Source organism: Micromonospora narathiwatensis, assembly GCF_900089605.1.
Lineage (GTDB): Bacteria > Actinomycetota > Actinomycetes > Mycobacteriales > Micromonosporaceae > Micromonospora > Micromonospora narathiwatensis.
Window position 1 is genome coordinate 4,953,611 of sequence record NZ_LT594324.1, and the last position, 226,397, is coordinate 5,180,007.

Below are 226,397 nucleotides of genomic sequence, written 5' to 3' on the forward strand. Positions count from 1 at the left end.
CACGGTCAGCCGGTCCCCCGCCTGGATCACCATCCTCGGGTCGGCGGACCAGTCGGTCCGCTGCCCGGCGCGGCTGTGCGCGAGCAGGCGTACCTCCCCCGGACGGGCCACCGCGGCGAGCGGGCGACCGTCCAGCGGGGAACCGGCCCCCACCGGCACCTCGGTGACCAGCAGCGCGTGCCGGCCGACCGGGATGGTGGCGATCACGGCGCGGTCCAGCAGCGCCGCCGCGAACGCGGGCGCGGCCAGGTACGACACGCTGCGCGAGATGCCGATGCCGAACGCCCGCTGGATCCGCTCGGCGAAGTCGCCGTCGAAGAGGCGGAGCACCACCCGCAGGTCGGCGTCGAACGAGCGGGCATTCAACGCGGCGCGCAGGTTGGCCCCGTCGTCGGTGGAGACCACCACCAACGCCTGACAGGTGTCGACGGAGGCGGCCCGCAGCGTCTCCTCCAGCCCGGCGTCCCCGACGATCAGCGGTACGCCCAGCCGGTGCGCGAGCGGGGCGCCGCGCGCGTCGGGGTTCCGGTCGATGGCGACCACCTCGACCCCGAAGTCGTACAGCTGGGCCATCACCCGGGTGCCGATGTTGCCCAGCCCGACCACCACCACGTGGCCGGAGCGGTCGGGTTGGATCCGGCCGTTGTGCAGGGCGAGGCGGGCGTTGACGATGCCGTCGACCACGGCCGCCGTGATCAGCGGGATCAGCGCCAGCCCGGCCAGGGTGAGCACCACCTGCATGATCTGGGCGGTGGCGGGCTTGTCGAGGTCGGGGTCCTGCCCGCTCAACGAGGTGACCAGGGTGAGATAGAGGGCGTCGGACCAGCCCACGTGCGCGGCGCCGGAGTTCAGCCAGCCGAGGACGGCGATCATCGCGAGCAGCGCCAGCACCGCGATACCGATCTTGCGGGTGGCGAAGCTGCGGACCGCGCGGAGCAGCACCATCGCGGGCTGCCGGCGCCGCCGGGCCCGGGCCAGCCGGCGGGCGGCCAGCTCGGCGCCGGCCGGCCGGCCGGTCGCCTCGGCCAGCACCACGTCGGCCGCCGCCTCGTCGGCGGGCAGCACCCGGACCAGTTCCGGGTCGGTGGTGACGGCCAGCCCGCAGAGCACGTCCGACGGGCGTACGTCGGCACGGCGGGCCGCGTAGAGGGTGCGGCCGGCGTGCCGGAAGTGGGTGGGGGCCAGCTCGCCGAGCGCGGCGGCGACGAACGCCGGGGCGGCCATCGCGGCGTCGGAGAGCACCGCCGAGTCGGGGAAGAGCTGCCGCAGGCCGTCGGCGAGGCTGGTGTTGAACATGCGTACCACCAGGCGCAGCCGGGGCTCGACCTCCTGGGCACAGAGCGCGGCATGCATGTTGCCCACGTCGTCCTGGTGCAGCAGGGCCAGCCCGTCGGCGCCGGCGAGCCCGGCGCGGCGGAAGGCGGCCTCGTCGAGCCGGTCGGCCAGGACCACCTGGACGCCCTCGATGTCCCGGCCGTCCGGGCCCTCGGTGCGGCGGCGCCCGGGCACGACCAGGGTGACCCGGATCCGCCCGGTGGACGACTCGGTGGCGAGCAACGACCGGACCACCCAGTACGCCAGCGGGTCGGAGCCGCAGACCACGTAGTGCGGGTGGGCGTCGCCGTTCATCCGGAGCCGCCCGGCGGCGCGGCGCGCGCGCTCGCGCAGGGGCTCGGTCATGCCCGGATGGTAGTCAGCCACTCGCGATGCGCGCAGCCCTTGGATCACGAACGCATGGCGTTTCGGGGTACGGGTAGAGCAGACGGTATGCAGACGTTCCTCCCGTACCCGAACTTCCTGGCCAGCGCACGGGTGCTGGACCAGAAGCGGCTGGGCAAGCAGCGGGTGGAGGCCATCCAGGTCCTACGCGGGCTGACCTGGCCGACGTACGGCTGGCGCAACCACCCGGCGGTCAGGATGTGGGCCGGGTACGAGGAGGCGCTGACCCGGTACGGGCTGGACATGTGCGCCGTGTGGTGCGAGCCGGGCCGGGCGGACACCTGCGCGGCCACGCTGACCACCGACCTCGCGACCACCTGCGGCATCGACACCGTGCGTACCCAGGCGGAGCTGGCCGAGGCCGGGGAGCTGCCGCCCTGGCTGGGCCGGGAGGACCTGCACCGCAGCCACCGGTCGTCGCTGCTGCGCAAGGATCCGGCGCACTACGGCCCGCGGTTCGGTGACGTCCCGCCCGATCTGGAGTACGTCTGGCCCGGCTCCGACCGGGAACGGCGCTGTCCGCCGCCGTCCGAGGGCTGAACCGGCCTGCCGGGTGGCCCACGGAGGGATCGAAATGCGTTGCCCGCCGCACCCGTGCCGCCCTACCGTGATCGCGCAAGGTCAACCACCGCTCCGGGAGCCGTCGATGTCGCTACGACACGCCACCACTGTGCCGTCGTGGCTGCTCAGCGACGGTTGCCGAGCCGAAGGTCCCCGCGCCGGGTGGCCGGACTGACGCGTACCCGCGTGTTCGTCACAGCCGCCCGTCCCGTGGACCAGGGCGGCTTTTTGCTGCCGTTCCGCCGATCGTGAAGGGAGAGCCCGGTGGACGCCGTCCTCGTCATCAACGCCGACCTCGGCCCGCTGCACCGGGTCACCGTCCAGCACGCGATCCGGATGCTCTGCCGGCGGGTCGCCGAGATCCACGAGGCCGAGCCGGACCGGGTCATCGGGGTCTTCCCGATGCCGCGCGTGGTCCGCCTCGTCCGCTACGTCGTCACCCGCTGGCGGTTCAGCGCCGGCCCGGCCTGGTCGCGGGGCGGGGTGCTGCGCCGCGACGGGTGGCGGTGCGCGTACTGCGACGCCCCGGGCAGCACCATCGACCACATCCTGCCCCGCTCGCGCGGCGGCCGGAACACCTGGAAGAACACCACCGCCGCCTGCTACGAGTGCAACCAGCGCAAGGGCGACCGGACGCCGGCCGAGGCGGGCATGCCGCTGCGGCGCGAGCCGGTGACGCCGACCTGGGCGGCGCTCGCGGGGCGGTGACGGGCCGGCCGGCGGGCACAGGGGGCCGCGTCGGGGGTACGCCCCGGCGCGGCGCCCGCCGGTCCCTTCCCGCCCGGGCGACCCGTCAGCCGGCGGCGGGCGGGGTCCAGGTGAAGCGCGGCGGCCGGCGCCCGTTGACCGCCGCCACTCCCTCGCGGGCCTCGCCGCTGGCCCGGACCTGCCCGTGCCACCAGGCGATCCGCGCGTCGTCGGCGCGCCCGTCGATGATCTCCTTCGCGGCCGTCACGGTGAGCTGGGAGCGCTCGGCGACGGCCGTGGTGACCGCGTCGACCCGGGCGGCCAGGGCGTCGGCCGGCAGCACCTCGTCGACCAGGCCGATCCGCAGCGCCCGGTCGGCGTCGACAAGTTCGCTGGTGAACAGCAGGTGCTTGGCGGCGGACGGGCCGACCAGGCCGGCCAGCCGCCGGGTGGTCGGCGCGGGATAGACCAGCCCCAGCCGCGCCGGGGGTACGCCGAACCGGGCGTCCGCCGTGGCGAGCCGCAGGTCGCAGGCGACGGCGAGCTGGCACCCGCCGCCGACGCAGGCACCCTCGATCGCGGCCACGGTGGGCTTGGCGAAGGCCGCCAGCCGTTCCTCGGCGGCCACCGCGATGCTGCCGTCACCGGCCTCCAGCAGCTCGTCCAGGTCACCCAGGTCGGCACCGGCGCAGAACGTGCCGTCCGCGCCGGTGAGCACCAGCGCCCGCACCGCCCGGTCCGCCTCCAGGCCGTCGAGCAGCACCGGAAGCTGCCGCCACATCCCCGGGGTCATCGCGTTGCGACGGGCCGAGTTCCGGATCACCACGGTGGCCACCGGGCCGGTCACCGTGACGGTCAACTCCGCGTCCGACATGTCTCCTCCTCCGCCGGTCGGGCCGACCATAACGGCGCGGGCCCGACGACCACCCGCGTGGGGTGGCCGCCGGGCCCGCCGACGGTACGGCCAGGTCAGGAGACGTTGACCGCGGTGTCGTCAATGACGAAGGACGTCTGGTAGAGGACGTCTTCGGTGGCGGTGAACTTCAGGGTGACGTTCTGGCCGGCGTAGGCGGCCAGGGAGAACGTCTTCTGGCTGTAGCCGGTGGCCTTGTTCAGGTTGGAATAGGTGGCCAGGGTCGTCAGGACGGTGCCGGAGGAGTTGAGGACCTGCACCGTGAGCTTGTCGTAGGCGGTGGTGGTGGTCGTCTCCGAGCTGTCGATGTGCAGCCAGAAACTGAAGTTGTAGGTGGTGCAGCCGGTCGGCAGGCTCACCGACTGGGACAGGGTGTCGGTGTGGGTGCTGCCGTAGCCGTCCATCCAGGCGTTCCAGGTGCCGCCGTGGGTGGGCTGGCCGCTGGAGCCGTACTGGCCGATGACGCCGGTCGTGGCGGTCCAGACGGTGTTGCCGGACTCGAAGCCGGGGTTGCCCAGTTTCTGGCCGGCGCCGGTGCAGCCGCCGCCGGTGCCGTTCACGGTCAGCGTGTACGTCGTGGTCTTGGCGCCGGAGGTCGCGGTGCCGGTGATCGTCACCGGGTAGGTGCCGGACGGGGTGCTGGCCGAGGTGCTGATCGTCAGGGTCGACGAGGCGCCCGAGGTCACCGACGCCGGGCTGAACGACGCGCTCGCGCCGGTCGGCAGGCCGGACGCGGAGAACGTCACGGTCTGCGCGGTCCCGCTGGTGGTCGCCGTCGACACGGTGGTGGAGACCGCGGAACCCGCCGTCACCGAACCGGACGTCGGCGAGAGCGAGACGGAGAAGTCGTTGCCGGTCGACCCGCAGGGCGCGTCGTTGCCGGTCACGCTCACCGCGGTCCACGCCGCCTGGACGGCCTTGTACTCGGTGGAGCAGTTGCCGTACAGGTCGGTGGCGGCCTTGAGGGTGTACGCCCGGGCGGTGTTGGCCGGGTTGCTGGTGTTGACGTACGTGGTGTTCGAGGTGAAGTACACGTCGAGCGCCCGGTACCAGATCTTCTCCGCCTTGGCGCGGCCGATGCCGGTCACCGCGGGGGCGGAGCCGCAGACCGGCGAGGTGCCGTACGCGGTGGCGCCGGTGCCCTCGGCGAGGTTGAAGAAGAAGTGGTTGCCCGGGCCGGACGAGTAGTGCACGTCGACGTTCTTGGTGGTGGTGGACCAGCAGGAGTGCGACGAGCCGTCCAGCGACGGGTTGTACATGTAGCGGAGCGGCTTGCCGTTGCCGTTGATGTTGATCTTCTCGCCGATGTCGTAGTCGCCCGGGTCGCTCGGCGCGTTGGCGTAGAACTCCACCATCGTGCCGAAGATGTCGCTGGTGGCCTCGTTGAGGCCGCCGGACTCACCGGAGTAGACCAGGCCGGCGACCGCCTCGGTGACGCCGTGGCTCATCTCGTGGCCGGCCACGTCGAGCGAGACCAGCGGACGGGAGTTGCTCGACCCGTCACCGTAGGTCATCTGGGAGCCGTCCCAGAACGCGTTGACGTAGTTGTTGCCGTAGTGCACCCGGCTCGGCACGCCGGCGCCGTTGCCGAAGATGCCGTTGCGGCCGTGCACGTTCTTGAAGTAGTCGAACGTCACCGCGGCGCCGAAGTGCGCGTCGACGGCCGCCGACTGCCGGTTGGAGGTGGCGCCGTTGCCCCAGGTGTTGGTCGAGTTGGTGAACGTCGCGCAGGTCCCGGTGGTGGTGTTGTTCATGTCACAGGTGCGGCCGTTGCCGTGCGACGGGTCCACCATCGAGTAGGTGCTGCCGGAGAGCGTCGTGTCGATGCTGACGGTGCCCGAGTAGACGCTGTTGCCGGTGCCGGCGACCGACTCGATCTCGTCGTACGAGCCGATCACCTTGCCCGTGCTGGCGTCGGTGATGACGTGCAGCTTGGACGGGGTCTGCCGGTCGGCCTTCCAGCCGGAGGCGACGGTCTCCCAGGCCAGGCGGCCCTGACCCGAGCTGGCGTCGACGAAGAGTTCGGACGCGCCAACCGAGGTGAGCGTGCCGGAGAACGTCTTGCGCGCGCTGGCCTGGGCGGCGGCCGAGCCGACCTTGGCGGTGGTGCTCAGGGTGAGGGGCGCGGTCAGGCCGACCGAGGTGCCGGCCACGGCGCCGTTCGGGGCGGCGTGGACGACGAAGTCGCCGCCGTAGACGCGCAGGCCATGATAGGTCCGGGTGTACCGGGTGTGGGTGGCGCCGGAGGCATCCACCTTGGTGCGGACGGCCTGGTACGCCTCACCGCTGGCGCCCTGCACGGCACCGGGGTTGGTGCGGAGGATGCTGTCCGCACGAGCTACCGCGGACTCCGCGGCCGGAGCGCTGGGTGTTGCCGCGTACGCCGTGGTGGTGACGCAGGTCAGCACGCCGCTGGTGAGCAGCGCTGCGCTGACGGCGGCAAGGGGTCTTTTCACGGGCCCTCCTGAAGGGGGAAAGTTGTGACGGGGGTAGTCACGGATGTAGATATAGCGATACATCGAGGAAAGCGGAAGAGGGTCGGGCGATTCCTGCCGGGGACATTGGCCGTTCGGACGAGGCGGCGCAGGTGGGTGGAACCGGATGGCCCCGCCGTGCGTCCGATCGGCATGAGATCAACTCCCGTCGCCGCGGCCGTCCTCGCCGTGCTCCTCACCCCCCTCGCCGGGTGCGCCCAGGCCGGCGGGACGAGCGCCACCCCGACCAGCGCCACCCCGACCAGCGCCACCCCGACCAGCGCCACCCCGACCAGCGGCACGCCGACGGAGGGCCCGACCAGCGCACCGACCACCGAGTCGCCCACCGCCGCCGGCACCGGGCCGGCCGGCAGGCCGGGCGTGGACGTGGTGCTGACCAAGTCCGGCGGCTTCGCCGGGCTGGACGACACGGTGACCGTGACGCCCGACGGCCGCTGGACCAAGGTCGACCGGGCGGGCGCCACCCGCACCGGCCAGCTCGACGCCGGTGACCTGGACCGGCTCCGGCAGCTCACCGCCGACCGGCGCCTGCTCGCCGAGGCCACCGCCACCGCCCCGGTCAGCACGTGCGCGGACGCCTTCACCTACCAGCTCACCGTGGGTGCGGTCACCACCAGCTACGTGGACTGCTCGTCGGACCGCACGCCGCCCGCCGCCACCGCGGCCGTGGTCGAGCTGCTCACCCAGGCCACCGACTGACGCCCGCCGACGGGTACGCACGGCGGAACCAGCGCGGGCGGGGGATCCGTCCCGGGGCGACTCGCCCGCACAAACGTCGGGAGGCGCGAGCCTGGCCCGCGCCTCCCGACAAACCGCTGCCCCGCCGTCAGCGGACCGCCCGGAGCAGGGTCGCCGAGACCCAAGCCCAGCCGGCCGCCACCGCCACCGCGAACGCCACCAGCGCGGCCGCCCGCCCACCGCTGGCCACCAGCGCCAGCCAGGCCGCCGCGAAGAAGACTCCGGTGATCGCGCTGTACGCCGCCCAGCCGCGCTCGCCGCGCCGGGCGAAACGGCGGGCGGTGATCAGGCAGGCCGCGATGAGCGCCGAGAAGGCGACCGCCCCGGCGCCGAAGTGCGCGAACCCGTGCCAGCTCACCTCGCCCGGGCCGCGCGGCGTGCCGGCCGGGAAGCCGTCGAACGGATCGGCCACGAAGATCCCCGCCAGCACCAGGCCGAGACCGTACTGGCCGAGCAACCAGGGGCCGCTGACCGGGCCGAGACCGGGATGCGGGGTCCGCCGCAGCGCCAGGGCCGCCCCGACGCAGAGCAGCCCGGCGACGATGAAATTGCCTATCTGCAGCCAGCCCAGGTCCCCGTTGCCGAGCACGCTGACCGGGTGCCGGCGGAAGTCGAAACCGTCGCGGGCCAGCCCCTGGACCAGCGCGACCGCCACCCAGAGCGGGCCGGCCACGACGCCGCCGGCGAGCAGCACCCGGCCGACGCTCGCCCGCGCCACCGGCCGCACCGTGATCGCCTCGGTCACCGATCCACCCGTCTCAGGCCTGGGTGAACATCTGGCCGATGCGGATCTTGTTGCCGAACGGGTCGCGGATGCCGAAGTCGATCCCGTACGGCCGCTCGGTCGGCTCGTCGTAGGCCTCCACGCCCTTCGCCATCAGCTCCGCGTACGTCTTGTGGGCGTCGTCGGTGGTCATGAAGAGGTGGCCGCCCAGCGCGCCCTTGGTGAGCAGCTCGCGGACCTGCTCGGCGGTGGCCGGGTCGAGGGCCGGCGGCCCGGGCTTCTCCAGCAGGATCTCGCGCTCCGGGTCACCCGGCAGGTTGACCGTGAGCCAACGCATGAAGCCGAGGTCCGCGTCCGTGTTGACCTCCATGCCGAGCTTGCCGACGTAGAAGTCGAGGGCCTCGTCCTGGTCGAGAACATAGATCTGAGAGCGGGAAATCGCGTTCATCGTCATGCCGGAAACGCTAGAGCAGATCGCTGACCTGCCGCTTATCCAAAACTGATCGGTTCCCGGGCGCCTGGGTCGGCGTCGGCCGTCGGTTGCCCCTGCGTCGGCCGGCCGGCGTCGCTCGGTCGCATCCACGCCTTGATGAAGCAGCTCGGCACGCCCGCGGCGAGCTCCTTCCGCCGCCGGTACGCCGACGGCGACTCGCCGACGATGTCGCGGAACGTCCGGCTGAACGTGCCCAGGCTGGCGAAGCCCACCGCGTAGCAGATCTCGGTGACCGGCTGGCCGGTCTGCACCAGCAGGTACATGGCCCGTTCGACCCGACGGCGTTGCAGGTAGCGGTGCGGGGTCTCGCCGAAGGTGGCACGGAAGGTACGGATGAAGTGCGCCTCGGAGACGTGCGCGATGCGGGCCAGCGCCGGCACGTCCAGCGGTTGGGCGTACGCCCGGTCCATGGCGTCCCGGGCGCGCAGCATCGCCCGGTTGGACTCCTCGACCGCCCGGCTCACCGAACCGCTCCCCCGTCCAGGACCAGGTCGAGTTCGCGGAGCTGGTCGGGATCGGCCACCACCTCGATGCCGATGATCCGGTCGGTGACGGTGAAGCTGAGCGCGAGGCTGGTCCGGCCACCCACGACGACGACCGCGCCCGGCATGCCGTCGACGAACGCGGGCACCGCGGCCTGGGCCCGCCCGTTGAAGAAGCCGGCCACGCCGGCCGAGCCGCGCAGCTCGGCGCTGCCGCCCATCCGGACGGCGGCGGCGTCGGCGCGCAGGACCACGTACGGGTCGAGCAGGCTGACCAGGTCGTCGAAGCGGCCCTCCCGGGAGGCGGCGAGGAACGCCTCGACCACCCGACGCTGCCGGGCGGGATCGGTCTGCGGGTCGGCGGACCGGCTCTGCACCCGGCGCCGGGCGCGGCTGGCGATCTGCCGTACGGCGGCGGCGCTGCGGTCGACCACCGGCGCGATCTCCTCGAAGGAGACGGCGAACATGTCGTGCAGCACGAACACCAGCCGCTCGGTGGGGCCGAGGGTGGTGAGCACCACTTCGAGCGCCCGGCCGACCGACTCGGCGAGCAGTGCCTCCTGCTCCGGGTCACGCCCGTCGACCAGCTCTGCGGTGGACGCGTCCGCGGCCACTTCCGCCGGCTCCTCGTGCCGGGCGCTGGCGGACCGCAGCCGGTCCAGGCAGACCCGCCCGACCGTGGTGGTCAGCCAGCCCGGCAGGTTGTCGATGGTGTCGGTGTCGGTGTGGGTGAGCCGCAACCAGGTGTCCTGCACGGCGTCGTCGGCCTCGGCCCGGGAGCCGAGCATCCGCTGCGCCACCGCGCGCAGCCGGGGGCGTTGTTCCTCGAACCGCCGGACCAACACGTCGGTGTCGCTCACGACCTCGCCATCCCCCACACCCCTGAGTGACTGCCGTCACATCTGTCACGACGGCCGTCCATGCCTCGACATCCAGGTGACGGACGACGACGGACGGCGCGACGAACGCCGGCCAGCCTAACAGGACAGGATGGATCAAAATGGCTCTCGATGCACGCATCCAGAACCCGGCGGCCCTGCTCCCCGACGCGGTGCAGGCGGTCAACCTGCTCTACAAGGCCGCGCACTCGGCGGGCGTACCCGGCAACACGCTGGAACTGGTCCACCTGCGTGCCAGCCAGATCAACGGGTGCAGCGCCTGCGTCGACTCCGGGGCGCGGAGCGCCCGGAAGGCGGGCGAGACGGAGGAGCGCCTGTTCGCACTGGCCGCCTGGCGGGAGACGCCGTACTTCACCGACGCGGAGCGGGCCGCGCTCGCGCTGGCCGAGGCGGCGACCCGGCTCGCCGACCGGAGCGACGCGGTGCCGGACGAGGTGTGGGACGAGGCGGCTCGCCACTTCGGGGAGAAAGAACTGGCCGCGTTGGTGCTGTGGATCGCCACCACCAACTTCTTCAACCGGATCAACGCGACGACCCGCCAGCCGGCCCCGCAGCACTGGGGCTGACGGCCGGCAGGGCCATACCACCACGACGGCCGCCCTCGCCAGCGGTGCCCCGGCACCCGGCAGGGCGGTCGTCGTCAGTGCGGGGCGGCCTTCGACGCCTGCTGGGCGGCCTCGATGACCTCGGTCAGCGCGGCGTGCAGCTTCCGCAGGTCGTCCAGGGGCATGCCGAGCCGCTCGACGATGGCGGGCGGGATCCGCTCGGCCTCGCCGCGCAGGGCCAGCCCCCTGGCGGTCAGGGTCACCGCGAGGCTGCGCTCGTCGGCCGGATTCCGCTCGCGCTGGAGATAGCCGATCGCCTCCAGGCGCTTGAGCAGCGGCGACAGGGTGCCCGGGTCGAGCTGCAACAGGCGGCTCAACTCGCGTACGGACAGCGGCGCGTGTTGCCAGAGGGCGAGCATCACCAGGTACTGCGGGTGGGTCAGGCCCATCGGTTCGAGCAGCGGACGGTACACGGCCACGACGCCGCGGGCCGCCACGGACAGGGCGAAGCAGACCTGCTGCTCCAGCGCCAGCGGGTTGTCGAGCTGGCTCGGGTCGCCCGTCCCTTCACCGAATTTCGCCACGGTGCTACCGTACCAATAGTTTGTGCACCAATCATTTGACCACCAAGCAGCGGGTCGTGCGGGACGGAGACTGGATGATGGCTGCCGACGAGGAGAAGAAGGCCGGTGAGGGCGGACGCCTCCTGGGGTGGGTGTTCCGGAACCTCGCCGGCCCGCCGACCGTGGAGAACGCCGTCCAGGGCGGCTCCCAGCAGGCGCGCGACCTGTGGAAGCAGGACCTTGAGCGGCGAAAGCAGTGGAGCCGGGAGCAGCGCGAGCGCAAACGCGCCGAACGCGAGGCCCGGCGCGGGGAGTGAGCCACCGAGTCGCCTCCGGCGCGGTGGACCGACAAAAGTGGCACTCCCGGAACGGAAGTGCCTGACAACGTCGGAGCCCCCGGCCGGGATCGAACCGGCGACATCTCGCTTACAAGGCGAGTGCTCTGGCCAGCTGAGCTACAGGGGCGTGTGGTGCCGTGGTCAGCATAGCGACTGACGTCGGGAAATCCCGCTCGGCAGGGCTCCCGAGCATGGAAAACGTCAATTTCCTGACCGCGGCACCGACGGATCGTCGCCATGGCCGCCGAAGGCCGGGAGGATTGCTGCCTCGGCGTGCCTGTGTGACCGTTATGCGGTATGCGATCCGTCCCACCGGATGTTCACCGTCTTGGCACGGTCGCAAATCCCGTTTACCGTGCAGTGACACGGACGACACTCCGGTCGGCCTCGGCTGTCCGGGCGACGCCCGTTGACCGGCACCGTGGGTGCCGGTCGCTCCTTCACTCGGATCGTCCGGCACGTTCCTGCCGGTGAAAGGAAGCGCTCCACCATGGCTACGGTCACCTACGCGAAGGCGTCCCGGATCTACCCGGGCACCGAGCGCCCCGCGGTAAACCAGCTCGACCTCGAGATCGGCGACGGCGAGTTCCTCGTCCTGGTCGGCCCGTCGGGTTGCGGCAAGTCCACCAGCCTCCGGATGCTCGCCGGCCTGGAGGACGTCGACGACGGCGCCATCTACATCGATGAGCGGGACGTCACCCACCTGCCGCCGAAGGCCCGCGACATCGCGATGGTCTTCCAGAACTACGCCCTATACCCGCACATGACCGTCTACGAGAACATGGCCTTCGCGCTGAAGCTGCGCAAGACCTCGAAGTCGGAGATCGACCGGCGGGTCAAGGAGGCGGCCGGGCTGCTCCAGCTGGAGGAGTTCCTCAACCGCAAGCCGAAGGCGCTCTCCGGCGGCCAGCGCCAGCGGGTCGCCATGGGTCGCGCGATCGTCCGCGAGCCGCAGGTCTTCCTGATGGACGAGCCGCTGTCGAACCTCGACGCCAAGCTCCGGGTGCAGACCCGTACGCAGATCGCGTCGCTGCAGGCCAAGCTCGGCGTCACCACGGTCTACGTCACCCACGACCAGGTCGAGGCCATGACCATGGGCCACCGGGTCGCGGTCATGCTCGACGGCGTCCTCCAGCAGGTGGACACCCCCCGGGCGCTCTACGACACCCCGGCCAACGTCTTCGTCGCCGGCTTCATGGGCTCCCCCGCGATGAACATCAAGACCGTTCCGCTGACCGAGCGGGGCGCCGCGTTCGCCGAGCTGAACGTCCCGCTGACCCGCGAGCAGGTCGAGGCGGCCAAGGCCGAGGGCGGCAACGGCAAGGTCACCGTGGGCTTCCGTCCGGAGGACTGCGACCTGGTCAGCCCGACCGAGGGCGGCATGCCGGTCGTGGTCGAGCTGGTCGAGGACCTCGGCTCCGACGCCAACGTCTACGGCCACGCCGCGCTCGAGGGCCACAACGAGCGCTTCGTGGTCCGGACCGACCGGCGCACCATGCCGAACATGGGCGACACCGTGTTCGTGAAGCCGCGCCAGGGCCGCAGCCACGTCTTCCACGCCACCACCGGCAAGCGCATCTGACGTACGCGAAGCAAAGGGGCGGTCCGCCACGGCGGACCGCCCCTTTCGTGTCTGCGGAGGAGGGTTACGCCTCGACGGCGCGCCGGCGGGCGACCTCGGCCAGGGTGACCGCGGCGGCGACGCTGGCGTTGAGCGACTCGACGTCGGAGACCATCGGGATGCTCACGGTCAGGTCACAGGTCTCGCCGACCAGCCGGGACAGCCCCCGCCCCTCCGAGCCGACCACCACCACCAGCGGGCCGACCGCCGCCTCCAGGTCGTACAGGTCGGTCTCGCCGTCGGCGTCCAGGCCGATCACGACGAAGCCGGCGTCCTTGCATGCCTTGAGCGACCGGGTCAGATTGGTGACCTGGGCGACCGGGACCCGCGCGGCCGCGCCGGCGCTGGTCCGCCAGGCGGTCGCGGTGATCCCGGCGGCCCGCCGCTCCGGTACGAAGACACCCTGCGCGCCGAACGCGGCGGCGGAGCGGATCACCGCGCCGAGGTTGCGCGGGTCGGTGACCCCGTCCAGCGCGACCAGCAACGGAGCGGCCTGCTCCAGCGAGGCCGCCATCAGGTCCTCGAACGGCTCGTACGCGAACGGCGGCACCTGGAGGCCGACGCCCTGGTGCAGCACGCCCCCGGTCATCCGGTCCAGCTCGGCCCGGCTGACCTCCAGGATCGCGATGCCCCGGTCGGCGGCGGTCCGGACGATCTCGTTGATCCGGTCGTCGATGTCGATGCCCTGGGCGGTGTAGAGGGCGGTCGCCGGCACCTGGGCGCGCAGCGACTCCAGCACCGGGTTCCGCCCGACCAGCAGCTCCGGGCTGTCCTTGGCCGGGTTGGACCGGCGGCCCGGGGCGACCCGGGGACCGCTCCGGGCGGGAGCCCTGCCCTTGCCGCCCTTGAGCGGGACGCCGGCCCGGCCGCCCTTGCCCCAGGTGGTGTCCTTGGTGCCCGGCTGGCCGATCTTGGGGGCACGCCCCTCCTCGGCCGCCGCGCGGCGCTCCTTGTCCTGCTTCCAGGCGGTGCGCTGCGGAAGCTTCTCGGTGCCCGAGTATCCCTTGTGCCAGGGCCGCTCGTCGGCGGGCAGGGTACGGCCCCGGCCCGCGAGGGAGTCCTTGTTCTTGCCGCCGGAGCCCTTCGGGGCACCCGCCTTCGGCGTCAGTCGCCGGCCACGGCGCTGCGAGTTGCCGGCCATCAGTCCTGCTCTCCAATAGTCCAACGGGGGCCCTGGGGGGTGTCCTCGACCACCACGCCGGCCTGCTTGAGCTGGTCGCGTACGGCGTCTGCGGCGGCCCAGTCCTTGCGGCTGCGGGCCTGGGCACGCTGCTCCAGGGCGAGCGCGATCAGGGAGTCCACCACACCACGCAGGTCGCTCGCGCGGCCACCACCGGTCCACGCCGGGTCCAGGGGGTCGACGCCGAGGATATCCAGCATCGCCCGGGTGGCGGCCAGCGCCGTGCGCACGGTCACATCGTCGCCGGCGGTCAACGCGGTGTTGCCGTCGCGGACCACCTCGTGCAGCACGGCCAGAGCGGCCGAGGTGTTGAGGTCGTCGTCCATGGCCGCGACGAAGCCGGCCGGCAGCTCGCCGAACTGCCCGGCGCCGACCCGCTCCGCGGCCCGCTGCACGAAGCCCTCGACCCGCCGGTACGCGACCGCGGCCTCGCGCAGCGCGTCCTCGGAATAGTCAATGCGGGACCGGTAGTGCGCGGCTGCGTAGTAGTAGCGCAGCTCGACCGGGCGGACCCCGAGCGACGCCACGTAGTCGAGGTCGAGGGTGTTGCCCAGCGACTTGCCCATCTTGGTGCCACCGATGCCGAGCAGGCCGTGGTGCACCCAGTAGCGGGCGAACGGCAGGTCGGCCGCCTGGGACTGGGCGATCTCGTTCTCGTGGTGCGGGAAGGTCAGATCGAGCCCGCCGCCGTGGATGTCGAACTCGGGGCCGAGGTAGCGCCAGCACATCGCGGAGCACTCGATGTGCCAGCCGGGCCGGCCCCGGCCCCACGGCGAGGGCCAGTACGCGTCGGCCGGCTCGTCCGGCTTGGCCCCCTTCCAGAGGGCGAAGTCCCGCGGGTCGCGTTTGCCCCGCTCGGGCGCGTCCCCGGCGGACTGCATGTCCTCCGGCGACTGGCCGGAGAGCGACCCGTACGCCGGCCAGGAGGCCACGTCGAAGTAGACGTCGCCGGAGCCGTCGGTGGCCGGGTAGGCGTGACCGGTCTCGATCAGCCGGGCGATCAGCTCGTGCATCTCGGGGATGTGCCCGGTGGCCCGCGGCTCATAGGTGGGCGGCAGCACGTTCAACGCCCGGTACGACTCGGCCAGGATCTGCTCGTTGGCGTACGCGATCGACCAGAACGGGCGGCCCTGCTCCATCGCCTTGACCAGGATCTTGTCGTCGATGTCGGTCACGTTGCGGATGAAGGTGACCTCGAAACCGGACGCGATCAGCCAGCGGCGCAGCACGTCGTAGTTGACGCCGGAGCGAAGGTGGCCGATGTGCGGCGGAGCCTGGAGGGTGAGACCACACAGGTAGACCCCCACCTTGCCGGCTTCCCGCGGAACAAAGTCCCGCACCGATCGGGTGGCGGTGTCATACAGGCGTAGCGTCACCGTACAAGGGTAGCCGTCCGCACATTTCGGGGTCGCCCGGAGCCGGTCGTACGCTGCGTGCTGTGGAGACGGCGGCACGTACGGGAGAGACGGCGCAGACCCTGGACCGGGGACTGCGGCTGCTGCACCTGGTCGCGGACGCGCCCGGCGGGTTGACCGTCACCGAGGCGGCGCACCGGCTGGGCGTCGGCCGGGCGGCGGTCTACCGGCTGGTCGGCGCGCTGACCGAGCACGGCATGCTACGCCGGGACGGCGAGGGCCGGCTGCGGCTCGGCGTCGGCGTGCTGCACCTGGCCCGGCGCGCCCAGCCGCTGCTCGCCGAGGGGGCGTTGCCCGCGCTGCGCCGGCTGGCCGAGCAGGCCGGCGCGACGGCGCACCTGACCGTGGTCGAGGGCGGCGAGGGGGTCGCCCTCGCGGTCGTGGAGCCGAGCTGGACGTCGTTCCACGTGGCGTACCGGACCGGGTCCCGCCACCCGCTGGAGCGGGGCGCGGCGGGACGGGCCATCCTGGCCGGGCGGTCGGGCGCCGCCGGCCCGATCAGCACCAGCGGGGAACTCCAGTCCGGGGCGTACGGGGTGGCCGCGCCGGTGCTCGGGGTGCCCGGGCTGGAGGCGAGCGTAGGCGTGGTATCGCTGACTCCGCTCGACGTCGAGGTGGTCGGCGCCCAGGTGACCGGCGCCGCGACCGCGATCACCACCGCCCTCACCTGAGCCTGCCCGGCTGACCGGGCTGGCGGGCTGGCCGGCTGGCCGGCTGGCGGGCTGGCTGACCGGGTTGGCCGGCTGCCGCATCGTCGGCGGAGTGGCGGTGTCGGCTCGCCCCAGACAACGCCAGATCGGCGGAGTGGCGGTGTCAGCTCGCACCGGACACCGCCAGATCGGCGAAAAGGCGGGGGCGCGAGCGCCGTCCGACAGCGGACGGGCGGCCGTGCACGGGCCGGGCCTTACCACAGGTGGTGGGGGACGTGGCGGTTGTCCACAGGGCAGGGCGTGACAACGGGTCACGTTTGTCCACAGGGGTGTCGCTGGCTCGTCGCTCGCCGCCAGGCTGGTCGACATGTCTCCTCATCCGCACCGACCGGCCGAGCTGGCCTGGCAGGTCTTCCGGGGCTCGGACGTCATCCGGCGCGGGCTGCTGACCCGGCATCAGCTCCGGGGCGCGTCCTGGCTCCGCCTGCGGCACGACGTCTACGCCGACGCCCGGCTCGACCGTGATCACGCACTGGCGTGCCGCGCCGCTCTGCTCCGGCTGCCGCCGGGCACGCTGCTCGCCGGGCCCTCGGCCGCATACCTGCACGGCGTGGAGCACGCCGCGGGTTTCGCCGACGACGTGCACGTCCTGCTGCCGCCAAGGACCCGAGCGGACGCCCAGCCCGGAATCCGGGTCCACCGCATCCGTCCGGACGTGTCCCCCGCCTCCGCAGACCTCCTCGTCGCCGGCAGCGCCACCGCCGGACCGGTGAGCACCATCAGCATCGCCGCCGGTGGAACCGGCCGCGCGGCCGAGCACGAGGCCACCTCCCGGCCTGTTCCGGCGTCGATTCCCGCCACCGCCTCCCGGCCTGTTCCGACGTCGATTCCCGCCACCGCCTTGCAGCCCGTTCGGACGTCGATTCCCGCCACCGCCCCCCAGCCCGTTCCGGCGTCGATTCCCGCCACCGTCGGCCGGCCGGTGGCGCGGGCGACCCGGCCCGCCATCCTCCGATCCGGTGGGGTCGGAGGAGATCCCTCGCCCACTGGCCCTTCGTCCTGGCTGCCGCGCAGCGCCCCGGCGGCGTGTGCCTGGGAGACCGCGGTGTGGGTCGACCCCGTCCGGGCGGTCGGCGTCATCGACACGCTGCTGGGCAGTCGTCTGGTCAGCGCGGGCGCGCTCGCCGACCTGGCGGAACGCAATGTTGGACGACCTGGTGGCCGACGCGCCGGCTGGGTGTTCGGCCTGGCGGATCCGGCAGCGCAGTCTCCACCGGAGTCGCACCTACGGGTCCGCCTCGTGCTGGCCGGGCTGCCGCGACCGGTCGCACAACATCCGGTCCGGCTCGCCTCCGGGCTGGTCCTGCATCCCGACCTGGCCTGGCCGCAGTTCCGGGTCGCGGTCGAGTACGACGGCACGTGGCACGCCGACGCCGACCAGCTGCACCGTGACCGACAGCGCCTCAACCTGCTCGTCGGCGCCGGCTGGATGGTTCTGCACGTGACAAGCCGCCGCCTGCACCGCGACTTCCCCGCCGTGGTGCGCGAGGTCCGGGCAGCGCTCGTCGCTCGGGGATGGCGAGCGTGAGGCACGCCGGAACGCCGATGTGGCGGTATCCAGGGGCACTGGATACCGCCACATCGCCGACTAGCTGGGCTCACGCCCTCCCGTTAGGGCTTGAGGGGGGACTTCACCGCCGCGTAGGCGTCGACGACGCCGTACCCGTAGAAGCCGTTGAAGTTCGACGAGCCGGCGCAGTACGCGTCGAACTCGGCCGACCGGCCCTCGTTGGTGTAGGTCTGCAGCCGCGGCTCGGGGCAGGCGTGCTTCGCCGCGGTCCGGTACAGGTGCTGCTCGACCAGGTCCGGCGACATGCCGATGCCGTTCCGGCCCTCCTTCTTGCCGTACCGGCTGACGATCAGGGCCGCCACCCCGGCGACGTGCGGGGAGGCCATCGAGGTGCCCTGCAGGTAGGTGTAGTACCCGCACTCGCCCCTCGCCGTGCACTGCTTGAACACGAACGACTCGGCACCGGGCACAATGTCGCCGTTCTCGTCGACCGTGCCCTCCTCCTGGAGCACCTTCTTCGGGTACGTGGAGAGGATCATGTTGGCGTCGGTGCGGTACGAGTCGGTGCCGTAACCGTCCCGGAACCAGCCACCCGGCGCGGCGACCGAGATCTGCTCGGTGCCGTAGTTGGAGTAGTCGGCCTTCTTGCCCGACGGGCCGAGCGACGACACGCCGATCACGTGCGGGCCCTCGACCGGCAGGTCCCAGCAGCTCGCGTTGTCGATCGGCCGCGGATACGGGTCGGTCCCGTAGTCCGGGCTGCTCAGGTCCGTACGCGGGTTGCCGAGGTCCTCGTGGTTGTTGCCGAGCGAGCCGACCAGGGTGACGCCCTTGCGGTGGGCGAAGGTCAGCGCCCGCCTCATGGCCTCGATGGTGGTGCGCTGCTCGGCCTGCGCCTGCGGCGAGTCGGCCGGGTTGGCGGTGCAGTTGTAGAGCCACGGGTCGACGTAGAAGGACATGTTCACCACGTCGATGCCCGCGTTGCCCGCGTAGACCAGCGCGTTGACCACGGGGTTGAGGAAGAAGTATCCGCTGTCCTGGCCGCCCTTCAGCTCGACCAGGGAGACGTTCGGGGCCACCCCGGAGAGCCCGAAGCCGTTCGCGGCGGCGCCGATGGTGCCGGCGACGTGGGTGCCGTGGCCGCCGTCGTCGGTGCCGACCGGGTCGAGGCAGCTCGGCACCTCGCACGGACCGTCGACGTCGGGCAGGTCGGGAGCGAAGTTGCGCGACAGCGCCCAGTTGAAGTTCGGCGCCAGGTCGGGGTTGCTGGCGTCGACGCCGGTGTCCAGGATGCCGACGGTGACGCGCTTGTCACCGGGCTCGGTCTTGCGCGCCTGGTCGGCCCGGATCATCTCCAGGCCCCAGAGCTTGTCGTCGAGCGGATCCATCTTCTTGGCGTGGCCCTTGGCCTGCCCCTTGGCGGCGCCCTTGGTCGCCGCGGCGGCCAGCAGATGCTCCTGCTCGACGCGGTCCAGCTTGGGCTTGCGCCCGATTGCCTTCTGCTCGGCGGCTCCGACCAACGCCCCGGCGGCGGTGGCCCGGCTCACGAAGTCCGCCCGGTCGCTGGTGACCTCGAAGAGGCCGACATCCTCGGTGCGGGATACGACCGCGCCGCCCGCCGCGGTGATCGCGGCGATCGCGGCCTCGGTGGAGACGCCGCTCCGCGCCAGTACGGTGAAGGTCCGGGTGCTGGTCGGAGCGGCGTTCGCCGGGACGCCCAGTCCGGTCACCGTGAGTGCCAGCGAGGCCGCTGCCGCGACCATGCCGGCGGTGAAGCGCTTGCTCACCACATCAGATCCTCTCGTTGAGGGACGTGGCAGTCATCCCACAACACATAGAGGAGTTTGACCAGACGTCCATTCGGACCAGACCGGTTCAGGCTTTCACCGGCGCGATCCGGACGGCCCGTTCATCGCTCGCCGGTCAGGACCGGCTCGGCCGGGGCGGGCGGAACAGCCTCCGGCGTGCCGCGCAGCTCGTCCAGCCGGACCAGGGCGACCCCGACCACGATCAGCGCCCCGCCGAGCAGTTGGACGGGGCTCGGCAGCTCGCCCAGCACCAGCCAGGCGATGAGCACCGCGAACATCACCTCGGTCAGCCCGACGAACGAGGAGAGCCGCGCGCCGAGCAGCCGGGCCCCGGCGACGCCGGTCAGGTACGCGACCACGGCCGCGATCAGCGACAGGCCGGCGATCGGCACCAGCCAGCTCACCTGGTGCCCGGCGAAGTTCACGTCACCGCCGCTCGCCCGCAGCGGCAGCACGCCGAGCAAGCCGAGCAGGCCAAGCCCCAGCGCGCCGACGGCCATGCCCCCGCTGGCCATCACCACGGACGGCAGCGCGGCGTCGACCCGGCCGGCGATGACGAAGTACCCGGCCAGCCCGACCCCGGCACCCAGCCCCCAGAGCACCCCGACCGGATCGAGCCGCCCGGCGCCGGTCAGGTCCAGCACGAACACCAGCCCGCCCAGCGCGGTCAGCGAGCCGGCCACGGTGAGCAGCCGGGGCCGCTGGCCGTGGACCAGCCACATCCAGCCGACCACCAGCACGATGCCGAGGTATTCCAGCAGGAGTGCGACGCCGACCGGCAGATAGCGGACCGCGTTGAAGAAACACGCCTGGGCGACCGCCACGCCGAGCAGGCCGAACACGACGATCGTGCCGGCGTTGCGGCGCAGCACCCGCCGCCGACCGCGCAGCGCCAGCACGGCCGGTACGGCCAGGACCAGCGCCGCGATGCCGACCCGGGCCACCACGACGGCCTCGGCGGACCAGCCGCCGTTGATCAGCGAACGGGCGAACGTGCCCGAGGTGGCGAAGGTGACCGCGGAGATCAGGGCCAGGCCGAGGCCGACGCCGGACCGTTCACGCATCGACAGCTCCTTGATCCGCACGATCGGTCACGAGTGAAACCGGGCTATGCTGATGACGCTAGGCCGGCATCCTGACAGGAGTCAAGTTGCTCTTCGCCCATGACACCGAGTGCGGCCTGGTCGCCGCCGCCGGTCTTGTCAACACCGTCGGCCCGGACCGGGAGGAACTGCCTGACGTGGCTGCCCTCGACGCGTTCGTCGGCGTACACGGCTGGACCGGCCGGCACGAACACACCGACGCGGAGCTGCGCCAGGTCCGCGCGCTGCGCCCCCGGCTCCGCCGGATCTGGTACGCCGACACCGACGAGGTGGTGGCGATCGTCAACGGGCTGCTGCGCGAGTCGCATGCGCTGCCGCAGCTCGTCCGGCACGACGACGAGCCGTACCACGTGCACGCCGTGCCCCGCGACGCGCCGCTGGCGACCCGGATGGCGGTCGAGGCGGCCATGGCGCTGGCCGACCTGGTCCGGATGGGCGAGCTGACCCGGCTGCGCATCTGCGACCACCCGGACTGCGACAACGTGCTGGTCGACCTGTCGAAGAACCGGTCCCGCCGGTTCTGCGACGCCGGCTGCGGCAACCGCGCCGCGGTGAGCGCCTACCGCGCCCGCAAGGCGGCGTCCCACTCCTGTTGATCCACTCCTTGTCGGCGAGATGGCGGTGTCCGTTGCAGGGTGATACCGCTGGATCCGCGATCCCTAGTCGGAATCCGGGTCAGGGGTGGGTCATCCGGAGCAGGTCGAGGGCCTCGTCGAGCTGGGTCTCGCTGAGCTTGCCCGAGGCGACGTGCCCCCGGGAGATCACCACCTCGCGGATGGAGACCTGCTTCGCCAGCGCCTCCTTGGCGATCGAGGCGGCCTCGTCGTACCCGAGGTGGCGGTTGAGCGGGGTGACGATCGACGGCGAGCCCTCGGCGTACGCCAGGCAGACCTCGGCGTCCGCGACCAGGCCGACCACCAGGCGGTCGGCGAAGAGCCGGCTCGACGCGGCCAGCAGCTTGATCGATTCCAGCAGGTTGCGGCCCATCACCGGGAGCATCACGTTCAGCTCGAAGTCGCCCTGCGAGCCGGCGAACGCCACCGTGGCGTCGTTGCCGATCACCTGGGCGCAGACCTGCCGCATCGCCTCGGCGACCACCGGGTTCACCTTGCCGGGCATGATCGACGAGCCCGGCTGGAGGTCGGGGATGCGCAGCTCACGCAGGCCGGCACGAGGGCCGGAACCCATCCACCGGATGTCGTTGGCCACCTTGTACAGCCCGACCGCGATCGTGCGGAGCTGGCCGGAGGTCTCCACGAGCGCGTCCCGGGCGCCCTGCGCCTCGAAGTGGTTACGCGCCTCGGTCAGCGGCAGGCCGGTCGAGGCGCGCAGCTTCTCGATCACCTTGCCGGCGAAGCCCAGCGGGGTGTTGATGCCGGTGCCCACGGCCGTGCCGCCCAGCGGCAGCTCGGCCAGCCGGGGCAGCGCACCCTCCAGCCGCTCCACGCCGTAGCGGACCTGGGCCGCGTACCCGCCGAACTCCTGGCCGAGGGTGACCGGCGTGGCGTCCATCAGGTGGGTGCGCCCCGCCTTGACCACCGTCTCGAACTCGGCCGCCTTCTCCTCCAGCGCGCCGGCCAGGTGCTTCAGCGAGGGGATCAGATCCTCCACCACGAACTGGGTGGCGGCCAGGTGGATCGAGGTCGGGAAGACGTCGTTGCTGGACTGCGAGGCGTTGACGTCGTCGTTGGGGTGCACGTCGCGGCCCAGCTCGCGGCCGGCCAGGGTGGCGATCACCTCATTGGCGTTCATGTTGGACGACGTGCCGGAGCCGGTCTGGAAGACGTCCACCGGGAACTGGTCGTCGTACCCGCCGTCGGCGACGTGCGCGGCGGCGGTGGCGATCGCCTCCGCCACGTCCGCCCCGATCACCCCCAGCTCGCCGTTGACCTGGGCGGCGGCTCCCTTGATCTGAGCCAGGGCCTTGATCTGGGCCGGTTCGATGCCGCGCCCGGAGATCGGGAAGTTCTGCACCGCGCGTTGGGTCTGCGCCCGCCACAGGGCCTCGGCGGGCACCTCCACCTCGCCCATCGAGTCGCGTTCGATCCGGTAGCCGGCCGCCTCTGGAGTCGTCACGCGTACCATCCTGCCGCGCCCCTCGCCGATGCGCAGATGATCGCTCAGGCAAGCTCGGCCAGCAGCTCCTCGACCTCGCCCTGATCGGGTGACTCGACCTGCCGGAACAGCGCCAGCGCCCGGGTCCAGTGCGAGCGGGCCGCAGCCTGGTCGGTGGCTCGCAGGCAGCGGGCGATGCCATCCAGCGCCCGGGCCTGCTCGTAGCGGGCCGCGAGTCGGGTGGCATCGGCGAGCACCCGGCGGTGCAGGTCCAGCGCGCTGGCTACGTCACCCTGATCGAGGACGGCCCGGCCCAGCAGGTTCCGCGAGGCGAGCTGACCGATCCAGTCGCCGGACTCGCGCATCGCCACCAGCGCCTCACGGTGCAGAAGCACCGCCTCCCCGGGATGGCCGGCCTGGCGCTCGAGCACGCCGATCTCGTTGAGCACCTCGCCCTCGCCGAAGCGGTTCTGGCCCCTGCGCTTGAGGAGCAACGCCAGCCGCAACAGCCGCCGGGCCGGCCCCGGATCGCCCATCCGGTGCCGGATCATCCCCAGGTGACCAAGGGCGTTCGCCGACCCGCGAAGGTCACGGGCGACCCGGGCCAGCAGGAGGTGCTGCCGGGCCACGCGCAGCGCCTCCTCGTACCGGCCGAGTTGCAGCAGCGGGACCGCCAGGTTGTTGCACATGTTTCCCAGCACCGTGGCCTCGTCGGGATACCGAGTCAGCCGAACCGCTTCACGGATGTGCGCCACAGCGCGGCAATACTCGTCGGCGCCGACGTAGGCGCCGCCCAGGTTGCCCACGCTGTTCCGTATGCCGCGACGCAGTCCGAGTCGGCGGTAGCGGTCGACCACGGCCTCCATCAGACGGGTCACCTCGGAGAACCGGGCCAGCCGGTAGTGGGCCGACGCGAGGTAGTTCGTGGTCATCGCCACCGCCTCGTCGTCGCGCAGCGTCTCAGCGGCGCGTAGAGCGATGGTGTGCGTCTCGATCAACTCGTCGAGATGTCCACCGTCGAAGTGCGACCGCCAGCACGCCCGGGTCAGCTGCCAGCAGTGCCGGAGGAAGCCCTCGGCCTCGGCAAGCCGGACCAGGGCGGTCAGCGCCGAGCGGTTCTCGTCGAACCAGCCCTGGTCCACGGTGGCCTCGATCAGGTCCGGACGGGCCGGCGGAGGGAAGCGGTGGAGATCGTAGCCCGCCTCGATCGTTCGGGCGATCGCGGCCGCCACCTGCAGGTGATGATCGAGCAGCCGCTCCACGCCGGCCCGGCGCTCGTCGGCCCGCTCGGGTGCGGCCAGCAGCCCTCGCGCGTACTCCCGCAGCAGGTCGTGCAACCGGTACCGGCCGGGCTCCACCTCATCCGCCAGGTGTGCGTCGATCAGTTCGTCGAGCGGGTCGCGCACGTCCGGTAGGGGCAAATCGATGAGAGCCGCGGCCACCCGATTCTCGAACCGGACGCCAGGATGCAGCCCGAGCAGCCGGAACAGCCGCTGTGCCGGGGGCGAGACCTGGGCGTACGACAGGGCGAAGGCCTGCCCCACCGAGCGCTCGCCGGCCGCGAGTTCGGCCAACGGGTCCGGCCCGGCGGCCAGCCGCTCGGCCAGGTCGGCGATCCGCCAGCGGGGCCGGTGCGCCAGGCGGGCGCCAGCCAGGCGGATCGCGAGCGGCAGGTATCCGCACCGGCGGGCCACCTCGGCGGCGGCCGACGGCTCGGCGGCCACCCGCTCCCGGCCGGCGACCCGCGCGAGCAGCTCCACCGCCTCGTCCGGATCAAGCACCGGCAACGACGATGGCCGCCCGTCGTCGAGCCCGACCAACCGGCGGCGACTGGTGATCAGCACCAGGTTGTCCGGCCCGTTAGGCAGCAGCGGTGCCACCTGCGCGGTGCTGGCCGCGTTGTCCAGCACCACCAGGGCGCGCCGGCTGGCCAGCTCGGTACGCCACATCGCCAGCCGGTCGTCCAGGTCGAGCGGTACCCGCTCGGCTGGCACGCCGACCTGCCGGAGCAACGTGGCCACCGCAGCGGCCGGGGCCAGCGGAGTGCGCTCGCTGTGCCCGTGCAGGTCGACGAAGAGATGCGCGTCGGGATAACGGTCACCGAGGGCGGTCGCCACGTGCACGGCCAGGGTGGTCTTGCCGCTGCCGGGCATCCCGTCGATCAGCTGGATCCGGGCCCCGTCCTCCTCGATCTCCTGCACCAGCCGAGCCACCGTCTGTTGCCGGCCGGTGAAGTCGCCGATCGCCCGGGGCAGCGAGCGGACCGGCACCGTGGCATCGCTCTCCAGGCCGCCCGACGCCACGTCCCCGGCGAGCACCCGCTGATGCAGTTCCTGCAACGCCGTACCGGGCTCGATACCGAGTTCCTCGGCGTAGACGCGGCGGCCCTCGCGGTAGACGGCGAGCGCGTCCGCCTGTCGGCCGGCGGCGGCGAGAGCGAGCATGAGCTGGCCGCGCAGCCGCTCCCGCAGCGGATGCCGGTCCACGGTCTCGCTCAGCTCGTCGATCAGGTCGGCCGCCCGACGCAGCCGCAGTTCGACGTCGACGCACTCCTCCAGCGTGGCGAGGCGCTGCTCGTCGAGGGCCAGCGCCCGCCGCCGTACGCTTCGGCTCGTGGTCCCGCTCAGCGCCGGGCCGCGCCAGAGGGCCAACGCGGCCCGGTAGTGCCGGCGCGCCTCGCCCGGCTGGCCGGCGGCCACCGCGGCCCGACCGGCCTCCACGGACCGGGCGAAGACCTCGGCGTCCAGGTCGTCAGGGGTGATCCGGATGCCGTAGCCGACCGGGTCGGTGACGATGGTCTCCACCGGAAGCCCGAGCAGGGCGAGCCGCTGCCGCAGCCGCGACACGCAGATCTGGAGCTGGGTCCGGGCGGTGGCCGGCGGGCGCTCCTCCCAGACCGCGTCGATCAACTCCTCGACGGGAACCACCCGGCCGGCCCGCAGCAACAGCATGGCGAGGATGGTCCGGTCCCGCCCCGCGGTGACGGTGGATTCGCCATCGCCCAGCCGCAGGGGCCCCAGGATCCCGAACCGCATATGCTCCCCGCGCGCCTTCCTGTGCAACTTTCCAGCAGGGTAGCCCGGCCGTCACAGATCGCCGCGCTCGGACGATAGCGATCTGATAGCCGATCGACAGCGCCAGACCCGAGACTCGTCCCGGGTTGTCGGTGACGACATCCGACGGGGGCGGTGCGCCCGCTGGGAGCCCCCTCTCCGGCGGGCGCACCGACGTCGATGGCTTCTGCCCGGCCAAAGACGGCGGCCTCCCGGATGGCACCCTGCAGAACGTTTCAGGCAACATGCACGTCCCGGGCCTACTTCACCTTCGACCACGGCGGTCGCGTCGCCCGCCTCGCGGGCACAACCCGAAACCCGACGTCCTCGGTGGCTCGACGAATTTAAGATCACAGAATCTTTCCGTATGTCACCCGGAGGATTCATGTCGATTCGACAGGGAGGCCCGGCACGCCGGGCGGCCACGACATCCGTCGCAGTTCTGCTGGCTGCGGGCAGCTTGGTGGCCGCGACCGGGCAACCAGCGGTGGCCATACTCGACTACGTCACCCCGACCAGCGTCGCGTGGACCGACGCTCGGCAGCCGACCAGGTCCTTCTCGCCATCCGACGGCAGCGTGCCGGTGGGCACCTGGGAGGCCAACGGAGCCAAGCACACCGCCCGGGCGTACTTCACCTTCGACCTGACGCCCTATCGGGGGCAGCGAGTGGTCTCGGCCCGCGCCATCACCGGGGAAACGAAGGTCAACGACTGCGACAAGCCGCGCGAGATCGAACTGTGGCGGACCGACCCGCCCGCAAGCGCCCCGACCTGGAACACCGCCCCGACGGCACGGGAGAAGGTGGCGGACGTCGCCTATCCCAACCTGCCCTGCGGTAGCAGCTTCATCGGGGTGATGATCACCGATGCCTTGCGTCAGGCGGTAGCGGATGGGCAGGACCACCTCACGCTGATGGCCCGGATCGCCAGCGGTCACGAGTCGAGCAAGCACTACGGCCGCCAGATCAAGAACATCGGCATCTCTCTGGACCACAATACGCCGCCGAACGTTCCCGACCAGCTCACCGTCGAGGGAAAGGCATGCGACAGCCCGCTGACGATCCGTACCACCATGCCCACCCTCCGGGCCAGCGTCTCCGACCCCGATGCTGCTGACGCCGGAGAACGCGACCAGGTGGCGGCGACCTTCGCCTGGTGGCCGGTCGACCGGCCGGCCGAACGGACGGAGGCAACCCTCTCCGGTCAGCACAACCCGTCCACGTACGTGTACATACTCCCGCGGGACGCGCTCACCCACGGAAACGCCTACGCCTTCTCGGTGCGGGCATCCGACACGTACGACAGCTCGGACTGGTCGCCGGAGTGCCGGTTCACCGTCGACACGGTGCCGCCGGCCGCCCCGACCGTCGCCTCCACCGACTACCCGGCCGGCTGGGACGGTCCAGGTGCCGGTGGGCCCGGCATCCCGGGCACCTTCACCTTCACCGCCGACGCCGACGACCTGGCGGGCTTCAGCTACGGCGAATACGGTATGACCTCGCACTTCGTCCCGGTGGACGCGTCGGGCCGGTCGGCGACGGTGAGCTACGCGCCGATGCTGTTCGGACCGAGGCGGCTCGTCGTGCAGAGTGTCGACCGTGCCGGGAACTTCTCCGAGGACACGATTCACGAGTTCTGGGTCCGTTCCACCGCCCCAGCGATCACTGACGAGGACCCGGAGGCACCAGCCGGCATGCCACGCCGGCTCACCTTGGCTCCGAGCATGGAGAACGTGGTCGAGTACAGCTACCGGCTCAACGACGGTGAGGCGATCACCATCCGCGCCAATGCGGACGGCACGGCGCGGGTGACGATCACACCGGAGGTTGCCGGCCCGTACGTCCTGTACGTCCGCAGCAGGACTGCGGACGGGTTGCTCTCGGGCGAGGCGTGGACTGTCCTTTGGGTGCCGGAAGCGGAGTGAGACAGGGAAGGGCGCCGGGTGGGATTCCACCCGGCGCCCTTTTCGCGTACGCCAGGGTCAGCGGCGGCCGACGGTGAGAACCGGCTTGGTGACCTCGGCGAAGAAGTCGTTGCCCTTGTCGTCCACGACGATGAAGGCGGGGAAGTCCTCCACCTCGATCTTCCAGACCGCCTCCATGCCCAGCTCGGGGTATTCGAGCACCTCGACGTGCTTGATGCAGTCCTGGGCGAGCCGGGCGGCCGGGCCGCCGATCGAGCCGAGGTAGAAGCCGCCGTGCTGCTCGCATGAGCGGGTGACCTGGGCGGAGCGGTTGCCCTTGGCCAGCATCACCATCGAGCCGCCGGCCGCCTGGAACTTCTCCACGTACGCGTCCATCCGGCCGGCCGTGGTGGGGCCGAACGAGCCGGAGGCGTAGCCCTCGGGGGTCTTCGCCGGGCCGGCGTAGTAGACGGCGTGGTCGCGGAGGTACTGCGGCATCGGCTCGCCCGCGTCCAGCCGCTCGGCGATCTTGGCGTGCGCGATGTCCCGGGCCACGACGAGGGGGCCGGTCAGCGAGAGCCGGGTCTTCACCGGGTACTTCGACAGCTCGGCGCGGATCTCGTCCATCGGCCGGTTGAGGTCGACCCGGACCACTTCGGAGCTGTCCAGGTGGGCGTCGGTGACGTCGGGAAGGTAGCGCGCCGGGTCGGTCTCCAGGCGCTCCAGCCACACGCCCGACGGGGTGATCTTGGCGACCGCCTGTCGGTCGGCGGAACAGGAGACGGCGATCGCCACCGGGCAGGAGGCGCCGTGCCGGGGCAGCCGGACCACCCGTACGTCGTGGCAGAAGTACCGGCCGCCGAACTGCGCGCCGATGCCGAAGTTGCGGGTCAACTCCAGCACCTCGGCCTCCAGCTCCAGGTCACGGAAGCCGTGCGCGCTCATCGAGCCGGAGGTGGGCAGGGTGTCGAGGTATTTGGCGGAGGCGTACTTGGCGGTCTTGAGGGCGTACTCGGCGGAGGTGCCGCCGATGACGATGGCCAGGTGGTAGGGCGGGCAGGCGGCGGTGCCGATCAGCCGCAGCTTCTCCTCCAGGAACTGCATCATCCGCGTCGGGTTCAGCAGCGCCTTGGTCTCCTGGTAGAGGTACGACTTGTTGGCCGAGCCGCCGCCCTTGGCCATGAACAGGAACTTGTACGCGTCCGGGTGCCCGTCCGGGTCCTCGGCGTAGAGCTCCACCTGGGCCGGCAGGTTGCTGCCGGTGTTCCGCTCCTCCCACATGGTCAGCGGGGCGAGCTGGGAGTAGCGCAGATTCAGCCGGGTGTACGCCTGGTAGACGCCGCGCGAGATGGCCTCGGAGTCGGTGCCGTCGGTCAGCACGTGCCGGCCGCGCTTGCCCATCACGATCGCGGTGCCGGTGTCCTGGCACATCGGCAGCACGCCGCCGGCCGCGATGTTGGCGTTGCGCAGCAGGTCGAGCGCGACGAACCGGTCGTTCGGCGAGGCCGCCGGATCGTCGATGATCGACCGGAGCTGGGTCAGGTGCGCCGGGCGCAGGAAGTGGGCGATGTCGTGCATCGCCTCGGCGGTCAGCGCGGTCAGCGCGGAAGGGTCAACGGTGAGGAACCGACGGCCACCCGGGCCGTTGACGACGTCGACGCCCTCGTCGGTGACCAGGCGGTATTCGGTCTGGTCGGGACCGGTCGGCAGCAAGGGGGCGTACGAGAACGCGGCGGCACTGCTCATGACGAAAAGCCTAGGGCAGAGGTGTCGATCGGTGGCACCCGCCGGGGTCGTCCTGGGACGCCGCTCTCATCCGCCGTCGGTGCAGAGTTCCCGCTTCGGTCCGCAGTCCCCCTGGCCGGACGGGGACGGGTAGCCGCCGTCCGGATTCGCCCCGGGCGCTCCCCCCTCCGCGGGCGGTGGCGCGACCGAACCGCCGGCGCCCCAGCGGACGTACCCGATCTCCCGCCCCTCCCCGATGATCATGCCCTGCGGGCCGACCGCCAGGGCGTTCGCCGAGGTACGCAGTGCCACCAGTTCCCGACCGGTGCGTGGCTCGACCGCGATCAGCCGGGACGGCTTCTCCTCGGCGATCACCGCCGCGTACGGGGTGAGCGCCGCGCCGCTCTTCTCGCTGGCCGGCCGGGTCCACCGGTCACGGTCGACCGACAGTTCCCGCCCCACGACGGAACGCTTGTCGGCGCTGCGCACCAGCGCGTACCGGTCGTCGACGGCGAGCAGCTTCTGCCCGTTCGCACCGACCTGGAGCAGCCGGCCGTCGTACCCGTCGATCACCGCCTCGCGGCCGTCCGGGGCGACCCCGATCACCACGTTCCGGGCGCCCTGCGGGTCGTCGCGCTGCACGCAGCCGGCGTAGTCCGCGGTCCGCAGGTTCACCCCGGCCCGCCGCCACACCTCCCGCCCGTTGGCCGGGTCGACGCCGGAGATGGCGTAGTAGCAGCCGCCGTCCTGGGAGGTGGCGGTCATCCGGAGCAGCCGCCCGCCGACCACCGCCAGCCGCTCGTCGCGGCCGGGCTCGACGTTCTGCAGCACCCGTCCGGTGGCGGTGTCCACCACGTGCACCCGCCCGTCGACCGGGAAGCCGAGCAGCGGCGGGACCGCCTCCGGCCCGGCCACCTCGCCGTCGATGCGCGACGCGCCCAGCCGCCGGGTGCCGAGCAGCCCCGGGTTGTCGGCGAGCAGCCCGGTGTGCACGCCCGGCAGGAACGCCGTCCACAGCGGCTTCGTGCCGCGCGGCTCCCAGGCGCTCAGCGTGCAGTCGGTCGCCTGCCCGCAGCGCGCGTCGAGCAGCAGGTTGCGGTACGTCCACACCGCCACCGCCTCGTCGTCGCGGCGGCGCACCGCGCCGGTGGACGGGTCGAGCAGTTCGTACCCCTTGACCAGGAGCTTGCCCACGGCGACGACCGGGTCCCGGTCGCCGCCGGCCACCGCCGCCCAGTCCGCCTTGCGCTCCCAGAGCTGGCTGCCGGTGGTCAGGCTGCGCGCCTCGACCCGGGTACGCTGCTCGACGATCACCGTGTCGCCGGCGATGGTGACGCTCTTCGGCGTGCCGCCGACCCGCTGCTGCCAGACCACGTCCGGCTCGGAGATCGGCTTGCTCCGGTCGATCCAGTCCCACATCCCGGGGAACGGGTTCCACACGCCGGTGGCGGCGAGTACGACCACGGCGATGAGCCCCAGCAGCAACCAGCCGCGTACGCCAAGGCCCTTCATACCCCACACGTTAACGACCCCCACCCCCACCCCCACCCCGCGCGGTCGCGTGTCGCCCCCCTTCCCCGCCGATCTTGCAGTTCTGGACCGCACTTCGCACCATCAGCCCGAAATGCGGGGGCAGCAACCGCAAGATCGCGTGAGGGTGGCGGTCAGCGGGCGGCGGAGCGGACCAGGGGGAGGGTGCGGTAGGGGATTTGTTCGGCGAGGGCGATGATCGTGGAGGCGCGGCGGATGCCCTCGGAGGCGACGATCTGGTCGATCACCCGCTGGAGATCCGTGTTCGACCTCGCCACGATGCGGCAGAGCAGATCGCTGGAGCCGGTGATGGTGTGCGCCTCCAGGACCTCGGGGATGGCGGCCAGGTGCGCGGTGACGGGGTCGTGGCCGTGCCGCTGGCTGATCTCCAGGGTCACGAAGCTGGTCACCCCGAAGCCGATCGCGGCCGGCGAGATGTCCGGACCGAAGCCGCCGATCACCCTCCGGTCGACCAGCTTGTCGAGCCGGGCCTGGACGGTGCCCCGAGCCACCCCGAGCCGGCGGGAGCACTCCAGCACCCCGATCCGCGGCTCCTCGGCGAGCAACGTGAGCAGTCGTGCATCCAGCTCGTCGAGCTGTACATCCTGACCAGCGTTCATGAGGTTTCACCTTACCAAATGCGCAACCTGACCAGGCATTTTGCCAACTGTTGCCCAACCGGCGGCGGCGCAGCGATCCTCGCCACAACAGCATGACGACGGCGGCCCATGAGGCCGGCCGGTACGCAAGGGAGGCCATCATGACCCAGGCGATCGACCGACCCGAGTCGACCGAGGAGGTCGACGTCGACGCCCTCGTCGGCGCCGTCGACCACGACATCACCCGGGACCCGTTCCCGGTCAGGGGACTCGACCACGTGCACTTCCTGGTGGGCAACGCCAAGCAGGCCGCCCACTACTACTCCACCGCGTTCGGCATGACCTGTGTGGCGTACCGGGGTCCGGAGCAGGGCTACCGGGACCACGCCCAGTACGTACTGACCAGCGGTTCGGCCCGGTTCGTGCTGACCGGCGCGGTCCGCCCGGACGCCGAGGGCGCCGAGCACGTGGCGAAGCACAGCGACGGCGTCTCCGACATCGCGCTGGAGGTGCCGGACGTGGACGCCGCGTACGCCCACGCCACGGCCCAGGGCGCGACCGGCCTGGTCGAGCCGCACGACGTCACCGACGAGCACGGCACCGTCCGGCTGGCGGCCATCGCCGCGTACGGCGACACCCGGCACACCCTCATCGACCGGTCCCGCTACACCGGCCCGTTCCTGCCCGGCTTCGTGGCCCGCGGTCCGATCGTGGACCGGCAGCCGATGATCGACGCCGGCATCCAGCCGAAGCGCTTCTTCCAGGCCGTCGATCATGTCGTCGGCAACGTGGAGCTCGGCAGGATGGACGAGTGGGTCGAGTTCTACAAGCGGGTCATGGGCTTCAGCAACATGGCCGAGTTCATCGGTGACGACATCGCCACCGACTACTCCGCCCTGATGAGCAAGGTCGTCGCGAACGGCACCCGCAAGGTCAAGTTCCCGCTGAACGAGCCGGCCCTCGCCCGCAAGAAGTCGCAGATCGACGAGTACCTGGAGTTCTACCAGGGTCCGGGTGCCCAGCACATCGCCGTGGCCACCAACGACATCCTGGCCAGCGTCGACGCGATGCGCGCGGCCGGTGTCGATTTCCTGGACACCCCGGACTCGTACTACGACGACCCGGAGCTGCGCGCCCGGATCGGCCAGGTGCGGGTGCCGATCGACGAGCTGAAGGCCCGCAAGATCCTGGTCGACCGGGACGAGGACGGCTACCTGCTCCAGATCTTCACCAAGCCGGTGCAGGACCGCCCGACCGTCTTCTTCGAGCTGATCGAGCGGCACGGCTCGCTCGGCTTCGGCAAGGGCAACTTCAAGGCCCTGTTCGAGGCGATCGAGCGGGAGCAGGAGAAGCGCGGCAACCTGTAACACTGTCCGCGTGACCCAGCCGCCCCCGCACGCGTTTCCGCCGCCCGCCGGGCCCCCACCCGCGGGCGGCGGCTTCGCGCCGCCCTCCGGACCGTCGTACGTGCCCCCGGCCCCGTACGCCCCGCCGACATACGCCGGGCCGGGCTATCCGCCGCCGGGCCATCCGCCGTACCCGGTTTTCGTGCCGCCGCCGCTGGCCCCGAACGGTCAGCCGCTCGCCAGCTTCACCGACCGGCTGCTCGCCTGGCTGATCGACACCGCGGTGGCCACCCTGCTCGGCGTCGTGCTGCTCTTCCCAGTCTTCATCTGGCTCTGGTTCCGGATGTTCACCGAGATGGTGGCGGCCAACCCGGACGGGACGCTGCCGCAGCCCGACCCGGTGACGATGATGACCGACTTCTTCGTGCCGGTACTGCTCGCCGAGGCCGGGCTGGTGGTGGTGCTGCTCGTCTTCTACTGGTTCTATCACGTCGAGTACGCCCGCCGGACCGGCCAGACGCTCGGCAAGAGGCTTTTGAAGATCCGAATCATCCCGGTCGATCCATCCGCCGTACTGACCCGGGGAATGCTGGGCCGACGTTGGCTGGTCGAGTTCGGCGCCGGCTCGCTGGTGCCCTTCCTCCACTACGTGGACGGGTTGTGGCAGCTCTGGGACAAGCCCTGGCAGCAGTGCCTGCACGACAAGTTCGCCGCCACCGTCGTCGTTAAGGTTGCACCGTGAGCGTGAGGAGTGAGCCGGGTCTGCGAGCCCCGCAGTCGCGAACCGAGGTGGCGTCGTGAGCGTGAGGAGTGAGCCGGGTCCGCGAGCCCCGCAGTCGCGAACCGAGGTCGCGTCGTGAGCGTGCAACCCGGCTGGTACGTCGACCCCGCCGACCCGGACACCCGACGGTACTGGGACGGCGAGGGCTGGATCGGCGCGCCGATCCCCGTCGACGCCACCCCGCCCGAAGGTCCCCCGCCACCCGAGCCGGTTCCCGCCAGAACGCCGGCGGTCGCCGTACCCGGGGCGCAGCCGGGCCAGCCGGCGGCCGAGGCGCAGCCGGAGCAGCCGGGCGGGCCGGGTGCCGGGGTGCAGCCGGAGCAGCCGGGCGGGCCGGGTGCCGGGGTGCACCCCGGCGGGCCGGTCGGCGGGCAGTGGCCGGGGTACCCGCCCGGAGCGGGGCACCCGCAGGGCCCGCCGCCGGGCTGGCCGTACCCGACCTGGCCGGGGCGACCGCCCCTGCCGCGCCCGCACGGGCTGCCGCTCGCCTCGTACGGCGCGCGGCTGGTCGCCCGCGTGATCGACTTCGGCGTGTTGGTGCTGCTGAACGCGGCGGTGAACGGCTGGTTCATCTGGCGCCTCGTCGGCGAGCTGGCCGCCCCCTGGAACGAGTACTGGCGACGGGTCAACGCGGGGGAAATCCGGAACACCGAGCCCCTGCCCGTCAGCGAGCACGTCAGCGGCCTCCTGGTCGCCATCCTGGTGATCGCCACCATGCTCTGGTTCGCCTACGAGGTGCCCTCGATGGCCAACCGGGGGCAGACCTTTGGCAAGCGGTTGGCGGGCATCCGTGTCCTGCCGGTGGAGGCCGACGCGCCGCTCGGCTTCGGCCGGGCCACCCGGCGGTGGAGCACCCTCGGCCTGCCCACCCTGCTCTGGTACTGCTGTGGCCTCGGGCTGCTGCTCCAGTTCGTCGACGCGGTCTCCCCCCTCTTCGACCAGCCGCTGCGCCAGGCGCTGCACGACAAGCGGGCGCAGACCGTGGTGGTCCAGTTGCCTCGCACCAGGCCCGACCCTCGTACCACCACCCCGCGCGACCGCGCCAATCCCCCGGGAGACACCGAATGACCGACACCGGACGTCACCAGCCTCCGCTGCGGCTGACCCGCGCCGACCTGGACGCGCTGCCCAACTACGTACCCGGGCGCAGCCCCGCCGACCTGGCCCGTGAGCTGGGCCTGGCCGAGGCGATCAAGCTGGCCAGCAACGAGGTCCCCTACGGCCCGCTGCCGGGCGTGGTGGAGGCGGTCACCGAGGCGGTCACCGGCTCGCACCGCTACCCCGACATGGGTGTGGTGGCGCTGCGCCAGGCCCTCGCCGAGCGGTACGGCGTGGACGCCGACCGGATCGCCACCGGCTGCGGTTCCGTGGCGCTGGCCGAGCACCTGGTCCGGGCCACCTGCCTCCCCGGAGACGAGCTGCTCTACTCGTGGCGGTCGTTCGAGGCGTACCCGATCATCGCGGCGACCAGCGGCGCGACCAGCGTGCAGGTACCGAACGACGCCGGCCACGGCCACGACCTGGCCTCGATGGCGGCGGCGGTGACCGACCGGACCCGGATGATCCTGGTCTGCAACCCGAACAACCCGACCGGCACCGCCGTCCGCAAGGCGGAGCTGGACCGCTTCCTCGACGCGGTGCCCGACGACGTGCTCGTGGTGATCGACGAGGCGTACCGGGAGTTCGTCACCGACCCCGAGGTGCCGGACGCGCTCGGCTACCTGGACCGGCCGAACGTGGCGGTGCTGCGCACCCTCTCCAAGGCGTGGGGGCTGGCCGGCCTGCGGGTCGGTTGGCTGGCCGCCGGACCGGCCGTGGCCGCCGCCGTACGCAAGGTCGTCACGCCGTTCTCCACCAGCATGGCCGCCCAGGCCGGCGCGCTGGCCGCGCTGGCCCAGGCCGACGAGGTCGAGCGGCGCTGCGCGCTGGTCGTCGCCGAGCGGGACCGGATCACCGAGGCGCTGCGCAAGCTGGTCCCGGACGTGCCCGCCAGCCAGGCCAACTTCGTCTGGCTGCCGCTGGGCGAACGCGCCGTCGAGTTCGGCAAGGCGTGCGAGGCGCGCGGCGTGATCGTCCGGCCGTTCGCCGGCGACGGGGTCCGGGTCACCATCGGCACTCCGGACGAGAACGACGCCTTCCTCGCCGCCGCCGAGTCCGCCCTCGCCTGATCTTCGGGTAGGGGAGGGGCCCGTTGTTGACGCCTGGCGTTGCACGAGGGGCCCCTCCAAGCACGTACGCGCGGTGCGTGAGGGATCAGGTGGCGGCGAGCAGGACCGGCTCGGCCGTCAGGAAGTACGCCTGGTCGTCGTCTTCCGGGACGGCCCGGTCGCGGGCCCGCTCCACCGCCACGTAGCCGCCCGTGGCGTATGCCCGGCCGGGCTGCCAGTCGATCCCGTCGTGGCCGACGGTCAGGGCGAAGCGGGACCGCTCCGCGCCGGTGGTCGGGTCGAGGGTCACCAGGGTTCGCCCCTCGGTCAGCAGGTGCACCCGGCCCGGCTCGGCCGCGATGATCCGCACCGGGCCGAGGTCGGCCCGGTGCCACAACTCCGCACCGGTACGCGCGGACCGGCCGGTCACCACACCCGCTGACGTGCCGACGGCCCGTTCGCCGTCGAGCGCGGTGTCCATCCCGTCGAGACCCGGTGCGGCCACCGGGGCACCGCTGCCCACCAGCCAGCCCCGGCCGCTGCCCTCGTCACCGGAGATGCGCAACCCCTGACAGCCGGAACGGCCCTCCCGGCAGCCGACCGGCGTCAGCACGAACCTGTCAGGGGCGTCCTTCGGACGCCAGCGGGTACGGACCGCGCCGGTGACGGCGTCCCGGAACTCGACCTCCTCCGGCCCGTCACAGGCCGCCAATCCGAGCACCTCACCGGCCGCGGTGGTGCCCGCGGCGCCCAGGCAGCCCCGCTCCCGGTCATCCCGCCACAGCCGGCGGCCGTCGACCAGGTCGTACCCGCCGAGTTCCCCGACGCCGGCCACGACCAGTACGGTCCGGCCGGTCGGGGGCCGGGCGACGGAGAGCCCGGACGGATCCCAGACCGTCGCGGCGTGGGTACGGCGGGGTTCCGGCGCCACGCCCGGTTCCGGCCCGTCGGCCCGCCAGGCGACCCGCCCGGTCCGCGCGTCCAGGGCCACCAGCCTCCCGTCGGACCAGCGGCTGACCACCGTGGTCCCGTCGGCCACCACCCCGCTGAGCCGGGCCGGCCAGCGCCGGTACGACCAGTACGGGGTGACGCGGTGCCCGCGGTCGGCCGGCTGGTCGGCGTACACCTGGCGGTCGGCCGCGTAGACGCGGAGTCGGCCGTCCACGATCAGCGGGGCCACCGGCAGCCGGCCCACCACCCCGACGGCCGGCGTGACCGCCGAGGGGTAACCGGACCGGGCGACCGTCTCGGCCTCGGCCGCGGCGAGCACCCGGTGACCGACGGCCGCGACGGCCCCGACGCCGAGCAGCGCCGCGACCACGGCGGCGACCGCCCGTCGCCTCTTCGGGAACCCCATGCCGCACCTCCGGTCGGCACCCTACCCAGGGCAGGCCCGGGGAACCCTGTGAGGTCGCGCCGGGGCGCTCGGCTCGGTGAGCTGGGCCGGAGGCTGCCGGCGCGGGCTCAGGCTGCCGCCGCGGGAGCCGCGGATCGGGCGGCGCGGGCGAGGTCGGCGAGGTCACGCCGGAACGCGCCGTCGACCGCGCGGGCCGCCAGACCGCCGAAGAGCAGGGCGAGGACCCGACCGGACGGGGCGATGGGCCGCGCCTCCTGCCGCACCGTGACGGCGGTGCGGGCCCGGCAGCGCCGCCGCACCGTACGCAGCGTGAAGGTGATCCGATAGTCCACGCCGATGCCGGGCGAGCTGAGGACCAGCCGTCGGGGCGGGACGGCCTCCACCACGACGAACTCCTCCGCCTGGGCGACCCCGTCCGCCCGGGTACGGATCTCCCGCCAGGCCGTGCCGGGAGCGAGGCGGCCCGGGGTGAGCAGCTCGACCGCGCCGACCGTGGAGAGCCAGTCGGCGCGGGCCGGCAGGTCGACCAGCAGCCGCCAGAGATCGACGGCGGGTGCCTCGATGAACTGGGTGACCGCGACCGTCGACATGACACCTCCCGTATCGTCCACGGTACGGAAGGTGAGGCCGCGACGGGACCCCGGCGGCGGATTTCCCGCCGCCGGTGACCGCTTCGGCGGGATGGCGGGCTCCGGTGACCGGCCCGGCCCGCCGGCCGGTCAGGCCCGGAACCGCCCGCCCCGGATCGCCTCGACGAAGGCGGTCCAGCCGAGTGGGCCCACGGTCAGCACCGGGCCGGACGGGTCCTTGGAGTCGCGTACCGCGACCACGCCGACGGTCCGGGCCAGGTTGTCCGCCACCTCGACGCACAGCCCCTGGTCGTTCGAACGGCTGCTGGTGCGCCAGACGGCGCCCACGAGATCGGTCATGCTCGGTGCCTCCTTGTCCGCTGGGACGTTCCCCACGAAAACCGGCGGCGCCGTGCCGCGCCGCCGGCCGGGGCCGCCGCGCCAGCCGGCGGCGGACCCGGCACGATCAACGCGGATGCGTCGGACCCCGATCGCACAGCGGGTGCGACCGGGCCGGCGGTACGGGTGGCCCGAGGGCCCGGTCAGCGGGCCGGGAGGATGGTCCCGTTGACCTCGCCGAGGGCGATGGTGGTGCCGTCCGGGCCGGGGGCGGTGGCGGTGAGGGTGACGGTGTCGCCGTCCTCCAGGAAGGTCCGGGTGGCCCCGTCGGCGAACTTGACCGGCTCGGCTCCGCCCCAGGTCAGCTCCAGGAACGAGCCGACCTGGCCGCGCTCCGGGCCGGACACCGTGCCGGAGGCGTAGAGGTCACCCGTACGCAGCGACGCGCCGTTGACGGTGAGGTGGGCGAGCTGCTGGGCGGGCGTCCAGTACATGGTGGCGAAGGGCGGCTCGGTGACCCGTTCGCCGTTCCACTCCACGACCAGGGCCAGGTCCAGCCCGAGGTGCGGAGCGTCCCGCAGGTAGTCCTGCACCGGCGGGTCCTGGTCGGGTGCGGATACGAAGGCGCCGGCCAACGCGTCCAGCGGGGTGACCCAGGCCGAGACCGAGGTGGCGAAGGATTTGCCCAGGAACGGGCCGAGCGGCTGGTATTCCCACGCCTGGATGTCCCGGGCGGACCAGTCGTTGACCAGCACCACGCCGAAGACGTGATCGGCGAAGTCCGCCACGGAGACCCGGTCGCCGAGTCGGCTCGGCACGCCGACCACGAAGCCGACCTCGGCCTCGATGTCCAGCCGTACGGAGGCGCCGGTGGTCGGGCCCTGCACGCTGGCCCGTTGCCCGGTGGGGCGGACCACCGGGGTGCCGGAGACCACCACCGTGCCGGCCCGGCCGTGGTAGCCGATCGGCACGTGCTTCCAGTTGGGCAGCAGCGGCGGCTGGCCCGGCCGGAAGATCTGCCCGACGTTGCCCGCGTGGTGCTCCGACGAGTAGAAGTCGACGTAGTCGGCCACCTCGAACGGCAGCAGCAGCTCCACCTCGCGCAGCGGCACCAGCAGCGGCTCCACCGCCGCGCGGTGCCCGGCGTCGGTGAGCAGCTCGGTGAGCCGCTGCCGGACGGCGGTCCACTGCGGACGGCCGAGCGCCATGAAGTCGTTGAGCGTGGGACGGCCGAGCGACCCGCCGGCCAGCACCAGCCCGGCCGCCTCCGCGCCGGCCAGGTCCAGCACGAAGTCACCGATGCGTACGCCGATCCGCGGCGCGCGGTCGCCCTGCCGGAACACCCCGTACGGCAGGTTGGTCACCCCGTACGGCGAACCCTCAGCCCCCGCAACCCAGGTCATTTCTCAAAGCCCCCGTTCACCAGCGCCAGCCGGATCAGATCGGTCAGTGGTTCGGAGATGCTGCACGAGCCGTACCCGACCCAGAGCGGGCGCTCGGCGTCCCGGTGCGCCCGGACCCGCTCCCCGGCGCGTACCGGGTCGGTGGTGGCGAGCAGCTCGGCGACCCCGTCCACCTCGGCGCCCGCGACGGCGGCCAGGGTCGCGGCGAGCACGTTGACGAAGCCGTGGTGGGTGAAGCCGGTCTCCGGGTCGCGGTGGCGGATCGCGTGGTGCAGCCCGGCGGTGAGCTTGAACGGCAGCTTCCGGTCGCGGCAGGCGCAGATCACCGCGGCCAGCTCGACCGGGGTCGGGAAGAGTTCGGCGGCCAGCCCGCCGGTGCGGAACTTGGCGGCGACCGGCCGCCCGTCGGCCCGCGCCTGGGCCAGCGTGTCCAGCGCGCCCATCAGGCCGAAGGTGAGTGGGATCTCCGCGTAGACGTCGAGGTCGTGCCACGGCTCGGCCAGCTTCAGCAGCTCGGCCAGGCCCGGCTGCGGGTCCTCGCCGCGCTTGGCGACCGCCACCTCGACCTGCCGCACCTGGATTCCGTCCTCGGCGAGCAGGGACAGCGCGGCCGGCAACCCCCGGACGCCGGTGTCGCCGATCAGGCCGACCACGAACCCGGGCTCCACCAGGCCGCCCAGTTTCCCGTCCAGGACGGCGGAGGCGGGCACCAGCAGCGGGCCGACCAGGTCGGCGTACCAGTCGGCGCGGTGGCGGTGGTGCGCGGCCACCGCGTCCGGCAGCGACGCGCTGCCGGGCGGGAAGACGGCCGCGTCGTCGACCAGGCCGGCGAGGAGGCGGGGCACCTGCGTTGACACGAGACAAGAATGTACGGGACGCTACGAGGAACGGACAACAGCGTCCGATTATCGGACGTCACCGGCCGGAGAACGGGACATATCGGGAGTCGAGATGCCGTACTACCGCAGCGTCGGCGAGGTGCCGCGCAAGCGCCACACCCAGTTCCGTCAGCCCGACGGCACCCTCTACGCCGAGGAACTGGTCGGCCAGGAGGGCTTCTCGTCCGACTCGTCGCTGCTCTACCACCGGTACGCGCCGACCGCGATCGTGGCCGCCGAGGAGTTCACCCCGCCCGCCTTCACCCGGGTGCCGAACCTCCCGCTCAAGCCGCGCCACCTGCGTACCCACAAGCTCGACGGGACCGGCGCGGATCCGGTGCTCGGCCGGCAGTACCTGCTCGCCAACGACGACGTGCGGATCGCGTACGTGCTGGCCGACCGGCCCTCCCCGCTGTTCCGGGACGCCACCGGCGACCACTGCCTCTACCTGGAGTCCGGCTCGCTGCGGGTCGAGTCGCCGTTCGGCGTGCTGGACGCGGTGGCCGGCGACTACGTCATCATCCCCACCTCGACCATCCACCGCCTCGTGCCGACCGGCGACGAGCCGACCCGGCTGCTCGCCATCGAAGCGGCCGGGCACGTCGGCCCGCCCAAGCGCTACCTGTCGGTGCGCGGGCAGTTCCTGGAGCACTCGCCGTACTGCGAGCGGGACGTCCGGGGGCCGGACGCGCCGCTGCTGGTCGACGGCGAGGACGTGGAGGTGCTGGTCCGGCACCGGTCCCGGGCGGCACGCCCGGACGGCAGCGGCACAGTTTGGACTCGTCATGTCTATGCCCACCACCCGTTCGACGTGGTCGGCTGGGACGGACACCTCTACCCGTGGGCATTCTCCATCCACGACTTCGAGCCGATCACCGGGCGGATCCACCAGCCGCCGCCGGTACACCAGACCTTCCAGGGTCCGAACTTCGTGATCTGCTCGTTCGCGCCCCGCAAGGTCGACTACCACCCGGACGCCATTCCGGTGCCGTACAACCACCACAACGTCGACTCGGACGAGATGCTCTTCTACACCGGCGGCAACTACGAGGCCCGGCGCGGCTCCGGCATCGAGCAGGGTTCCATCTCGCTGCACCCGTCCGGGTTCACCCACGGGCCGCAGCCGGGCGCGGCCGAACGCTCCATCGGGGCGGACTTCTTCGACGAGCTGGCGGTGATGGTGGACACCTTCCGCCCGCTCGATCTCTGCGACGCCGCGTCCGCCAGCGAGGACGACGCGTACGCCTGGACGTGGGCGCGGCGCGGCTGACGCCGCTGGCGGGGCGCCGGGCCTACTCCGCCGGCGCCTCGTACACCAGGGCCACCGCGATGCCGGTCAGCCCCTCGCCGCGCCCGGTGAACCCGAGGCCGTCGGTGGTGGCGGCGGAGACGGTGACCGGGGCGCCCACCGCCGTGGAGAGCACCCGCTGCGCCTCCTCCCGGCGTGGGCCGATCTTGGGCCGGTTGCCGATCACCTGGACCGACACGTTGCCGACCCGGAAGCCGGCCGCTCGCACCCGCCGGGCGCTCTCGGTGAGCAGTGCCACGCCCGAGGCACCCGCCCACTCCGGCTGGTCAACGCCGAAGTTCGCGCCCAGGTCGCCGAGGCCGGCCGCGGAGAGCAGGGCGTTGCAGGCGGCGTGCGCCGCCACGTCGGCGTCCGAGTGCCCGGCCAGGCCGTCCTGACCCGGCCAGTGCAGGCCGGCGACCCAGCACGGCCGCCCGGCCTCGAAGGCGTGCACGTCGGTGCCGATGGCCACCCGAGGGACGATCATGACTCCGAGCGTACGCGTTCTGCTACGCCGGCCGGACCTTGATCGACTCCGGGTACGCGATGTGGCGGTGTCGGCGGACCCGGACACCGCCGTCTACGCGACACGGAGTGGATCATGGGCTCGGTCGGCCGCCAGGTCAGGCCCCGGTCGTCAGCAGGTGCTCGGCGAGAGCCAGATCGAACGGCCGGGTGACCTTGAGCGCGTACTCGGAGCCGGGGACGCAGACCACCGACACGCCCTGCTTCTCCACCAGGCCGGCGTCGTCGGTGAGTGGATCACTGGCCGCCACGTGCGCGGCGGCCAGCACGGACCGGCGGAAGCCCTGCGGCGTCTGCACGGCCCGCAGGGCGGAGCGGTCCACCGTGCCGAGGACCAGCTCGCCCGCGTCGACCTCCTTGATCGTGTCGACCACGGGGAGCACCGGGATCACCGCGTCGTGCCCGGCGCGGACCGCCTCGGCCACCGACTCGACCAGCTCGGGTGGGGTGAGCGCGCGGGCCGCGTCGTGCACCAGGACGATCTCCGGCCCGACCGGGACGGCGGCCAGCGCGGCGGCGACCGACGCCTGGCGCTCCGCGCCGCCGGCCACCACGGTCACCGGGGCGACCGACGCGAGCATCCCCCGGACCGCCTCGACGTCGGCGGCCGGGGCGGCCACCACGATGGTGTGCACCGAGGGTGCCGCCGCGATCCGGCGTACCGCGTGCACCAGCAGGGGCTCACCGGCAAGCGGCCGGAGCGCCTTCGGGGCGCCGGGGCCGAGGCGTACGCCGGCACCGGCCGCAGGAACAAGGACCGCGACGTCACCGCGCGGATTGAGCTGCGCGGTCACGTCGCGGTCCTCGGATTTCTTTGCTACGGGGTGGGTAGGACGGTGCGGTGCGGATCAGGCCTCGGTCAGCACCTTGTCGAGCAGCGTCTCCGCCTCGTCCTTGGTGCTCTTCTCAGCCAGCGCGACCTCGCCCACGAGGATGTCGCGGGCCTTGGCGAGCATGCGCTTCTCGCCCGCGGACAGACCCCGCTCCCGCTCCCGGCGCCACAGGTCGCGGACGACCTCGGCGACCTTCAGCGGGTTGCCGGAGGCCAGCTTCTCCAAATTCGCCTTGTAACGCCGCGACCAGTTGGTCGGCTCCTCGGTGTGCGGTGCACGGAGCACGTCGAAGACCTTGCCCAGGCCCTCTTCGCCGACCACCTCACGCACACCCACGATCTCGGCGTTCTCGGCGGGCACCCGGACCGTCAGGTCACCCTGCGCGACCCTCAGGACGAGGTACTGCTTGGGCTCGCCCTTGATGACCCGAGTCTCGATTGCCTCGATGAGTGCGGCCCCGTGGTGGGGGTAAACAACGGTCTCGCCGACACTGAAAACCATAGGTTCGAAACCCCTTTCGCTGTGTCTAGGGTAACACGCTCAGGCACCGATGTCTCACCGCTGTCCTGACCGTTGGCGCAGCTCAGGGGCCCTGTGAGAGGTATTTCTTCAGCTTGACAGGTGGTCAAACCGATGGTTTTGACACGCTCCGTGACTAACGGATGACAACCCGGTACGGGTGGCAGGAGCGTCGATATCTAGGGCGATGCGCTCCTTCCATGGTAGCCCTGGAATCCGGAATGCGCCCAGGTGTGGCGGTACGCCGGCCGGTGCGGGACGCTTGAGGCGGACGTGACGTCCGCTCACCGAGACGGTTCCTGGGGGTCCGATGGGCATGGCTGACGCTGAGGGCCAAGGGCCACCGGACGGGCTGCCCGACCTGCCACCGGAATGGGGTCGGGTGGTCATTCCCGACGACGCCTCGGAACTCGCCCACGAGGCCCGGCAGATCCGCCGTGAGCTGCGTCGCCTCGACCGGCGGGCGGTGTGGCGCGGCTGGCTCGGCCTCGCCCCCCGGCCGGACGGCCGCCCACCGCTCGGGCTGCCGGTGCTGGTACTGCTGGTGTCGGTCCTGATCACCCTCACCGGCCTGGCCGCGGTCACCTGGCCCCGCTCGTCGCGCTCCGGTGGCAGTCCGACCGTCGTTCCGTACCCGGCGGCCACCCCGGCGGCCGTCGGGCCGCTGCCCGCGCTGGACCTGGTCGACGCCGCGGAGTCCCCGGTGCCGCTGCGCGGCCTGCTGCCGGCGATGATCGTCCTGGTGGACGCCTGCGCCTGCGCCGAGCAGGTGACGCAGGCGGCAGCCGCCGCACCACCCGGCGTCACCGTGGTCACCGTGACCGGGAGCCGCGAGGTCGACGCCACCCCCGTGCCCGGGGTACGCGCCCTCGCCGACCCGGCCGGCGGGCTGCGCGCCTACCTCCGCCTCGCCGCCCATCCCGGTACGGCCCCCGCCCTCCTCGTGGACCGGGCGGGCACCCTGGTCCGGGTCGTGCCCGAACTGGGGCCGATGGACCAGTACCGCGACGACCTCGCCCACCTCGCCGCCTGACGACGCGGCCCGTCAGGGCTGGCGGGCCAGCCGGGCGTCCAGGCCGACCGCACCGTCCTCCACCGTGAACCGCACCAGCATCGGGCCGCCGCTGGCGGTGAGCGGTTGGACGATCGGCGTCGCCGCACACGTCGTCGTCAGTGACGTGTAGTCCTCCTCGGCACCGGACCACTCCACCGTCAGCGTCCCCGGCCCGGTGCAGGACGCGGTGAGCAGATGGCGCTCGCCGAACTCCGGATTGACCTGCCGGACCAGCGGACCGTCGCCCGGGGTCAGGTGGGACCGCGCCTCCCAGAGACTGCCGAGGAGCACCACATTCTGGGGATCGAGCGGTTCCGCGAGCACGGTCTCGTCCGGGTCCTCCTCCGGCCCCTGCCCGGTCCGCGGGTCGAGGGTGAACACGCGCTGGGGGCGGGCAAGCGTCGAAGGGCTGGGCGAGGCGTCGACCGGTCCGAGTACGGGTGCCGAGTGCCGCCACCAGCCTGCGCCGAGCAGCACCGCGAACGATGCCAGCCCGGCCAGCAGCGCACCCCGTACCCGGTCGTCGGCACCCATACGCCGAGCCTAACCACGCGGCGCTCGCCCGGCCGCCCCGCCGGCCGGGCCGGCCTCAGCCGGTGCGCTCGAGCAGCGCCGCGTACAGGGTCAGGCCCGGTCCGAAGGCGAGCATCACGATCCAGGCCGGCGGCGTCCCCGCGCGGCGCAGCCGATCCAGGATCAGCAGCACTGTCGGAGACGAGCAGTTGCCGTGCTCGTCGAGGGTGGCGCGGGACGCCGCGAGCGCCTCCGGCGGCAGGGCCAGCTCCCGGTCCACCACGTTGAGGATCCGCGGGCCGCCCGGGTGCACCGCCCAGCCGTCCACTTCGGCGGACGTCCGGCCGTGCCGGGCCAGCAGATCGTCGACCAGCCCCCGGACGTGGTGCGAGAGCACCTGCGGGACCTTCGGCGACAGCCCCATCCGGAAACCGGTGTCGGTGACGTCCCAGGTCATGTGGTCGGCGGTCGAGGTGTCGGTGACCGAGGCGACCTCGCGCAGCGCGTACCCCCGGCCACCGGGGACGAGCACGGCGGCGACCGCGGCGTCCGAGAAGAGCGCGTGCGACACGATCTGCTGGGTGTCCACCCGGGCATTGGCGGGCTGGATGTGCAGGCTGGTCAGCTCCGCGCAGAGCAGCAGTGCGGGGCGGCCCCGGGCGGCGACGAAGTCGCCCGCCGCGCCCAGCCCCGGCAGGGCCGCGTAGCAGCCCATGTGGCCGACGAACATGCGCTGGGTGTCCGGGGCCATGCCCAGGTCCCGGGCGAGCAGGATGTCCAGCCCTGGAGTGGCGTACCCGGTGCAGGAGCAGACCACGAACAGGCCCACGTCCCGGGCGTCGAGCCCGGCGGCGGTGAGCGCCCGGCCCACCGCCTCCTTGCCGAGCGGCAACGCCTCCACCTGATAGCGCCGCATCCGACGCTCGGTCGGCCACCCCGAGACGTCCTCCAGCAGCGGGTTCACCGCCGCCTGTCGGCGGGACACGCCGGAGTTGGCGAAGATGCGCTCGGCCAGCGCCCGGGTGGCCCCGGAGAAGTGCTTCGCGAAGAAGCCCTCCCAGAGTTCGTGCTGCGCGGCGGCCGGCGGCTGCGCCGTACCCAGACCCGCGATCACCGGTACGGCCATGTCCCCCGCCTCTCGATCCCGATCCCCACGCTTCACCAACGACCACCACCCGCTCGCGACTGCGGGGCTCGCAGAACCGGCTCACTCCTCGCGCTCACCAAGCCGCCGTCCGCTCGCGACTGCGGGGCTCGCAGGCCCGGCTCACTCCTCGCGCTCACCAAGCCGCCTTCCGCTCCCGACTGCGGGGCTCGCAGAACCGGCTCACTCCCCGCGCTCACCAAGCCGCCTTCCGCTCCCGACTGCGGGGCTCGCAGAACCGGCTCACTCCTCGCGCTCACCAAGCCGCCTTCCGCTCCCGACTGCGGGGCTCGCAGAACCGGCTCACTCCTCGCGCTCACCAACGAGGGGTTGAGCCGTCGCGGTCCGGGTCGCCACCGAGCGCGGCGACGCCGAGCCAGTCGGCGCAGACGTCGGAGGTCGCCGGGTGCAACGAGCCGCACCGGGCGTCCCGGTAGAGCCGTTCCAGCGGGTGGCCCCGGCGGGTGGCCGAGGTGCCGGCGGCCTCCAGCATGGACGCCGCCACGTCGGCGGCGGTGGTGCCGGCGAGCAGCTTGGCCCGCCACACCCAGCGGTTGGTCTCCGCGTCGCCGGGGGCCTCGTCGACCCGGCGGGCCGCCTCGGCCACCACCAGCTCGGCCGCCGCGACCGCCGCGTCGGCCCGACCCAACCGGGCCCGGACCGCCGGCAGGCCGGAGAGGTTGCGCGCGTTCAGGTGCTCGGCGGCGGCGTCGATCGCGGCCCGGGCCACACCGACGTAGACGGCGGCGTAGCTGGCCACCAGCCAGTGCGGCATGAGCTGGGCCACCACCAGGGCGAGCCCCTCCACCCCGCCGAGCAGCCGGTCGGCCGGGACGGTGACGTCCAGGTGCAGGTCGTGCGACGAGGTGGCGCGCATGCCGAGCGAGTCCCAGGTGGGCTCGACCGTGATCCCGTCCCCGGCCGGGACCAGGAACTGGGAGACCACCGACTGGTCGGCGGTGCTGCGCGCGGCCACCAGGTAGCCGTCCGGGTGCCCGGCGCCGGAGCAGAAGGTCTTGCTCCCCTTGATGTGCCAGCCGCCCTCGACCGGCTCGTAGGCGGTGCTGAGCTGGGACAGCCGGGCACCGGCGCCGCGCTCGCTCATCGCCACCGCGTACCAGGCGCCCTGGGCCGCCGCGCGGAGCAGCCGGTCCCGGGCGGCCAACGCCTCGTCCGGTACGCCCAGCGCCTCCGCCAGCTCCTCGGTCACCGCGCCCAGTGCCCCGGTGACCGAGGCGTGCATGTTGAACACCAGCGCGGTGGCGCCGTTGCCCCGGGCCAGCTCGGTGGCGACGGCCGCGTACTCGGCGAAGGTCGCCCCCGCCCCGCCCAGCCCCCGGGGCACCATCAGCCCGAAGAGCCCGGCCTCCCGCAGGTCGGCGAAGTCGTCGACCGGAAAGGTGCCGTCCCGGTCGTGCTCCGCCGCGCGGGCGGCCAGTCGCGGCGTCAACCGGCGGGCCGCCTCCAGCGCGTGCACAGTCATGTCCGCCCCCTTCTCGGCGTACCCTCCAACCCCGACGGCGCCGGCTATCCGCTCCGACGTCCGTGGCCCTGGTAAAGCACCGCGGTGGACCGGGTCGGCACGATCCGCGGTTCCGTCCGGCCCGTGGGCCGACCGCGCATCCGGCGCAGCAGCCAGGCCAGCGTCCCGCCCAGCTCGGGGCGGATCCCGCACAGCCGCAGCTCGACACCATGCCTGGCGCACTCGGCGACCAGCGCGCGCGCGTCCACGAACAACCGCGGATCGTGGATGCCGCGCGGCACCGTGGGCAGCCGCTCGCCGATCTCCACCGCGATCAGTCGGGCCAGCAGGGTGTCGTTGAGGGTGTCCAGCACCAGGAGACCGCCCGGGCGCAGCAGCCGGCACGCCTCGCCGACCGCGCGAGGCCAGTCCGGCACGTGTTCCAGCACCTCACCGGCGGACACCACGTCGGCGCAGCCGTCCGCGAGCGGAACGGCGGTGGCGTCGGCGTTGACCACGGTCACCCCGTGCGCGGCGGCCTGGTCGAGGGCCGACCGGGTGAGATCCACCCCGATGTGCCGGTAGCCCTTGCCGGTCAGGTGCGGGGCGAGCAGGCCGGCGCCGCAGCCGAGGTCGACCAGGACGGCGTCCTTCCTGGACGCCGGCGGTACCAGCGCGGCGCGGGCCCGGGCCAGCCAGTGCAGCATCGCGAACGCACCGTCCGGTCGCCACCACTCGCCGGCCAGGTCGTCGTACTGGCGTGGGTCGTTCGGCGGCAGCACCCGGAGCGAAGTGGACACCGAGGCCGCATCTCGCATGAACCGAGCGTGGCACGACTCCCCGGTAACGACCAGACTTCCCTTATGCCGTCTTCGGTGTTAGGGCTGGTCAGGGCGAGCCATCCGGAACCGGCCGCCGCGGTCACCGTGGTGGCCGGGCTGCTGGCGGCCGGCGTGGGGCACCGGCCGGCCGGGGTCGCCGCCGTGGTGCTCACCGTGCTGGCCAGCCAGCTCGCCGTGGGCTGGAGCAACGACGCGCTCGACGCGCACCGGGACGCCATGGTGGGGCGTACCGACAAACCGGCGGCCACCGGCGTGGTCCGGCGACGAACCCTCGGGTACGCCGCGGCCACGGCCGCCGTCGCCACCCCGCTGGTGGCGCTGTCCCTCAACGGCGCGGCGGCGGCGTGCGTCACGCTCGGGCTGGTGTCCGCGCTGCTCTACAACTGGCCGCTGAAGTCGACCCCGCTGTCGGTGCTGCCGTACGCGGTCTCCTTCGGCGCGCTGCCCGGCTTCGTGGTGCTGGCCCTGCCCGGCGCGCCCGCGCCCCCGGTCTGGTTGGTGGCCGCCGCCGCCTGCCTGGGCGCCGGGGCGCACTTCGCCAACGTGCTGCCGGACCTGGCGGACGACGCGCGGACCGGGGTGCGCGGGCTGCCGCACCGGCTGGGGCCGACCGGCAGCCGGCTGGCCGCCGCCGGCCTGCTCCTCGCGGCGACCGTCGTCCTGGTCGTCGGGCCACCGGGGCCGCCGTCGTGGGCGGGCCTGTCGGCCATCGCCGTCGCCGTCGTGGTGCCGGCCCTCGGCTGGTACGCCGGACGGAGCGCGGCCCCGGCCGGCGGCCGGCCGGTGGCCGCCTTCCGGGCGGTGATGGTGGTGGCGCTCCTCGACGTGGTCCTGCTGGTGACGAACGGCCGGGTGATCTGACCGGCCCCCGGGAAGGTGGTATTGCCGGGTCGGCGTGCGGGCCTCGATCAGCCCCAACTACCCTGGAGCGCGGTCTGCGCGGGTATGGCCACCCCACGCCCGGCGTACGGCCGGGTGGGGATCGTGACGAGGAGGACCGACGTGACGCGCTCGATCAGGGGTTCCGGACGGGCGGCCCTGCTGCTGGCCGGCACGGCTGGGGCGGCGAGCCTGCTGCTGTCCGGGTGTGGCGCCGGCCAGGTGGCCGAGACCGCCATCAAGGTCCCGTCGGTGCAGGGCGTCAACGTCCAGACCCCCGACTTCCAGTTCCTGGTGCGCGGCCTGTACGTGCAGTCCCCGGGCACCGAGGGCTACCAGGCGGGTGCCAACGCCCCGCTCGACGTCGTCCTCTACAACGACAGCAAGGCCGCGGTCACGGTGACCGTCACCACCGACAGCGCCCGTGACATCGTGCTCACCGGCGCCGACGCGGGCGGCCCGCAGGCGAGCCCGACCAACTCCCCGACCGAGCCGGCCTCCGCCTCGCCCACCCCGAGCAACCCGAACGCCTCGCCGAGTGAGGCGCTGGGGTCGGGCGCGCCCGCCTCCCCGTCGGCCACCCCGATCGAGACGGCCCCGACCGGCCTGCCGGCCCGGATCGAGATCCCGGCCAAGGGATTCGCCCAGCTCAGCCCCGCCAGCGACCGCTTCCTCCAGCTCGTCGGCCTGAACGACAAGCTGCTCAGCGGCCAGCAGGTCAGCCTGACCTTCGACTTCGGCAACGGCCAGGTCATCCGGACCGGGGCCCCGATCGGCGTACCGTTCACCCCGGCCGCGCCGCCCTCGCCGATCGTCCACCCCCGCGAGGAGGCGGGCCCCGAGAGCGGCGGCCCCCACGGCTGACCCGCCGACTGATCTTCCCGGCACCGCCGGTGTGGCCTCCGCCACGCCGGCGGTGCCGCCGTTTCCGGGTGGGCTTTCGTCGTACCGTCCGGTTAGCGTCCTGGGGTGAGCACGCCCCGATCGACCTCCTCCCGCGCCACCACCACCGGTCGCAGCCGCGGCGCCGCCCGGGAGCCACGCCCGGCGTACGAGTGCGACGCCTGCGGCCACCAGCCCCCAAAGTGGGTGGGGCGCTGTCCGGAGTGCGGCGAGTGGGGCTCGGTGGTCGAGTGCACGGTCACCGGGCCGCTGGTCTCCGGCCGGGTGGTCAGTTCCCGGATGCCCGCCGAGCCGGCCCGCCCGATCGCGACCATCAGCGCCGCGCCGGCCCGGGCCCGGCCCACCGGGGTCAGCGAGCTCGACCGGGTGCTCGGCGGCGGCCTGGTCCCCGGCGCGGTGGTGCTGCTCGCCGGCGAGCCCGGAGTCGGCAAGTCCACCCTGCTGCTCGACGTGGCCCAGCAGTGGGCGGCCAACGCCGGCAGCCCGTCGCTGGTGGTCAGCGGCGAGGAGTCGGTCAGCCAGGTGCGGCTGCGCGCCGAGCGGATGGGCACCCTGCACGAGCAGCTCTACCTGGCCGCCGAGAGCGACCTGTCGGCGGTGCTCGGCCACCTCGACGCGGTCAAGCCGGGGCTGCTGGTGCTCGACTCGGTGCAGACCGTCTCGACCACCGGCGCGGAGGGCGTGCCGGGCGGGGTCACCCAGGTCCGGGCGGTCACCGCGGCCCTGGTCGCGGTCGCCAAGGAGCGTGGCGTCGCCACCGTGCTGGTCGGCCACGTGACCAAGGACGGTCAGGTCGCCGGCCCCCGGGTGCTGGAGCACCTGGTCGACGTGGTGTTGCACTTCGAGGGCGACAAGCACTCGTCGCTGCGCATGGTCCGGGGGGTGAAGAACCGGTTCGGCGCGGCCGACGAGGTGGGCTGCTTCGAGATGCACGAGGGGGGCATCAGCAGCCTGGCCGACCCGTCCGGGCTCTTCCTCACCCGCTACTCGGAGCCGGTGCCGGGCACCTGCGTCACGGTGGCGATGGAGGGGCGGCGGGCCCTGGTGACCGAGGTGCAGGCGCTGATCGGCGCGACGGTCGCCGGCTCGCCACGGCGTACGGTCTCCGGGCTGGACGGGGCGCGGCTGGCGATGGTGCTGGCGGTGCTCCAGCGGCGCACCGAGCGGCTGACCCTGCACGATCGTGAGGTGTTCGCCGCCACGGTCGGCGGCATCCGGGTGGTGGAGCCGGCCGCCGACCTGGCCGTGGCGCTCGCGGTCGCCTCCGGCGGCCTCAACCTGGCCATCGCCCCGCACCTGGTGGCGATCGGCGAGGTCGGGCTCACCGGCGAGGTACGCCGGGTCGGGGCGGTGCCGCGCCGGCTGGCCGAGGCGGCCCGGCTCGGCTTCCGGCTGGCCCTGGTGCCACCCGGCTGCGGGCCGGGCAGCAGCGGGGTGGCCCCGGAGAACATGCGGGTGATCGAGGTCACTGACGTACGCGGGGCGCTCCAGGCTGCCGCCCGCGCTTCGGCCGAGTGACCCACGGTGAGCGTACGGTGGGATCGGCCAGGCGATTCCGGACAGCGGGCGTACCGGCTCGCCGAGGGGAGAAGCCGGACATCGTGACACATCACAGTAACCACGAGAGCACCCACCGCAGGGCAGTCCGTAGACTGTGCCCGTGCCGATCGACCGCGATGCCACCAAGCCCACCGCGACGACGCCGCACGCCCGCACCGGCGCCGTGGGTTCCTCCGCCCGTCCGATCAGCGTGAGCGTGACCGGGAGCGTCGGCGGAACCGGCGGGGACCCGCTGCGGGCCAACCTCGCCCTGATGGCGCCCGGCACCGCCCTGCGGGACGGTCTGGAGCGCATCCTGCGCGGTCGCACCGGCGCGCTGATCGTCCTCGGCTACGACAAGGTGGTCGACTCGATCTGCACCGGCGGCTTCCCGATGGACGTCGAGTTCTCCGCGACCCGGGTCCGTGAGCTGTGCAAGATGGACGGCGCGGTGGTGCTCTCCAGCGACGGCACCCGGATCGTGCAGGCAGGTGTGCACCTGATGCCCGACCCGTCGATCCCCACCGAGGAGTCCGGCACCCGGCACCGCACGGCGGAGCGGGTGGCCCGGCAGACCGGCTACCCGGTCATCTCGGTCAGCCAGTCCATGCGGATCATCAGCCTCTACGTCAACGGCCAGCGGCACGTGCTGGACGACTCGGCGGCGATCCTGTCCCGGGCCAACCAGGCCCTGGCCACCCTGGAGCGCTACAAGCTCCGCCTCGACGAGGTCTCCGGCACCCTGTCCGCCCTGGAGATCGAGGACCTGGTCACCGTACGCGACGCGGTGGCGGTGGTGCAGCGGCTGGAGATGGTCCGCCGGATCGCCGACGAGATCGCCGGGTACGTGGTGGAGCTGGGCACCGACGGTCGGCTGCTCGCCCTCCAGCTCGACGAGCTGATGGCCGGCGTCGACGCCGACCGTACCCTGGTCATCCGGGACTACCTGCCGGTCGGCCGGAAGTCGCGCACCCTCGACGAGGCGCTGGTCGAGCTGGATCTGCTCAGCGCCACCGAGCTGATCGACCTGGTCGCGGTGGCCAAGGCGATCGGCTACCCGTCCGCCTCCGACGCTCTCGACGCGGCGGTGAGCCCGCGCGGCTTCCGCCTGCTGGCGAAGGTGCCTCGACTGCCCGCAGCCGTGGTGGACCGGCTGGTGGTGCACTTCGGCAGCCTCCAGCGGCTGCTCGGTGCCACGGTGGAGGACCTCCAGGCCGTCGAGGGGGTCGGCGACGCCCGGGCCCGGGGCGTCCGCGAGGGGCTGTCCCGGCTCGCCGAGGCGTCCATTCTGGAGCGGTACGTCTGAGCCGCCGCCCCGGGTCGGGCCTGCCCGACCCGGTCGCCGGTCAGTTGGTGATGGTCAGCTGCACCGGTTTGCTGATCTTGGTGTCCAGCCGCGCGAGAAGCTGGTAGGTGCCAGCGGGGACGAATTCGCCGGCGGCGAGGCCGTTCGCGCAGCGGTTGCTGTACCGGCCGTTCCAGCCCAGCTCGTAGGAACGCTCGAAGTTCGGGGTGAACGACTGCACGTCCGATTCCCGGGCGGTGCCGCAGGTGTCGGAGGACCAGACCTTGTCGGCACCGGCCTTGATGTACAGCTCCTGTGGGCCGGAGCCGACGTCCCGGCTGCACGTACGCCCCGAGACGTTCTTAATCTTGAAGCGCAGGGTGACCACGGTGCCCCGCTGGGCGGTGGCCGGCAGCGCCACCGGGGTCACCTGGATCTCTGAGTCGGCGCAGGTCCCGTCGTCGACCACCGGGGCGACCGAGGCGTCCGTCCCGCTGCCGCCACTCGCCGGGCCGCCCTGCCCGCCACCCGTCGGACCGCCCTGCCCGCCGTCCGCGCCGCCGTCCGCGCCGCTGCCGGAGTCCTCCGGCGTCGGGGACGGGCTGCCGGACTTCGGGGTCAGCACCGACTCGGTCGGCCGCGGGGTCGAGGTGGACGCCTTCCCCGACGGGCCGGCGCCGTCCGCGCTGGTGTTCTTGGGCTCCTGACCCGTGCAGGAATAGAGCAGGACAATCAGGAAGAGAAGCCCCGCTCCGAGCACGACGGCGCGACGCCGCCAATACACGGCGGGTGGCAGGGGGCCGACCGTCAGACGCATGATGCGTTCACCGTAGTCGGGCGGCGCACGGCGCGGGGAGCGACGCGCCGGTGCGTCTCGGTCGCACCGGTCCGACCATCCACAGTCGACTTTCCACGATCACCGAACGGCTCCGGACGGGCGCGCAGCGCCACGACGGACCCCGGGCCCTGCTCGGTCAGAGGTAGACCTTGCGCTGGTAGACGGCGTGCGCGCTGGCCACCCGGTCGAGGAAGAGCAGGCCGGCGCAGTGGTCGATCTCGTGCTGGAGCGCCCGCGCCTCGAAGGCGTCGGTGACCAGCCGCACGGGCTCGCCGGTGCCCGGGAGCACCGCCTCAACCACCAGCCGGCCGGCGCGCTTCACGTCACCGGTCAGGTCGGGCACCGACATGCAGCCCTCCCGCCCGGCCTTCCAGCGGGACGCCTCGACCACCTTCGCGTTGCAGAGCACGAACGTGCCGTGCACGGTGGCCGCCTTCGGATGGCCGGTGACGTCCACCGCGAACACCTGGGCGCTCACCCCGACCTGCGGCGCGGCGAGGCCCACGCAACCCGGCGAGATCCGCATGGTGGCGACCAGGTCGGCGGCGAGTCGGACCACCTCGTCCGAGGTCGGGTCGACCTCCGGGCCGGGCCGGCTGAGCACCGGGTCGGGCGCGACCACCACCGGCCGTACCTCACCCGGCACCGCCAGCGCGTCGGGGGTCCAGCCGCCCAGGCCGACGTACTCGGCGGTCACAGCAGGTCCGTGTCCGCCGGGCGGAGGCTGACGCCCACGCCGAGCTCGGCGGCGGTACGGGCGAGCCGGCCGGCCACCTCGTCGGAGCTGCCCGGTGGCAGCTCGACCTCGGCGACCACCACATAGAGGGACCCGGTCAGCCGGGTGCTCAGATCGGTGACGTTGCCGCCCGCGTCGGCCAGCACCCGGGTCATCGTGGCGACGATGCCCATCCGGTCCGCGCCGTGCACCGCCAGCACGTAGGGCTCGCCGGGCGTCGGCGTCTGCCCGTCCGGGGTGACCGCGCGTACGGTGGCCAGGAGCTGGCCGTCGGCGGCGAGCGGGGCCAGCGCGGCCTCGACGTCGGCGGCGGCCGGGCCCACGCAGATCAGGGTCATCGCGAAGTGACCCCGCAGCCGGGTCATCGTGGAGTCGGTGAGGTTCGCGCCGAGCGCCGCGAGCGCCTCGGCGACATCGGCCACGATGCCCGGCCGGTCCCGGCCGATGACGGTGATCGCGAGCTCGTTCATCCGGACATTCTGCCGCGTCGCTCCCAGGGTGGCCGGAGGGGCCCGCCCCGCCCGCCCATCCTGCGGGAAAGCCACCCGTGACATGATCGGCAGCGCCATGTCCGAGCCCACCTTCGCCACCCTGGTCAGCCGCTGGTACGAGCGGAACGCCCGCGACCTGCCGTGGCGCGAGCCGGGCGTCGGCGCCTGGGCGATCCTGGTCAGCGAGGTCATGCTCCAGCAGACGCCGGTGGTCCGGGTGCTGCCCGCCTGGGCGGCGTGGCTGGACCGCTGGCCCACCCCGGCCGCCCTCGCGGAGGACACCCCGGCCGAGGCGATCCGGATGTGGGGCCGGCTCGGCTACCCCCGCCGGGCGGTGCGGCTGCGGGACTGCGCGGTGGCGATCGTGCAGCGGCACGGCGGCGAGGTGCCGGATCGGCTGGAGCAGTTGCTGGCGCTGCCCGGCGTCGGGACGTACACGGCCCGGGCGGTGGCGGCGTTCGCCTTCGGGCAGCGGCACCCCGTGGTCGACACCAACGTACGCCGGGTGGTGTGCCGGGCGATCGCCGGCGAGCCGGACGCCGGCCCGGCCACCCGCCCCGCCGACCTGGTCGCCACCGAGGAGCTGCTGCCCGTTGAGCCCGCCGCGGCGGCCCTGGCCAGCGCCGCCTTCATGGAACTCGGCGCGGTGGTCTGCACCGCCCGCGCGCCACGGTGCGCGGTGTGCCCGGTCGAGTCGGTCTGCGCCTGGCGGGCGTCCGGCCAGGAGGCGCCGGCCGGTCCGACCCGCCGTCCCCAGCGCTACGCCGGCACCGACCGTCAGGTACGCGGTCTGCTGCTCGCGGTGCTCCGCGAGGCGACCGGCCCGGTGCCGCACCAGCGGCTGGACCAGGTCTGGCACGACGACGTGCAACGCGCCCGGGCGCTGGCCGGGCTGGTCACCGACGGCCTGGTCGAGCCGGTCGGCGAGGAGTCCTTCCGCCTGATCGGGGACGGCCCCCCGGTCCCCCTCCCCCGCCCCTGAACCGCCCGGCGGCACCCCGCCGGTCCCCACGCGGCGCACTCGCGCCGCGGCCGACCCCGCCACAACGCCGATCTGGCGGGTTCCAGCCGCCGCCGGCCCCGCCACATCGCCGACCCGAAGTCGATCAAGCACGGGACGGCCGGGCGGGACTGCGAGGACAGGAAAGGCGACGGCCCCGGTGGCTCTCGCCTACCGGGGCCGCCGCCCTTTTGTCAGATCCGCCCGGCGTTACGCCGCGTCGTCCGCTCCCGCGGTGGCCGCGCCACCGAGGTCCGCCGGGACGGCGTCCGGCACGGCCACCGGCCGGTCGGCGCCCCGGAAGACAAGCTTGGACTTGTCGACGTTGCTCGGGTCGCCCTCGCAGTCCACCACCACGATCTGACCCGGAGTCAGCTCGTTGAAGAGGATCCGCTCGGAGAGGTTGTCCTCGATGTCGCGCTGGATCGTGCGACGCAGCGGCCGCGCACCCAGCACCGGGTCGAAGCCCTTCTTCGCCAGGTACTTCTTGGCGTTGTCGGTCAGCTCCAGGCCCATGTCCTTGTTCTTCAGCTGGGTCTCGATCCGCTGGATCATGATGTCCACGATCGAGAGGATCTCGTTCTCGCGCAGCTGGTGGAAGACGATGGTGTCGTCGATCCGGTTCAGGAACTCGGGCCGGAAGTGCTGCTTGAGCTCGTCGTTGACCTTCTGCTTCATCCGGTCGTAGTTCGACTCGGAGTCCTCAGAGGCCTGGAAGCCCAGCGAGACCGCCTTGGCGACGTCGCGCGTACCGAGGTTGGTGGTCAGGATGATGACCGTGTTCTTGAAGTCCACGATCCGGCCCTGGCCATCGGTGAGCCGCCCGTCCTCCAGGATCTGGAGGAGCGTGTTGAACACGTCCGGGTGGGCCTTCTCGATCTCGTCGAACAGGACCACCGAGAACGGCCGACGACGCACCTTCTCGGTCAGCTGCCCGCCCTCGTCGTAGCCGACGTAGCCGGGAGGGGCACCCACCAGCCGGGACACCGTGTACCGGTCGTGGAACTCGGACATGTCCAGCTGGATGAGGGCGTCCTCGCTGCCGAACAGGAACTCGGCGAGCGCCTTGGACAGCTCGGTCTTACCGACACCGGACGGGCCGGCGAAGATGAACGAGCCGGACGGGCGCTTCGGGTCCTTCAGGCCGGCCCGGGTACGCCGGATCGCCTTCGAGACCGCCTTGACCGCGTCCTCCTGGCCGATGACGCGCTTGTGCAGCTCGTCCTCCATGCGCAGCAGGCGCGAGGTCTCCTCCTCGGTCAGCTTGTAGACCGGAATGCCGGTCCAGTTGCCGAGCACCTCGGCGATCTGCTCGTCGTCGACCTCGCTGACGACGTCCAGGTCACCGGCCTTCCACTCCTTCTCCCGCTGGGCCTTCTGGCCGAGGAGCTGCTTCTCCTTGTCGCGAAGCTGGGCGGCCCGCTCGAAGTCCTGCGCGTCGATCGCGGACTCCTTGTCGCGGCGCACCTGGGCGATGCGCTCGTCGAAGTCACGCAGGTCTGGCGGCGCGGTCATCCGACGGATCCGCATCCGGGCACCGGCCTCGTCGATCAGGTCGATCGCCTTGTCCGGCAGGAACCGGTCGGAGATGTACCGGTCGGCCAGGGTCGCGGCGGCGACGAGAGCCGCGTCGGTGATGCTCACCCGGTGGTGCGCCTCGTAGCGGTCCCGCAGGCCCTTGAGGATCTCGATGGTGTGGGCCAGCGAGGGCTCACCCACCTGGATCGGCTGGAAGCGGCGCTCGAGCGCGGCATCCTTCTCCAGGTGCTTGCGGTATTCGTCGAGGGTCGTGGCGCCGATGGTCTGCAGCTCGCCACGGGCCAGCATCGGCTTGAGGATGCTGGCGGCGTCGATCGCGCCCTCGGCGGCACCCGCACCCACCAGGGTGTGGATCTCGTCGATGAACAGGATGATGTCGCCGCGGGTACGGATCTCCTTGAGCACCTTCTTGAGGCGCTCCTCGAAGTCACCGCGGTAGCGGGAACCGGCCACCAGGGCACCGAGGTCGAGCGTGTAGAGCTGCTTGTCCTTCAGCGTCTCGGGCACCTCGCCCTTGATGATCTTCTGAGACAGCCCCTCGACCACGGCGGTCTTGCCGACGCCGGGCTCACCGATCAGGACCGGGTTGTTCTTGGTACGGCGGGAGAGCACCTGCATGACCCGCTCGATTTCCTTCTCGCGCCCGATGACCGGGTCGAGCTTGCCCTCGCGGGCGGCCTGGGTCAGGTTGCGGCCGAACTGGTCCAGCACCAGGCTGGTCGACGGCGCGGCCTCACCCGGCGCGGTGCCCGCGGCGGCCGGCTCCTTGCCCTGGTAGCCGGAGAGCAGCTGGATCACCTGCTGGCGGACCCGGTTGAGGTCGGCGCCGAGCTTGACCAGCACCTGGGCGGCGACGCCCTCGCCCTCACGGATCAGGCCGAGCAGGATGTGCTCCGTGCCGATGTAGTTGTGGCCGAGCTGCAGCGCCTCGCGCAGCGACAGCTCCAGCACCTTCTTGGCCCGCGGCGTGAACGGGATGTGCCCGCTCGGCGCCTGCTGGCCCTGGCCGATGATCTCCTCGACCTGCTGGCGGACGCCCTCCAGGGAGATGCCGAGGCTCTCCAGGGCCTTTGCCGCGACACCCTCACCCTCGTGGATCAGGCCCAGCAGGATGTGCTCCGTACCGATGTAGTTGTGGTTGAGCATCCGGGCCTCTTCCTGGGCCAGGACGACAACCCGTCGCGCTCGGTCGGTGAACCGCTCGAACATGCCCTCGTGCTCCTCACATGCCGTGCGCCTTGATGGTCAAGATCTTGGCGGGGCCGGTGCGCGGACGTCCGGGACGGGCGTCCGTGCCTCCTTACTCTATCGCCGCGGACCGACTCCGCTGAGGTCGTGTGTCCCCGCGAAAGGCCGTTCCCACGTCGTTTCTGACAACCGTCCACGCTCAGCAGGTGTTCCGGTACCCCTGGCTGTACGCGCAGAGCGAAATTCGACCACTGGTGGAAAAGCCCGGTCGGGGGCCTCCGGAAGGTCTTCCGGGCTCGGGGCGGGCGGCGTCGGTGCCACCGCCGTCATCCACAACCTGTGGACAGCATCTCCACCGCCTGTGGACAACCTGCCCCGGGACGGTTTTCTTCCCGCCCCCGACCCGGTTCCACGGCGTACCGTCCGGCGTGCCCGACACGTCCCGCACGGACCGGACAGACGGCTCACCAGGGCGGAAACGGCGACGCCGGCCCGGAGTGGCACTCCGGTCCGGCGTCGGTGTCGCCCGGTACGGGTCGTCGGATCAGTGACCAGCCTTCGCGTGGTACTCCTCGACGATCTCCTGCGGGATGCGGCCCCGGTCGGAGATGTCCTTGCCGGCCTTCTTCGCCCAGGCCCGGATGGCCTTGTTCTGCTCACGGTCGGCTGTCGCGCCGCCCCGGCCGCGCGCGGCCCGGCCGCCGACGACCACCCCACCACGACCGACCTTGGTCCCGTGCGCGATGTACTGAGCGAATACGTCACGCAATTTCTCGGCGTTGGTCGACGACAGGTCGATCTCGTACTGCACCCCGTCGAGCGCGAACTTGACGGTCTCGTCAGCGTCCCCGCCGTCCAGGTCATCGACCAGCTTGTGAATGATCTGCTTGGCCACGTCCCACATTCCTTTCGAGCAGGGTGGTGCTCCTGCGAATCCAGGAGAACAATAACCTGCCCGATGCTTGCCGCGTCAATAGGATGCGGTAACGACCCGGGGACGGGCGGCGGCTACTCCGGCCGAACCAACGGGAACAGGATGGTTTCCCGAATTCCCAGGCCGGTCAGCGCCATCAAGAGCCGGTCGATTCCCATTCCCATACCACCGGCCGGCGGCATTCCGTACTCCATGGCCCGGAGGAAGTCCTCGTCCAGTCGCATCGCCTCGTCGTCGCCACGGGCGGCGAGCTGCGCCTGGGCCACCAGCCGCTCCCGCTGCACCACCGGGTCGACCAGCTCGGAGTACGCCGTGCCCAGCTCGAAACCGAGGACGTAGAGGTCCCACTTCTCGGCCAGTCCCGGCTCGCCGCGGTGGGCCCGGGTCAGCGGGCTGGTCTCCTCCGGGTAGTCGCACACGAAGGTGGGCGCCTGCAGCGACGGCACCACCAGTTCCTCGAACAGCTCCTCGGCCAGCTTGCCCGGACCCCACTTCGGGTCGACCGCGAGCCCGACCTTGTCGGCGTACTCGACGAGCCGGGACCTTTCGGTGCGGACGGTGACCTCCTCACCGAGCGCTTCGGAAAGAACACCGAACAGCGTCACCGACCGCCACTCGCCGCCCAGATCGAACTCCTGGCCGTCGGCGTGGGTGACCACCGTCGATCCGGCGACCGCGATCGCCGCCTGCTGCACGAGATTTCGGGTCAGCTCGGCCATCGTGTTGTAGTCGCCGTACGCCTGGTAGGCCTCGAGCATCGCGAACTCCGGCGAGTGCGACGAGTCGATGCCCTCATTACGGAAGTTGCGGTTGATCTCGAAGACCCGGTCCACGCCGCCCACCACGGCGCGCTTGAGAAACAGTTCCGGCGCGATTCGCAGATACAGATCGGTGTTGAGCGCATTGCTGTGGGTCACGAATGGGCGGGCCGCCGCGCCGCCGTGCAGCAACTGGAGCATCGGGGTCTCCACCTCGATGAAGTCCTGCGCGTGCAGAGTGTCACGGAGGCTACGCACGGCGGTCGCCCGGGTACGCACCATCTGCCGTGCCTGCTCGCGGACCACCAGGTCCACGTAACGCTGGCGGACCCGGGCCTCCTCGCTCAGCGGCTTGTGCGCCACCGGCAGCGGGCGCAGTGCCTTGGCGGTGACCGCCCACTCCTCGACCAGCACCGACAGCTCGCCACGCCGGCTGGTGATCACCTCTCCGGTGACGCCGACGTGGTCGCCGAGGTCGACCAGGCGCTTCCAGTCCTCCAGCCGCTGCGCGCCGACCCGGTCCAGCGAGAGCATCGCCTGGAGTTCGGTGCCGTCGCCGTCCCGAAGGGTGGCGAAGCAGAGCTTCCCGGTGTTGCGTACGAAGATCACCCGGCCGGTGACCGAGACCCGGTCGCCGGTGGCGGTGTCGGTGGGCAGGTCGGCGTACTGGGTGCGGATCCGGGCCAGCGTGCTGGTCCGGGGGTATCCGACGGGGTACGCCTCGACGCCCTCGGCGAGCATCCGGTCCCGCTTCTCCCGGCGGACCTTCATCTGCTCGGGAAGGTCGTCGGCGGGGTCTACTGGCACGGCGTTCTGCTCGGTCACGGCACGCTTCCTCAAGCCTTGGCGGGATATCGGCGGGTCAGCACATGAGCGTACTCAAGCCCCGTGCCGGCCGTTACGGGATAACCTGCCGCCCATGACGGACCCCACTCAGGCGCTCTCCTTCGGCGCCGCCGCCGCCGACTACGACCGGTTCCGGCCCCGCTATCCGGAGGAGGCGCTGCGCTGGGCCCTCGACGGCCTGGCCGCGCCGGCCCGGGTGGTGGATCTGGCCGCGGGCACCGGCATCCTCACCCGGGGACTGCTCGCGCTCGGGCCCTCCGACGGCTCCGGGTCGCGGCGCGGCGGGCCGGAGTTGTCGCAGGTCGTACCCGTGGAGCCGGATCCGGGGATGCGGGCGCAACTGGCGGTCGCGACCCCGGGCGTGACGGCCCTGGCGGGCAGCGCCGAGTCGGTGCCGCTGCCGGACGGGTCGGCGGACGCGGTGCTGGTGGGGCAGGCGTACCACTGGTTCGACCGGGAGCCGGCGCACGCCGAGATCGCCCGGGTGCTGCGGCCCGGCGGCACCTTCGCCCCGATCTGGAACGTCCGGGACGAGCGGGTGGCCTGGGTGGCGGAGCTGACCCGGATCGCCCACCTCGGCGACAACGCGGGCAACGTGGTCGAGAGGTACGGCGACTTCGGTCCGGCGTTCGAGCCGGTCGAACTGGGCGAGTTCGCCCACTCGACCACGCTGACGCCCGACGAGGTGGTCGGCATGCTGCACACCCGGTCGTACTGGCTCACCGCCTCGCCGGACGAGCAGGAGCGGGTCGACCGGGACCTGCGGCAGCTCTTCGCCACCCACCCGGACCTGGCCGGCCGGGAGACCGTCGAGCTGCCCTACCGGACGTACGTCTTCCGCACCCACCGGCGCTGACCGGCCGAGGGTCACACGTTGCGTTCGTAGACCATCCGCAGGCCGATCAGGGTGATCATCGGTTCGTGGTGGGTGATCGTGTGGCACTCGCCCAGCACCAGGGAGGCCAGGCCACCGGTGGCGATCACCGCCTTCACCTCGCCCAGTTCCTCGGTCATCCGCTCGACGATCCGGTCCACCTGACCGGCGAAGCCGAAATAGAGCCCGGCCTGGAGGCACTCCACGGTGTTCTTGCCGATCACCGAGCGGGGCTTGGTGGCCTCCACCTTGCGGAGCTGGGCGGCGCGGGCCGCGAGCGCGTCGAAGGAGATCTCGATGCCCGGCGCGAACGCGCCACCGAGGAACTCGCCCCGACCGCTGATCACGTCGAAGTTGGTGGTGGTGCCGAAGTCCACCACGATCGACGGCCCGCCGTAGAGGGTGTACGCGGCCAGGGTGTTGACCACCCGGTCCGCGCCGACCTCCTTCGGGTTGTCGATGGCGAGCTGCACCCCGGTGCGTACCCCGGGCTCGACGATCACGCTCGGCAGGTCCGCGTAGTAGCGGGACAGCATGGTACGCAGCGAGCGCAGCGCGGCCGGCACGGTCGAGCAGGCGGCCACCCCGGTGATCTCCACGGCGTCACCGGCCAGCAGCCCCCGGAACTTCAGACCCAGCTCGTCCGCGGTGGAACGGGCGTCGGTCTTGATCCGCCAGGAGTGCACCAGCTTGTCGCCGTCGAAGGTCGCCAGCACGGTGTTGGTGTTTCCGATGTCGATGCAGAGCAGCACGACCGCAGCCTAGACGCTCATTCCGCGCGCAGATCCAGGGCGATGTCCAGGATCGGCGAGGAGTGGGTGAGCGCGCCGACCGAGATGAAGTCCACCCCGGTCGCGCCGTACTCGGCCGCCACCGGCAGGGTCAGCCCGCCGGTGGCCTCCAGTTCGGCCCGGTCGCCCACCGCGGCGACCACCTCGCGCAGCCGCGCCGGGGTCATGTTGTCCAGCAGCAGGAAGTCGGCGCCGGCCTCGACCGCCTCCACCGCCTCGGCCAGCGTGTCCACCTCCACCTGCACCGGCACGTCCGGGAACGCCTCCCGGACCCGCCGGTAGGCGGCGGCGATCCCGCCCGCGGCGACCTTGTGGTTGTCCTTGATCATGGCGACGTCGTGCAGGCCCATCCGCTTGTTGGTGCCGCCGCCGGCGCGGACCGCGTACTTCTCCAGGGCGCGCAGGCCGGGGGTGGTCTTGCGGGTGTCGAGCACCGTCGCCTTGGTGCCGGTCAGGGCGTCGGCCCAGGCCCGGGTGTGGGTGGCCACCCCGGACATCCGGCAGAGCAGGTTGAGCGCGGTCCGCTCGGCGGTGAGCAGCAGCCGGGTCGGGCCGGTCACCGTGGCCAGCACGTCGCCGCGCGCCACCCGCTGCCCGTCGTGGGCCACCAACGACACCTCGACCGTACGGTCCGCCCCGGTCACCTCGCCGACCAGCTCGAACACCGCCGCCGCCACGGGCAGCCCGGCCACCACGCCGTCGGCGCGGGCGACCAGGTCAGCGGTGTCGTTCTGCTCGTCCGGGATGGTGGCGACACTGGTGACGTCGAGGAAGTCCGGGCCCAGGTCCTCGGTGAGCGCGTCGACGATCACCCGACGTACCTCCGCCGGGTCCAGGCCACCGGCCCGCAACGCCCGCTCCGTCGACTCCCTCATTTTTGTCCCTCCCACCGCTCGGTCAACGAGCCCTGCGTCCCGATCCCGCCGACGAAGTGGCCCAGCCACCGGTCGTCGGCGGTCGGGAAGTCCTCCCGCCAGTGGCAGCCCCGGGTCTCCCGGCGACGGTACGCGGCGGCGACCAGCGTCGACGCCACGGTGATCAGGTTCGTCGCCTCCCAGTCGGCGGTACGCGGGACCCCCCGGCCCTGGCCCAGCTCGGTCAGGGTGACGGCGGTCGCGGCGAGGGTGTCCGCCGAGCGGAGCACCCCGGCGCCCCGGGTCATCGCCCGTTGCAGGGCCGGGGTGCCGGCGGCCGGCAGCACCCAGCCCTGGCCGCCCACCCACGCGCCGGTCTCCGCCGGCTTCGCCTGCTCGGGCAGGCCGGCGGCGATGTCCTCGGCGATCCGGCGGGAGAAGACCAGCCCCTCCAGCAGCGAGTTGCTGGCCAGCCGGTTGGCGCCGTGCACGCCGGTGCAGGCGACCTCGCCGCAGGCGTACAGGCCGGGGATGGAGGTGCGGCCGCGCAGGTCGGTACGGACCCCGCCGGAGGCGTAGTGGGCGGCCGGGGCGACCGGGATCAGGTCGGTGGCCGGGTCCACCCCGATGGCCAGGCAGGACGCGACGATGGTCGGGAAGCGCCGGGCCAGGAAGTCCCCGCCCAGGTGGCGGGCGTCCAGCCAGACGTGGTCCGCGCCGGTGGCCAGCAGCACCCGGTGGATGCCCTTGGCGACCACGTCCCGGGGGGCCAGTTCGGCCAGCTCGTGCTGGCCGACCATGAACCGCTTGCCGTCCCCGTCGACCAGGTGGGCGCCCTCGCCGCGCAGCGCCTCGGACACCAGCGGCTGCTGGGCCCGCGTCGCGCCCGGCGCGCCCGCCGGCACGATCAGCGCGGTCGGGTGGAACTGGACGAACTCCACGTCGGTGACCGCCGCGCCGGCCCGCATGGCCAGCGCCACCCCGTCGCCGGTGGAGACCGCGGGGTTGGTGGTGGCCGCGAAGACCTGCCCCATGCCGCCGGTGGCCAGCACCACCGCCCGGGCCAGGATCGCGCCGACGCCGTCCTCGCTGCCCTCGCCGAGCACGTGCAGGGTGATCCCGCAGGCCGGGCCGAGCCCGTCCGGGCCGTCGCCGGGGGCCCGCAGCAGGTCCAGTACCAGGGCGTGCTCGACCAGCCGGATCCACGGGTCGCGGTGAACGGCGGCGTGCAACGCCCGTTGCACCTCGGCCCCGGTGGCGTCGCCGCCGGCGTGCACGATCCGGTCCGCCCGGTGGCCACCCTCCCGGGTGAGCATCAGCGAGCCGTCCGGGTTCCGGTCGAACTCCGCCCCGATCCGCATCAGCTCGCGCAGCCGGGTCGGACCCTCCTCCACCAGCACCCGCACCGCCGCCGGGTCGCACAGGCCGACGCCGGCGACCTCGGTGTCGTACGCGTGGGCGGTCGGGGTGTCGGCCGGGTCGAGCACGGCGGCGATGCCACCCTGCGCCCAGCGGGTCGACCCCTCGTCCATGTTGACCTTGGTGACCACGGTGACGTGCAGACCCGCCTCGCGCAGGTGCAGCGCGGCGGTCAGTCCGGCGACCCCGGAACCGACGACGATCACGTCGGTGGTCTCCACCCAGCCGGGTGCGGGCGCGGCGAGCAGCCTGGGCAGGGCCGGCAGGTCGACGGTCGCAAGGTCCATGAGCACAGTCAACCCGAAGGCTCCTCGCCCCGGGCCGCGGGGGCGCGACGAGTGGTTCGGGCTACTTCGTCCGCACCGGCAGGCCCGCCGGTCCGGCACCCTTGAGGGAACTGGTCACCGTACGGTCGCTGAGCCAGAGGTAGCAGCGGACGCCCCGGTCGCCGGCGGCCCACCGGCCCGCGCCCGGCGGGCGGACCACCACGCCGCTGCGGAACCGCAGCGTCGGGTCGTCCGGCACGCCGACGTACCTCGCCAGGACGGTGTTGCAGCCGGCGTAGAGCGGCAACCAGTCGGCGTCCTTCGTCGGGTACGGGCGGTCCGGCGCCGGCCACACCCCGACGAACTCGGCGTCGTGCGTGGCGCCGCACTCCACCGGGGTCAGCGTCTGCACCCGGTGCGCGTCGCTGCCGGTGCGCTGGCAGCCCAGCCGCAGCGCGGACGGCCCCTTGAGCGCGTCCCGCAGGCTGCCCGTACGGGTCACCACCTTGGCCGCCGCCTCGACCGTGGTCAGCTCGGTCAGGTCGCAGCGGTACCACCGGGAGCCGGCCGCCCAGCCGGGGCCGGTGGGCAGCGCCACGGCCAGCCGCAGCCGGCCGGCCCGCCAGTTGTCGCCGACGTACCCGTTGGCCCGGCTGTCGCAGTCCGCGAACGCCGTACGCAGCTCGACGGAGCCGAGGGCGGGCGGGGTGGCCCGGTCGACGGTGAAGGCACCCACGTGCACCGTCTCCACCCGGTGCGGCAGCTCGCAGCCCACCGGGTCGTACCCGGCCAGGCCGACCGTGGCGGTGAAGTCGGCCACCTGGCAGACCCCGTCCGCCGGGGTGAACGGCCCGGCCGGCGGCATCGCCGCCCAGTCGTCGGTGAGGTCGCCGTCCAGGCCGCCGGACCCGGCGCAGCCGGTCAGCGCGGCCCCCGCGACCAACGCGGCGACCAGGACTCTCATCGCACGGCGCATCGCGGCCTCCCCCAGCCGACGACCGTCAATCCGACGGTGCGCCCAGGGTAGCCGGAAATGACCTTCCGGTGACAGACCGTACGGCCCGCCGGAGGTCAGTTCAGGGCGGCGGCGAGCGGGTTGGGCACCGGATCACCGGCGGTGCCGGGGGCGGCGGTGGTCGGGTCGGCGGTCAGGTCGACCACCCGGTTCTCCGCGTCGACGTGCACCACCCGGGGCTGGTACGCCCGCGCCTCGGCATCGTCCATCTGCCCGTACGAGATGAGGATCACCAGGTCGCCGGGGTGCACCAGATGTGCGGCGGCACCGTTGATGCCGATCACGCCACTGCCCCGCCGCCCCGGGATCACGTACGTCTCCAGCCGGGCCCCGTTGGTGATGTCCACGATCGCGACCTGCTCGCCGGGGAGCAGGTCGGCGGCGTCGAGCAGATCCTCGTCCACGGTCACCGAACCGACGTAGTGCAGGTCGGCCTGGGTCACCGTGGCCCGGTGGATCTTCGACTTGAGCATGGTCCGGAGCATCGGGTGCCTTTCTCGCACGAGTCAGGAACGCGGGGCGAGCGGGATCGCCGCGTTGTCGATCAGCCGGGTGGCGCCGACCCAGGCCGCGATCAGCATTCGCGCCGGGCCGGCGACCGGGCCCGGCTCCAGGTCGGGGTCGGTGAGCACCAGGTAGTCGAGGCGGGCACCCGGCGTACCGGAGTCGAAGGCCCGGTGGGCGGCGGCCAGCACCGCGCCCGCGTCCGCGCCCCGCTCGGCGGCCTCGACGCCGGCCCGCAGCGCGGCGGACAGGCTCAGCGCCGCCGCCCGTTCCTCGGCCGAGAGGTAGCGGTTACGGCTGGACAGGGCCAGGCCGTCCGGCTCACGTACGGTCGGCACGCCGACGATCTCGGTCGGTACGTCCAGGTCGCGGACCATCCGCCGGACCAGGGTGAGCTGCTGGTAGTCCTTCTCGCCGAAGAACGCCAGGTCGGGGCGGGTGAGCTGGAGCAGCTTCATGACCACGGTGAGTACGCCGTGGAAGAAGCCGGGGCGGCTCAGCCCCTCCAGGTCCTCGCCGAGCGGGCCCGGGTTGACCCGGACCGTCGGCTGGCCGCCCGGGTACATGTCGGCCACGGCGGGGGCGAAGACCACGTCCGCGCCAACCCGCCGGCAGATCTCCAGGTCGGCGTCGAGGGTGCGCGGATAGCGGTCGAAGTCCTCGTTCGGACCGAACTGGAGCGGGTTCACGAAGATCGTGACGATGACGTGGTCGGCCCGCTCGCGGGCCGCCCGCAGCAGTGTCTCGTGCCCGGAGTGCAGCGCGCCCATGGTCATCACCACGCCGACGGTGCCGGTCAGGCCGTCCCGCGCCGCCGCCAACTCCTTGCGCGTGTGCACCAGCTCGGTCATGCCGTCGCCTCCGTTCTCCGTCGCCGCGGGGCTCGCGAACGCGCTTCTCGCGCTCACGCGGCGACCTCGCCGTAGAGGCCGCTCAGCACGTCCAGCAGCGACTCGGCGTCCGCCGGGCGCAGCCGGCCGGCCGCGATCGCCCGGTCCGCGCTCCTCCGGGCCAACGCCAGGTAGGGGGGCACGGATTCCGGCGCGGTCGCCGCCAGCCGGGCCAGGTGCCGGCGTACGGTGCCCGCGTCGCCCCGGGAGACCGGGCCGGTGAGCGCGTCGTCGCCGAACCGCAGGGCGTTCTCCAGGGCGGCCCGCAGCAGCGGGGCGAGCACCTTCTCCGGCCGGTCCACCCCGGCGTCGCGCAGCCGGTCGACCGCCTCGTTGACCAGGGTCACCAGGTGGTTGGCGCCGTGCGCCAGCGCCGCGTGGTAGAGCGGCCGGTCGGCCTCCGCCACCCACTCCGGCACACCGCCCAGGTCGGCGACCAGCCGGGCGGCCAACGGGCGCAGCTCCGCCGGGGCGGTCACCCCGTACGAGATGCCGGCCAGGCGGGTCAGGTCGTCCGGCGCACCGGTGAAGGTCATCGCCGGGTGCAGCGCGAGCGGCCGGGCGCCCACCGCGGCGGCCGGGGCGAGGACGGCCAGCCCGTGCGCGCCGGACGTGTGCGCGACCACCTGGCCGGGGCGCAGCGCGCCGGCCTCGGCCAGCCCGGCGACCACGCCGGCCAGGGCGTCGTCGGGTACCGCCACGACCAGCAGGTCGGTGGCCGCGCGGGCGACCGACGCGGCGGAGCGGTTCGGGGTCTGCGGCAGCAGCAGCGCCATCCGGGCCCTGGCGGCCCCGGACGCTCCGGAGGCGGCGACCACCCGGTGGCCGGCGGCGACGAGGGCCGCGCCGAGCACGGCACCGACCCGGCCGGCGCCGAGCACGCCGACGGTCAGGGTACGGGGAAAGGCGAGCGGGGCGCCGTTCGAGGCGCCGCCCGGCGATACGGCGGCCCCGGGCAGGGCGGCCGGACGCGGGCGCAGCGGTGCGCTCATGACAATCGATCCAGTCCTCGGAGGGGGTACCGGTCGATCGCAAGTATGCGCCGGTGTTACCGAACCTGGACAAGCATGTGTGAAAACCTTCACCGGCCGTGCCGGAGCGATGCCGTGGGCAGGGCGCGCGGGTCGGACCCGTACCGTCAGCGGGTGACCTTCGCGGAACGGCTGCCCTGGCGGGTGGCGATGGAGCGAGCCCTCTACGGGCCGGGTGGCTTCTTCGTCTCCGGCGCCGGGCCGGCCGCCCACTTCCGCACCAGCGTGCACGCCTCCCCGGTCTTCTCCTCCTGTCTGCTGCGTCTCCTCGACTCCGTTGATCGCGCGCTGGGTCATCCTCCGCGTCTCGACGTGGTGGACGTGGGGGCCGGGCGGGGTGAGCTGCTTCGGGCGCTGCTCGTGGGGGTTTCCGGGACGCCCGCCCAGCGGTCACCCGCCGCGCCGGTCCCGCTCGCCGATCGGGTACGTCTCATCGCGGTCGAGCGGGCGCCCCGCCCCGAGGACCTCCCGGCCGAGATCGACTGGCTGGACGAGATCCCCGAGGGGATCACCGGACTGCTGGTGGCCACCGAGTGGCTGGACAACGTCCCGCTGGACCTGGCCGGGCACACCGGCGGCGGTTGGCGTCACCTGCTGGTCGACCCGACGACCGGCACGGAGTCCACCGGCCCCCCGCTGCCCCCCGAGGACGCCGACTGGCTGACCCGCTGGTGGCCGACTCCCACCTCGCGATCGCCGATCAGGGAGTTCGCGTCCGCCGGAGGCCCGGAACCGGACATGAAACTCTTGATCAACGAGGTGGCGGCGCGGGCCGAGATCGGGCGGACCCGGGACGAGGCGTGGGCGGAGGCGGTACGGCGGGTCGAGCGAGGGCTCGCCGTGACGGTGGACTACGGGCACCTGCGGAAGGAGCGGCCGGTCGACGGGACGTTGACCGGGTACCGGGACGGGCGGCAGGTGCCGCCGGTGCCGGACGGGTCGGCTGATGTCACCGCACACGTCGCCATGGACTCGGTCGCCTCCGCCGGTGAGCGGGTCGCCCGGTGCGCGTACACCTTGATCTCGCAGCGGGAGGCGCTGCGGGCGCTCGGGGCCGACGGCGGGCGACCGCCGCTGAGCCTGGCCTCCCAGGACCCCGCCGGGTACGTCCGGGCGCTGGCCGCCGCGTCGGCGGTGGCCGAACTGACCGACCCGGCCGGCCTCGGCGGGCACTGGTGGCTGCTGCAACCGGTCGGCGTCACCATCGATCCCGTCATGGCACGATGACGGACATGACCACGGACGCCGGCGACCTCCGCGAACTGACCGTCGGCACGGGCGCCGGCGGGGAGCAGCTCGGCACCGACATGGTGCTGAACATCGGGCCGCAGCACCCGTCCACGCACGGCGTGCTGCGGCTACGGCTGGTGCTGGACGGCGAGCGGGTGGTCTCCGCCGAGCCGATCGTCGGCTACATGCACCGGGGCGCGGAGAAGCTCTTCGAGGTACGCGACTACCGGCAGATCATCGTGCTGGCCAACCGGCACGACTGGCTCTCGGCGTTCGCCAACGAACTGGGCGTGGTGCTCGCCGTGGAGCGGCTGATGGGCATGGAGGTGCCCGAGCGGGCGGTCTGGCTGCGGATGGCCCTGGCCGAGTTGAACCGGGTGCTCAACCACCTGATGTTCCTCGGCTCGTACCCGCTGGAGATCGGCGCGATCACCCCGATGTTCTACGCGTTCCGCGAGCGGGAGACCCTTCAGGCGGTGATGGAGGAGGTCTCCGGCGGCCGGATCCACTACATGTTCAACCGGGTCGGCGGCCTGAAGGAGGAGGTGCCGGCCGGCTGGACGGGCCGGGCCCGGGTCGCCATCGGCGAGGTACGCCGGCGGATGCCCGACCTGGACCATCTCATCCGGCGCAACGAGATCTTCCTGGCCCGTACGGTCGGCGTGGGCGTCCTGTCGGCGGCGGACGCCGCCGCGTTCGGCGCGTCCGGACCGGTCGCCCGGGCCTCCGGCCTGGACCTGGACCTGCGCCGGGACGAGCCCTACCTGGCGTACGACCAGCTCGACGTGCCGGTGGTGACCAAGACCGCCGGGGACTGCCACGCCCGCTTCGAGGTGCTGCTCGACCAGGTGTACGCCTCGCTCGACCTCGCCGAGCAGTGCCTGGACCGGGTGGACCGGCTCACCGGGCCGGTGCACACCCGGCTGCCCAAGGTGGTCAAGGCCCCCGAGGGGCACACCTACGCGTGGACCGAGAACCCGCTCGGTATCAACGGCTACTACCTGGTCTCCCGGGGCGAGAAGACCCCGTGGCGGCTCAAGTTGCGCACCGCCTCGTACGCGAACGTGCAGGCGCTGGCCACCCTGCTGCCCGGCTGCCTGGTGCCGGACCTGATCGCCATCCTCGGCTCGATGTTCTTCGTGGTCGGCGACATCGACAAGTAGCACCCGCCGACGTGCCGGTACGAGAGTGACCGGCTCGGCTCGCGGCGCCACCGGTTTGGTGTGCGGCGACACTCGACGGTGCGGGTCGTTCAGGCTCGGGACCGTCGCCAGCCGGGCCGAGCAGGCTGAGAACGGGCGCCAGCGGGCCGAGCAGGGTCAGCGCCAGCGGTCGGGGGACCGGGGCCCGCCGGCCCGGGGCGCGTCGTCGCGCGGCGGGTAGCCGTACCCCTCGTCGCCGTACCGGGCCGGCTCGGGCTCGCTCCGGCGCCACTCCGGCTCGCCGCCGTGCTGCGCGGTCGGCCGCCACTGCGGCTGGCCGCCGTGCTGCGCGGCTGGGCGCCACTCGTCCGGTACCGGAACCCCGCCCGCCGGCAACGCCGGACGGCTCTCCGCCGCCCCGCCGGCTCCCGCCTCGCCGGCCGCGCCGTGGTCACGGCGGGGCTCGCGGACGGACGCCCAGCGGTCCTCGACCCGGTACTCGGTGCCCGCTCCGGCGGCGTGCACGGCGGCATGCCGCTCGCCGACCCGGACCTCCCGGCCACGTTCGTCGTCGCGGACCGAGGCCCAGCGGTTGCCGACGCGCAACTCCGACCAGTAGTCCCCGTCCGGGTCGTCGGCGGTGATCGCCCGCCCGGACGACTCGGACCCGGTCCAGCCGGGTGCGTCCGGCGTCGCCCAGCCCTCGCCGGCCCGGTCCCGCCCGTCCTGCCGGGCGGGCCGGCCGTCCCAGGAGTCGTCATCGACCCAGTCCCGCCCGTCCTGCCGGCCCACGCGGACCCAGGAGCCTTCGTCGACCCGGTCCCGCCCGTCGTGCCAGCCCGCGCGGGCGGCCCGGGGGCCCTCGTCGCGGGAGCCCTCCGGGCTCGGCGACCAGGCACGGTCGTCCCGCCGCCCGTCCCGGCCGGCCGGCCGCCACCGCTCGTCGACCGATCCCTCCGGCGCCGCCGCCCAGGAACGCTGGTCGCCCGGCCCGGTCGACCAGGAATCCCGCTCGGCCGCCCCGTCCGCCACCGACCAGGAACGCTGATCGGCCGGCCCGGTGGACCGGGAATCGCGTTCGGCCTGCCTCGCCGCCCATCCGCGGTCGTCGCCGGCCCCGCCCCCGTCGCCGGCCCGGACGGCACCCGCCGCCGGGTGGTCCCCGGAACGGAACGTCTCGTCCCGAGGCGCCCACTCGTCCCGGGAGGCCCGCTCGTCCCGGGTGGCCCGCTCCTCCCGAGGTGCCTGCGGTCCCGGCCGGGCCCGCTCGTCGTCCGGTCCCGACCAGGAACCGCCACTCCAGGACCCACCCCGGGTCGACCGGGCCTGGTCGCCGCCGGACCAACCGCGGTCGTCCGCCGACTCCCGGTATCCCGGCCGGGAGCGCTCCTCCGGGTCCGCGCCACTCCCCCGCCGCTCCTCCGAAACGGGGGACCAGCGGCCGGCGTACCCGCCGTAGCGGGTGCCGGCGCCCGGATCGGCGCCACCGTCCACGATGGTGTGACGGGTGGTGACGTGCACCGTCTCCGTGTGGTGCACCACCCCGACCGGGCGGGGTTCCGGCCGGACGTCCGGCTCCGCCGTACGCGGGGCACCGTAGACGCCGGACTGCGGGCGGCGGGAGGACTCGTCCTCGTCCCGGCCGGAGGGTTGTCCCCTACCGGTCGGCTCCTGCTCCGGGCCGGTGCCGTGACGGGACCGTCCCTCGGCGTACGGCTCGGCCGAGGACACCCGGGCGCGGGCGGCGACCGGCTCCTCCGCGGCCGACGCGGCGCTGCCCGCAGCGGCCATACCGGCAGCCGCCGCGTCCAGCCGGCGATGCAGTGCGGTGACCGTCTCCTGCGTACGTTGGGCCTGGTCGAGCGCCTGGTTACCCCGTTGCGCGGCGGCCACGATCTCACTGCGCAGCTCGTGGCGGAGCTGCTCGATCTCGTCCCGCAGTTCCTCGGCACCGGCCGCCCGGTTGCTGCCCTCGGCGCGCAGCGCGATGGACAGACCGATCAACAGCACGGCGAGGATCGCCAGCACCGCACCGATCCGCAGCGAGCCGCTGCCGTCGGCGATCAGGAGGATCAGGGCGGCCAGGGGCGCTAGCGCCACACCGGTCCAGAACAGGACGGTGAGCAGCGAGGACGGGCGCTTCTCGGCGGGGGCGACCGAAGCGGGCATGGCTGAGCAGCGTACCGAGAGTTGCCCCGGTAGGGAACGGTCACCGGCTCCCAGGTGACAGCCGGTGACCGGGATTTCCCGGCTCGGTCCCGGCCGGCCGGTCGCCGACGGACCTGGGCGGTCAGTCGGCGACCGGCGACCGTTCCGGTCAGTCGACGACCGGCGACTGTTCCGGGTCGCGGCCCGACGGAAGGCGCGCGGCGCCGGAACAGTCGTGGGCCGTCAGCTCACGGCGAGTGCCGCGTCGGAGGAGAACACCAGGCCGACGCTGGCCGCGCCGGTCTTCAGCGCGTTCTTGGTCTGCGGGCCACCCGCGTCCAGCGAGCTGAACGAGCCGGCCTTGAAGTCGTAGACCTGGACCAGACCGGCCTGGCACTTCGGCCGCTGCGGGCACTCCGGCGGACCGGCCAGCACGGTCGCCTTGCCCGAGCACTTGGCGGCCAGGTCGGAGAGCGTGGCGAGCTGGTACTTGTCGGCGAACGCCTGGGTGACCGCGAAGGCGTTCTGGTCCTGGGCCTGCGACGGCTGGCCGAAGGTGAGGCCGACCTTGTCACCTGCGGCCTTCAGCGCGCTGACCGTCTTGTCCAGCTCGGGCGAGGAGACGGGCTCGGCGTTCTGGCCGTTTGCCTTGGTGTTGAGGAACTCGGCCATGGTGGCCGCGTACTCGGGGACGACCTGGATCTCGCCCTTCTCCAGAGCCGGCTCGTAGAGCTCACGGCTGCCGATGGTCTGCACCTTGACCTGGTATCCGGCCGAGGTGAGCGCGATCTTGTACAGCTCGGCGATGAGCTGGCTCTCACTGAAGTTGGCGGCGCCGACCGTGACCGCGCCGCCCGGGCCCTTCTCCACACCCTGGCTCACGCCGTTCGCGTCGGCGAACTCCTTCGCCGCGACCTGCGGGGTCTTCCGGTCGATGTCGACCATGCGGTTCAGCTCGATCAGCTTGGCGGTGTCGAGCGCCGCCGAGACCTTGTCCAGCGCGGCGACGAGCTGTGGCGTGGCCGCCTTCGCGTTGATCGCGGGCAGGACGTTGTCGGTGTTCTGGAGCTTCTTGTCGTCGGTGAGGACGACCAGCTTGTCGCCCGCGACCGGCGCGCAGCCGGCCCCGGAGGCACCCTGTTCGGGAGCGTTGGTACCGGAGGAACCGGCGTCACCGCAACCGGTGAGGAAACCCGCCGCGGTGAGGGCGCCGAGCGCCCCAACGGCCATACGTGTACGCGCGCGCATCTGTGCCCGCCTTCCGTGTCCCGGCGCGACCCCTTCGGGCCGGCCGCGTGTCCGACGGGCGATCCGGACGGCCGCCCGCTTGTTCGTCGAGCGGCCCGGTCTGCCGCCCGCGACTCCAGCCAATATCGTCCGGGCCGGACCGACAAACTCTGAGCGGATTTCGTCACCGGATCGTCACCCGGCACCGATTCGCCCCAGTTCAGGCGCCTACCGTGATGCCGGCCACACGTCGGCTCGCCGGTTCGGAGCACCCGCTGTAGCGACGGCCACGTGCCGGTTCGTGTGATTCAGGCACCCGCCGTGGCAGCGGTCGCGCGCCGGTTCGCCGCCCGTCGGGCCCGTCGCAGTGGACGCGGGGTGACCAGCCGCTCCACCAGCGCCAGCACCCCTTCCACCAGCAGTGCCAGCCCGGCGACCAGCACACCGCCCGCGATGATCTGCCCGCCCCCGGCCGCGATGTCCAGCCCGAAGCCGGCCCGGATGATCTGCCCCAGCCCGCCGCCGTTGACGAAGGAGGCCAGCGCGGCGGTGGCGACCACCTGCACCGCGGCGGTACGGAAGCCGGCGGCCAGGTACGGCACCGCCAACGGCAGTTCCACCCGGCGCAGCACCTGCCCGCCGGAGAGGCCCATGCCGCGCGCCGCGTCCCGGGCCTCCGGGTCGGCCTGCCGCACCCCGGTGTACGCGTTGGCGAGCAGCGGCGGTACCGCGAACACCGCGAGCGCGACCACCACCGCCGACCGACCGAAGCCGAGGAAGGTCAGCGGCAGGATGGTCAGCAGCGCCAGGGTTGGTACGGCGAGGGTGACGTTCGACACCAGCAGCACCAGCCCGCCGCCCCGGCCGGTATGCCCGAGCCAGAGCCCGATCGGCCAGGCCACCAGGCAGCCCAGCAGCACCGCCAGCGCGGACATGCTCAGGTGTTCGCCGAGCCGTTCCAGGATGCCGCCCGGATTCGTCCAGTTCAGCGGATCGTTCAGCCAGACGACCGCCTGCTCCACCGGATTCATGCCGGCCTCCCGTTCGCGACTGCGGGGCTCCGCTGCGCTGCACTCCTCGCGCTCACCATGCCGGCCTCCCGTTCGCGACTGCGGGGCTCCGCTGCGCTGCACTCCTCGCGCTCACCATGCCGGCCTCCCGTTCGCGACTGCGGGGCTCCGCTGCGCTGCACTCCTCGCGCTCACCATGCCGGCCTCCCGTCCGCGACCGTGTTCCGCAGGCTCACGAGGCGACCCGTCGGCGGAGCCAGGGGGTGAGCAGCCGGCCCACCCCGGCGAGGAGCAGGTCCAGCACCAGCGCCAGCAGGACGCAGAGCACGGTGCCGGTCATGATCTCCGCCTTGTAGAAGTTGTTCTGGAAGCCGGCGAAGATCAGCTGGCCGAGCCCGCCCCGGCCGACCACCACCCCGACCGTGACCAGCGCCACAGTTGACACGGTGGCGAGGCGTACGCCGGTGAGGATGCCGGGCAGGGCCAACGGCAGCTCGATCCGGAACAGCCGGCCCCAGCGGCCGTATCCCATGCCCTCGGCGGCCTCCCTGACCTCGGGCGGCACCTGGTGCAGCCCGGCCAGCGCGTTGCGGACGATGACGAGCAGCGCGTAGAGCGCCACCACGCTGAGCACGGTGATCGCGCCGATGCCCAGGTACGGCGCGAGGAAGGCGAACAGCGCCAGCGAGGGGACCGTGTACAGCACCCCGGTCAGCGCCAGGATCGGCCCGGACAGCCTGCGGAACCAGTACGCGGCCACCGCCAACGGCAGCGCCACCAGCGCGGCGAGCAGCACGGCCCGGGCGGTCAGCCAGGTGTGCTCGCGCAGCGCGGCCAGGATCGTGTCAGAGTTGTCCCGCACGTACTGCCAGGAGAACCACGGGTTACCCGGCGCTGCCCGGTGACTCAGGTGGAGGGACACGCGTGAACGTTACCCCGGGAGCCACGGCCGGACACGGGGCCGCATCGATCACCCTTGAGGGCATCCGCAAGCGCTATCCGGACGGCACGGAGGCGGTACGGGAGCTGAGCCTGGAGGTGAAGGCCGGCGAACTGGTGGTGCTGATCGGCCCGTCGGGCTGCGGCAAGTCGACCGTGCTCCGCATGATCAACCGGCTGATCGAGCCGACCGACGGTCGGATCCTGCTCGGCGACGACGACGTCACCCGGGTCGACCCGGTGGCGCTGCGCCGCCGTATCGGGTACGTGATCCAGAACGTGGGACTCTTCCCGCACCAGACGGTGGCCGCCAACGTGGCCACGGTGCCCGGCCTGCTCCGCTGGCCACGGCAGCGGACCCGGGACCGGGTGCACGAGCTGCTGGAGCTGGTCGGGCTCGACCCGGGGCAGTTCGGCCACCGCTACCCGCACGAGTTGTCCGGCGGCCAGCGGCAGCGGGTCGGGGTGGCCCGGGCACTCGCCGCCGACCCGGTGGTGCTGCTGATGGACGAGCCGTTCTCGGCGGTCGACCCGATCGTGCGTACCCGGCTCCAGGAGGAGTTCCTGCGGCTCCAGGCCGAGGTCCGCAAGACCATCGTGCTGGTCACCCACGACCTCGACGAGGCGGTCCGGTTGGGCGACCGGATCGCGGTGCTCTCCGAGGGCGGCCGGCTGGAGCAGTACGACGCCCCGGCGGCCCTGCTCGGGTCGCCCGCCTCGCCGTTCGTGCGCGAGTTCGTCGGGGCCGACCGGGGCATCCGCCGGCTGGCGGTCACCCCGGTCACCCACGAGGTGCTCGACCCGCTCCCGGCCGGTGACACGGTCGACCTGCCGGCGGTGGCGCTGGGCGGTTCCGCGTACGACGCGCTGGGCGCGCTGCTCACCTCGTCCGCCGAGCACGCCGTGGTCACCGAGGACGGCCGGCCGGTCGGCGTGCTCAGCCGGTCCCGGCTGCTCGGGCTGGGCGCGTCCGCGGACTGATCGGCGGCACCGGTGTCCGACCGCCGACCTGGGCGGCCGGCGGCTCAGGCGCGACCGCCGAGGCTGGCCAGGCCGACGATCCAGCCGGCGAAGAAGCCGTAGGTGACCCCGGTGCTCGTGGCTTGGAACGCGGTGAGGAGCGACCCGCCCGGCCCGAACGGTGCCGCCAGCAGGGCGGTGAACCCGCCGGCCAGGGCGTACGCGGCCCAGCCGGAGAAGAACTGGCTGGTCGAGTTCCCGACCCGGGCCACCTGGGCGGCGGGCAGCAGGTAGAGCAGCGCCGCGGCCAGGATCACCAGCAGGACCGCCCGCAGGTCGGCGGCGAGCACGCCCTGGGACGGGTCGTCGGAGTGCAGCCGCCACGCGGGCCAGGCGAGCAGCCGAAGGAGCCAGCCGCCGGCCCCGGTCGGATCGGTGTGCTGCTGGACCCACCCCACGTACATCGGGCTGCCGCAGACCGCGACGAGCAGGAAGGCGGCGAGGGCACCGGTGCCGGCGGCCGTGCCGTACCCGGGGACGGTCCGGAGGCGTCTGGTGGCGGCCATGGGGCGGTCGGGTCCCGGCCCGCCCCGCCGGGCGGGCCTGCGCGTACGCGCGACCGCCCTGGGTCGGCGGACGGCCATCCGAGGTCAGTGCTTCATCAGGTAGTCGATGAAGGCGGCCCGCAGCAGCGGCGCGGACTCCTCGTAGCCGTGGCCGGTCAGCTCCCGCCAGAGGGCGTTCGCCTCGTCGACGGTCGGCCCGACCGAGTTGGGGGCGCCGTCCAGGGCGGCGGCCTCGTCCGCGTTGGGCAGGTGCCGCAGCACCGACCAGAAGAACCCGACGTCGCGGCGCTCCCGGGCCCGGGCGAAGGCCCGCTCGCGCAACTCCTCGGTGGAGAGCTTGTCCAGCTCGTCGAAGGAACGGCCGCCGGGCCCGGTGGCAGGAGATTCGGTCATGCCGCCGAGCCTAACCGGCGAGATCAGGTCCGGCCCGCCGGACGCGTCCCGGTCGCCGCGCCCGGCCGGGTCCGCCGCCGCCGGATCCTGCATCCGCTCAGCGGTCGTCGGCGTCCCAGCGACGCGGCTCGCTCTCCCAGCGCGGGGCCTCCCACGCGTCGACGGTGGTCTCGGTGGTCCGCACCGGCAGCACCGACGGCCAGGCGTCGGCGGGTTCCGGCGGCCGGGTCAGCATCCAGCCGGTGCTGATGGTGCCGTCGCCGGACGGCCTCACCTCCATCCCGGCCCAACGCGGCCGGCCGAACGTCTCGACCAGCCGGGTGACCAGCAGCCCGGCCCCGAGCACGGCACCGCCGACGGCCCACCGGCTGATCGTCCACCCCTCGGCCGCGGACCAGGTCAGGAAAACCTCCACCAGGCTGACCGCGAACAGCGTGCCGAAGACGCCGCCGCGTCGGCCGTAGGCACTGGTGCCGGCGAGCAACGCGGTGCCGACCGCGAGCACCGACCAGTCCAGCCCGGAGCGCGGCACCACCGGGCCGCCGCCGTTCGCCACGAGGAGCACCCCGCCGAGCATGGCCAGGACGGTGGAGCCGATCAGGGCCAGCGCGGTCACCAGCGCGGCGACGCCGCCCCGCCGGCGGGCCGGATCGGCGACCGGCCGGAACCGACCGACCAGCCGCCGGATCGGCTTCATCGCGCCGAAGAGTCCGCCGAGGACGGCCACCGCGGCGAAGCCGACGAAGAGGTAGAGGGCGGTGTCCCGGGGGTCGTAGCCGCCCTGGGCCACGACCGGGCCGGTCCGCCGCTCGATGTACACGACGACGCCCGCCGCGCCGGCCAGGCTCGCCGCCCAGCCGGGGACGTGCAGCACCACCACGGCCAGCGCCAGCACCAGCCCGCCGAGCACCGCCACCACCAGCGCCGGAAGCAGCGCCTCGCGGACACCCCGGTCGCCCTGCTCGGCGAAGTGCAGCGCGGCGGCCAGCGCGACCGGGCCGATCGCCAGGTTCACCGCGGCGGCGCGCAGGCTCAGCCCGGCGGCGAGGGCGAGCAGCCCGAGCGCGGCCACGTCGACCAGGAGCGCGTCGAGGCGGCCCGCGCGCAGCGCGTCCGGGTGGTCGCGCCAGAGCAGCCAGGTCATCGTGGCCAGCCCGGCCAGCAGCACGAACTCCCAGATCACGTGGACGGCGACCCCGTCCCGGCCGGGCTCACCGTGCGCCGGGTCGTCGAAGACGTTCTCCAGTACGGCGGCGGGTACGCCGGACGACGGCTCCGCCGGCACGCTCCGGCCCGTTTCGTCGTACCCCATGCGCCGTGCCTCCCACATGGTCGGCCTTCCGGGTCCGGCGTGGCGGACCGGCGGCGGCCGTTGCTCTCCGGTCGCCAGGGACGGTACCTGCGGGCCGGGATGGTGGGAACCCCCGGATCAGCGCTGGCCGGGCCGGCTCTCCCGGTCGCCGGGCTCGCGGTCCTCGTCGTCCTCCTGCTCCGGCACCCGGCAGGACCGTTCCAGCCAGAGCGCCGCGGCGACCAGCGCGAGCGAGGCGAGCACGCCGCCCACACCGGCCGGCCGGTCGCCGATGGCGGCGTTCGTCCGCTCGATGAAGAGCCAGCCGGTCAGGCCGGCGTAGAAGCCGGCGAAGATGGCTCCGGCCAGCGCCGAGGCCTTGGCCAGCACCACGAACCGGGCGACCAGCAGCGGGTTCAGCGGCTCCCGCCCGGGGCGACCCTCGATCTTGCCGCGGGTGTTGACGGCCGCGTACCCCTCCAGCACGGCCAGACCGACGAGCGTGACCACCGGCAGCCAGGGCAGGCTGGGCGCCACCTCGTAGTAGAAGCTGCTGATCAGCAGCCAGGCCACCGCCGCGGCGGCCAGGCCGGCCACCACCAACGTGGAGATCCGGGTCGGACCCATCCGGAAACGATCGGGGTCGCGCGGGGACTGCGTCATGCCGTCCGGCTCCACTGGGTCATGCGTCCGACTCTAACGCCAGATCCGGTCGGGGGGTGAGTTCCAGGGCGTCGGAGGCCAACGGCTCGGCGTTGAGCAGGTCGGTCAGCCAGCCGTGCCCGGGCAGCCGGCCGTGCGGCTCGATGTCGATCCACGGCCGCAGCACGAACGCCCGCAGGTGGGCACGGGGGTGCGGGAGGGTCAGCTCGGGGTCGTCGCTGAGCACCGGCTGCCCGGCCTCGTCCCAGACCGCGATGACGTCGACGTCGAGGGTGCGCGGCCCGTACCGGCGCTCCGGGTCGCGGATCCGCCCGGCCGCCGCCTCGGCGGCCCGGGCCCGGACCAGCCAGTCGCGCGCGCCCGCCGCCGGGTCCGCGACCAGCACCGCCGCGTTCAGATACGCGGGTTGCCCGGCGTCGCCCCACGGTGGAGTCTCGTAGACACCGGAGACCACCAGCACCGCGTCGTCGAACGCGGCCACCGCCGCGCGCAGGTGGGCGAGCCGGTCGCCGAGGTTGCCGCCGATCGACAGCACGGCCCGGGTCACCGGGTACGCCGCATCGTCACGGCCACGTCGCGGAAGGCGTGCGGGATCGGGGCCTCGGGCTTGTGCACGGTGACCGTGGCGGCGGCCACCAGCGGTGCGGCCAGGCAGACCGCGAGCAACCGGTCGGCGAGCGTCTCGATCAGGTTGACCGGTTCACCGGTGATCACCGCGACCAGCTTCTCGGCCAGTTCGCCGTAGTGCACGGTGTCGGTCACCTCGTCCGAGCGCGCGGCCGGGGCCAGGTCGAGTTCGAGCACCGCGTCCACCACGAACTCCTGCCCCTGGGCGCGTTCGAAGTCGTACACGCCGTGCCGGCCGTGCGCGCGCAGGCCGGTCAGCTCGATCCGGTCGGTCACCGGTGCCTCCTTCGTTCGCGACTGCGGGGCTCGCAAAACCGGCTCACTCCTCGCGCTCACCGATCCCCCTTCGTTCGCGACTGCGGGGCTCGCAAAACCGGCTCACTCCTCGCGCTCACCGATCCCCCTTCGTTCGCGACTGCGGGGCTCGCAAAACCGGCTCACTCCTCGCGCTCACAGTGCCCCCTTCGTTCGCGACTGCGGGGCTCGCAAAACCGGCTCACTCCTCGCGCTCACCGGTCCCCCTCGTCCGTGGTGTTCGACAGCAGGCGCGGGCTGCCGGTGGCCCGCCAGACGGCCAGCGCGTCGGCCGTGCCCCGCACGTCGTGCACGCGTACCCCCCAGGCGCCGGCCGCCACCGCGAGCACGCTGGTGGCGATGGTGGCCGCCTCGCGTTCCGAGGTCGGTCGGGGGGTGCCGTCGGCGTCGGCGAGCAGCCGGCCCAGGTACGACTTGCGGCTCGACGCGAACAGCAGCGGGAAGCCGAGGTCCACCAGCTCGGACAGGCGGGCGCTGAGTTCCCAGTTGTGCGCGGCGGTCTTCGCGAAGCCGAGCCCGGGATCGATGATGATCTTCTCGGCGGCGACCCCGGCGGCCAGCGCCTGGTCGACCCGCTGGCTCAGCTCGGCCCGGACGTCGGCCACCACGTCGCCGTAGTTGGCCAGTTCGCGCATCTCGCGGGAGTGTCCCCGCCAGTGCATGAGCACCCAGGGGCAGCCGGCGTCACGGACCACCCGGGCCATGTCCGGGTCGGCGAGGCCGCCGGAGACGTCGTTGACCACGTCGGCGCCGCCGGCGAGCGCCGCCTCGGCCACCCGGGCCCGGCTGGTGTCGATGCTGATCGGGATGCCGGCGGCGTGCAGCGCGCGGATCACCGGCAGCACCCGGGCGACCTCGGTCTCCGCGTCGACCCGGTCGGCGCCGGGCCGGGTGGACTCGCCGCCCACGTCGACCAGGTCCGCGCCCTCCGCGCGCAGTCGCACTCCGTGTCCGACTGCGGCGTCGAGATCGGCGTACCGGCCGCCGTCGGAGAAGGAGTCGGGCGTGACGTTGAGGACGCCCATCAGCACCGGGACCTGCGCCCGCACCAGATCGGTCACGACCCGACAGTACCGGTCACCAGCAGGGCTTCCGGTGGCCCGGGGGAGCACCGTCGGCGACGGCCCTGACATGCGAATTGGAACAGGTGTACGATCGGTCACCCGGGTCGCTTCCGGTCGACTCTTCGCGGGTTGTCGCAAAGGTGCCCGGCCCGTACGCTTTGGAATTGCCCAGCATCGAGATGGCGAAGCCTGGAGGGAGGGCCGAAGCGGGAAAAATCCCCCCAAAGCTCACCACTCTCCGTGGTGGGTGACGAACACAGCGTCAGGAACGCTTTGTTCAGTACGCACCATCCCGCCAGGCTTGCCTACTTGCACGACGCGGCGCCGCCGGCCGCGACATGGGGAGGTTTCCAGTGATCGCCATCGAGCTCATGGGGACGGCGTACGCCGCCGTCGACCACGCGCTCCACGCCCTGGCGTCGACTCCACTCGCCGAGCCGGCCCCCAAGGGCATCGCCACCGAAAATATCGTCACCTTCTTCGCCAGCAAGATCGCGCCGATCCTGCTCGCGGTGCTCGGCGTCATCTTCATCGGGCGGGCCAGCCGGGGCGAGATCTCCAAGGTGCTGACCAGCTCGGCGATCGCCATCGTCGGCCTGGCCTTCATCGCGGGCGCCGCCACACTCTTCTTCGTCGGCGACTACCTGATCAACCTGATCTTCCAATAGGCGCGGGCGACCATGCGGCTGCGCACCGACGACGACATCTACCGGGCTCGTCTCGTCTATCTCGGGCCGCCCGGGTACACCCTCCCCGTCCACCTGCCGTACGCCCAGTACGGCCTGTTCATGCTGCTCGTACCCCTCTACATGTTCATCCACTGGTTGTTCACGTTGCAGGTCGAGCTCTTCCCCGCCTGGGAGATCTCCCTCGCCATCGTGACCACCTCGTTCATCTTCCGGCACGTCGATCCGGACCGGCCGGCGCGCATGGTCATCCGGACCGCGCTGACGGACTGGCGACGTACCCGGGAGCCGGCGGCCGAGCTGCGCGACCCGCGCCTGGTGGCGAGCCGGATCAGGATCCGGGAGGAACTGGCATGACCGGGCGTACGCCGATGGCGCAGCCGAACGACGCGGGTGAGGCGGTCGCATGAGTCGCTCTTCCACGCCGGGTTCCCCGGCCGGGCGTTCGGTCGGCCCGCACGGTAACCGAGCGCGATCGTTCGACTACCCTCAGGCCGAGGAGCCGGACGAGGTCGCGCTGGATCCGGCGCTGGTGACCAGCCCCGGGCACGGCCGGGTCGGCGTCTTCCAGCCGCCGCGACCGGCGGGGCCCCGCGCCTCCGGCCACGAGCAGCGGGTGCCGGCGGTCGGCGACAACGGCGACATCGACTCGCCCTTCCTCGACCTCTTCGGCGGCGCACAACCCGGCGTACGGCGTCCGGCCGCCCGTCCCCCGAGTCCGCCCGCGGCGGCCCCGGCCGAGCCGACACCCGTGGTGGCGCCGCCCCGCCGGGGGATCGGGCGGGAGGTGCCGCCGATCCCGCACCAGCCCGCCGCCCCGGCCGAGCCGGCCACGCCGCCCCCGACCATTGGCGGCGACACACCGGACGAGCCACCCGCCGCCCGACGGCGGGAGAGCGCCCCGGGCGTACGCCCGGTCGGCCGGACCCGCGACCTCACCGAGACCGGCCACGCCACCGAGCCGCCGGACCGGCCCGCCGAGCGGACGGCCGCCCCCGATCCGGCAACCGCGACCCGTACCCGGGTGCCGCACCAGCCCGGCGAGCGGCTGCCCGCGCTCCGGCCGACCACCGAGCCGGAACTGGCCGACCCCGAGCCCACGGTCGACCGGCCCGGCCGGCGAGGCGACCGACGCGCGGCGGAGGCGGCCCGGCCGAACGGCCGCGAGGTCGCCGCCCCCGCCAGCCGGGAGGTGACCCCACCTCGACAGCGCTCCGCGGAGCGCGGCGGCAAGCCCGTCAAGCCGGTCCGGGTACGCGCCCCGAAGATCAAATTCGGCGACCGCGACCCGTCGGTGGAACTGGCGATCACCGAGATCGCCGGCCATCTCACCTTCACCCCGAACACGGTCACCGCCTGGTACTGGCTGCCCGAGGTGCGGTGGGCGTTCCGCCCCGACGCCGAACGGGAGGCGCTGCTCTCGGCGATCTCCGAGCAGTACGCCGGCCTGGCCGGCTTCCGGCTGCACCTGCGCCGCACCACCCGCCCCTTCCCGGCCGACGAGTGGGCGCGCACCATCGACGGGCACACCGCGTCGCCGCTGCCCGACGTAGCCGGCACACCCGGCTGGGCCGACCACCTGGTCGCCGCGCAGCGACACCTGATGGCGGTCAACCACGCGGAGGGGCAGACCTACCTCGGCGTCACCTTCGCCCGCCGGTCGCTGGGCGACTCGCTCACCGAACGGCTGCTGCGCACCTTCGGCCGGGGCACCGCCGACGGCGAGCGCCGCAAGCTGGGCCGCACGGTCGAGCAGTTCGACGAGGTGCTCGGGGCGTTCGGCATGCGCGGACGCCGGGTGAGCGCACAGGAGTTGGAATGGCTGCTCTACCGTTCCGTCGCGCTCTGCATGGCGCCGCCGGGCGCGCTCTCCCCGGTGACCAACGGGCGGTGGGAGCACGGTGACCTGCTCGCCCTCACCGAGCAGGTGGAGCGCTACCGGACCCCGTACGGCTCGACGGTGAAGCTGGTCAACCGGATGACCGGCGAGGAGCGGCACGTGGCCGTACTCGCCGTCGGTCGGATGGAGCCGCTGGAGATCCCCGAACGGCACGAGCCCTGGCTGCACTTCCACGAGCGGCTGCCATGGCCGATGGAACTGTCCACCCGGGTGGACATCCTCGGCTCCGGCGACTCCTTCCGGAACCTGGAGCACCGGCTCCGGATGATCCGTTCCCAGCAGCTCGACTACGCCGAACACGGCATCGACGCACCGCCGGAGCTGGAACGGCTCGCCAAGCGGGCGCTGGTGATCGGCGACGAGATGACCACCGGCCTGCCGGTCGACTCGGCCCGTGCGCACGGCTGGCACCGGATCGCGGTCGGCGGCCGGACCCGGGAGGAGTGCCTGGAGCGGGCCCGCCGGCTCATCCAGCTCTACTCCCGTGAGCTGCGGATCTCGCTCCAGCACCCGAAGAACCAGGACTGGCTGGCCCGCGAGTTCATCCCCGGCGAGCCGATCGCCAACACCGGCTACGTCCGGCGGATGCCGGTCAATCTGCTCGCCGCGGCGCTGCCGCAGGCCGCCTCCACGGTCGGCGACCGGCGCGGCGACCTGATCGGCCGTACCGCCGGCACCTGCCGCCGGCCGGTCTTCCTCGACCTGCACTTCCCGATGGAGGTCCGGGAGCGTTCCGGCCTCGCGGTCTTCGTCGCCGAACCGGGTGGCGGCAAGTCCACCCTGCTCGGCGCGCTCGGCTACCTGGCCGCCCGGCGCGGCGTCCAGGTGACCCTGCTCGACCCGTCCGGCCCGCTGGCCCGGCTCTGCGCGATGCCGGAGCTGGCGCCGTACTCCCGCGTGCTCAACCTGACCGGCTCCGAGCAGGGCACCCTCGCCCCGTACGCGCTGATCCCGACGCCGCTGCGGAGCGAGTTCAGCGACGGGCCGGCGGGCGACCGGGAGTTCGAGATCGCCATCTCCAACGCCCGCGCCGAGCGACGCATGCTGGTGCAGGACATCTGCATGATGCTGGTGCCGCCGCAGGTGGCCCGGGAGGCGTCCACCGCGACCCTGTTCCGGCACGCCGTACGCCAGGTGCCGGCCGAAGAGACGTCCACCCTGGACGACGTGGTCGCCTGCCTTCAAGGGCTGGACGACGAGGCCGGCCGGGAATTGGCGAACCTGCTGCTGGACACGGCCGAGATGCCGCTGGCCATGCTCTTCTTCGGCCGGCCGCCGGAGAACCTGCTCGGCGCCGACGCCGCGCTCACCGTGATCACCATGGCCGGGCTCCGGCTGCCCGACCTCAAGATCGAACGCGAGTACTGGTCGGCCGAGGAGGCACTCGCCCTGCCGATGCTGCACACCGCGCACCGGCTCGCCGTCCGGCGCTGCTACGGCGGCTCGATGTCCTCCCGCAAGCTGGTCGGCCTGGACGAGGCGCACTTCATGGAGGGCTGGCGTTCCGGGCGGTCGTTCCTGGTCCGCCTCGCCCGCGACTCGCGCAAGTGGAACCTCGCCGCCCTGGTCGCCTCGCAGAACCCGAAGGACATCCTCGGCCTCGACGTGCAGAACCTCGTCTCCACCGTGTTCGTCGGCCGGATCGCCGAGGACGCCGAGATCGCCTCGGAGGCGCTGCGTCTGCTCCGGGTGCCGGTCGACGACGGTTACGAAGCCACCCTGGCGTCGCTGTCCCAGGCCGACTCCGGATCGGCCACCCGGCTCGGCTTCCGCGAGTTCGTGATGCGCGACGTCGACGGGCGCGTGCAGAAGGTCCGGGTCGACGTGTCGTACGTCGACGGACTGCTGGAACACCTGGACACCACCCCCGCCGCGGTCGCCCAGTCGGCCGGGGCGCTACCGACCGTCCTGGCTGATCTGGAGGCGTGACATGGCGAGGGCCCGGGCACGGATCGCGGCGCTCCTCCTCGCGCTCGGCGTACTCGCCGGGGCCACCATCTCCTGGCCGCTGGTCGGGGCCACACCCGCGTACGCCGCAGAACCCACCCCGGCACCGGCTGAGCTGTGCACCACCAAGCAGTGGCAGGCCGACTTCCGCGCCTGCGTCGCCAAGCTGCACTCAGTCGCTGACGATCAGGTCACCTGTCGCAACGCACCCGTGCCCAGCGCGCCGGACTCAGGCCTCGCCGGCTGGTTCGCCTCCCGGCCCGACTCCGCGAAGCTTCCCGGCCCGAAGGGCCTCTACAGCGACTACGGTTACGCCGGGTACAGCTACACGACGTACGACGTCGACGGCGGCTGCGCGTCATCGGTCCTTCACCCGGACTACCGCTTCACCAACATGGTCGCGAACGGCGAGTTCATGTTCGCGAACGCGGTGATCGGCGCGTCGAACGCACTGCGGGAGCGGGCCTGGGACCCACGGTCGATGTGGCGCTGGGCGGATCCGCTGGTGGAGCAGGCCACCAAGGCCGTCTACCAGAAGGTGTTCAGCGTCTTCGGCATCATTACGCTCTGCGTGGTCGGCCTCTACCTGATCTGGCGGTCACGCCAGTCGGACATGAGCAACGCCATGACCACGGCCGGCTGGGCGGTGCTGGTGATGGTGGCGGTGACCGCCCTGGCCGCCTGGCCGGTGAAGTCGGCGAACATCGCCGACAACACCCTGATCACCACACTCGGCGTCGTACACGACGCCGTCGGCCCGGCAACTCGGGACACGCCTGCCGGCCAATGCGACGACCCGAACCCGGAGGCGTGTAAGGACCACCGTCTCCCAGCCGTCCGGGCCAGTGACACCGCCACCGAGACGATGCTGTATCGGAACTGGCTGCGGGGGGTGCTCGGCTCGGCCGACAGCGAGACCGCCAACAAGTACGGCCAGGCGCTCTACGACGCCAAGTCGCTTTCCTGGGAAGAGTCGGAGAAGCTCCGGCAGAACCCGGCGACACGCGAGGCCACGATCAAGGCCAAGCAGCAGCAGTGGGCCCGGGTCGCCGAGCAGATCAAGACGGAGGACCCGGAGGCGTACGAATACCTCAGGGGTGTCCGGGACATGGACCGGATCGGCGCCGGCTTCATCGCGGTGCTGGCCTCGCTGCTCTTCGCAATGTTCGACCTGACCGCCTCGCTGCTGGTGCTGCTCGGCTTCCTGATCTTCCGCTGGGCGGTGATCGCCGCGCCGATCCTCGGCACGGTCGGTCTGATGCGCCCGGCGAGCGCCGGGCTTCGCCGGCTCGCGAACGCAGTGGTGGCGGCCGTCTTCAACATCGCCATCTTCGGCACCGGCGCGGCCATCTACCTGTTCGCCGTAGACCTCATCATGAACACCCCGACCCTGCCCGGCTGGCTGCAGGTGGTCCTGGTCTGGCTCTGCGGTGTGGTGGGCTGGCTGCTGCTCCGCCCGTACCGACGGATCACCCAGCTCGGTGGCAAGGACAGCAGCGAGGCGATCAGCTCGGCCGGCTCCTGGCACCGCCGGTTCTTCCGGGACATGCGAATCGCGGCCCGGCTGGACGTGGCCGAGCCGGGCGGCACCGCCGAGCCTGCGGTCAGCCGGCGGCGCGGCGTGACGACCGACCAGAGCAGCCTGCGGCCCGAGGCCCGGCACGAGGATCCGTCGCACAGTGCCACGGCCAGCGAGCGTGAGCGGCCGGACGGGCGGGAATCTGCCGACGAGGCCCCCGCGCCCGAGCGGAAGGGCGGGCGGACAGCGCCTCGTCCGCGCCGGCAGCCGGCGAGTTGGACGGAGCCGGACGTGCCTGAGGAGGCTCCCTCCTTCGCCATCTACCGGCCGGACTCGGCCGACCGCACGCCGGCCAAACCGACTCCCCGAGTGCGCTCCGAGGCGCGGTGATGTCGATGCGTCGGGCGCTGGAATTCCTGTTCACCCGGGTACTGCGATCCCGGCTCGGCATCGCGCTCGTGATCGCCGCCCTGGTCTTCGGCGTCATCGGGGCGGCCCGGCTGGTGTCGGGGCCGGTCGATCCGACCGCCGGCCTGAGCAACCGGCCACGCGAGCCGATCAGCACGGTCGACCCGGAGGCCGGTGATGACGGGGTGCTGGCCAACTCGGCCGCGCCGACCCCGAAGACGCGCCCAGGCGAGCTGCCCCCCGAGCAGGCCGCCGCTCGCTTCACCACCGCCTGGCTGACCGGCCCGGGCAGCAGCGCGGACAAGTGGCAGGCCCACCTGCAGCCGCTCGCCACGCCCGCGCTGATCGAGAAGCTGACCGGCGCGGACCCGGAGAGTGTGCCCGCTCGACGGGTCACCGGCGAGGTGGCCCTCCGGCCCCGGACGGAGACCTTCGTGGAGGCGCTGATCCCGCTCGACAACGGCCAGCTCCGGCTCGAACTGGTGGCACCGGACGGCCACTGGCTGGTGGACGCGGTCGACTGGGAGCGGCAGTGAGCGCGGCGGGCCGGGTCCCGGGCCGGCGGAAGTTGCGGCTCGGCTTCCTGTCCGCTGTCGTGACCGCGGTGCTCACCCTGCTCTGCTGCGCCGGCGGCGCCGGCGCGTTCTTCCTCACCGAGCTGGGCGGCGACGAGAAGGACCGGCTGACCGCCAGCCTGGCCTGCGACCCCGCCTACCAGGTCAACATCACCGGGGACATGCCACGTTTCAGTGAGTACGGCGACGGCCAGCTACGCAACGCGGCCATCATCATCAAGGTCGGCCAGGAGATGAACCTGCCCGCTCGTGGATGGGTGATCGCACTGGCGACCGCGATGCAGGAGTCCGCCCTGCGCAACCTCGCCAACAGCACGGTGCCGGCCTCGCTGGCGCTGCCGCACGAGGGCATCGGCTCCGACCACGACTCGCTCGGCCTGTTCCAGCAGCGACCCGGCTGGGGCAGTGTTCAGCAGCGGATGACGCCCTCGTACACCGCGCGGAAGTTCTACGAGAAGCTGCTCCAGGTGCCGAACTGGCAGCAGCGACCGCTGACCGTGGTGGCACAGCGGGTTCAGGTCAGTGCCTTTCCCGACGCTTACGCGAAGCACGAGGACCTGGCTGGCCGGATCGTGGACGCGCTCGCCGGCGGCGCCGCCCGCACCGTGGAGATCGCCGGCAAGGCGGTCTGCGACGCTGCCGCTGGCACCCGGATCGCCGCCTCCGGCTGGACCGCCCCGATCCCCGGTGGCGTCGGCTCCGGCTTCCGCACCGCGGAACGCCCCAGCCACAACGGCGTCGACATCGCCGCGAACAAGAGGACCCCGATCCACGCGGCATCCGCCGGTCGGGTGCTGGTGGCCCGCTGCGATCCCGACCACTCAGGACGGCGGGACTGCGACCGCGACGGCTGGCCGGGCAAGGGTGGTTGCGGCTGGTTCGTGGACATCCTGCATGCCGGCGGATACATCACTCGCTACTGCCACATGGTGGAGCGCCCCGGCGTGGTGCCCGGGCAGTCGGTGGCGGCCGGCCAGGTGATCGGCCACTCCGGGAGCAGCGGGAACTCCTCCGGCCCGCACCTGCACTTCGAGGTGCACGTGGACGCCGACCGGTCAAGCCGGGGCGCGATCAACCCGGTGCCGTTCATGTGGGATCGCGGCGCTCCATTGAACGGCAAAACGTAAGGTCGCCGACCCATGAGTAATCCACTGCCCGACCCCTTTGCGGGCCAGCCCGACTGGGCGCCGAAGCCACCCCGACCAGTCGAGATCGTTCCCGCCACCGGCCGGATCGAACTGCGCGGCCGGCGGGTGCTGGTCGGGCTGCCCGGCCTCGGTTGGCGGGCTGATCTGCGGGCCGACGAGCGGGTGGTACAGGGCAGCCGGACGTATGTGCCGGTCATCGCGGAACACGAGTGGTATCGCGCCGAGTCAGAGCAGGTGGAGGTGTTCGCGCCGCTGGTACCGGTGGAGCGGGTCTGGGTGGAGACGGTCGGCGAACGCCTGCCGTCCGGCCGCCAGCCCCATACGGGCCTCCGCCTGGTCTCCCTCGACGCGCCCGCTCATCGCCCGCCCACCCCGGTCTTCGAGGCGGACTCGGTGGTCGGCCGGCGCGTGGTGCACGTGTCGGGAACGGCCGAGCAGCGCGACCTCCGCGCGGTGACCGAGACCTACTCCGGCGCGGACGGGGACATCTGCGTCCGGGTGGCTCCGGAGATCGAGTGGTACCGGTGGGCGTGGCGTGGTCAGGCACCGACCACGTTAGAGGTCCCGGTCCACCTGCTCTGGCTCGAGTAACGTCAGTCGATTTTTTCTCCGGCGCAGACGCGCCAACCGCCCCTGTCGACCACCTGGAACTGCCAGTCCTCACGTCTGCTGCTCCGTGTCTGACCGTCGGCCGAGCTAGAAATGGTCAAGGTTGTGGTGACTGACTCACCATCGGCATTCTTCACGCTGGTGAGGGGTCCCCAGCTCACCCGGACAACAACGTTGAAGTTCGTCTCACGCCGCTCCAGTTCGCCTCGAAGACCATCGACGGCAGCGAGATCAGCACCGGCCCCGCAGGCATACTCGTTTGCCTTCGTGTCGTCGCGGGAGACCAGTAACGCACGTAGGTAGTTGTCCACCACCACGTCGGGGGCGCTGCGGTCGGGGGCGGTCGCACGGTCGTACAGCACATAGCCGACGACCGCACCGCCTGCACAGAGCAGCGCCAGCAGCCCTGCCACAACCGCGAGGACGGTACGCAGCCGCTGGCGCGGACGTTCCGGCGCCGGAGCCGGCGCGGGGGGCGCCAACTGCTCGGGCGGGGTCCGCTGCGCCGGTACGCGGGAGACCTGGGAACCGGCGGGGGGCTGCACTGATTCCACCTCCTGAGGCTATCCGCTGCGCCGCCCGTACCCAATGCCCCAGATCCCCGGATCGTGGCGAACCGCCGGGCGATCGGACGCGGCGCGGGCAGGGTCAGCCCCAGCCGGTACGAGCCTGGGTCCGGGCACGTGGCGGGCTGAGCGGCTCCCATGGTGAGCCTGCTCACCGCTGACGCAATGACCGGCGCAGCGCCGACCGACATCCCTGAGGACGGACCTCAACTGGGATACCGTCACACCTCGGGGAGGAGATGTCGGCCTCGGGAAGTGAGGTGGACGCGATGGCGGGTCCGAAGGCGCGAGCCGGCCGGGCCGCTGTGCTGCACCGCAGGGCCGGGGCCACGGCGACCGCCGCGGCCGGCATCCTCGACGAGATCCGGCCCGCCCCGGCCGACCACCATCGGCAGTACGAGCTGGCGGAGCGGCTCCGGACGGCGGCGGCGCTCGCCGCCCCGGGCTGGGCCGGCGCCCCGCTGGACACACTGACCCCGACCACCCCACCGGGGGACGGCCCGCCACCGGTGGTCCGGGTCGGCACTGGGGCCCCATTGGACGACGCCCGGTTCCCGGCACTGGTACCGCTGCTCGGCAGTGGGCATCTGAGCGTCGACACCGACGCCCGCGACCCACGGGTGGCCGGGCTGCTCCGGGCCCTCCTGCTCCGGCTGTTCGCCGCCACCCCGGCCGGCGCCCTGCTGGGTCGCGCGGTGGACGGTACCGGTGCCAGGGCCGACGCCGGGGCGGTGAAAGGGGACGGGGACATTTTCGCCGGGTTCGCGGCGCTGGCCGACGCGGGACTGCTGCCGCCGCCCGCCACCGACGTGGCGGGGCTCCGGGCGGTCCTGACCGAGGCCGAGCAGTGGGTGGCCGCCGGCACGGCCCGGCAACGCGGGCACGACCGGACGCTGCTGCTGGTGGTGGCCGCCCTGCCCGACGGTACCGCCCCCAGCGACCTCACCCGGCTCGGGGAACTGGCCGCCCAGGGCCACCATGCGGGTCTGCACCTGGTGGTGGCCGGCTGGCCCGCCGGCACACCGCTGCCTCAGGCCACTCCGCTGGCGATACGCACGGCCTACGCGCTGGTGGGCGACCCGCCGGGCACGGGGTTGAGCAGCCCCGGAGCCGAGCCGCCCGGTGGCCTGAACTCTCCGGTCCTCGTCGAGGAGGACCCGCCGCAGGAACTGGTCACCGACGTCTGCCGCCGGCTGGCCCAGCAGATCGAGGACGGCTCCCGGCTCGCCCTGACCGACCTGCTCCCGGCCGGTGACCTGTGGGCGTCGGGCTCCGTCGACGGGCTCACCACGACGGTTGGCGACGCCGCCGGCCGGCCGGTCAGCCTCGGTTTCACCGAGCTGACCCCGCACTGGCTGGTCAGCGGTCGCTCGCAGGCGGGGCGGTCGGCGTTCCTCACCAATGTGCTGTTCGGTCTGGCCGCCCGGTACGGTCCCGACGAGCTGACGCTGTATCTGGCGGACCTGGACGAGGGCGAGTCCTTCGTGGAGTTCCTGCAGACCGAGCGGGACCGGTCCTGGGTGCCGCAGGTGCGGGCCGCCGGGATGGCCGCCGACCGGGAGTACGTGGCGGACCTGCTCGGTGAGCTGGAGGCGGAGTTGCGCCGCCGGGAGGACGCCGGCCGGCGCGCCGGTGGGCAGCGCTACGCGGAGCTACGCCAGCACCAGCCGCTGCCCCGGATCGTCTGCGTGATCGATGGTTTCCCGCTGCTGCTGCGGGAACGGGACCGGTTGGCCACGGACCTCCTCGCCCGGCTGGAGGCGCTGGCCCGCGCCGCACGTGCGTACGGGATCCATCTGGTCCTGGCCGGCGAGGGTGACCTCGGCATCGGCGGCCCGCGCGACCCGCTGCTCGGCCAGTTCCCGGTCCGGGTGGCGCTGCCCGGCGGTGCGGCGGTGTTGGAGCCGACGAACGACGCGGCGGCCGGCCTGCCGGTGGGCAGCGCGGTGGTGAACACCGCCGGCGGGCTGGGCGGGCCCCGCGGCGCGACCCGGGGCCACGAGCGGATGATCCGCTTCCCGGACCCGCACGAGAACCAGGATCTCCTCGCCGAGCTGCGGCACCGACTCTGGTCGGCCCGCCCGGAGGACACCACCCCGCCGGTGGTCTTCGCCGGGTACGCGCGCCCGCTGCTCGCCAACGACCCGCGTTACCGGGCCGCCCTGGCCGGTCGGGCGCACGCCCCGGCCGCGTTGCTCGGCCGGGCGGTGGACGTACGCCGGTCGACCGCCGCCGTACCGCTCGGGCCGGCCGCCGGCCGGAACCTGGCGGTGCTGGGCCGGGACGATGAGGCCGAGCGGCTGCTGGTCACGGCCGTCCGGAGCGTGGCCGCGCACCACGGCTCGACGCGGTTCGTGCTGGCGCCGTTGGCGAACGGGTCGGATGAGCCGGCCGCGGCGCTCGCCGCCGAGCTGGCCGAGCGGCATGAGGTGGCGACCGTCGACGTGGCCGGGCTACGGGTCGCGCTGGAGGCCGGTGAGCCGGGCTACCTGGTGGTGTTCGGGCTGGACGTGCCGGACGCGACCGAGTTGCCGGCCGACCGGCTGCGGGCGCTGCTGTTGGAGGGGCCGCCGGCCGGGCGGCACCTGCTCGGCTGGTGGCGCTCGGTGGCGCCGCTGGCGGGGCTGCTCGGCCCGGAGGGCGAGGTCGACAAGCTGACCGCCGTGGTGGTGACGGACGTGCCGGGCGGCCGGCTGGAGCAGCTTTTCGACCGGCCCGTGCTGTGGCGGCCCCGACCGGGACGGGCGGTGCTCTGGGACGGCCCCGGTGAGCACGGGACGGTCCTGGTGCCGTTCGGGGAGGAGCCGGCATGAGCGAGGCGACGGTTCCCGCGCCCCGGCCCGGCGGCCCGACGGCCGACGTCGACCCGGTCGCGGTCGCCTGGGCGGACTACGTCGCCGCCGCCCGGCAGCTCGACGGGGTACGCCGGGCCGCGGCGACCGCCGCCGGCGAGCAGGCCCGGTCGGTGGCGGCGGCCCGGGAGGAGCTGACCGCGATACGGGAGCGCCTGGCCGACCAGCAGTCGCGGCTGCGCGAGCGGGGCGTACCGGCGATCTCGCTGATGCCGACGCCACCGGAGGTCACCGAGGCGGCCCGGTCGATGACGGCCGGTCCGGCGGCGGTGCTGGCCTGCCTGCGTAACGCCCGTGGCTGGGCGGAGGCCGCCGAGGACACGCTCGCCGCGCGCGGTCTGCCCCGGCTGGCGCGTTGGCCGTCGCGCCCCCGCAACCTGCTGGTGTACGGGCCGTTGGCGCTGGTGGTCCCGCTGGTCCAGGTGGTGCTCTTCCTCGCCACCGGCACCGGTCCCGCGACGATCGCGGCGCTGGTGGTGGGGCTGCCGATGCCGGCGGTCGCGTTCATGCTGGGCTGGCTCGCGGTGGGGCGGCTGTTCCGGCCCCGCCCGCAGGACCGGGTGGACCGGACACCCCGGTTCGGCGCGCTGGTGTGCCTGGTCCCGGCGGTGCTGACCACCGCCGGGATCGTCCTGGCGATGCTGGCCGGCTGACCGCCCGCCCGACGCGTGGTGTGGGAGGGAACCCTCCGCTTCCGAGGGCGTTACCGAGGAATGATGAGGGCCATCGCCTCGGCGCGCGACTTCGCGTCGTGCTGGAGGGTGCCCCGGACCGCCGAGGTGATCGTCTTGGCGCCGGCCTTCTGGATGCCGCGCATCGCCATGCACATGTGCTCGCATTCGAGCACCACCACGACGCCACGCGGGGCCAGCTTGCTCATCAGCAGGTCGGCGATCTGCGAGGTGAGCCGTTCCTGCACCTGGGGGCGGCGGGCGAAGACCTCGACCAGCCGGGCCAGCTTCGACAGCCCGGTGATCCGTCCGTCCGGCCCGGGGATGTAGCCGATGTGCGCGCTGCCCCGGAACGGGAGCAGGTGATGCTCGCAGAGACTCATCACGTCGATGTCCCGGACGAGCACCAACTCCTCGTGGTTGGCCTCGAAGGTGGTGCTGAGCACCTGCGCCGGGTCGACCCGCAGGCCGGCGAAGAGTTCGGCGTACGCGCGGGCGACGCGGGCGGGCGTCTGCTGGAGGCCGTCCCGGTCCGGGTCCTCGCCGACGGCGATCAGGATCTCCCGGACGGCCTTCTCGATCCGGGCCAGGTCCATGGTCTCCTCGACCGGCCGGCCGGTGAGTTTGCCGCTGATCAGGCGTGCGGCGACGTAGTCGAGGGCCTCGTCACCGTCGGGTTCGGTCGACGAGGCGGCCAGCCCCTTGTCGGGGCTGGCCGCGGCGTCCGTGTTCAGTGCGTACCGTCCGAGTTGTTGGCCGAACCGCCGACCGAGGCACCGTCGGCCTGGGCCTGCGCCTTCAGGGCCTCCTTCTCGGCGGGCGTGAGCACCGGCGGCTCGGTGGAGGGCTGACGCTTGCCGAAGCCGTGGTAGGGGGCCATCGGCGGGCGCTTCGCCACCCGGGCGCAGATCCGGGCCATGTCGGCGGTGGAGAGGGTCTCCTTCTCCATCAGCTCGAGCACGATGTTGTCCAGGACGTCCCGGTATTCCACCAGGATCTCCCAGGCCTCGTCGTGGGCCAGTTCGATCAGCGCCCGCATCTCGCCGTCGATCTCGGCGGCCACCACGTCGGAGTAGTCCCGCTCGTGGCCCATGCTGCGGCCGAGGAACGGTTCGTCGCCGCTGGTGCCGTACTTGATCGCACCGAGCTTGGAGCTCATGCCGTACTGGGTGATCATCGCGCGGGCCAGCTGGGTGGCCTTCTCGATGTCGTTGCCGGCACCGGTGGTGGGCTCGTGGAAGACCAGCTCCTCGGCGGCCCGGCCACCCAGCGCGTACGCCAGGGTGTCGACCATCTCGGCCCGGGTCTGGGTGTACTTGTCCTCGGTCGGCAGGACCAGGGTGTGGCCCAGCGACCGACCCCGGGACAGGATCGTCACCTTGTGCACCGGCGCGGCGTGTGGCAGCGCCCAGGCGACCAGCGCGTGCCCACCCTCGTGGTACGCGGTGATCTTCTTCTCCTGGTCGCTCATCACCCGGGTCCGACGCTGCGGACCGGCGATCACCCGGTCGATCGACTCCTCCAGGGAGTCGTTGGTGATCGCCCGCTGGTCCTTGCGGGCGGTGAGCAGCGCGGCCTCGTTGATCACGTTGGCCAGGTCGGCACCGCTGAAGCCGGGGGTACGCCGGGCGACCGAGTCGAGGTCGACGTCGGGCGTGAACGGCTTGCCCTTGGCGTGCACCCGCAGGATGGCCTTGCGGCCCTCCATGTCGGGGGCGTCGACCGGGATCTGCCGGTCGAAGCGGCCCGGGCGCAGCAGCGCCGGGTCGAGGATGTCCGGCCGATTGGTGGCGGCGATCAGGATGACGCCGCCCTTGGTGTCGAAGCCGTCCATCTCGACCAGGAGCTGGTTGAGCGTCTGCTCCCGCTCGTCGTGGCCGCCGCCCATGCCGGCGCCGCGGTGTCGGCCGACCGCGTCGATCTCGTCGACGAAGACGATCGCCGGCGCGTTCGACTTGGCCTGCTCGAAGAGGTCGCGGACCCGGCTTGCGCCGACACCGACGAACATCTCCACGAAGTCCGAGCCGGAGATGGAGTAGAACGGCACCCCGGCCTCACCGGCGACCGCCCGCGCGAGCAGGGTCTTACCGGTGCCGGGCGGGCCGAAGAGCAGCACACCCTTCGGGATCTTGGCGCCCAGGGCCTGGTATTTCGCCGGGTTCTGCAGGAAATCCTTGATCTCGTGCAGTTCCTCGACGGCCTCGTCCGCCCCGGCCACGTCCGCGAAGGTGGTCTTCGGCGTGTCCTTGGTGATCATCTTGGCCTTGGACTTGCCGAAGTTGAGCACCCGGGAGCCGCCGCCCTGCATCTGCGACATGAAGAACAGCAGCAGGAGCACGAGCAGCGCGATGGGGAGCAGGTTGACCAGCAGGCTGACCCAGATGCTGTCCGAGGACACCTTGGCGTCGGCCGGGCCGGTGATCCGGTCGGCCGCCTTGGCGTCCAGCACCTGCTTCCAGACGTCGTTGCCCGCCGCGTACGGGAACTGGGCCTCGATCCGGTCGGTCGTGGTGTTGTCGAACTTGGCCTTCTGTGCCAGTTCGAGCTGGATCGTCTGTTCCTTGTCCTGGAAGACGACCTTATTAATCTTGGCGGTGTGGAGCTGGTCGAGCGCCACCGACGTGTCCACCCGGTGGTAGCTGGGACCAGCCGTGAAGAGTTGACTGAGCACAACGGCGCCGAGGATGACCAGGATGATCCAGACCACCGGTCGGCGGAAGAAACGCGTACGTTCCATACTGTCGTCGGGCATCGAGACGCCCGCATCCTCCTGATCGACGTCCTGACCGTCTAAATGGTGTCGCCGCCTCGGGCGGCGCCGCAGCCGCCGTGCGGGCCGGCCCCGACCCCGAGGCGCGTCAAGTGCCGCGCCGCGGTCATTCGACGGTACACCGTTCGAGCCAGATGTGAGCTTGCGAGCCCGGCACTTACGCGTACGGCGAACCCGGGTTTGAGCCGGCGTGGCGGGGAGCTCCTCACCCGACCACCCGAACGCCCGGTCACGCTGTTCGAGGGGCCGGGCGCGGAGGGAGCCTCCACGTCACCGGCCTCTACCGTAGACCGGAAGGCTGAGAGCCCGCTGTACGTCCGCTTGACGGCCCCCCTGTAGCGGCCGAAGCCAGCTCAGGCCCGGGCGTACACCTCGGGCTTGAGCACGCCGACGTAGGGCAACTCCCGGTACCGCTCGCCGAAGTCGAGGCCGTAGCCGACGACGAACTCGGTCGGGATGTCGAAGCCGACGTACTTGACCGGGACCGACACCTTGACCGCGTCCGGCTTGCGGAACAGAGCGACCACCTCGACGCTGGCCGCGGAGCGGGACTCCAGGTAGCGCAGCAGCCAGGAGAGGGTCAGCCCGGAGTCGACGATGTCCTCGATGACCACCACGTGCCGGCCGGCGATGTCCCGGTCCAGGTCCTTGAGGATCCGGACCACCCCGGACGACGTGGTGCCCTGGCCGTACGAGGAGACGGCCATGAACTCCAGTTCGGCGGGCGGGCCCTGGCGACCCAGCGCGCGGGCGAAGTCGGCCATGAACATGACCGCGCCCTTGAGCACGCAGACGAGCAGCAGCCCGTCCTCGACGTGCGCGTAGTCCGCCGAGACCTGCTTGGCCAGTTCCGCGGTCTTCTCGCGGATCTGCGCCTCGGAAATGATCACGTGGTCGATGTCGGCGTCGTACCAGGAGCCGTCAGCCATGCTCCTAGCCTGCCGTACGCCGGACGGGCTCCGTCGGCGGGGCCGCCGCTTTGGAGGCGACCCCGCCGGGGACATACGCCGCAGAAGGTGCAAGCCATCTCAGCAGGTACGGGAGGACCACCGGCGACCGTCGTCAGTCGGCCGCCAGTCGGCGGAGTCCCGGGTGTCCACGGTCAGCCCGACGGCGCTCGCGACGGCGAGGAGGAGCAGGAAGAGCAGAAGCAGCAAAGCAGTCATGGCGGCGCTCGCTTTCGCGTAGTTGGTGTCTGTTTCGCCGCCGGTGCGCACCGGATGTAGACCAGTTTGCGCCCCGCCATCCCCTCCCGACAGTGGCAGGAATGCCAGCACCCCTCGATTTCCTGCCACCCTCCGGGTTACCCTCGTCACATGCTCCGCTCGGTGGCCGTGATCGCGCTCGACGACGTCGCCGCATTCGAGCTCGGCGTCCTCGCCGAGGTCTTCGGCACCGACCGCACGGCCGACGGCTTCCCCGGCTACCGCTTCGACGTCTGCACAGTCGACGGCCGGTCGGTCCGCAGCCGCTCCGGCTTCCTGCTCACCCCGCACGCCGACCTGACCCCGGTCGAGGACGCGGACCTGGTGGCGGTGCCGGCGCACGCCGACGGAGCGGCCGTCCCGAAGCCGGTCCTGGCGGCGCTGCGCCGGGCCGCCGACCGGGGCGCCTGGGTGCTCAGCGTCTGCTCCGGCGCGTTCGTGGTGGGCGAGGCGGGGCTGCTCGACGGGCGGGACTGCACCACCCACTGGCGGCACGTCGACGAGTTACAGCGACGGTTCCCGGCGGCCCGGGTCCGGTGCAACTCCCTCTACGTGCAGGACGGGCGGCTGCTGACCAGCGCCGGCACCGCCGCCGGGATCGACGCCTGCCTGCACCTGGTCCGCCAGGAACACGGGTCGGCCACGGCCACCCGGCTGGCCCGGCGGATGGTCGTCCCACCGCATCGCGACGGCGGCCAGTCCCAGTACGTCGAGGCGCCGATCCCGAAGGCGCCGGAGGCACCCACCCTGGAGCCGGTGCTGGAGTGGCTGATGGGCCACCTCGACCGGACGGTGACCGTGGACGAGTTGGCCGGCCTCGCCGGGATGGCGCCGCGTACCTTCGCCCGCCGGTTCCGCGCCGAGACCGGCACCACCCCGCACGACTGGCTGACCAACCAGCGGGTGCTGCTGGCCCGGCGGCTGCTGGAGGAGACCCGGCTGACCGTGGAGAGCGTCGCCGACCAGGCCGGCTTCGGCGACGCGGCGGCGCTGCGGCACCACTTCACCCGCCGGGTCGGCACCACCCCGCACGCCTACCGGACCACCTTCCGGGAGCGGGCCGAGGCCTGATCACCAGCCCAGCATCGCGCCGTCGACCCGGGACTCCGACCCGACCGCGTACCCGCCGGAGGGCGACCGCCAGATCGTCTGGCCGTACCCGAAGACCGACGGCTCGGCCGCGACGGTGATCTCGTGCCCCCGGGACCGCAGGTCGGCGACCAGGTCCGGATCGAGTGTGGGCTCGACCAGCACGGTCCGGCCGGCGTGCCAGTACCAGCGCGGGGTGTCCAGGGCGGCCTGCGGGTCGCGCCCGGCGTCGACGGTCGCGGAGACGAGCTGCACGTGCCCCTGCGGCTGCATGTGCCCACCCATCACGCCGAACGGGCCGACCGGTGCGCCGTCCCGGGTCAGGAAGCCCGGGATGATGGTGTGGAACGGCCGCTTCGCCGGACCGACCATGTTCGGGTGGCCCGGGTCGAGGCGGAAGCCGAGGCCCCGGTTCTGCAGCGCGAAGCCGTGGCCGGGCAGCACCACGTGTGAGCCGAAGGCCAGGTACGTGGACTGGATCAGGCTGACCATCATGCCGCCGGCGTCCGCCGTGCAGAGATATACGGTGCCGCCGCGTTCCGGCTCACCGGCCACCGGATCGCCCGCCCGACCGGTGACCAGCGCCCGGCGGGTGCCCGCGTAACCGGGGTCGAGCAGCGCCGCCGTCGGCACCTCCGCCCGCTCCGGGTCGGCGACGTACGCGTGCGCGTCGGCGAACCCGAGCTTGACCGCCTCGATCTGCCAGTGCAGCCGCTCCGCCGGGCTCAGCGCGGCCAGGTCCACCCCGTCCAGGATCCGCAGGGCCAGCAGCGCCGCGATCCCCTGCCCGTTCGGCGGCAGCTCCCACACCTCGTGGCCCCGGTACGGAACGCGGACCGGGTCGACCCAGGTGGAACGGTGCCGGGCCAGGTCGTCCCCGGTAACGAAGCCGCCGGTCCGCGCCGCGTACCCGTCGATGGCCGCCGCGATCCGACCCCGGTAGAAGTCCTCCGCCCCGCTCCCGGCGATCCGGCGCAGCGTACGGGCCGCGTCCGGGTTGCGCCACCGCTCGCCCGCACGCGGCGCCCGGCCGCCCGTGGTGAAGACGCGGCGGAACTCGGCGTACTCCGTACCGGTCAGGCCGTCGTGGGCGGCGACCCCGCGCGCCCAGGTCGCGGCGGTGCCGGCGGCGACCGGGTAGCCGTGCTCGGCGTAGCCGATCGCGTCGGCGAAGAGGTCGGCGAAGGGCAGCGAGCCGAACCGGTCGTGCAGGTCCCGCCAGCCCGCCGGGGCGCCCGGCACGGTCACCGGCAGCCAGCCGCGCGCCGGCATGGCCGGCCCGGCCGCCTGAGCGCCGCCCAACGCGTCCACCGGCTCCGCGCCCCGCCGGCCGGTCGCGGTCAGCACCACCTCCCTGGTCAGTGCGGCCGGGGAGCGGCCGGAGGCGTTCAGGCCGTGCAGCCGCTCGCCGTCCCAGACGATCGCGAAGAGGTCGCCGCCGACGTCGTTCGACGGCGGCTGCACCACGGTCAGGGTGATCGCGGTGGCCAGCGCGGCGTCGACGGCGTTGCCGCCGCGCCGCAGCACGGCCAGGCCCGCGGCCGCCGCGAGCGGCTGGCTGGTCGCGACGGCACCGTTGGGGGCGAAGAGCGGCTGCCGGGGGTACGCCACCCACACTGTCTACCGCCTTCGGCGGCTCCCGGCGACCCCCGCGCGTCGCGCCCGCGCATCTCCACCCCCACCTCGGCGACCTGGCGCCATCCCCGACTCAGGTCACCGCCGCCTCGGCGACCCGGCGGCCCGAGTCACCACCTCGGCGAAACGGCGGCATTCCCGACCCCAGGTCACCGCCACCTCGGCGAGCTGGAGTGGGTCACGTGGTCAGGCGGCCGTCGCGGCGGACCACCGGCAGCCCGCCGGGCAGGTGCACGGCGCCCTGCCCGTGCCAGTCGGTGACCAGGGCGTCCAACGCGGCGACGTGCCGGTGCGACAGGGCGGCCGGCGACGCGCCCAGCTCCCGGGCCCAGGCGTGCAGCACCCGGGTGCGTACCGCCGCCGGCAACCCGGCCAGCGCCTCGACCGCGAGCCCACCCTCAGCCGCCCGTACCGGCCGGACGGCCCCCGGCCGGTCACCCGCGACCGAAGCCGTCCGAGGGGACCCGTCAACCGGCTGCGGCAAGGGCACCGGCGGGCCGGCGAGCGCGGCGGCGGCCAGGGCGTCGAGGGCGGCGGTGTCGGCCGCGAGCTGGCGGGCGGTCCGGGCGAGGTTGTCCACCACCCCGGGACCGAGCGCCGCGACCAGGGCCGGCAGCGCGTCGGCACGGACCCGCGAGCGGGCGTACGCCGGGTCGGCGTTGTGCGGGTCGTCCCAGGGGGTCAGGCCGAGCGCGGCGCACGCCTTGCGGGTGTCCTCGCGGGCGACGTCGAGCAGCGGGCGCAGCAGCGGCACCCCGGCCAGCTCGCGGCGCTCCGGCATGCCGGCCAGGCCACGCGGGCCGGCGCCCCGGGCGAGCGCGAGCAGCACCGTCTCGGCCTGGTCGTCGCGGGTGTGACCGAGCAGCACCGCACCGGCGTGGTGCCGCCGGGCGACCTCGACCAGCGCCTCGTAGCGGGCCTCCCGGGCGGCCGCCTCCGGGCCACCGGGCCGCCCACCGACCCGTACGGGCACCGCCTCGACCGGGTCCAGGCCCTGCTCGCGCGCCCAGCCGGCGACCATCGCGGCCCGCTCGGCCGAACCCGGTTGCAGGCCGTGGTCGACGGTCACCAGGCCGGCGCGCCGGCCGAGGCGGGGCGCCACGAAGGCGGTCGCGGCGGCCAGCGCCAGCGAATCGGCGCCGCCGGAGCAGGCCACCAGCACCGGCCCCGCCCCGGGCAGCCCGGTCAACGCCCGGCGTACGGCGACCCGGACGGCGGCGACCGGCGGGGCGAGCGCGGCCATGGTGTCAGTCTTCGTTCGCGACCGCGGGCTCAGTCGACGGCCGGGGTGGTGCGGGCCGGCCCGCCGTGCACCCGGGCCACCCAGGAGTCCGGGTCACCCAGCTCGTCCAGCCGGGGCAGGGTCAGCGGCGAAGCGAAGATCTTGTTGAAGCCCGCCATGCCGACCCGGTCCACCACACCGTGCACGAACTTGCGGCCCTCCGCGTACTGGCGCATCTTGACCTCGACGCCGAGCAGTCGGCGGATCGCCTTCTCCAGCGGGTTGCCGGCCTCCCGGCGGCGGTTGAACGCCGACCGGATCGACTCGACGCTGGGAATCACCTGCGGGCCGACGCCGTCCATCACGAACTCGGCGTGCCCTTCCAGCAGGGTCATCAGCGCCGTGAGCCGGTCGAGCACGGCCCGCTGCGCCGGGGTCTGCACGATGTCCAGCACGCTGGCCCGGCTCTCCGGGTCCTTCACCGCGTCGGAGAGGGTGGCGACGCCGCGCCGCAGCCGCTCCAGCAGGTGCTCGCCGCCCTGTGCGGCGTCCACGAACGCCTGCACCTCGCTCAGGAAGTACGCGCGCATCCACGGCACGGCGGTGAACTGGGTCCGGTGCGTCACCTCGTGCAGGCACACCCAGAGCCGGAAGTCTCGGGGGTCGGCCTGCAACTTCCGCTCCACCTCGACGATGTTCGGCGCGACCAGCAGCAGTTGGCCAGGGTCGCCGGCGAAGACCTCGTACTGGCCGAGCACCCGGCCGGAGAGGTACGCCAGCACCGTGCCGGCCTGCACCCCGGTGAGCCGGGAGCCGATCGCCTCGGTCAGCGGCCCGGGAGGCTTGTCCCCGGAGATGCGGTGCACCAACGGGGTGATCACCTCGCGCAGCCCGGCGATGTTGGCGGCCGCCCAGTCCCGGCGGTCCACCACGCGTACCGGCGGGTGGGTGACCTGGGCCCGCAGCCCTGTGTAGTCGGCGACGTGCCCGGCCGCCTCCTCGGTCAGCCGTCGCAGCTCGCCGACCACGTCGGTGGCCTCTGCGTACGACACCCGGGGGCCCGACTTGCCCAGTGCCCCCGCGGTGGCGGCGGCCAGATCCCAGTCCACGAACTGCGCCATGAACCAACGGTACCCGCGCCGTGACACCCCCACCCCGGCTCGCGGCGGGCGGTCGACGTGGTCGCCGGGCCGGGACGGGTCAGCGGCAGCCGCAGCCGGCCAGCGCGGAGCTGATCCGGTCGAGTGCCTCCCGGGTGTCGTCGAGGCTGCCGGTCGTCCTGTCAGTGAGCACGGCAAAGGTGAGCAACCGGCCGTCGGCGGTGGTGACCAGCCCGGCGATCGCGTTGACTCCGGTCAGCGTGCCGGTCTTGGCCCGGACCACGCCGGCTCCGGCCTTCGTCGCCGACTTCTGGTAGCGCGTGTCCAGGGTGCCGGACCACCCGCCGACCGGCAGGCCGCCGAAGATCGCCGCCAGCTCCGGGTGGCTGCCGTTGCCGGCAAGGGTGATCAGGTCGGTGAGCAGGGACGGGCTGATCCGGTTGGTCCGGGACAACCCGCTGCCGTCGGCCAGGCTGATCTCGTCGGCCGGCAGGCCCAGCTCGCCGAGCGTCTGGTCGGTGGCGGCCGCGCCCCCGACGAACGAGGCCGGCTTGCCCTTGGTCAGCGCCACCTGCCGGGCCAGGTACTCGGCGATGACGTTGTCGCTGTCACTGATCATGATGTCGACCAGCCGGATCATCGGCAGCGACTCGACCTTGCCCAGTTCGGTGCCGGGCGCGGCGGTCGCCCCGGCCGCGGCGCCGGAGTCGGCGGGCGCGGTGCCCCGCTTCACCTCGGCGGCGGCCCCGGAGAGCCCGAGCAGCTTCGCGAACCGCCGGCCGGCGGTCAGGTCGGGCTGGGGCACCCGCTCGGCCGCGCCGTGGGCCTCGTCGAAGTTCTTCCGGGCCCCCGCCGGATCCGCGCGGGCGGCATCGGTCGTCAGCGCGGTGATCGCCGCGCCGAAGCCGCCGGTGGGGATGTCGGAGTCCCAGCCGGGCTCGTACACCGGGCCGGAGAACAGGGACGAGTCGACCGTGACCTTCGTCGGTGCGGTGCCGCCGAGCGCCTTGCGTACCTGGGCGGCCAGGTCGTCGAGCCGGGCCGCGCCCGGGTAGAAGCCGTTCTTGTCCACCGCGAGGGTCGGGTCGCCAGCGCCGACGAGGACCACCTCGCCCGGGGCCGAGCCGGCCACCGCCCGGGTGGGAATCCGGTACGCCGGCCCCCGGGCGGCCAGCACGGCCACCCCGGTCGCCAGCTTCGTCACCGACGCGGGGACGGTGGGGTCGTCCTGCCCGCGGCCGTACAGCTCCTGGCCGGTGGCCACGTCGGCCACCGACACGTTCACCCGGTCGCCGAGCGCGGCCGCGCGGACCAGCGGTTCGAGCGCGGCACGTACCCCCTCGGGGGCCGGCAGCGGCGCGTTGGCGTCGGCGCGGGCGAGCACGGCCGGCGGGTCGGGCTCGGGCGACTGACCGCTCGCCTTCGGCGTGCCGTCCCCACCCAACCAGCCGGCGACCGGGCCGGGGCGGACCACGGCCAGCCCGACGCCGGCCAGGGCGACGATCAGCACGGCGGACAGCAGCGCCACCAGTCGGAGGCGGCGGCGCGGGGGTGGCGGGGGCGGGGGTGGGGCGGCCCCGACGGGCGGGACGGGCGGGCTCACCGGCATCCCGCCGGGCGCGTCGTGCGCCGGCCAGCTCACCGGGGCGGGCGGATTCGGGCCGGCGGGACCGGGGCCGTACCACCCGGGGTCGGCCCGGCCCACCGGGTCGCCGCCGTACTCCCGGGGACCGGCGCGGTACCCCTGCGGATCGGCGCCGTACTCCCGGGGACCGGCGCCGTACCCCTGCGGGTCGCCGCCGTACTCCCGAGGGCCGGGACGGTATCCCTGCGGATCGGCGCCGTACTCCCGAGAGCCGGGACGGTGCGGGTGGCCGCCGTACTCCTGCGGGTCGGTGCGGTACGCCTGTGGGTCGGCGCGGCCGACGGAGGCGGACCCGGTCGGGCGTCCCGGAACGCGCGGGAACTGCGCGTCAGGAATCGGTACGCGCCCGCTGGCACCGGAGGCGCCGGTTCCACGTCCGTCAACCCTCTCGGGGCGGTAGTGTGAATCTTCCCTCCCCACGACCCCCTCCTCCCCCGCTCGAAAGCACCTTGGGTGACACTACTTCGGTCCGAACACTATGCGGCGGCCGGAGCCGGCGGGGGCAGTTCCCCGTCCGGGCGCGGCGGCACTGGTTTCCGTTAGCCAGCGTGGGCAAACGAGGGAGCGTGGAAGATGGATTTCGACGTCACGGTTGAGATCCCGAAGGGTCACCGCAACAAGTACGAGGTGGACCACGCGACCGGCCGGATCCGGCTGGACCGTACCCTCTTCACCTCCACGCAGTACCCGGCCGACTACGGCTTCATCGAGGGCACCCTCGGCGAGGACGGCGACCCGCTGGACGCGCTGGTGCTGGTCCCCGAGCCGACCTTCCCGGGCTGCCTGATCCGCTGCCGGACCATCGGCATGTTCCGGATGACCGACGAGAAGGGCGGCGACGACAAGGTCCTCTGCGTCCCCTACGAGGATCCGCGCCAGGAGCACCTGCGGGACATCCACCACCTGGGCGAGTTCGACCGGCTGGAGATCCAGCACTTCTTCGAGGTGTACAAGGACCTGGAGCCCGGCAAGTCGGTCGAGGGCGCGACCTGGGTGGGCCGTACCGAGGCCGAGGCCGAGATCCAGGCGTCGTACCAGCGCGCCAGGGAGGCCGCCGAGCGCGGCGAGCACTGATCTTCGACGTCGACGGGCCCGGGCCGCTCCACCGAGCGGCCCGGGCCCGCGCCTATCCTCAGCCGAGCAGCCCGCGGGCCCGGTCGTAGAGGTCCAGCACCGCACAGGCCACCGGCACCACGGAGATCACCAGCGCGGTGTCGGCCAGGTCGGCCAGCCGACCGACGTACGGGGACACCGGCCGCCGGGCGTACGTGGCACCGGCCGCGACGGCGAGCAGCGCCAGGGCGAGCCCGCCGACGGCCAGGACGAGCCGGCCGCCCGGGCCGGCGTGGCCGACGAGCACCGCGCCGAGCAGGGCGTACCCGGTCAGCCCGGCGGTCACGGTGGGCACCCGGTGACGGACCGCCACGAACAGCCGGGAGCGCAGCAGCAGCACCGCGCAGCCGACCGCCGCCAGCAGCCGGCCGGCCCACCCACCGGTCATGGCCAGCACCGCCGTGGCGGTGACCGCCAGCAGGGCGTGCCCGAGCAGCATCCCGGTGAGCGTCTCCTCGGTCCGGGCCACCGCCGCGTGCACCCGGCCCCGGTCGGGCAGGTCGCGGACGCCGTCGGGGCCACCGGCCGGGGTGCCGGGCGGCAGGGTGATCGGCGGCAGCGGCACCTTGCCGAGCCGGATGGCCAGCAGCGGCAGCCCGCCGAGCGCGAAGACCAGCACGCAGAGCAGCACCGCGGCGGTGCCGGCCGGGTCGAGGAGGAGCCCGCCGAGGGCGGCGAGCCCGCCGGCCGCCCCGGTGGTGGCGCCGGCCACGAAGACCCGGGACCGGCTCGCCACCCCGAGCAGGCCGAGCACCGACACCAGCAGCAGCGCCACCGAACCGGCCAACAGCTCGGGCGCGCCCACCCAGGGCAGCGGCCCGAACGGGCCGACCGGGTCGCCGGAGCCGACCGCGAGGGCGCCGGCCGCGGCGGCGTACGGCAGGGCGTACCCGCCGAGGGTCGCGCCGGCCGGCCCGTCCCCGTACGCCCGGGAGGCGACGGTGGCGGCGAGCACGAGGAGCAGGGCCACCGCGGCGGCGACCGGCCAGCCGGTGCGGTGCCCGGGCCCGGCGGCCAGCACGGCGAGCAGCCCCACGATGAGTGGCACACCCGCCCCGGCCAGGGTCGCGCCCCGGGTGGCGGCCGGCGACCAGGCGGCACCCCGACGCCGGGCTCCGTCGGCGATCGCCTCGACCACGTCGTCGTACTCCAGCTCGGGCCACTGGGCGCGGGCCGGGACGAGGTGCAGCACCTCGCCGTCGCGTACGCCCTGGGGCAGCAGCGCCTGCGCGGTGGCCAGCACCGCGCCGTCGGTACGCCGAAGCACCCAGCCGCCGTGCCGTTCGCCGTCGTCGGCGAGCCCCTCCCCGGCGTGCCGCAGCACCTCGGGCAGCAGCTCGGCCAGGGGAACCTGTTCCGGCAGGGCCACGTCCACCCGCCGTTGCGGGGCGCTGATCGTGACCCGGGCCAGCCCGGTCGTCATCGATTTCTCTCCATATCGAGCGGGAACGGTGGCTGACGGACGACAGGACTTTACCTACCATGAGCCAGGCTCGGGTTACCGAGAGCCACATTCGGGAGGGCGAGTGTCCACTGTCGTCATCAAGCGGCCGCCGCGCCGACCGGCCCCGGAGATCCCGGTCGGCGAGCTGCCCGTGGAGGCGCCGCCGGAGATCCCCGTCGGCACCGGCGGGCGCTGGCAGCAGGCGCTCATGGTGCTGCCCATGCTCGGCGGCACGGTGGCGATGGCGATGATGTTCGGCCGGGGCGGTGGGGCCTACTCGTACGTGGTGGGCGGCATGTTCGGGCTCTCCTCGCTGGCGATGCTGGTCACCTCGTGGGGCGGCGCGGGCCCGAAGAAGTCGGAGATGATGGCCGCCCGCCGGGAGTACCTGCGCCACCTGGCCACCCTGCGCCGGCGGGTGCGAAACACCGCCGGGGCGCAGCGGGCCGGGCTCTACTACCGGCACCCCGACCCCGGGCGGCTCTGGTCGACGGTGGAGAGCCACCGGGTGTGGGAGCGCCGGCCGGGTGACCCGGACTTCGCCGTGGTCCGGGTGGGGGTCGGGCCGCAGACGCTGGCCACCCCGCTGGTCCCGCCGGTCACCCGGCCGCTGGAGGAACTGGAGCCGATGACCGCGGGAGCGCTGCGGCGCTTCCTCGACGCGTACTCGGTGGTGCCGGAACTGCCGGTGGCGCTCTCGCTGCGCAGCTTCGCCCGGGTCCACCTGCGCGGACCGGGTCCGCGACCTGGCGCCGTCGGCGCACACGGCACCGGCTCGCCGGCCGCGCAGGCGCTGGCCCGGGCCATGCTCACCCAGCTCGCCGTCTTCCACGCCCCCGACGAGCTGCTGATCGCGGTCTGCGCCGGCCCGGAGCGGCGCCCGCTCTGGGAGTGGGTCAAGTGGCTGCCACACGCCCACCACCCCGGCCGCACCGACGCGCTCGGCCCGGTCCGGCTGGTCACCAGCTCCGCCGCCGAACTGGAACGGCTCCTCGACGAGGTGCTGGCCAGCCGTTCGCGGTTCAGCCCGGCCGGCCCGGCCACGGACGGCCCGCACGTGGTGGTGGTGCTCGACGGGGGTGACCTGACCGGGGCCACCGACCTGGTCGGCGACGGCGGCATCGACGCGGTCACCGTGCTCGATCTGGACACCCCGCCACCCCGCCTGCTCGACCGGTACGCCCTGCTGCTCGACCTGGCCGACGGGCGGCTGCGGTCGCACTCGGTCGAGGGACCCGCCGAGGTGGGCACCCCCGACGGGCTGGACCTCGCCGACGCCGAGGCGGTCGCCCGCCGGCTCGCCCCGCTGCGACTCGCCGGCACGGTACGCGGACCCGACGCCCCGCCCGGCGCCGAGCCGGGCCTGCCCGAACTGCTCGGCATCGGCGCCCCGGAGAGCTTCACCGCCGAGCAGGGCTGGACGCACCGGGCCGCCCGGGACCGGCTGCGGGTGCCGATCGGGGTGGGCGCCGACGGCGGCGCGATCGAGCTGGACCTCAAAGAGTCGGCGCAGGACGGCATGGGCCCGCACGGGCTGCTCATCGGTGCCACCGGCTCCGGAAAGTCGGAACTGCTCCGCACCCTGGTGCTGGGCCTGGCCGCCACGCACAGCTCGGAGCAGCTCAACTTCGTCCTGGTCGACTTCAAGGGCGGGGCCACCTTCGCGCCGTTCACGCGGCTGCCGCACACCGCCGCGGTGATCACCAACCTGTCCGACGCGCTGCCCCTGGTCGACCGCATGGTCGACGCGATCAACGGCGAGCTGATGCGCCGGCAGGAGCTGCTGCGCCGGGCCGGCAACTTCGCCAGCCTGCGCGACTACGAGCGGGCCCGGGCCGCCGGCACCCCGCTCGCCCCGCTGCCGTCGCTGCTGCTGATCTGCGACGAGTTCTCCGAGCTGCTCTCCGCCAAGCCGGACTTCATCGACCTGTTCGTCCAGATCGGCCGGTTGGGCCGGTCGCTCGGCGTACATCTGCTGCTCGCCAGTCAGCGGCTGGAGGAGGGGCGGCTGCGCGGGCTCGACACCCACCTGTCGTACCGGATCGGGTTGCGGACCTTCTCCGCCCTGGAGTCACGGACGGTGCTCGGGGTGCCGGACGCGTACGAGCTGCCCCGTACCCCCGGGCACGGCTACCTGCGCGCGGGCACCGACCCGCTGATCCGGTTCAAGGCCGCGTACGTCTCCGGCCCGGTACCCCGCCGGGGCGGCCCGGCGGGCGGGGCCGACGCGGGCCCGGCCCGGCTGCTGACCTTCTCCACGCATCTCGTGCCGGTGCCCGAGCCGGCCGCCCCGGTCGCGCTCCCCGCCGTGGAGGAGACCACGGAGAGCCTGCTCGACCTGCTGGTCGGGCGGCTCGCCGGTCAGGGGCCGCCGGCACACCAGGTGTGGCTGCCGCCGCTGGACTCCGCCCCCGCCCTCGACGAGCTGCTCGGCCCGGTGGGGGCCGACCCGGTACGCGGGCTCACCGTCGGCAACCCGGAGCTGCACGGCGCCCTCCAGGTGCCGGTGGCCGTGGTGGACAAGCCGTTCGAGCAGCGCCGGGACCTGTTGTGGCTGGCCCTGGACGGGGCGGCCGGCCACGTGGCCGTGGTCGGCACCACGCGCAGCGGCCGGTCCACGGTGCTGCGGACGCTGATCTGCGCGCTGGCGCTCACCCACACCCCGGCCGAGGCGCAGGTCTACTGCCTGGACCTCGGCGGCGGGACGCTCGGCGCGCTGCGCGACCTGCCGCACGTCGGCGGGGTGAGCGGACGCGCGGACGACACCGCCGTACGCCGTACCGTCGGGGAGATCGTCACCCTGCTGGCCGAGCGGGAGCGGCGCTTCGCCGAGGCGGGCGTGGAGTCGATGGCGGCCTGGCGACGGCGGCGGGCCGCGGCGCTTGCCGGCGGGCAGCCCGACACCGACCCGTTCGGGGACGTTTTCCTGGTCATCGACGGCTGGAACACCCTGCGCAAGGACTACGAGGACCTGGAACCGCTGGTCACCGAGCTGGCCATCCGGGGCCTCGCGTACGGGGTACACGTGGTGGCCACCGCCCTGCGCTGGTCGGACTTCCGGCCGGCGATCCGGGACCTCTTCGGCTCCCGCCTGGAACTGCGTCTCGGCGACCCGGCCGACTCGGTGGTGGTCAAGCGGGCGGTCGCGGCGACCGTGCCGGAGGAACAGCCGGGACGCGGGATCACCGCCGGCGGGCTGCACTTCCTCACCGCCGAGCCCCGGGTCACCGGGCTGGGCACCGAGACCACCGAGCTGGTCAAGGCGGTCGCCGGCGCGTGGGCCGGCCCGGCGGCGCCCCGGGTACGGCTGCTCCCGCCGGTGCTCCCGTACGCCGAACTGGACCAGAGCGCGACCGGCGGACTGGCCTTCCCGATCGGGGTGGCCGAGGCGGACCTGCGCCCGGTGGTGCTGGACTTCGCCACCGAGCCGAACTTCGTGGTCTTCGGCGACGCCGAGTGCGGCAAGTCGTCGTTCCTGCGCGCGTTGGCCACCTCGATCGTCAACCGGTTCACGCCCGAGCAGGCCCGGGTGATCCTGGTGGACTACCGGCGCAGCCTGATGGGCACGATCGAGACGCCGCACCTGATCGGGTACGGCACGGCCGCGCCGCACACCGCCGAGCTGATCGAATCCGCGGCCGGCTACCTCCAGGGGCGGCTGCCGGGACCGGAGGTCACGCCGGCGGAGCTGCGCACCCGGTCATGGTGGACCGGGCCGGAGCTGTTCGTGCTGGTGGACGACTACGACCTGGTGGCCGGCGGGCCGACGAACCCGCTGCGCACGCTGGAGGAGCACCTGCCGCACGCCCGGGACGTCGGGCTGCACCTGGTGCTCGCCCGTCGCTCCGGCGGGGCCGGGCGGACCTCGTACGAGCCCATCATCCAGCGGCTGCGGGAACTCTCCACGCCCGGACTGGTGATGTCCGGCGGGCCGGAGGAGGGGCCACTCGTCGGCCAGGTCAAGGCGGGTCCGCTGCCGCCCGGCCGGGCCCGGCTGGTCACCCGCCGGGAGGGCGTACGCCTGGTGCAACTGGCCCACCTACCGGCAGGTTGAACCGTTCAGAGACTTGCGACGTGGCGGTTGGGAAACCCGGTAATCTCCGAGCAGCATGTTTCGGTCGCGATGAAATGGCTGGGGTACGTGATCAGGGATCGGCAGGGAGCTGCGCGCGCCACCCGGCGTTCCGCCGGTCGCGCGCTGCTCGGTGTGGTGGCCGCCGTCGCCACCGTGGCCGTTCCGCTGGCCCCGCCCGCGTACGCGGCCCCGCTCGCGCCCGTCGCCTCGGCCCGTTCGGTCGCCACGGCGCGGCCGGCCTGGCTGGCCCCGGTGGACACGACCACGCGGGTGGACCAGGCCCGCGACGAGCAGTGGCAGCTCGACGAGCTGCGCGCGAAGACCGCGTGGCGTACGTCGACCGGGCGCGGCGTGGTGGTCGCGGTGATCGATTCCGGGGTGGACGGTTCCCACCCGGACCTGGCCGGTCAGGTGCTTCCCGGTATCGACCTGGTCTCCACCGACGGCACCGACGGGCCGGACCCGGTGGGGCACGGCACCACGGTCGCCGGTCTGATCGCCGGGCGCGCGGACGACGACCGGGGGGCGATCGGGCTGGCGCCGGACGCCCGGATCCTGCCGGTCCGGGTGCTCGACGACGACAACCGCTACAACGACGCGCTGATCGTCGCCAAAGGGGTGCGCTGGGCGGTCGACAACGGCGCCCGCGTGATCAACCTGTCCCTGGGCGGCAGCGGGGACAGCCCGGCCCTGGCCGCCGCCCTCGACTACGCCTTCGCCCGGGACGTCGTGGTGGTGGCCTGCACCGGCAACCTGGCCACCTCGAACAGCACCAAGGTCTGGTACCCGGCCCGTGAGCCGGGTGTGGTCGCCGTCGCCGGCCTGGAACGCGACACCCGGAACCTCTGGTCCGGCTCCATCACCGGTCCCGAGACCGTGCTCACCGCGCCGGCCACCGCGCTGTACGGTGCCCGGCCCCCGAACGCGTACTGGCGGGTGCAGGGGACCAGCTTCGCGGCTCCGCTGGTCTCCGCGACGGCCGCCCTCATCCGGGCCCGCTACCCGCGGATGTCCGCCGGGGACGTCATCAACCGGATGACCAGCACCGCCCGTGACCTCGGCCCGGCCGGCCGCGACGACCGGTACGGCTTCGGGTTGGTGGATCCGGTGGCCGCGCTGACCGCCGACGTGCCGTCGGTGGGCCGCAACCAGCTCGACGACAACGACTCCCCCGGCGTGGTGGGCTTCGGTCCGGCGCCCGGCTCGGAGCGGGTCGCCGCGGACGCCGCCGGAGCCGGGGTCGACCCGTTCACCCTCACCACCCCGAAGCAGTCCACCCGATGGTCGGCCCTACCGGCCGGTCAGGCCACCGACCCGGCGCCGGAGCGGCTCTGGGCCGGCCTCGCCCTCCTCGTCGCCCTGCTCACCGGTGCCGCGTTGCTGGTCCGCCGGGTCCGGCAGGCTGGCCGCTGACCCGGCGTCGTGGGCGGTCTCCTGGATGGTGGTCAGCGGATGAACCGGCCGTCCACGGGCGAACGGTCCCGGGGCGACCGCCGGCTCGACCCGGACCGTTCGCTGGGCCTGCGCCTCCCCCTCGCCGCCACGGCGGCGTTCCTGCTGGTGCCGTTCACCCTGCTGGCGGTGCTGGTGCGGGCCACCTGGCCGCCGCTGTTCCGGTTGGACGCCACGGTGGCCGACGCGCTGCACCGGTACGCGCTCGACCACCCGGCCTGGGTACGGCTGATGAGTCTCTGGACCGACGTCTTCGCGCCCGGCCCGCTGCGGATCGCCACCGGGGCGGTGGCGGCCTGGCTGTTTCTCCGCCGGGCTCGTGGATTGGCGTCCTGGGTGGTCACCACGATGACCGTCGGCGGCCTGCTCGGCGTGGCGCTCAAGCTGCTGGTGGGCCGGCCCCGGCCGGAACTGCTCCACCCGGTGGCCCGGGCGTCCGGGCTCTCCTTCCCGTCCGGGCACGCGCTGAACGCCACCCTGGCCGCCGGGGTCATGCTGCTGGTCTTCCTGCCGTTCACCCGCGACCGGCGGCCGCTGCGCTGGGCGCTCTGGACCGGGGCCGGGCTGGTCGCGGTGGTGACCGGGGTGAGCCGGATCGCGCTGGGCGTGCACTGGACCAGCGACGTGGTCGGCGGGTGGCTGCTCGGCCTGGCGCTGCTCGCCGCGACGACGGCCGCCTTCCGCGCCTGGCGGACCCGGACCGGCCACCGACCCGCGCGTATCGCCCGGGAGGGCGTCGAGCCGGAGCTGGCCGAGCCGGGGCCGGAGGGCACGTCGAGGTAGCCGAGCCGCCGGGTGGTCGCCGGTCCGGCGCCGTCGGGCCGCTCAGGTGCAGTCGCCGGTGCCGACCGCCCGGGTACGCTCCGCGCCAGCGAGGGCCACCGGCCGGGCCTCGGCGGCGGTCACCGCGAAGCCGGTGTTCGGATCGTCGGCCGCCGCCGCGAAGATGACCCCGAGCACCAGCCCGTTCGCGGAGACCAGCGGGCCGCCCGAGTTGCCGCTGCGGACCAGCGCCCGGATCGTGTAGATCTCCCGGGTCACGTCCTTCGAGGAGTAGATGTCCGGCCCGGTGATCCGGTCGACGTCGCGGACCCGGGCCGGACGGGCGTCGTACGGGCCGTCGAGGGGGAAGCCCAGCACGATGGCGTCCGCCCCGGTGCCGGCCTGGCCGGCCGCGAAACGCAGCGACGGCCCGGGCAGTCCCGGCACGTGCAGCACGGCCAGGTCCCGCTGCGGGTCGTAGACGACCACCTCGCCGTCGTACCGCTCGCCGCGCAGCTCGACCGCCACCGAGCGGGTGCCCGCCACCACGTGCGCGTTGGTCATCACCCGGTCGTCGGCGTACACGAAGCCGGAGCCCTCGATGCGGCGGGCGCAGCTCGGCGCGGAGCCCAGCACCTTCACCACCGACCGCTGGCTGTTCGCCACCACCTGCGAGCCGGCCAGCGTCGGGTCGGGCGGGGAGACCTGGCGGGCGCGGGTCGGCGAGAGTTTGCCGAAGACGTCCGGGAAGCCGTTGGTGTCGACCGTGTCACGCAGCGCCGTGGAGAGCTGCTGCGCCTTGTCCGGCAGGATCCGGTCGATCACGGTGAGCAGGGCGCTGTTGCGCACCGACGAGGCCACCCAGGGCACCGACGAGGAGCCGAGCGGCACCGCGACCAGCCACACCACCAGCATGACCGCGACGGCCGAGACGATCGCGCCGCCGATGTCGTCGAGCCGCTTGACCAGGTCGTTGGTGATGGTCTGGCGCAGGTGGGAGCCGATCCAGCCGGCCAGCGCCTGCCCCAGCACGGCCAGCCCGAAGATCGCCACCAGGGAGATCAGCACCCGGGTCCCGCTGTCGGTGAACTGCCGGGCGACCAGCGGGCCGACCTGGAGGCCGATCAGCACGCCAAGGAAGAACCCGGAGAGCGACAGCGCCCCGATGGCGAAGCCCTGGCGGTATCCGCTGATCGCGAACACGAGCATGAGCAGCAGCAGTACGAGATCCACGGCGGACACCCGTCAAGGGTACGGGCCCCGGCCACGGGCGTGGCCCATCGCTCGCGGAACGTGACCGCCGGATCAGCGTACCGGGCTCTCGTCGACCGCGTCGGTGCCGGCCGAAGGCGCCGGCGCGGCCCCGGTCGGCGGCAGCTCCACCACCCGGGAACGCGGCCACGGGCGGGCCCAGCCCCCCATCTCCAGCAGCGTGTTGAGCACCCCGGCGGTGAAGCCCCAGACCAGCATGCCGCGTACCGAGAAGGCCGGGCCGATCCAGCCGCTCGGGTGGCGTACCCGCATCCGGTTCTCGGGGTCGACCAGCTCGCTGACGGGCAGCCGGGCGACGTGCGCCACCTCGGCCGGCTCGCACGGACGCACCGGGTGCGGGGCGTGCCACCAGGCGAGCACCGGGGTGACCACGAAGTCGCTGACCGGGATCCACAGCTTCGGCAGTTCGGCGAGCACGGTGACGCTGGCCGGGTCGAGTCCGACCTCCTCGTTCGCCTCCCGTAGCGCGGTGGCGCTGGCGTCGGCGTCCTCCGGGTCGGCCGCGCCGCCGGGAAAGGCCGGCTGCCCGGCGTGGTTGCGCAGCGTGGCGGCGCGTTGCAGGAGCAGCACGTCCGCACCGGCCCCGGGCTGCTCACCGAGCAGCACCAGCACGGCGCTCTCCCGGCCGCCCCGTTCCGGGGTGGTCAGCCTGGTGAAGTCCTCGGCGCGGGCGGTGCCGAGCCGGCCGAGCAGCGGGTCCAGCCACGCCGGGGGCTGACGGGTCACGATCCCAGCCCCGCCCCGGGGGCGCAGCCGGTCACGACCGCACCTCCACGCCGAGATGCTCGCGGACCAGTTCGGTGAGGCGGGCGTCGTCCAGCGCGCCGGAAGAGTCGGTGTGCCGGATCCGGCCGTCCGCGTCGACGAGCACGGTCAGCGGGAAGGCCCGGCGTTCGAGCGCCCGCTCGAACGCGTCCCCCTGGTCGACCAGCATGGGAAAGCGGACGCCGAAGTCCTCGCCGATGGACTGTGCCCCGCTGCGGCTGTCCTGGCTGTTCACCCCGATCACCTGGAACCGGCCGGCGGCCCGCTCGCTGAGCCGCTGGAAGGCGGGCAGCTCCTTGCGGCAGGGCGGGCACCAGGACGCCCAGACATTGATCACCGCCGGGCCCTTCACGTCGCCCAGCGAGACCGGGGCGCCCCCGGTGAAGCAGGCGAGGGTCAGCTCGGGCAACCGCTCACCGGGGGTGCCGCTCGGCGTCGGTGCGGCCGAGGCCGGCGCGGCGGTCAGCGTGGCGCAGTCGGCGAACGGCGAGGGACGCTCGGCCCGGTTCGCCGCGGCCCGGCCCGTCGGCTGCTCCTCGGCCGCGGTGCAGCCGGCGGCCGCCAGCAGCAGCGGGACGAGAAGGTACGCGAACCGGTTCACGGCACCTCCGCCGCGACCGCCTGCTGTGGCACCAGCTCCGGGTCGATGCCGGCCGCCGCGGCGAGGTCCCGGGCGCGCGGCCCCTTGAGCAGCTTGACCGCCACGGTCGGGTCGGTAGGCCCGGTGCCGTACGACGGGCAGAGCTTCATCAGCGTGCAGGCGCCGCAGGCGGGCTTGCGGGCGTGGCAGACCCGCCGCCCGTGGAAGATGACCCGGTGCGACAGCATCGTCCAGTCGCGCTTCGGGTACAGCGCGCCGACGGCGTGCTCGATCTTGACCGGGTCGGTCTCGGCGGTCAGGTTCCACCGACGTACCAGCCGCTGGAAGTGGGTGTCGACGGTGATGCCGGGGACCCCGAAGGCGTTGCCGAGGATCACGTTGGCGGTCTTGCGGCCGATGCCGGGCAGGGTGACCAGGTCGGCCAGCCGGCGCGGGACCTCACCGTCGTACCGGTCGCAGAGGGCGCGGCCGAGGTTGATCAGCGAGCTGGTCTTGTTGCGGTAGAACCCGGTCGGCCGGATCATCTCCTCCAGCTCGGTCCGGTCCGCCCCGGCGTAGTCGGCGGCGGTGCGGTAGCGGGCGAAGAGCTTCGGGGTGACCTCGTTGACCTTCTTGTCCGTGCACTGCGCGGACAGGATGGTGGCGACCGACAGCTCCAGCGCGTTGGAGTGGTCGAGTTCACAGTGCGCGTCGGGATGGGTCTCGGTCAGCGCCCGGCCGATCCGCCGGGCGCGGCGCGTACGGCCGAGGTCGGTCTCGGGGGAACTCTTGGTCACGCCGGCCAGCCTACGTCGCCCGTACGACCTCCCGGCGCGGCCCACGCGCGGCAGCGGCCCCGCTACGCGCCCGGCGCGGTGATCCGGCCGTCGCTGTCGAGCCGGGCACCGGACTTCGGGAAGTCGGCCTGGCTCATCTGTCGGACCAGCCCGAGGCCACGGTGCTGCGAGTCGATCGCCGGCCGCCCCGCGCCGTTCATCACCGTCGAGGTGAACTCGCCGTCGACGAAGCTGCCGTCCGCCGCGAGCGAGACCTTCAGCACGCCGCCCCAGCCGAGCCGGCCGGAGCTGTTCAGCGAATTCCCGCCGCCCGCGAAGTTGCCCAGGCTGTACGCGATCAGCCGCCCCTTGTAGAACTCCATGCCGCGCAGCACGTGCGGGCCGTGCCCGACGACCAGGTCGGCGCCCGCGTCGATCACGGCGTGCGAGAAGCGGATCGGGTCGCCCCGGTTCTCTCCGTAGAACATCTCGGTGCCCGGCTTGACGTGAGTCTTGTCCGAGCCCTCGGCCCCCATGTGCACCTGCACCACGACCAGGTCGGCCTGCTCGGTGGCCAGCGCGACCACCTTCTTGGCCGCCTCGATGTCGGTCAGGCTGTTCGACCACGGGTACGACGAGAAGCCCAGCACCGCGACCTTCACGCCCTTCACCTCGACCACGGTGATCTCGCCGGGCGCGCCGGTGTGCTTGAGTCCGTGTTCCTCCAGCGCGGCCTGGGTGTTCTCGTAGCCCCGCGGGCCGTAGTCGTACCCGTGGTTGTTGGCCTGGTTGAGCAGCTGGAACCCGGCGGAGCGCAGGTGCGCCGCGTAGCCGGGGGGCGCCCGGAACTGGTAGCAGTTCGTCGCGTCGGCCGCGCACTTGCCGGTGCCGGTGTCCTCGGTGAGCGGCTCCTCCAGGTTGCCCATCACCAGGTCGCCCTTGAGCGCGGCCTTGACGCCGTCGAAGAAGCCCTTGCCTCCGTTGGCCGGCAGCCGGGACGGGGCATTGCCCATGATCACGTCGCCGGTCGCGGCCAGCGAGACGGCCTTCGGGGACTCGTCCGGCTGGGCGGGCTGGGCGGCCTCGACGGGGGCCGTCGAGCCGGTGGGCCCGCCGCCGCCCGCCTGCCAGACCGGGCCGCTGCCGCCGCCGGCGTCGCCGCAGCCGGCGACGAGCAGTGCGAACAGCAGCATGCCGAGGGCGGCGACCCGGCGAGGACGGGCACGGGACGCGGAGAGGGCGGGAGCGTACATCGTCCGCGACGGTACCGTCCGAGCGTCGGTCTGACGATGGCCGATCGGTCGGAATAGCCGGCCGGTCGAGCGGGGACGCCCTCCGGCTCAGCCCGCCCGGCGGTCGGACCAGGGCACGACGGCGCCGGCGCCACCGGACCGGACGGCCGCGTGCACGGCCCGGGCCAGCGGGGCGCCCCAGGTCGACCGGGGGCCGCCGTACGGGGCGGGCTCGCCGTCGGCCGGGCAGAGCACGGTGACCGCGTCCGTGGGCGTGCCGGTGGCCGGCAACCCCAGCTCCCAGATCGCCTGCGCCTTCGCCTCGGTGGCCGTCGCCACCGCGTTGACCAGGGCGGCCTCGCCGAGCCGGGCCGGGACGTACACCACGATGTTGACCGTGCCGACCCGCTGGGCCGGGGTCGCGGGCGCGGGCGCGGCGGCCCAGACCGGGGTGCCGAGCCCGACCGTCGCCCAGACCCGTACGCCGGTGTCGGCCCGCGCCACGACCTCGGCCACGTCGACCCCGGTCAGCAGCCCCACCCCGGGTCCGGCCAGGCCCAGGCCGTCGGCCAGCTCGGCCAGGTGCTCCGCCGGGTCGTCCCGGTCGTACGACATCGGCACGGTCGCGTTCACCACCCACCGGCGTACGCCGATGCCGCCGCCGAGCGGGGCGGTGCCGACCGCCAGCAGCGGCGCCTCGGCACGCCAGACGAGCAATGGGATGTTCCATCCGTCCTCGTCACGGGTGGTCAGGAATGGCTCGCTCAGCACGTCCCAGAGCCTACGATCCGAGGGGTGCACCTCTGATTCCTGCTCATGTGCGCCTAGACTGGCGGCGCGCGAGGGGATCAGCGGACGGCGGACCCGGCCGACGGACGGCACGCGCAGGCGGAGGTGCGCGATGGACGAGGTACTGGCCCGCAGCGGGATCTTCCAGGGTGTCGACCCGGAGGCTGCCGAGGCGCTCGCCAAGGAGATGGAGACGATCGAGGTCCGCAAGGGCGAGGTCGTCTTCAACGAGGGCGAACCCGGCGACAGCCTCTACATCCTCCTGTCCGGCAAGATCAAGGTGGGTCGCCGCGCGGCGGACGGCCGGCAGAACCTGATCGCCGTGATGGGCCCGTCGGACATGGTCGGTGAGCTGTCGCTCTTCGACCCCGGCCCGCGTACGGCGACGGCCACCGCGGTCACCGACACCCGGCTGGTACGGCTGCGTAAGCAGGCCCTGCGGCCGTGGCTGAACAACCGGCCGGAGATCGCCGAGCAGCTGCTGCGGGTGCTCGCCCGCCGGCTCCGCCGGACCAACGACTCGCTGGCCGACCTGATCTTCACGGACGTGCCGGGCCGGGTCGCCAAGAACCTGCTCCAGATGGCCGGCCGGTTCGGCACCCGCGACGGTGGCGTGCTGCGGGTGACCCACGACCTGACCCAGGAGGAGATCGCCCAGCTGGTCGGCGCGTCCCGGGAGACCGTCAACAAGGCCCTGGCGGACTTCGCCTCGCGCGGCTGGCTGCGGCTGGACGGCAAGAGCATCATCATCCTCGACCCGGAGCGCCTGGCCCGCCGCGCCCGGGTCTGACCTCCCCGCACGAGCATCCCGGCCCGGCCGCCCAGCGCGTCCGGGCCGGTCCCGTTCCCGCCCGCCGCGATCTGGACCGCCGCACGTAGGCCGGCCGGTCATCCCGGGGACGTCTGCCCGGCGCAGAATTCCTGGACCCACGATCACCCACCCGGGACGCTGGGATCATGATCGAACGTGTCGCAGTCCTCTCCGACATCCACGGCGCGCTGCCGGCGCTGGAGGCCGTACTCGCCGAACCGGACGTCGCCGGTGCGGACCTGATCGTGATCACCGGTGACATCGCCAGCGGCCCGCAACCGGTCGAGGTGCTGGACCGGCTCGCCGCGCTCGGTGACCGGGCCTGCTGGGTCGGCGGCAACTGCGAGCGGGAGCTGGTCGAGGCGCGGGCCGGCCGACCCTCCCCGCACGACGTCTCCAACTGGGCCGCCAGCCAGCTCCGGGACGACCAGGTGGCCCGGCTGGCCGCGCTGCCGCTGACCGTCACGCTGCCGGTCGCCGGTCTCGGCGAGGTGCTCTTCTGCCACGCGACGCCCCGGGACGACGAGGAGGTCGTGCTCGTGGACTCGCGGACGGCACGCTGGTTCGAGGTCTTCGCCGGCCTACCGGCCGAGGTGGGGACGGTGGTCTGCGGGCACACCCACATGCCGTTCACCCGGCTCGTCGACCGCCGCCTGGTGGTCAATCCGGGCAGCATCGGCATGCCGTACGGCGGGGTGGGCGCCTGGTGGGCGCTGCTCGGCCCGGGCGTGCAACTGCGCCGGACCCGGTACGACGTGGACGCCGCCTGCGCCCGGGTGGCGGCCGAGTCGACGTACCCGGACGCCGCCGCCTGGGCCGACGAGTACCTGCGCTCCCGCCACTCGGACGCGGACGCGCTCGTCGTCTTCGGCCCGCTCGACGGCCGCTGACGCCTCCGGAGCCGTCCCGCCGGGTCCGGCACCGAAAAAGTCAGTCTTGACTGTTTGTTTCGTCGGCGGCAGGCTGACCCCGTGCCCGCCGCATCGACCCGCGTCGCTCGGCAGGAACGCAGCCGCGCCACCCGGACCCGGCTGCTGGAGGCGACCGTCGAGTGCCTGGTCGAGCGCGGCTGGTCCGGCACGACGACGACCCTGGTGGCGACCCGGGCCGGCGTTTCCCGGGGTGCCCAGCTGCACCACTACCCGACCAAGGCGGCTCTGGTCACCGCCGCCGTCGCTCACCTCACCGAACGCCGGGCCCGGGAGCTGCGGACCGAGGCCGAGGCGCTGCCGGCCGGCCCGCGCCGGCTCGACCGGGTGGTCGACCTCCTCGCCGCCGCCTTCACCGGGCCGCTCTTCGTCGCCGCCCTGGAGCTGTGGGTGGCCGCCCGTACCGACCGCGAGCTGCGCGACGCCCTGGTGCCCCTCGAAGCCCGGGTCGGCCGCGAGATGCACCGGCTGACCGTCACGCTGCTCGGCGTGGACGAGCGCCGGCCCGGCGTACGCGAGGCGGTGCAGGCCACCCTCGACCTGCTGCGCGGCCTCGGCGTGGCCAACCTGCTCAGCGACGACACGGCCCGCCGTACCGCCCTGCTGCGCACCTGGAAGCGCCAGCTCGCCGTCCTGCTCGCGCCCGACGACGAACGGGCCGGGGTGGTGGGATGAGCGTCCTGCGGGTCGGCAACGCCTCCGGCTTCTACGGCGACCGGCGCACCGCCTGGCGGGAGATGCTCGACGGCGGCGAGCTGGACGTGCTGACCGGTGACTACCTGGCCGAGCTGACCATGCTGATCCTCGGCCGGGACCGAATGCGCGACCCCGCACTCGGCTACGCGAAGACGTTCCTCCGCCAACTGGAGGGCTGCCTCGGCACGGCGCTGGACCGCGGGGTCAAGCTGGTGACCAACGCCGGCGGGCTCAACCCCGCCGGCCTGGCCGCCGCGATCACCGCGCTCGCCGACCGGCTCGGCCTCAGCGTCCGGATCGGGTACGTCGAGGGCGACGCGCTCGCCCGGCCGGACGCGCTGACCGCCAACGCGTACCTGGGGGCGTTCGGGATCGCGGCCTGCCTCGACGCGGGGGCGGACGTCGTGGTCACCGGCCGGGTCACCGACGCCTCGCTGGCCGTCGGCCCGGCCATCGCCCGCTTCGGCTGGGGCCGGGACGACCTGGACGCGCTGGCCGGCGCCACCGTCGCCGGGCATCTGATCGAGTGCGGGGCGCAGGTCACCGGCGGCAACTTCAGCTTCTTCACCGAGTTGCCCGACGGCGGGCACCGACCCGGCTTCCCGATCGCGGAGATCCACCCGGACGGCTCGTCGGTGCTCACCAAGCACCCCGGCACCGGGGGCGCGGTCACCGTCGAGACGGTCACCGCCCAACTGCTGTACGAGGTGGGCGGGCCGGCGTACCTCGGGCCGGACGTGGTGACCCGGCTGGACACGGTGCGACTGCGCCCGGACGGCCCGGACCGGGTACGGGTCAGCGGGGTCCGGGGCACGCCACCGCCGGCCACCCTGAAGGTGGGCGTCAACAACCTGGGCGGCTTCCGCAACTCGATGACCTTCGTGCTCTGCGGGCTGGACATCCCGGCCAAGGCGGCCCTGGTCCGGGGACAGTTGACAGCGGCGGTCGGCCCGGAGGGGCTGGCGTTCGTACTGGCCCGTACCGATCATCCGGACGCCGCGGACACCGAGGCGGCGAGCGCGCTGCTGCACGTACATCTGCGGGACGGCGACCGGGCGCGGGCCGGGCGGGCCTTCTCGGCGGCGGCGGTGGAGCTGGCGCTGGCCTCCTACCCGGGCTGCACGCTGACCACCCCGCCCGGCGACGCGACGCCCTACGGGGTGTTCACCGCCGACACGGTGCCGCAGGACGCGGTCGCCCACGTCGCCGTGCTGCCCGACGGCACCCGGCTGCCGGTCCCTCCCCCGGTCCGGACGGCGAGCGGGGGGGACGCCGCCGTCGAGGGCGACCCGGAGCCGGCGGCGGCCGGACGGCCGCGCGACGCCGGCCAGACCCGGCGCGCGCCGCTCGGTGAGCTGGTCGGGGCGCGGTCGGGGGACAAGGGCGGGGACGCGAACCTCGGCGTCTGGGCCCGCGCCGACGCGACCTGGCCGTGGCTGCGCGGCTGGCTCACCGTCGAACGGCTGGCCGAGCTGCTGCCGGAGACCGCCCGGCTGGCCGTCGAGCGTTACGAGCTGCCGAACCTGCGCGCGGTCAACTTCGTGATCCGCGGGCTGCTCGGGCCGGGGGTGGCCGCCTCCACCCGGTTCGACCCGCAGGCCAAGGCGCTCGGCGAGCTGCTCCGCTCCCGGCTGGTCGACCTGCCCGCGGACCTGCCCGCCCCCGCCGAGGAGGAACACCCGTGACCATCGTGGACACCCCGGAACGGCGACAGCTCCGCGAGCTGACCCGGGCCTTCGTGACCCGGGAGGTGCTGCCCCACCTGGACGAGTGGGAGCGGGCCGGCGAGGTGCCCCGGGACCTGCACGCCACCGCCGCGAAGATCGGGCTGCTCGGCGTCGGCTTCCCCGAGTCGGTGGGCGGCAGCGGCGGCGACCTGCTCGACTCGATCGTGGTGACCGAGGAGATCATCCGCTCGGGCGGCTCATCGGGGCTGGTCGCGGCGCTCTTCACGCACGGCATCGCGCTGCCGCACATCGTCGCCGCCTGCGGCGACAAGGCAGGCTCAGCGGCCGCCGGTCCGCAGCATCTCATCGACCGGTACGTCCGACCCACCCTGGCCGGGACGATGATCGGCGCGCTGGCGATCACCGAGCCGGACGGCGGCTCCGACGTGGCGGGCATCCGCACCTGCGCCCGCCGGGACGGCGACCACTACGTGGTGAACGGGTCGAAGACGTACATCACCAGCGGCGTACGCGCCGACTTCGTGACCACGGCGGTCTGCGCCGACTTCCCCGGCAGCGGGACGCTCTCCCTCCTGGTGATCGAGAAGGGCACGCCCGGGTTCACCGTCGGCCGGCGGCTGGAGAAGCTGGGCTGGCACTGCTCGGACACCGCCGAGCTCTCCTTCACCGACGTACGGGTGCCGGTGGCGAACCGGATCGGCCCGGAGGACACCGGCTTCCTGGCGATCATGCAGCAGTTCGCCGCCGAGCGACTGTCGCTGGCCACCCAGGCGTACGCCACGGCGCAGCGCTGCGTCGAGCTGGCCGTGAAGTGGTGCCGGGAGCGGTCCACCTTCGGCCAGCCGCTGGCCAGCCGGCAACTGATCCGGCACCGGCTGGCCGAGATGCACACCCGCGCCGAGGCCGCCCGCGCGTACGTGCACGACGTGGCCGTCCGGGTCGCGGCCAAGCAGCCGGTGGTGACCGAGGTGGCGATGGCCAAGAACGTGGCGGTGGCCGCCTGCGACCACGTGGTCGACGCGGCGCTGCAACTGCACGGCGGCTTCGGCTACCTGCGCGACGCCGAAGTGGAACGGCACTACCGGGACGCCCGCATCCTCAGCATCGGCGGCGGCACCACCGAGATCCTGAACGAGATCGTCGCGAAGGGCATGGGCCTGTGAGGGCGAGGAGCGAGCCGGGTCTGCGAGCCCCGCAGCCCCGAACGAAGAAGGCCCTGTGAGGGCGAGGAGCGAGCCGGGTTTGCGAGCCCCGCAGCCCCGAACGAAGGGGCCCTGTGAGGGCGAGGAGCGAGCCGGGTCTGCGAGCCCCGCAGCCCCGAACGAAGGGGGCCCCGTAAACGCGCTGGACAGCGCGGTCGACCCGGCCTCACCCGCCTACCAGGCCAACCGGGCGGCTCTGCTGGAGCGGCTCGCCGAACTGGACGGCGCGCTGGACCAGGCGCGGGCCGGCGGTGGCGAGAAGTACGTGACCCGGCACCACCGGCGGGGCAAGCTGCTGCCCCAGGAGCGGATCGAACTGCTGCTCGACCCGGACAGCCCGTTCCTGGAGCTGTCGCCGGTGGCCGGGTACGGCACCGACTTCCCGGTCGGGGCCGGCGTGGTGACCGGCATCGGCGTGGTCGAGGGCGTGGAGTGCCTGGTCGTCGCCAACGACCCGACCGTACGCGGCGGCGCGGTGAACCCGTGGTCGCTCGCCAAGACCCGGCGGGCCGGCGAGATCGCTTTGGCCAACCGGCTGCCGATGGTCAACCTGGTCGAGTCGGCCGGCGCCGACCTGCCCAGCCAGGCGGAGATCTTCATCCCCGGCGGCCGGGTGTTCCGCGACCTGACCCGGCTCTCCGCGGCGCGGATCCCCACGGTCAGCGTGGTCTTCGGCAACGCCACCGCCGGCGGGGCGTACGTGCCCGGGATGTCGGACCTCACCATCATGATCCGGGACCGGTCCCAGGTGTACCTGGCCGGACCGCCGCTGGTGAGGATGGCCACCGGCGAGGTCACCGACGACGAGTCGCTGGGCGGGGCGGCCATGCACGCCACCCGGTCGGGTCTCGCCGACTTTCTCGCCGAGGACGAGCGCGACGGCATCCGGCTGGCCCGGCAGTGCGTACGCCGGTTCAACTGGCGCAAGCAGGGCCCGCCGCCGCGCACCACCTGCCCGCCGCCACCGAGGTACGACCCGGAGGAGCTGCTCGGCATCGCCAGCGCCGACCTGAAGGTGCCCTTCGACCCGCGCGAGGTGCTGGCCCGGGTGCTGGACGGCAGCGAGTTCGACGAGTTCAAGTCGGCGTACGGCGGCGCGCTGGTCACCGGCTGGGGCGAGCTGCACGGGTATCCCGTCGGCGTGCTGGCCAACGCCCGGGGCGTGCTGTTCAGCGAGGAGGCGCAGAAGGCGGCCCAGTTCATCCAGCTCGCCAACGCCACCGACACCCCGCTGGTCTTCCTCCAGAACACCACCGGCTACATGGTCGGCACCGAGTACGAGCAGCGCGGCATCATCAAGCACGGGGCCCTGATGATCAACGCGGTGGCGAACTCGACGGTGCCGCACCTGACGGTCAACCTGGGCGCCTCCTACGGTGCCGGCAACTACGGCATGTGCGGCCGGGCGTACGAGCCGAGGTTCCTCTTCACGTGGCCGAACGCCAGGTCGGCGGTGATGGGGCCGGCGCAGCTCGCCGGGGTGCTGTCCATCGTGGCCCGGCAGGCCGCCGCCGCCCGGGGCCGGGAGTACGACGAGGACTCCGACGCCGCCATGCGGGCGATGGTCGAGCAGCAGATCGAGTCCCAGTCGGGGGCGCTGTTCCTCTCCGGCCGGCTCTACGACGACGGGGTGATCGACCCTCGGGACACCCGTACCGTCCTCGGGCTCTGCCTGTCGGCGATCCACAACGGACCGGTCCAGGGCGCCGCCGGCTTCGGCGTCTTCCGGATGTAGCCGTGAGCGCGAGGAACGCAGCGAAGCGGAGTCCCGCGGTCGCGAACGAAGGGCAGGTGCATTCCCCGTGATCTCAAGGCTGCTCGTGGCCAACCGGGGGGAGATCGCCCGGCGGATCTTCGCCACCTGCCGCGCGCTCGGCGTCGGTACGGTGGCCGTGCACTCGGACGCGGACGCCGACGCGCCCTTCGTCGCCGAGGCCGACCGGGCCGTACGCCTGCCGGGGAACACGCCGGCCGAGACGTACCTGCGGATCGACCTGCTCCTGGACGCGGCCCGGCGATCCGGCGCGGACGCCGTCCACCCGGGTTACGGCTTCCTCGCGGAGCACGCCGGGTTCGCCGGGGCGGTGACCGGTGCCGGGCTGACCTGGGTCGGTCCGCCGGCGAAGGCGATCGCGGCGATGGGCGACAAGCTCGCGGCGAAGACGCTGCTCGCCGACGCGGGCGTGCCGATGCTGCCGACCTGGACCGACGCCGGTCAGGTGACCGGCTTTCCGGTCCTGGTCAAGGCCGCCGCGGGCGGCGGCGGGCGGGGCATGCGGGTGGTCCGGGACGCGGCCGGGATCACCGAGGCCGTCGCCGCCGCACGCCGCGAGGCGGCTGCGGCGTTCGGCGACGGCAGGGTCTTCATCGAGCGGTACGTCGAGCGCGGCCGGCACGTCGAGGTGCAGATCTTCGGCGACACCCACGGCACGGTGGTGGCCCTGGGAACCCGCGAGTGTTCGATCCAGCGCCGGCACCAGAAACTCGTCGAGGAGGCCCCGGCGGTCGTCCCGCCGCGGGTACGGCAGCGGCTGCACGAGGCGGCGGTGACGGCCGGCCGGGCGGTCGACTACGTCGGCGCGGGCACCGTCGAGTTCCTGCTCGCACCCGACGGAGAGATCCACTTCCTGGAGATGAACACCCGCCTCCAGGTGGAACACCCGGTGACCGAACTCGTCACCGGGCTGGACCTGGTACGGCTGCAACTGCTGGTCGCCGAGGGCGAGCCGCTGGTGGCGACGCCGACGCCCGACGGACACGCGATCGAGGTACGGCTCTGCGCCGAGGACCCGGCCCAGGGCCACCGCCCGGCGACCGGCACCCTGCACCGGTTCGCGATCCCCGGGGTGGCCGGCGAGTTCACCACGACGAAGGGCCTGCGGCTGGACTCCGGCGTCACCGACGGCTCGACGGTGAGCGTGCACTACGACTCGATGCTGGCCAAGGTGATCGTCTGGGCGTCCACCCGTGCCGAGGCGGCCCGGGCCCTCGCCGCGGCCCTGGCCCGGGCCGAGTTGCACGGCGTCGCCACCAACCGGGACCTGCTGGTCCGGGTGCTGCGTAGCCGGGAGTTCGGCGCAGTGGAGATCGACACCGGATTCCTCGACCGGCATCCGGAGGTCTTCGCCCCGCTGCTTCCCGCCGACCAGTTCCGGCTCGCCGCGCTGGCTGCCGCGCTCGCCTCGGCCGCCGGGCGGCGAGCGGCGGCCGGCGTGCTGGGCGGGCTGCCGTCCGGCTGGCGGAACGTGCCGGCGTTTCCCCAGGTCACCCGCTTCACCGGGCCAGACGGCAGCGAAATCGAGGTGCGGTACCGGTTGGACCGCACGGGTGCGCTGGCCGAGTGTTCCGCGTCGCACACCCCGGCACCGACGACCGCCACCCCCAACGTTGCCTCGGCCGGCGACGCGGGGCCGACCCTGGTCGAGGCCACCCCGGACCGGGTGGTGCTCGACGTGGCCGGGGTGCGGCGGGTGTTCCGCGTACACCGGGTGGGGTCGGCGGTCTTCGTGGACGGCCCGGACGGGTCGACGAGCCTCACCGAGCTGCCGCGTTTCCCGCTGCCCACCGCGGAGCCGGCGGCCGGGTCGCTGGTCGCGCCGCTGCCCGGCGCGGTGACCCGGGTGTACGTCGAGGTCGGCCAGCGGGTCGCCGCCGGTGACCTGCTGCTGACCCTGGAGGCGATGAAGCTCGAGCATCCCGTGCTGGCCCCGGCCGACGGCGTGGTCACCGGGCTGCCGGTGCCGGCCGGCGCCCAGGTCGACACCGGCGCCGTGCTGGCCGTGGTGGACGGCTCCGGCTCGGCGCCGGGCCGCGACCTGGGGCCGTCCATCCCCGAGGAGGACCCGCGATGAACTTCGACCCGACCCCGGAGCAGGCCCAACTCCGCGATGCCGTCCGGGCGCTCGGCCGCCGGTACGGCCACGACTACTTCGTGGCGAAGGCGAAGGCCGGCGAGCACACCACCGAGTTGTGGCACGAGGCCGGCCGGCTCGGCTACCTCGGCGTCAACGTCCCGTCGGAGTACGGCGGCGGGGGCGGCGGCATCACCGAACTGGCCATCGTCTGCGAGGAACTGGCCGCGGCCGGCTGCCCACTGCTGCTGCTCGTGGTCTCCCCGGCCATCGCCGCCACCGTGATCAACAAGCACGGCACCGACGAGCAGCGCAAGCGCCACCTGCCCGGCCTCGCGGACGGATCCCAGAAGATCGTCTTCGCGATCACCGAGCCGGAGGCCGGCTCGAACTTCCACCGGATCGGCACGGTGGCCCGCCGCGACGGCGACGACTGGCTGCTCTCCGGTCGCAAGTGCTACATCTCCGGTGTCGACGAGGCGGGACACGTCCTGGTCGTGGCCCGGGTCGCCGTCGGAGACGGCCAGGCCGACTCAGCGGAGGCGTCGCCGAAACTCAAGCCCGCGCTGTTCATCGTGCCGACCGACGCGCCCGGGCTGACCAGGTCGAAGCTGGAGATGGAGATCGTTTCCCCGGAGAACCAGTTCCTGCTCTACCTGGACGACGTCCGGCTGCCCGCCGACGCACTGGTCGGCGGGTCGCTCGACGCCGGGCTGCCGGCGCTCTTCGCCGGGCTCAATCCGGAGCGGATCACGGTGGCCGCGATGGGCGCCGGCACCGGCCGGTACGCGATCGAGCGGGCCAGCGCGTACACCGCCGGCCGGAAGGTGTGGGGCGGCCGGAGCATCGGCACCCACCAGGGCGTCGCGCACCCGCTCGCGCACGCCGCGGTGCAGGTCGAACTGGCCCGCCTGATGATCTACAAGGCGGCCACCCTGTACGACGCCGGGCGGGACCTGGAGGCCGGCGTCTCCGGCAACATGGCCAAGTACGCGGCCGGCGAGGCCGCCGCGCTCGCCGTGGACACCGCCGTCCAGGCGCTCGGCGGGGCCGGCATGACCACCGAGTACGGCGTGGCCACCCTGCTCGGCGCGGTACGGGCCGGCCGGATCGCCCCGGTCAGCCGGGAGATGATCCTCAACTTCGTCGCCCAGCACGTCCTCGGCCAGGAGAGATCCTACTGAGGGTGCGTCACCGCACCACCGCGTTGGGCCGACCGGCCCGGGGTACGGCGGGTGCCCGATCACCCGCCATACCCCGGGGGTCCGTCAGCGGACGGCCAGCGTGCCGGCCACCGGCAGCGGCGCGACCACCGGCGGGAGCTGCTTCGGCTCGCCCCGGCCCGGCACGCCCCGCTGGGCGAGGGTGCTCTTCGACGCCGCCGCCCGCTCGTCCGGCCACCCGGGCAGGTCCACGAAGGGCTGCGCGTCACCGGTGCACACGGTGCCCTTCGCCGGCAGCTTCACCTTCAGCAGGTACCGGTCGATCGCGCCGGTCACGCAGTCCGAGGTGCCGTACGCGGTGTGCCCCCAGCTGTCGCTGCTGAGCAGCCGGCTGTTCGGCAGCAGCGCCGCCGAGCTGACCGCGCCCTTGTAGTTGGTCGCCGGGTCCCAGTAGTTGCCGACCACCAGCACCGGCGCGCTGGTCCGCTTGTTGAACGGCCCGGTGTAGGCGTTCTTGTCCCGCACGGTCCAGGTGTTGCGGGCGCACGGCGACGTGGCCCACGCCCAGGCCCGACCGAAGTACGGGGCCCGCTTGTCCTCCGCGGCGGCCAGTGCCGGCCAGGCGTCGGCGCTCTTCGGGTGGTACGCGTCGGTGCAGTCCACCGACAGGAACGTCTCCAGCCCGTTGTCGTACGGGAAGTCGTAGCCGCGCTGCTGGCGGGCCGTCGCGGCGCGCTGGGCCACGGCGGTGCTGGCGTGCGTCCGAGCCTTCTTGGCGGCGGCCGGGTCGGTCAGCACCAGCAGTTCCTCGGTGAGGCCGACGATGTCCTGCCAGCCGTACGGGCTGTACAGCGCGCCGAGGGACGCGCCGACGAAGTCGGCGTAGCTGACCGTGAACTGCCCGTAGAGCGGGTCGTCGATCACCAGCGGCTTCTTGCGCAGCCGCTTCGCCACCATCTCGTACGCGGTCACCGGGTTACCGGCGGCCGCCAGCGTGCACTGCTTCGCGCCGACCTTGCCGCACCGGACCAGGATCTCGCGCAGCGCCTTGTACGCGCCGTCGGCGCTGCGCAGCCGGGTCTCCTGGAGCTGGTCGCGGGCCTTGCCCTGGCCGACCCAGGCGTTCGGGTTGAGCACGCCGTCGACCACGAGGGCACGGACCCGGTCCGGGAACATGTTGGCGTAGTACTGGCCGAGTGCGGTGCCGTAGCTGAAGCCCAGGTAGGTGAGCTTCTTGTCGCCGACCGCGCGGCGCAGCACGTCCATGTCGCGGGCCACCTCGGCGGTGGACGCCGCGCCGGTCAGCGGCTTGCCGGTGGTCGAGCACCCCTTGCCGATGGCCTTGGACGACGTGACATACGCCTGCTCCTCGGCCTTGGTCCACGGGAAGGCCACGTTCAGCCCGGCGTACGCCTTCGTCTGGTCCTTCACCGAGCGGAAGCACTTGACGTTGTCGCTGGCGCCGACGCCGCGCGGGTCCACGCCCACGATGTCGAAGCGGTCGAGCAGGTCGTCGCCGAGGAAGTACGGCGCGGCGAGCGCGATGCTGGTGCCGGAGCCGCCCGGGCCGCCCGGGTTGAGGAAGAGGCTGCCGATCCGGTGCTTCTTGTCGCGGGCCTTGATCCGCAGCACCGCGATCTCGGTGGTGGCGCCCTTCGGCTTGTCGTAGTCCAGCGGCAGCCGGACGGTGGCGCACTCGGCGTAGCCGTAGCAGGCGTACCAGCCGATCTTCGGGGTCGGCACGCGGTCGACCCGGCGGGCCTCGACGGCGCTGGTCCGGTCGGACGCGGACGGCTGCGGCGTTGCGGCCGACGCCGCGGTGGCGGGCGCGACAGCCGATCCAGCGAGGACGATGCCGGCTATCCCTGTTGCTATCAGGGACCGGATTGCACGTGGCATGTGGACGCCTTCCGGTGGGGAACGGGTCGGTCGAGGAGACTCGACCCCGTCACTCTAGGGAGCATCGCCAACGAAGGCCGTCCGTCAAACGCGGGTCAGTACGACAAACCACCCGCTGATGTAACGAAATCTTCTTGCTCGACGCTTTTTGCGAGACACGGCTCGAGAGTCGGCTATCCGACTCCGACGAACCAGGAGGGCGTCGGGCGCGGGCCGGTGCCGCTCCCCTCGAACGCGGGCGCGTACGCGTCGGCGACCCGCCAGCCGGCCTCGCCCTCGGCCAGCAGCAGGAACCCGTCGAACTCGCTGTACGGGACGCCGATTCCCCACACCTCACCGGCGTCCACGGTGACCTTCTTCAATCCGCAGACGCCGCGTGGGTCCGGCTTGGCGGTCTCGCAGTCGCCGACGTACCGGGTGCCCTTCGGGTAGTTCGCGGTCACGTACCGGGCCATGGCCTGCTCGAACGTGACGCGCTCCACCTCGGACGGCGGGGTGAGGGCAGGCGTCGGACCGGACGCGGTGGCGACCGGATCGGGCGGGGACCAGGTACGTCCCGGCGACGGTTCGCCCGGCCCGCAACCGGCCAGTGTGGCCACCGTCAGCAGCGCGGCAAGGGACCGGGAAACGCGAGCCACGGACGCTCCTCTCCCCAACGAGTTGATCTTGTCGCTATTCAACCCGCACGTCCGTGGCGCCGCCGACCCGGGCCGGGCCGGCGTTTGACAGGCGGCCAGCCTGGGCCATGCTTGTCGAATGAGTTCGTTCCCGAAGCCCGATGCGCGAGCCAAGGCCGTCGTCGCGTCGGTGGCGGCGGTGGCGGCGCTGGTGACGCTGGTGGTCTGGCGCCCCGAGGGCGTCCTGTCGGTGGTGCTGGCCCTGGCGTGCGTACTGCTCGGGATGATCGCCGGAGTGACGGTGACCGCGGCCCGGCACGCCCCGGCCGGCACCCCGCCGCCGGCCGAGGAGTGGCCGGCACCCGTCGGGTACGAAGTGGACGCCGACACCCTGGAGGCGCTGGACCCCCGCGCCGTCCGGAACCTACGGACGTCGGGCGGATACGGAGTGGACGCCGACACGCTGGAGGCGATCGATCCGCGGGCGGTCCGGCAGCAGCGGACGGCGCACGGGCTCAGCGACCGGTGAGGGTCGGCACGGCGAGCGCGTCCACGCCCCGCCCCGCCAGGCAGCGATAGCTGCGGTCGGTGTCCGAACCGGACGGCGGCAGCACCTCCAGATGCCAACCGGCCGCCTCGCCGAGGCCGCTGGCGAGCTGGAATGTGCGGACGTTGCAGACCTGCTGGACGGCCGGGTTGGCGGCGACCGCCGCGTGGCCCGCGTCGGCCAGCGTCGCTGGCAGGTCACCCACGGCGTACGTCTCCCAGGTGTGCCGGCCGTCGCACGGCACCCGGGTCGCCTCGGCCCGGTCGCGGCGCAGTCGTACCGGCCCGAAACACTCCAGCTCGGACGCGCACCGGGCACCGGTCGGCAGGCGTACGCCCCCGGCCGCGCAGCCCGGCAGGGCCTTCGGCCCGGTCGGGTCGACGATCCCGGTGGCCACCGGCGTCGGCGGCTCCACACTCGACAGGCCGCTGGCGAGCCAGGCTCCCGCGCCGGCGGAGGCGGCCAGCGCGAGCACCCCCGCGCCGCCGAAGAACCAGCGACGCGGCCACCGCCGGTCGCGCGCGGTCGCGGTCGGGTGGGCGTCCTCCGTCGCCGGGCGCGGCGCCGGCTGCCCCGTCCGGCCCACGGCGTACGGCCCACCGGTGCTCGGGACACCGTAGAACGGCATCCCGCTGATCGGGGCGCCCCCCGGATCGAGCGGCAGCGCGGCGAGCATGCCGCCCAGCTCGACGGCGGACGGCCGTTCCCCCGGGTCGTTGGACATGCCGAGTCGCAGCACGTCGATCAGCTCGTCGGGCACCCCGGGCAGGCCGGGAATCGGCTGGTTGAACATCTCCAGCACGGTGACCAGGCTCGGGTTGCGCTCGCTCTGCCAGCGCGGCGGCCGGCCGTGCATCACCGCGTAGAGGGTGGCGCAGAGCGCGTAGACGTCGACCGCCGGCGACGGCGGGCTGTGGTTGAACATCTCGGGCGGCGCGTACGCCGGGGTGAGCACCTCCAGGGTGACCGAGGCGTCGCGCACCTCGGCCAGCACCGCCAGCCCGAAGTCGGCCAGTACCGCCGGGTTGAAATGGGAGTAGAGGATGTTGGCCGGTTTGACGTCCCGGTGCAGCACCCCGGCCGCGTGCGAGTGGGCGAGCGCGTCGGCGATCTTGACACCGAGGTCGCGGGTCTCCACCGGGCCCAGCGGCGAGGTACGCATCCGCTCCGCGTACGACCCGTCACACAGCTCCATGATCAGGTAGGGATGCCGGTCGACGGTGACCCCGACGTCGAAGAGGTCGACCACATGCGGATGGGAGGACATCTTGCCGGCGGCCCGCGCCTCGCGCAGGAAACGCGCCTGGTCCCGCTCGCTGCCCAGCGTGCGATTCTCCACCTTGACCGCGACCTCGCGCCCCACCGAGATCTGGGTGGCCCGGTAGACGGTGGCGTAACCCCCTCGGGCAAACACTTCCAAATCGGTCAGACCGGGCACGATGGGTAGCCGCAGGGCGCCGGGCGGGGTCTCGGTCACGGGTCGAAAATACCCAACGATTCCGGTCGCTCAGTGCACCGTGTCAGCCGCCGGTACGGAGCCCGACCCGGCGACGGCATCCTCCGGCGTGCCGTCGGTGGCCGCCCGGCGCGCGTCCCACCACAGGCCGACGGCCGTCGCCGCCGCGCCCAGCCCCTCCCAGGCGGCCACCGAGAAGAACCGACCCGGGGCCACCTCGGTGAGCACCGCGATGCTGAACACGGTGAACGTGACCAGCCGGAACCAGACCGTGAACCGGTAGAACGGCCGCCATTCGGTGGCGGCGGCGAGCAGGTAGTAGACCCCCATGTTGAACGAGGCCATCGAGGACGCGGTGAGGAACGTACCGGTGTAGTCGCCGGGGGCCCGCTCGGCCGGCGTCTCGAAGCCGAGCATGCGCAACTGGGCCTCCGGCCAGATCAGCCCGAGCGCGCCGAGCACCAGCGCCAGCACGCCGAAGACCGCCATCGTCCAGCCGGCGCCCGAACGCGGCAGCCTCATGCTTCCTCCCCCACCCGCGACCGCCGACGTGGACGGCCCTCCTCGGGCCCCCACGCTATCGGCCACCCCCGACACCCCACATCCCCGGAACCGCCAAACCTGTGCCGGCGGCGCACCCGCCCGCGCCCGGTGCCCGAAGGGTTCACCGAGAGATCGGCCCCCGTCTCCGGAAACCTGCGCGATCGACGGGCGTGCGGCGGGGTGGGTCAGGTGAGCACGAGGCGGGCGCGGAGGGTGTCGGCGGCCGCCCGCTCGCTGCGCTGCTCGGTGGCGTACGCCAGGCGGACCGCCTCGTCGGCGCTGGCGAGGGCCTCGACCGGGCGGCCACACGCGGCCAGCGCCTCGGCCAGCACGCAGGCCCCGATCACCTGGCTGCGGACGTCCTCGGCCGGGGCGGCCACGGCCCGCTGCGCCCAGTCCAGCGCCTGCTCACGCTGGCCGTGGGCGAGCAGCGCGGACGCGTACCGGGCCATCGTCTGGCGGCGGGAGAAGAGCAGCGACGGGGTGGCCGCCGCGGCCGTGGCGACCGGGGCGAGCAGCCCCACCGCGGTCGCCGAGTCACCGGCGGCGAGCCGGGCCATGGCGAGCAGCACCCGGGGGCCCACCTGTGCGGGGGCCTGCGGATTGTGCGGCTCCACAGTGGTCAGCACCGAACGGGCGTACCGCTCGGCGGTCTCCCGGTCACCCATTTCCAGGGCCACGAACCCGCGCAGCGTGCCGGCCATTCCGGTGAGCAGCGGATGCGACGTCCGGTTGGCGTACCCGAGGGCGTCGGTGAGCAGGTCCGCGGCGTGCTCCGGCGCACCCAGCCCGCGCGCCACCACCCCGCGCACGACCAGCGCGAAACCCTGCCCCCAGTCGTCGCCGACCTCGGCGAACTCCCGGTACGCACGACGCGCCCCCCGGTCCGCCTCGGCCAGTTCGCCCAGTTCGGCGGTGGCGTACGCCTCGACCGCCCGAAGCGTGCCGACCGCCCACGCCTCGCCGACCCGCTCGCCGAACGGCAGGAACACCCGCGCCATCCGGCAGGCCTCCCGCAACCGGCCGGCGAGCAGCCGGGCGAACGCGGTCGTGCCGCGCAGCCAGGCCCGCCCGTACGGGTCCTTCAGCTCGGCGAAGAGTCGGGCGGCCCGGCCGAGCACCGCGTCGGTGCCGGCGAAGTCGCCCCGGGTGGTGGTGACCCAGGCCAGGTTCTGCAACGACCAGGCCTGCCCGCGCGGGTCCCGGGCGGAGAGGCTCACCTGGTAGGAGGCGGCCAGCCGGCTGCTCGCCTGGCCCAGCCGCCCGGCGATGAAGTCGGCCATGCCGAGCCGGCGCATCGCCGAGGCGCGCATCGCGGGCAGCCCGGCCGCGGTGGCCACCTGCAACGCCTCCTGCCAGCAGCGTTCCGTCCGGGCCTGGTCGCCGAGGGTCTGGTGGGCCTGCCCGGCGAGCAGCAGGGCACCGGCCCGGGTGGCCGCGTCGCCGGTGTTGGCAGCGATCTTCTCGGCGAAGGCGAGCGCGTCATGGGGGCGGCCGACCTGGAGCAGTGCCCGGGCGTGCACCACCTGGTCGGCCAGCGGCACACCGTCCCGGGCCAGCTCGGCGGCCCGCTCGGCGTACTCGACGGCCAGGGCCGGCTCCCCCGAGCGCAACGCGCGGCGGGCGGCCCGGCCGAGCGCGGCCACGCCCAGCGGGGCGACCGCGCGGGCCGGCGCGTCGGGGCGGAGCTTCACCGCGTCGGCGAGCGCCCCGGCCCGCTCGACGTGCTCGGCGACGAACCCGTCCCGGGCGGCCTCGGTGAACCCGCCGGCCGGGGGCGCGGCGGCGTCGGCGCTCTCCGGAGCGGCCCAGCGGGCCAGCGCCGCGTGCCGCTCGGCCAGTTCGGCCTTGCTCACCCCGGCGTACGCGGCCTCCCGCATCAGCGGGGTCGCGAACGCGTACCCGGTGCGGGTGCGGTGCAACATCCGGCGTTGCAGCAGCTCCTCCACGGCCCGGTCCAGCTCGACCGCGGCCACCGCCGCCGGGCGGCCGTCCCGCCCGACGCGCTGCTCGCGGAGCGCCTCCAGCGCGCCGGCCGGCACGGTGTCGCCGACCACCGCGGCGTCGCGCAGCACCGACCGGGCGTCCGGCGGCAGCGCGTCGATCCGCGCCGCGAGCACGGCGGCCAGGTCCCGGGAGAGCAGCCGGCTGCCCAGCGAGCCGGGGGCGAGCCGCCAGCCGACCGGCGGGTTCCGGTCCGGGCCGGGGGTCAGCGCCCCGCGTTCCATCAGCAGGGTGACCAGCTCGGCCAGGTAGAAGGGGTTGCCCTGGGCGGTGGCGAGCAGCCGGTCGGCGTCGGCCTGCGCCAGCTTGCCGCCGCCGAGGTAGGTGGTGAGCAGCCGGGCGGCGTCCGCGCCGCGCAGCGGGGGCAGCGCGTGCACCTCCGCGTCCGCGACCCGGGTCAGCGCGCCGGCGGTCCGTACCAGCTCGGGGCGGCCGAGCAGCAGCACCAGCACCGGGCCGGTGAGCCGGGACAGGGCCAACCCGAGCGCGTTGATCGTCTCGGCGGTGGCGTCGTGCAGGTCGTCCACGACGATCATCAGGGGCGCCTCGACGGCGAGCGCGCTGAGCAGGTCGGCGACCGCGTTCGGCACCGCCTCGGCGTCCGGGTGCGCGGCGGCCGCGTTCCATTCGCCGCTCTCGGCGGCGGCGGGGAGTTCGGCGTACCCCAGCAGGGCCAGCAGCTGGTCGACGGCGACCGGGGGCTGGTCGCCGGCGAACCGGCCCAGCCGCTGCCCCAGCCGGCGCAGCCGCTCCTCGACAGCCGGCCGGGTGACCGCGGTGGCGGCATCGTTGGGCAGGCCGACCGCCGCTCGGACCAGATCGGCCAGGGGGGCCAGCCGGCGGCGCTCGCCGAAGGCGGCGCAGCGCACCGAGAGCACCCGGGCACCGGTGTGCGCGGCGTACCGGCCGGCTCCGACGTCGTAGCCGGCCGCGAGGCGTTCCACCTCGGCGGCGAACCGGGACTTGCCGATCCCCGCCTCGGCGGTCATCAGCAGCACCCGGGGCTCGCTCCGGTCGATCACCTCGGCGAGCCGGCCGGCGACCCGGCCGATCTCGGTCTCCCGGCCCACGAAGGGGGCCTCGTCGCCGAGCCCCGACCGGGTGCCCGGCGCGTCCAGGAGTCCCAGCAGCTCGTACGCCTCGACCGGTTCGCGCTTGCCCTTGAGCCGCAGCGGGCGCAGCGCCCGCCAGGAGGCGACGTGCCGGGTGGCGGCGGCGGTCCGCGCGCCCGCGTAGACCGCGCCGACGGCGGCGGCGTCGGCCAGCCGGGCGGCCGTGTTCACCGTGTCGCCGATGACCGTGTACTCGATCGCCGCCTGGATGCCGGCGATCACGTCTCCGGTGTTCAGCCCGACCCGCAGGCCGAGCGGCGCGCCACCGCCGCGCTCGTCGTCGAGCACCCGGCGGACGGCCCGCTGCATGGAGAGCGCGGCCCGCACCGCCCGCTCGGCGTCGTCCTCGTGCGCGACGGGCGCCCCGAACACCGCCATGATCCCGTCGCCGGTGAGCTTGTCGACGTGCCCGCCGAAGGTCTTGACCGCGCCGGCCAGGGCGGCGAGCACCCGGTCGGTGACCGCGCCGACCCGTTCCGGGTCGAGGTCCTCCGACCAGGAGGTGAAGTCGGACAGATCGCCGAAGAGCACCGTGACCACCCGCCGCTCCGCGGCGGGCAGCGTCGCGGCGGCCGGCAGCGCGGCACCGCAGTTGTGGCAGAACCGCGCGCCGGGTACGGCGACGGTCCCGCACACCGGGCAGGTCACGGCTGCTCCACTCCGAGGTATTCGAGCTGGGCGCGGACCGACCACTCGGCCGCCCACCAGAGCGACCGGTCGACGTCGGCGTAGACCCTGGCGACCACCTCGGGCGCGGTGGTCGCGCCCTCGGCGACCGCGGCGCGGACCTGGTCGAGCCGGGCCCGCCGGTGGGCCAGGTAGAACTCGGCCGCCGCGCCGCAGTCGGCCAGCGCCGGGCCGTGCCCCGGCAGCGCCGGGATCCCCCGGTACGTCGAGAGCAGCTCCAGGCTCGACAGGTAGTCACCGAGGTGCCCGTCCGGGTGGGCGACCACGGTGGTGCCCCGTCCCAGGATGGTGTCGCCGGTGAGCACCACCCGCTCGTCGCCGTGCTCGACCAGGAAACAGACCGAGTCGGCGGTGTGCCCGGGCGTCGGCACGAGCCGGATGGTGAGGCCGCCGGCCAGCGCGGCACCCGGCGCCAGCGGCTCACCGCCGATGCTGTGCGCCGGGTCGGCGGCGAGGACGTGAGCGCCGCCGAGCAGCTCGCTCAGGCGCGCGGCGCCCTCGGTGTGGTCCGGGTGCCCGTGGGTGATCAGTACGGAGTCGACCGGCCCGTGCGCCGCGATCGCGGCCAGGTGCTCCTCGTCGGCCGGGCCGGGGTCCACGACGACCGCGTGCTCCGCGCCGGGGGCGCGCAGCACCCAGGTGTTGGTGCCGTCGAGGGTCATCGGCCCCGGGTTCGGCGCGCGCAACAGCGTCACCCACCCGGGCAACTCGTCCGCGAGCGCCCCCGCCGCCCCGGTCACATGCCCACCCATGGCAGCGATCGTACGACCCCGCCCGCCACTCCCCGCGATCTTGCAGTTTCGGCCGCTGATTTGTGGTCGTTCACGGCTTTCAACCCGGCAGAAACCGCAAGATCGCCGGGGAGTGGGGGTGGGGGTGGGGGGTGGGGGTGGGGGTTAGGCGATCTCGACTATTACTTCGACCTCTACGGGGGCGTCGAGGGGGAGTTCGGCTACGCCGACGGCGCTGCGGGCGTGCCGGCCGGCCTCACCGAAGACCGCGAGGAACAGGTCGGAGGCGCCGTTGATCACGCCCGGCTGGCCGGTGAAGCCCGGCGCGCTGGCCACGAAGCCGGTCAGCTTCACGATCTTGACGACGTTCTCCAGGCCGACCAGCGAATCGATCGCGGCGACGGCGTTCAGCGCGCACCGCTGCGCCAGGTCCTTCGCCTGCTCGGCGGAGACGCCGGCGCCGACCTTGCCGGTGGCGAGCAGCTTGCCCTCGGCCATCGGCAACTGGCCGGACACGTAGATGTGCTGGCCCGACTGGACGGCCGGCACGTAGCTGGCCACCGGCGGCACCACCTCGGGCAGGGTCAGTCCCAGCTCGGCGAGCTTCGCGTGCGGTCCGTTCGCCATGCCGCTCACGCCTTCGGACGCTTGAGGTAGGCGACGAGCTGCTCCGGGTTCGGGCCGGGAACCACGGAGACCAGCTCCCAGCCGTCCTCGCCCCAGTTGTCGAGGATCTGCTTGGTCGCGTGGACCAGCAGCGGCACCGTGGCGTATTCCCACTTCTGCATCGAGTCAAGGCTCCCTTGCCTGGCATGGACTTCGGTCAGGCACAGCGTACGGTCCCCCGGTGCTACCAGGGCACGGGACGCTGCTCGGGCGTGCTGGGCGGCTCACCGCAGGGGCCTTCGTGGTCGTATTGCTGGGGGCACCGGGAGCGATCGGGCAGCAGCAGGTCGCAGAAGACCCGGTGCCGGTTGTTCTGGTCGTCGGTGGTGGAGACGGTCGTCTCGCCGGCGTCCAGCTCGCTGAGGAAGCCGAGCGAGGTGGCCACGGTGCCGGCCAGCGCGGTGGCCGCCGCCAGGTCGGCGACCCGGACCGGCAGGTGGATGACGTACCCGGGCTCGTCCTCCTCCCGAGCCCGCTCACCGGAACGGACCAGTATGCGGATCACCTCGACCGGCGGCCGGTACGACCGCTCGTTGAGTGGCAGCCCCGCACCCGGCCCCTCGGCGTCGCCGGACCGCCCAGCCCGCTCACCGGGGCGGAACTGACCTCGAGGAATGTTCTCCGCGTCGCGCATACCCTTGCCTCCGGGCGTCGTACCTGCTCAAAGTCACCACCGTCCGGCTCGGACTCGCCGGCGGTCCGGCCCCCGCGTCGCGACGAAACTAGGACCTCGCGAGAGTCCCAGCAACGGGACGCGCAGGTCCGATCACGTTCAGTCACATATGCGACAGAGGTCTCGTCAGGGAGGCGACGGCGCTCTCACGTTCACCGTCGACGCGGGCCCGACACCCGACGCGGGTACGCGGGGCCGACCCTTCCCACTCCGACCGTTACCCTTCGGGCTGGACGGGCATCCGCGCTCGCCCGCCACGCCCGATCACGCGTCGGTCGCCATCGGGTGGCGACGGCACCGCACCCCGGGGGAAGACATGACCCAACCGCCCATCGGTGGCGCCACCGGCTCGCCCGAAGGTCCGTCCCACCCGGAGCCGCACGGCGGGGCCGCTCCGCCTCCCCCCGCGGCCTTCCCCCCGCCTCCGGCGTCCGGCCACCCGCCGTACCAGAACCCGGCGGCGTCGTACCAGAATCCGGCGGCGCCGTACCAGAACCCGAACGCGCCGTATCCGGACCCGGCCGCGCCGTATCAGAGCCCCGCCGCGCCGTACCAGAATCCGGCGGCGCCGTATCAGAACCCGAACGCGCCGTATCCGGACCCCGCCGCGCCGTATCAGCAGGCGGCGGCACCGAAGAAGCGGCGCGGGCTGCTGATCGCCTCGATCGTGCTGGCCGCGGCGATCCTGCTCTGCGGTGGTGGCGGCACGGCCGCCTTCCTCGCCCTCCGCAACGCCGAGGAGGGCGAGGGCGCGAAGGAGCCGGCGGTCGCGGTGGACGGCTTCCTCGGCGCGGTCTACCACGACCAGGACGCCAGGAAGGCGGCCACCTTCGTCTGCTCGGCCGCCCGGGACGACAAGAAGATCGCCGCCAAGGTCGCCGAGGTGCGGAAGTACGCGGAGCAGTACCAGAAGCCGCGGTTCCGCTGGACCACCCCGAAGGTGGACAACCAGACCGGCGACCGGGCGACCGTCAGCACCAAGGTCACCATGATCACCGCGGACGAGAAGGTGGCCGACCAGGAGCTGCGCTTCACCGTCGTGCAGAAGACGGGTTGGTGGGTCTGCGAGGTCTCGTGAGCCCGGCGGCTGGGTAGGCTCGACCGGTGGCAGTAGCTGAACGGCCGGCCGAGCCCGCCGGCACCGGGTGGCCGGCCCGCCTCCACGTGGTGACGGGGAAGGGCGGCACGGGCAAGACCAGTGTCGCCGCGGCGCTGGCCCTCGGGCTGGCCGCCGGCGGCCGGCGGACCCTGCTCGTCGAGGTGGAGGGGCGGCAGGGGATCGCCCAGCTCTTCGGCGCCGACCCGCTGCCCTACGAGGAGCGGCACCTGACCGACGCCCCGCACGGCGGCGAGGTGCGGGCCCTGGCCGTGGACGCCGAGGAGGCGCTCCTGGAATACCTGGACCTGTTCTACAAGCTCGGCGCGGCCGGCCGGGCGCTGCGCAAGCTGGGTGCCATCGACTTCGCCACCACGATCGCCCCGGGCCTGCGGGACGTGCTGCTCACCGGCAAGGTCAAGGAGGCGACCACCCGGACCAACGGACAGCGCCGGACGTACGACGCGGTGGTGCTGGACGCCCCGCCGACCGGACGGATCGGCCGCTTCCTCAACGTCACCGCGGAGACCGCCCGGCTGGCCAAGGTCGGCCCGATCAAGACCCAGAGCGAGGGGGTCTCCGCGCTGCTCCGCTCGCCGATGACCGCGGTGCACGTGGTGACCCTGCTGGAGGAGATGCCGGTCCAGGAGACGGTCGACGCGATCGCCGAGCTGACCCAGCTCGGCTTCCCGGTCGGCCGGGTGATCGTGAACGGGGCCCGACCGCCGGTGCCGGCCGGGCGGGAGGTGACCGCGGCCGAGCTGAGGCGGGGGTTGGCCGCCGCCGACCTGCCGACCGACGCCCGGACCGTGGCCGGCCTGGCCGAGGAGGCCCGAGGCCAGCGGGTACGCCGGGAGCTGGAGGACTCCCTCCGGGCCGAACTGGTGGAGTTGGGCCTGCCCCTGACCGAGCTGCCGCTGCTCCCCCAAGGGGTCGACCGAGCGGGGCTGGAGACGCTGGCGGGGGCGCTCGTCCGGGCGGATTGACTCACACCTGCGGGCAGCACAGGCAGAGACACCGGGTAGACCGATACGCTCGATTGGTGCCTTCCGAAGCCGCGGCGCCACCGCTGGACGTCGACCGGATCCTCGCCGACCCCGGCGTACGGATCGTGGTCTGCTGCGGGGCGGGCGGGGTGGGCAAGACCACCACGGCGGCGGCGCTGGCGCTACGGGCGGCCGAGCGGCACGGCCGGCGCACGGTGGTGCTCACCATCGACCCGGCCCGCCGGCTGGCCCAGTCGCTCGGCCTGACCGAGCTGGACAACACCCCCCGCCAGGTGAAGGGGATCGACGTCGAGGAGAGCGGCGGCGAGCTGCACGCCATGATGCTCGACATGAAGCGGACCTTCGACGACGTGGTGCTCCAGCACACCGATCCGGCGAAGGCGGCGGAGATCTTCGCCAACCCCTTCTACCAGGCCATGAGCTCCACCTTCGCCGGCACCCAGGAGTACATGGCGATGGAGAAGCTGGGCCAGCTGCACGCCCGGGGCGAGTGGGACCTGATCGTGGTGGACACCCCGCCGTCCCGCTCGGCGCTGGATTTCCTGGACGCGCCGGCCCGGCTCTCCCGTTTCCTCGACGGCCGGATGCTGCGGCTGCTGCTCGCCCCGGCCCGTACCGGGGGGCGGAGCATGTTCAGCTTCGTCACCGCCGGCTTCGGGATGTTCTCCAAGGCGGTGCAGAAGGTGATCGGGGCGCAGTTGCTCACCGATCTCTCCGGCTTCGTCGCGGCGCTGGACTCGATGTTCGGCGGTTTCCGGCAGCGGGCCGAGCAGACGTACCGCATCCTCCAGGCCCGGGAGACGGCGTTCCTGCTGGTCGCGGCCCCGGAGCCGGACGCGGTACGGGAGGCGGCCTACTTCGCGGGCCGGCTGCGCGACGAGCGGATGCCGCTGGCCGGCCTGGTGCTCAACCGGGTGCACCGGCCGGCGGTGCCGGAGCTGAGCGCGGCCGACAGCATCGCCGCGGCGGCCCGGTTGACGCAGGAGGGCGGCCACGCGGGCACCGTCGAGGTGCTACGGGCCCACGCCGCGCTGGCCGAGCAGGCGGTACGCGAGCAGCGGGTGGCGGCCCGGTTCACCGAGGCGTTCCCGGCGGTGCCGACGGTGTCGGTGACGGCGCAGCCCGCCGACGTGCACGACGTCGACGGGCTGCGGACGATCGGCGAGGCGATCAACCGGCGGTGAGCCGCCGGGGCCGACCGGCCGAGTGGCGTGGTGGTCAGTTGGCCGAGGTCACCAGAATCTTGTCCTTGCCGGCCTTCTCCTTGGCGTTCTTCTTCATGGCCGCCTCGAACATCTTGCGCCAGCTGGTCACCTGGGGGTGACGGCGCAGCAACGCCCGGCGTTCGCGTTCGGTCATGCCACCCCACACACCGAACTCGATCCGATTGTCGAGCGCGTCGGCCAGGCACTCGTACCGAACTGGGCAGCTCCGGCAGATCCGCTTCGCCACGTTCTGTTCGGCGCCCTGTACGAACAACGCGTCCGGGTCCCCGTTCTGACATGCCGCCAGTGACGGCCAGTCAGCGATCATGCCCATCTGTACACGTCCCCCCTTGCATCAACCACGACTTCGCGCGACCAGCCGTCGAATTCCCCCCGGTCGTCCGGCCGGCCTCCCCAGGGCGGCGCGGACGACATGTGGCTCTGTCGCCGCCATCATCATGCTGGGTAGTCACCCGATTACGCAACGTTGTCGGCGAAATCCATCATTCCGGACACTCCCGGCTTCCCGGGCTAGCGCCCGCCGTCTACCCGGTCGAGGTACGTGAAAACCCAGCGCGGCTTCCCCGTTCGGTGGAGACTCGTCGCCAGGTTCACGCAACCACGCACCAGGGTTCGTGCGTTTAGCACAACGAGGCCGGCGCACGCAGGAAATGGGGAAAAGACGCCCCAGCGCCCCTCGTTCCCTACTCGCGTACCCTGTCGAGGTGACCTGGATGCGGAAACGTGACCACAATGTGCTGACCAACGCCGCATCGCTACTCATCTGTGGCCTGCTGGCCGGCGTGGTGGTCGCGGCGGCGGCCTTCCCCGCAGTGGCGATGTCCGGACTGGCCGCCAAGGCGGGGGCCGAGACCTTCGACGCGCTGCCGAAGACGCTCATCGACCCCCGCTCGCCGCAGATCACCTATCTGCTCGCCGCGGACGGCAAGACGCCGCTCGCCACCATGTACGACGAGAACCGCCGGGACGTCAAGCTCAAGGACATCTCGCCGTACATGCAGAAGGCGATCATCGCGGCCGAGGACCACAACTTCTACAAGCACAACGGCGTCGACTTCAACGGCGTGGCCCGGGCCTTCGTCAACAACACCTCCAAGGCCAACTCCCAGCAGGGCGCGTCGACGCTGACCATGCAGTTCGTCCGGCTGGCCATCTCGTACTCGGCGACCCACCCGGCCGACGTGGTCGCCGCGACCGAGGACACCAGCGCCCGCAAGCTGCGCGAGATGTCGCTGGCCCTCCAAGTGGAGAAGGAGTTCACCAAGGACCAGATCCTGGAGCGCTACCTGAACCTCGCCGCCTTCGGCAACGGCGCGTACGGCGTCTACGCCGCCAGCCAGGTCTACTTCGGCAAGCCGCCGGGCAAGCTCGACATCCAGGAGTCGGCGCTGCTGGCCGGTCTGGTGAAGGCGCCCACGTCGTTCGACCCCACCACCGCGTCCGGCTACCCCGATGCGGTGGGTCGGCGGGACTACGTCATCGACAACATGGTCGTGATCGGCGCCATCACCAAGGACGAGGCCGAACAGGCCAAGAAGATCGAGCTGACGGTCAACCACAAGCGCACCCCGAACGGCTGCGTCGCCACGAAGGTGCAGAGCTGGGGCTTCTTCTGCGACTACTTCTACCGCTGGTGGTTGCAGCAGGAGACGTTCGGCTCCACCACGTACGACCGCGAGCGCCGGCTGAAGAGCGGTGGCTACACCATCACCACCTCCCTCGACGTGCAGGCGCAGAAGGGCGCCGACACGGCGGCGCGCAACCACCTGAGCGTGAACAGCAAGGCCGCCCGGATGATCGCGGTGGTCGAGCCGGGCACCGGCCGGGTCCGCGCCCTCGCGACCAACCGGAACTTCAAGCTCGACGACCCGGACCACCCGCAGAACAGGATCGCCAGCGAGCCGAAGAAGGCCAAGAAGGGCATCCGGGGCAACTACCCGAACACGGTCAACCCGCTGATGACCGGCGGCGGCGGGATCACCGGCTACCAGGCCGGCTCGACCTTCAAGATCTTCACTCTGGTGGCGGCGCTGGAGAAGGGCTACCCGCTCGCATACACCATCAACGCCCAGGAACAGTTCAAGTCCGAGTACCCCGTCAAGTTCAACTCGCCGGCCGCCTGCAGCGGCACGAGCTTCTACTGCCCGAGGAACGCCAGCAAGAGCATGGCCGGCCCGCACAACATGTGGAGCGCGTTCGGCTTCTCGGTCAACACCTACTTCGTCGCGTTGCAGCAGCAGGTCGGCGCCGAGAACGTGGTGAAGGCCGCCCAGAAGCTCGGCATCACCTTCCGCGCCCCCAAGGACGCGGAGTTCGCCGAGAACAAGGACGCCGCGCACCAGTGGGGCGCGTTCACCCTGGGCGTCTCGCAGACCACTCCGCTGGAGCTGGCCAACGCGTACGCCACGCTGGCGGCCGACGGCAATTACTGCGAGCCGATCCCGGTCCAGGAGATCCGCGGCCCGGACGGCGAGAAGCTCGACATCGCCAACCCGCGCTGCGAGCAGCGGATCAGCACGCAGGTGGCCCGGGCCGCGGTGGACGCCGCCCGCTGCCCGGTCGGCGACAACTCCTCGACCTCGCGGTGCGGGACCCGCACCGCGGGCGAGGTCCGGGGCATCGTCAACGCCCCGGTGGCCGGCAAGTCCGGCACCACCGACGGCGACAAGACCTCCGCCCTGGTCGCGATGACCAAGCAGTACGCGGTGGCCGGCATCCTGGCCGACCCGGACTGGCCGCAGACCGGCCAGAAGATGGGCCACAAGGAGCTGGATGGCATCAACCCCGCCGTCCAGGAGACGCTGCGTGCCGCCATGGAGGGCAAGGACCGCAAGAACTTCACCCCGCCGAGCGGGAAGATCGTTCTGGGTGACCAGCGGTCCATCCCCGGCGTCAAGTGTGAGTCGGTCGAGACCGCCAAGTCGCGGCTGCGCGGTGCCGGCTTCGAGCCGGTGGTGTCCAGCAACAAGGTGGCGTCGGAGTGCCCGGCGGGCACCGCCGCCGGCACCAGCCCGGACGGGAAGAGCATCAAGGGCGGCGTGGTGACCATCGAGGTCAGCTCCGGCCAGGGCGCGCCGGGCTCCGACACCGGCACCTCCCCCACGGGCACCCCGACGCCGGGCGGCAACGGTAACGGTCGCGGACCACGACCGCGCGGCTGACCTGGAGCAACGACAGCGGGCGGGCACCCGAGGGGGTGCCCGCCCGCTTCGTCGTCTACGGGATCAGAGCCCGAGCTGCCGGCGTACCTCGGCGGCGACCCGGCCGCCCTCGGCCCGACCCGCCACCGCGGCCTGGGCCGCCTTCATGGCCGGGCCCATCTGCGCCTTTCCGGTGAAGCCGCCCGCGGCGAGCGCCCCCGAGACCAGCCCGGCGAGTTCGGCGTCGGAGAGCTGCCTCGGCAGGTAGCGCTCCAGCACCTCACCCTCGGCGGTCTCCTTGCCCGCCTGCTCGGCGCGGCCCGCGTCGGCGAACGCGGTGGCCGCCTCGCGCCGCTTCTTCGCCTCCTTGGTCAGCACCGCGAGCACCTCGTCGTCGCTCAGCTCGCGCTTCTCCTTACCGGCGACCTCGGCGTTGCCGACTGCCGCGAGGGCCATCCGCAGCGTGGAGGTGGTCAGCTCGTCGCGCGCCTTCAGGGCGGCGCGCATGTCGGCGGTGAGACGATCCTTCAGCGTGCTCATGGGTGGTGAAACTACCCTGAACGTCATGCGAAAGCGCACACTATTCCGGCTCGCCGCCGGGACCGCCGTCGCCGGCGCGGCCACCCTGGCGTACGCGTCGCTCGTCGAGCGCAACATGTTCACCCTGCGCCGGTACGACGTACCGGTTCTTCCGACCGACGCCGAGCCGCTGCGCGTGCTGCACCTGTCGGACCTGCACATGATGCCCAACCAGCAGCGCAAACAGGACTGGGTGGCCTCGCTGGCCGCCCTCGATCCGGACCTGGTGGTGGTCACCGGGGACAACATGGCGCACCCCGACGCGGTACCCGGGGTGCTGCGCGCCCTGCAACCGCTGCTCGACCTGCCGGGCGCCTTCGTCTTCGGCTCCAACGACTACACCGGGCCGGTCTGGAAGAACCCGTTCACCTACTTCCTGCCCGACCGGGAGTACTCCGAGGGCGTGCCGCTGCCGTACGAGGAACTGCGCGACGTGTTCACCGGCGCCGGCTGGGCGGACCTCAACAACGCACGGACCACCCTGAAGGCGGGTGGCCGGGAGATCGAGCTGGTCGGCGTCGACGACCCGCACGTCGAACGGGACGACTACGACGCGGTGGCCGGCCCGATCGGCTCCGGGTCGGCGCTCGCCATCGCCCTCAGCCACTCCCCGGAACCGGTCGTGCTGGACCGGATGGCCGCCGACGGCTTCGGGCTGCTGCTCGCCGGGCACACCCACGGTGGCCAGGTCTGCGTACCCGGCTACGGCGCCCTGGTGACCAACTGCGGCCTGCCCCGCTCGATGGCTCGCGGCCTGCACCGCTGGCCCGGCTCGGACTCGTGGCTGCACGTCTCCGCCGGCCTCGGCACGCACCCCACCGCCCCCGTACGCTTCGCCTGCCCACCGGAGGCGAGCGTGCTCACGCTGATCCCTCGCTGAGCGACCCGCGCTCCGGGTGGGGGGGGTACCGAGTTTGACCATCGGAGCGCGTGGGCTACTATTTGTCGGCACGCCTCGGGGTGTGGCGCAGTTTGGTAGCGCGCTTCGTTCGGGACGAAGAGGTCGTCGGTTCAAATCCGGCCACCCCGACCAACGGCAAGGGCCAGGTGAGACCAACTCACCTGGCCCTTCGTCTTACCCACGGCATGATCTTCTCGATCGGTCACGACTGACGTGGCACCGGTCACCATACGGGCGGTCGAAAGCGGTCGGACGGGGCGGATGATCGCTTCTCCTGGCATCGTTGACGGATGGCCGCGCTGATCCGATCCCGCCTGACCGATTGGACCACCCTCGTACCCCTGATCGCGATCTTGATCCTCGCGGCCTGCTGGGGACGTGAGCTGCCCGCCGCGGTGATCGCGGTGGTGGCCGCGCTGCTCGCCGGCGCGGTGCTGGCGGCCGTGCACCACGCCGAGGTGGTGGCCCACAAAGTAGGTGAACCGTTCGGCTCGCTGCTGCTCGCGGTGGCGGTGACGGTGATCGAGGTCGGGCTCATCGTCACCCTCATGATCAGCGGAGGGGAAAAGACGCAGTCGCTGGCCCGGGACACCGTCTTCGCCGCCGTGATGATCACCTGCAACGGCATCTTCGGGTTGTCCCTGCTGATCGGAGCGCTACGGCGACGGGTGGCGGTCTTCAATCCGGAGGGCACCGGCGGAGCGCTGGCCACCGTGGCCACCCTCGCCACCCTCAGCCTGGTGGTGCCCACCTTCACCACCAGCCGGCCGGGCCCGCAGTTCTCCCCCGCGCAGCTCACCTTCGCGGCGGTCGCGTCGCTCGCCCTCTACGGACTCTTCGTGTTGGTGCAGACCGGCCGGCACCGCGACTACTTCCTCCCGGTCACCCAGGAGGGCAGCGTGCTGGCCGTCGACGCCGACGGCGACGGGCACGCCGACCCGCCGGCGGCGCGCACCGCGTGGGCCAGCCTGGCGCTGCTGATCGTGGCCCTGGTCGCGGTGGTCGGCAACGCCAAGCTCGTCTCCCCGGCGATCGAGAGCGGCGTGTCGGCGGCGAACCTGCCACAGGCGTTCGTCGGCGTGATCATCGCCCTGCTGGTGCTGCTGCCGGAGACCCTCGCCGCGTCCCGGGCCGCCCGGCGGGACCGGGTGCAGATCAGCCTCAACCTGGCCCTCGGCTCGGCGATGGCCAGCATCGGCCTGACCATCCCGGCCATCGCGCTCGCCTCGATCTGGCTGGAGGGCCCGCTGGTCCTCGGCCTCGGCGGCACCCAGCTGACCCTGCTCGCGCTCACCGCGGTGACCGGCGTACTCACCGTGGTGCCCGGGCGGGCGACCGTGCTCCAGGGCGGGGTCCACCTGGTGCTGCTCGCCGCCTTCGTCTTCCTCGCCGCGAGCCCCTGACCGGGCCGGGGAGGAAAGCCGCGTCCTTCCCGCTAGCCACGACCCGTCAGTCGTGCAGCTCGGTGCGGGCGACCTCGGCGAACGCGGCGCTCAGGTAGCCCTCCAGGGGCCGCCCGGCGGCCGCCAGCAGGTCGGCGACGAGCAGCGGGGCGTGCCGGGCGATCGCGGCCGGGTCGGGCGGCGCGTCGTCGTCGCCCGGGTCGTAGACGCCGAGGGCGCCGGCCAGCAGGACCAGCAGCACGTGCGGGTCGACGTCCGGCCGCCACTGCGCGGCCGACCGCACGCAGCGCTCCAACACCTGGCGTACGTCGTCGCCGTCCAACCCGTCGGGGTGGGTCTCCTCCAACAGCAGCCGGACGACCCCGCCGAGCACCAGGCCGGCCCGGTCGGCGGCGGTGAGCCGGTCGGCCGCCGGCCCGTACGCCCCGGCGTCCCGGTCGCGGGCGGCGTCGACGGCCTCCGTGGCGGCCTCCGCGATCTCCCGGGCCGAGGCGGGCAGGTGGCGCCAGGTCGTGGTCACCGGGCCAGCATGGCAGACCACGTGTGCTTGCTCACCCACCGGCTCTGCCCAGCGCGTAACCGGCGGTAATCGGGTCGCGGGTCGTCGTACCCACCGCACAGAATCCATCCATGCTGCGCCGCGCCCTGCCCGCCCGTCCGGAAGCCCGCCGGATCCTGCTCGGCACTCTGCTGTCGGCCATCGGGCGCGGGCTGACCCTGCCCTTCCTGTTCATCTATCTCACCGACGTACGCGGCCTGACCGACACCCAGGCCGGCCTGGTGATCGGTTGGTTCGGCGCGGTGACCCTCGCCCTGTCCCCGCTGGGCGGGACGCTGATCGACCGGTTCGGCGCCCGCCGGGTGGTGCTGCCCTGTCTGCTGGTCGAGGCGGTCGGCACCGGCTCGCTCGCGTTGGTCGACTCGCTCGGTACGGCGTTCGCGGTCAGCACGCTGATCGCGGTGGGCGGTTCGGCCCTCTGGTCCGGGCAGACCACCATCCTCGCCTCGCTCACCGGCGACGGCGAGCGGCAGCGGGTCTTCGGCCTCCAGTTCGCCCTGCTCAACCTCGGCATCGGGGTGGGCGGCCTGATCTCCGGCGCGGTGGTCGACATCGCCCGTCCGGTCACCTTCCAGGCCATCTACCTGCTGGACGCGTTGAGCTATCTGACGCCCGGCCTGATCCTGCTGACCCTGCCGCACGTCGGGCACCGGCTGGCGCAGGGCCGGGCGGCGGAGGGCCCGCACCGGTCGACCGGGGGCTATCTGACCGTGCTGCGGGACCGGCCCTTCCGCCGGCTGGTCATCTTTGGACTGGTGCTCACCACCTGCGGTTACGCCCAGATCGAGGTGGGTTTCGCCGCGTTCTCGATCCGAGTGGTGGAGGTGACGCCGCGGGTGGTGGCCTGGGCGCTCGCCGCCAACACCGTGATGATCGTGCTGTCTCAGCTGCTGGTGATCCGCCGGATGGAGGGGCGCAGCCGGACCCGCGCGCTCGCCGCGGTGGGCGCGGTCTTCGCGACCGCCTGGCTGGTGCTCGGCGCGGCCGGCCTGATCGGTACGAGCAACGCGCTGATCGCGGCGCTCGGCGTGGTGGCCTGCTCGGCGATCTTCGGGTTCGGGGAGACGATGCTCTCGCCGGTGATGCCGGCGCTGACCAACGCGCTCGCCACCGACGAGCTGCGCGGGCGGTACAACGCCATGAGCTCGATGATCTTCGGAATCAGCGGGATCATCGGCCCGGTCACCGCCGGTCCGCTGCTCGGAGTGGCGCACGGCCGGCTCTGGGTGGCGTTCGTGGTGGGCGGTTGTCTGCTCGCGTCGGCGCTGGCCCTGTCGCTGCGCCGGCTGCTCACCACCGCCCAGGACGGCCGCGCCACCGGCACCCCGACCCGGGACCCGGAACCCGTCGCCGCCTGAGGGCGCCTCAGGGGAACGTGCTGCCCTCCCCGGCGCGGCAGCGCCCAGCCGGCCCCCGAGGTCGCCCGCCCGTGCGGCGACCCGGAACAGGCCCCGGAGCTGATGCTCCGGGGCCTGTTCGTCGCAGGGTCCGCGTCAGGCGGCGGAAACCTCCGCGAGGGTCTGGATCCGGTCCAGCGCCGGCGGGGACACCGGCGACTTCTCGGTCAGGTACGCCACGAAGGCGTCCAGGTCGATCATTCCGGTGACGGCGTTCTTGCCACCGGTGAGGACGCCGAAGCCGTCACCACCGCCGGAGAGGAAGTTGTTCACCGTGACCCGGAAGGTCGCGGCGTCGGTGACCGGGGCACCGTTGATGGTGAGGCTGCCCCGGACCACCCGGGTACCGCTGCACGGCGCGTTGACGGGCGCCGTGGTGCCGTTGCCGTCGACGAGGTAGTGCACGGTCGAGGACGCGTACAGCACGCGGGCGACGGTGAACTGCTGCTCCAGCATGCAGTAGAGCTGCGCGCCGGTCAGGTCCAGCGTCACCAGGTTGTTGGCGAACGGCTGGACGGTGAACGCGTCGGAGTAGGTGACCCGGCCGGCGCCGAGGTCGGCGCGGACACCACCCGGGTTCATGAACGCGGCGACCGCGTTCTGCTCGTTGTCGGTGGCGACGAGCTGGGCGTCGGCGATCAGGTTGCCGAGCGCCGACTCACCGGTCTGGTACGTCGGCTTGCCGTTGGCGTCGACCCCGGTCTGGTACAGGTTCTCCTGGGCCCTGGTGATCGCGGCGGTGGTCTCGCCGACCACCCTGTCGGCGACCGGGCCGAGGGCGGTCTTGTAGTGGTCGATCAGCGCGGTGCTGGCCGGGTCCTTCGGGGCGTCCCGGGTGACCACGACGTTGTTCGCCTTGGCGCTGATGACGTCCTTGGTGCGCTGGTCGATCTTCAGGTCGATCTCGGTGACCAGGCGGCCGAAGGAGCTGGCGCTGGTGACCAGCTTGCCGTTGATGTTGCAGTTGTACGCGGCGTGGGTGTGCCCGCTGACGATCACGTCGATGGACGGGTCCATCCGGTTGGCGATGTCGACGATCGGGCCGCTGAACCCGGTGCAGTCGTTGATGCCGCCGCCGTTCTGCACCCCGCCCTCGTGCAGCAGCACGACGATGGCCTCGACATTCTGGCCGCGCAGGATGCGGGCGTACTTGTTGGCCGTCTCCGCCTCGTCGGCGAAGGTCAGACCGGCCACACCCTGCTGGCTGACGATCTGCGGGGTGCCCTCCAGGGTCATCCCGATGAAGCCGATCTTGACCCCGTCGATCGTCTTGATGCCGTACGGCGGCAGCAGCGGCTGGCCGGTGGCGGTCTTGAAGGCGTTCGCGGAGAGGTACTGGAACTTGGCGCCCTTGAACGGGGTGCCGTCGGCGCAGCCGTCGACGGGGTGGCAGCCGCCCTTCTGCATCCGGAGCAGCTCGGTGGCGCCCTCGTCGAACTCGTGGTTGCCGACGCTGGTGAACTCCAGCCCGGCGAGGTTCATCTCCTCGATCGTCGGCTCGTCGTGGAAGGCCGCGCTGAGCAGCGGGGAGGCGCCGATCAGGTCACCGGCGGCGACCGTGACCGTGTGGTCCTGCTCCTTCTTGGTCTTGCCGCGCAGCTTGGCGAGTTGGGTGGCCAGGTACTCCGCGCCACCGGCGGGCTGCCCGTCGATGGTGCCGCTGGACCCGGTCGGCGGCTCCAGGTTGCCGTGGAAGTCGTTGATGGCGAGCAGCTTGACGTCGACCGGCTTCGGATCGGCCTCGGCCTGGTCGGGCTGGATGGCGACCGTGGTGAACGCGGTCGCGGCGAGCGCGGCCAGGCCGACAGCGGCCCGGCGGCGCATCCCGGGGACGGACATGGAACTCCTCATGAGATTCGGCGCGTGCTGTCCGGACGACGGTTCGCCCGGCGACCCTGGTCCGTGCCGTGACAGGGGTCGGTCTCGGGTGGCGAAGTCGGGGGTTGCCACCCGGCGTGGGAAAGCTTCTCATCAACCGGCCGATCGGTCGACCGGGCCGGCGCATCGGGATGATGAATTGCTGGCGACGACCTGCGCCGGTCAGCCCGACGAGTCCGACATGGCGGGCAGGTGAATTTCTTCATGGCCGCCCGATGTCACCGGGGTGGGCTATGAAGGTAGCCATGACGTCGAAGGGGACCACCTGGACGGTGGACACGGTGCGGTCCGCCGACGGCACCACGATCGCGTACGAGGCGGCCGGCGACGGGCCGCCGATCATCCTCGTCGGCGGGGCGTTCAACGACCGGAACACCACCCGCCCGCTGGCTGCCGAGTTGGCCGCCGACTTCTCCGTCTACGGCTACGACCGGCGCGGCCGTGGTGGCAGCGGGGACACCGCCCCGTACGCGGTGCGGCGGGAGATCGACGACGTGGCGGCCCTGATCGACCGGGCGGGCGGGACGGCGTACGTCTACGGTCTCTCCTCCGGCGCGATCCTCGCCGCGTACGTGGCGGCCGAGGGGCTGCCGGTGACCGGGCTGGCGCTCTTCGAGCCCCCGTTCCAGGTCGGCTCGCACGGCGGTGTCGAGCCAGGGCTGGCCGGGCGGCTGACCGAGTTGGTCTCGGCGGGCCGGCACGGGGACGCCGTCGCGCTCTTCCTGACCGGGGCGGTCGGGGTGCCGGCCGAGGCGGTCGCCGGGATGCGCGGCGGGCCGGAGTGGGCCTGGATGGAAGGGCTGGCGCACACCCTGGCGTACGACATCACGGTGACCGGCGAGGGGCTGCCCGCCGACCGGCTCGCCACGATCGCCGTCCCGACCGTCGTGGTGGACAGCACGGGCAGCCCGGACCGGCTGCGGGAAGCGGCCGCCGCGACGGCCGGGGCGATCCCCCACGCCACCCGCCGGAGCCTGGCGGGTGGGTTCCACGAGGTGCCGCCGGAGGTGCTGGCTCCCGCGCTGCGCGACGCTCTGCTCGGCTGAGTCCGGTCGGTGCCGGCTCCCCGGGGGAGCGGGAAGCCGGTGCCTCGGAGGTGGCGACCACCGGGTTTGACGTCCGGCGGCCGCCACGGCACGAGTTGCCCTCGCCCGCTCAGCGGCACCGCCAGGCGGTCGGCAGGCGCTCCCCAGACGTTCCGGCGGCACTGCCCTGGATGACTCCCTCGTCGTCGATGACCAGCGGACCCATGCCGTAGTCGCGGATGGTGCCGGGCGGCAGCGGCAACGGCTGGGCCGTCCCGTCCTGCTCCACCAGGTACCAGCCATCGCCGGGCTTTCTGGCCAGCAGTTGTCCATTCGCGTCGACGGTCACCGTGTTCTGGTGATGGGCGTCCAACCCGTGATAGACGAAGACCTGGTTGGTGCTGGTGTTCCACAGCGCCGGCACGGTTCTCTCCCCACCCGTGCCCGGTACGGTCCCAGCTATCCAGGCACCCCGCACGGGTCGCGCGATCCCCATGCCCCACCCGTCGGGAGCGGTCATGACCACGGCGCTTCCGTCGGGACGTGACACCCGTACGGCTCGACTCACGTCGGCACCCGAGCCCAGGATCACCCATTCCGTCAGCGTGCCGTCCTCCGCCCAGTCGAGGATCTCACCATGCACCTGCTCTTCGACCACCCGGGGCGATTCGTCCGAGCCGGCCGGCCAGACGACCAGCGCCCTGCTGTCCGCCTCATCGAGGCCGGTCATCCCGAGAATGTCCCCGCGCTCGTTGATCGCCACGGGCGTGACCTGGCGATGCCCGGACGGCATGGCCAGGTTCCGCACCTGGCCATCGCGGTACACCCAGGCCGCGTTCGGGCGGTTCACGCCGTCCCAGCGGGTGCCCACCGCGACTCCGGCGGAGTTCACCGCGTTCACCCGGGCAACATAGGACCGGGACAGGTCGGTGACGGAGGGCTTTCCCCGGTCCCAGATCACCAGGTACGTGCGGCTCTTCTCGGTCCGCCAGTTCAACGCCGAGCCGGTCCCGGCCATGAATCGGCCGGTGGGCTCGGTCTCGTCCTCGGGCCGCATGCCGCTCCTCTCCCGGACCCTCCGCACCGTTGACGGAGCGAACCCCGGCCCAGGGGTTGTAACCGGACAAATTGCCCGGCCATTCGGCACGGCGTGGCGGCGCGACCCCTACAGCGACCTGCCGCAGCAGGTCCGTCCCGTCAGAACCAGCAGGTCTGCCCGGCGGCGTGGCTCACCTGGACGATGTGCGTGACACAGCCGCCGTCGGCCACCCGGTGCAGCAGGAACGCGGTCGGTTCGGCGACCAGCCCGATCTCCTCGTCCTCGGCCATGGTCAGGCTCGCCTGCACCCAGGTGCTCGGCGCGGTGGTCAGCACCGTACCGGCGAAGGCGCTGGTCACCGCGCGGTGCAGGTGACCGGCGGTGACGCGTACGACATGGGGGTGGCGCGCGATCACCTCGGCGAACGCGTCGGCGTCGGCGAGCCGGATGGCGTCGGCGGCCGGCACGCCGACCGCGACCGGCGGATGGTGCAGGCACACGACGGCGGGCACGTCCGGCCGGCCGGCGAGCACCCCGTCGAGCCAGCCGAGTTGCTCGTCGCCGAGCCGACCGCCACTGCCGCCGGGAGCGAGCGAGTCCAGCACCACGAGCGTCCCGTCCGGGTGGTCGAGGTGGTAGTACGCCGAGAAGCCGCCGCCCAGGTAGGGGGTGCCGCCGAAGGTGTCCAGCAGCGACTCCCGGTCGTCGTGGTTGCCGGTGGCGAGGTGGACCGGCAGCGGGAAACGCCCGATGATGTCGCGCAGCGCGACGTACTCGTCGGGTCGGCCGTTGCTGACCAGGTCACCGGTGATCACCACGCAGTCGGGGCGGGGGCGCAGCGCCAGCACCCGGCCGAGGGCCCGGTGCAGCCCGGACGCCTGCTCGGCGGCGAGCGGGCCGGTGGTCACGTGCGGGTCGCTGAGCTGGGCGATGAGCATCGACGCCTCCTCGGGACCGGGACCCTCACGCTATCGTCGCCGGCCCCACCGCGCGGGCCCGCCGTCTCCACAGGCCGCGTCCACACCCTGTGGATAGCACATGTGTACGAAGGTCGCCGGACCGCCCGCTGAGTACCCTTGATCGCACCCCCGGCCCCTCCCACCAGGAACGACGTGGAACACGAGCAAGTCGTCCGAGACGTCACGGTCCGCCTCCCGATGGCGTCGACCGCCCTGGAGGCGTGCCAGTGGACGGTCACCGCGCTCGCCCGCTACACCCCGGCGGCGATCTCGATCCTGCTCCAGGTCCACGACCGGCTTCGCTGCGTGGCGGCCACCGGCGCCTGGCAGGTGTGCTCCACCGTGCCGCCGGAGACCGGGTACGACCCCGCCGGCGCGGCACGCCTGGCGCCGCGCCGCGACCTGGAGCGGTCGATCGTCGGCCGGGTGTACGCCTCCGGCGAGACCGCCGCCGTCGCCGACGTGACCGCCGACCCCGACCACCTTCCGGTACGCCCCGACGTCACCGCCGAGCTGTGCGTGCCGGTGCTGGACCCGGCGGGCCGCCCGATCGGCGTGCTCGACCTCCAGTGGAGCGACCCGGTCGAGCTGGACCGGTGGCGGGAGACCGCCGAGCGGCTCGCCCGCCGGCTGGGCGCCCGGATCGTGGCGCTCGGCGGGCCGCCCGCGGAGAGCCGCGGCGAGAAGCTGCTCCGGCACGCCGCCGCGATGACCGCCGCCGCCACCGACTGGGACCTGATGACCGCCGCGATCGCCGCGGCCCGGGACGTGTCGACCCTCTCCGCCGCCGTGCTGGTCCTCGCCGCCGAGCGGGGGCCGCGGCTCGGCGCGCCGACCGGCACCCCGGGCGAGTTGGAGTCCCGGATCCGGGCCGAGTTGGCCGAGGCCGGTCCGGCCGCGCTGAGCCGGCTGACCGCCCGGGCGCACCGGCACGGCTCGGCGTACACCCTCGGCGAGGCCGGGCACCCGCCGACCGAGGACTACCTGCCGCTGGCCCGGGCCGGGGCCCGCACCCTGGTGGCGGTGCCGATCGGGCCGCCGGACGTCGGCGGGGTGCTGCTGGTCGCCGACGAGCGGCTGCTGCACCCCGACCCGACCACGGTCAACCTGATGGAGCTGCTGGCCAGGCAGGCGTGGGCCTGCCTGGACCGGCTGCGTACGCTCGCCCGGCTGCGCGAGCAGGCCAGCTCGGACCCGCTCACCGGGCTGCGCCACACCGGGCCGTTCGGGCAGCGGATCGCGAGCGCCACGCCGGGGCGTACCGCCCTGTTGGCCATCGACGTGGACGGTTTCAAGAACGTCAACGACACGTACGGCCACCAGGCCGGGGACCGGCTGCTGGTCGGGCTGGCCCGGGCGCTGGAGGGGGCGCTGCGGCAGGGCGACGAGTTGTACCGCACCGGCGGCGACGAGTTCGTCGCGGTGATCGAGGTGAGCCGCCCCGAGGAGGCGGTCCGGATCGCCGAGCGGCTGACCGAGGCGGCCCGGCGTACCGGCCGCACCATCAGCGTCGGCGTCGCCCTGCCCCACCCCGGCGAGTCCCCCGAACGCACCCTGCTCCGCGCCGACCAGGCCCTCTACGCCGTCAAGCGCCACGGCCGCGACGGCGTCCACCTATCCGCCGCCTAACCCCCCTCCCCTCCCCCTCCCCACCCCTCCCTCCCCCACCCCCTCAACCCGCCGATCTTGCAGTTTCGGCCCCTGACTCACCCCATTTGCCGGTTATACCCCGGACGAAAGTGCAAGATCGCGCGCGGGAGAGGGGCGGGGGAGGGAGGGATGGAGGGGGGGAGGGAGGGGGGAGGGGTTAGGGGTGGGTTAGTTCGTTGGCGAGGAGTTCGGCGATTTGGGCGGTGTTGAGGGCGGCGCCCTTGCGGAGGTTGTCGCCGGTGACGAAGAGGTCCAAGGCGCGGGGGTCGTCGACGGCGCGGCGGATCCGGCCCACCCAGGACGGGTCGGTGCCGACGGCGTCGATCGGCATCGGGAACTCGCCGGCGGCCGGATCGTCGACCAGGATCACGCCCGGGGCGTTACGCAGCGCCTCCCGGGCGCCCTCGGCGTCCACCTCGGTGGCGAAGACCGCGTGCACGGCCACCGAGTGACCGGTGACCACCGGCACCCGTACGCAGGTGGCGGAGACCTTGAGGTCGGGCAGCCCGAGGATCTTGCGCGACTCGTTGCGCATCTTCAGCTCCTCGGACGACCAGCCACCGTCGGCCAGCGAGCCGGCCCAGGGCACCACGTTGAGCGCCAGCGGGGCGGGGAACGGGCCCAGCTCGTCGCCGACCGCCTGCCGCACGTCACCGGGACGGGAGCCGAGCACCCGGTCCCCGGCGATCTTGCCGAGCTGGGCGTGCAGCGCGTCCACGCCGGCCTGACCCGCTCCGGAAACCGCCTGGTACGACGCGAGCACCAGCTCGCGGAGGCCGTACTCGCGGTGCAGTGGGGCGATCGCCACGATCATCGCCAGCGTGGTGCAGTTGGCGTTGGCGATGATGCCCTTGGGCCGGTTGCCGATCTGCTCCGGGTTGATCTCCGGGACCACCAGCGGGACGTCCCGGTCCATCCGGTACGCGCCGGAGTTGTCCACCACCACGGCGCCCCGGCTGACCGCGACCGGCGCCCACGCCGCCGAGACCTCGTCGGGCACGTCGAACATCGCGACGTCCACGCCGTCGAACGCCTCGGCGGTGAGCGCCCGCACGGTGAGCGCCTCACCCCGGCACTGCACCTGGCGCCCGGCGGACCGCTCGGAGGCGAGCAGCCGGATCTCGCCCCAGACGTTGCGCCGGGAGGAGAGGATCTGGCACATCACCGTGCCGACGGCACCGGTCGCCCCGACCACGGCGAGGGTGGGCAGCGACGACATGTCGCGCTACCGCCCGGTGCCCGCGTAGACCACGGCCTCGGTCTCGCCGCCCAGGTCGAAGGCGTCGTGGATGGCCCGGACCGCCTTGTCGAGGTCGGTGTCCCGGCAGACCACGGAGACCCGGATCTCCGAGGTGGAGATCATCTCGATGTTCACCCCGGCCGCGCCGAGCGCGGCGAAGAAGCCGGCCGCGACGCCCGGGTGCGAACGCATGCCGGCGCCGATCAGGGAGACCTTGCCGACGTGGTCGTCGTAGAGCAGGCCCTTGAACTTGACCGACTCCTGGATCTTGCTGAGCGCGGCCATGGCGGTCGGGCCGTCGGTCTTGGGCAGGGTGAACGAGATGTCGGTGCGGCCGGTGCCCTCGGTGGACACGTTCTGCACGATCATGTCGATGTTGATCTCAGCCCCGGCCACGGTGTCGAAGATCCGCGCGGCGGCGCCCGGCTCGTCGGGCACGCCGACGATGGTGATCTTCGCTTCGCTGCGGTCGTGGGCGACCCCGGTGATCAGTGCCTGTTCCACGGGAAGGTCCTCCATCGATCCGGTGACCATCGTGCCGGTGTTGGTCGAGTATGACGAACGGACGTGGATCGGCAGCTCCGCGCGCCGGGCGTACTCGACGCTGCGCAGGTGCAGCACCTTGGCGCCGCAGGCGGCCAGCTCCAGCATCTCCTCGTAGGTGATGGTCTTGATGTGTCGGGCGTTCGGCACGATCCGCGGGTCGGCGGTGAACACGCCGTCGACGTCGGTGTAGATCTCGCAGACGTCCGCCTCGAGCGCGGCGGCGAGCGCCACGGCGGTGGTGTCCGACCCGCCCCGGCCAAGCGTGGTGACGTCCTTGGTGTCCTGCGAGACACCCTGGAAGCCGGCCACGATGACCACCGCGCCCTCGTCCAGCGCACCCTTGAGGCGGCCCGGGGTGACGTCCATGATCCGGGCCTTGCCGTGCACCGAGGTGGTGATCACGCCGGCCTGCGAGCCGGTGAACGAGCGGGCCTCGTACCCGAGGTTGTGGATGGCCATGGCGAGCAGCGCCATGGAGATCCGCTCCCCGGCGGTGAGCAGCATGTCCAGCTCGCGGCCCGGTGGCAGCGGACTGACCTGGTTGGCCAGGTCGAGCAGCTCGTCGGTGGTGTCGCCCATCGCCGAGACCACCACGACCACGTCGTCGCCGGATTTGCGGGCGGCCACGATGCGTTCAGCCACCCGCTTGATCCGCTCGGCGTTGGCGACGGAGGACCCGCCGTACTTCTGCACCACGAGTGCCACGACGGTGCACTCCCTCCCAGCGACGACCCTGAGCGTGCCGACGCCGCCGGGTTCCGGCCCGGCGGCGCGTGTCAGACCATCCCAGGGTATCCGCCCGCGCACATCACCGGACCGGGTGATCCCACCATCCGGCCCGGCGTGGGTCGGCTCACCAGGGCCGGACCCGTCGGTCGCGGCCCGCGCGACACGCCGGGACAACAGCCGTACGGCGGGCTCCCCGGACCCTGCGGGCACCGCAGAATGTTTCGGTGCACGCTCACTTCCGCGCGGCCCGGCGGCTGACCGGTGTCCTGGCGATCACCCTGCCGGCGCTGCTGGCCGCCTGCACCGCCGCCCCGCCGCCGGCCCCGGTCAGCACCGCCGACCCGCTACGGGCGGAGGCGGACGCGGACGCGGCCCGCGACGAACTGGCCGCGCTGGCGGCCGCCGCCCAGGATCGCCACCTCACCGCCACCTACACGCTGGCCACGGCGGACGGCCCGGCCCGGAGGATCTCGGTGACCAGCGCGAACGACGGCTCCTGGCGGGTGGACGTGCCCGGCTGGGGCCGGGGCGGCACGGTCGACGTCTCGCTCGCCGCCACCGCCGACGGGCTGTTCCAGTGCGCGCTGCCCTCGGCCGGCCGGCCGGAGTCGGCGAGCTGCGTACGCCTCGGCGACCCCGACGACGCCGTGCCACGGAAACTGGACCCCCGGGTGGAGCACCCGTTCACCGACTGGCTGGACGTGCTGACCGACCGGCGGGCCGCGCTCGCGGTGTCGCCGGCCACTCCGCCGGCCGGGGTCGGCGGTCAGTGCTACTCGGTGGAGTCGACGTCCGCCTCCCTCAATGCCCCGCTGGACGTGGGCATCTACTGCTACCGGCCGGACGGCACCCCGTCGATGATCCGGGCCGCACTCGGCACCCTGACGCTGACCGGCGAGCCCGGTCCGGCGCCGGCCACGGTGCAGTTGGCCGGGCCGGTCGCCGAGGGAGAGCCGATCGGCCGGGAGGCACCGCCGCCAGGGGACAGTCCGAGCCCCGGAACGCAATGACCCCCTTGTCCGTTACGGGTGCTCTTAAACACATCTGACCGGCCCGACGAAGTGGGCGAAACCGCCATCAGGGACGCTCTGTCCCATGCCTGACCTCACCCCGCTGCTCGCCTTCCGCTGGAGCCCCCTGGCCTTCGACCCCGACGCGGAACTCACCGGCGACCACGCGGCCTCCCTGCTGGAGGCCGCCCGCTGGGCCCCCTCGGTCGGCAACGCGCAGCCGTGGCGGTTCGCACTGGGCCACCGGCAGGACGAGACCTGGAAACGGACCCTGGTCAACCTCCCCGAGGACGACCAGCGGTGGGCGCGGCACGCCTCCGCCCTGGTGGTCGGCGCGCACACCGGCGGCGACCCGGAGCGGGCCGCGTACGACCTGGGTCAGGCCGTCGCCCACCTGACCGTGCAGGCCACCGCGCTCGGCCTGCACGTGCACCAGCTCACCCGCTTCGACCGGGCCGGCCTCGCCGCCGAGTTGGACCTGCCGGTCGGGGTCCGGCCGCTGGTGGTGGCCGCCGTCGGCCACCTCGGTGACCCGTACACCCTCCCGGCGGAGTTGCGCGCCCGGGAGACCGGCCTGCGCCACCGCCAGCCCCTCGCCGCCCTCCTCTTCCGCTGACCCGGCCCGCGTTCCCGCGTTCCCGCGTTCCCGCGTCAAGATCGTGCTCAATCCGGGATCGAGTGGTATCCGGAACGCGCCGAGGCCACTTCCTGGATCGAGCACGATCTTGCCGGACCGAACGCGAGGCGAGGTGAGAGACGGGGCTACTCGCCGCGGGCCGCGCGGAGCAGGACCATGCCCGCCTCGGTGTTCCGGTAGAGGACGTGCCGGCCCTGCCGGGTCCGGGCGACCAGCCCGGCGGCGAGCAGCGCGGAGAGGTGCTGGGAGACGTTCCCGCAGGACATTCCCACCCGGTGGGCCAGGTCGGTGGTGGTCGCCGCCGTGTCGAGGAGGTGGAGCAGCGCCGCCCGGCCCGAGCCGACCACCCGGGCCAGCGGGTCGCCGGACGGCGCGGGGCCCACCTCCCAGAGCGTGCCCACCGCCCGAACCGGGTACGTCCCGCCGGGCGGCGACTCCTCCAGCAGGTTCCACAGCACCCGGCGTTCGGCGAAGACGCCCGGGTTGAGCACCAGCCCGCGCCCGCCGAGATCGAAGTCGAGCCGCCACGGGTCGTCGCTGACCACCCGGTCGCCGAGCCAGCGCAGGGTCGGGTGGAGCTGGCCGAAGAACTGGCCCGCGCCGGCCTCGGCGAGCACCGCGGCCCGGTGGGCGATGTCCGCCTCCAGCAGCGCGTGGATCCGGGACCAGTCCGGGGCGACCGCCTCGTCGTACCAGATCCGCACTGCGGTGACGAGCTGCGGCAGCAAGCGACGTGGGTCCCCGAGCAGGGCCCGCCCGAACGGACTCAACGGGCGCCTTGGTGTGGTGGCCAACAGGTCCCGGACCACCACCGCCGGCGGGGTGGCGGCGATCTGGTCGAGCTGCTCCGCCAGCTCCACGTCGGGACGGGCCGCCGGCGGGGTGAGGAAGTCGGGCAGCCAGCGGCGTGGCCGGGTCAGCTCGACCAGTGGCCGGACCCGGACCGCGACCTCCGGGCGGCGCAGCGTCACCCGGGCCCGGTCGATCCAGGGCAGGTGCACCGCGTGCCGGATCGGTTCGTCCAGCGCCCACATGCTGGAGACGGTCTCCCAGACCGGGGAGATGGCGAGGCGTATCCCCGCCACGTCGGCCGCACCGAACCGCAGCTGTGACATCACCACCCCCGTCGAGGATTCGACCCAGCCTAAAAGGCTCGACCGAGCCGCGGGGGGCACGGTTCGATCGACGCCCATGGGGACCAGGGACACCATCCGCAGTGCCGTCCGACACGTCGTACCGCCGGCCGGCCTGACCCGCGCCCTGGCCGTGCAGGCCATGGTGTACGCGATCGGCCACGGCCTCTTCCAGGCCGGCAGCGCGGTCTTCTTCACCCGGGCGTTGGGACTCAGCCCGGCCCAGGTGGGGCTCGGGCTCTCGCTGGCCGCCGGGGTGTCCCTGCTCGGCACGGTCCCGCTGGGTGCGCTGACCGACCGGTACGGCGCGCAGCGGGTGTGGCAGGTGGGGCTGCTGGCGGAGGCGGCGCTGTTCGGGGCGTACCCGTTCGTGGGTGGCTTCGCCGGGTTCCTGGCCGTGATGGTCGCGCTGGCCGTGGTGGACGCGACCACCGGGGTGGCCCGGCAGGTCTACTCGATCAACGTGCTCCGCACAGAGGAGCGGGTGACCGCCCTGGCCTACCAGCGCTCGGCACTCAATGTCGGCTTCGGGCTGGGGGCGGTGATCAGCGGGGTGGTGCTGGCCGTGGACACCCTGGCCGCCTACCGGGGGATGGTCTGGTTCAACGCGGCGATGCTGCTGGTCACCGCAGTCTTCGTGCACCGGCTGCCGCGGGTGCCGGTCGCCGCCGCACCGGCCGAGGGACCCGGTCGCTTCGCCGTGCTGCGCGACCGGCCGTTCATGGCGGTGTCCCTCCTGGCCGGGCTGCTCAGCGCGCACGGCACGCTCTACCTGGTGGTGCTGCCGCTCTGGGTGCTCAGTCGCACCGACGCGCCCCGCGCCCTGATCGCGGCGCTGGTGCTGCTCAACACGATCCTCGCGGTGCTGCTCCAGGTACGTGCCAGCCGGGGCGCCGACACGGTGGCCGGCGCCGGTCGGGCGCTACGCGTCGGCGGCCTGTTGATTGTCCTGTTCTGCCTGGTCCTACCGATCTCGGCGCTGACCCGTGGAGGGCTGACCATCGCCGTGCTGGTGCTGGCGGCGGTGGTGCTCACCCTCGCCGAGTTGGTCCAGTCGGCCGGTGCCTGGGGGATCACCAGCACCCTGCCGCCGGCCGCCCACCGAGGCGCGTACGTCGGCGCGTTCCGGCTGGGCGGGCAGCTCCAGTACCTGGCCGGCCCGGCCGGACTGACCGCGCTCGGGGTCACCACCGGCGGCTGGGGCTGGTTCCCGATGGCCGCGCTCTTCGCCGTCGCTGCGGTCGCGGCGGTGCCGGTTGTCAGCTGGGCGGCCCGTCACCCCCGCCTCGGCGAGGCGGCCCTGGACCCGGCACCGCAGCCGGTGACTCCGGTCCCATAATCCGGGCGTTCCTTCTCACCCGTCGATTCACCGACGTAGTGTGACTACGTCATGTGGCAGGCGTACCTTCTCCTTGGCTGCCGCGACGAGGCCTGACCGGCCGGCACCTCGTCGCGGAGTTGAACCGCGCCGTCCAGCACATCCGAACTTCCTCTCGGCACCGCCCGGGCAACGTCGCCCGGCATCGCGCCGACACCTTCCGATCTGCTGACGCCACATGTTCCCAGGGAGCACTCCGAGATGGCTGAAACCGCCACCGACGCTCAATCCGATCCGATCGCCCGGCAGCGCCCGAGCCGGATGCCGTTTCACCGTTACCTGCCGTATCACCAGCAGTTCCGTCTTGACCTGCCGGATCGCGCCTGGCCGACGCGCCGGGTCGAGGCCGCGCCGCGTTGGTGCGCGGTGGACCTGCGCGACGGCAATCAGGCGCTGATCGACCCGATGTCGCCGGAGCGTAAGCGCCGGATGTTCCAGTTGCTCGTGCAGATGGGCTACAAGGAGATCGAGGTCGGTTTCCCCTCGGCCAGCCAGACCGACTACGACTTCGTCCGGCAACTGATCGAGCAGGATCTGATCCCCGAGGACGTCACCATCCAGGTGCTCACCCAGTGCCGGGAGCACCTGATCGACCGGACCTTCGAGTCGCTGCGCGGCGCCCGCCGGGCCATCGTGCACTTCTACAACTCCACCTCGACGCTGCAGCGGCGGGTGGTCTTCGGTCTGGACCGGGACGGCATCACCGACATCGCCACCAGCGGCGCCCGGCTCTGCCAGAAGTACGCGCAGATCCACACCCCGGACACCGACATCCACTACGAGTACTCGCCGGAGTCGTACACCGGCACCGAGCTGGAGTACGCGCTGGAGGTCTGCGCCAAGGTCATCGAGGTGGTCGACCCGACCCCGGACCGGAAGCTGATCGTGAACCTGCCGGCCACCGTCGAGATGGCCATGCCGAACGTGTACGCCGACTCGATCGAGTGGATGCACCGGCACCTGCCCCGGCGCGACAGCGTGACGCTGAGCCTGCACCCGCACAACGACCGGGGCACCGGCGTGGCCGCCGCCGAGCTGGGCCTGCTGGCCGGCGCCGACCGGGTCGAGGGCTGCCTGTTCGGCAACGGCGAACGCACCGGCAACGTCGACCTGGTCACCCTGGGACTGAACCTGTTCTCCCAGGGCATCGACCCCATGATCGACTTCTCGAACATCGACGAGATCCGCCGAGCCGTCGAATACTGCAACCAGCTCCCGGTGCACGAACGCCACCCGTACGCCGGCGACCTGGTCTACACCGCCTTCTCCGGCTCCCACCAGGACGCGATCAAGAAGGGCTTCGACGCCCTGCACGCCGACGCCGCGGCGGCCGGCGTACCGGTCGACGAGTTCACCTGGGCGGTGCCCTACCTCCCGATCGACCCGAAGGACCTGGGCCGCACCTACGAAGCCGTCATCCGCGTCAACTCCCAGTCGGGCAAGGGCGGCGTCGCGTACATCATGAAGACCGAGTACCAACTCGACCTGCCCCGCCGCCTCCAGATCGAATTCTCCGGCGTGGTCCAACAGGTCACCGACCACGACGGCGGCGAGGTCGAACCCGTCACCATGTGGCAGATCTTCGCCCGCAACTACCTCGCCGACCACCAGATCGACCCGACGATCGCGGTGGCCGACTACACCATCGGCACCACCGACAGCAAGGTCGAGATCGACGTCCAGGTCAGATACGACGGCCGACGCCACGCGCTGGCCGCGGTCGGCAACGGTCCGATCGACGCGTACGTCAACGCGCTGCACTCCCTGGGCGTGTCGGTACGCGTACTCGACTACCACGAACACGCCCTCTCCTCCGGCGGCGACGCGCACGCCGCCGCGTACGTCGAGTGCGAAGTCGACGGTCGTACGGTCTGGGGCGTCGGCGTGGACGCCAACATCGTGACCGCCTCGGTGAAGGCGGTCACCAGCGCCGTCAACCGCGCCCGCGCCTGAGCCGGCAAGGATCGGTCCCCTGTCAACGCCTCGGTGTTGACGGGGGACCGAAGGCGTCAAGAAGGCGTCCTTCCTTTCCCCGGGCGGTGCACCAGCAGCCCGGCCAGCACGGCGCCGAGCAGCAGCAGGCCCGCGCACCAGAGCAGCGCCCCGCGGAACGCGTCGGTCAGGGCCGCCTTCTGCTCGTACCCGGTGCCGGAGAGACCGACCAGCAGCGGCAGCGCGGCCACCGCCAGCAGGCCACCGGCCCGGGAGGCGGCGTTGTTGAAGCCGCTGGCCACCCCGGCGAACCGGTCCGCCACGGCCGCCAGCACCGAGGTGGTCAGCGGGGCCACCACCAGGGTCAGGCCCGCGCCGAACAGGACCACCCCGGGCAGCACGTCCACCCAGTACGACGCCCCCGGCCCGATCCGGCGCAGCAGCAGCAGACCGCCCGCGGCGATCACCGGCCCGACGGTCAGCGGCAGCCGTGGGCCGATCTTGGCCGACAGCGCCCCGGCCCGGGGCGAGCCGACCAGCAGCAACAGCGTCATCGGTACGGTGGCCAGCCCGGTGCGCAGCGCCGACCAACCGATCCCGTTCTGGAGAAAGACGGCGAGGAAGAAGGTGAACCCGCCGAGCGCCGCGTACACGACCACGGTGAAGACGTTCAGCACCGAGAAGAGCCGGCTGCCGAACAGCTTGGTGGGGAGCATGGCCGCCTCGCCGCGCCGCCGCTCGACCAGCACGAAGGCCGCCACGGCGAGCACCCCGACCAGCACCGACACCAGCACCGCCGGGGAGCGCCCGCCGCGGGCCGGCGCGTCGATCAGGGCGTACGTGACCCCGCCGAGGCCCAGCGCGCCGAGCAGTGCGCCGCCCACGTCGAACCGCCGCGTCGCCCCCGTACGCGAGGCGGCCACGTCCCGGCTCTCCGGCACCCAGCGCAGCGCGGCGAGCACCACCGCGACGGCCAGCGGCAGGTTGATGAAGAAGATCCACCGCCAGGAGAGCGCGTCGATCAGCCACCCGCCGAGGAGCGGGCCGAGGGCGGTGGAGACCCCGGACAGCCCGGACCAGGTGCCGATCGCCCGCCCCCGGTCGTCCCGGTGGAAGCTGGCCTGGAGCACGGAGAGCGAGCCGGGGGTGAGCAACGCCCCGCCGGCGCCCTGGAGGAACCGGGCCACGATCAGCCAGCCGGTCCCCTGAGCCAGCCCGCAGAGCACCGACGCCGTCGCGAACCAGGCCACGCCGATCAGGAAGACCCGCCGGCGGCCGAACCGGTCGCCGAGCGCGCCCCCGAGCAGCACGAACGCGGCCAGTGTCAGCAGGTAGCCGTTCACCGTCCACTGGAGATCGGCGACGCTGGCCTTCAACTCCGCGCCGAGCCGGGGCAACGCCACGTTGACCACCGTGGTGTCCAGGAAGACCATGCCGGAGGCGAGGATCGCGGCGAGCAGAGTGCCCCGCCCGGCGGCGGTGCCCATCCGGAGCGCGGGCGCGGGTGCGGTCATGGGTACCAACTCTGCCCGCACTCCACTACCGACGCCACGAATCATGGAAACCGATCCGGGGTACTGTGCGGACTCGCCCGGAGCACGCAAGCTGGAGAGGTGTCGTCTGTGCGTACGAGATCAGAAGCCCGCGCCGGACTCGCGGCCGCACTCGCCGCGGCGGTCGCCGTCGGCGTGGCCGGCTGCGTGCCGGTGGTCGACGAGCCGGAACCGGCGACGAGCGCCACCGGGGCCGTCACCAAGCAACTCGACGAACTGACCGTGGCCACCGCCGGGGCCATGAAGGGCTACAGCCGGTCCCGCTTCCCGCACTGGCGCAAGACCGGCAAGAACTGCGACGTGCGGGACACCGTGCTGCAGAAGGACGGCGAGAACGTCAAGCTGTCCGGGTGCAACGTGGTCGGCGGCCACTGGGAGAGCGTGTACGACGGGCTGGCCTTCGACGACCCTTCCCAGGTGGACATCGACCACGTGGTGCCGCTGGCCAACGCCTGGCGTTCCGGCGCGGACCAGTGGGACGACTCGAAGCGCGGCGACTTCGCCAACGACCTGACCCGGCCACAGCTGGTGGCGGTTTCCGCGCGCTCCAACCGGGCAAAGGGTGATCAGGACCCGTCCCAGTGGAAGCCGGCGAACCGGTCGTACTGGTGCAAGTACGCCGAGGACTGGGTGACGGTCAAGCACTACTGGGGGCTGACGGTGACCAGTGCCGAGAAGACCGCCCTCACCGACATGTTGGAGACCTGCACATGAGCACGCAGCGAAGCGGAGTGCCGTCATGAGCGAAGCAGCTGAGACCGGGGCCGGCGGCACACCGCCGCAGACCACGGACGAGAGCGCGGCGGCAGCCGACGGCGGCGGCACCTCGACCGGCCCTACCTCGGCCGGGATGGCGGTCGACGGCACCCCGCCGGCCTCCGCCGAGGTCCCCGGAGCGGGCATGTCCGCCGACGCCGCCCCGCCCGCCGGTGCCCCCGATGGTGCCGGCGCGCAGCAGCGGACCAGCGACATCACGGCCGGTCCGGGTGGGGTGATGACCGACGAGGTGGGCGTGGTGACCGGCGAGCTGACCCTGCGTACCGAGTACGCCGACGGCCAGGTCACCCTGCGCGTGCAGTACAAGGACGCCGACGAGTGGTACGGGGTGACCGGCGGGCGGGTGCCGCTGGCCGACCCGGCCAGCCTGGACGCCGTGCACACCATCGCGGTCGCCCTGCTCAACCGCCCCGAGGGCTGAGACGGGCCGGGCCCCTGCCCGCGATCTCCGGGCAGGGGCCCCGGCCGGTGCTCACGGCGTCGGGATCAGCTCACCGGGGTCGCCCGGCGCGGTACCCTCGTCCGGCCGGACCAGCTCCGGCTCGACCTCGTGCGGCCGGATCTTGCCGTCGGCGATCTGCTCGGCGTAGTGGCAGGCCACCCGGTGCCCGTCGAGCACCTCGCGCAGTGCCGGCCGCTCGTCGGCGCAGCGGGTCGGCTGGGCCCACGGGCAGCGGGTGTGGAACCGGCATCCGGCCGGCGGGTTCGACGGCGACGGCAGGTCGCCGGCGAGCAGGATCCGCTCACGGCGGTCCTCGACCGTCGGGTCCGGCACCGGCACCGCCGACATCAACGCCTTCGTGTACGGGTGCATCGGCTCGCGGTAGAGGTCGTCGCTGGACGCCTCCTCCACCAGCCCGCCGAGGTACATCACCCCGACCGTGTCGGCGATGTGCCGGACCACCGCCAGGTCGTGGGCGATGATCAGGTACGTCAGGCCCCGCTCGTTCTGCAGGTCCTCCAGCAGGTTGAGCACCTGCGCCTGGATCGACACGTCCAGCGCCGACACCGGCTCGTCGGCGACGATCAGGTCCGGGTCGAGCACCAGCGCGCGGGCGATGCCGATCCGCTGCCGTTGGCCGCCGGAGAACTCGTGCGGGTACTTGCTCAGCGCCGAGGCGGGCAGCCCGACCGCGTCCAGGGCCTCCCGGAGCCGCTTGGCGGTGGCCGCCTTGTCGCCGGCCAACCCGTGCGCCTTGAGCCCCTCGACCAGCAGCGACTCCACCGACTGCCGGGGGTCGAGGCTGGACAGCGGGTCCTGGAAGATCATCTGCATCCGGCGGCGGGCCCGGCGCATCGACTCGCCCTTGAGCGAGCGGACGTCGGTGCCGTCGAAGACGATCTCCCCGTCGGTCGGCTCGACGAGCCGCAGCAGGCCCCGGCCGAGGGTGGACTTGCCACACCCCGACTCGCCTACCAGGCCGTACGTCTCGCCCTTGTTGATCGACAGCGAGACGCCGTCGACGGCGTAGACGTAGCCGACCGTACGGTCGAAGAGAACGCCGCTCTTGATCGGGAAGTGGACCTTGACGTCGCGCAGTTCGACCAGTGGTCCGGTCCGCTCGGTCACGGCACCGCCACCTCCTCGGTTACGGGGTTGTTGCAGCGCAGGTCGCCGCGGGTCGCGGTGGGTTCGAGCGGGGGCGTGCCCTCCAGGCAGGCGTCCACCACCCGGTCGCAGCGAGGCGCGAACGCGCACCCCTCCACCCACGGGATGTTGTCGGCCACCGAGCCGCGAATGGCGTGCAGCCGCTCGCCCCGCGGCGCGTCCAGCCGCGGCACGGAGCTGAGCAGCCCGTGGGTGTACGGGTGCCGTGGCCGGGCGAACAGCTCGTGCCGGGCGGCCCGCTCGACCACCTTGCCGCCGTAGAGCACGTTGACCGTGTCGCAGAGACCGGCCACCACGCCCAGATCGTGCGTGATCATGATCAGCGCGGTGCCGGTCTCGTCGACGAGCTGCTTGAGCAGGGTGAGGATCTGCGCCTGGATGGTCACGTCCAGTGCGGTCGTCGGCTCGTCGGCGATCAGCAGCCGCGGCTTGCAGGCCAGCGCGATGGCGATCAGCGCGCGCTGCCGCATACCGCCGGAGATCTGGTGCGGGTACTCCTTCAGCCGGCGGGACGGGTCCGGGATGCCGACCGCGTCGAGCAGTTCCCGGGCCTCCTTCAGCGCCGCCTTGCGCTCCATGCCCCGGTGCCGTTCCAGCACCTCGGCCACCTGCACGCCGATCGGCACGACCGGGTTCAGCGAGGAGAGCGGGTCCTGGAAGATCATGCCGATGTCCCGGCCGCGCCGGTCCCGCATGTCGTTCGGACGGAGCTGGAGCAGGTCGGTCCCGTCGAACATCACCTGGCCGGTGACCTTGTTGCCCCGCCTGGGCAGCAGGCCCATGATCGCCAGGCTGGTCACGCTCTTGCCGCAGCCGGACTCGCCGACCAGGCCCACGGTCTGCCCCGGCTCCACGCTGAAGCTGACCTTGTCGACCGCGGTGAACGGTCGCTCACCGCGACGCTGGAACACCACACTCAGATCGCGTACGTCGAGCAGGCTCATCGGGTCACTTCCTCTCGCCGGCCAGGGCCGGCCGTGCTGGTCCAGCGCATCGCCGTCACCGCCGGCTCTTCGGGTCGATCGCCTCGCGCATCCCCTCGCCCAGCAGGGTGAAGCCGAGTGCGACCACGATGATCGCCAACGCCGGGTAGTAGGCCAGCTCCGGCCGTACCTCGAAGTAGCGGACGCCGTCCACGCCGAGCATCAGGCCCCACTCGGCCCGGTTGATGTCCGGGTCACCGAGGCCGAGGAAGGAGAGCGAGGCGGCTTCCAGGATCGCGGTGGAGAGGGTGAGCGTGGCCTGGACGATCACCGCGGTCATCGCGTTGGGCAGCATGTGCCGCAGCACGATGGATCGTTGCTTCACACCGAGCGCCCGGGCGGCCAGCACGTGGTCGCTCTCCCGCTGGGCCAGCATCGAGCCGCGCAGCAGCCGGGCGAAGATCGGCACGTTGACGATGGCCACCGCCATGATCACCGTCCACTGGCTGGACCGGCTGGCCATGGCGACCAGGCTGATCGCCAGCAGCAGCGCCGGCAGGGCCAGCATCACGTCGGTGAGGCGCATCAGGATGTTGTCGACCCAGCCGCCGAAGGCGCCGGCGAGGGCACCGAACAGCGTGCCGAGCGCCAGCCCGATCAGCGTGGCGAAGACGCCGACGAAGAGGGTCTGCCGGCTGCCGTAGATCAGGCGGGAGAGGAAGTCCCGGCCGAGCGGATCCGAGCCGAGCGGGAAATCGCCGCTGGCCCCGGGAATGTTGTCGACGGTGAGGTTCTTGGTCAGCTCGTCGAACCGCTGCCCCGGGTCGTGCGGCGCGAGCAGCGGCGCGAAGATCGCCACCAGGACGAACACCGCGACGATGGCCGCGCCGAACATGGCGACCGGGTTGTGCCGCAGCCGCCGGACGGCGTCCCGGATGAGGCTCACACCGCCCTTGTCGGCGCTGGCGCGAGCCAGTTCGTCCAGCTTCGCCTTCTTCCGGTCGCCGAGCCGGCCGATGCCCCGCTCGGTCGCGCCCTTGGGCCGCTGGCCGGGGGTGTCGGCGCCGTCGCGCGGGGCGGTCACCCCGGGCCGGGTGGTCGGGTCGCTCATGCTGCCACCTCGCTTCGCTCGGCGGCAGCGAGAGGCTCCGCCACACTGTGCCTGGTGATTCCCCACCCACCGCGCCCAGGCCGGCGCTTCTCGCTGAGCCTCGTGCGCTCGCTCATCGCACACGCACCCTGGGGTCGATCACGGCGTAGGAGAGGTCGACCAGGAGGTTGACCACCACGAAGACCATCGCGGCCAGCAGAATCAGCGCCTGGAGCACCGGGTAGTCGCGACCGCCGCTGATCGAGTCGGTGATCAGCGTGCCCAGGCCACCCCAGTTGTAGACCTTCTCGGTCAGCACCGCGCCGGAGAGCAGCGCGCCGGTCTGCAGGCCGATGGTGGTGACCACCGGCAGCAGGGCGTTGCGCAGGATGTGCCGGCCCCGGATGGTCTTGTGCCGCAGGCCCTTCGCCTCCGCCGTACGGACGTAGTCCTCGTTGAGCACGTCCAGCACGCTGGCCCGGGTCATCCGGACGATCACCGCCAGCGGGATGGTGGCCAGGGTGAGGGCCGGCAGGATCAGGTGCCACAGCGCGTCGGCGGTGGCGTCGAACTCCCGGGTGAGCAGTCCGTCGAGGACGAAGAATCCGGTGACGTTGGTGTTGTCCAGACCGGTGCTGAGCCGCCCCGAGGGCGGGAACCAGTGGATGTTCTGGGTGAAGACGTCCTTGAGCAGGTAGCCCAGGAAGAAGATCGGAATCGAGATGCCGAGTAGGGTGCCGGCGATGCTCAGGTTGTCCAGCAGCCGTCCCCGGAAGCGGGCGGCGAGGTAACCGAGCGGCACCCCCAGCCCGACCGCAATGATCATGGCAGCCAGGGCCAGCTCGATGGTGGCCGGGAAGGCGCGGCCGATCACCTCGGTGACCGCGTCGCCGGTCCGGATCGAGTTGCCGAAGTCGCCGGTCAGCACCCGCTGCATGAACTTGGCGTACTGCACCATGATCGGCTGGTCATAGCCGAGCGCCTTGGTCAGCAGGGCGCGGTTCTGCGGGGTGGCCCGCTCACCGAGCAGCGCGTCGACCGGGCCGCCGGGCAGGTTCCGCAGCCAGATGAAGATCAGCGCCGACAGCGCTATCAGGGTCACCACCAGCTGAAGCAGGCGGCGGACTATGACTCGCAACATCTCTCACACACCAGATTCTCGATAACAGCGGGTCGGCCCGGGCCGGGGAAGCCCGGCCCGGGCCGATTCCGTGTACGGCGTCAGCGGCGTCGTCAGCCGACGCTGACCGTGTTGAACCGCTCGTCGGTCAGCGGGCTGGCGATCATGCCCTTGACGTCCTTGGTGACCACGATGGCCGGCGGGGCGTGCCAGATCGGCACGGCCGGAAGCCACTTGGCGGCGATGTCGCGGTTGACCTGCTCCCAGGCGGCCTTCTTGCCGGCCTCGTCGACGGTGCCGTCGGCCTTGGCGATGGCGTCGAACATGTCGGTCACCGCCGCGTCACCGAACTCGGTCTTGGCGCGACCGAAGAAGGTGCCGACGAAGTTGCCCGGGTCGTTGTAGTCACCGGTCCAGCCGAGGATGTGCAGGTCGTGCTTGCCGAACTGCTGCACGTCGTCCTTGTAGCCACCGTTCCACGGGCGGGACACACCGTTGACCTTGATGCCGACGGCCTGCAGGTCGTTGGCGAGAACGGTGAAGATCTCCTGCGGGTTCGGCATGTACGGCCGGGAGACGTCGGTCGGGTAGTAGAAGTTGAGCGTCAGACCCTCGGCGCCCGCCTCCTTGAGCAGCTGCTTGGCCTTCTCCGGGTCGTACTCGTACTTCTGCACGTCCGGCGCGTAGCCGAGCACGGTGTCCGGCATGAACTCGTCGGCGACCTTGGTGCCACCCGGGCCCTTGGTCTGGACGAGCTGCTGACGGTTGAGGGCGTAGGCGATCGCCTGGCGCACCCGCAGGTCCTTCAGCTTCGGGTTCTTCTGGTTGATGCCCAGGTAGAGGATGTTGAACGCCGGGCGGTTGATGACGTTGAAGCCTTCGCTCTCCAGCGCCTTGCGGTCGGCCGGGGCCGGGAAGTCGATGCCCTGGACGGTGCCGGCCCGCAGCTCCTGCTTGCGGGTGTTCTCGTCCTTGATGACCTTGATGATCAGCTTGTCGACCTTGGCCTTTTCGCCCCAGTAGTCGGGGTTCCGGTTCAGGGTGATCTCACCCTTGGCCTTGTCCCAGCCGCCGTACGTGAACGGGCCGGTGCCGACCGGGTGCTCGTTGGCGAACGCGCTGTACTCGAACGAGTCGCCGTTCTGCTTGACCGTGTCGGCGTCGTACTTCTTCAGCGCCTCCGGGCTGGCGATCGACAGCGACGTCAGCGCGAAGGCCCCAGGGAAGGCGCCCTTGTACTCATTCATGGTGATGACGGCCGTGTTGTCGTCCTTGGCCTCACACTTGTTGTAGAGGGCCTTGCCGGCGTCCGGGCTCTCGTTGTTCGCGAAGCCGCCGAAGACGTCCAGGTAGTAGAGCATCTGGGACTGTGCGGCAGCGCCCTTCATGTTGTACCAGCGGTCGAAGTTGAAGCAGACCGCAGCGGCATTGAAGGCGTTGCCGTCGTGGAACTTCACACCCTTGCGGAGGTGGAAGGTCCAGACCTTGCCCTCGGGGTCGTGCTCCCAGCTCTCGGCCAGAGCGCCCTGGAGGTCAGCCGTGCCCGGCTTGTTCTGGATCAGGGTGTCGTACATCTGCCGGACCGGCCGGAACGACTCACCGTCGTCGTTGAAGATCGGGTCGAAGTTCTTCGGGTCACCGGCACCCGCGAAGACGAAGGTGCCGCCGGTCTTTGCCCCACCGCTGTCCCCGTCGCGCTCGCTCTTGGCGCAGCCGGACGCCCCGACCGCCAGAGCGGCTGCGGCCGCGAGGGCCACGGCCGCTTTACGCCTGCTCGCCTGCATCTCTCACCTCTGTCATGCGCCTGTCCACGCCGAAGTTGTGGCTCAGTCCGTGAGCGGGAGGCTATGACACGACACACAGAAGCGGAACGCCCGTTAGGCAATCGCTATCAAGCCGACACCAAGCTGCGGGTCTGACAGGGACTGATCTCGCGACAAACAGGACTGTCACAGCCGCGAGCAGATGCTGGGATCGGACAAATCATTGCAAGTCAATCCAGTCCAGGGCTGATCGCCTGGCCACGTGGCGAACGACACTCATCCCACATTCCGGCAACAACGATCGTCGGCCCATCGGCCGCTCAGGGGCCGGTACTCGCAGGGTCGGCAGCGCCCCCGGCACGGAGGAGGCGTCGCGGGACCGACGGCCCGTCTCCACCTCTCCGTGCCCGGTACGGCGCTCAGATCGCCCGGCGGCCCTCGAACGCCCGGCCCAGGGTGATCTCGTCGGCGTACTCAAGATCGCCGCCGACCGGCAGGCCGCTGGCCAGCCGGGTCACCGCGATCCCCATCGGCTTGACCAGCAGGGCCAGGTACGTCGCGGTCGCCTCGCCCTCGGTGTTCGGGTCGGTGGCGAGGATCAGCTCGCGCACCGCGCCACCGCCCAGCCGGGTCATCAGCTCCCGGATCCGCAGATTGTCCGGCCCGATCCCCTCCAGCGGATTGATCGCGCCGCCGAGCACGTGATAGCGACCGCGGAACTCACCGGTCCGCTCGATCGCCACCACGTCCTTCGGCTCCTCGACCACGCAGAGCACCTCGTCCGTACGCCGCGGGTCGCGGCAGATCCGGCACTGCTCCGACTCGGCCACGTTGAAGCAGCTCGTGCAGAAGCGCACCAGCTCCTTGACCTTGCGCAGCGCGCCGGCCAGCCGGTTCACGTCGGCCGGATCCGCCGACAGGACGTGGAAGGCGATCCGCTGGGCGCTCTTCGGGCCCACGCCGGGCAGCCGGCCCAGCTCGTCGATCAGGTCCTGGATGGCACCCTCGTACATCTGCCGGCTCAGAACCCGGGCAGGCCGAGGCCGCCCATCCCGCCCGCGACCGGGCCCATCTTCTTCTCGGTCAGCTCCCGAGCCGCCTCGGCGGCGTTGTGCACGGCCGCGACGACCAGGTCCTCCAGCGTCTCCACGTCCTCCGGGTCGACCGCCTTCGGGTCGATCTTGATCGCCTTCAGCTCACCGGTACCGGCGACGGTGGCGGTGACCAGGCCACCGCCCGCGGTGCCGGTCAGCTCCGCCTCGGCCAGCTCGGCCTGGGCCTTGGCGATCTGCTGCTGCATCTTCTGCGCCTGCTTCAGCATCTGCTGCATGTTCGGCTGTCCACCTGGGCGCACGGACGGCTCCTTCTCGCACTCGTCTGATCGGCCGCGCCCAGCCTAGTCGGGCGGCGGCACCGGTCCTCCGCGGTCGGCGCGCGATCAGCGCGCGTCCACCTCGTCGATCTTCTCCGCCCCGAACGCCTCCCGGAGCAGCCGCACCGCCTGCTCCTCGCTGGACTGCCGGGCGGTCCGCTCGTCGATCACGTCGTCCAGCGGCTCGTCGCCCGGGTCGAAGCCCTCGTAGACGGGCGTCGCCTTCGCGGCGCCGGCCACCGGCCCGTCGTAGTCCGGGTCGTAGGGCGGCTCACCGGCCCACTCGGCGTCCGCGGTCTGCCGCGCCTGGGCCACGCGCGGTCCCTTGCCCGGCCCGCCGCCAGTGGCAGCCGCAGCGGCCGCCCGGGCCGCCGCGATCGCGCTGCTCACCGGCGCGCCGCCGGTCCCGCCCGCCGTGGGCCGCTGCGCCGCCGTCGTCGACCCGGTGGTCGAGCTTGGCGAGGAAGGACCAGCCGGCCCGGGTACGGCGGGAGCCGCCGTCACGGTCGCCGTGGCGCCGCCCGGCCGGGTCGGCTCCGGCGAGCCGGTCGCGGCGCCGCCGGGGCGGGCCGGCTCCGGCCAGTCCCCGCCCTCCTCGGCGCCGCCACCCGGTCGGGCCGGTTCGGGCCACTCCTCGTCGTCGTTCGGTGCGTCGGCCCCGCGGCCGGGCACCCGAGCAGAGGGATCACCCGTCCGCGCCGGGGCGCCCGAGCCGTTCGGGGAGCCGCCGGCGTCCGTCCGGGCGTGACCGGGCACGGCGGACCGGGTCGGGGCAGTGCCACGACTCGCGCCGCCCCCGCCGTCCGGGCCACCGCCCGGACCCGCCGGCCCACCGGCTGAGCCGGCCGGACCGCCCGACGGGCCAGCAGCGGGCGCGGCGGCGGCCGGCCGGGGCGGAGCGGCGGAACGGGTCGGGCCGCCGAGCGTCGCGGCACCCCGCTCGCCGGCCACCTCGCAACGGATCTGCCAGCGGCCACCCAACTCCTCGTAGAGCGCGTCGGTCAGCACCGCGGAGTGATCGGCCATCATCTTGGCCAGCACCGTCGACTTCACGGTCAGCACCAGCGTGTCGCCGTCCAGGTCGCGGACCACCGCGTCGCGCATCAGCGCCGCGATCCGCTTGTTGGTGCGGTTGACCTTGCCGACCACCTCGGGCCAGACCCGGCGTACGGCGACGGCGTCCAGCGCGCCGGGCGGGGCCGAGCCGGGACGCGGCGGCTCCGGGGTGGCCGGATCGGGCATCACCGCCGACGGCGGCACGGAACGACGGGCAGGGGCACCGGAGGCCGGGCCGGCCCCGGCCAGGGCCGCGTCGGCCGGCGTCGGGGTGGCCGGGGCGGGACGGGAGCCGTCGGCTGGGCTCGGGGCGGAACGGGCATCGGCGGCCGGGCTCGACGCGGAACGGGCATCGTCGGCCGGGCTCGGGGCGGCCGGCGCGGAACGGGAACCGGCGGCCGCGGCAGCGGCCCGCGCGGCGGCCATGCCGGTCGGGGTGCCGGCAGCCGCCGGCGTGCCGGCGGTCTCCGGGTGGGACGCGGCGACAGCCGCGGCCGGGGCGGGAGGCTCCTGGCGTACCTCGGGGGCGGGGGCGACCGGCGCGGGGCCGGCGGCGGCCGACGGCGGCTCGGCACCGCCCACGGTGAGCCGGCGTTCCATCCGTTCCAGGCGCTGGAGCAGGCCGCCGGACGAGTCGTCCACGCCGGGCAGCAGCATCCGGGCGCAGATCAGCTCCAGCAGCAGCCGGGGAGCGGTGGTGCCGCGCATCTCGACCAGGCCGTTGTGCACGATGTCCGCGCAGCGGGACAGGGTGGCCGAGCCGAGCCGCTGGGCCTGGGCGGCCATCCGCTCGATCTGGTCGTCCGGGCCGTCGATCAGGCCCTTGGCGGCGGCGTCCGGCACCTGCTGCATGACGATCAGGTCGCGGAGCCGTTCCAGCAGGTCGGAGGCGAACCGGCGGGGATCGTGGCCGGCCTCGGCGACCCGGTCCACGGTCGCGTACGCGGCGGCGCCGTCCCCGGCGGCAAGGGCGTCGCACATCTCGTCGATCAACGCGGAGTCGGTGACGCCGAGCAGTGCGGCGGCTCGGGCGTAGCTGACCCCCTCCGGGCCGGCGCCCGCGATGAGCTGGTCGAGCACGGAGAGGCTGTCCCGGGCGCTGCCACCGCCGGCGCGCACCACCAGCGGGAAGACCGCCGGCTCGACCTTGGCACCCTCGGCCTCGCAGAGCTGCTCAAGATACGGCCGGAGCACCTTCGGCGGGATCAGCCGGAACGGGTAGTGGTGGGTCCGCGACTTGATCGTGCCGAGGACCTTCTCCGGCTCGGTGGTGGCGAAGATGAACTTGACGAACTCCGGGGGCTCCTCGACCAGCTTGAGCAGGGCGTTGAAGCCGGCCGACGAGACCATGTGCGCCTCGTCGATGACGTAGATCTTGAAGCGGCTGCGGGCCGGCGCGAAGAACGCCTTCTCGCGCAGCTCGCGGGCGTCGTCGACACCGCCGTGGCTGGCCGCGTCGATCTCGATGACGTCGATCGAGCCGGCGCCGTCGGTGGCCAGCGAGCGACAGGACTCACACTGCCCGCAGGGCTCGGGAGTGGGCCCCTGCTCGCAGTTGAGCGAGCGGGCCAGAATCCGGGCGCTGGAGGTCTTGCCGCAGCCCCGGGGGCCGGAGAAGAGATACGCATGGTTCAGCCGCCCGCTACGCAGCGCCTGCGACAGCGGCTCGGTGACGTGCTCCTGACCGATGACCTCGGCGAACGTACGGGGCCGGTACTTGCGGTAAAGGGCCAGTGCCACCCGTACCGCCTCCTCTCGACCGAGCCATTCTGCGCCGGTCGGGCGCGGGTGACCACCCACCACCCCGTGACCTGACCCGCAGGAACGTTACCGGTACCCGGAGACAGAAAGGCCTCCCGTGCACCCGGCAGAGCTCGCTTATCCTTGCTGCCTTCCGGCCCTGGGGAGGTTCACGAGATACCGCCGCACGGGAGGTGCCGCCAAGCCTACCCGACGCCGCGTCGATCTTCAGGGGGTGGTGGGGTGGCCCACCCGACGGGGACCTGTATCCTGGCTCGCGGAGGATTCGCCTAGAGGCCTAGGGCGCACGCTTGGAAAGCGTGTTGGGTTAACACCCTCACGAGTTCGAATCTCGTATCCTCCGCTCGCTTGAGCAGGAAGAACGACAGGGCCGGCCCCACAGGGACCGGCCCTGAATCGTCTCCACAGTCGCCTCGTCCCAATTGTCGTCCCGTGGGGTCGAACAGAGGACATTTTCTTCCCGGCGCGCCTGACTGAGCAACCGCTCCTCTCGCTCGTCTCATCGGGGCTTGAAAGACTCGGGCATGCAGAGTCGCGCGGCGCGGTCGCCGACACTCGTACACATGTTCCATCCACAGCCTGTGGATGCCGAGAGGATCGGATGAGTTACCAGCTCAGCGCGGTCGTCGCCGACGTCGAACTGCTTCGCGAGCAGACCGTCGACCTGGACCACGCGGTCCTCGCCGCGCTCCGTCAGGACTTCGCGCTGCTGCCGATCACCCCCCAACTCGTCGAGGAGTTGACCGGGGGGCTGCCCGACTTCGCCTCCGGCGAGCCGTCCGCCGAGCACCCGTTCCAGCTCGTCCTGTCGCCGGCCCTGGCGGGCGACGGCTCCAGGTCGCAGCGCGGCGACAGACGCGCCGCGCCGGAGTTGTCGCAGGTGTTGGCCGGCTGGTCGCGGGAGGGCCCGGTGGCGTACCTGGAGGCGGAGTTCGCCGGCGGGCTGGGCCACCAGTCGGCGGTGGTCTGGCTGGGCGGCGAGGTGAGCTGGGGACCGTGCTTCGACGGTGCGTTGGACCGGCCGCGCACCGAGTGGCCGATCAACGGCGCGCTCGCCCGACTGGGCGTCGAGCCGGGGCCCTGGATCGACCCGTTCGCCGAGCTGGGCCTGCACCTGGAACGCGACACGGCCGGCTGGCTGGCACACGGCCGCCGCGGCCTCTCCGCCGACTACTGGGACGAGCTGGCCGACGAGTGGGAACTGCGGCAATCCGGACAGCACCAGCAACCTCATCGCCCCGGTCCCGTTGGGGACTGGGGGATTTCATGAGACTGCGACAATTCGGATTCATCGCCGCGTTGACGGTGGCCGCCTCGGTCGCCGGCAGCGGCGTCCGTCCACAGGGGTCGGACGTGTCGGCCTGGCCGGTCGGGGCCGCCGAGGTGGTCAGCCTCGACGGGCTGCGCAACGCCGAGTTCGGCGTCACCGAGGCGGAACTGACCCGGCGTGGGGTGCTGCGTACCGAGCTGGACGCGTGCGGCCCGACGCTGGCCGGGCACGGCTCGGTCAGCCCGATCTTCGTCGACGAACGCCTCGTCCTGCTCTGGCTCGACGAACCGATGAGCACACCCGAGGGGATCACCGTCGGCGCGCCGGTCGCCGAGGTACGCGTCGCCTACCCGTCGGCGGTCGAGTTGGCCGCGCCACCGGCGACGTACCGGTTCGACGGGCTGCTCGCCCGGCACGGCGACCGGGCGTACCTGTTCCTGCACGACGGAACGACCGTCCGGGAGATCATCGCCGGGTACGCGGACTGGGCCCGCCGCCTCTTCGACGAGGGCTACGGCCCCTGCTGACCGGGAGCGCCGCGATTTCCGACCCGTTCCGGGGACACCGCCCAGGCACTTCGTCGGGTTAAGGTGCGGCCGCACCCGTTCCGGCCGACCTCCGGGCCGAATGCAACGTGAGTTCCGCCGCCTGATCCGCGATCCGCGACCGGCGGTCATCGACTTTCCACGCAAGGGATTCGCGACAGATCATGTCAAGAAGATGGATCTCCGTGCTGATCACCGCTGGGCTGGCTCTCGGTGCGTCGATCGACACGTCTCAACCGGTGAATGCGGCAGGCTCCTCTCCCGATGGTGGTGGCTGGGCGAACGCCGGCGTCAAGCCGGGCGCGCGCACGAGTTCGCTCTCCGCGAGCGCCACCACGCCGCCCGGCTACACGATCCGTGGCATCGACGTCTCCAGCCACGACCACACCCTCGGCCCGATCGACTGGCCGGGCGTGGCGGCCAACGGGTACAAGTTCGCGTACATCAAGGCGACCGAGGGGCAGACCTACCTCAACCCCTACTTCGCCGAGGACTACCGTGCGGCCAAGGCGGCCGGACTGCTCGTCGGCGCCTACCACTTCGCGCGCCCGGACAGCCGCAACCCGGTCGCCGAGGCGAACTACTTCATCGACAACGCACGGTTCGCCAAGGACCGCCAGACTCTCGTGCCCATGCTGGACCTCGAATGGCCGTACTGGAGTGGCGCGCCGGCCTGCTACGGGCTGACCCCGACGGAGCTTTCCAACTGGATCCGAGCCTTCAGCAACCAGGTCAGGGCCCGCATCGGCCGGCCGGTGATGATCTACACCAACACCAACTGGTGGAACCCGTGCACCGGCAACGACGCGTCCTTCGGCGACCACCCGCTGGACATCGCGGGCTACACCGCCACCCGCCCGCCGCTGCCGGCCGGCTGGACGACGGAGGCCATCTGGCAGTACGCGCCCGGTAACCCCAGCCAGCCCGCCAACCACAGCCAGAACGTGTTCAACGGCGACTACGCCGCCCTCACCCGGCTCACCGGCGCACCGGCAGCCGCGGCGCCGGTCGCGTTCCGCGCCCGCGTCAACAACCGCTACGTCGTGGCCGAGAGCGCCGGCGCCAAGCCGCTGATCGGCAACCGGACCGCGGTCGGGCTCTGGGAACAGTTCGACATGATCGATGCGGGCGGCGGCTTCGTCGCTCTCCGCTCGCGGGCCAACGGCAGGTACGTGGTGGCGGAGAGCGCGGGCACCAAGCCGCTGATCGCCAACCGGACCGCGATCGGCCCGTGGGAGAAGTTCACGGTCATCAACAACGCGGACGGCAGCATCAGCCTCCGCGCCAACGCCAACGGCAGGTACGTGGTGGCGGAGAGCGCGGGCACCAAGCCACTGATCGCCAACCGGACCGCGATCGGGCTCTGGGAGAAGTTCTCCATGGTGACCACCGCGTGAGCCACGGCGGGCCGGCCTTCCCGGCCTGGCCCGCCGACCTGGTCGTACCTCACGAATCGCCCGGGCCGGTCCGATGAGCGAATAAGACTAGTGATCCAGAGATACGGAAACGCCCGGCTGGTCCTTCGGGACCGACCGGGCGTTTCGCCTGTTCATGAGCGGTGGCGGCGGGATTTGAACCCGCGGAGGGCGTAAACCCTCACACGCTTTCGAGGCGTGCTCCTTAGGCCACTCGGACACGCCACCGCCGAGAAGGGTACAGGACCGCCGGTCCGGACGCCGAACCGGTATCCCCTCGGCCAACCTGGCAGGATCTTTGGCATGAGTACGCACATCGGCGCTGAGCCGGGAGAGATCGCCGAGCGGGTCCTGATGCCGGGCGACCCGCTGCGGGCCAAGTGGATCGCGGAGACCTACCTCGAAGACCCCCGCTGTTACACGACGGTCCGCGGCATGCTGGGCTTCACCGGCCGCTGGAACGGCGTCGAGGTCTCCGTCCAGGGCTCCGGCATGGGCATGCCCTCCGCCTCCATCTACGCCCACGAGCTGATCAACGAGTACGGCGTGAAGAGCCTGATCCGGGTCGGCTCCTGCGGCGCCCTCCGCGAGGACCTCCAACTGCGCGACGTGATCGCCGCGATCGGGTCGTCCACCGACTCGAACATGAACCGGATGCGCTTCGACGGGCTGATCGACTACGCCCCGGTCGCCGACTTCGGGCTGCTGCGTACCTCGGTCGAGGTCGCCGAGCGGCGCGGCATCACCATGCACGTCGGCCCGATCCTGGCGGCGGACGCCTTCTACACCGACCGGCCCGACCTCTACGACACCCTGGCCGACTACGGCGTGCTCGCGGTGGAGATGGAGTCCGCCGCGCTCTACACGATCGCGGCCCGGTTCAAGGCCCGGGCGCTGACCATCCTGACCGTCAGCGACCACATCAAGACCGGCGAGAAGACCACCTCCGCCGAGCGCGAGCAGACCTTCAGCCAGATGGTCGAGGTCGCCCTCGACACCATCATCGCCTGACCTTTCCGCGACTCTTCGCCGCCCCGCCACCGTCGTCGGTGGTGGGGCGGCAGCGTTTCAGATCACAGAAATAAATACGACCGGTCGTGCTTTTTCTGGGTACGCTGCCCGCATGTCCTCCGACGGCCGCGTCGCCCGCGGCGAGCGCACCCGCACCGCGGCGCTGGACGCCGCCGTGGCCCTGGCCACCGAGGCCGGTCTGCACGGGCTCTCCCTGGCGCAGCTCGCCGACAGCCTCGGGGTCAGCAAGTCCGGCCTGTTCGCGCACTGGCGGTCCAAGGAGGCCCTCCAACTGGCCACCGTCGACCGGGCCGTCGCGCAGTGGCAGGAGCGGATCGTCCACCCCGCCCTGCGCGCCCCTCGGGGCGTACGGCGGCTGCGGGCCGTGCACGACGCCCGGATCGACTTCTACGCCGCCCGGGTGCTCCCCGGGGGCTGCTTCTTCGCGAACACCGAGTTCGAGTACAACGCCCGCCCCGGCCCGGTCCGGGACCGGCTCGCCGCGGCGTTCAGCCAGTGGGCCGCCTTCCTCGAACGCCTCGTTCAGGAGGCCGTCGACCTCGGCGAGCTTCCCGCCGACCTGGACGTTCCCCAGTTGGCGTACGAGATCGACGCGCTCGGGATCAGCGCCGTGATGCGCTCCCGGCTGCTCGACCCGGACACCGCCTACCGGCACGCCCGCCGGGGCCTGCTCAACCGCCTACGGCCGCTGTGCCCCGATCCGACCCTGCTACCGGAAGGTCCCTCATGAGCCACGCCATCGTCGACCGCCCCGCCGTCGAGTTCGGTCACGTCGAGCACGTACCGGTGCACTTCGACGACCTCGACGCCATGGGCATCCTGCACAACGCCCGGTACGCGGTGCTGCTGGAACGGGCCCTGACGCCGTACTGGGCCGAGCGTGGCGTCGCCTTCCGGGCCGGCCGGCAGAGCGCCCCCGACGTCTTCCACGCGGTACGCGAGTTCACCATCACCTACCGCGCGCCGGTCACCGGTACCGGGCCGGTCGCCGTGCACTTCTGGCTCGATCACTTCGGCACCACCAGCGCCCGGTACGCCTTCGAGTTCCGCTCGGTAAACGGGGACACCCTGCACGCCGACGGCACCCGGTCGATCGTCCGGCTGGACCCGGCGACCATGCGCCCCACCGCGTGGACCGAGACCGCCCGGACAGTCGCCGCGACCCTGCTGCGCCCTTGAGCGCGTCAGGAGGGGTCCCCTGCTCCGCACGAGGCGTTGAGGGGCCCCTCCTTACCGGAAGAAGGCGCGCAGCAGCGCGGAGCTCTCCGTCTCCAGGACGCCGGCATAGACCTCGGGGCGGTGGGTGAGGCGGCGGTCCCGCAGCACGTCCCAGAGCGACCCCACCGCGCCCGTCTTCGGCTCCCACGCGCCGAAGACCACCGTCGAGATCCGGGCCAGGGAGATCGCCCCGGCGCACATCGTGCACGGCTCCAGCGTCACCACCAGGGTGCAGTCCGCCAACCGCCACCGGCCCAGCCGCTCGGCGGCCCGGCGCAGCGCCAGCACCTCGGCGTGGGCGGTCGGGTCGCCGGTCAGCTCCCGCTCGTTGCGCCCGACGGCCAGTTCCACGCCGTCCGGACCGTAGACGACCGCGCCGACCGGGACGTCCTCCACCGCGGCCTCGCCGTCCGCCGCCGGGGCGCTGTCCGGGCCGGTCACCGCGACCTCCAGCGCCCGGCGCATCCACAGCTCGTGCCGCTGCCGGCGGCCCACGCCGCCGGGATCGGCCAGCCCCTCGTCGGCGCCGGGACCGACCCGGCCCACCGCGCCCGGGGTGGGCTGCCCCGGACGTACGGTCTCCAGCGCCGGATCGGTCACGTCGGCCGGCTCCCCGCCGCCGGACGGCACCGCTCCGGCCGGCTCAGACCTCACGCAGCGCCTCGACCTCGTCCGCACAGCCGAGCACCTGGCAGACCTCGGCGGTGACGTCGGCCGGCATCATCCCCTCGTGGGCGCAGAGGGCCAGCAGCTTCTGCGTCGAGATGCCCAGGTCGGCGAGGATGTCCGCGTCGCCCACCGGGTCGGCCTCCGGATCCACCGCCGGCTGCTCGCTCTCGTCGTCGCCACCGGCGGCCGGCCGCGGCTCGTCGGTGTCCTCCAGGCCGGTGACCGGGGCCTTCAGATCACCGACCAGCAGCGCGCCCAGCCGCGACTCGTCCGCGTACGCCGAATCGGAGCCGAAGACCCGCAGGTCCTCCCCCTCGTCCAGGCGCAGGATCACCAGGTACGTGTCGTCGGCCTCGACGAAGAGCAGGGACAGGTCGGCGTCCGGCTCGACGTCGCGCAGCCGGTCGGCGACCTCGTCGACGTCGGTGGCGCCCCGCAGGTTCACCTCGTCAGCGGTCCAGCCGCCCTCGACGCGCGCCACGGCAGCAGCGAAGTACGACACGGTCCCCCCAAATTGGCCTCGGCAGCACGCCGACTCGTCACGCGTGCACGTTAACCGGTCGGGTCGGCAGGCGACCGGTCAACGCCCCGAAGGGCCGGCCGTTGCTGGAGAAAGTCGGTCAGCCGGCGACGCGCCGGCGGGTGGCGATGAGCTGGCGCAGCCGCTCGGTGCGGGCCCGCTGCGGCCGCTCGCGCTGACGCACCGCGCGGGCACCGGCCAACTCGGCGAGGAGTTGCAGGCGGCGGCGGCTCCGCTCGGGGTCGAGCCGCGGCGGGATGGTCCAGGCCATACCGCCGAGCGTGACCCGTCACCTCGCGTACGTCAAGCCGGTCTTCGCTGTGCGGTGAGACAGTCACGCAAGGTCACCAGAGCGGCCAGTCGCCGCTCTGCGCCCAGCGGAGCGCGACGACGGCCGCGGCGATGCTCCAGCCGCCGGCGGTGACGATCGCGATCCCGGTGGCCACCCCCCGATCGCCGTACCGGACCAGCACGCCGGCGGCCAGCCAGGCCAGCCCGCCGGCGAGCACCGTCCACCACGCGTAGCTGGGCACGTCGTGGCCGAGCAGGCCGAACAGGAGCAGCCAGGCGAAGGCGACCACGGCGCCGGCCGCGACGCCGCCGCCGGTGACCCGGTACGGCTCGCGCCAGCTCGGCCGGGGCGGCGCCCCGGCGGGGAAGAGCCCCGACGGGGTGTACGGCAGCAGCCGCGCCGGCCCCGGACCGGACTCGCCGGGTCCGGCGTACCACCCGCTCATCGCCCTGCTCCCTTCACGGACGGTGGACGTACCGAGATCACGCAGAGCCACCGTGCCCGGCCCCGACGGGCGCGGACGGGTCTCGACGTTCGTTCCTACGGTAGTGGTCTGCCAGGATGACCGGATGCGCTCGCGATCGATCGGACGCCGCACGCGGGCGGCGTACCCGGTCCTGCTGCTGCTCCTGCCGGCCCTGGCCGCCGGGTGCGCCCCCGGCGACCGGCCCACGGCCACCTCGGGCAACACGTGGCAGGATCCGAGCGCCGTGGCCACCGCCGGGCAGCCCGCCAAGCCGGACGCGCCGTCGGAATCCGCGTCGCCGAGCCCGACGGCCCTGCGGCACGTCTTCCCGGTACGCGGAGACAACGTCGCCTACCATCCGACGCACTCGGCGTACCCCGGGACGGACATCTTCGCCAACTGCGGCACTCCGGTCGTCGCGGTCACCGACGGCCGGATCCTTGAGGTGAGCCGGGTGGACCGGTTCGACCGGCGCGGCCCGCTCGGGCCGTACAACGGGGGCCTGTCGGTCTCCCTGCTCGGCGACGACGGGGTCCGCTACTACGGGTCGCACCTGAGCGTCATCGCCGCCGGCATCGACCCGGACGTACGCGTTCACGCCGGCCAGCCGCTCGGCAAGGTCGGCCGCACCGGCAACGCCAACAACGTGTGTCACCTGCACTTCGGCATCTCCCCGCAGTGCCAGGGCCATGACGACTGGTGGATCCGTCGGGGCGTGATCTGGCCGGCCAGATACCTGGACTCGTGGCGGAAGCAGGGCAACCGTGAGCCGGCCGCCGAGGTGACCGCCTGGCAGCACGAACACGGCTGCCCCAAGGCACCGGCCAAGGCCGGCGGGGCCGGCTGACCGTCGTCCACTCCCGACACCCGGCAGGCGGCGGCGCGGACGCGTAGGTTGCAGGGCATGACTGCCCGGGATCCCATCGCCGACCTGCGTCGGATCGCGTTCCTGCTGGAGAAGGCGAACGAGGCCACCTACCGGGTCCGGGCGTTCCGGTCGGCGGCCAACGGGCTCGCCGCGCTGCCCGCCGGAGAGGTGGCCGAGCGGGCGCGCACCGGCAAGCTGACCGAGCTGTCCGGCGTGGGCGACGTCACGGCCCGCTGCGTGGTCGAGTCGCTGGCCGGCGAGGAGCCGGTCTATCTGCGCCGGCTGGTCGCCACCGAGGGCACCGACCTGGACGCGGCCGCGGCGGCGCTGCGGGACGCGCTGCGGGGCGACTGCCACACCCACTCCGACTGGTCGGACGGCGGCTCACCGATCGAGGAGATGGCCCTGGCGGCGGTCGAGCTGGGGCACGAGTACCTGGTGCTGACCGACCACTCGCCCCGGCTGAAGGTTGCCCGGGGGCTGACCGCGGAGCGGCTGCGCAAGCAGCTCGACCACGTGGCGGCGGTGAACGACGCGCTGCCGAAGGGTTTCCGCATCCTCACCGGCATCGAGGTGGACATCCTCGCCGACGGGTCGCTGGACCAGGAGGAGGAGCTACTGGCCCGGCTCGACGTGGTGGTCGGCTCGGTGCACAGCGGCCTGAACGACGACCGGGCGAAGATGACCCGGCGGATGCTCACCGCCGTGGCGAACCCGCACCTGGACATCCTCGGCCACTGCACCGGCCGGATGGTGTCGTCCCGGCCGGCCGGGGTGACGGGGCCGGGCGACCGGGGGCACCGGGCCCGTACCCGCGGCGAGAGCGACTTCGACGCGGACGCCGTCTTCGCGGCCTGCGCGGAACGCGGCGTGGCGGTCGAGATCAATTCCCGCCCGGAGCGGCAGGACCCGCCGAAGCGGCTGATCCGCCGCGCCCTGGAGGCCGGCTGCCGGTTCGCCATCAACACCGACGCGCACGCCCCCGGTCAGCTGGACTGGCAGCGGTTCGGCTGCCAGCGCGCGGCACTCTGCGGCGTGCCGGCGAACCGGGTGGTCAACACCTGGAAGGCGGATCGCCTGCTCAAATGGGCCCGCACCCGGGGCTGACCCCGCCCGCCACCCGGCTCAGGCCCCGGCAGCCGGCTCCGTGGCCGGCACGGCAGCGGCACCGAGCACGGGCCGCGGCCGGCGCCGGCCGAGCACCCCCTGCGCGACCGCCACGCCGAGCAGCACGATCAGGGCGCCCACCGGCTGGTGCCAGTTCATCCGCTCGTCGAGCACCAGCGCGCCGACCAGCACCGCGAAGACCGGGATCAGGTACGTGACGGTGGACGCCGTGCTCGCCCCGGCCACCCGGATGTTGCGCAGGTTGATCACGAAGGCCAGCCCGGTGCCGAGCGCGCCGAGCGCCAGCACGCTGGCGACCACCTGCCCGGAGAGGCCGGCCGGCATCGGCGGCGCCCCGGCCACCAGCGGCGCGACCACCGCGAGCTGCGCCGTCGCGACCAGCAGCTGCGCCGCCGACAGCGACAGGCCGGAGTAGGTGCTGCCGGCGATGAACTTCTTCTGGTACGGGATGGCGACGCCGTAGCCGGCCGCCGCCCCCAGGCACATGAGCTGCCCGGTGAAGTGCGCCCCGCCGACGCCCTCCCAGACGCCGAGCACCACCAGAACACCGACGAAGCCCAGCCCGAGCCCGACCGCGCGCCGCACGGTCAGCCGCTCGGTACGGAACACCAGCACCGCCAGCGGCAGCACGATCAGCGGGGTGGTCGCGTTCCAGATCCCGGCGAGCATCGACTCCACCCGCTGCTCGCCGAAGCCGAAGAGGGTGAACGGCAGGGACACGCCGAAGGCGGCGACCACCAGCAGGTGCGCCCAGATCCGGGGCTCGCGGGGCAGCCGGTCACGCAACACGGCCAGCACCACCAGCAGGGTCGCCGCACCGGTGGCGACCCGGTAGAGGGTGAGGTGCAGCGGATGCAACTCGGCCACCCCGACCTTGATGAAGAGGAAGCTGGAGCCCCAGATCACGCCAAGGGCGAGAAAGCCGGGCAACCAGCTACGCAGCGCCGCCCGGTCAGGAGTCAAATCCGCTGTCACCCCTGACACTCTGCCGCAGGGGTACGACGAAGTCGCGCGAAATTCGGACCCCGTGTCGATCACCACAGCAGCGGAGGTCCCGAGCGGTGCCGGTCCGGCCGGGCCGGTGTCTGAACACGGCAAACACGGTCGACAACGGAGTGGCCGGGTCGCGTAGGGTCGCAGCGTGGGACGAATCGATGACCTCGCCAACCGGTATGTGGCCGACTGGGCCGCACTGAGCCCGACCGGTGCCACCTACGTCGGCATCGCCGGCTACGACGACCAGCTCGACGACCTTTCCCCGGAGGGGTACGCGGCCCGCGCCGACCTGGTTCGACGCGCCCTGGCCGACCTCGACGTGACCGAGCCGGACTCGGAGGCCGAGCGGACCGCCAAGGAGGCGATGCAGGAACGCCTCGGCCTGGAACTCGCGCGGCACGACGCCGGCGAGACCACCAGCGAGGTCAACGTCATCGCCAGCGCGCTGCACGACATCCGCATGGTCTTCGACCTGATGCCGACCGAGGGCGACGACGCCAAGGCCAACATCGCCGCCCGGCTCAACAGCTTCGCCGGTGCGCTGGAGGACTACAAGCGCACCCTGCGCGAGTCGGCCGCGGCCGGGAAGATCAGCTCGCAGGTCCAGCTCGTCGAGGTCGCCAAGCAGTGCGACATCTGGACCGACCCGAACGGCGACGACTTCTTCCACGGCCTGGCCGGACGGCTCGGGGCGGACGGCGCATTCGGCGCCGAGCTGCGCAAGGGCGCCGCCGCCGCGACCGCGGCCACCGCCGAGTTCGGTCAGTTCCTCCGGAACGAGTTGGCCCCCCGGGGCCGGCAGAAGCAGGCCGCCGGGCGGGAGCGGTACGAGCTGGCCTCGCAGTACTTCCTCGGCGCCAAGGTCGACCTCGACGAGACGTACGCCTGGGGTTTCGCGGAGCTGGCTCGCCTGGAGGGCGAGATGCGGGCGGTGGCCGCCCGGATCGTCGGGCCCGGCGCGACCATCGACGACGCCGTACGCGCGCTGGACGCCGACCCGGCCCGCACCATTCAGGGCAAGGAGGCGTTCCGGGACTGGATGCAGGCGCTCGCCGACAAGGCGATCGGCGAGCTGCACGGCACCCACTTCGACATCCCCGAGCAGGTCCGCCGGATCGAGTGCTGCCTCGCGCCGACCAGCGACGGTGCGATCTACTACACCGGCCCGAGCGAGGACTTCTCCCGGCCGGGCCGGATGTGGTGGGCGGTGCCGCAGGGCGTCACCGACTTCTCCACCTGGCGCGAGGTGACCACGGTCTACCACGAGGGTGTGCCCGGCCACCACCTCCAGGTCGCCCAGACCGCCGTCCGCGCCGACCTGCTCAACCGCTGGCAGCGGCTGCTCTGCTGGGTTTCCGGGCACGGCGAGGGTTGGGCGCTCTACTCCGAGCGGCTGATGGACGAGCTGGGCTACCTGGAGGACCCGGGCGACAAGCTCGGCATGCTCGACGCGCAGGCGTTCCGCGCGGCCCGGGTGATCGTCGACATCGGCATGCACCTGGAGCTGGAGATCCCCCGGGACAACCCGTTCGGCTTCCACCTCGGCGAGCGCTGGACGCCCGAGCTGGGCTGGGAGTTCATGCGGGCGCACTGCCGGGTGCCGGACGAGAACCTGCGCTTCGAGCTGAACCGCTACCTGGGCTGGCCGGGGCAGGCCCCGTCGTACAAGGTGGGCGAGCGGATCTGGTTGCAGGCCCGGGATGAGGCGAAGGCCCGCAAGGGCGCCGACTTCGACCTCAAGGAGTTCCACCGCCAGGCGCTCGACCTGGGCTCGCTGGGGCTCGACCCGCTGCGCCGGGCGCTGGGCCGGCTCTAGGTTCGGCTTGCGACGACGGACGGCCGGGAGTCGGAGGTGTCCTCCGGCTCCCGGCCGTTTCGCGTACCTCGCGTGGGTCAGCCCAGGTCGAGCTTGAGTGCCGGCTTGGCGGTGAGCCTGTTCGAGTCGACGAACGCCAGGTCGATCACCGGGTCGGTGAAGGTGACGGGCACCGGCGAGGTGATCGGGATACCGTCCGGGAACGGCAGGTCCGGGGTCAGGGTGACCTTGATGCCCGCGAGCCGCGCGACGAAGCGGGTGGTGTAGAAGGCGACGTCACCCTCGACGGTGAGCTGGTCGGTGACGTACCGCTGGGTCCGGCCCGCCGGCCCGTCGGCCCGTAGGACGAAGTCGTCCGTCACGCCCTTGGCCATGGTGAACTTCAGGCACGTGAGGGTGCCGTCACCGGCGGGCAGCTCGACGATGCCCTCGAACCGCAGCCCGGTCATGGTCACCTTGGAACCGGTGAGCTTGGCGGGCTTCGCGGCGACCCGGGGCTGGTTCGGCTCGGCGGCCAGCCGGGGCAGTGGCTGACCCGGCTCGACCGGCTTCGGCTTCGTCGGCGCCGGGCTGGCGCACGGGTCGGCGTCCGGGTTGCCCGGCGCGGTGGGCTTCGCCGGGGAGCTGCCGCTCGGCTCCGGCGCCGCGCTGCTGGGAGTGGTGCTCGCGGTAGGGGTGGCACCGGTCTCGGTAGCTGTCGGCTCGACGGCCACGATCGCCGCGGGAGCGGTCGATCCCTTCGGCTCGGGCGACGGCGGCGTGCCGGCCTCACCGGAGTCGCCGGTGAGCACGTTGCCGTCCGAACCCGTCTCGGCCGGCGTCGGACTCGGGCTGGCCGAGACGGCCGGGCTCGGGGTCGCCGGGCTCGGAGCGGCCGAGCCGGGGGTCGGGCAGGTTGCGGGTGCGGCCAGCGCACGTTCCTCGCCGCGGAGCGCGAACAGGCCGGCCATGGACATGGCGAGGACCAGCAGGATCGCGTACGACCTCGGGTCGCGGTGCCGGGCGGCCCGGTGGGCCGGGTCCGGGCCGACGGGCGGCAGGTCCTGGGTGGAGTCGGCGGGTTCGGTCGGGGCCGCCTCGCGCAACGGGTTACGCGGCTCGGGCAGCGTGTCGGTGAGGACGCCGGTGGTCTCCTCCTCGCGCTGCCGGGGCATCAGCTCGTCGACGAGGGCCAACTCGGGCTCGGCCTCGTCGCCCTGCCGCGGCCCGTCGTCGACGGCCGGTTCGGGTTCCTCGGCGGTGACCGCCGAGCGGCCGGGTACCCAGGCGAAGCCGAGCGCCGAGCCCACGATGCCGAGCAGCATGCCGATGAAGAAGCCGCCGAGGTTCACCCCGATCAGCGAGTAGACCGCCGTCACCGCCGCGATGACCGAGTAGAAGATCCGCTGCTGCGGGGTGAGCCACAGGAGCAGACCGCAGAGCACCAGGATGGTGGGGATCAGCCAGGCGAGGAAACCGGTCGGGCCCATCTTCAGCGTGAGGCCGGCCAGGGTCGCCTGGGTGGAGCCGAAGATCTCCGCTCCGGCGAGCAAGGTGAACAGGCCACCCCAGAACGGCCGGCTCCGCCGCCAGCGCCGGAAGCTGCGCCAGGCCCGGGTCGGCCCTCCGGGTCGGGCGTGCTGCGCGTCCGCGGTCGTCACGGACTCCTCCTCCTACGAACAGTGCGGTGATGGTGAGGGATTGCCGAACACGACGGGAGGTCCGCGAAGGGCGCCCTCCGCGGACCTCCCGGTCAGCTCAGAAGCACTGCTTGCCGGCGGCGTCGCCGAACGCGTGCACCTTCAGCTTCAGGCCCTTGAGGTTGAAGGTGCCGGCCGTGGTGTAGCGGGCGACCTGCTCGAGCTTGGTGATGGTCACGTGGTCGGCGCTCTGGCCGAACGAGCCGGCCGGGGCGGCGGCGCTCAGGTCGCTGGCGTCCTGACCAATCTTGATCTTGGTGAACGTGGCGTCGCCGGCGAGCGACTCCATCGCGATCAGCATGCCGTCGGCGGTTGCGGGCTCCTTGCCACCGCCGGCCTCGATCCGGAGCACCACGGGCATGCCGGGCAGGCTCGCGTCGACGGACTGGCAGAGGTTGTAGAGGTCCGCGTGGCCGATCTCGGAAATCGCGATCGGCACCGGCTTCGGGTTGTCCTTCTCGTACACGACGCCGCCGTACTGCTTGAAGCCGTCGCCCTCGAGCCGGGTCGCGCCCACCTTGAACTCCGTGCCGGAGACGGTGATGTTGGCGGCGATGGCACCGTTGGCCATGCCGAAGACGATGCCGCCGGCGGCGGCCGCGGCGGGAATCGCCATCGCGGCGAAGCGACGCCAGCGGGTGCCGCCACGCATCTGGCGGTCTTCCGATTCACTCACGAGGTCCTCCTCGAAGGGGGTGTCATCACCGATCGCGGGCGCGACTCGGGACGGGGGAGAGCGTGGGGCGCTTGCGGATGCCGTTGTGCCGACGGGACGCAGTACGCGGATTGGATGCTCTCGCGAAGCGACACACGTCACAAGCCCCTAGCTACTGACCAGTAATAGGCTCGCGCTATCAAGATCGCCGATGGTTACCAACAGTTAACAACCAGGCGACCGGATGCCCTGGACAAACCGCCCCGATTACGACGGGAAGACAGACAGGTTTCACCTGCGGTAGGCGCGGCGCACTTTCGTCACAGTTCGGTAACGGAGAGCTGACAAACCGCTGAGGATGACGAGGCGTTCACCCGTCCGGCGGAGGCGACTGACCGTCCGGCGCGGCGATTCAGATCGCTCGATCAAGCCACGACCCCAACAGATGATGGTCGATCGAGTCGATCCGGCCCAACGGACGCCCGTCGGCCACCCGCGCCCGCAACTCGTCCCGGGTGAACCAGCGCGCGTCCACCAGTTCCTCGCCGTCCACCCGCACCTCCGTGGACGCCGCCGTCGCCCGGAAACCGACCATCAGCCCCGCCGGGAACGGCCACGCCTGCGACCCCTGGTACAACACCTCGACGACGGTCACTCCGGCCTCCTCGGCCAACTCCCGGCGTACCGCGTCCTCCAGGCTCTCGCCGACCTCGACGAAACCGGCCAGCGTCGACCACGACCCCTCCGGCGCGCCCCGGTGCCGGGCCAGCAGGCAGCGCTCCGGCTCGCCCGGCGCCTCGACCAGCACGATGACCGCCGGCTCGATCCGGGGAAACAGGAGCCGCCCGCAGCCGGCACCGGTACACGAACGGATGTGCCCGCCGTCCCGCGCCGCCGTCGGTTCCCCGCAGCCGCCGCAGTACCGCTGCCCCCGGTGCCAGTGCAGCAGCCCCTTGGCGTACGCCTGCACCGCCGCCTCGGCCGGCGTAAGCCCGCCCACCAGGGCTCGTACGTCCACCGGCTCGGCCGCGCCGGCCAGCGCCACCGCGTCCCGCTCGGGCCGGCCGGAGAGATCCACGGCGAAGATCGCCCGCCCCCCGTCCAGCCCGAGGAAGACCGTCTCGTCGGCGGCGGCGAGCAGTCCCGCGGCGTCGACGGCGGCCGGCCGCACCGGCGTCCGGTCCGCTGAGACCAGGCAACGGTCCCGCCAGAGCGGCAGCAGCAGGCTCTCCCGGTCGGTCAGCCGCGCGGCGATCCACCCCGGGTCGGTGCGCAGCCCCGCCGCCCGGTCCAGCCATCCACCACCGTACGCCAGGCCCCGCTCATCCGTCCGCACCCGAACACCGTCGCACGGCCACGGCCGCGTGGGGCACCCGGCCCGGGTGATCGTCGCGACACCCGCGCCGAGGGCCGACACGCTGCCCCCGGCGGCCGACCACCGGAGACTCCCGGCCGGCTCGGACGTTGGTTACCGTAGGTGTCTTCCGGGCGGGGTAAGCCATCCCCCCGTGGTACTCCCGATCGAGGTTGCTGTGACGCTGTACGGCGAAAAACTGCCGCCCGCCGACGACCGGCCCACCGTGCAGGTGACGGCGGTGAGCTGGCCGGACGACGACCCGGCACCCGCCGTCACACCGACACCGGCCCAGCCCGGCCCCGCGCGGCCCGGACGCCGGCGGCTGCTGCTCGCCGGCGGGATCGCCGCGGCCGTGCTCGCCGCAGCCGCCGGGGCCGGCACCTACGCGTACGCGGGGGACGTGCCCCGGGGCACCACCGTGCTCGGCACCGAACTGGGCGGCCGGAGCCGGGCCGACGCCGTCCACGCGCTACGCGCCGAACTGGACCGGCGGTCGACGGCGCTGAGCGCCCCGATCACCGTCACCGTGGGCGAGAAGAGCGTCGAGGTGAAACCGGCCGACGTCGGCCTCGCGATCGACGTGGACGCCACCGTGACGGCGGCTGCCGCCACCGAGGCGCACCCGGTGAGCCGCCTCGTCGGCTCCCGTACGGTCCACCCGGTGGTCACCGTCGACGCCGCCCGGCTGGACACCACGCTGACCCGCGTACTGGGCGACCAGGGCCGGGAGATGACCATGCCGGCCATCATCTTCACCGGCACCACCCCGAAGCCGGTCTACCCGAAGCCGGCCCTCACGGTGGACCCGACCGCCGCGGCCGACGCGGTCAAGGCGGCCTGGCTCGCCGGCCAGCCGGTCACCGTGCCGCTGGTCGAGAAGTGGCCGGCGACCAGCCAGGCCGAGGTGGACCGGCTCATCGCCGAGCTGGCCAAGCCGGCGGTGGCCGCTCCCGTCACGCTCTCCACCGACCAGGGCTCGGTCACCATTCCGCCCGCCGCGATCGCCCGCGGCCTGCGCTTCTCCGCCGACGACGCGGGCACGCTCACTCCCCGCGTGGACGTGAAGCGGCTGCGCGCCGCCCTCGGCGACCGGCTGGCCAAGATCGAGGTCGAGCCGAAGGACGCCGGTCTGACCATCACCGGCGGCAAGCCGAAGGTGGTGCCCGGCCGGGCCGGCCGGCAGGTCGACGCGACCGCGCTGAGCCGCGACCTGCTCGCCGTGCTGCCGAAGGCGGACGGCCGCACGGTGACCGCCACGTTGACGGCGGCCGAGCCGGAGCTGACCGAGGCGAAGCTGACCGAGCTGGGCGTCAAGGAGCGGGTCTCCACCTTCACCACCCGGTTCCCCGGCGGCCTCTCCTCGCCACGCAGCCAGAACATCATCCAGGCCGCCAAGGACGTGGACGGCACGATCGTGAAGCCGGGCGAGACGTTCTCGCTCAACGCACACACCGGCGAGCGCGGCTACGACCAGGGCTACCAGGACGCCCCGACCATCGTCAACGGCAAGCTGGTGCCGGGCGTGGGCGGCGGCGTCTCGCAGTTCACCACGACGCTGTTCAACGCGACCTACTACGCCGGTCTGGAGGACGTCGAGCACAAGCCGCACTCGTTCTACTTCAGCCGCTACCCGGCGGTGATCGAGTCGACGATCTACTGGCCGCAACTGGACTTCAAGTTCCGGAACAACACCCCCTACGGCCTCCTGATCGACACGTCCTACACGTCCAGCACCATCACCGTGTCGATCTGGAGCACCAAGATCTACGACAGCGTCAAGACCGAGTACGGCCCCCGCCGGGACATCACCCAGCCGAAGACGGTCTACCTGGACCCCGGCCCCAAGTGCATCTCGGCCGAGGGCAGCGTGGGTTTCGCCCAGGACGCCTACCGGGTCATCACCAAGGACGGCAAGGTGATCAAGCGGGAGAAGTTCAGCTGGCGCTACGACGCCGAGCCGCGCTTCATCTGCGCCGCCAAGCCGGAAGACTGACGTTCGTCCAGGTCGAACACCGGAAAGCCCCGCCGGCTTCGTCGCCGGCGGGGCTTTCCCGTCTCGTACGCCCTCAGGGCCGCGCCTCGGCCAGCCCCTGCCGTACGCCGTCCGCGTCGCGGTCGGCGCCGTAGACCGGGGTGCCCGGCTGCTGCCGCCAGCTCCCGTCGAGCGTGCCGGCGTCCACCGGGTCGAAGCCCAGCTCGTCGACCAGTTCCATCACCACCCGCTTGGCGGCGGAGTCGTCGCCGGCCACCGGCAGGGCGATCCGGTCGGGCGTGCCGGCCGGTAGACCGTTGTCCATCAGGTGCGGTGCCCGGATGGTGTTGAAGACCTTCACCACCTGGGCGCCCTTGAGGTGCTCTGCGGTCCAGCGGCTGGAGCTGAGGCTGCGATCGAGCAGTTCTGGGATGTCGCCGTCCCGCTCGGGGTAGTAGTTGTCCGCGTCAACGACCAGCTTGCCGTCGAACAGCGCCGCCGGCAGGTCCGGCACCGCCCGGACCGGGACGGCGACGACCACCAGTTCCGCCCCCTGCACGGTCTCCTCCAGCGTGCCGGCCGTGGCGCCGGTCTCCGCCGCGAGGTCGGTCAGACTCTGCGGCCCGCGCGAGTTGGTCACGGTCACGTCGTGGCCCAGCGCGCGTAGCCGACGGGTGAGGGTGCCACCGATGTGGCCCGACCCGATGATTCCGATCTTCATGACCACTCCTGCCTCAGCCAGCACGGCGGGGACGCCCCAGGCGGCCCCGCACCGACCGTACGAGACCGGGCAGGCGGTGGGCGGGAATTCCCGAAGCTCGCCCCCGCAGAGTCATCAGGAAAGGACCCGTAAACGCAGTCAGGGTCACCCCGAAGGGTGACCCTGACTGAAAGATTGTCCGGCGGTGTCCTACTCTCCCACACCCTCCCGAGTGCAGTACCATCGGCGCTGGAGGGCTTAGCTTCCGGGTTCGGAATGTGACCGGGCGTTTCCCCTCCGCCATGACCGCCGTAACTCTATCGACATGTCAAACAATCAACCGCGCCCCCTGCCGGGGGCTGCTGGTGTGCTTGTTCGTTTGTCGGGAGTTGCACAGTGGACGCGTAGCAGCTTAGTAGTCAAGTCCTCGGCCTATTAGTACCGGTCAACTGAACCCGTTACCGGGCTTACATTTCCGGCCTATCAACCCAGTCGTCTAGCTGGGGGCCTTACCCCACCAAAGGTGGGTGGGATACCTCATCTTGAAGCGAGCTTCCCGCTTAGATGCTTTCAGCGGTTATCCCTTCCGAACGTAGCTAACCAGCCGTGCCCCTGGCGGGACAACTGGCACACCAGAGGTTCGTCCGTCCCGGTCCTCTCGTACTAGGGACAGCCCTTCTCAAGTATCCTACGCGCACGGCGGATAGGGACCGAACTGTCTCACGACGTTCTAAACCCAGCTCGCGTACCGCTTTAATGGGCGAACAGCCCAACCCTTGGGACCTGCTACAGCCCCAGGATGCGACGAGCCGACATCGAGGTGCCAAACCATCCCGTCGATATGGACTCTTGGGGAAGATCAGCCTGTTATCCCCGGGGTACCTTTTATCCGTTGAGCGACACCGCTTCCACATGCCAGTGCCGGATCACTAGTCCCGACTTTCGTCCCTGCTCGACCCGTCAGTCTCACAGTCAAGCTCCCTTGTGCACTTGCACTCAACACCTGATTGCCAACCAGGCTGAGGGAACCTTTGGGCGCCTCCGTTACCCTTTAGGAGGCAACCGCCCCAGTTAAACTACCCACCAGACACTGTCCCTGAACCGGATAACGGTCCGAAGTTAGATACCCAAACCAACCAGAGTGGTATTTCAAGATTGCCTCCACCCATACTGGCGTATGAGCTTCACCGGCTCCCACCTATCCTACACAAGCTAATTCGGATACCAATGTCAAGCTATAGTAAAGGTCCCGGGGTCTTTCCGTCCTGCCGCGCGTAACGAGCATCTTTACTCGTAGTGCAATTTCGCCGGGCCTGTGGTTGAGACAGTGGGGAAGTCGTTACGCCATTCGTGCAGGTCGGAACTTACCCGACAAGGAATTTCGCTACCTTAGGATGGTTATAGTTACCACCGCCGTTTACTGGCGCTTAAGTTCTCCGCTTCGCCCCGAAGAGCTAACAGGTCCCCTTAACGTTCCAGCACCGGGCAGGCGTCAGTCCATATACATCGAATTACTTCTTCGCATGGACCTGTGTTTTTAGTAAACAGTCGCTTCCCCCTGCTCTCTGCGGCCATACAACGCTCCACCCGCGCGGGGCTTCACGTCTCCGGCCCCCCTTCTCCCTAAGTTACGGGGGCAATTTGCCGAGTTCCTTAACCACAGTTCGCCCGATCGCCTCGGTATTCTCTACCTGACCACCTGTGTCGGTTTGGGGTACGGGCCGCTAAGAACTCGCTAGAGGCTTTTCTCGGCAGCATAGGATCACTGACTTCACCTGAATCGGCTCGGCATCACGTCTCAGCCTACATGTGCTGCGGATTTGCCTACAGCACGGCCTACACGCTTACCCCGGCACAACCACCGGCCGGGCTCAGCTACCTTCCTGCGTCACCCCATCGCTTGACTACTACCCGCCAGGTTCCCACGCTCCCCACCCTCAACCCGAAGGTCTTGGATGGATTGGGTGGTTAGCACAACGAGGTTCGTCAGGGACGCTCTTTCGCGGGTACGGGAATATCAACCCGTTGTCCATCGACTACGCCTCTCGGCCTCGCCTTAGGTCCCGACTCACCCAGGGCGGATTAACCTGGCCCTGGAACCCTTGGTCATCCGGCGGAAGGGTTTCTCACCCTTCTTTCGCTACTCATGCCTGCATTCTCACTCGTGCCGCGTCCACAACTAGGTCACCCCGTTGCTTCACCCCCGGCACGACGCTCCCCTACCCACCCACACACCTGCACCAGATATCAAGACCTGGCGAAGTCGTTGTGTGAGTGCCACAGCTTCGGCGGTGTACTTGAGCCCCGCTACATTGTCGGCGCGGAACCACTTGACCAGTGAGCTATTACGCACTCTTTAAAGGGTGGCTGCTTCTAAGCCAACCTCCTGGTTGTCTATGCGACCCCACATCCTTTTCCACTTAGCACACGCTTAGGGGCCTTAGCTGGTGATCTGGGCTGTTTCCCTCTCGACTACGAAGCTTATCCCCCGCAGTCTCACTGCCGCGCTCTCACTTACCGGCATTCGGAGTTTGGCTGATTTCGGTAAGCTTGTGGGCCCCCTAGACCATCCAGTGCTCTACCTCCGGCAAGAAACACGCGACGCTGCACCTAAATGCATTTCGGGGAGAACCAGCTATCACGGAGTTTGATTGGCCTTTCACCCCTAACCACAGGTCATCCCCCAACTTTTCAACGTTGGTGGGTTCGGCCCTCCACGCGGTCTTACCCGCGCTTCAGCCTGCCCATGGCTAGATCACTCCGCTTCGGGTCTAGAGCATGCGACTAAAACGCCCTATTCAGACTCGCTTTCGCTACGGCTCCCCCACACGGGTTAACCTCGCCACATGCCACTAACTCGCAGGCTCATTCTTCAAAAGGCACGCCGTCACCCCGCAAGGCTCCGACGGATTGTAGGCGAACGGTTTCAGGTACTATTTCACTCCCCTCCCGGGGTACTTTTCACCATTCCCTCACGGTACTTGTCCGCTATCGGTCACCAGGAAGTATTTAGGCTTACCAGGTGGTCCTGGCAGATTCACGGCAGATTACAGGAGTCCGCCGCTACTCGGGAACACCCACAGAAGACCAGCCACTTTCACCTACCGGACTTTCACCGTCTACGGTCAGCCATTCCAGACTGTTCGACTAGCAACTGGCTTTGTAACTCCTCGAGTATGTGTCAGCACACTCAGCAGGGTCCCACAACCCCGACCACGCAACCCCTGACAGGTATCACACGCAGCCGGTTTAGCCTCAATCCGCTTTCGCTCGCCACTACTCACGGAATCACTGTTTGTTTTCTCTTCCTACGGGTACTGAGATGTTTCACTTCCCCGCGTTCCCCCCACACACCCTATGTGTTCAGGTGCGGGTGACTGGACATGACTCCAGCCGGGTTCCCCCATTCGGACACCCTGGGATCACAGCTTGGTTGACAGCTCCCCCAGGCCTATCGCGGCCTCCCACGTCCTTCATCGGCTCCTGGTGCCAAGGCATCCACCGTTCGCCCTTGACAACTTGACCACAAAGATGCTCGCGTCCACTGTGCAATTCTCAACAAACGACCAACCCACAACCCGAACAGTCCCACACCAGACCCGACAACCGCCGGCGGTATACGGAACCAGGCCATGCCTGGCAGCCTCCCAAGGAACTCACGCCTCAGGCTACGGCTCCGAAGAAAACAACCACACGGTTGTTCCTTCAGGACCCAACAGGGTGCTTACGCCCTCCCCAGCCGCACCATCAACCCGTTCCACACCAGAAAACTGGTCGTACTAGAGCCTCAGGCCGTTGCCGAGGAAAAACTGGCCAGTGTCTCCGCCTATGAGCACCCCGACCCGACATCCGCGGGCCGCGGGCTCCATACCGCCTTTCGACGGATGGTGCTCCTTAGAAAGGAGGTGATCCAGCCGCACCTTCCGGTACGGCTACCTTGTTACGACTTCGTCCCAATCGCCAGCCCCACCTTCGACGGCTCCCTCCACAAGGGTTGGGCCACCGGCTTCGGGTGTTGCCGACTTTCGTGACGTGACGGGCGGTGTGTACAAGGCCCGGGAACGTATTCACCGCAGCGTTGCTGATCTGCGATTACTAGCGACTCCGACTTCACGGGGTCGAGTTGCAGACCCCGATCCGAACTGAGACCGGCTTTTTGGGATTCGCTCCACCTCACGGTATCGCAGCCCATTGTACCGGCCATTGTAGCATGCGTGAAGCCCTGGACATAAGGGGCATGATGACTTGACGTCATCCCCACCTTCCTCCGAGTTGACCCCGGCAGTCTTCGATGAGTCCCCGCCATAACGCGCTGGCAACATCGAACGAGGGTTGCGCTCGTTGCGGGACTTAACCCAACATCTCACGACACGAGCTGACGACAGCCATGCACCACCTGTGACCGCCCCCGAAGGACCCCACATCTCTGCAGGTTTTGCGGCCATGTCAAACCCAGGTAAGGTTCTTCGCGTTGCATCGAATTAATCCGCATGCTCCGCCGCTTGTGCGGGCCCCCGTCAATTCCTTTGAGTTTTAGCCTTGCGGCCGTACTCCCCAGGCGGGGCGCTTAATGCGTTAGCTGCGGCACAGGGAACCGGAGAGGCCCCCCACACCTAGCGCCCAACGTTTACAGCGTGGACTACCAGGGTATCTAATCCTGTTCGCTCCCCACGCTTTCGCTCCTCAGCGTCAGTATCGGCCCAGAGACCCGCCTTCGCCACCGGTGTTCCTCCTGATATCTGCGCATTTCACCGCTACACCAGGAATTCCAGTCTCCCCTACCGAACTCTAGCCTGCCCGTATCGACTGCAGGCCCACGGTTGAGCCGTGGGTTTTCACAGTCGACGCGACAAGCCGCCTACGAGCTCTTTACGCCCAATAAATCCGGACAACGCTCGCGCCCTACGTCTTACCGCGGCTGCTGGCACGTAGTTGGCCGGCGCTTCTTCTGCAGGTACCGTCACTTACGCTTCGTCCCTGCTGAAAGAGGTTTACAACCCGAAGGCCGTCATCCCTCACGCGGCGTCGCTGCATCAGGCTTCCGCCCATTGTGCAATATTCCCCACTGCTGCCTCCCGTAGGAGTCTGGGCCGTGTCTCAGTCCCAGTGTGGCCGGTCGCCCTCTCAGGCCGGCTACCCGTCGTCGCCTTGGTAGGCCATCACCCCACCAACAAGCTGATAGGCCGCGAGCCCATCCCAGGCCGAAAAACTTTCCACCCAACACCATGCGGTGCCAGGTCCTATTCGGTATTAGCCCCGGTTTCCCGGGGTTATCCCAAAGCCTAGGGCAGGTTGCTCACGTGTTACTCACCCGTTCGCCGCTCGAGTACCCCGAAGGGCCTTTCCGCTCGACTTGCATGTGTTAAGCACGCCGCCAGCGTTCGTCCTGAGCCAGGATCAAACTCTCCAACAAAAACTTGTTGAACAATCATCCTGACAACAAAAAGTGTTGCCAAAGGAATCCCAACCAGCCAAACCTAAGTCCGACCAGTCCGGGGTATCAAACAAATTGGCACTGGCTTATCAAGCACCCTGTTGAGTTCTCAAAGAACAACCACACACCATCCGAAAGCCCCACACCGCAGGACCCCCATCCGGGGCATCTCGTTCAACCGCCCCCGCCGCTCTCGCGCCGGGCACTTTTACTACGTTACCTCCCCGTCTCCGCCGTGTCAAACCGTGTGTACCGGTCTGTCGTGCTTCGTACGGGTCAGCGTCCGGTGAACCTCGCGCAGCAGCGAACCGCCGCACTTGATCATCGGATTTGGCAGGCCGGCCGCCGCGATGACCGCGACTCGCCCGGTGCCCTGCCGGTCGACAACCTTACCCGGTCGGTTCCGCTCCGCCAAATCCGCCCTGCGGCGTTTCGGCGGGCCCCGCCCGGACCGTGTCGTTCAGGTGCTGTGCCCCTGTCCAACCCGGTGCCAGCCTCGGTTTCGGACCCTCGGGCTTTCGTCCCGTTTGCCCCGTTCCGCGCTGGCAGAGAGAAAGTTACGCGGCTTTGGGTTTGATCGTCAAATCCGCGGCGAGCGTCCCGCGTCACATCATCATCGCGGGGCTATCTTGCCTGTTCAACGGCGTGGAGCCCGGCACGAGGACCGGTGGCTCAGGCGCGGGGACGACCACGGGCCGCGAGCCAACCCCTGATCCCCAGCACACCGACGGCGGTGCCGATCGCCAACGAGGCAGCGATCAACAGCGCGTGCACCCAGAGAAAGCTGGTGGCCGCGCCCGCCCCGACCGTGCCGGTCGACCAGGAGCGCGGGTCGTTCCAGATGGCCACGGCGAACCTCGGCCAGATGACCCAGGTCCAGACTCCGACCGCGAACAGGAAGACCGACCAGCCACGCGACAGCACCATGGGTGGCCAGTATGCCAGCGGCAGCGCCGGCGAGCGTCCCGGCCGGCCCGTCGGCGCAGGTCAGCGAGGGGACGAGCGGGTGCCTCGCAGCCCGTCGGCCGCCCGGCCGGGTGAATCCCGGGGCGGCCGGAGAGTACTGCGATCCGTGAGCCGGGGCAGGAGTCGCGGTCATGCGGTCGCTCGCCGAAACGGGCGGGGACGAGCCCGGAATCGCATCGGCGTTTCCGTCCTCGGACGCGTGGGCACTGTTCCCGTCGTCTCGACGACGGCACCGGAGGTGGGTCATGCAGCCGTTCGATCCGTGGGTCTGGCGCGATCCTTCCGCCCTGGCTGGCGGCTACGACGGGAGCACGCCGGACGAGGTGCCGAGGCGGCGGCCGGAGGGCGGCGCCGACGACGGCCCCGATGCGCCCGGCCCGGGTACCCCGATCGACCTGACCGGCTACCGGGTGGCGGCGACCGACGGTCGGATCGGGTCGATCGACCAGGCGAGTCGGGAGGCCGGAGCCCGGTACCTGGTGGTCGACACCGGGCCGTGGATCTTCGGGAAGAAGGTGCTGCTGCCGGCCGGCACGGTGGCCCGGGTCGACCACCTGGAACGCGCGGTGTACGTGGACCGCACCCGGGAGCAGGTGAAGGACTCGCCGGCTTTCGACCCGGACGAGTTCGACCGGCCCGACTATCGGGAGCAGGTCGGCAGCTACTACACGGAGAGCTACCGGCAGGGCTGAGCAACGGACCTCGCGGCGGGCCGGACGCCGCGACGAGGGAACCAGGGGCGCCGACGGACGGCTACCCTGTGAGGCATGGTCCGGCCGAGCACCTGCGCCCCGGAGACCGTTGACGGTCTCCCGGCGGCTGCCGCTCCGGTCGTCCCGGCCCGTGTCGACGACGGTCGGGAGCAGATTCTCGACGTACTCCGTGCCGGTGGGTTGCGGTTCCGCGCCGGCGGGCGATGGCGGTTCGCGCTCTGAGCAGCCGATCCCACTGATCCGGGCACGCCCCGGGTCACCTTCCGCGCGCCCGCGCGTCCTTCCACCTGTTCTCGGCACGAAAGGCGTACCACCATGTCCGCAGCACGGATGCTCACCGGCGACCGCCCGACCGGGCGGCTGCACCTGGGCCACTACGTCGGCAGCATCGCCAACCGGGTAAGGCTCCACCGGCGGTACGAGAGCTTCTTCATCATCGCCGACCTGCACATGCTCACCACGAGGAACACCCGCGAGGACATCGAGCGGGTCTCCCGCAACGCCCGCGAGATGGTCACCGACGTCCTCGCCGCCGGCGTCGAGCCGGACCGGGCCACGTTCTACCTCCAGTCGGCGATCCCGGAGGTCGGCGACCTGAACACCCTCTTCCAGAACCTGGTCACGGTGCCCCGGCTGGAACGGGTCCCGTCGCTCAAGGAGATGAGCCGGGACGCCGGCAAGGAGGAGATGCCGTACGGCCTGCTCGGCTATCCCGTCCTCCAGGCCGCCGACATCCTCTGCGTGAAGGGGCAGGTCGTCCCGGTGGGGAAGGACAACGCCGCGCACGTCGAGGTGACCCGGGAGATCGCCCGGCGCTTCAACCACCTCTACGGCGAGGTCTTCCCGGTGCCCGAGATGATCATGTCGGAGACACCCACCCTGGTCGGCACGGACGGTCAGGGGAAGATGAGCAAGAGCAGGGGGAACGCCATCGCGCTCTCGGACGACCCGGCGACGGTGCGCCGCAAGGTGATGGGGATGTACACCGACCCGAACCGGGTGCGCGCCGACGTGCCCGGGACGGTGGAGGGTAACCCGGTCTTCGCGTACCACGACGTGTTCAACCCGGACCGGGCGAAGGTCGAGGAGTTGAAGGCCCGCTACCGGGTCGGCCGGGTCGGTGACGTCGAGGTCAAGGAGGAGCTGGCCGTCGCGCTCAACCGGTTCCTCGACCCGGTCCGCGAGCGGCGGGCCCGGTTCGAGGCGGCGAGCGGCCTGGTCGACGAGCTGATCTTCGAGGGCACCGAACGGACCCGGACCGAGGTGCGCCGAACCCTGGTCGAGGTCCGCCGGGCGATGGGCCTGACCAGCGCGTACACCCAGGTGCGACGGCGGGCCGAGCGGTACCGCAAGACCGTCGCCACGCCGGCCTGAGTCGCCGGGTACGACCGGACGCCGGCCCGGGTACGGCCTTGCGCCGCCCCCGGGCCGGCCGGATAGGCTGGCCGTATGACCTGTGCCCGCACCCTCGTGCCGACGTCCTGCGACGTGTCGGTCGGTGCGGAGCGACGCCGGCGGTCCCACGACCGCCTGCGCTGAGCACCTTTTCTCTTGCGACCGGCGGATCGAGCCGCCGGTCATCGCCGATCGTCCTCGGTCCGCCCGCATCCGAAGTCCGGAGATCCGCGCGAGGCGGATCCGAGCGAGATCGGCGTACCCATGGATCTGGAGAAACTGCTGACCGGCCGGCTGGCGCCGGCGTTCGAGACGGTGGCCGGCGTACCGGTGGACCCGGTCGTGCGGCGCTCCCAGCGCGCGGACTTCCAGTCCGACGCAGCGCTGGCGCTGGCCCGGCGGCTCGGCCGGCCACCGCGGTCGATCGCGGCGGAGGTGCTGGACCGCGCGCGGCTCGGTGACTTGTGCGCGGCGGAGGTGTCCGGGCCCGGTTTCATCAACCTGACCGTCGCCGACCCCGCCCTGGGCGGGCTGCTCTCCGCCCTGGCCGCCGACCCACGGCTCGGCGTGCCGCCGGCGGCCGAACCGGAGACCGTGGTGGTCGACTACTCGGGACCGAACGTGGCGAAGGAGATGCACGTCGGGCACCTGCGGTCGACGGTGATCGGCGACGCGGCGGCCCGGCTGCTGGAATGGCTGGGCCACCAGGTGGTCCGGGCCAACCACCTCGGCGACTGGGGGACGCCGTTCGGCATGTTGATCGAGCACCTGGTCGACCTGGGCGAGGCCGAGGCGGCGCAGGAGCTGTCCATGGGGGACCTGGACGCGTTCTACAAGGCGGCGCGGGCCAAGTTCGACGCGGACGAGGCGTTCCAGGAGCGGTCCCGGCGCCGGGTCGTGGCGTTGCAGGGCGGCGACGAGGCGACGCTGCGGCTGTGGCGGCTGCTGGTCGAGCAGTCCGAACGCTACTTCCTCACCGTGTACGACCTGCTCGACGTGACCCTGACCGAGCGGGACTTCCAGGGCGAGAGCAGCTACAACGGCCTGCTCGCCCCGGTGGTGGACGACCTCGACCGGCTCGGGCTGCTGCGGCAGAGCAACGGCGCCGCGTGCGTGTTCCCACCCGGTTCGGTCGGCCGGGACGGCGAGCCGCTGCCGCTGATCGTACGCAAGTCCGACGGCGGGTACGGCTACCCGGCCACCGACCTGGCGGCCGTCCGGCACCGGACCGGGTCACTGGGCGCGACCCGGCTGCTCTACGTGGTGGGGCTGCCGCAGCGGCGGCACTTCGAGATGGTGTACGCGGCGGCGGCGCAGGCCGGCTGGCTCATCCCACCGGCGCGGGCCGAGCACGTCGGGTTCGGCTCGATCCTCGGGCCGGACGGGCGGATGCTACGCAGCCGGGCCGGCGAGTCGGTGAAGCTGGTCGCCCTGCTGGAGGAGTCGGTGGCCCGGGCCACCGCGCTGGCCCGGGAGCGCAACCCGGAACTGGGCGAGGCGGAGGCGGCCGAGGTGGGCCGGGCGGTCGGCATCGGCGCGGTCAAGTACGCCGACCTGTCCAGCGACCGGCAGAAGGACTACGTGCTGGACTGGGAGCGGATGCTGTCGCTGGACGGCAACACCGCGCCCTACCTCCAGTACGCGTACTCCCGGATCCGGTCGATCTTCCGGCGGGCGGGGGTGGCGGCCCGGCCGGACGCGGCGATCTCGCTGGCCGAGCCGGCCGAGCGGGCACTCGCCATGGAACTGCTCGGCTTCGCCGGGGTGATCGCCGAGGTGGAGCGCAGCCTGGAGTTCCACCACCTGGCCAGCTACCTTCACCGGCTCGCCGTCGCGTTCAGCGCCTTCTACGAGCGCTGCCCGGTGCTGCGGTCCGACGGCCCCGTGCGGGAGAGTCGGCTGGTGCTCTGCGACCTGACCGCCCGGGTGCTGCGGCAGGGCCTGCACCTGCTCGGCATCCGCACCCCCGAACGGCTGTGACGCCGCCGGACCCCGGCACCTGACGTACGCGCAGGCCCGGGTCGCCGTACCCCGGTACGGCGACCCGGGGCGTTGCGCCCCTGCGGCGTTCGGGGTCGTCTTCGAGCCCAGCCAGGCATTGATCGGCTTGGTGATGTCCCGGCCGGTCCGCACGAACGCGCCGGGGCACTCGACCAGACTTAAATCCTCATAAAGGACTTCATGCTTCTGTTGCCTGCTGACCCGGGGATTGGTAGAAATCCACCGGCACCGGGCCGATCGCCCGTGCCGCCGGAAACTCTGCATCGCGGAGACCGCCGGAGCCAACAGCGCAGCGGGTCGCGAAGTCGGAGGTGGCATGGACGGGCCCAGCACGAGCCGGCCGCCGCTCCGCGCCGCGGGCCTGGCCGCCCGGCCCGCTCGCCGCGGCGGCGCGCGGGGACTCGCCGTCGGCGCAGCCGTGATCGCGGTCATCGTCGCGGCCTTCACGCCGTACGGCAGGGCCGCCATCGCCGGGTCCTTCTCGTTCCTGGAGTTCTTCACCGGCGTGTTCAGCCTGGTCGGCCTCTCGATCACGGTGATGATCGGGTTGGCCGCGACCGACCGGCTGCTCCTGCTGATCCGCCACCGGATCCTGCTCCAGATCGTGCACCGGGCCACCGCGGCCACCGCCATGGTCTGCCTGGCGATCCACGTCGCGACGAAGCTCATCGAGGGACACGCCCACCTGTGGGACCCGGCGATCCCCTTCCTCGCCAGTCACCGGCCCGTCCAGGTCGGGCTCGGCACGCTGGCCAGCTACCTCATGATCGTGGCGACCTGGACCGGTGTCACCCGCGCCTCGTACGCCCAGAGCCGGCGGCCGGGCCGCTGGCGGGTCCTGCACGCCAGCGCGTACGCGGCCTGGCTCCTCGCGCTGGTCCACGGGCTTGGGGCCGGCCGGTCCGCCGCCGCATGGGTGCTGGTCAGTTACGGCATCTGCATCGCTCTCGTCACCCTGGCCCTACTGGTGCGCCTCTTCGTGGCCCTGAGCCGCCGCACGCACCTGGCCACGGCGCAGACCACCCGCCGGACGCGCTCGGCGGGTCGGCCGGAACCGGCCGCCGCCGCGCCGCTGGCCACGAACGTTCTCATCCCCGCGCTGGCCGGAACCGAGTGGGTCGACGCTGTGCCGGCCAAAACCGAATGGGCCGACACTGAGCCGGCCGGACTCGAGTGGGCCGACGTGAAGCCGGCCGGGGCCGCCCACCGAGCGGTTCTCGAAGCCGCCGCGCCTGCGGCTGAGCACACCGTGACCGCGCCTCGCCCGAGCCGGGCGAGGGACTACCGGCCGTACCGGCCGCTACGTGACGACCGGCCGGTGTCCCCGCCGCACGGCGCGGCCGCCCCCGCCCCGGTGGGCGCCCACAACGCCGAGTCGACGCGACCGGAGCCCACGGCGCGCCCGGAACTGCCGCGCCCGCCCGCCACGGCACCCGAGCTCGACGAGACCGCCGAGATCACCGACGAGCAGTTCTGGGCGTACATCCGCAACGAGGTCGGCCGGTGAGCGTACCCGTCGTCGGTCACCTCGGCACGCCCCGCCTGACCGCCGGCCTGGACCGGACCGAACGCCTGGACCGCCGGGCGCACCTGGCCGTGCACGGGGACCTCCGCCCGCTCGACCTGGCCGCGACCATCGACCTCGCCGAGCGAATCGGCCTGCGTGGCCGCGGCGGGGCCGGGTTCCCGTTCGCCCGCAAGCTCGACGCGGTGGCCCGCTCGGCCCAACGGCGGGAGCTTCCCGTCGCCGTGGTGGTGAACGGCACCGAGGGCGAGCCGGCCAGTTGGAAGGACAAGGCGCTGCTGACCCGTGCACCCCATCTGGTGCTGGACGGCGCCGCTCTCGCCGCACACGCGCTCGGGGCGGAGAGCATCGTCATCGGGGTGACCGACGACGGTGTGGCGAGCGACTCGGTGCTCGCGGCCGTCGCCGAACGCCGGATGCCCGCCACCACCCGACTCGTCACCATGCCGCACCGGTTCATCTCGGGCGAGAGCGGCGCGCTGATCCGTGGCATCAACGGGGACGTCCCGATCCCGCCCGGACGCAAGAGCCTGGCGAGCGACGCCGGCGTGGGCGGCCGGCCGACGCTGCTGTCCAACGCCGAGACGTACGCGCAACTGGCGGTCGCCGCACGTCTCGGCCCGTACGCCTTCGGCGAGGTCGGCACCGCCGACGAACCCGGCACCGTGCTGCTCACCGTGGGCGGCTCCGCCCGGCAGCCGACCGTGCTGGAGGTACCCGCCGGCGTGCCCCTGCTGGACGTGCTGGACGTCTGCGCCGCCACCATCGGTCCCGGCCTGCTGTCCGGTGGGTTTCACGGCAAGTGGATCAGCGCGGCCGCAGCCGCCCGCGCGGTGGTGTCCCGGGCCGGCCTGGAGCAGGTCGGCGGCACGCTCGGGGCGGGCATCATGCTGCCCCTCGGGGACGGCACCTGCCCGCTCGGCGAGGCCGCTCGGGTGTTGCGCTACCTCGCCGGCCAGTCCGCCGGCCAGTGCGGACCGTGCCAGCTCGGCCTGCCCGACCTGGCCCGGGCGATGAGCGCGCTCAGTGACGGCAGCGGCGGCGGTGCCGCGCTGGAGCGGATCCGCGCCGCGGCCGGCGGCGTCCGCGGGCGGGGCGCGTGCAGCCACCCGGACGGCACCGCCCGGTTCGCCCTCTCCGCGATCGACGTGTTCACCGAGGACATCGCGGCGCACCTGGCCCGCGGCGGTTGCGACACGCCGGTACGGGGCGTACTGCCGCTGCCCGAAGGCGAGGAAGGCACAGCCGGCCGACTGCTGGTGGACTGGTCCCGGTGCGACGGACACGGGTTGTGTGCCCAGCTCGCGCCCGAACTGATCACTCTGGACCCGAACGGATACCCGTCCCTGCCGAACGCCCCCGTCCCGCCATGGCTGGACGGCAGTGCGCGGAAGGCGGTCGCCATGTGCCCGGCCCTCGCGCTGCGGCAGGAAGCCTGACACCGGATCGGCCGGGGGTCAGCGAACGTATCGCGTCTGGCTGTAGGGGTTCTTGCTGAAGGCCAGTACCTTCGCCGGCCTGACCGCGAACACCATGGCCGGGCGCGTCCCCGTGGTGTCGAGGAAGACGCCATCGCCGACCTCGAACACCCAGTCGAGCTTGTCTTTCCAGAGTCGGGCCAGCCGTTCGAGGGTCGCGTTGTCGGTGATCCGCTCGGCGGTGCCCTCGACCGTGACGTCGATGCCTGAGCGGTAGGCGCTGGTGCCCGTCGTGATGACACAGTTGGCGTTGGCCTCGATGTTCCTCGCTTTCTGCTCGTGGGCGCCGGTGCAGAAGTGGAGACGGTCGTCGAGCCACATCGCTGGCAGGGGTGCGACGTGTGGACGGCCGTCTCGCCGCACCGTGGAGAGCCAGAACATCTCCGATGACGCCAGCAGGGCGACGACGTCGGACCACGGCGGGGCCACCGCACCCGGCTCGCTGAACTCCTCGACGAGCTGCGCCGTCGGCTCGGATCCCGTCATGTTCCCTCCTCCGCTGCGACGAGGTGGTCTGCTTGCGTTTTGCAACCGGTATCGACCCTAGTATGTCTGGTTGTAGCCTGCAATCAGTCGCGATGGGGGGTTCATGGTGGAGGAGCATCGCTCGGGCTGTCCGATCAACCTCTCCGTGGAGGTCCTCGGCGACAAGTGGTCGCTGCTCATCCTCCGCGACATGATGTTCGGCAACCGCAGGCACTTCCGCGAGCTGTTGCACAACTCGCAGGAGGGGATCGCGTCGAACATCCTGTCCGACCGACTCCACCGGCTCACCGAACGCGGTCTCGTCTCACGCGCACCCGACCCCGGCCACAAACAGAAGGTGATCTACAGCCTCACCGAGCCCGCCATCCAGCTGGTTCCGGTCATGGCGCAGCTCGGCGCGTGGGGACGACGCCACCTTCCCGTCACCCGCGAGCTGGCCGTACGCGCCGAACTGCTTGAGCGGGGCGGCCCCGAGCTGTGGGAACAGTTCATGAACGAACTCCGCGAGCGGCACCTCGGCGTGCCCAGACCGGCAGGCGCGGAGTCTGTGTTCGCCCGGCTACGCGGGGCGTACGAAGCCGAACTGCACCACGCCTAGATCGCACCGAGCAGCGGAAAAGTTAAAAGCCTGACCCGCGTCTCCGCTGGCCAGGCTCTTAACAATCTTGTGCGCCCGAAGGGACTCGAACCCCTAACCTTCTGATCCGTAGTCAGATGCTCTATCCATTGAGCTACGGGCGCTTGGTGCTCGGCCAGTCTACACACCTGGCTTTCGCGCGGAGACTCCGGGATTCGAACCCGGGAGGGGCTTTAAAACCCCAACCGCATTAGCAGTGCGGCGCCATAGACCAGACTAGGCGAAGTCTCCCCGGTGGCCCGGAGACCACCGCGCCCGAGGATACAGGTCTTCCCCCGCCCGGAGCAAAGCGACTACCGGGAAGCGGTCGTCGACCGCGTTTCCCCCGTGTGCGGCGTCACGCTCGGGACTAGGCTTCATCGATATGCAGGAGCAGCCGCCGAGCGATCCACCCCATCGCGAGCCCGCCGCCGGTGCCCGGCGGAGCCGCTCCACGAAGCCGACCTTCACCCCGCCACCGACCCCTGCACCGCCCGTCCCGCCGGCGGGCCGCGCCGACGGTGGGGCCCCGACCCGACCCAGGCGGGCCAGGGCCGCCGCCCCCAGCGTCCTCTTCCAGCCGCCCGACCCCGCGACGGTCGCGCCCCGCCCCGCCGTGGCCGGTGAGCGGCGGGCCGCACCCACCACCGGACCCGGGCTGCCGGAGGGTACGCCGCCCGCCGCCGGCACCGAACCGCCGCCGGGCCCGCCCGCCGCCGCGCCCCGTCCCCGCCCGTCCACCGACGCCGTCCCGCCCGCGCCGGATCGCCTGGCAGAACGAGGCGATGCCGTGGAGGACGATGCCGTCGGCACGCCGGACAGCACCGCCTCCGGCAAGCCGGCCGACCCGCCACCGGGCCGGCAGGCGACCGCCCCGGTCGACGCCGGGCCGGTGGCGGACACCCCCCCGGAGCCGACCGGCCGCGCAGCGACCGGGAAGGCGGCCCCGACGAAGCGGGCCGCGCCGGCGGCGAAGAAGGCGACCCCGGCGAAGAAGACCACCGCCACAAAAGCGGCAACTACGGCCAAGAAGACGGCTGTGGCGAAGGCTGCCTCGGCCGGGAAGGCAACCTCGGGGCAGAAGGCCGCTTCCGCCCCGAAGACCACCTCCGTGCAGCAGGAGTCGGGGCGTACCCCTGGGGAGGGCTGGCGGGCGGTGGCCGCGCGCCTGCTCGACCACCCCGGTTACGCGCCGGAGCTGCTGGCCCTCGCCGCCGTCGACGCGCTCGGGCCGATTGCCCGGGACTGGGTCGAACGGACCCGCGGGACGTACCCCGACGCGGACGCCGACGGGCTGGCCCGGCTGGTGACCCGGCGATTCGTCCGGCTGGCCGGTACGGGCGGGGTGTTCGCGGCGGGTGCCGGCCTGCTCGCGCCGGTGGCGGAACTGGCGGCGGCGCTGTGGACGCAGGCCAGCCTGGTGCTGCACCTGGCGGCCGTCTACGGCCGTGATCCCGGGCATGCGGACCGGGCGGCCGAGTTGCTGGTGCTGACCCAGGTGCATCCGGACACCGGTACCGCCCACGCGGCGCTGGACACGGCCCGCTCGGCGGGAGCACCGGTGGACGGGCCGTGGCCCCGGGCGGCCGAGGCGGCCTGGCGGTTGGCGATGCCGCTGGCCGCGCAGACCGGTGGCTGGCTGGGGCTGCGGGTGGCGTCGCGGCTGCTGCCGGGCGCGGCGGTGCTCGCCGCTGCGGCGGGCGACTCGGCCGCCGCGGAACGGCTGGCCGCCCGGGCCGTCGCCCGCTACCGGCCGGCCCGGGTCCGCCCGGCCGGCGACGCACGTCGGAGCCCGCCCGAATGATCCACGGAAGATCGCGCTGCCCGTGACCGGCGACAGCCCGACCTGCCGCAAACCGGACGCGTCAGGGGCCGGTCAGAGCCAGCCGAACCACGACCTCGGCAGCAGCGCGTAGCCGACGAAGGCGACCACGTCGAGCAGGGTGTGCGCGACGATCAGCGGGGCGACCCGCCGGGTGCGCAGGAAGAAGAGGCTGAACACCACGCCCATCACCGCGTTGCCGACGAAGGCGCCGAAGCCCTGGTAGAGGTGGTAGGAGCCGCGGAGCACGGCGCTCGCGGCGATCACCGCGCCGAGCCGCCAGCCGAGCTGCCGCAGCCGGGTGACCAGGTAGCCGACCACGATCACCTCCTCCAGCACGGCGTTCTGCGCGGCGGCCAGGATCAGCACCGGCACCGCCCACCAGAGGTCCGGCAGGGCGGCCGGGACCAGGGTGGCGTTGACGCCGAGCTGCGCCGCCGCCCAGACCAGCGCCAGCCCGGGCAGGCCGATCAGCGCTGCCAGGCCCGCGCCCCGGGCCAGGTCCGACCCGGGCCGGGTCAGATCCACCCCGAGGGTCCGCGCCGGGTGTCCGGGGTCACGCGCCAGCAGGTGTACGGCGAGCAGCACCGGCACCAGCGCGAAGAGGATGCCGAGCAGCTGGTACGTCAGGTCGAGGTACGGCCGGGCCGACGCGGACGTGTTCAGCGCGGCGGTCTGCTTCGCGAGTCCGCCCGTGGCGGTCAGCTTGGCGACCAGCGAGACCAGCGCGTACGCCGCCGACTGCCCGAGGGAGAGGCCGAGCACCAGCAGCGTCTCGGTGCCCAGGGTCCGCCGGGACACCGGGCGGGTGAGCTCGTCAACCGTCACCGGACCACTGTGCCGTACGCGGCAACCGGCCGGCACCACCCTTGGAAGCTCAGGTGAGCCGATCGCACATTCTGTGCGACCGGTCAGCACGCTCCGTGGCGATTCTGGATGGGCCGATCCGCCGTCAGGAAAGGAGCGTGCCCCCGTGGAGAACTTCGCGCGGCTGCTGAAGGAGAGTTGGACCCTGGTCGAGGAGCACCGGGAACGGCTGAGCGGTCACTTCTACGCCCGGCTGTTCCTTCTCGACCCGGAGCTGCGCAAGCTCTTCCCGGTGCAGATGAGCGGCCAGGGCGACCGGATCCTGGAGGCGATCGTCACCGCCACCCAGACGGTGGGCGATCCGGAGAGCTTCGACGAGTACCTGCGCGCGCTGGGCCGGGACCACCGCAAGTACCACGTCGACGCCGCGCACTACGAGACGATGGGCGTCGCCCTGATGGACGCGCTGCGCAGCACCGCCGGGGACGGCTGGAACCTGGAGTACGACCAGGCTTGGCGGGAGGCGTACGCGGGCATCTGCGAGCGGATGCTGGCCGGGGCGGCTGCCGACGGGAATCCGCCGTACTGGCACGCAGAGGTGCTCACCCACGAGCGGTACGGCCCGGACACCGCCGTGCTGACCGTGCAGGCCCTCCAGCACCCGCTGCCCTGGCAGGCCGGCCAGTACGTCAGCATCGAGGCGCCCCGCCACCACCCGCGGGTGTGGCGGACGTACTCGGTGGCGAACGCCCCGAACGACACCAACGTGCTGGAGTTCCACGTGCGTACGCCGGCCGGTGCGGCGGGCTGGGTGTCCGGGGCCCTGGTCCGCCGCACGAAGCCGGGGGACCTGCTGCGGGTGGCCGCGCCGATGGGGTCGATGACGTTGGACCGTTCCTCGCCCCGGGACATCCTCTGCGTGGCCGGCGGGGTCGGGCTGGCCCCGATCAAGGCGCTGGTGGAGGAGCTGACCCAGGTCAACCGGACCCGCTGGGTGCACGTCTTCTACGGGGCCCGCCGGCCCGAGGAGCTGTACGGCCTGCCGGGCCTGGAGGCCCTGGTGGCCGCCCACCCGTGGCTGTCGGTGACGCCGGCGTGCAGCGAGGACCCGGACTTCGACGGCGAACTGGGCGACATCTCCGAGGTGGTCACCCGGTACGGCCCGTGGACGACGCACGACTGCTACGTCTCCGGCTCGGCGCCGATGGTCCGGGCCACCCTGCGCGCCTTGGCCGCCGACGACGTCCCGCCGGACCACATCCGCTACGACACCTTCGGCAACCTGTAGACCTTCCTCCCCCCGAGCCGGGTCGCGTGCCCCCGCCCCCTGGGGCACGCGACCCGGCCCCCCGGTCGCCGGTGCGCGGGCCGGGCCGGCAACCGGCCCGCGCACCGGACGTCCGGCAGGTCAGTAGCGCCAGGGGTTGCCGGTCTCCCGATATTCCTCGACGGGCACCAGCGGCACGCCGGGGGCCATCCGGTCGACGTAGAGCCGCGCCTCCAGGTGGTCGATCTCGTGGGCGACCAGCCGAGCCATCGCGTACTCGAAGGACGTGATGATCCGGCTGCCGTCCCACTGGGCGTGCTCGACGTCGATGCGCAGCGGCCGGGGCACCAGCCCGCGGTGGTCGAAGAACGAGAGGCAGCCCTCGTATTGCTCGTCCGTTTCGGCCGTGGTGTCGACCACCCGGGGGTTGAGCAGGACGACCGGCTCGGCGGCCCGGTCGGCGGGGCGGACCAGGGCGGCGGCCCAGTCGAGCCCGATCTGCGGGGCGGCGATGCCGACGCCCTTGCTGAACGGGTGCAGCTCGTCGAGGCGGGCCAGGATGGCGGAGAGCCGGTCGACGACGTCCCGGGCGACGGGTTCCTCGCGGGGCAGGTCGAGCTGGCGGGCGGGCCGCCGGAGCTGGTCGTCGCCGCGTTGCACGATGCCGATGGCGCGCATCCGGTCGCTGGCCCGTATCCGGCCGCGCGGGCCGGGGCCGCCGGGCTCGAAATCCGGGGGCTGGCTGCGGAACCGCCACTGCATCCGGTAGCGGGCGTTCAGCGGCGGGTCGTCGGTGGCCCAGTCGAAGATCGAACGGTCGCCCTCGTCGTGCCGCTGGATCGGGGTACGCAGCGGGCCCTCCTCGGCGGAGAGGGAGGTCTCCACCCCCCACACCTTGGGGTCGAGGTCGGCGGGCAGGTCGAGCCGGACGGCGAGGTGCCGGGTGGGCAGGCGTACGGCGCGCTGGAACCAGGGGCCCCACTTGTCCCGCCCGACCTGGTACGCGTATTCGAGGGTGACCCGGTCGCCGGGGTAGAGCGGGAGGCGACCCTCGTCGTTCTCGAAGAGCAGCCAGATCTCCTTGAACGCGTCCCGGTCGTGCTTGGCCCGCCAGTGCATCGGCTCCCGCGCGCCCCCGTCGTCCCGGTACGCCGCAAGACGCAGCTCGGCGAAGGTGAGCGGGTGTTCCCGGTGGTGCCGGTTGGACCGGCCCGGGTCGTTGGGGTAGCGGTCGACGGCGACCCGGACCAGGTAGCGGGTGACGGGTTCGGTGCCGGCGTTGTACAGCTCGCGCCGGATCGCGCAGTGGTAGCCCTCGTCGGTGTGGGTGAGGGTGGCGGTCTCCCGCTCGACCACCAGGCCGGTGCCGGGCGGCAGCCACTGGCCGGGGACGGGTGGGTCCCGGTGCGTCCCGCCGGAGCGGCTGTGCCGCAGCTCGTCGTACTCCCGGAAGCGCTGCCAGATCGCGCCGCTGGCCTCCAGGACGGCCTCGGCCCGGCGGGCGAAGTCCTCGGTGGGGCGGTGCCGGCGCCCCTCGACGTGGCTGACGTACGACGGGTCGAAGCCCATCAGGGTGGCCAGTTGCTTCTTGGTCAGCCCCCGGCCGGTCCGGTGTCGGGCGAGTTCGGCGGCGAAGGAGTCGGCGGCACGCTCGATGGGTGAGGTCGTCATCGGCTTCCTCGTACGCGGGAAGCCCATTTTCACGCTGGGTGGCCGATCGTGTACGGAAACTGCCTCGTATTCGACATTCACCTTGACAACTCAGCGGCGCCCGTCGATGCTGACGCGGCCCGCCGGCCGGCCCGCCGGCGTTTTCCGCCCACCCTGACGGGTACCCCTCGGCACGCGCCGCAGGCCGGCGGAGTGACCGGGACCTCTCCCTCCACCCCTCGACGCGCCTTTCCCCGAACCGGGAGCTGCGGTTAGGCTAACCTTAGTTCGGACCGACGAGACGCGCCGGCCGGTACCCGACCAGACAGGGGCGGATCAGTGACAGCGGTGATGCCGAGGCGGGACACCGCCACGCCACTCGCCCCGGTGACCGCGACCCTGCGCGCCATGTTCGGCACCGACGACCTGCCCGGGCTCGCGCCCGGGCTGCTGGTCACCGGCGACGAGGCCCGCTGGGCCCCGGCGACCCGGCTGGTCGACGGCACGCTGCTGCCCGAGTTCCTGCACGCCGCGGCCCGGCGCTGGGGCGGCACCCCGCACGCCTGCGCCGCGCTGGCCTGGAAGTCGTACAGCTACTGGACCGCGCTGCCGGTGGTGCTCGGCTGGGCCTCGGCCCGGCGGGTGCCGCTGCTCGACCCGGCCGACGTGCTGATCCACTTCGCGGACCGCGACCAACTGCTCACCCTGGGCCTGCGCGGCTCGACCACGGTCGCGGTGCTGCCCGGCGACCCGCTGGCGCTGACCGGCGGGCCGGGCGTACGGGTGGTGGCCGGCGAGGCCGCGCTGCTCGACGCGCTGCGCGCCACGCTGCTCGACGCCCACTTCGCCCCGCTGATCGCCGCCATCCAGGCCGAGGTCCGGATCGGCACGCGTACGCTGCTGGGCTCGGTGGCCTCGGGCATCGCGCACGGCATCCTGCGCGCCTCGGACGCGCTGCCCGGCTCCTCGACGGAGAGCATCGGCACGCTGCTCGACGCGCTCGACCTCGGCGACCTGGTGGATCTGGTGCCCGGCCCGGCCGGTGAGCCGACCGTGCAGCGGCGTACCTGCTGCCTGGCCTTCACCCTGCCGCAGCCGAAGATCTGCCAGGGCTGCTGCGTACGCCCGTCCTGACCGGTACGCCGGTGACCCGGCACCCGGTCAGTCGACCAGCGGACGGACGTCCCAGAGCCACACCCCGCCGGTGAACACCGGCTCGACACCGGTCAGCGCGGTCATCCCCAGGCGCAGCGCGTCGGCCTGCTTCAGCCGGGGGTCGAGGATCACCGCACCGGCCCGCCAGTAGCGCAGGTCGTCCACCGCCGCCACCCGGTCCTGCGGCGTGATCGGCGGCACCCCGTCGGTCCGCCGGACGGTGGTGAAGAAGCTGCTGGTGGGGCGGGGCGGGGCGGTGAACAGCGCCACCCGGCCAGCGCCGGGCCGGGTGTCCGGGTAGAGGAAGTAGCCCCGGGCCAGCGGCATGCCGAGCCGGGTCTCGGCGGCCCAGCGCAGCGGATCGGCGTAGTCGGTGTCCGGTAGCGGCAGGGTGACCATGCTGTGCCCGCCGGCCACGTACGGCCGCCAGGCGCCGGAGGTGACGAACTCGGGTGTCGGGTTGAGGCGTACCGAGGGCAGCGGCGTGGGCAGCAGCGGCAGGAGTGCCATGGCCAGCACGGTGGCGGTGGCGAACCGGATCTGGCCGCGGGCGGCGGGATGGCGCCGGGCCAGCCTCCGGGCGTGCTCCGCGCCGAGCGCGAGCAGGATGCCGACGATCGGGGTGAGCGCCAGGGACCACCGGGTGGGCACCACCGAGTGCAGCAGCGGCAGCTTCTCCAGCACGGCCCACGGTCCCGGGACGCCGGTGTCCCGGCCGTCGAACCGGATCTCCCGACCGAGGGAGAACAACGCGAACACGACACCGACCGCGGCCAGGCCGAGCACGACGACGTTGCGGCGCAGCCACCAGACCAGCGCGACCACTCCGACGGCGAGCGGCCAGCCGAAGAAGGCGTTCTCCTCGGTGGGGTTCTTGACGAGGTGGGCGCTGGTGCGGGCGTCCCCGGCGAGCGATTCGCGGGACCACGCGACGTACGAGGCGAGGTCGGTTCGGTAGCCCCGGATCAGCCGGGACAGCCCCTGGTAGGCGCCGGGCCCGGCGAGCTGCACGTGCAACGGGTACGCCAGCAGCACCCCGGCCACGACGGCGGCCACCCCGAGTCCGGCGCCGAAGGGTCGGGCCGCCCGGCGCTGCTCCGGCCGGCCGATGGCGACGGCGAGCACCACCACACCGAGGCCGATCGCCGTCATCAGCAGGATCTCCAGGTTGAGGAAGGCCTGCCAGACGATCACCAGACCGAGCAGTACGCCGTTGCGCAGCCAGCGCCCCGGCTCGGTCAGGCGCAGCGTCCGCCAGATGATCAGCGGCACCACGAACTGACTGACGATGTTGGGGTGCGCGTTGGCGTGCGAGACCATCGCCGGGGCGAAGGCGCAGAAGCCGGCCCCGAGCCAGGCCGGTCCCCGACTGCGGATCAGCACCCGGGAGAGCAGGAAATACCAGGCCACGCCGGTGGCGATCATTCCGGCGGTGAGGAACACCAGAAATGCGGTACGCGGCCCGAACAGCACGGTGATCGGCGTCATTGGCAGAGAAATGGATAATACCGACGTATTTGCCATCAAATTGACGCCGTCCGGCACGTTCATCCGGTCCGAGGCGAACGGATAGGCAAAATCGGTCACCACCCGCGCACCGTGCGCCATCATCCACTCGAACTGCGCCTGATCGGTGCGGTTGTCCCGTACGCCGTGCCCGGGGTGCAACCAGAACCGAGCGGTCACCCAGAACGCGAGCAGCACGAAACTGAGCACGGCGGCCGCGTCGACCCGCCTACCCCACCCCGGTCGTCCGCCCTCGTCGAGCCGGCTCTCGGCGGTGCCACCACGGGCGGCATCCGATTCAGGAGTAGTCATGACAATTCATAGAGTAGTCAGGGTATGGCAGGGCCGTGACATGTTTCTGGGGACTGGCGTACCATGTGCCGGTTCGCCGCCCGCCGATCACGTGCCCACCCCCGACCGCAATTCGGTCACCCCCGGTGCCCCGATTCCCGCGCCATCCATCGGGATGGTTGACTCTGTCGGTCGTGGCGCGGGTCAGTCATATCGTGAGGAATCGACGCATGGCAGAAATCACTGGGGATCAGCGCGTCCAGTCGGAGGTGCTCGAAGGCCTGGCGACCGCCGTCAACCACCGCAGGTGGTTCGTCGAACTGGCGGTGCCGCACCTCGGTGACAACCCGATCGAGATCGGCAGCGGCCTGGGGGACTACGCGCTGGAGTGGTCGGAGCACCTGCCCCGGATCACCGCCACCGAGGCGGACCCGGACCGGCTGGTCCGGCTCAAGGAACGGCTCGCCGACCACCCCACCATCGAGGTCCGGCAGATGCTGCTGCCGCACTCCGAGCGGGGTGACTACAGCGCGGCCGTGTCGTACAACGTGCTGGAGCACATCGAGGACCACGTGAGCGCACTGCGCAGCATGCGCGATCTGGTCCGGCCCGGCGGCGCGGTGATCATCATCGTGCCGGCGTTCCAGTTCGCGATGAGCCCGGCCGACATCGCCACCGGCCACGTCCGGCGCTACACGAAGCGGAGCCTCGCCGCCGCGATGGCCGAGGCCGGCCTCACCGTGGAGAAGATCCACTACGCCAACGCGCTCGGTCTGATCGGCTACTTCATGGCCACCAAGGTCTTCCGGCTGATGCCGAAGGAGGGCCCCATGGTCAAGGTCTACGACACCCTGGTCCTGCCCGCCACCAAGGCGGCCGAGCAGCGGGTGCGCCCGCCGTTCGGCCAGTCCGTCTTCGCGGTCGCCCGCGTCCCCGGCTGAGGTGCGGGGAAGGGCCCGTGACGCCAAGGGCCCTTCCCCGCCGCCGGTTACTCCTTGACCTGGTACGTCGGGCGGATGACCGCCCGGGCCAGGGTGTGGAACGCCAGGTTGAAGCCGACGAAGGCCGGGCTGGCACCCTGGCCGACGTCGAGCCGCTCCACGTCCAGCGCGTGCACGGCGAAGACGTAGCGGTGCGGACGGTCGCCGGCCGGCGGGGCGGCGCCGCCGTAACCGGTGTCGCCGTAGTCGTTGCGGATGCTGAAGGCGCCGCCGAGGTCGCTCTCCTTCACCCCGTGAGGCAGTTCGGTCACCGACGCGGGCACGTTCACCAGCACCCAGTGCCAGAAGCCGCTGCCGGTCGGGGCGTCCGGATCGAAGCAGGTCACCACGAAGCTCCTGGTCTCCGCCGGGAAGCCCGACCAGGACAGCTGCGGGGAGACGTTCTCGCCGCCGGCGCTGCCGTGCGCGTACGGCGCGTCCATCGGCTCGCCGTTGTGCACGTCGTCGCTGCTCAGCGTGAACGACGGCACCGTCGGCAGCAGCTCGTACGGGTCCGGGGCGATCGGTCGTTCCAGGGTCATCGAAACGGTCCTTCCGGGTGCGCGCTAATGTCCTGCGCCCCTTCATACCCCGCCGGACCCCGCCACCGAACGAGGAGGGCCCATCTCCGCGCCCTAGCCGGAAACGTACGCGGCCGCCGAAGGGCAGAGAACTTCTGTGACTTGGGCCGAACGCCCCCCGGCCGGCGTTCGTGCCAGCCGGGGGGTGACTGCGCTCAGTAGCAGGGCGAGATGGAATAGACCGGGTCCCAGTCGACGGAACCCGAGGACGGGCTCTTGGCGAGGAAGTGGATCGGGATGCCCTGAGAGCCGAGGAGGTACGGGTTGGGAGCACCACTGCTCTGGTTGTTCCGCCAGTACCCCGTGCCCGTCCAGTTGAAGAGGTCGTAGATCCGGCAGTTGTAGAGGAAAAAGACCTTCCACGCAGAACCGGCCCAGACCTGCGCGCAGAAGTAGCCGTAGGAACAGGTGTACGTGCCTCCCGGCGGCACACTCTGGGTACTGACCGATGGCGAGATCGTCGGAGTCGCGGCGATACCGATGCCTTGCGGTGCCGCCGGCGTAGTTACGCGGATGCCGCCGGCGTCGAGGCTCGACGGAGCGGCCACCCCGACCTGTTCGGCGACGACCGGTGCGGTTCTGGGCGCTGCGGAAGCTGTGGCGGGAATGCCGGTGGCGGTGGCCACCAGCGCCGCGGCAACGATCAGCGCGGACACAAATCTCTTCATGAGCAGTCCTCCCGTGATGGCATGAGATGCCTCTGCCTCCCGAGAAGTATTCGGGATCATCACTATGCTGTCTACCGAACGTCGATGTCATCGAATACGTCACGGATGGGGGGTGACCACGCTTTACGGCAGCGTCGTGCACGGCGCGACGGCCAGGGAGCACGTAACCGCGACTTCGCCGATCCCGCTGCGGCAGGGCTTGGCCCTCCGCCTGCTCGTCTCCACCTACTGATGGGCGTTCGCACTGGTCAGATCGATGGGAGCGGAGGGTGTGGGATTCGAACCCACGAAGACATCGCTGCCTTACCGGTTTTCAAGACCACACAGACCAAGCCTCTGACCTGCCGGTTTGCCATTGGCCACCTCGTCAGCGACACGGATGCGACATGAAGATGGCCGCACGGCTAGCACCAACCACCGAGGCCCCTCTGCCTGTGGCGGAGTCTTCCGTCCGGCGGGGCACCGAAGCCTCACGGCCGTGTGCACTCCCCCCGTGCGCCGCGTCTGCCCGTGGTCGCTGGTCAGCGCTCCGCCGGTCGGTGCTGTCACATGCAGCTTCCACACTGTCAGGACACCGCCATGCCTGTTCCATAAAGGACAAGACTGAGGTAACCTATGCGACTCTTCGTATCCGCGTCGACACGAGAGGTGACTACGTTGCCTGAGGTTCACCTTACCGTCGGAGAATCCAAGATCAAACAGTTTCTCAATAAGAAGCCGCTGGAGACGGTCGAAGAGTTGATTTGGAACTGCTTGGACGCGGACGCACGGACAGTAAGTATCGAACTTGAGCGCAATCCGGCGGGCGCACTCTCTGGGATTGTTATTACCGACGACGGGCATGGCTTCTCTTTTGACGAGGCAAACGAGTACTTCCCCGAGTACGGAGATACGTGGAAGAAAAAGATCCGCGCCTCAAGAACGCGAAATAGGATTCTGCATGGCCGGAACGGGGAGGGGAGACTATTCGCGCTCTCGCTCGGACCCGACCCGACCTGGGAGTCGGTGGCCGGATCGGGCGACGATCGGACTAGGACGCGGGTTCGGGGCAACCGCCTTCGGCCGCTTGTCTGGAACATTGATCTCATGGATGCGGCGGGCGGCAGCCCCGGCACTCAGTTCCGAGTACGCATACCTGACGAGCGGCGTCTGCGCAGCCTTGAGCCCGAATCTGCGGTCCCCCGCCTTACAGCAAGGCTTAGCTTCTATCTTCTAGCATATCCAGAAGTGACCATTACTTACGACGGGTACACGCTAGATCCGCGTGACGTAATAGAACAAGAGGTGGATCTAGCTCTCGAATTGCCGCCAGAATATGCCAGCGACCCGAACCCTCCGAAAGTTAGGTTCGTAGAGTGGAAAGA

General features: G+C 72.5%; 196 protein-coding genes, 6 tRNA genes, 3 rRNA genes, 1 other RNA gene and 1 pseudogene (2 of these 207 running past the window's edge). 87 read left to right on the forward strand and 120 right to left on the reverse strand.

Features of this window, described 5'->3' with window-relative positions:
* Positions 1-1,680 carry the 5' portion of an NAD-binding protein gene (locus tag GA0070621_RS21620; protein WP_167667138.1) on the reverse strand. It extends 99 nt beyond the left edge of the window, so only the first 1,680 of its 1,779 coding nucleotides appear in the window; its start codon is at positions 1,678-1,680; the stop codon falls past the left edge of the window.
* 87 nt (positions 1,681-1,767) lie between these two features.
* Between GA0070621_RS21620 and GA0070621_RS21625 the strand changes: the two genes are divergently transcribed.
* Positions 1,768-2,259: an MSMEG_6728 family protein gene (locus tag GA0070621_RS21625; RefSeq protein ID WP_091198780.1), complete on the forward strand. Its 492-nt coding sequence runs from the start codon at positions 1,768-1,770 to the stop codon at positions 2,257-2,259.
* A gap of 285 nt (positions 2,260-2,544) precedes the next feature.
* Positions 2,545-2,988 carry an HNH endonuclease gene (locus GA0070621_RS21630; protein WP_091198782.1) on the forward strand — a complete coding sequence of 148 codons (444 nt, stop codon included), beginning with the start codon at positions 2,545-2,547 and terminating at the stop codon, positions 2,986-2,988.
* 85 nt (positions 2,989-3,073) lie between these two features.
* Here GA0070621_RS21630 and GA0070621_RS21635 read toward each other — a convergent pair whose 3' ends face one another.
* Together GA0070621_RS21635 and GA0070621_RS21640 are read right to left on the reverse strand one after the other, a co-directional pair.
* Positions 3,074-3,841, reverse strand: coding sequence for an enoyl-CoA hydratase/isomerase family protein (locus tag GA0070621_RS21635; protein ID WP_091198784.1), 768 nt, complete (start codon positions 3,839-3,841; stop codon positions 3,074-3,076).
* Positions 3,842-3,936: 95 nt separating this feature from the next.
* Positions 3,937-6,336, reverse strand: coding sequence for a M4 family metallopeptidase (locus GA0070621_RS21640; RefSeq protein ID WP_091198786.1), 2,400 nt, complete (start codon positions 6,334-6,336; stop codon positions 3,937-3,939).
* A 171-nt stretch (positions 6,337-6,507) separates the two neighbouring features.
* Between GA0070621_RS21640 and GA0070621_RS30115 the strand changes: the two genes are divergently transcribed.
* Positions 6,508-7,074, forward strand: a complete 567-nt coding sequence (locus GA0070621_RS30115) for a hypothetical protein (protein WP_167667139.1) — start codon at positions 6,508-6,510, stop codon at positions 7,072-7,074.
* Positions 7,075-7,201: 127 nt separating this feature from the next.
* Here the strand turns inward: GA0070621_RS30115 and GA0070621_RS21650 are convergent, their stop codons facing one another.
* From GA0070621_RS21650 to GA0070621_RS21665, 4 genes are read right to left on the reverse strand one after another with little or no spacing between them, the layout of a single operon-like run.
* A complete protein-coding gene (locus GA0070621_RS21650; RefSeq protein ID WP_091198790.1) occupies positions 7,202-7,858 on the reverse strand; it encodes a DUF998 domain-containing protein in 657 nt (218 codons plus the stop codon).
* Between the two features lie 13 nt (positions 7,859-7,871).
* Complete coding sequence (locus tag GA0070621_RS21655; RefSeq protein ID WP_091198792.1) at positions 7,872-8,291, reverse strand: VOC family protein; 420 nt, start codon at positions 8,289-8,291, stop codon at positions 7,872-7,874.
* 35 nt (positions 8,292-8,326) lie between these two features.
* Positions 8,327-8,794: a helix-turn-helix domain-containing protein gene (locus tag GA0070621_RS21660; protein WP_091198794.1), complete on the reverse strand. Its 468-nt coding sequence runs from the start codon at positions 8,792-8,794 to the stop codon at positions 8,327-8,329.
* Entirely contained in the window at positions 8,791-9,672 is an 882-nt protein-coding gene (locus GA0070621_RS21665) for a sigma-70 family RNA polymerase sigma factor (RefSeq protein ID WP_091202709.1), read from the reverse strand. Before GA0070621_RS21665 ends, GA0070621_RS21660 begins: the two co-directional genes overlap by 4 nt.
* Positions 9,673-9,812: 140 nt before the next feature.
* Between GA0070621_RS21665 and GA0070621_RS21670 the strand changes: the two genes are divergently transcribed.
* Positions 9,813-10,277, forward strand: coding sequence for a carboxymuconolactone decarboxylase family protein (locus tag GA0070621_RS21670; protein WP_091198796.1), 465 nt, complete (start codon positions 9,813-9,815; stop codon positions 10,275-10,277).
* 74 nt (positions 10,278-10,351) lie between these two features.
* On the opposite strand, the gene GA0070621_RS21675 is transcribed toward GA0070621_RS21670, so the two are convergent.
* Positions 10,352-10,840 (reverse strand): MarR family winged helix-turn-helix transcriptional regulator, encoded by a 489-nt coding sequence (locus GA0070621_RS21675; protein WP_091198798.1) that lies wholly within the window; start codon positions 10,838-10,840, stop codon positions 10,352-10,354.
* Positions 10,841-10,896: 56 nt separating this feature from the next.
* Between GA0070621_RS21675 and GA0070621_RS21680 the strand changes: the two genes are divergently transcribed.
* Positions 10,897-11,136: a hypothetical protein gene (locus GA0070621_RS21680; RefSeq protein WP_167667140.1), complete on the forward strand. Its 240-nt coding sequence runs from the start codon at positions 10,897-10,899 to the stop codon at positions 11,134-11,136.
* 74 nt (positions 11,137-11,210) lie between these two features.
* Here the strand turns inward: GA0070621_RS21680 and GA0070621_RS21685 are convergent.
* Positions 11,211-11,284 (reverse strand) — tRNA-Thr (locus tag GA0070621_RS21685).
* 363 nt (positions 11,285-11,647) lie between these two features.
* On the opposite strand from GA0070621_RS21685, the gene GA0070621_RS21690 reads away from it, so the two are divergent.
* Complete coding sequence (locus GA0070621_RS21690) at positions 11,648-12,739, forward strand: ABC transporter ATP-binding protein (protein WP_091198800.1); 1,092 nt, start codon at positions 11,648-11,650, stop codon at positions 12,737-12,739.
* A 64-nt stretch (positions 12,740-12,803) separates the two neighbouring features.
* Here the strand turns inward: GA0070621_RS21690 and rlmB are convergent, their stop codons facing one another.
* On the reverse strand, positions 12,804-13,919 hold the full coding sequence (gene rlmB / locus GA0070621_RS21695) for a 23S rRNA (guanosine(2251)-2'-O)-methyltransferase RlmB (protein WP_091198802.1): 1,116 nt from the start codon (positions 13,917-13,919) through the stop codon (positions 12,804-12,806).
* Positions 13,919-15,334 carry a cysteine--tRNA ligase gene (gene cysS / locus GA0070621_RS21700; protein WP_091198805.1) on the reverse strand — a complete coding sequence of 472 codons (1,416 nt, stop codon included), beginning with the start codon at positions 15,332-15,334 and terminating at the stop codon, positions 13,919-13,921. The genes rlmB and cysS overlap by 1 nt, the downstream gene beginning before the upstream one ends.
* Positions 15,335-15,396: 62 nt before the next feature.
* On the opposite strand from cysS, the gene GA0070621_RS21705 reads away from it, so the two are divergent.
* Together GA0070621_RS21705 and GA0070621_RS21710 are read left to right on the forward strand one after the other, a co-directional pair.
* Positions 15,397-16,044 (forward strand): IclR family transcriptional regulator, encoded by a 648-nt coding sequence (locus GA0070621_RS21705; RefSeq protein WP_091198807.1) that lies wholly within the window; start codon positions 15,397-15,399, stop codon positions 16,042-16,044.
* A 346-nt stretch (positions 16,045-16,390) separates the two neighbouring features.
* On the forward strand, positions 16,391-17,611 hold the full coding sequence (locus tag GA0070621_RS21710) for a DUF559 domain-containing protein (protein WP_091198809.1): 1,221 nt from the start codon (positions 16,391-16,393) through the stop codon (positions 17,609-17,611).
* 83 nt (positions 17,612-17,694) lie between these two features.
* On the opposite strand, the gene GA0070621_RS21715 is transcribed toward GA0070621_RS21710, so the two are convergent.
* On the reverse strand, positions 17,695-19,380 hold the full coding sequence (locus tag GA0070621_RS21715; RefSeq protein WP_167667141.1) for a S8 family serine peptidase: 1,686 nt from the start codon (positions 19,378-19,380) through the stop codon (positions 17,695-17,697).
* 122 nt (positions 19,381-19,502) lie between these two features.
* Complete coding sequence (locus GA0070621_RS21720; RefSeq protein WP_091202712.1) at positions 19,503-20,465, reverse strand: EamA family transporter; 963 nt, start codon at positions 20,463-20,465, stop codon at positions 19,503-19,505.
* Between the two features lie 86 nt (positions 20,466-20,551).
* Between GA0070621_RS21720 and GA0070621_RS21725 the strand changes: the two genes are divergently transcribed.
* On the forward strand, positions 20,552-21,100 hold the full coding sequence (locus tag GA0070621_RS21725; RefSeq protein ID WP_091198813.1) for a CGNR zinc finger domain-containing protein: 549 nt from the start codon (positions 20,552-20,554) through the stop codon (positions 21,098-21,100).
* A gap of 79 nt (positions 21,101-21,179) precedes the next feature.
* Here GA0070621_RS21725 and GA0070621_RS21730 read toward each other — a convergent pair whose 3' ends face one another.
* Positions 21,180-22,589 (reverse strand): class II fumarate hydratase, encoded by a 1,410-nt coding sequence (locus GA0070621_RS21730; protein WP_197673921.1) that lies wholly within the window; start codon positions 22,587-22,589, stop codon positions 21,180-21,182.
* Positions 22,590-22,624: 35 nt separating this feature from the next.
* On the reverse strand, positions 22,625-25,594 hold the full coding sequence (locus tag GA0070621_RS21735) for an AfsR/SARP family transcriptional regulator (RefSeq protein WP_091198818.1): 2,970 nt from the start codon (positions 25,592-25,594) through the stop codon (positions 22,625-22,627).
* 505 nt (positions 25,595-26,099) lie between these two features.
* On the opposite strand from GA0070621_RS21735, the gene GA0070621_RS21740 reads away from it, so the two are divergent.
* Positions 26,100-27,536: a hypothetical protein gene (locus tag GA0070621_RS21740; RefSeq protein WP_157740027.1), complete on the forward strand. Its 1,437-nt coding sequence runs from the start codon at positions 26,100-26,102 to the stop codon at positions 27,534-27,536.
* A gap of 57 nt (positions 27,537-27,593) precedes the next feature.
* Here the strand turns inward: GA0070621_RS21740 and GA0070621_RS21745 are convergent, their stop codons facing one another.
* The 3 genes from GA0070621_RS21745 to GA0070621_RS21755 all read right to left on the reverse strand — a co-directional run bounded on the left by GA0070621_RS21745 (position 27,594) and on the right by GA0070621_RS21755 (position 31,390).
* Complete coding sequence (locus GA0070621_RS21745; protein ID WP_091198822.1) at positions 27,594-29,261, reverse strand: fumarate hydratase; 1,668 nt, start codon at positions 29,259-29,261, stop codon at positions 27,594-27,596.
* Between the two features lie 66 nt (positions 29,262-29,327).
* Positions 29,328-30,752 (reverse strand): outer membrane protein assembly factor BamB family protein, encoded by a 1,425-nt coding sequence (locus GA0070621_RS21750; protein ID WP_091198824.1) that lies wholly within the window; start codon positions 30,750-30,752, stop codon positions 29,328-29,330.
* A 152-nt stretch (positions 30,753-30,904) separates the two neighbouring features.
* A complete protein-coding gene (locus GA0070621_RS21755; protein ID WP_091198826.1) occupies positions 30,905-31,390 on the reverse strand; it encodes an Lrp/AsnC family transcriptional regulator in 486 nt (161 codons plus the stop codon).
* 140 nt (positions 31,391-31,530) lie between these two features.
* Here GA0070621_RS21755 and hppD point away from each other — a divergent pair, with 140 nt between their 5' ends.
* From hppD to hisC, 4 genes are all read left to right on the forward strand, one after another.
* The gene (hppD, locus tag GA0070621_RS21760) at positions 31,531-32,736 is read left to right on the forward strand and encodes a 4-hydroxyphenylpyruvate dioxygenase (RefSeq protein WP_091198828.1); all 1,206 of its coding nucleotides are present in this window, start codon (positions 31,531-31,533) and stop codon (positions 32,734-32,736) included.
* A 10-nt stretch (positions 32,737-32,746) separates the two neighbouring features.
* On the forward strand, positions 32,747-33,457 hold the full coding sequence (locus GA0070621_RS31135; RefSeq protein ID WP_091198830.1) for an RDD family protein: 711 nt from the start codon (positions 32,747-32,749) through the stop codon (positions 33,455-33,457).
* A gap of 114 nt (positions 33,458-33,571) precedes the next feature.
* Complete coding sequence (locus tag GA0070621_RS21770; protein WP_091198832.1) at positions 33,572-34,564, forward strand: RDD family protein; 993 nt, start codon at positions 33,572-33,574, stop codon at positions 34,562-34,564.
* Positions 34,561-35,664, forward strand: a complete 1,104-nt coding sequence (hisC, locus tag GA0070621_RS21775) for a histidinol-phosphate transaminase (protein ID WP_091198834.1) — start codon at positions 34,561-34,563, stop codon at positions 35,662-35,664. The genes GA0070621_RS21770 and hisC overlap by 4 nt, the downstream gene beginning before the upstream one ends.
* A gap of 85 nt (positions 35,665-35,749) precedes the next feature.
* Here the strand turns inward: hisC and GA0070621_RS21780 are convergent, their stop codons facing one another.
* From GA0070621_RS21780 to GA0070621_RS21800, 5 genes are all read right to left on the reverse strand, one after another.
* A complete protein-coding gene (locus GA0070621_RS21780) occupies positions 35,750-37,000 on the reverse strand; it encodes an outer membrane protein assembly factor BamB family protein (protein WP_091198836.1) in 1,251 nt (416 codons plus the stop codon).
* Between the two features lie 107 nt (positions 37,001-37,107).
* Complete coding sequence (locus tag GA0070621_RS21785; RefSeq protein ID WP_091198838.1) at positions 37,108-37,590, reverse strand: SRPBCC family protein; 483 nt, start codon at positions 37,588-37,590, stop codon at positions 37,108-37,110.
* Between the two features lie 129 nt (positions 37,591-37,719).
* Positions 37,720-37,929 carry a DUF397 domain-containing protein gene (locus GA0070621_RS21790; protein WP_091198840.1) on the reverse strand — a complete coding sequence of 70 codons (210 nt, stop codon included), beginning with the start codon at positions 37,927-37,929 and terminating at the stop codon, positions 37,720-37,722.
* 182 nt (positions 37,930-38,111) lie between these two features.
* A complete protein-coding gene (fahA, locus tag GA0070621_RS21795) occupies positions 38,112-39,311 on the reverse strand; it encodes a fumarylacetoacetase (protein ID WP_091198842.1) in 1,200 nt (399 codons plus the stop codon).
* Positions 39,308-40,168 carry a hypothetical protein gene (locus GA0070621_RS21800; protein ID WP_091198844.1) on the reverse strand — a complete coding sequence of 287 codons (861 nt, stop codon included), beginning with the start codon at positions 40,166-40,168 and terminating at the stop codon, positions 39,308-39,310. The genes fahA and GA0070621_RS21800 overlap by 4 nt, the downstream gene beginning before the upstream one ends.
* A gap of 94 nt (positions 40,169-40,262) precedes the next feature.
* Between GA0070621_RS21800 and GA0070621_RS21805 the strand changes: the two genes are divergently transcribed.
* Positions 40,263-41,459, forward strand: coding sequence for a homogentisate 1,2-dioxygenase (locus GA0070621_RS21805; protein WP_091198845.1), 1,197 nt, complete (start codon positions 40,263-40,265; stop codon positions 41,457-41,459).
* A gap of 22 nt (positions 41,460-41,481) precedes the next feature.
* Here GA0070621_RS21805 and ispF read toward each other — a convergent pair whose 3' ends face one another.
* The 3 genes from ispF to GA0070621_RS21820 all read right to left on the reverse strand — a co-directional run bounded on the left by ispF (position 41,482) and on the right by GA0070621_RS21820 (position 43,336).
* Positions 41,482-41,964, reverse strand: coding sequence for a 2-C-methyl-D-erythritol 2,4-cyclodiphosphate synthase (gene ispF / locus GA0070621_RS21810; RefSeq protein WP_091198846.1), 483 nt, complete (start codon positions 41,962-41,964; stop codon positions 41,482-41,484).
* Positions 41,965-42,100: 136 nt separating this feature from the next.
* Positions 42,101-42,796 (reverse strand): 2-C-methyl-D-erythritol 4-phosphate cytidylyltransferase, encoded by a 696-nt coding sequence (gene ispD, locus GA0070621_RS21815; protein ID WP_091198848.1) that lies wholly within the window; start codon positions 42,794-42,796, stop codon positions 42,101-42,103.
* A 54-nt stretch (positions 42,797-42,850) separates the two neighbouring features.
* The gene (locus tag GA0070621_RS21820; protein WP_007073334.1) at positions 42,851-43,336 is read right to left on the reverse strand and encodes a CarD family transcriptional regulator; all 486 of its coding nucleotides are present in this window, start codon (positions 43,334-43,336) and stop codon (positions 42,851-42,853) included.
* A gap of 328 nt (positions 43,337-43,664) precedes the next feature.
* On the opposite strand from GA0070621_RS21820, the gene GA0070621_RS21825 reads away from it, so the two are divergent.
* The gene (locus GA0070621_RS21825; RefSeq protein WP_091198850.1) at positions 43,665-44,387 is read left to right on the forward strand and encodes a hypothetical protein; all 723 of its coding nucleotides are present in this window, start codon (positions 43,665-43,667) and stop codon (positions 44,385-44,387) included.
* Between the two features lie 12 nt (positions 44,388-44,399).
* Here GA0070621_RS21825 and GA0070621_RS21830 read toward each other — a convergent pair whose 3' ends face one another.
* From GA0070621_RS21830 to GA0070621_RS21845, 4 genes are all read right to left on the reverse strand, one after another.
* Positions 44,400-44,942, reverse strand: a complete 543-nt coding sequence (locus tag GA0070621_RS21830; RefSeq protein ID WP_091198852.1) for a hypothetical protein — start codon at positions 44,940-44,942, stop codon at positions 44,400-44,402.
* Positions 44,943-44,997: 55 nt separating this feature from the next.
* Positions 44,998-46,047: a type III polyketide synthase gene (locus GA0070621_RS21835; RefSeq protein ID WP_091198854.1), complete on the reverse strand. Its 1,050-nt coding sequence runs from the start codon at positions 46,045-46,047 to the stop codon at positions 44,998-45,000.
* 334 nt (positions 46,048-46,381) lie between these two features.
* Positions 46,382-47,548, reverse strand: coding sequence for an acyl-CoA dehydrogenase family protein (locus tag GA0070621_RS21840; protein ID WP_091198856.1), 1,167 nt, complete (start codon positions 47,546-47,548; stop codon positions 46,382-46,384).
* A 44-nt stretch (positions 47,549-47,592) separates the two neighbouring features.
* Positions 47,593-48,345 (reverse strand): methyltransferase domain-containing protein, encoded by a 753-nt coding sequence (locus tag GA0070621_RS21845; RefSeq protein WP_091198858.1) that lies wholly within the window; start codon positions 48,343-48,345, stop codon positions 47,593-47,595.
* A 45-nt stretch (positions 48,346-48,390) separates the two neighbouring features.
* Here GA0070621_RS21845 and GA0070621_RS21850 point away from each other — a divergent pair, with 45 nt between their 5' ends.
* From GA0070621_RS21850 to disA, 4 genes are all read left to right on the forward strand, one after another.
* Positions 48,391-49,230, forward strand: a complete 840-nt coding sequence (locus tag GA0070621_RS21850; protein ID WP_091198860.1) for a UbiA family prenyltransferase — start codon at positions 48,391-48,393, stop codon at positions 49,228-49,230.
* Positions 49,231-49,371: 141 nt separating this feature from the next.
* The gene (locus tag GA0070621_RS21855; RefSeq protein ID WP_091198862.1) at positions 49,372-50,112 is read left to right on the forward strand and encodes a RodZ family helix-turn-helix domain-containing protein; all 741 of its coding nucleotides are present in this window, start codon (positions 49,372-49,374) and stop codon (positions 50,110-50,112) included.
* Between the two features lie 105 nt (positions 50,113-50,217).
* A complete protein-coding gene (gene radA, locus GA0070621_RS21860) occupies positions 50,218-51,669 on the forward strand; it encodes a DNA repair protein RadA (protein ID WP_091198864.1) in 1,452 nt (483 codons plus the stop codon).
* Between the two features lie 142 nt (positions 51,670-51,811).
* Positions 51,812-52,996, forward strand: a complete 1,185-nt coding sequence (disA, locus tag GA0070621_RS21865; RefSeq protein ID WP_091202713.1) for a DNA integrity scanning diadenylate cyclase DisA — start codon at positions 51,812-51,814, stop codon at positions 52,994-52,996.
* A gap of 40 nt (positions 52,997-53,036) precedes the next feature.
* Here disA and GA0070621_RS21870 read toward each other — a convergent pair whose 3' ends face one another.
* From GA0070621_RS21870 to GA0070621_RS21880, 3 genes are all read right to left on the reverse strand, one after another.
* A complete protein-coding gene (locus GA0070621_RS21870) occupies positions 53,037-53,792 on the reverse strand; it encodes a hypothetical protein (RefSeq protein ID WP_091198866.1) in 756 nt (251 codons plus the stop codon).
* A gap of 157 nt (positions 53,793-53,949) precedes the next feature.
* A complete protein-coding gene (locus tag GA0070621_RS21875) occupies positions 53,950-54,510 on the reverse strand; it encodes a peptide deformylase (RefSeq protein WP_091198867.1) in 561 nt (186 codons plus the stop codon).
* On the reverse strand, positions 54,507-55,019 hold the full coding sequence (locus GA0070621_RS21880; protein ID WP_091198869.1) for a glycine cleavage system protein R: 513 nt from the start codon (positions 55,017-55,019) through the stop codon (positions 54,507-54,509). Before GA0070621_RS21880 ends, GA0070621_RS21875 begins: the two co-directional genes overlap by 4 nt.
* 97 nt (positions 55,020-55,116) lie before the next feature.
* On the opposite strand from GA0070621_RS21880, the gene GA0070621_RS21885 reads away from it, so the two are divergent.
* Positions 55,117-56,022 (forward strand): HhH-GPD family protein, encoded by a 906-nt coding sequence (locus GA0070621_RS21885; protein ID WP_091202715.1) that lies wholly within the window; start codon positions 55,117-55,119, stop codon positions 56,020-56,022.
* Between the two features lie 228 nt (positions 56,023-56,250).
* Here the strand turns inward: GA0070621_RS21885 and GA0070621_RS21890 are convergent, their stop codons facing one another.
* From GA0070621_RS21890 to lysS, 3 genes are all read right to left on the reverse strand, one after another.
* Entirely contained in the window at positions 56,251-58,788 is a 2,538-nt protein-coding gene (locus GA0070621_RS21890; protein WP_091198871.1) for an ATP-dependent Clp protease ATP-binding subunit, read from the reverse strand.
* Positions 58,789-59,311: 523 nt separating this feature from the next.
* Complete coding sequence (locus GA0070621_RS21895) at positions 59,312-59,662, reverse strand: histone-like nucleoid-structuring protein Lsr2 (RefSeq protein WP_091202717.1); 351 nt, start codon at positions 59,660-59,662, stop codon at positions 59,312-59,314.
* A gap of 113 nt (positions 59,663-59,775) precedes the next feature.
* Entirely contained in the window at positions 59,776-61,284 is a 1,509-nt protein-coding gene (lysS, locus tag GA0070621_RS21900; RefSeq protein ID WP_091198873.1) for a lysine--tRNA ligase, read from the reverse strand.
* A 94-nt stretch (positions 61,285-61,378) separates the two neighbouring features.
* Here lysS and GA0070621_RS21905 point away from each other — a divergent pair, with 94 nt between their 5' ends.
* Positions 61,379-62,161 (forward strand): class I SAM-dependent methyltransferase, encoded by a 783-nt coding sequence (locus GA0070621_RS21905; RefSeq protein ID WP_091198876.1) that lies wholly within the window; start codon positions 61,379-61,381, stop codon positions 62,159-62,161.
* Positions 62,162-62,172: 11 nt separating this feature from the next.
* On the opposite strand, the gene GA0070621_RS21910 is transcribed toward GA0070621_RS21905, so the two are convergent.
* The 7 genes from GA0070621_RS21910 to GA0070621_RS21940 form a co-directional block, all read right to left on the reverse strand.
* Entirely contained in the window at positions 62,173-62,931 is a 759-nt protein-coding gene (locus GA0070621_RS21910) for a type III pantothenate kinase (RefSeq protein WP_091198878.1), read from the reverse strand.
* A gap of 17 nt (positions 62,932-62,948) precedes the next feature.
* A complete protein-coding gene (gene nadC, locus GA0070621_RS21915; protein WP_091198880.1) occupies positions 62,949-63,845 on the reverse strand; it encodes a carboxylating nicotinate-nucleotide diphosphorylase in 897 nt (298 codons plus the stop codon).
* A complete protein-coding gene (locus GA0070621_RS21920; RefSeq protein WP_091198882.1) occupies positions 63,842-65,530 on the reverse strand; it encodes an L-aspartate oxidase in 1,689 nt (562 codons plus the stop codon). The genes nadC and GA0070621_RS21920 overlap by 4 nt, the downstream gene beginning before the upstream one ends.
* Before the next feature lie 61 nt (positions 65,531-65,591).
* Positions 65,592-66,485 (reverse strand): septum formation family protein, encoded by an 894-nt coding sequence (locus tag GA0070621_RS21925; protein ID WP_091199041.1) that lies wholly within the window; start codon positions 66,483-66,485, stop codon positions 65,592-65,594.
* 95 nt (positions 66,486-66,580) lie between these two features.
* Complete coding sequence (panD, locus tag GA0070621_RS21930) at positions 66,581-67,009, reverse strand: aspartate 1-decarboxylase (RefSeq protein WP_091199042.1); 429 nt, start codon at positions 67,007-67,009, stop codon at positions 66,581-66,583.
* A 21-nt stretch (positions 67,010-67,030) separates the two neighbouring features.
* Entirely contained in the window at positions 67,031-67,879 is an 849-nt protein-coding gene (gene panC, locus GA0070621_RS21935) for a pantoate--beta-alanine ligase (protein WP_091199044.1), read from the reverse strand.
* A 53-nt stretch (positions 67,880-67,932) separates the two neighbouring features.
* Positions 67,933-68,910, reverse strand: coding sequence for a Rossmann-like and DUF2520 domain-containing protein (locus GA0070621_RS21940; protein ID WP_091199050.1), 978 nt, complete (start codon positions 68,908-68,910; stop codon positions 67,933-67,935).
* Between the two features lie 189 nt (positions 68,911-69,099).
* On the opposite strand from GA0070621_RS21940, the gene GA0070621_RS21945 reads away from it, so the two are divergent.
* Positions 69,100-70,176: an SAM-dependent methyltransferase gene (locus GA0070621_RS21945; protein ID WP_231921093.1), complete on the forward strand. Its 1,077-nt coding sequence runs from the start codon at positions 69,100-69,102 to the stop codon at positions 70,174-70,176.
* On the forward strand, positions 70,173-71,342 hold the full coding sequence (locus GA0070621_RS21950; RefSeq protein ID WP_197673923.1) for an NADH-quinone oxidoreductase subunit D: 1,170 nt from the start codon (positions 70,173-70,175) through the stop codon (positions 71,340-71,342). Before GA0070621_RS21945 ends, GA0070621_RS21950 begins: the two co-directional genes overlap by 4 nt.
* Positions 71,343-71,498: 156 nt before the next feature.
* On the opposite strand, the gene GA0070621_RS21955 is transcribed toward GA0070621_RS21950, so the two are convergent.
* The 4 genes from GA0070621_RS21955 to GA0070621_RS21970 all read right to left on the reverse strand — a co-directional run bounded on the left by GA0070621_RS21955 (position 71,499) and on the right by GA0070621_RS21970 (position 76,628).
* Complete coding sequence (locus GA0070621_RS21955; RefSeq protein ID WP_091199053.1) at positions 71,499-73,490, reverse strand: hypothetical protein; 1,992 nt, start codon at positions 73,488-73,490, stop codon at positions 71,499-71,501.
* A 222-nt stretch (positions 73,491-73,712) separates the two neighbouring features.
* Positions 73,713-74,699 carry a glycine betaine ABC transporter substrate-binding protein gene (locus tag GA0070621_RS21960; protein ID WP_167667145.1) on the reverse strand — a complete coding sequence of 329 codons (987 nt, stop codon included), beginning with the start codon at positions 74,697-74,699 and terminating at the stop codon, positions 73,713-73,715.
* 305 nt (positions 74,700-75,004) lie between these two features.
* Positions 75,005-75,727: an ABC transporter permease gene (locus GA0070621_RS21965; RefSeq protein ID WP_091199057.1), complete on the reverse strand. Its 723-nt coding sequence runs from the start codon at positions 75,725-75,727 to the stop codon at positions 75,005-75,007.
* A 211-nt stretch (positions 75,728-75,938) separates the two neighbouring features.
* Positions 75,939-76,628, reverse strand: coding sequence for an ABC transporter permease (locus tag GA0070621_RS21970; RefSeq protein WP_091199058.1), 690 nt, complete (start codon positions 76,626-76,628; stop codon positions 75,939-75,941).
* A gap of 2 nt (positions 76,629-76,630) precedes the next feature.
* Between GA0070621_RS21970 and GA0070621_RS21975 the strand changes: the two genes are divergently transcribed.
* Complete coding sequence (locus GA0070621_RS21975; RefSeq protein WP_091199060.1) at positions 76,631-77,626, forward strand: ABC transporter ATP-binding protein; 996 nt, start codon at positions 76,631-76,633, stop codon at positions 77,624-77,626.
* A 44-nt stretch (positions 77,627-77,670) separates the two neighbouring features.
* Here GA0070621_RS21975 and GA0070621_RS21980 read toward each other — a convergent pair whose 3' ends face one another.
* From GA0070621_RS21980 to folP, 7 genes are all read right to left on the reverse strand, one after another.
* The gene (locus GA0070621_RS21980; RefSeq protein WP_091199062.1) at positions 77,671-78,171 is read right to left on the reverse strand and encodes a hypothetical protein; all 501 of its coding nucleotides are present in this window, start codon (positions 78,169-78,171) and stop codon (positions 77,671-77,673) included.
* Positions 78,172-78,255: 84 nt separating this feature from the next.
* Complete coding sequence (locus GA0070621_RS21985) at positions 78,256-78,564, reverse strand: hypothetical protein (protein WP_091202719.1); 309 nt, start codon at positions 78,562-78,564, stop codon at positions 78,256-78,258.
* Between the two features lie 97 nt (positions 78,565-78,661).
* Positions 78,662-79,876, reverse strand: coding sequence for an ABC transporter permease (locus GA0070621_RS21990; protein WP_091199064.1), 1,215 nt, complete (start codon positions 79,874-79,876; stop codon positions 78,662-78,664).
* 117 nt (positions 79,877-79,993) lie between these two features.
* Entirely contained in the window at positions 79,994-80,482 is a 489-nt protein-coding gene (locus GA0070621_RS21995) for a DUF3180 domain-containing protein (RefSeq protein ID WP_091202720.1), read from the reverse strand.
* A 55-nt stretch (positions 80,483-80,537) separates the two neighbouring features.
* Positions 80,538-81,065, reverse strand: a complete 528-nt coding sequence (gene folK, locus GA0070621_RS22000; protein ID WP_091199066.1) for a 2-amino-4-hydroxy-6-hydroxymethyldihydropteridine diphosphokinase — start codon at positions 81,063-81,065, stop codon at positions 80,538-80,540.
* The gene (folB, locus tag GA0070621_RS22005) at positions 81,062-81,421 is read right to left on the reverse strand and encodes a dihydroneopterin aldolase (protein ID WP_091199068.1); all 360 of its coding nucleotides are present in this window, start codon (positions 81,419-81,421) and stop codon (positions 81,062-81,064) included. The genes folK and folB overlap by 4 nt, the downstream gene beginning before the upstream one ends.
* Before the next feature lie 233 nt (positions 81,422-81,654).
* Entirely contained in the window at positions 81,655-82,521 is an 867-nt protein-coding gene (gene folP / locus GA0070621_RS22010) for a dihydropteroate synthase (protein ID WP_091199070.1), read from the reverse strand.
* A 356-nt stretch (positions 82,522-82,877) separates the two neighbouring features.
* On the opposite strand from folP, the gene GA0070621_RS22015 reads away from it, so the two are divergent.
* Genes GA0070621_RS22015 through GA0070621_RS22045 form a run of 7 tightly spaced genes read left to right on the forward strand, consistent with a single transcriptional unit; the run spans position 82,878 to position 91,298 of the window.
* On the forward strand, positions 82,878-83,192 hold the full coding sequence (locus GA0070621_RS22015; RefSeq protein ID WP_091199071.1) for a hypothetical protein: 315 nt from the start codon (positions 82,878-82,880) through the stop codon (positions 83,190-83,192).
* 12 nt (positions 83,193-83,204) lie between these two features.
* The gene (locus tag GA0070621_RS22020) at positions 83,205-83,567 is read left to right on the forward strand and encodes a hypothetical protein (RefSeq protein ID WP_073837722.1); all 363 of its coding nucleotides are present in this window, start codon (positions 83,205-83,207) and stop codon (positions 83,565-83,567) included.
* A 49-nt stretch (positions 83,568-83,616) separates the two neighbouring features.
* Complete coding sequence (locus tag GA0070621_RS22025; protein WP_091199072.1) at positions 83,617-87,039, forward strand: ATP-binding protein; 3,423 nt, start codon at positions 83,617-83,619, stop codon at positions 87,037-87,039.
* A 1-nt stretch (position 87,040) separates the two neighbouring features.
* Complete coding sequence (locus GA0070621_RS22030; protein WP_091199074.1) at positions 87,041-88,966, forward strand: hypothetical protein; 1,926 nt, start codon at positions 87,041-87,043, stop codon at positions 88,964-88,966.
* Complete coding sequence (locus tag GA0070621_RS22035; protein ID WP_091199076.1) at positions 88,963-89,520, forward strand: hypothetical protein; 558 nt, start codon at positions 88,963-88,965, stop codon at positions 89,518-89,520. Before GA0070621_RS22030 ends, GA0070621_RS22035 begins: the two co-directional genes overlap by 4 nt.
* Positions 89,517-90,686 (forward strand): M23 family metallopeptidase, encoded by a 1,170-nt coding sequence (locus tag GA0070621_RS22040; RefSeq protein ID WP_167667148.1) that lies wholly within the window; start codon positions 89,517-89,519, stop codon positions 90,684-90,686. The genes GA0070621_RS22035 and GA0070621_RS22040 overlap by 4 nt, the downstream gene beginning before the upstream one ends.
* A 12-nt stretch (positions 90,687-90,698) precedes the next feature.
* Positions 90,699-91,298, forward strand: a complete 600-nt coding sequence (locus GA0070621_RS22045) for a hypothetical protein (RefSeq protein ID WP_091199083.1) — start codon at positions 90,699-90,701, stop codon at positions 91,296-91,298.
* Positions 91,299-91,300: 2 nt separating this feature from the next.
* On the opposite strand, the gene GA0070621_RS22050 is transcribed toward GA0070621_RS22045, so the two are convergent.
* Positions 91,301-91,861, reverse strand: a complete 561-nt coding sequence (locus tag GA0070621_RS22050; protein ID WP_091199084.1) for an Rv0361 family membrane protein — start codon at positions 91,859-91,861, stop codon at positions 91,301-91,303.
* Between the two features lie 281 nt (positions 91,862-92,142).
* Here GA0070621_RS22050 and GA0070621_RS22055 point away from each other — a divergent pair, with 281 nt between their 5' ends.
* Positions 92,143-94,695 carry an FtsK/SpoIIIE domain-containing protein gene (locus GA0070621_RS22055; RefSeq protein WP_197674098.1) on the forward strand — a complete coding sequence of 851 codons (2,553 nt, stop codon included), beginning with the start codon at positions 92,143-92,145 and terminating at the stop codon, positions 94,693-94,695.
* On the forward strand, positions 94,692-95,387 hold the full coding sequence (locus tag GA0070621_RS22060) for a hypothetical protein (protein ID WP_091199088.1): 696 nt from the start codon (positions 94,692-94,694) through the stop codon (positions 95,385-95,387). Before GA0070621_RS22055 ends, GA0070621_RS22060 begins: the two co-directional genes overlap by 4 nt.
* A gap of 50 nt (positions 95,388-95,437) precedes the next feature.
* Here the strand turns inward: GA0070621_RS22060 and folE are convergent, their stop codons facing one another.
* From folE to GA0070621_RS30120, 4 genes are all read right to left on the reverse strand, one after another.
* Positions 95,438-96,103 carry a GTP cyclohydrolase I FolE gene (folE, locus tag GA0070621_RS22065; RefSeq protein WP_091199090.1) on the reverse strand — a complete coding sequence of 222 codons (666 nt, stop codon included), beginning with the start codon at positions 96,101-96,103 and terminating at the stop codon, positions 95,438-95,440.
* Between the two features lie 32 nt (positions 96,104-96,135).
* Positions 96,136-98,142: an ATP-dependent zinc metalloprotease FtsH gene (gene ftsH / locus GA0070621_RS22070; RefSeq protein WP_091199093.1), complete on the reverse strand. Its 2,007-nt coding sequence runs from the start codon at positions 98,140-98,142 to the stop codon at positions 96,136-96,138.
* Positions 98,143-98,528: 386 nt separating this feature from the next.
* A complete protein-coding gene (gene hpt / locus GA0070621_RS22075) occupies positions 98,529-99,104 on the reverse strand; it encodes a hypoxanthine phosphoribosyltransferase (RefSeq protein WP_091199095.1) in 576 nt (191 codons plus the stop codon).
* 99 nt (positions 99,105-99,203) lie between these two features.
* Positions 99,204-99,341, reverse strand: a complete 138-nt coding sequence (locus tag GA0070621_RS30120) for a hypothetical protein (RefSeq protein WP_167667153.1) — start codon at positions 99,339-99,341, stop codon at positions 99,204-99,206.
* A 150-nt stretch (positions 99,342-99,491) separates the two neighbouring features.
* Between GA0070621_RS30120 and GA0070621_RS22085 the strand changes: the two genes are divergently transcribed.
* A complete protein-coding gene (locus tag GA0070621_RS22085; RefSeq protein WP_091199098.1) occupies positions 99,492-100,451 on the forward strand; it encodes a GlxA family transcriptional regulator in 960 nt (319 codons plus the stop codon).
* Here GA0070621_RS22085 and GA0070621_RS22090 read toward each other — a convergent pair whose 3' ends face one another.
* From GA0070621_RS22090 to dacB, 4 genes are all read right to left on the reverse strand, one after another.
* Positions 100,452-102,080, reverse strand: a complete 1,629-nt coding sequence (locus GA0070621_RS22090; RefSeq protein ID WP_091202723.1) for a gamma-glutamyltransferase family protein — start codon at positions 102,078-102,080, stop codon at positions 100,452-100,454. It lies immediately after the preceding gene.
* Between the two features lie 202 nt (positions 102,081-102,282).
* The gene (tilS, locus tag GA0070621_RS22095; protein WP_091199100.1) at positions 102,283-103,347 is read right to left on the reverse strand and encodes a tRNA lysidine(34) synthetase TilS; all 1,065 of its coding nucleotides are present in this window, start codon (positions 103,345-103,347) and stop codon (positions 102,283-102,285) included.
* 29 nt (positions 103,348-103,376) lie between these two features.
* Entirely contained in the window at positions 103,377-104,447 is a 1,071-nt protein-coding gene (locus tag GA0070621_RS22100; RefSeq protein ID WP_091199102.1) for a zinc-dependent metalloprotease, read from the reverse strand.
* Positions 104,448-104,526: 79 nt separating this feature from the next.
* A complete protein-coding gene (dacB, locus tag GA0070621_RS22105) occupies positions 104,527-106,035 on the reverse strand; it encodes a D-alanyl-D-alanine carboxypeptidase/D-alanyl-D-alanine endopeptidase (protein ID WP_091202725.1) in 1,509 nt (502 codons plus the stop codon).
* A gap of 609 nt (positions 106,036-106,644) precedes the next feature.
* Here dacB and GA0070621_RS22110 point away from each other — a divergent pair.
* The gene (locus tag GA0070621_RS22110) at positions 106,645-107,145 is read left to right on the forward strand and encodes an inorganic diphosphatase (protein WP_091199103.1); all 501 of its coding nucleotides are present in this window, start codon (positions 106,645-106,647) and stop codon (positions 107,143-107,145) included.
* 58 nt (positions 107,146-107,203) lie between these two features.
* Here the strand turns inward: GA0070621_RS22110 and eccD are convergent, their stop codons facing one another.
* Complete coding sequence (gene eccD / locus GA0070621_RS22115; RefSeq protein ID WP_091199105.1) at positions 107,204-108,607, reverse strand: type VII secretion integral membrane protein EccD; 1,404 nt, start codon at positions 108,605-108,607, stop codon at positions 107,204-107,206.
* Positions 108,608-108,710: 103 nt separating this feature from the next.
* On the opposite strand from eccD, the gene eccCa reads away from it, so the two are divergent.
* The 3 genes from eccCa (at position 108,711) to GA0070621_RS22130 (ending at position 114,938) form a co-directional block, all read left to right on the forward strand.
* Complete coding sequence (gene eccCa / locus GA0070621_RS22120) at positions 108,711-112,682, forward strand: type VII secretion protein EccCa (protein ID WP_091199107.1); 3,972 nt, start codon at positions 108,711-108,713, stop codon at positions 112,680-112,682.
* Between the two features lie 69 nt (positions 112,683-112,751).
* Positions 112,752-114,116, forward strand: a complete 1,365-nt coding sequence (gene mycP, locus GA0070621_RS22125; protein ID WP_167667155.1) for a type VII secretion-associated serine protease mycosin — start codon at positions 112,752-112,754, stop codon at positions 114,114-114,116.
* Between the two features lie 39 nt (positions 114,117-114,155).
* Positions 114,156-114,938: a phosphatase PAP2 family protein gene (locus GA0070621_RS22130; RefSeq protein WP_091199110.1), complete on the forward strand. Its 783-nt coding sequence runs from the start codon at positions 114,156-114,158 to the stop codon at positions 114,936-114,938.
* Positions 114,939-114,980: 42 nt separating this feature from the next.
* On the opposite strand, the gene GA0070621_RS22135 is transcribed toward GA0070621_RS22130, so the two are convergent.
* The 6 genes from GA0070621_RS22135 to GA0070621_RS22160 form a co-directional block, all read right to left on the reverse strand.
* Complete coding sequence (locus tag GA0070621_RS22135) at positions 114,981-116,159, reverse strand: MarP family serine protease (RefSeq protein WP_091199112.1); 1,179 nt, start codon at positions 116,157-116,159, stop codon at positions 114,981-114,983.
* 63 nt (positions 116,160-116,222) lie between these two features.
* A complete protein-coding gene (locus GA0070621_RS22140) occupies positions 116,223-116,915 on the reverse strand; it encodes an NUDIX hydrolase (protein WP_091199114.1) in 693 nt (230 codons plus the stop codon).
* Positions 116,916-116,946: 31 nt separating this feature from the next.
* The gene (locus GA0070621_RS22145; protein ID WP_091199116.1) at positions 116,947-117,555 is read right to left on the reverse strand and encodes a TlpA family protein disulfide reductase; all 609 of its coding nucleotides are present in this window, start codon (positions 117,553-117,555) and stop codon (positions 116,947-116,949) included.
* A complete protein-coding gene (nth, locus tag GA0070621_RS22150) occupies positions 117,552-118,376 on the reverse strand; it encodes an endonuclease III (protein WP_231920968.1) in 825 nt (274 codons plus the stop codon). Before nth ends, GA0070621_RS22145 begins: the two co-directional genes overlap by 4 nt.
* A gap of 17 nt (positions 118,377-118,393) precedes the next feature.
* On the reverse strand, positions 118,394-119,563 hold the full coding sequence (locus tag GA0070621_RS22155; RefSeq protein WP_091199119.1) for a CapA family protein: 1,170 nt from the start codon (positions 119,561-119,563) through the stop codon (positions 118,394-118,396).
* Positions 119,564-119,650: 87 nt separating this feature from the next.
* Complete coding sequence (locus tag GA0070621_RS22160; protein WP_091199121.1) at positions 119,651-120,313, reverse strand: adenosylcobinamide amidohydrolase; 663 nt, start codon at positions 120,311-120,313, stop codon at positions 119,651-119,653.
* Between the two features lie 130 nt (positions 120,314-120,443).
* Here GA0070621_RS22160 and GA0070621_RS22165 point away from each other — a divergent pair, with 130 nt between their 5' ends.
* The 8 genes from GA0070621_RS22165 to GA0070621_RS22200 all read left to right on the forward strand — a co-directional run bounded on the left by GA0070621_RS22165 (position 120,444) and on the right by GA0070621_RS22200 (position 130,692).
* Positions 120,444-121,121: a Crp/Fnr family transcriptional regulator gene (locus GA0070621_RS22165; RefSeq protein ID WP_007073398.1), complete on the forward strand. Its 678-nt coding sequence runs from the start codon at positions 120,444-120,446 to the stop codon at positions 121,119-121,121.
* Between the two features lie 167 nt (positions 121,122-121,288).
* Entirely contained in the window at positions 121,289-122,032 is a 744-nt protein-coding gene (locus tag GA0070621_RS22170; protein WP_091199123.1) for a metallophosphoesterase family protein, read from the forward strand.
* Between the two features lie 81 nt (positions 122,033-122,113).
* Complete coding sequence (locus tag GA0070621_RS22175) at positions 122,114-122,746, forward strand: TetR/AcrR family transcriptional regulator (protein WP_091199125.1); 633 nt, start codon at positions 122,114-122,116, stop codon at positions 122,744-122,746.
* Complete coding sequence (locus GA0070621_RS22180) at positions 122,743-124,452, forward strand: acyclic terpene utilization AtuA family protein (RefSeq protein ID WP_091199127.1); 1,710 nt, start codon at positions 122,743-122,745, stop codon at positions 124,450-124,452. Before GA0070621_RS22175 ends, GA0070621_RS22180 begins: the two co-directional genes overlap by 4 nt.
* Positions 124,449-125,618 carry an acyl-CoA dehydrogenase family protein gene (locus tag GA0070621_RS22185; protein WP_091199129.1) on the forward strand — a complete coding sequence of 390 codons (1,170 nt, stop codon included), beginning with the start codon at positions 124,449-124,451 and terminating at the stop codon, positions 125,616-125,618. Before GA0070621_RS22180 ends, GA0070621_RS22185 begins: the two co-directional genes overlap by 4 nt.
* 181 nt (positions 125,619-125,799) lie before the next feature.
* Positions 125,800-127,392 carry an acyl-CoA carboxylase subunit beta gene (locus tag GA0070621_RS22190; RefSeq protein ID WP_091202728.1) on the forward strand — a complete coding sequence of 531 codons (1,593 nt, stop codon included), beginning with the start codon at positions 125,800-125,802 and terminating at the stop codon, positions 127,390-127,392.
* A gap of 67 nt (positions 127,393-127,459) precedes the next feature.
* The gene (locus tag GA0070621_RS22195; protein ID WP_091199131.1) at positions 127,460-129,508 is read left to right on the forward strand and encodes an acetyl/propionyl/methylcrotonyl-CoA carboxylase subunit alpha; all 2,049 of its coding nucleotides are present in this window, start codon (positions 127,460-127,462) and stop codon (positions 129,506-129,508) included.
* Positions 129,505-130,692: an acyl-CoA dehydrogenase family protein gene (locus tag GA0070621_RS22200; protein WP_091199133.1), complete on the forward strand. Its 1,188-nt coding sequence runs from the start codon at positions 129,505-129,507 to the stop codon at positions 130,690-130,692. Before GA0070621_RS22195 ends, GA0070621_RS22200 begins: the two co-directional genes overlap by 4 nt.
* Before the next feature lie 84 nt (positions 130,693-130,776).
* Here the strand turns inward: GA0070621_RS22200 and GA0070621_RS22205 are convergent, their stop codons facing one another.
* Together GA0070621_RS22205 and GA0070621_RS22210 are read right to left on the reverse strand one after the other, a co-directional pair.
* Positions 130,777-132,570 carry an alpha/beta hydrolase gene (locus tag GA0070621_RS22205; protein WP_091199135.1) on the reverse strand — a complete coding sequence of 598 codons (1,794 nt, stop codon included), beginning with the start codon at positions 132,568-132,570 and terminating at the stop codon, positions 130,777-130,779.
* A gap of 173 nt (positions 132,571-132,743) precedes the next feature.
* On the reverse strand, positions 132,744-133,208 hold the full coding sequence (locus tag GA0070621_RS22210; RefSeq protein WP_157740028.1) for a hypothetical protein: 465 nt from the start codon (positions 133,206-133,208) through the stop codon (positions 132,744-132,746).
* Positions 133,209-133,326: 118 nt separating this feature from the next.
* Between GA0070621_RS22210 and GA0070621_RS22215 the strand changes: the two genes are divergently transcribed.
* Complete coding sequence (locus tag GA0070621_RS22215; RefSeq protein ID WP_091199139.1) at positions 133,327-133,716, forward strand: hypothetical protein; 390 nt, start codon at positions 133,327-133,329, stop codon at positions 133,714-133,716.
* Here the strand turns inward: GA0070621_RS22215 and GA0070621_RS22220 are convergent.
* The 7 genes from GA0070621_RS22220 to GA0070621_RS22250 all read right to left on the reverse strand — a co-directional run bounded on the left by GA0070621_RS22220 (position 133,703) and on the right by GA0070621_RS22250 (position 141,567).
* Positions 133,703-135,211: a serine/threonine-protein kinase gene (locus GA0070621_RS22220; RefSeq protein WP_091199141.1), complete on the reverse strand. Its 1,509-nt coding sequence runs from the start codon at positions 135,209-135,211 to the stop codon at positions 133,703-133,705. The two genes, GA0070621_RS22215 and GA0070621_RS22220, sit on opposite strands and share 14 nt — an antisense overlap.
* Positions 135,212-135,241: 30 nt before the next feature.
* A complete protein-coding gene (locus GA0070621_RS22225; RefSeq protein ID WP_091199143.1) occupies positions 135,242-135,712 on the reverse strand; it encodes a hypothetical protein in 471 nt (156 codons plus the stop codon).
* A gap of 206 nt (positions 135,713-135,918) precedes the next feature.
* Positions 135,919-139,497 carry an adenylate/guanylate cyclase domain-containing protein gene (locus GA0070621_RS22230; protein WP_091199145.1) on the reverse strand — a complete coding sequence of 1,193 codons (3,579 nt, stop codon included), beginning with the start codon at positions 139,495-139,497 and terminating at the stop codon, positions 135,919-135,921.
* Entirely contained in the window at positions 139,494-140,288 is a 795-nt protein-coding gene (locus GA0070621_RS22235; protein WP_091199147.1) for an MBL fold metallo-hydrolase, read from the reverse strand. Before GA0070621_RS22235 ends, GA0070621_RS22230 begins: the two co-directional genes overlap by 4 nt.
* 144 nt (positions 140,289-140,432) lie before the next feature.
* Positions 140,433-140,894, reverse strand: coding sequence for a RidA family protein (locus GA0070621_RS22240; RefSeq protein ID WP_091202730.1), 462 nt, complete (start codon positions 140,892-140,894; stop codon positions 140,433-140,435).
* A gap of 5 nt (positions 140,895-140,899) precedes the next feature.
* Positions 140,900-141,055 carry a DUF4177 domain-containing protein gene (locus tag GA0070621_RS22245; RefSeq protein ID WP_013736319.1) on the reverse strand — a complete coding sequence of 52 codons (156 nt, stop codon included), beginning with the start codon at positions 141,053-141,055 and terminating at the stop codon, positions 140,900-140,902.
* A gap of 62 nt (positions 141,056-141,117) precedes the next feature.
* Complete coding sequence (locus tag GA0070621_RS22250) at positions 141,118-141,567, reverse strand: hypothetical protein (protein ID WP_091199149.1); 450 nt, start codon at positions 141,565-141,567, stop codon at positions 141,118-141,120.
* 649 nt (positions 141,568-142,216) lie between these two features.
* On the opposite strand from GA0070621_RS22250, the pseudogene GA0070621_RS22255 reads away from it, so the two are divergent.
* The 3 genes and pseudogenes from GA0070621_RS22255 to GA0070621_RS22265 all read left to right on the forward strand — a co-directional run.
* Positions 142,217-142,684, forward strand: a pseudogene (locus GA0070621_RS22255) (Rv0361 family membrane protein); the annotation flags it as partial.
* Between the two features lie 26 nt (positions 142,685-142,710).
* Positions 142,711-143,688 carry an ArsA-related P-loop ATPase gene (locus tag GA0070621_RS22260; protein ID WP_091199153.1) on the forward strand — a complete coding sequence of 326 codons (978 nt, stop codon included), beginning with the start codon at positions 142,711-142,713 and terminating at the stop codon, positions 143,686-143,688.
* A gap of 53 nt (positions 143,689-143,741) precedes the next feature.
* Entirely contained in the window at positions 143,742-144,893 is a 1,152-nt protein-coding gene (locus GA0070621_RS22265) for an ArsA family ATPase (protein ID WP_091199156.1), read from the forward strand.
* A 34-nt stretch (positions 144,894-144,927) separates the two neighbouring features.
* On the opposite strand, the gene GA0070621_RS22270 is transcribed toward GA0070621_RS22265, so the two are convergent.
* Positions 144,928-145,248: a WhiB family transcriptional regulator gene (locus GA0070621_RS22270; RefSeq protein ID WP_091199158.1), complete on the reverse strand. Its 321-nt coding sequence runs from the start codon at positions 145,246-145,248 to the stop codon at positions 144,928-144,930.
* Positions 145,249-145,648: 400 nt separating this feature from the next.
* Here GA0070621_RS22270 and GA0070621_RS22275 point away from each other — a divergent pair, with 400 nt between their 5' ends.
* The gene (locus GA0070621_RS22275; RefSeq protein WP_091202732.1) at positions 145,649-148,096 is read left to right on the forward strand and encodes a penicillin-binding protein; all 2,448 of its coding nucleotides are present in this window, start codon (positions 145,649-145,651) and stop codon (positions 148,094-148,096) included.
* Positions 148,097-148,159: 63 nt separating this feature from the next.
* On the opposite strand, the gene GA0070621_RS22280 is transcribed toward GA0070621_RS22275, so the two are convergent.
* Complete coding sequence (locus GA0070621_RS22280) at positions 148,160-148,615, reverse strand: GatB/YqeY domain-containing protein (RefSeq protein ID WP_091199160.1); 456 nt, start codon at positions 148,613-148,615, stop codon at positions 148,160-148,162.
* A 25-nt stretch (positions 148,616-148,640) separates the two neighbouring features.
* Between GA0070621_RS22280 and GA0070621_RS22285 the strand changes: the two genes are divergently transcribed.
* The 3 genes from GA0070621_RS22285 to GA0070621_RS22295 all read left to right on the forward strand — a co-directional run bounded on the left by GA0070621_RS22285 (position 148,641) and on the right by GA0070621_RS22295 (position 150,958).
* Positions 148,641-149,534 carry a metallophosphoesterase gene (locus tag GA0070621_RS22285; protein ID WP_091199162.1) on the forward strand — a complete coding sequence of 298 codons (894 nt, stop codon included), beginning with the start codon at positions 148,641-148,643 and terminating at the stop codon, positions 149,532-149,534.
* 76 nt (positions 149,535-149,610) lie between these two features.
* Positions 149,611-149,687 (forward strand) — tRNA-Pro (locus GA0070621_RS22290).
* A 158-nt stretch (positions 149,688-149,845) separates the two neighbouring features.
* Positions 149,846-150,958 (forward strand): calcium:proton antiporter, encoded by a 1,113-nt coding sequence (locus GA0070621_RS22295; protein WP_091199164.1) that lies wholly within the window; start codon positions 149,846-149,848, stop codon positions 150,956-150,958.
* Positions 150,959-151,004: 46 nt separating this feature from the next.
* On the opposite strand, the gene GA0070621_RS22300 is transcribed toward GA0070621_RS22295, so the two are convergent.
* The gene (locus tag GA0070621_RS22300; protein WP_167667160.1) at positions 151,005-151,478 is read right to left on the reverse strand and encodes a hypothetical protein; all 474 of its coding nucleotides are present in this window, start codon (positions 151,476-151,478) and stop codon (positions 151,005-151,007) included.
* Positions 151,479-151,588: 110 nt separating this feature from the next.
* Here GA0070621_RS22300 and GA0070621_RS22305 point away from each other — a divergent pair, with 110 nt between their 5' ends.
* A complete protein-coding gene (locus tag GA0070621_RS22305; protein ID WP_091199167.1) occupies positions 151,589-152,875 on the forward strand; it encodes an MFS transporter in 1,287 nt (428 codons plus the stop codon).
* A 135-nt stretch (positions 152,876-153,010) separates the two neighbouring features.
* Here the strand turns inward: GA0070621_RS22305 and GA0070621_RS22310 are convergent, their stop codons facing one another.
* Positions 153,011-154,753 (reverse strand): bifunctional metallophosphatase/5'-nucleotidase, encoded by a 1,743-nt coding sequence (locus GA0070621_RS22310; RefSeq protein WP_091199169.1) that lies wholly within the window; start codon positions 154,751-154,753, stop codon positions 153,011-153,013.
* A gap of 284 nt (positions 154,754-155,037) precedes the next feature.
* On the opposite strand from GA0070621_RS22310, the gene GA0070621_RS22315 reads away from it, so the two are divergent.
* A complete protein-coding gene (locus tag GA0070621_RS22315) occupies positions 155,038-155,838 on the forward strand; it encodes an alpha/beta fold hydrolase (protein WP_091199171.1) in 801 nt (266 codons plus the stop codon).
* A 109-nt stretch (positions 155,839-155,947) separates the two neighbouring features.
* Here the strand turns inward: GA0070621_RS22315 and GA0070621_RS22320 are convergent, their stop codons facing one another.
* Complete coding sequence (locus GA0070621_RS22320) at positions 155,948-156,874, reverse strand: hypothetical protein (RefSeq protein WP_091199173.1); 927 nt, start codon at positions 156,872-156,874, stop codon at positions 155,948-155,950.
* A 140-nt stretch (positions 156,875-157,014) separates the two neighbouring features.
* Complete coding sequence (locus GA0070621_RS22325; protein ID WP_091199175.1) at positions 157,015-157,794, reverse strand: phosphodiesterase; 780 nt, start codon at positions 157,792-157,794, stop codon at positions 157,015-157,017.
* A 174-nt stretch (positions 157,795-157,968) separates the two neighbouring features.
* Between GA0070621_RS22325 and GA0070621_RS22330 the strand changes: the two genes are divergently transcribed.
* Complete coding sequence (locus GA0070621_RS22330; protein ID WP_091199177.1) at positions 157,969-159,444, forward strand: sensor domain-containing diguanylate cyclase; 1,476 nt, start codon at positions 157,969-157,971, stop codon at positions 159,442-159,444.
* A 178-nt stretch (positions 159,445-159,622) separates the two neighbouring features.
* Here the strand turns inward: GA0070621_RS22330 and GA0070621_RS22335 are convergent, their stop codons facing one another.
* Both GA0070621_RS22335 and GA0070621_RS22340 read right to left on the reverse strand, forming a co-directional pair.
* On the reverse strand, positions 159,623-160,684 hold the full coding sequence (locus GA0070621_RS22335; RefSeq protein WP_091199180.1) for an aspartate-semialdehyde dehydrogenase: 1,062 nt from the start codon (positions 160,682-160,684) through the stop codon (positions 159,623-159,625).
* Between the two features lie 6 nt (positions 160,685-160,690).
* Entirely contained in the window at positions 160,691-161,956 is a 1,266-nt protein-coding gene (locus GA0070621_RS22340; RefSeq protein WP_091199182.1) for an aspartate kinase, read from the reverse strand.
* Between the two features lie 248 nt (positions 161,957-162,204).
* On the opposite strand from GA0070621_RS22340, the gene GA0070621_RS22345 reads away from it, so the two are divergent.
* Positions 162,205-162,990 carry a hypothetical protein gene (locus GA0070621_RS22345; protein ID WP_167667162.1) on the forward strand — a complete coding sequence of 262 codons (786 nt, stop codon included), beginning with the start codon at positions 162,205-162,207 and terminating at the stop codon, positions 162,988-162,990.
* An 85-nt stretch (positions 162,991-163,075) separates the two neighbouring features.
* Entirely contained in the window at positions 163,076-163,606 is a 531-nt protein-coding gene (locus tag GA0070621_RS22350; protein ID WP_091199184.1) for a nitroreductase family protein, read from the forward strand.
* A 146-nt stretch (positions 163,607-163,752) separates the two neighbouring features.
* Here the strand turns inward: GA0070621_RS22350 and GA0070621_RS22355 are convergent, their stop codons facing one another.
* Positions 163,753-164,742, reverse strand: a complete 990-nt coding sequence (locus GA0070621_RS22355; protein WP_157740029.1) for an ArsR/SmtB family transcription factor — start codon at positions 164,740-164,742, stop codon at positions 163,753-163,755.
* A gap of 76 nt (positions 164,743-164,818) precedes the next feature.
* On the opposite strand from GA0070621_RS22355, the gene GA0070621_RS22360 reads away from it, so the two are divergent.
* Together GA0070621_RS22360 and leuA are read left to right on the forward strand one after the other, a co-directional pair.
* The gene (locus GA0070621_RS22360) at positions 164,819-166,099 is read left to right on the forward strand and encodes an MFS transporter (RefSeq protein ID WP_157740030.1); all 1,281 of its coding nucleotides are present in this window, start codon (positions 164,819-164,821) and stop codon (positions 166,097-166,099) included.
* Between the two features lie 240 nt (positions 166,100-166,339).
* Positions 166,340-168,091 carry a 2-isopropylmalate synthase gene (gene leuA, locus GA0070621_RS22365; protein WP_091199192.1) on the forward strand — a complete coding sequence of 584 codons (1,752 nt, stop codon included), beginning with the start codon at positions 166,340-166,342 and terminating at the stop codon, positions 168,089-168,091.
* Between the two features lie 56 nt (positions 168,092-168,147).
* Here the strand turns inward: leuA and GA0070621_RS22370 are convergent, their stop codons facing one another.
* On the reverse strand, positions 168,148-169,584 hold the full coding sequence (locus GA0070621_RS22370) for an MFS transporter (RefSeq protein ID WP_091199194.1): 1,437 nt from the start codon (positions 169,582-169,584) through the stop codon (positions 168,148-168,150).
* A 108-nt stretch (positions 169,585-169,692) separates the two neighbouring features.
* Between GA0070621_RS22370 and GA0070621_RS22375 the strand changes: the two genes are divergently transcribed.
* Positions 169,693-170,337 carry an HNH endonuclease family protein gene (locus tag GA0070621_RS22375; protein WP_091199195.1) on the forward strand — a complete coding sequence of 215 codons (645 nt, stop codon included), beginning with the start codon at positions 169,693-169,695 and terminating at the stop codon, positions 170,335-170,337.
* A gap of 25 nt (positions 170,338-170,362) precedes the next feature.
* The gene (locus GA0070621_RS22380; RefSeq protein ID WP_091199197.1) at positions 170,363-170,821 is read left to right on the forward strand and encodes a hypothetical protein; all 459 of its coding nucleotides are present in this window, start codon (positions 170,363-170,365) and stop codon (positions 170,819-170,821) included.
* Positions 170,822-170,872: 51 nt separating this feature from the next.
* Here GA0070621_RS22380 and GA0070621_RS22385 read toward each other — a convergent pair whose 3' ends face one another.
* The 9 genes from GA0070621_RS22385 to ffs all read right to left on the reverse strand — a co-directional run bounded on the left by GA0070621_RS22385 (position 170,873) and on the right by ffs (position 181,270).
* Positions 170,873-171,970, reverse strand: a complete 1,098-nt coding sequence (locus GA0070621_RS22385) for an ABC transporter ATP-binding protein (RefSeq protein WP_091199199.1) — start codon at positions 171,968-171,970, stop codon at positions 170,873-170,875.
* Positions 171,967-172,953 carry an ABC transporter ATP-binding protein gene (locus GA0070621_RS22390; RefSeq protein WP_091199200.1) on the reverse strand — a complete coding sequence of 329 codons (987 nt, stop codon included), beginning with the start codon at positions 172,951-172,953 and terminating at the stop codon, positions 171,967-171,969. Before GA0070621_RS22390 ends, GA0070621_RS22385 begins: the two co-directional genes overlap by 4 nt.
* A gap of 55 nt (positions 172,954-173,008) precedes the next feature.
* Positions 173,009-174,043 carry an ABC transporter permease gene (locus tag GA0070621_RS22395; protein ID WP_091199201.1) on the reverse strand — a complete coding sequence of 345 codons (1,035 nt, stop codon included), beginning with the start codon at positions 174,041-174,043 and terminating at the stop codon, positions 173,009-173,011.
* Positions 174,044-174,155: 112 nt separating this feature from the next.
* Positions 174,156-175,163, reverse strand: a complete 1,008-nt coding sequence (locus GA0070621_RS22400) for an ABC transporter permease (protein ID WP_091199203.1) — start codon at positions 175,161-175,163, stop codon at positions 174,156-174,158.
* A 92-nt stretch (positions 175,164-175,255) separates the two neighbouring features.
* Positions 175,256-176,926: an ABC transporter substrate-binding protein gene (locus GA0070621_RS22405; RefSeq protein WP_091199205.1), complete on the reverse strand. Its 1,671-nt coding sequence runs from the start codon at positions 176,924-176,926 to the stop codon at positions 175,256-175,258.
* A gap of 398 nt (positions 176,927-177,324) precedes the next feature.
* Positions 177,325-177,918 carry a recombination mediator RecR gene (recR, locus tag GA0070621_RS22410; RefSeq protein ID WP_091126294.1) on the reverse strand — a complete coding sequence of 198 codons (594 nt, stop codon included), beginning with the start codon at positions 177,916-177,918 and terminating at the stop codon, positions 177,325-177,327.
* Between the two features lie 8 nt (positions 177,919-177,926).
* Positions 177,927-178,235, reverse strand: coding sequence for a YbaB/EbfC family nucleoid-associated protein (locus tag GA0070621_RS22415; protein ID WP_030502117.1), 309 nt, complete (start codon positions 178,233-178,235; stop codon positions 177,927-177,929).
* A 108-nt stretch (positions 178,236-178,343) separates the two neighbouring features.
* Positions 178,344-181,073, reverse strand: coding sequence for a DNA polymerase III subunit gamma and tau (locus GA0070621_RS22420; protein WP_091199207.1), 2,730 nt, complete (start codon positions 181,071-181,073; stop codon positions 178,344-178,346).
* Between the two features lie 107 nt (positions 181,074-181,180).
* Positions 181,181-181,270: signal recognition particle sRNA small type (gene ffs / locus GA0070621_RS22425), an RNA gene on the reverse strand.
* A gap of 82 nt (positions 181,271-181,352) precedes the next feature.
* Between ffs and GA0070621_RS22430 the strand changes: the two genes are divergently transcribed.
* The 4 genes from GA0070621_RS22430 to GA0070621_RS22445 all read left to right on the forward strand — a co-directional run bounded on the left by GA0070621_RS22430 (position 181,353) and on the right by GA0070621_RS22445 (position 184,306).
* Positions 181,353-181,437, forward strand: a tRNA-Ser gene (locus GA0070621_RS22430).
* A 258-nt stretch (positions 181,438-181,695) separates the two neighbouring features.
* Positions 181,696-182,364: a hypothetical protein gene (locus GA0070621_RS22435; protein WP_091199209.1), complete on the forward strand. Its 669-nt coding sequence runs from the start codon at positions 181,696-181,698 to the stop codon at positions 182,362-182,364.
* On the forward strand, positions 182,361-182,891 hold the full coding sequence (locus GA0070621_RS22440) for a hypothetical protein (RefSeq protein WP_091199212.1): 531 nt from the start codon (positions 182,361-182,363) through the stop codon (positions 182,889-182,891). The genes GA0070621_RS22435 and GA0070621_RS22440 overlap by 4 nt, the downstream gene beginning before the upstream one ends.
* A 203-nt stretch (positions 182,892-183,094) precedes the next feature.
* Positions 183,095-184,306 (forward strand): GH25 family lysozyme, encoded by a 1,212-nt coding sequence (locus GA0070621_RS22445; protein ID WP_157740031.1) that lies wholly within the window; start codon positions 183,095-183,097, stop codon positions 184,304-184,306.
* Positions 184,307-184,465: 159 nt separating this feature from the next.
* Here the strand turns inward: GA0070621_RS22445 and GA0070621_RS22450 are convergent.
* Positions 184,466-184,552: transfer RNA gene (locus tag GA0070621_RS22450), tRNA-Ser, on the reverse strand.
* A gap of 75 nt (positions 184,553-184,627) precedes the next feature.
* On the opposite strand from GA0070621_RS22450, the gene deoD reads away from it, so the two are divergent.
* From deoD to GA0070621_RS22465, 3 genes are all read left to right on the forward strand, one after another.
* A complete protein-coding gene (gene deoD, locus GA0070621_RS22455) occupies positions 184,628-185,335 on the forward strand; it encodes a purine-nucleoside phosphorylase (protein ID WP_091199216.1) in 708 nt (235 codons plus the stop codon).
* A 112-nt stretch (positions 185,336-185,447) separates the two neighbouring features.
* Entirely contained in the window at positions 185,448-186,086 is a 639-nt protein-coding gene (locus tag GA0070621_RS22460) for a TetR/AcrR family transcriptional regulator (RefSeq protein WP_091199218.1), read from the forward strand.
* Positions 186,083-186,535 carry an acyl-CoA thioesterase gene (locus tag GA0070621_RS22465; RefSeq protein ID WP_091199220.1) on the forward strand — a complete coding sequence of 151 codons (453 nt, stop codon included), beginning with the start codon at positions 186,083-186,085 and terminating at the stop codon, positions 186,533-186,535. The genes GA0070621_RS22460 and GA0070621_RS22465 overlap by 4 nt, the downstream gene beginning before the upstream one ends.
* 51 nt (positions 186,536-186,586) lie before the next feature.
* Here GA0070621_RS22465 and GA0070621_RS22470 read toward each other — a convergent pair whose 3' ends face one another.
* The 4 genes from GA0070621_RS22470 to GA0070621_RS22480 form a co-directional block, all read right to left on the reverse strand.
* The gene (locus tag GA0070621_RS22470) at positions 186,587-187,039 is read right to left on the reverse strand and encodes a nucleoside deaminase (RefSeq protein ID WP_167667662.1); all 453 of its coding nucleotides are present in this window, start codon (positions 187,037-187,039) and stop codon (positions 186,587-186,589) included.
* A 178-nt stretch (positions 187,040-187,217) separates the two neighbouring features.
* A complete protein-coding gene (locus GA0070621_RS22475) occupies positions 187,218-187,745 on the reverse strand; it encodes a tRNA adenosine deaminase-associated protein (RefSeq protein WP_091199222.1) in 528 nt (175 codons plus the stop codon).
* A gap of 118 nt (positions 187,746-187,863) precedes the next feature.
* Positions 187,864-188,034 (reverse strand): hypothetical protein, encoded by a 171-nt coding sequence (locus GA0070621_RS30125; protein ID WP_167402540.1) that lies wholly within the window; start codon positions 188,032-188,034, stop codon positions 187,864-187,866.
* Between the two features lie 73 nt (positions 188,035-188,107).
* The gene (locus GA0070621_RS22480; RefSeq protein ID WP_167667164.1) at positions 188,108-188,500 is read right to left on the reverse strand and encodes a hypothetical protein; all 393 of its coding nucleotides are present in this window, start codon (positions 188,498-188,500) and stop codon (positions 188,108-188,110) included.
* Positions 188,501-188,624: 124 nt separating this feature from the next.
* On the opposite strand from GA0070621_RS22480, the gene GA0070621_RS22485 reads away from it, so the two are divergent.
* Positions 188,625-189,368 carry a M23 family metallopeptidase gene (locus GA0070621_RS22485; RefSeq protein WP_091199224.1) on the forward strand — a complete coding sequence of 248 codons (744 nt, stop codon included), beginning with the start codon at positions 188,625-188,627 and terminating at the stop codon, positions 189,366-189,368.
* Between the two features lie 57 nt (positions 189,369-189,425).
* Entirely contained in the window at positions 189,426-190,496 is a 1,071-nt protein-coding gene (locus GA0070621_RS22490; protein ID WP_091199226.1) for a PHP domain-containing protein, read from the forward strand.
* Between the two features lie 18 nt (positions 190,497-190,514).
* Here GA0070621_RS22490 and GA0070621_RS22495 read toward each other — a convergent pair whose 3' ends face one another.
* Positions 190,515-191,492: a DMT family transporter gene (locus tag GA0070621_RS22495; protein ID WP_167667165.1), complete on the reverse strand. Its 978-nt coding sequence runs from the start codon at positions 191,490-191,492 to the stop codon at positions 190,515-190,517.
* A gap of 166 nt (positions 191,493-191,658) precedes the next feature.
* On the opposite strand from GA0070621_RS22495, the gene GA0070621_RS22500 reads away from it, so the two are divergent.
* On the forward strand, positions 191,659-193,329 hold the full coding sequence (locus GA0070621_RS22500; RefSeq protein WP_091199228.1) for a DUF885 domain-containing protein: 1,671 nt from the start codon (positions 191,659-191,661) through the stop codon (positions 193,327-193,329).
* 77 nt (positions 193,330-193,406) lie between these two features.
* Here GA0070621_RS22500 and GA0070621_RS22505 read toward each other — a convergent pair whose 3' ends face one another.
* The 3 genes from GA0070621_RS22505 to nudC all read right to left on the reverse strand — a co-directional run bounded on the left by GA0070621_RS22505 (position 193,407) and on the right by nudC (position 196,999).
* Complete coding sequence (locus GA0070621_RS22505; protein ID WP_091199230.1) at positions 193,407-194,969, reverse strand: DUF6114 domain-containing protein; 1,563 nt, start codon at positions 194,967-194,969, stop codon at positions 193,407-193,409.
* Between the two features lie 97 nt (positions 194,970-195,066).
* Complete coding sequence (locus GA0070621_RS22510; RefSeq protein ID WP_091199232.1) at positions 195,067-195,660, reverse strand: DUF6230 family protein; 594 nt, start codon at positions 195,658-195,660, stop codon at positions 195,067-195,069.
* A 415-nt stretch (positions 195,661-196,075) separates the two neighbouring features.
* Entirely contained in the window at positions 196,076-196,999 is a 924-nt protein-coding gene (nudC, locus tag GA0070621_RS22515; protein ID WP_091202741.1) for an NAD(+) diphosphatase, read from the reverse strand.
* A 196-nt stretch (positions 197,000-197,195) separates the two neighbouring features.
* Here nudC and GA0070621_RS22520 point away from each other — a divergent pair, with 196 nt between their 5' ends.
* Positions 197,196-199,013 carry a VanW family protein gene (locus GA0070621_RS22520; RefSeq protein WP_091199234.1) on the forward strand — a complete coding sequence of 606 codons (1,818 nt, stop codon included), beginning with the start codon at positions 197,196-197,198 and terminating at the stop codon, positions 199,011-199,013.
* Positions 199,014-199,086: 73 nt separating this feature from the next.
* Here GA0070621_RS22520 and GA0070621_RS22525 read toward each other — a convergent pair whose 3' ends face one another.
* The 5 genes from GA0070621_RS22525 to GA0070621_RS22545 all read right to left on the reverse strand — a co-directional run bounded on the left by GA0070621_RS22525 (position 199,087) and on the right by GA0070621_RS22545 (position 206,053).
* Positions 199,087-199,713: an NADPH-dependent F420 reductase gene (locus tag GA0070621_RS22525; protein ID WP_091199236.1), complete on the reverse strand. Its 627-nt coding sequence runs from the start codon at positions 199,711-199,713 to the stop codon at positions 199,087-199,089.
* 176 nt (positions 199,714-199,889) lie between these two features.
* Positions 199,890-200,006 (reverse strand): 5S ribosomal RNA (gene rrf / locus GA0070621_RS22530).
* 101 nt (positions 200,007-200,107) lie between these two features.
* Positions 200,108-203,217, reverse strand: a 23S ribosomal RNA gene (locus GA0070621_RS22535).
* Positions 203,218-203,590: 373 nt separating this feature from the next.
* Positions 203,591-205,105 (reverse strand): 16S ribosomal RNA (locus GA0070621_RS22540).
* The 16S, 23S and 5S rRNA genes sit together here, the layout of an rRNA operon.
* Positions 205,106-205,798: 693 nt before the next feature.
* A complete protein-coding gene (locus GA0070621_RS22545) occupies positions 205,799-206,053 on the reverse strand; it encodes an SCO4848 family membrane protein (RefSeq protein WP_091199238.1) in 255 nt (84 codons plus the stop codon).
* Between the two features lie 284 nt (positions 206,054-206,337).
* On the opposite strand from GA0070621_RS22545, the gene GA0070621_RS22550 reads away from it, so the two are divergent.
* The 6 genes from GA0070621_RS22550 (at position 206,338) to GA0070621_RS22570 (ending at position 213,165) form a co-directional block, all read left to right on the forward strand.
* Complete coding sequence (locus GA0070621_RS22550) at positions 206,338-206,784, forward strand: PRC-barrel domain-containing protein (protein ID WP_091199240.1); 447 nt, start codon at positions 206,338-206,340, stop codon at positions 206,782-206,784.
* Positions 206,785-206,859: 75 nt separating this feature from the next.
* Entirely contained in the window at positions 206,860-207,027 is a 168-nt protein-coding gene (locus GA0070621_RS30130; protein WP_167667167.1) for a hypothetical protein, read from the forward strand.
* Between the two features lie 93 nt (positions 207,028-207,120).
* A complete protein-coding gene (gene trpS / locus GA0070621_RS22555; RefSeq protein WP_091199242.1) occupies positions 207,121-208,179 on the forward strand; it encodes a tryptophan--tRNA ligase in 1,059 nt (352 codons plus the stop codon).
* A gap of 285 nt (positions 208,180-208,464) precedes the next feature.
* Positions 208,465-210,180, forward strand: coding sequence for an arginine--tRNA ligase (argS, locus tag GA0070621_RS22560; RefSeq protein WP_091199244.1), 1,716 nt, complete (start codon positions 208,465-208,467; stop codon positions 210,178-210,180).
* A 337-nt stretch (positions 210,181-210,517) separates the two neighbouring features.
* Positions 210,518-211,708 (forward strand): ferric reductase-like transmembrane domain-containing protein, encoded by a 1,191-nt coding sequence (locus tag GA0070621_RS22565; RefSeq protein WP_091199246.1) that lies wholly within the window; start codon positions 210,518-210,520, stop codon positions 211,706-211,708.
* Positions 211,705-213,165 (forward strand): NADH-quinone oxidoreductase subunit NuoF family protein, encoded by a 1,461-nt coding sequence (locus GA0070621_RS22570; RefSeq protein ID WP_091199248.1) that lies wholly within the window; start codon positions 211,705-211,707, stop codon positions 213,163-213,165. Before GA0070621_RS22565 ends, GA0070621_RS22570 begins: the two co-directional genes overlap by 4 nt.
* Before the next feature lie 18 nt (positions 213,166-213,183).
* Here GA0070621_RS22570 and GA0070621_RS22575 read toward each other — a convergent pair whose 3' ends face one another.
* A complete protein-coding gene (locus tag GA0070621_RS22575) occupies positions 213,184-213,690 on the reverse strand; it encodes a pyridoxamine 5'-phosphate oxidase family protein (protein WP_091199250.1) in 507 nt (168 codons plus the stop codon).
* A gap of 103 nt (positions 213,691-213,793) precedes the next feature.
* Here GA0070621_RS22575 and GA0070621_RS22580 point away from each other — a divergent pair, with 103 nt between their 5' ends.
* Positions 213,794-214,288, forward strand: coding sequence for a winged helix-turn-helix transcriptional regulator (locus GA0070621_RS22580; protein WP_091199253.1), 495 nt, complete (start codon positions 213,794-213,796; stop codon positions 214,286-214,288).
* Positions 214,289-214,358: 70 nt separating this feature from the next.
* On the opposite strand, the gene GA0070621_RS22585 is transcribed toward GA0070621_RS22580, so the two are convergent.
* Together GA0070621_RS22585 and GA0070621_RS22590 are read right to left on the reverse strand one after the other, a co-directional pair.
* Positions 214,359-214,431 (reverse strand) — tRNA-Arg (locus GA0070621_RS22585).
* A gap of 36 nt (positions 214,432-214,467) precedes the next feature.
* A tRNA-Ser gene (locus GA0070621_RS22590) sits at positions 214,468-214,558 on the reverse strand.
* Positions 214,559-215,096: 538 nt separating this feature from the next.
* Here GA0070621_RS22590 and GA0070621_RS22595 point away from each other — a divergent pair.
* Positions 215,097-216,110: a hypothetical protein gene (locus GA0070621_RS22595; RefSeq protein WP_167667168.1), complete on the forward strand. Its 1,014-nt coding sequence runs from the start codon at positions 215,097-215,099 to the stop codon at positions 216,108-216,110.
* A 72-nt stretch (positions 216,111-216,182) separates the two neighbouring features.
* Here the strand turns inward: GA0070621_RS22595 and GA0070621_RS22600 are convergent, their stop codons facing one another.
* Positions 216,183-216,956 carry a CPBP family intramembrane glutamic endopeptidase gene (locus GA0070621_RS22600; RefSeq protein WP_091199256.1) on the reverse strand — a complete coding sequence of 258 codons (774 nt, stop codon included), beginning with the start codon at positions 216,954-216,956 and terminating at the stop codon, positions 216,183-216,185.
* Positions 216,957-217,101: 145 nt separating this feature from the next.
* On the opposite strand from GA0070621_RS22600, the gene GA0070621_RS22605 reads away from it, so the two are divergent.
* Positions 217,102-218,223 (forward strand): globin domain-containing protein, encoded by a 1,122-nt coding sequence (locus GA0070621_RS22605; RefSeq protein ID WP_091199258.1) that lies wholly within the window; start codon positions 217,102-217,104, stop codon positions 218,221-218,223.
* A gap of 120 nt (positions 218,224-218,343) precedes the next feature.
* Here GA0070621_RS22605 and GA0070621_RS22610 read toward each other — a convergent pair whose 3' ends face one another.
* A complete protein-coding gene (locus GA0070621_RS22610) occupies positions 218,344-219,873 on the reverse strand; it encodes a peptide deformylase (protein ID WP_091199261.1) in 1,530 nt (509 codons plus the stop codon).
* Positions 219,874-220,203: 330 nt separating this feature from the next.
* On the opposite strand from GA0070621_RS22610, the gene GA0070621_RS22615 reads away from it, so the two are divergent.
* Positions 220,204-220,986: a hypothetical protein gene (locus GA0070621_RS22615; protein ID WP_091199263.1), complete on the forward strand. Its 783-nt coding sequence runs from the start codon at positions 220,204-220,206 to the stop codon at positions 220,984-220,986.
* 27 nt (positions 220,987-221,013) lie between these two features.
* Here the strand turns inward: GA0070621_RS22615 and GA0070621_RS22620 are convergent, their stop codons facing one another.
* Positions 221,014-222,825, reverse strand: coding sequence for a glycosyltransferase family protein (locus GA0070621_RS22620; protein ID WP_091199265.1), 1,812 nt, complete (start codon positions 222,823-222,825; stop codon positions 221,014-221,016).
* A 209-nt stretch (positions 222,826-223,034) separates the two neighbouring features.
* Between GA0070621_RS22620 and GA0070621_RS22625 the strand changes: the two genes are divergently transcribed.
* Positions 223,035-223,745, forward strand: coding sequence for a class I SAM-dependent methyltransferase (locus tag GA0070621_RS22625; protein WP_091199267.1), 711 nt, complete (start codon positions 223,035-223,037; stop codon positions 223,743-223,745).
* Positions 223,746-223,792: 47 nt separating this feature from the next.
* Here the strand turns inward: GA0070621_RS22625 and GA0070621_RS22630 are convergent, their stop codons facing one another.
* Together GA0070621_RS22630 and GA0070621_RS22635 are read right to left on the reverse strand one after the other, a co-directional pair.
* Complete coding sequence (locus GA0070621_RS22630) at positions 223,793-224,326, reverse strand: YbhB/YbcL family Raf kinase inhibitor-like protein (protein ID WP_091199268.1); 534 nt, start codon at positions 224,324-224,326, stop codon at positions 223,793-223,795.
* A 194-nt stretch (positions 224,327-224,520) separates the two neighbouring features.
* Positions 224,521-225,033, reverse strand: a complete 513-nt coding sequence (locus GA0070621_RS22635) for a hypothetical protein (RefSeq protein ID WP_091199270.1) — start codon at positions 225,031-225,033, stop codon at positions 224,521-224,523.
* A gap of 657 nt (positions 225,034-225,690) precedes the next feature.
* Between GA0070621_RS22635 and GA0070621_RS22640 the strand changes: the two genes are divergently transcribed.
* Positions 225,691-226,397, forward strand: partial view of an ATP-binding protein gene (locus GA0070621_RS22640; protein ID WP_167667170.1) — the start only. The gene runs 1,312 nt beyond the window's last position; the window shows 707 of its 2,019 coding nt (coding positions 1-707); the start codon lies at positions 225,691-225,693; its stop codon lies off the right edge, out of view.

What these genes read in the sequence shown, in the direction of transcription:
- GA0070621_RS22320 (WP_091199173.1), bottom strand. Translation starts at nt 156,874, where the DNA reads ATGCGGCCCGAGGACGAGACCGAGCCCACCGGCCGATTCATGGCCGGG.
- GA0070621_RS21905 (WP_091198876.1), top strand. Translation starts at nt 61,379, where the DNA reads ATGACGGACCCCACTCAGGCGCTCTCCTTCGGCGCCGCCGCCGCCGAC.
- GA0070621_RS22170 (WP_091199123.1), top strand. Translation starts at nt 121,289, where the DNA reads ATGATCGAACGTGTCGCAGTCCTCTCCGACATCCACGGCGCGCTGCCG.
- GA0070621_RS22580 (WP_091199253.1), top strand. Translation starts at nt 213,794, where the DNA reads ATGGTGGAGGAGCATCGCTCGGGCTGTCCGATCAACCTCTCCGTGGAG.
- GA0070621_RS21990 (WP_091199064.1), bottom strand. Translation starts at nt 79,876, where the DNA reads ATGGGGTACGACGAAACGGGCCGGAGCGTGCCGGCGGAGCCGTCGTCC.
- GA0070621_RS22380 (WP_091199197.1), top strand. Translation starts at nt 170,363, where the DNA reads ATGAGCGAAGCAGCTGAGACCGGGGCCGGCGGCACACCGCCGCAGACC.
- GA0070621_RS21655 (WP_091198792.1), bottom strand. Translation starts at nt 8,291, where the DNA reads ATGACGATGAACGCGATTTCCCGCTCTCAGATCTATGTTCTCGACCAG.
- hisC (WP_091198834.1), top strand. Translation starts at nt 34,561, where the DNA reads ATGACCGACACCGGACGTCACCAGCCTCCGCTGCGGCTGACCCGCGCC.
- recR (WP_091126294.1), bottom strand. Translation starts at nt 177,918, where the DNA reads ATGTACGAGGGTGCCATCCAGGACCTGATCGACGAGCTGGGCCGGCTG.
- eccD (WP_091199105.1), bottom strand. Translation starts at nt 108,607, where the DNA reads ATGACGACCGGGCTGGCCCGGGTCACGATCAGCGCCCCGCAACGGCGG.
- GA0070621_RS22100 (WP_091199102.1), bottom strand. Translation starts at nt 104,447, where the DNA reads ATGGCGCAGTTCGTGGACTGGGATCTGGCCGCCGCCACCGCGGGGGCA.
- GA0070621_RS22030 (WP_091199074.1), top strand. Translation starts at nt 87,041, where the DNA reads ATGGCGAGGGCCCGGGCACGGATCGCGGCGCTCCTCCTCGCGCTCGGC.
- GA0070621_RS21940 (WP_091199050.1), bottom strand. Translation starts at nt 68,910, where the DNA reads ATGAGCGCACCGCTGCGCCCGCGTCCGGCCGCCCTGCCCGGGGCCGCC.
- GA0070621_RS22245 (WP_013736319.1), bottom strand. Translation starts at nt 141,055, where the DNA reads ATGCAGAAGTGGGAATACGCCACGGTGCCGCTGCTGGTCCACGCGACC.
- ftsH (WP_091199093.1), bottom strand. Translation starts at nt 98,142, where the DNA reads ATGGAACGTACGCGTTTCTTCCGCCGACCGGTGGTCTGGATCATCCTG.
- GA0070621_RS21850 (WP_091198860.1), top strand. Translation starts at nt 48,391, where the DNA reads ATGCCGTCTTCGGTGTTAGGGCTGGTCAGGGCGAGCCATCCGGAACCG.
- GA0070621_RS22440 (WP_091199212.1), top strand. Translation starts at nt 182,361, where the DNA reads ATGAGACTGCGACAATTCGGATTCATCGCCGCGTTGACGGTGGCCGCC.
- GA0070621_RS21840 (WP_091198856.1), bottom strand. Translation starts at nt 47,548, where the DNA reads ATGACTGTGCACGCGCTGGAGGCGGCCCGCCGGTTGACGCCGCGACTG.
- GA0070621_RS22610 (WP_091199261.1), bottom strand. Translation starts at nt 219,873, where the DNA reads ATGACGACCTCACCCATCGAGCGTGCCGCCGACTCCTTCGCCGCCGAA.
- GA0070621_RS21710 (WP_091198809.1), top strand. Translation starts at nt 16,391, where the DNA reads ATGTCTCCTCATCCGCACCGACCGGCCGAGCTGGCCTGGCAGGTCTTC.
- GA0070621_RS22550 (WP_091199240.1), top strand. Translation starts at nt 206,338, where the DNA reads ATGCAGCCGTTCGATCCGTGGGTCTGGCGCGATCCTTCCGCCCTGGCT.
- dacB (WP_091202725.1), bottom strand. Translation starts at nt 106,035, where the DNA reads ATGCCGGTGAGCCCGCCCGTCCCGCCCGTCGGGGCCGCCCCACCCCCG.
- GA0070621_RS22565 (WP_091199246.1), top strand. Translation starts at nt 210,518, where the DNA reads ATGGACGGGCCCAGCACGAGCCGGCCGCCGCTCCGCGCCGCGGGCCTG.
- GA0070621_RS22165 (WP_007073398.1), top strand. Translation starts at nt 120,444, where the DNA reads ATGGACGAGGTACTGGCCCGCAGCGGGATCTTCCAGGGTGTCGACCCG.
- GA0070621_RS21805 (WP_091198845.1), top strand. Translation starts at nt 40,263, where the DNA reads ATGCCGTACTACCGCAGCGTCGGCGAGGTGCCGCGCAAGCGCCACACC.
- GA0070621_RS22085 (WP_091199098.1), top strand. Translation starts at nt 99,492, where the DNA reads ATGCTCCGCTCGGTGGCCGTGATCGCGCTCGACGACGTCGCCGCATTC.
- GA0070621_RS22280 (WP_091199160.1), bottom strand. Translation starts at nt 148,615, where the DNA reads ATGAGCACGCTGAAGGATCGTCTCACCGCCGACATGCGCGCCGCCCTG.
- GA0070621_RS22025 (WP_091199072.1), top strand. Translation starts at nt 83,617, where the DNA reads ATGAGTCGCTCTTCCACGCCGGGTTCCCCGGCCGGGCGTTCGGTCGGC.
- GA0070621_RS22270 (WP_091199158.1), bottom strand. Translation starts at nt 145,248, where the DNA reads ATGGGCATGATCGCTGACTGGCCGTCACTGGCGGCATGTCAGAACGGG.
- GA0070621_RS22215 (WP_091199139.1), top strand. Translation starts at nt 133,327, where the DNA reads ATGAGTTCGTTCCCGAAGCCCGATGCGCGAGCCAAGGCCGTCGTCGCG.
- GA0070621_RS22180 (WP_091199127.1), top strand. Translation starts at nt 122,743, where the DNA reads ATGAGCGTCCTGCGGGTCGGCAACGCCTCCGGCTTCTACGGCGACCGG.
- GA0070621_RS22510 (WP_091199232.1), bottom strand. Translation starts at nt 195,660, where the DNA reads ATGCGTGGCGGCACCCGCTGGCGTCGCTTCGCCGCGATGGCGATTCCC.
- rlmB (WP_091198802.1), bottom strand. Translation starts at nt 13,919, where the DNA reads ATGGCCGGCAACTCGCAGCGCCGTGGCCGGCGACTGACGCCGAAGGCG.
- GA0070621_RS22400 (WP_091199203.1), bottom strand. Translation starts at nt 175,163, where the DNA reads ATGTTGCGAGTCATAGTCCGCCGCCTGCTTCAGCTGGTGGTGACCCTG.
- GA0070621_RS22435 (WP_091199209.1), top strand. Translation starts at nt 181,696, where the DNA reads ATGAGTTACCAGCTCAGCGCGGTCGTCGCCGACGTCGAACTGCTTCGC.
- GA0070621_RS22285 (WP_091199162.1), top strand. Translation starts at nt 148,641, where the DNA reads ATGCGAAAGCGCACACTATTCCGGCTCGCCGCCGGGACCGCCGTCGCC.
- GA0070621_RS22635 (WP_091199270.1), bottom strand. Translation starts at nt 225,033, where the DNA reads ATGAAGAGATTTGTGTCCGCGCTGATCGTTGCCGCGGCGCTGGTGGCC.
- GA0070621_RS22575 (WP_091199250.1), bottom strand. Translation starts at nt 213,690, where the DNA reads ATGACGGGATCCGAGCCGACGGCGCAGCTCGTCGAGGAGTTCAGCGAG.
- GA0070621_RS22390 (WP_091199200.1), bottom strand. Translation starts at nt 172,953, where the DNA reads ATGAGCCTGCTCGACGTACGCGATCTGAGTGTGGTGTTCCAGCGTCGC.
- GA0070621_RS21870 (WP_091198866.1), bottom strand. Translation starts at nt 53,792, where the DNA reads ATGCGTCTGACGGTCGGCCCCCTGCCACCCGCCGTGTATTGGCGGCGT.
- mycP (WP_167667155.1), top strand. Translation starts at nt 112,752, where the DNA reads ATGAAATGGCTGGGGTACGTGATCAGGGATCGGCAGGGAGCTGCGCGC.
- GA0070621_RS22060 (WP_091199088.1), top strand. Translation starts at nt 94,692, where the DNA reads ATGAGCGAGGCGACGGTTCCCGCGCCCCGGCCCGGCGGCCCGACGGCC.
- GA0070621_RS21960 (WP_167667145.1), bottom strand. Translation starts at nt 74,699, where the DNA reads ATGGCCGTTGGGGCGCTCGGCGCCCTCACCGCGGCGGGTTTCCTCACC.
- GA0070621_RS22235 (WP_091199147.1), bottom strand. Translation starts at nt 140,288, where the DNA reads ATGGGTGGGCATGTGACCGGGGCGGCGGGGGCGCTCGCGGACGAGTTG.
- GA0070621_RS22545 (WP_091199238.1), bottom strand. Translation starts at nt 206,053, where the DNA reads ATGGTGCTGTCGCGTGGCTGGTCGGTCTTCCTGTTCGCGGTCGGAGTC.
- argS (WP_091199244.1), top strand. Translation starts at nt 208,465, where the DNA reads ATGGATCTGGAGAAACTGCTGACCGGCCGGCTGGCGCCGGCGTTCGAG.
- GA0070621_RS22110 (WP_091199103.1), top strand. Translation starts at nt 106,645, where the DNA reads ATGGATTTCGACGTCACGGTTGAGATCCCGAAGGGTCACCGCAACAAG.
- ispF (WP_091198846.1), bottom strand. Translation starts at nt 41,964, where the DNA reads ATGATCGTCCCTCGGGTGGCCATCGGCACCGACGTGCACGCCTTCGAG.
- GA0070621_RS21980 (WP_091199062.1), bottom strand. Translation starts at nt 78,171, where the DNA reads ATGGCCGCCACCAGACGCCTCCGGACCGTCCCCGGGTACGGCACGGCC.
- GA0070621_RS22020 (WP_073837722.1), top strand. Translation starts at nt 83,205, where the DNA reads ATGCGGCTGCGCACCGACGACGACATCTACCGGGCTCGTCTCGTCTAT.
- panC (WP_091199044.1), bottom strand. Translation starts at nt 67,879, where the DNA reads ATGACCGAGCTGGTGCACACGCGCAAGGAGTTGGCGGCGGCGCGGGAC.
- GA0070621_RS21750 (WP_091198824.1), bottom strand. Translation starts at nt 30,752, where the DNA reads ATGAAGGGCCTTGGCGTACGCGGCTGGTTGCTGCTGGGGCTCATCGCC.
- GA0070621_RS22525 (WP_091199236.1), bottom strand. Translation starts at nt 199,713, where the DNA reads ATGAAGATCGGAATCATCGGGTCGGGCCACATCGGTGGCACCCTCACC.
- GA0070621_RS21890 (WP_091198871.1), bottom strand. Translation starts at nt 58,788, where the DNA reads ATGTTCGAGCGGTTCACCGACCGAGCGCGACGGGTTGTCGTCCTGGCC.
- GA0070621_RS22295 (WP_091199164.1), top strand. Translation starts at nt 149,846, where the DNA reads ATGGCCGCGCTGATCCGATCCCGCCTGACCGATTGGACCACCCTCGTA.
- GA0070621_RS22395 (WP_091199201.1), bottom strand. Translation starts at nt 174,043, where the DNA reads ATGAGCGACCCGACCACCCGGCCCGGGGTGACCGCCCCGCGCGACGGC.
- GA0070621_RS22310 (WP_091199169.1), bottom strand. Translation starts at nt 154,753, where the DNA reads ATGTCCGTCCCCGGGATGCGCCGCCGGGCCGCTGTCGGCCTGGCCGCG.
- GA0070621_RS22370 (WP_091199194.1), bottom strand. Translation starts at nt 169,584, where the DNA reads ATGACCGCACCCGCGCCCGCGCTCCGGATGGGCACCGCCGCCGGGCGG.
- leuA (WP_091199192.1), top strand. Translation starts at nt 166,340, where the DNA reads ATGGCTGAAACCGCCACCGACGCTCAATCCGATCCGATCGCCCGGCAG.
- hppD (WP_091198828.1), top strand. Translation starts at nt 31,531, where the DNA reads ATGACCCAGGCGATCGACCGACCCGAGTCGACCGAGGAGGTCGACGTC.
- GA0070621_RS22225 (WP_091199143.1), bottom strand. Translation starts at nt 135,712, where the DNA reads ATGAGGCTGCCGCGTTCGGGCGCCGGCTGGACGATGGCGGTCTTCGGC.
- GA0070621_RS22480 (WP_167667164.1), bottom strand. Translation starts at nt 188,500, where the DNA reads ATGAGCGGGTGGTACGCCGGACCCGGCGAGTCCGGTCCGGGGCCGGCG.
- GA0070621_RS22485 (WP_091199224.1), top strand. Translation starts at nt 188,625, where the DNA reads ATGCGCTCGCGATCGATCGGACGCCGCACGCGGGCGGCGTACCCGGTC.
- GA0070621_RS21965 (WP_091199057.1), bottom strand. Translation starts at nt 75,727, where the DNA reads ATGAATCCGGTGGAGCAGGCGGTCGTCTGGCTGAACGATCCGCTGAAC.
- GA0070621_RS22045 (WP_091199083.1), top strand. Translation starts at nt 90,699, where the DNA reads ATGAGTAATCCACTGCCCGACCCCTTTGCGGGCCAGCCCGACTGGGCG.
- GA0070621_RS21995 (WP_091202720.1), bottom strand. Translation starts at nt 80,482, where the DNA reads ATGGGTCCGACCCGGATCTCCACGTTGGTGGTGGCCGGCCTGGCCGCC.
- GA0070621_RS21945 (WP_231921093.1), top strand. Translation starts at nt 69,100, where the DNA reads ATGGAGCGAGCCCTCTACGGGCCGGGTGGCTTCTTCGTCTCCGGCGCC.
- GA0070621_RS22460 (WP_091199218.1), top strand. Translation starts at nt 185,448, where the DNA reads ATGTCCTCCGACGGCCGCGTCGCCCGCGGCGAGCGCACCCGCACCGCG.
- GA0070621_RS21745 (WP_091198822.1), bottom strand. Translation starts at nt 29,261, where the DNA reads ATGAGCAGTGCCGCCGCGTTCTCGTACGCCCCCTTGCTGCCGACCGGT.
- GA0070621_RS21955 (WP_091199053.1), bottom strand. Translation starts at nt 73,490, where the DNA reads ATGCCCGCTTCGGTCGCCCCCGCCGAGAAGCGCCCGTCCTCGCTGCTC.
- GA0070621_RS22355 (WP_157740029.1), bottom strand. Translation starts at nt 164,742, where the DNA reads ATGTCACAGCTGCGGTTCGGTGCGGCCGACGTGGCGGGGATACGCCTC.
- GA0070621_RS22615 (WP_091199263.1), top strand. Translation starts at nt 220,204, where the DNA reads ATGCCGAGGCGGGACACCGCCACGCCACTCGCCCCGGTGACCGCGACC.
- GA0070621_RS22620 (WP_091199265.1), bottom strand. Translation starts at nt 222,825, where the DNA reads ATGACTACTCCTGAATCGGATGCCGCCCGTGGTGGCACCGCCGAGAGC.
- GA0070621_RS21925 (WP_091199041.1), bottom strand. Translation starts at nt 66,485, where the DNA reads ATGCGCCGTGCGATGAGAGTCCTGGTCGCCGCGTTGGTCGCGGGGGCC.
- GA0070621_RS22205 (WP_091199135.1), bottom strand. Translation starts at nt 132,570, where the DNA reads ATGCCACGTGCAATCCGGTCCCTGATAGCAACAGGGATAGCCGGCATC.
- GA0070621_RS30115 (WP_167667139.1), top strand. Translation starts at nt 6,508, where the DNA reads ATGAGATCAACTCCCGTCGCCGCGGCCGTCCTCGCCGTGCTCCTCACC.
- GA0070621_RS22350 (WP_091199184.1), top strand. Translation starts at nt 163,076, where the DNA reads ATGCCTGACCTCACCCCGCTGCTCGCCTTCCGCTGGAGCCCCCTGGCC.
- GA0070621_RS21635 (WP_091198784.1), bottom strand. Translation starts at nt 3,841, where the DNA reads ATGTCGGACGCGGAGTTGACCGTCACGGTGACCGGCCCGGTGGCCACC.
- hpt (WP_091199095.1), bottom strand. Translation starts at nt 99,104, where the DNA reads ATGGCTGACGGCTCCTGGTACGACGCCGACATCGACCACGTGATCATT.
- GA0070621_RS22335 (WP_091199180.1), bottom strand. Translation starts at nt 160,684, where the DNA reads ATGTCGTCGCTGCCCACCCTCGCCGTGGTCGGGGCGACCGGTGCCGTC.
- GA0070621_RS21880 (WP_091198869.1), bottom strand. Translation starts at nt 55,019, where the DNA reads ATGAACGAGCTCGCGATCACCGTCATCGGCCGGGACCGGCCGGGCATC.
- GA0070621_RS21780 (WP_091198836.1), bottom strand. Translation starts at nt 37,000, where the DNA reads ATGGGGTTCCCGAAGAGGCGACGGGCGGTCGCCGCCGTGGTCGCGGCG.
- GA0070621_RS21755 (WP_091198826.1), bottom strand. Translation starts at nt 31,390, where the DNA reads ATGAACGCTGGTCAGGATGTACAGCTCGACGAGCTGGATGCACGACTG.
- GA0070621_RS21720 (WP_091202712.1), bottom strand. Translation starts at nt 20,465, where the DNA reads ATGCGTGAACGGTCCGGCGTCGGCCTCGGCCTGGCCCTGATCTCCGCG.
- GA0070621_RS22470 (WP_167667662.1), bottom strand. Translation starts at nt 187,039, where the DNA reads ATGCGCCGGGCGCTGGAGGTCGCGGTGACCGGCCCGGACAGCGCCCCG.
- tilS (WP_091199100.1), bottom strand. Translation starts at nt 103,347, where the DNA reads ATGGCCGCGCTCGCCCCGCCGGTCGCCGCCGTCCGGGTCGCCGTACGC.
- deoD (WP_091199216.1), top strand. Translation starts at nt 184,628, where the DNA reads ATGAGTACGCACATCGGCGCTGAGCCGGGAGAGATCGCCGAGCGGGTC.
- GA0070621_RS21735 (WP_091198818.1), bottom strand. Translation starts at nt 25,594, where the DNA reads ATGCGGTTCGGGATCCTGGGGCCCCTGCGGCTGGGCGATGGCGAATCC.
- GA0070621_RS22200 (WP_091199133.1), top strand. Translation starts at nt 129,505, where the DNA reads ATGAACTTCGACCCGACCCCGGAGCAGGCCCAACTCCGCGATGCCGTC.
- GA0070621_RS22415 (WP_030502117.1), bottom strand. Translation starts at nt 178,235, where the DNA reads ATGCAGCAGATGCTGAAGCAGGCGCAGAAGATGCAGCAGCAGATCGCC.
- GA0070621_RS22155 (WP_091199119.1), bottom strand. Translation starts at nt 119,563, where the DNA reads ATGTACGCTCCCGCCCTCTCCGCGTCCCGTGCCCGTCCTCGCCGGGTC.
- GA0070621_RS21835 (WP_091198854.1), bottom strand. Translation starts at nt 46,047, where the DNA reads ATGGCCGTACCGGTGATCGCGGGTCTGGGTACGGCGCAGCCGCCGGCC.
- GA0070621_RS22275 (WP_091202732.1), top strand. Translation starts at nt 145,649, where the DNA reads ATGCGGAAACGTGACCACAATGTGCTGACCAACGCCGCATCGCTACTC.
- GA0070621_RS21625 (WP_091198780.1), top strand. Translation starts at nt 1,768, where the DNA reads ATGCAGACGTTCCTCCCGTACCCGAACTTCCTGGCCAGCGCACGGGTG.
- GA0070621_RS30120 (WP_167667153.1), bottom strand. Translation starts at nt 99,341, where the DNA reads ATGACTGCTTTGCTGCTTCTGCTCTTCCTGCTCCTCCTCGCCGTCGCG.
- GA0070621_RS21785 (WP_091198838.1), bottom strand. Translation starts at nt 37,590, where the DNA reads ATGTCGACGGTCGCGGTCACCCAGTTCATCGAGGCACCCGCCGTCGAT.
- trpS (WP_091199242.1), top strand. Translation starts at nt 207,121, where the DNA reads ATGTCCGCAGCACGGATGCTCACCGGCGACCGCCCGACCGGGCGGCTG.
- GA0070621_RS21730 (WP_197673921.1), bottom strand. Translation starts at nt 22,589, where the DNA reads ATGGTACGCGTGACGACTCCAGAGGCGGCCGGCTACCGGATCGAACGC.
- fahA (WP_091198842.1), bottom strand. Translation starts at nt 39,311, where the DNA reads ATGACCTGGGTTGCGGGGGCTGAGGGTTCGCCGTACGGGGTGACCAAC.
- GA0070621_RS21885 (WP_091202715.1), top strand. Translation starts at nt 55,117, where the DNA reads ATGTCCGAGCCCACCTTCGCCACCCTGGTCAGCCGCTGGTACGAGCGG.
- GA0070621_RS30125 (WP_167402540.1), bottom strand. Translation starts at nt 188,034, where the DNA reads ATGGCCTGGACCATCCCGCCGCGGCTCGACCCCGAGCGGAGCCGCCGC.
- GA0070621_RS22325 (WP_091199175.1), bottom strand. Translation starts at nt 157,794, where the DNA reads ATGCTCATCGCCCAGCTCAGCGACCCGCACGTGACCACCGGCCCGCTC.
- panD (WP_091199042.1), bottom strand. Translation starts at nt 67,009, where the DNA reads ATGCTCCGGACCATGCTCAAGTCGAAGATCCACCGGGCCACGGTGACC.
- GA0070621_RS30130 (WP_167667167.1), top strand. Translation starts at nt 206,860, where the DNA reads ATGGTCCGGCCGAGCACCTGCGCCCCGGAGACCGTTGACGGTCTCCCG.
- GA0070621_RS21845 (WP_091198858.1), bottom strand. Translation starts at nt 48,345, where the DNA reads ATGCGAGATGCGGCCTCGGTGTCCACTTCGCTCCGGGTGCTGCCGCCG.
- GA0070621_RS21670 (WP_091198796.1), top strand. Translation starts at nt 9,813, where the DNA reads ATGGCTCTCGATGCACGCATCCAGAACCCGGCGGCCCTGCTCCCCGAC.
- GA0070621_RS22625 (WP_091199267.1), top strand. Translation starts at nt 223,035, where the DNA reads ATGGCAGAAATCACTGGGGATCAGCGCGTCCAGTCGGAGGTGCTCGAA.
- GA0070621_RS21985 (WP_091202719.1), bottom strand. Translation starts at nt 78,564, where the DNA reads ATGACCGAATCTCCTGCCACCGGGCCCGGCGGCCGTTCCTTCGACGAG.
- GA0070621_RS22360 (WP_157740030.1), top strand. Translation starts at nt 164,819, where the DNA reads ATGGGGACCAGGGACACCATCCGCAGTGCCGTCCGACACGTCGTACCG.
- GA0070621_RS22130 (WP_091199110.1), top strand. Translation starts at nt 114,156, where the DNA reads ATGAACCGGCCGTCCACGGGCGAACGGTCCCGGGGCGACCGCCGGCTC.
- GA0070621_RS22490 (WP_091199226.1), top strand. Translation starts at nt 189,426, where the DNA reads ATGACTGCCCGGGATCCCATCGCCGACCTGCGTCGGATCGCGTTCCTG.
- GA0070621_RS21920 (WP_091198882.1), bottom strand. Translation starts at nt 65,530, where the DNA reads ATGGACCTTGCGACCGTCGACCTGCCGGCCCTGCCCAGGCTGCTCGCC.
- nadC (WP_091198880.1), bottom strand. Translation starts at nt 63,845, where the DNA reads ATGAGGGAGTCGACGGAGCGGGCGTTGCGGGCCGGTGGCCTGGACCCG.
- GA0070621_RS21690 (WP_091198800.1), top strand. Translation starts at nt 11,648, where the DNA reads ATGGCTACGGTCACCTACGCGAAGGCGTCCCGGATCTACCCGGGCACC.
- GA0070621_RS22315 (WP_091199171.1), top strand. Translation starts at nt 155,038, where the DNA reads ATGACGTCGAAGGGGACCACCTGGACGGTGGACACGGTGCGGTCCGCC.
- GA0070621_RS22630 (WP_091199268.1), bottom strand. Translation starts at nt 224,326, where the DNA reads ATGACCCTGGAACGACCGATCGCCCCGGACCCGTACGAGCTGCTGCCG.
- GA0070621_RS22305 (WP_091199167.1), top strand. Translation starts at nt 151,589, where the DNA reads ATGCTGCGCCGCGCCCTGCCCGCCCGTCCGGAAGCCCGCCGGATCCTG.
- GA0070621_RS22405 (WP_091199205.1), bottom strand. Translation starts at nt 176,926, where the DNA reads ATGCAGGCGAGCAGGCGTAAAGCGGCCGTGGCCCTCGCGGCCGCAGCC.
- GA0070621_RS21950 (WP_197673923.1), top strand. Translation starts at nt 70,173, where the DNA reads ATGACGGACATGACCACGGACGCCGGCGACCTCCGCGAACTGACCGTC.
- GA0070621_RS21825 (WP_091198850.1), top strand. Translation starts at nt 43,665, where the DNA reads ATGGGCATGGCTGACGCTGAGGGCCAAGGGCCACCGGACGGGCTGCCC.
- GA0070621_RS21820 (WP_007073334.1), bottom strand. Translation starts at nt 43,336, where the DNA reads ATGGTTTTCAGTGTCGGCGAGACCGTTGTTTACCCCCACCACGGGGCC.
- GA0070621_RS22250 (WP_091199149.1), bottom strand. Translation starts at nt 141,567, where the DNA reads ATGCGCGACGCGGAGAACATTCCTCGAGGTCAGTTCCGCCCCGGTGAG.
- GA0070621_RS21790 (WP_091198840.1), bottom strand. Translation starts at nt 37,929, where the DNA reads ATGACCGATCTCGTGGGCGCCGTCTGGCGCACCAGCAGCCGTTCGAAC.
- GA0070621_RS22240 (WP_091202730.1), bottom strand. Translation starts at nt 140,894, where the DNA reads ATGGCGAACGGACCGCACGCGAAGCTCGCCGAGCTGGGACTGACCCTG.
- GA0070621_RS21830 (WP_091198852.1), bottom strand. Translation starts at nt 44,942, where the DNA reads ATGGGTGCCGACGACCGGGTACGGGGTGCGCTGCTGGCCGGGCTGGCA.
- GA0070621_RS22465 (WP_091199220.1), top strand. Translation starts at nt 186,083, where the DNA reads ATGAGCCACGCCATCGTCGACCGCCCCGCCGTCGAGTTCGGTCACGTC.